The 161,549-nt window shown below is 54.6% G+C and carries 136 protein-coding genes, 3 tRNA genes and 1 other RNA gene; 82 read left to right on the top strand and 58 right to left on the bottom strand.

What is annotated here, in order from left to right; genetic code table 11:
- The 4 genes from BT114_RS12465 to BT114_RS12450 form a co-directional block, all read left to right on the top strand.
- A partial coding sequence (locus BT114_RS12465; protein WP_143142836.1) for an integrase core domain-containing protein occupies positions 1-276 on the top strand: 276 nt, incomplete at its 5' end.
- Positions 277-466: 190 nt separating this feature from the next.
- Positions 467-1,168, top strand: coding sequence for a hypothetical protein (locus BT114_RS12460; protein ID WP_072326824.1), 702 nt, complete (start codon positions 467-469; stop codon positions 1,166-1,168).
- Positions 1,168-1,899: a hypothetical protein gene (locus tag BT114_RS12455; protein WP_072326823.1), complete on the top strand. Its 732-nt coding sequence runs from the start codon at positions 1,168-1,170 to the stop codon at positions 1,897-1,899. Before BT114_RS12460 ends, BT114_RS12455 begins: the two co-directional genes overlap by 1 nt.
- A complete protein-coding gene (locus BT114_RS12450; RefSeq protein ID WP_143142835.1) occupies positions 1,892-2,335 on the top strand; it encodes a hypothetical protein in 444 nt (147 codons plus the stop codon). Before BT114_RS12455 ends, BT114_RS12450 begins: the two co-directional genes overlap by 8 nt.
- Positions 2,336-2,400: 65 nt before the next feature.
- Here BT114_RS12450 and BT114_RS12445 read toward each other — a convergent pair whose 3' ends face one another.
- From BT114_RS12445 to BT114_RS12425, 5 genes are all read right to left on the bottom strand, one after another.
- Complete coding sequence (locus tag BT114_RS12445; protein ID WP_072326821.1) at positions 2,401-3,156, bottom strand: EAL domain-containing protein; 756 nt, start codon at positions 3,154-3,156, stop codon at positions 2,401-2,403.
- Between the two features lie 33 nt (positions 3,157-3,189).
- Complete coding sequence (locus BT114_RS12440; protein WP_072326820.1) at positions 3,190-3,801, bottom strand: LysE family translocator; 612 nt, start codon at positions 3,799-3,801, stop codon at positions 3,190-3,192.
- Positions 3,798-4,544 (bottom strand): RNA methyltransferase, encoded by a 747-nt coding sequence (locus BT114_RS12435; protein ID WP_072326819.1) that lies wholly within the window; start codon positions 4,542-4,544, stop codon positions 3,798-3,800. The genes BT114_RS12440 and BT114_RS12435 overlap by 4 nt, the downstream gene beginning before the upstream one ends.
- A gap of 20 nt (positions 4,545-4,564) precedes the next feature.
- Positions 4,565-6,613 (bottom strand): lytic transglycosylase domain-containing protein, encoded by a 2,049-nt coding sequence (locus BT114_RS12430; protein ID WP_072326818.1) that lies wholly within the window; start codon positions 6,611-6,613, stop codon positions 4,565-4,567.
- Positions 6,614-6,725: 112 nt separating this feature from the next.
- The gene (locus tag BT114_RS12425) at positions 6,726-7,904 is read right to left on the bottom strand and encodes a thiolase family protein (protein ID WP_072326817.1); all 1,179 of its coding nucleotides are present in this window, start codon (positions 7,902-7,904) and stop codon (positions 6,726-6,728) included.
- A 177-nt stretch (positions 7,905-8,081) separates the two neighbouring features.
- Between BT114_RS12425 and BT114_RS12420 the strand changes: the two genes are divergently transcribed.
- The 4 genes from BT114_RS12420 (at position 8,082) to BT114_RS12405 (ending at position 12,881) form a co-directional block, all read left to right on the top strand.
- The gene (locus BT114_RS12420; protein WP_072326816.1) at positions 8,082-8,663 is read left to right on the top strand and encodes a TetR/AcrR family transcriptional regulator; all 582 of its coding nucleotides are present in this window, start codon (positions 8,082-8,084) and stop codon (positions 8,661-8,663) included.
- Between the two features lie 183 nt (positions 8,664-8,846).
- Positions 8,847-10,511 (top strand): AMP-binding protein, encoded by a 1,665-nt coding sequence (locus BT114_RS12415; protein WP_072326815.1) that lies wholly within the window; start codon positions 8,847-8,849, stop codon positions 10,509-10,511.
- A gap of 272 nt (positions 10,512-10,783) precedes the next feature.
- Entirely contained in the window at positions 10,784-11,551 is a 768-nt protein-coding gene (locus BT114_RS12410) for an SDR family NAD(P)-dependent oxidoreductase (RefSeq protein WP_072326814.1), read from the top strand.
- A gap of 178 nt (positions 11,552-11,729) precedes the next feature.
- Positions 11,730-12,881 (top strand): acyl-CoA dehydrogenase family protein, encoded by a 1,152-nt coding sequence (locus tag BT114_RS12405; RefSeq protein ID WP_072326813.1) that lies wholly within the window; start codon positions 11,730-11,732, stop codon positions 12,879-12,881.
- Positions 12,882-12,946: 65 nt separating this feature from the next.
- Here the strand turns inward: BT114_RS12405 and BT114_RS12400 are convergent, their stop codons facing one another.
- Positions 12,947-13,708 carry a ComFC family protein gene (locus BT114_RS12400; protein WP_084662242.1) on the bottom strand — a complete coding sequence of 254 codons (762 nt, stop codon included), beginning with the start codon at positions 13,706-13,708 and terminating at the stop codon, positions 12,947-12,949.
- Positions 13,709-13,772: 64 nt separating this feature from the next.
- Between BT114_RS12400 and bioB the strand changes: the two genes are divergently transcribed.
- The 7 genes from bioB (at position 13,773) to BT114_RS12365 (ending at position 21,436) form a co-directional block, all read left to right on the top strand.
- On the top strand, positions 13,773-14,852 hold the full coding sequence (bioB, locus tag BT114_RS12395; RefSeq protein WP_072326812.1) for a biotin synthase BioB: 1,080 nt from the start codon (positions 13,773-13,775) through the stop codon (positions 14,850-14,852).
- Between the two features lie 4 nt (positions 14,853-14,856).
- A complete protein-coding gene (gene bioF, locus BT114_RS12390; RefSeq protein WP_072326811.1) occupies positions 14,857-16,053 on the top strand; it encodes an 8-amino-7-oxononanoate synthase in 1,197 nt (398 codons plus the stop codon).
- The gene (locus BT114_RS12385; RefSeq protein ID WP_072326810.1) at positions 16,046-16,810 is read left to right on the top strand and encodes an alpha/beta hydrolase; all 765 of its coding nucleotides are present in this window, start codon (positions 16,046-16,048) and stop codon (positions 16,808-16,810) included. Before bioF ends, BT114_RS12385 begins: the two co-directional genes overlap by 8 nt.
- On the top strand, positions 16,807-17,568 hold the full coding sequence (locus BT114_RS12380; RefSeq protein WP_072326809.1) for a methyltransferase domain-containing protein: 762 nt from the start codon (positions 16,807-16,809) through the stop codon (positions 17,566-17,568). The genes BT114_RS12385 and BT114_RS12380 overlap by 4 nt, the downstream gene beginning before the upstream one ends.
- 25 nt (positions 17,569-17,593) lie before the next feature.
- Positions 17,594-18,283, top strand: coding sequence for a dethiobiotin synthase (gene bioD, locus BT114_RS12375; protein ID WP_072326808.1), 690 nt, complete (start codon positions 17,594-17,596; stop codon positions 18,281-18,283).
- An 82-nt stretch (positions 18,284-18,365) separates the two neighbouring features.
- Positions 18,366-18,450, top strand: a tRNA-Leu gene (locus BT114_RS12370).
- Between the two features lie 217 nt (positions 18,451-18,667).
- Entirely contained in the window at positions 18,668-21,436 is a 2,769-nt protein-coding gene (locus tag BT114_RS12365) for a sensor domain-containing protein (RefSeq protein WP_072326807.1), read from the top strand.
- A 42-nt stretch (positions 21,437-21,478) separates the two neighbouring features.
- Here BT114_RS12365 and BT114_RS12360 read toward each other — a convergent pair whose 3' ends face one another.
- The 3 genes from BT114_RS12360 to BT114_RS12345 all read right to left on the bottom strand — a co-directional run bounded on the left by BT114_RS12360 (position 21,479) and on the right by BT114_RS12345 (position 26,341).
- Positions 21,479-23,275, bottom strand: a complete 1,797-nt coding sequence (locus BT114_RS12360; protein ID WP_072326806.1) for an acyl-CoA dehydrogenase C-terminal domain-containing protein — start codon at positions 23,273-23,275, stop codon at positions 21,479-21,481.
- A 426-nt stretch (positions 23,276-23,701) separates the two neighbouring features.
- Positions 23,702-25,507 (bottom strand): acyl-CoA dehydrogenase C-terminal domain-containing protein, encoded by a 1,806-nt coding sequence (locus BT114_RS12355; RefSeq protein WP_072326805.1) that lies wholly within the window; start codon positions 25,505-25,507, stop codon positions 23,702-23,704.
- A 297-nt stretch (positions 25,508-25,804) separates the two neighbouring features.
- Entirely contained in the window at positions 25,805-26,341 is a 537-nt protein-coding gene (locus tag BT114_RS12345; RefSeq protein WP_072326803.1) for a hypothetical protein, read from the bottom strand.
- A gap of 236 nt (positions 26,342-26,577) precedes the next feature.
- Between BT114_RS12345 and mltC the strand changes: the two genes are divergently transcribed.
- Entirely contained in the window at positions 26,578-28,017 is a 1,440-nt protein-coding gene (gene mltC, locus BT114_RS12330) for a membrane-bound lytic murein transglycosylase MltC (RefSeq protein ID WP_177247091.1), read from the top strand.
- 15 nt (positions 28,018-28,032) lie between these two features.
- On the opposite strand, the gene BT114_RS12325 is transcribed toward mltC, so the two are convergent.
- Entirely contained in the window at positions 28,033-28,530 is a 498-nt protein-coding gene (locus BT114_RS12325; RefSeq protein ID WP_143142834.1) for a hypothetical protein, read from the bottom strand.
- Positions 28,531-28,793: 263 nt separating this feature from the next.
- Here BT114_RS12325 and folE point away from each other — a divergent pair, with 263 nt between their 5' ends.
- The 5 genes from folE (at position 28,794) to BT114_RS12300 (ending at position 31,222) form a co-directional block, all read left to right on the top strand.
- The gene (gene folE / locus BT114_RS12320; RefSeq protein ID WP_072326839.1) at positions 28,794-29,381 is read left to right on the top strand and encodes a GTP cyclohydrolase I FolE; all 588 of its coding nucleotides are present in this window, start codon (positions 28,794-28,796) and stop codon (positions 29,379-29,381) included.
- 17 nt (positions 29,382-29,398) lie between these two features.
- Complete coding sequence (gene folX / locus BT114_RS12315; protein ID WP_072326799.1) at positions 29,399-29,773, top strand: dihydroneopterin triphosphate 2'-epimerase; 375 nt, start codon at positions 29,399-29,401, stop codon at positions 29,771-29,773.
- Between the two features lie 22 nt (positions 29,774-29,795).
- Complete coding sequence (locus BT114_RS12310) at positions 29,796-30,047, top strand: hypothetical protein (protein ID WP_072326798.1); 252 nt, start codon at positions 29,796-29,798, stop codon at positions 30,045-30,047.
- Positions 30,048-30,081: 34 nt separating this feature from the next.
- Positions 30,082-30,861, top strand: coding sequence for a TIGR04219 family outer membrane beta-barrel protein (locus BT114_RS12305; protein WP_072326797.1), 780 nt, complete (start codon positions 30,082-30,084; stop codon positions 30,859-30,861).
- Positions 30,862-31,012: 151 nt separating this feature from the next.
- Positions 31,013-31,222, top strand: a complete 210-nt coding sequence (locus BT114_RS12300; protein WP_072326796.1) for a DUF2061 domain-containing protein — start codon at positions 31,013-31,015, stop codon at positions 31,220-31,222.
- A gap of 97 nt (positions 31,223-31,319) precedes the next feature.
- Here BT114_RS12300 and purH read toward each other — a convergent pair whose 3' ends face one another.
- The 18 genes from purH to BT114_RS12210 all read right to left on the bottom strand — a co-directional run bounded on the left by purH (position 31,320) and on the right by BT114_RS12210 (position 47,997).
- On the bottom strand, positions 31,320-32,894 hold the full coding sequence (gene purH, locus BT114_RS12295) for a bifunctional phosphoribosylaminoimidazolecarboxamide formyltransferase/IMP cyclohydrolase (RefSeq protein WP_072326795.1): 1,575 nt from the start codon (positions 32,892-32,894) through the stop codon (positions 31,320-31,322).
- Positions 32,895-32,922: 28 nt separating this feature from the next.
- The gene (gene fis / locus BT114_RS12290; protein ID WP_072326794.1) at positions 32,923-33,201 is read right to left on the bottom strand and encodes a DNA-binding transcriptional regulator Fis; all 279 of its coding nucleotides are present in this window, start codon (positions 33,199-33,201) and stop codon (positions 32,923-32,925) included.
- A 13-nt stretch (positions 33,202-33,214) separates the two neighbouring features.
- Entirely contained in the window at positions 33,215-34,201 is a 987-nt protein-coding gene (gene dusB / locus BT114_RS12285; protein ID WP_218163514.1) for a tRNA dihydrouridine synthase DusB, read from the bottom strand.
- Positions 34,202-34,281: 80 nt separating this feature from the next.
- Positions 34,282-35,193, bottom strand: coding sequence for an MJ0042-type zinc finger domain-containing protein (locus BT114_RS12280; RefSeq protein ID WP_072326792.1), 912 nt, complete (start codon positions 35,191-35,193; stop codon positions 34,282-34,284).
- Between the two features lie 26 nt (positions 35,194-35,219).
- Complete coding sequence (prmA, locus tag BT114_RS12275) at positions 35,220-36,119, bottom strand: 50S ribosomal protein L11 methyltransferase (RefSeq protein WP_072326791.1); 900 nt, start codon at positions 36,117-36,119, stop codon at positions 35,220-35,222.
- Positions 36,120-36,194: 75 nt separating this feature from the next.
- Complete coding sequence (gene accC, locus BT114_RS12270; protein ID WP_072326790.1) at positions 36,195-37,535, bottom strand: acetyl-CoA carboxylase biotin carboxylase subunit; 1,341 nt, start codon at positions 37,533-37,535, stop codon at positions 36,195-36,197.
- Between the two features lie 60 nt (positions 37,536-37,595).
- Complete coding sequence (accB, locus tag BT114_RS12265; RefSeq protein ID WP_072326838.1) at positions 37,596-38,048, bottom strand: acetyl-CoA carboxylase biotin carboxyl carrier protein; 453 nt, start codon at positions 38,046-38,048, stop codon at positions 37,596-37,598.
- A gap of 37 nt (positions 38,049-38,085) precedes the next feature.
- Complete coding sequence (gene aroQ, locus BT114_RS12260; RefSeq protein WP_072326789.1) at positions 38,086-38,529, bottom strand: type II 3-dehydroquinate dehydratase; 444 nt, start codon at positions 38,527-38,529, stop codon at positions 38,086-38,088.
- Between the two features lie 241 nt (positions 38,530-38,770).
- Entirely contained in the window at positions 38,771-40,642 is a 1,872-nt protein-coding gene (dsbD, locus tag BT114_RS12255; protein ID WP_072326788.1) for a protein-disulfide reductase DsbD, read from the bottom strand.
- A 149-nt stretch (positions 40,643-40,791) separates the two neighbouring features.
- Positions 40,792-40,868: transfer RNA gene (locus tag BT114_RS12250), tRNA-Met, on the bottom strand.
- A gap of 102 nt (positions 40,869-40,970) precedes the next feature.
- The gene (ychF, locus tag BT114_RS12245; protein WP_072326787.1) at positions 40,971-42,065 is read right to left on the bottom strand and encodes a redox-regulated ATPase YchF; all 1,095 of its coding nucleotides are present in this window, start codon (positions 42,063-42,065) and stop codon (positions 40,971-40,973) included.
- Between the two features lie 94 nt (positions 42,066-42,159).
- Positions 42,160-42,744 (bottom strand): aminoacyl-tRNA hydrolase, encoded by a 585-nt coding sequence (gene pth, locus BT114_RS12240; protein WP_072326786.1) that lies wholly within the window; start codon positions 42,742-42,744, stop codon positions 42,160-42,162.
- Positions 42,745-42,850: 106 nt separating this feature from the next.
- Positions 42,851-43,459, bottom strand: coding sequence for a 50S ribosomal protein L25/general stress protein Ctc (locus BT114_RS12235; protein ID WP_072326785.1), 609 nt, complete (start codon positions 43,457-43,459; stop codon positions 42,851-42,853).
- Positions 43,460-43,579: 120 nt separating this feature from the next.
- Entirely contained in the window at positions 43,580-44,524 is a 945-nt protein-coding gene (locus tag BT114_RS12230) for a ribose-phosphate pyrophosphokinase (protein ID WP_177247090.1), read from the bottom strand.
- A gap of 86 nt (positions 44,525-44,610) precedes the next feature.
- Positions 44,611-44,685 (bottom strand) — tRNA-Gln (locus BT114_RS12225).
- A 34-nt stretch (positions 44,686-44,719) separates the two neighbouring features.
- Positions 44,720-45,607 (bottom strand): 4-(cytidine 5'-diphospho)-2-C-methyl-D-erythritol kinase, encoded by an 888-nt coding sequence (ispE, locus tag BT114_RS12220; protein ID WP_072326784.1) that lies wholly within the window; start codon positions 45,605-45,607, stop codon positions 44,720-44,722.
- Positions 45,608-45,610: 3 nt separating this feature from the next.
- Positions 45,611-46,204, bottom strand: a complete 594-nt coding sequence (gene lolB, locus BT114_RS12215) for a lipoprotein insertase outer membrane protein LolB (RefSeq protein ID WP_084662236.1) — start codon at positions 46,202-46,204, stop codon at positions 45,611-45,613.
- On the bottom strand, positions 46,201-47,997 hold the full coding sequence (locus tag BT114_RS12210; RefSeq protein ID WP_072326783.1) for a tetratricopeptide repeat protein: 1,797 nt from the start codon (positions 47,995-47,997) through the stop codon (positions 46,201-46,203). Before BT114_RS12210 ends, lolB begins: the two co-directional genes overlap by 4 nt.
- Positions 47,998-48,167: 170 nt before the next feature.
- Here BT114_RS12210 and hemA point away from each other — a divergent pair, with 170 nt between their 5' ends.
- The 16 genes from hemA to BT114_RS12120 all read left to right on the top strand — a co-directional run bounded on the left by hemA (position 48,168) and on the right by BT114_RS12120 (position 73,612).
- A complete protein-coding gene (hemA, locus tag BT114_RS12205; protein WP_072326782.1) occupies positions 48,168-49,463 on the top strand; it encodes a glutamyl-tRNA reductase in 1,296 nt (431 codons plus the stop codon).
- A 16-nt stretch (positions 49,464-49,479) separates the two neighbouring features.
- Positions 49,480-50,565: a peptide chain release factor 1 gene (gene prfA, locus BT114_RS12200; protein WP_072326835.1), complete on the top strand. Its 1,086-nt coding sequence runs from the start codon at positions 49,480-49,482 to the stop codon at positions 50,563-50,565.
- On the top strand, positions 50,558-51,406 hold the full coding sequence (prmC, locus tag BT114_RS12195) for a peptide chain release factor N(5)-glutamine methyltransferase (protein WP_072326781.1): 849 nt from the start codon (positions 50,558-50,560) through the stop codon (positions 51,404-51,406). Before prfA ends, prmC begins: the two co-directional genes overlap by 8 nt.
- Before the next feature lie 129 nt (positions 51,407-51,535).
- A complete protein-coding gene (gene lrp, locus BT114_RS12190; protein ID WP_072326780.1) occupies positions 51,536-52,042 on the top strand; it encodes a leucine-responsive transcriptional regulator Lrp in 507 nt (168 codons plus the stop codon).
- Entirely contained in the window at positions 52,042-52,803 is a 762-nt protein-coding gene (locus tag BT114_RS12185; protein WP_342715828.1) for a HesA/MoeB/ThiF family protein, read from the top strand. Before lrp ends, BT114_RS12185 begins: the two co-directional genes overlap by 1 nt.
- 40 nt (positions 52,804-52,843) lie before the next feature.
- Positions 52,844-53,755 carry a DMT family transporter gene (locus BT114_RS12180; protein WP_072326779.1) on the top strand — a complete coding sequence of 304 codons (912 nt, stop codon included), beginning with the start codon at positions 52,844-52,846 and terminating at the stop codon, positions 53,753-53,755.
- A gap of 79 nt (positions 53,756-53,834) precedes the next feature.
- A complete protein-coding gene (locus tag BT114_RS12175) occupies positions 53,835-55,514 on the top strand; it encodes a ShlB/FhaC/HecB family hemolysin secretion/activation protein (RefSeq protein ID WP_177247089.1) in 1,680 nt (559 codons plus the stop codon).
- Between the two features lie 21 nt (positions 55,515-55,535).
- Entirely contained in the window at positions 55,536-63,704 is an 8,169-nt protein-coding gene (locus BT114_RS12170) for a two-partner secretion domain-containing protein (protein ID WP_072326778.1), read from the top strand.
- Entirely contained in the window at positions 63,694-64,149 is a 456-nt protein-coding gene (locus BT114_RS12165; RefSeq protein ID WP_072326777.1) for a hypothetical protein, read from the top strand. The genes BT114_RS12170 and BT114_RS12165 overlap by 11 nt, the downstream gene beginning before the upstream one ends.
- Before the next feature lie 36 nt (positions 64,150-64,185).
- Positions 64,186-65,109 carry a hypothetical protein gene (locus BT114_RS12160; RefSeq protein WP_072326776.1) on the top strand — a complete coding sequence of 308 codons (924 nt, stop codon included), beginning with the start codon at positions 64,186-64,188 and terminating at the stop codon, positions 65,107-65,109.
- Between the two features lie 239 nt (positions 65,110-65,348).
- Complete coding sequence (locus BT114_RS14910; protein WP_143142833.1) at positions 65,349-65,777, top strand: hypothetical protein; 429 nt, start codon at positions 65,349-65,351, stop codon at positions 65,775-65,777.
- A 366-nt stretch (positions 65,778-66,143) separates the two neighbouring features.
- Positions 66,144-66,692, top strand: a complete 549-nt coding sequence (locus BT114_RS12140; protein WP_072326832.1) for a hypothetical protein — start codon at positions 66,144-66,146, stop codon at positions 66,690-66,692.
- Positions 66,693-67,123: 431 nt separating this feature from the next.
- A complete protein-coding gene (locus BT114_RS12135; protein ID WP_072326772.1) occupies positions 67,124-70,837 on the top strand; it encodes an ATP-binding protein in 3,714 nt (1,237 codons plus the stop codon).
- Positions 70,834-71,466: a condensin complex protein MksE gene (locus BT114_RS12130; protein ID WP_072326771.1), complete on the top strand. Its 633-nt coding sequence runs from the start codon at positions 70,834-70,836 to the stop codon at positions 71,464-71,466. The genes BT114_RS12135 and BT114_RS12130 overlap by 4 nt, the downstream gene beginning before the upstream one ends.
- Positions 71,466-72,713, top strand: coding sequence for a hypothetical protein (locus tag BT114_RS12125; RefSeq protein ID WP_072326770.1), 1,248 nt, complete (start codon positions 71,466-71,468; stop codon positions 72,711-72,713). The genes BT114_RS12130 and BT114_RS12125 overlap by 1 nt, the downstream gene beginning before the upstream one ends.
- A complete protein-coding gene (locus BT114_RS12120) occupies positions 72,710-73,612 on the top strand; it encodes a DUF7281 domain-containing protein (RefSeq protein WP_072326769.1) in 903 nt (300 codons plus the stop codon). Before BT114_RS12125 ends, BT114_RS12120 begins: the two co-directional genes overlap by 4 nt.
- Before the next feature lie 55 nt (positions 73,613-73,667).
- Here BT114_RS12120 and gatB read toward each other — a convergent pair whose 3' ends face one another.
- From gatB to gatC, 3 genes are all read right to left on the bottom strand, one after another.
- A complete protein-coding gene (gatB, locus tag BT114_RS12115; protein ID WP_072326768.1) occupies positions 73,668-75,116 on the bottom strand; it encodes an Asp-tRNA(Asn)/Glu-tRNA(Gln) amidotransferase subunit GatB in 1,449 nt (482 codons plus the stop codon).
- A gap of 213 nt (positions 75,117-75,329) precedes the next feature.
- Positions 75,330-76,781: an Asp-tRNA(Asn)/Glu-tRNA(Gln) amidotransferase subunit GatA gene (gene gatA / locus BT114_RS12110; protein WP_072326767.1), complete on the bottom strand. Its 1,452-nt coding sequence runs from the start codon at positions 76,779-76,781 to the stop codon at positions 75,330-75,332.
- 36 nt (positions 76,782-76,817) lie between these two features.
- Positions 76,818-77,105 (bottom strand): Asp-tRNA(Asn)/Glu-tRNA(Gln) amidotransferase subunit GatC, encoded by a 288-nt coding sequence (gene gatC, locus BT114_RS12105; protein WP_072326766.1) that lies wholly within the window; start codon positions 77,103-77,105, stop codon positions 76,818-76,820.
- Between the two features lie 201 nt (positions 77,106-77,306).
- Between gatC and BT114_RS12100 the strand changes: the two genes are divergently transcribed.
- From BT114_RS12100 to BT114_RS12055, 10 genes are all read left to right on the top strand, one after another.
- Complete coding sequence (locus tag BT114_RS12100; protein ID WP_072326765.1) at positions 77,307-78,344, top strand: rod shape-determining protein; 1,038 nt, start codon at positions 77,307-77,309, stop codon at positions 78,342-78,344.
- A 99-nt stretch (positions 78,345-78,443) separates the two neighbouring features.
- Complete coding sequence (gene mreC, locus BT114_RS12095) at positions 78,444-79,316, top strand: rod shape-determining protein MreC (RefSeq protein WP_084662232.1); 873 nt, start codon at positions 78,444-78,446, stop codon at positions 79,314-79,316.
- A complete protein-coding gene (gene mreD, locus BT114_RS12090; protein WP_072326763.1) occupies positions 79,316-79,804 on the top strand; it encodes a rod shape-determining protein MreD in 489 nt (162 codons plus the stop codon). The genes mreC and mreD overlap by 1 nt, the downstream gene beginning before the upstream one ends.
- Before the next feature lie 30 nt (positions 79,805-79,834).
- Positions 79,835-81,301, top strand: coding sequence for a ribonuclease G (rng, locus tag BT114_RS12085; protein ID WP_072326762.1), 1,467 nt, complete (start codon positions 79,835-79,837; stop codon positions 81,299-81,301).
- A gap of 2 nt (positions 81,302-81,303) precedes the next feature.
- The gene (locus tag BT114_RS12080) at positions 81,304-85,200 is read left to right on the top strand and encodes a YhdP family protein (protein WP_072326761.1); all 3,897 of its coding nucleotides are present in this window, start codon (positions 81,304-81,306) and stop codon (positions 85,198-85,200) included.
- Positions 85,201-85,341: 141 nt separating this feature from the next.
- A complete protein-coding gene (locus BT114_RS12075; RefSeq protein WP_072326760.1) occupies positions 85,342-86,148 on the top strand; it encodes an ABC transporter ATP-binding protein in 807 nt (268 codons plus the stop codon).
- Between the two features lie 92 nt (positions 86,149-86,240).
- Positions 86,241-87,002, top strand: coding sequence for an ABC transporter substrate-binding protein (locus tag BT114_RS12070; RefSeq protein WP_072326759.1), 762 nt, complete (start codon positions 86,241-86,243; stop codon positions 87,000-87,002).
- A gap of 15 nt (positions 87,003-87,017) precedes the next feature.
- The gene (locus BT114_RS12065) at positions 87,018-87,695 is read left to right on the top strand and encodes an ABC transporter permease (protein ID WP_072326758.1); all 678 of its coding nucleotides are present in this window, start codon (positions 87,018-87,020) and stop codon (positions 87,693-87,695) included.
- On the top strand, positions 87,695-88,504 hold the full coding sequence (locus tag BT114_RS12060) for an ABC transporter permease (RefSeq protein ID WP_245770444.1): 810 nt from the start codon (positions 87,695-87,697) through the stop codon (positions 88,502-88,504). Before BT114_RS12065 ends, BT114_RS12060 begins: the two co-directional genes overlap by 1 nt.
- Before the next feature lie 23 nt (positions 88,505-88,527).
- Positions 88,528-89,007 carry a GNAT family N-acetyltransferase gene (locus BT114_RS12055; RefSeq protein WP_072326757.1) on the top strand — a complete coding sequence of 160 codons (480 nt, stop codon included), beginning with the start codon at positions 88,528-88,530 and terminating at the stop codon, positions 89,005-89,007.
- Positions 89,008-89,173: 166 nt separating this feature from the next.
- Here the strand turns inward: BT114_RS12055 and BT114_RS12050 are convergent, their stop codons facing one another.
- Positions 89,174-89,932: a TlyA family RNA methyltransferase gene (locus tag BT114_RS12050; protein ID WP_072326756.1), complete on the bottom strand. Its 759-nt coding sequence runs from the start codon at positions 89,930-89,932 to the stop codon at positions 89,174-89,176.
- A gap of 162 nt (positions 89,933-90,094) precedes the next feature.
- Here BT114_RS12050 and ffs point away from each other — a divergent pair.
- Positions 90,095-90,191: signal recognition particle sRNA small type (gene ffs / locus BT114_RS12045), an RNA gene on the top strand.
- Positions 90,192-90,393: 202 nt separating this feature from the next.
- Here the strand turns inward: ffs and BT114_RS12040 are convergent.
- The gene (locus BT114_RS12040; protein WP_072326755.1) at positions 90,394-91,266 is read right to left on the bottom strand and encodes an SDR family oxidoreductase; all 873 of its coding nucleotides are present in this window, start codon (positions 91,264-91,266) and stop codon (positions 90,394-90,396) included.
- An 88-nt stretch (positions 91,267-91,354) separates the two neighbouring features.
- On the opposite strand from BT114_RS12040, the gene BT114_RS12035 reads away from it, so the two are divergent.
- Complete coding sequence (locus BT114_RS12035; RefSeq protein ID WP_281249038.1) at positions 91,355-91,774, top strand: winged helix-turn-helix transcriptional regulator; 420 nt, start codon at positions 91,355-91,357, stop codon at positions 91,772-91,774.
- 48 nt (positions 91,775-91,822) lie between these two features.
- On the opposite strand, the gene cysN is transcribed toward BT114_RS12035, so the two are convergent.
- The 4 genes from cysN to BT114_RS12015 form a co-directional block, all read right to left on the bottom strand.
- Positions 91,823-93,520 carry a sulfate adenylyltransferase subunit CysN gene (gene cysN, locus BT114_RS12030; RefSeq protein ID WP_072326754.1) on the bottom strand — a complete coding sequence of 566 codons (1,698 nt, stop codon included), beginning with the start codon at positions 93,518-93,520 and terminating at the stop codon, positions 91,823-91,825.
- Positions 93,520-94,479: a sulfate adenylyltransferase subunit CysD gene (gene cysD, locus BT114_RS12025; protein ID WP_072326753.1), complete on the bottom strand. Its 960-nt coding sequence runs from the start codon at positions 94,477-94,479 to the stop codon at positions 93,520-93,522. The genes cysN and cysD overlap by 1 nt, the downstream gene beginning before the upstream one ends.
- 117 nt (positions 94,480-94,596) lie before the next feature.
- Complete coding sequence (locus BT114_RS12020) at positions 94,597-95,202, bottom strand: DUF4276 family protein (protein WP_072326752.1); 606 nt, start codon at positions 95,200-95,202, stop codon at positions 94,597-94,599.
- Positions 95,196-96,305, bottom strand: coding sequence for an AAA family ATPase (locus tag BT114_RS12015; protein WP_072326751.1), 1,110 nt, complete (start codon positions 96,303-96,305; stop codon positions 95,196-95,198). Before BT114_RS12015 ends, BT114_RS12020 begins: the two co-directional genes overlap by 7 nt.
- A 200-nt stretch (positions 96,306-96,505) precedes the next feature.
- Between BT114_RS12015 and BT114_RS12010 the strand changes: the two genes are divergently transcribed.
- From BT114_RS12010 to pyk, 11 genes are all read left to right on the top strand, one after another.
- On the top strand, positions 96,506-98,161 hold the full coding sequence (locus BT114_RS12010; RefSeq protein ID WP_072326750.1) for a nitrite/sulfite reductase: 1,656 nt from the start codon (positions 96,506-96,508) through the stop codon (positions 98,159-98,161).
- Positions 98,162-98,226: 65 nt separating this feature from the next.
- Positions 98,227-99,177, top strand: coding sequence for a DMT family transporter (locus tag BT114_RS12005; RefSeq protein ID WP_072326749.1), 951 nt, complete (start codon positions 98,227-98,229; stop codon positions 99,175-99,177).
- Positions 99,178-99,300: 123 nt separating this feature from the next.
- Positions 99,301-99,789, top strand: coding sequence for a DUF934 domain-containing protein (locus BT114_RS12000; protein WP_072326748.1), 489 nt, complete (start codon positions 99,301-99,303; stop codon positions 99,787-99,789).
- Entirely contained in the window at positions 99,779-100,522 is a 744-nt protein-coding gene (locus tag BT114_RS11995; RefSeq protein ID WP_084662230.1) for a phosphoadenylyl-sulfate reductase, read from the top strand. The genes BT114_RS12000 and BT114_RS11995 overlap by 11 nt, the downstream gene beginning before the upstream one ends.
- Positions 100,523-100,603: 81 nt before the next feature.
- Positions 100,604-101,992 (top strand): siroheme synthase CysG, encoded by a 1,389-nt coding sequence (cysG, locus tag BT114_RS11990; RefSeq protein WP_072326828.1) that lies wholly within the window; start codon positions 100,604-100,606, stop codon positions 101,990-101,992.
- Between the two features lie 107 nt (positions 101,993-102,099).
- Positions 102,100-102,663 (top strand): TetR/AcrR family transcriptional regulator, encoded by a 564-nt coding sequence (locus BT114_RS11985; protein ID WP_072326747.1) that lies wholly within the window; start codon positions 102,100-102,102, stop codon positions 102,661-102,663.
- The gene (locus tag BT114_RS11980; protein WP_072326746.1) at positions 102,660-103,739 is read left to right on the top strand and encodes an efflux RND transporter periplasmic adaptor subunit; all 1,080 of its coding nucleotides are present in this window, start codon (positions 102,660-102,662) and stop codon (positions 103,737-103,739) included. The genes BT114_RS11985 and BT114_RS11980 overlap by 4 nt, the downstream gene beginning before the upstream one ends.
- 12 nt (positions 103,740-103,751) lie before the next feature.
- A complete protein-coding gene (locus BT114_RS11975) occupies positions 103,752-106,799 on the top strand; it encodes an efflux RND transporter permease subunit (protein ID WP_072326745.1) in 3,048 nt (1,015 codons plus the stop codon).
- Positions 106,800-106,809: 10 nt separating this feature from the next.
- Positions 106,810-108,564, top strand: coding sequence for a CHAD domain-containing protein (locus tag BT114_RS11970; RefSeq protein WP_072326744.1), 1,755 nt, complete (start codon positions 106,810-106,812; stop codon positions 108,562-108,564).
- 1 nt (position 108,565) lies between these two features.
- Positions 108,566-109,306, top strand: coding sequence for a ParA family protein (locus BT114_RS11965; protein ID WP_072326743.1), 741 nt, complete (start codon positions 108,566-108,568; stop codon positions 109,304-109,306).
- 27 nt (positions 109,307-109,333) lie between these two features.
- On the top strand, positions 109,334-110,749 hold the full coding sequence (pyk, locus tag BT114_RS11960; protein WP_072326742.1) for a pyruvate kinase: 1,416 nt from the start codon (positions 109,334-109,336) through the stop codon (positions 110,747-110,749).
- A gap of 48 nt (positions 110,750-110,797) precedes the next feature.
- On the opposite strand, the gene BT114_RS11955 is transcribed toward pyk, so the two are convergent.
- The 3 genes from BT114_RS11955 to upp form a co-directional block, all read right to left on the bottom strand.
- Positions 110,798-112,579 (bottom strand): methyl-accepting chemotaxis protein, encoded by a 1,782-nt coding sequence (locus BT114_RS11955; protein WP_072326741.1) that lies wholly within the window; start codon positions 112,577-112,579, stop codon positions 110,798-110,800.
- 167 nt (positions 112,580-112,746) lie between these two features.
- A complete protein-coding gene (locus tag BT114_RS11950) occupies positions 112,747-114,036 on the bottom strand; it encodes a uracil-xanthine permease family protein (RefSeq protein WP_072326740.1) in 1,290 nt (429 codons plus the stop codon).
- Between the two features lie 29 nt (positions 114,037-114,065).
- Entirely contained in the window at positions 114,066-114,695 is a 630-nt protein-coding gene (gene upp / locus BT114_RS11945) for a uracil phosphoribosyltransferase (RefSeq protein WP_072326739.1), read from the bottom strand.
- 585 nt (positions 114,696-115,280) lie between these two features.
- On the opposite strand from upp, the gene BT114_RS11940 reads away from it, so the two are divergent.
- The 3 genes from BT114_RS11940 to BT114_RS11930 all read left to right on the top strand — a co-directional run bounded on the left by BT114_RS11940 (position 115,281) and on the right by BT114_RS11930 (position 120,369).
- The gene (locus BT114_RS11940; RefSeq protein WP_143142832.1) at positions 115,281-116,612 is read left to right on the top strand and encodes a sigma-54 interaction domain-containing protein; all 1,332 of its coding nucleotides are present in this window, start codon (positions 115,281-115,283) and stop codon (positions 116,610-116,612) included.
- Between the two features lie 68 nt (positions 116,613-116,680).
- On the top strand, positions 116,681-117,643 hold the full coding sequence (locus tag BT114_RS11935) for an ABC transporter substrate-binding protein (protein ID WP_072326827.1): 963 nt from the start codon (positions 116,681-116,683) through the stop codon (positions 117,641-117,643).
- Positions 117,643-120,369, top strand: a complete 2,727-nt coding sequence (locus tag BT114_RS11930; protein ID WP_072326737.1) for an EAL domain-containing protein — start codon at positions 117,643-117,645, stop codon at positions 120,367-120,369. Before BT114_RS11935 ends, BT114_RS11930 begins: the two co-directional genes overlap by 1 nt.
- A gap of 55 nt (positions 120,370-120,424) precedes the next feature.
- Here BT114_RS11930 and BT114_RS11925 read toward each other — a convergent pair whose 3' ends face one another.
- From BT114_RS11925 to cysP, 4 genes are all read right to left on the bottom strand, one after another.
- Entirely contained in the window at positions 120,425-121,576 is a 1,152-nt protein-coding gene (locus BT114_RS11925) for a sulfate/molybdate ABC transporter ATP-binding protein (RefSeq protein ID WP_072326736.1), read from the bottom strand.
- Between the two features lie 307 nt (positions 121,577-121,883).
- Entirely contained in the window at positions 121,884-122,729 is an 846-nt protein-coding gene (cysW, locus tag BT114_RS11920) for a sulfate ABC transporter permease subunit CysW (RefSeq protein ID WP_072326735.1), read from the bottom strand.
- A 3-nt stretch (positions 122,730-122,732) separates the two neighbouring features.
- Entirely contained in the window at positions 122,733-123,593 is an 861-nt protein-coding gene (cysT, locus tag BT114_RS11915) for a sulfate/thiosulfate ABC transporter permease CysT (protein WP_072326734.1), read from the bottom strand.
- Positions 123,594-123,599: 6 nt separating this feature from the next.
- Entirely contained in the window at positions 123,600-124,622 is a 1,023-nt protein-coding gene (gene cysP / locus BT114_RS11910; RefSeq protein WP_072326733.1) for a thiosulfate ABC transporter substrate-binding protein CysP, read from the bottom strand.
- Between the two features lie 216 nt (positions 124,623-124,838).
- Between cysP and BT114_RS11905 the strand changes: the two genes are divergently transcribed.
- The 4 genes from BT114_RS11905 to BT114_RS11890 are packed head-to-tail and all read left to right on the top strand — an operon-like array spanning position 124,839 to position 127,481.
- The gene (locus tag BT114_RS11905) at positions 124,839-125,642 is read left to right on the top strand and encodes a hypothetical protein (protein WP_072326732.1); all 804 of its coding nucleotides are present in this window, start codon (positions 124,839-124,841) and stop codon (positions 125,640-125,642) included.
- 2 nt (positions 125,643-125,644) lie between these two features.
- The gene (gene aguA / locus BT114_RS11900; RefSeq protein ID WP_245770443.1) at positions 125,645-126,742 is read left to right on the top strand and encodes an agmatine deiminase; all 1,098 of its coding nucleotides are present in this window, start codon (positions 125,645-125,647) and stop codon (positions 126,740-126,742) included.
- Entirely contained in the window at positions 126,742-127,266 is a 525-nt protein-coding gene (locus BT114_RS11895; RefSeq protein ID WP_072326730.1) for an ATPase, read from the top strand. Before aguA ends, BT114_RS11895 begins: the two co-directional genes overlap by 1 nt.
- Complete coding sequence (locus BT114_RS11890) at positions 127,263-127,481, top strand: hypothetical protein (protein ID WP_072326729.1); 219 nt, start codon at positions 127,263-127,265, stop codon at positions 127,479-127,481. The genes BT114_RS11895 and BT114_RS11890 overlap by 4 nt, the downstream gene beginning before the upstream one ends.
- A gap of 19 nt (positions 127,482-127,500) precedes the next feature.
- Here BT114_RS11890 and aguB read toward each other — a convergent pair whose 3' ends face one another.
- The 6 genes from aguB to BT114_RS11860 form a co-directional block, all read right to left on the bottom strand.
- On the bottom strand, positions 127,501-128,376 hold the full coding sequence (gene aguB, locus BT114_RS11885) for an N-carbamoylputrescine amidase (RefSeq protein WP_072326728.1): 876 nt from the start codon (positions 128,374-128,376) through the stop codon (positions 127,501-127,503).
- 15 nt (positions 128,377-128,391) lie between these two features.
- The gene (locus BT114_RS11880) at positions 128,392-130,620 is read right to left on the bottom strand and encodes a heavy metal translocating P-type ATPase (protein ID WP_072326727.1); all 2,229 of its coding nucleotides are present in this window, start codon (positions 130,618-130,620) and stop codon (positions 128,392-128,394) included.
- A 17-nt stretch (positions 130,621-130,637) separates the two neighbouring features.
- Positions 130,638-130,835 carry a heavy-metal-associated domain-containing protein gene (locus BT114_RS11875; RefSeq protein WP_072326726.1) on the bottom strand — a complete coding sequence of 66 codons (198 nt, stop codon included), beginning with the start codon at positions 130,833-130,835 and terminating at the stop codon, positions 130,638-130,640.
- 33 nt (positions 130,836-130,868) lie between these two features.
- Complete coding sequence (ygfZ, locus tag BT114_RS11870) at positions 130,869-131,843, bottom strand: CAF17-like 4Fe-4S cluster assembly/insertion protein YgfZ (protein WP_072326725.1); 975 nt, start codon at positions 131,841-131,843, stop codon at positions 130,869-130,871.
- A gap of 131 nt (positions 131,844-131,974) precedes the next feature.
- The gene (gene acnB, locus BT114_RS11865; RefSeq protein ID WP_072326724.1) at positions 131,975-134,575 is read right to left on the bottom strand and encodes a bifunctional aconitate hydratase 2/2-methylisocitrate dehydratase; all 2,601 of its coding nucleotides are present in this window, start codon (positions 134,573-134,575) and stop codon (positions 131,975-131,977) included.
- Positions 134,576-134,731: 156 nt separating this feature from the next.
- The gene (locus BT114_RS11860) at positions 134,732-135,172 is read right to left on the bottom strand and encodes a DUF1289 domain-containing protein (protein ID WP_177247088.1); all 441 of its coding nucleotides are present in this window, start codon (positions 135,170-135,172) and stop codon (positions 134,732-134,734) included.
- Between the two features lie 75 nt (positions 135,173-135,247).
- On the opposite strand from BT114_RS11860, the gene BT114_RS11855 reads away from it, so the two are divergent.
- The 8 genes from BT114_RS11855 to BT114_RS11820 all read left to right on the top strand — a co-directional run bounded on the left by BT114_RS11855 (position 135,248) and on the right by BT114_RS11820 (position 148,392).
- A complete protein-coding gene (locus BT114_RS11855) occupies positions 135,248-135,436 on the top strand; it encodes a Trm112 family protein (protein WP_072326722.1) in 189 nt (62 codons plus the stop codon).
- On the top strand, positions 135,433-136,218 hold the full coding sequence (gene kdsB / locus BT114_RS11850) for a 3-deoxy-manno-octulosonate cytidylyltransferase (RefSeq protein WP_072326721.1): 786 nt from the start codon (positions 135,433-135,435) through the stop codon (positions 136,216-136,218). Before BT114_RS11855 ends, kdsB begins: the two co-directional genes overlap by 4 nt.
- Positions 136,215-136,706 (top strand): low molecular weight protein-tyrosine-phosphatase, encoded by a 492-nt coding sequence (locus BT114_RS11845; RefSeq protein WP_072326720.1) that lies wholly within the window; start codon positions 136,215-136,217, stop codon positions 136,704-136,706. Before kdsB ends, BT114_RS11845 begins: the two co-directional genes overlap by 4 nt.
- Positions 136,707-137,756 (top strand): UDP-N-acetylmuramate dehydrogenase, encoded by a 1,050-nt coding sequence (murB, locus tag BT114_RS11840; RefSeq protein WP_072326719.1) that lies wholly within the window; start codon positions 136,707-136,709, stop codon positions 137,754-137,756.
- Between the two features lie 32 nt (positions 137,757-137,788).
- The gene (locus tag BT114_RS11835; RefSeq protein WP_143142831.1) at positions 137,789-139,726 is read left to right on the top strand and encodes a sensor histidine kinase; all 1,938 of its coding nucleotides are present in this window, start codon (positions 137,789-137,791) and stop codon (positions 139,724-139,726) included.
- Complete coding sequence (locus BT114_RS11830; protein WP_072326717.1) at positions 139,723-140,403, top strand: response regulator transcription factor; 681 nt, start codon at positions 139,723-139,725, stop codon at positions 140,401-140,403. The genes BT114_RS11835 and BT114_RS11830 overlap by 4 nt, the downstream gene beginning before the upstream one ends.
- Positions 140,404-140,555: 152 nt before the next feature.
- Positions 140,556-146,255 carry a two-partner secretion domain-containing protein gene (locus tag BT114_RS11825; RefSeq protein WP_072326716.1) on the top strand — a complete coding sequence of 1,900 codons (5,700 nt, stop codon included), beginning with the start codon at positions 140,556-140,558 and terminating at the stop codon, positions 146,253-146,255.
- On the top strand, positions 146,245-148,392 hold the full coding sequence (locus BT114_RS11820) for a ShlB/FhaC/HecB family hemolysin secretion/activation protein (RefSeq protein ID WP_218163512.1): 2,148 nt from the start codon (positions 146,245-146,247) through the stop codon (positions 148,390-148,392). The genes BT114_RS11825 and BT114_RS11820 overlap by 11 nt, the downstream gene beginning before the upstream one ends.
- Here the strand turns inward: BT114_RS11820 and BT114_RS11815 are convergent.
- On the bottom strand, positions 148,386-149,291 hold the full coding sequence (locus tag BT114_RS11815) for a LysR family transcriptional regulator (RefSeq protein WP_072326714.1): 906 nt from the start codon (positions 149,289-149,291) through the stop codon (positions 148,386-148,388). The genes BT114_RS11820 and BT114_RS11815 overlap by 7 nt on opposite strands.
- A 146-nt stretch (positions 149,292-149,437) precedes the next feature.
- On the opposite strand from BT114_RS11815, the gene BT114_RS11810 reads away from it, so the two are divergent.
- The 3 genes from BT114_RS11810 to BT114_RS11800 all read left to right on the top strand — a co-directional run bounded on the left by BT114_RS11810 (position 149,438) and on the right by BT114_RS11800 (position 152,621).
- Complete coding sequence (locus tag BT114_RS11810; RefSeq protein WP_072326713.1) at positions 149,438-150,937, top strand: CoA-acylating methylmalonate-semialdehyde dehydrogenase; 1,500 nt, start codon at positions 149,438-149,440, stop codon at positions 150,935-150,937.
- Positions 150,938-151,050: 113 nt separating this feature from the next.
- Positions 151,051-151,575 (top strand): methylated-DNA--[protein]-cysteine S-methyltransferase, encoded by a 525-nt coding sequence (locus tag BT114_RS11805; RefSeq protein ID WP_072326712.1) that lies wholly within the window; start codon positions 151,051-151,053, stop codon positions 151,573-151,575.
- Complete coding sequence (locus tag BT114_RS11800) at positions 151,572-152,621, top strand: CobW family GTP-binding protein (protein ID WP_072326711.1); 1,050 nt, start codon at positions 151,572-151,574, stop codon at positions 152,619-152,621. Before BT114_RS11805 ends, BT114_RS11800 begins: the two co-directional genes overlap by 4 nt.
- A gap of 6 nt (positions 152,622-152,627) precedes the next feature.
- On the opposite strand, the gene BT114_RS11795 is transcribed toward BT114_RS11800, so the two are convergent.
- Positions 152,628-153,239 (bottom strand): FMN-dependent NADH-azoreductase, encoded by a 612-nt coding sequence (locus BT114_RS11795; protein ID WP_072326710.1) that lies wholly within the window; start codon positions 153,237-153,239, stop codon positions 152,628-152,630.
- Between the two features lie 160 nt (positions 153,240-153,399).
- Here BT114_RS11795 and BT114_RS11790 point away from each other — a divergent pair, with 160 nt between their 5' ends.
- Positions 153,400-154,302, top strand: coding sequence for a LysR family transcriptional regulator (locus BT114_RS11790; protein WP_072326826.1), 903 nt, complete (start codon positions 153,400-153,402; stop codon positions 154,300-154,302).
- A 5-nt stretch (positions 154,303-154,307) separates the two neighbouring features.
- Here BT114_RS11790 and BT114_RS11785 read toward each other — a convergent pair whose 3' ends face one another.
- The 4 genes from BT114_RS11785 to BT114_RS11770 all read right to left on the bottom strand — a co-directional run bounded on the left by BT114_RS11785 (position 154,308) and on the right by BT114_RS11770 (position 158,291).
- A complete protein-coding gene (locus BT114_RS11785) occupies positions 154,308-155,255 on the bottom strand; it encodes an aldo/keto reductase (RefSeq protein ID WP_072326709.1) in 948 nt (315 codons plus the stop codon).
- 1 nt (position 155,256) lies between these two features.
- On the bottom strand, positions 155,257-156,588 hold the full coding sequence (locus BT114_RS11780) for an NTP/NDP exchange transporter (protein WP_072326708.1): 1,332 nt from the start codon (positions 156,586-156,588) through the stop codon (positions 155,257-155,259).
- 151 nt (positions 156,589-156,739) lie between these two features.
- Positions 156,740-157,528 (bottom strand): OmpA family protein, encoded by a 789-nt coding sequence (locus BT114_RS11775; protein ID WP_084662223.1) that lies wholly within the window; start codon positions 157,526-157,528, stop codon positions 156,740-156,742.
- 160 nt (positions 157,529-157,688) lie between these two features.
- Positions 157,689-158,291 carry an outer membrane beta-barrel protein gene (locus tag BT114_RS11770; RefSeq protein WP_072326706.1) on the bottom strand — a complete coding sequence of 201 codons (603 nt, stop codon included), beginning with the start codon at positions 158,289-158,291 and terminating at the stop codon, positions 157,689-157,691.
- A gap of 78 nt (positions 158,292-158,369) precedes the next feature.
- Between BT114_RS11770 and BT114_RS11765 the strand changes: the two genes are divergently transcribed.
- Positions 158,370-158,726 carry a hypothetical protein gene (locus BT114_RS11765; protein WP_084662221.1) on the top strand — a complete coding sequence of 119 codons (357 nt, stop codon included), beginning with the start codon at positions 158,370-158,372 and terminating at the stop codon, positions 158,724-158,726.
- A 51-nt stretch (positions 158,727-158,777) separates the two neighbouring features.
- Here the strand turns inward: BT114_RS11765 and BT114_RS11760 are convergent, their stop codons facing one another.
- Positions 158,778-160,046, bottom strand: coding sequence for a RidA family protein (locus BT114_RS11760; protein WP_072326705.1), 1,269 nt, complete (start codon positions 160,044-160,046; stop codon positions 158,778-158,780).
- A gap of 133 nt (positions 160,047-160,179) precedes the next feature.
- On the opposite strand from BT114_RS11760, the gene BT114_RS11755 reads away from it, so the two are divergent.
- The gene (locus tag BT114_RS11755; protein WP_072326704.1) at positions 160,180-160,572 is read left to right on the top strand and encodes a MerR family transcriptional regulator; all 393 of its coding nucleotides are present in this window, start codon (positions 160,180-160,182) and stop codon (positions 160,570-160,572) included.
- Between the two features lie 59 nt (positions 160,573-160,631).
- A complete protein-coding gene (locus tag BT114_RS11750; RefSeq protein ID WP_072326703.1) occupies positions 160,632-161,213 on the top strand; it encodes an NAD(P)H-dependent oxidoreductase in 582 nt (193 codons plus the stop codon).
- Positions 161,214-161,257: 44 nt separating this feature from the next.
- Here BT114_RS11750 and BT114_RS11745 read toward each other — a convergent pair.
- The coding region (locus BT114_RS11745) for an integrase core domain-containing protein (RefSeq protein WP_143142830.1) at positions 161,258-161,549 on the bottom strand (292 nt) is incomplete at its 5' end.

The following is a 161,549-nucleotide window of genomic DNA, read 5'->3' as shown; positions in this document are numbered from 1 at the left end:
AACGGCCCGGAATACGTCAGTGGCAAGCTAGCAGCCTGGGCAGGAGAGCAGGGTATTGCTTTAACCTTTATCCAGCCTGGCAAACCACAACAGAATGCCTACATTGAGCGCTATAACCGAACCGTACGTTATGACTGGTTGGCACAACACCTGTTCGATAGCGTTGAAGAAGTTCAGAACTACGCCACAGGCTGGCTCTGGCATTACAATAATGAACGGCCCAATATGGGGCTTGGAGGGATCACCCCTCAACAAAAACTGGCCATGGTGGCCTGACTCTACTTTTGAACCCCGTTAAAAATGGGGGGATTACCCGGGATTCAACATCATCGTAAATCAGAATGATTCGACGCTGGAAGACCGGTATGATGGTTATGCCGCAGAACGTTTTGATGAGGGTGGAAACTGGCTGCAAACTGCAGATGGTGTTTATGTTCAATTGATTCCGAAAGATCTGGAGCCGACTTTGGTCAGTTTTATCATTAACAATACCGGTGGTGCAGACTCACCCTATCATTGGGAAGTACCGAAACAAGGTGAACCAGTGCTAATCCCTCCTCAAACCATTCGGCCGAACAGCAAGGGAGAGCTGGGTGTTGCTGCAGCGGGTATGCCATTCAACATGCATGAACCAGTTGACCTGATAAGTCCAGAAGAACAACAAAGAGCGCAGCATCAGCTAACGATGGGAATTGCGAGTTTTGCTACAGGTCCATTTTTTCTGACTAATATAGTGAGAGATCAAACAAAAAAGGGAGTTGCTACTGCCTTTAGTGTTGGAGCTGGCTTTGATGCTGCGGGTCAGATGGTTCAGGGTGGGGAATATCGCCCTGCTCAGAGCCTTATTACTGGTACAGTTGCTGTAATTGCCGCTCCATATGTTAGCACAAAGACAGCAGGCAACATTGCTGTTGGTGCGACAGCAGCCGGTGGCAATACAGCGGTACAGAACACTTTTTACCAAGAAGATAGGTCTGTACCAGTCAGTGCAGGAATGGGAGCAGTTTTCACTGGTGTTGCGCCTTTTTTTGGGCAAGGTGCTTCTAACTTAATTCAACCTTACGTTCAGCCATCCGCTGCAAATGCAGTAAAAAATGCCACTCAAACAACAGTTGAGAATATTCCTTCATTTATCAGACTCCCGGATAATTTGGAAGCTGGAAAGTGATGAACAGGAACAGCGTTCAGAAAATAATTCAATTGCAGGAGTATAGCTGGAGGGCAATAAATTTAATCGCTCTGAAATTGTTTATCGTCATGGCCTTCCCAGTATTTCTTATGTGGAATGCAATAGAAATCTTCGATGGGATTTATAAATTCTTTGGTGCAGATATGGTTGGTTATGGCCCCGCAAGCCAAAGGTGGTATCGAATACTAGCTTGTATTCTAGTGTTTTTATCTTTTTTTGCTTATGGGGCCGGTGTTTTTGGGGTGATTAAGGGTGAGCGTAATTTCCCTTCGTATAGAACTAGGGAGCTGAAGCGGATTTTTTATAAGGTTAGTGGCTGCAATGGAATTGACATGGATTCTTATTGCCTGTTGAATCTTGAGAAAAAAAATCAAAATATAAAGAAGTTCTCTGGATTAAGTGGCAGCCAGGTTGTTGACTACTTTCTGGAGTTGACTGAGAAAAAACAGCTTCCGGAGCCAACTGTTTTTTATAAAAGACTCAAGGATGGTGATCTGCAAAAAATAGAAAAAATGTTTTTTTATGAGTTGGATTCGAGAGAAGGGCTGTTTCGATTGAGAGGCTTTGATTTGGATGCAGACCCTCTAGAAGGACGAGTGAGGTGGGCCATAGAAACACCGTGGCAAGCTGTTTCTGTGGAGGCTTTCACAGGTTTTAGCTTTTACAAATATAAGGTTAATTGGGGTAAGTGGGAGCTGCATTTTGAGTAATCCACTGATAGTGAGAGACAAGCTGGAGCAAAGGCTTGAACGCATCTATGACCTGATCTGTCAGGATTCATGGGGTGGATGGCTCGGCTTTTATTATGAGGGAGAGGATTTTTCCATTGATGAACATCGTGAGTTTTTCTTCATGATGCTCAAGCGAATGCTGGATGAACAAAGAATTGTATTTACTCCTCCAGTCCAAGTCTGGAAAGACGCAGCAATAACAGGGCAGCAGGTACCTGTAAGAGAAGGTTGTTCATCAGAGCCTTTTGATATATGGGGTTTGACTACAGATAAATTGATCCAGTATTTCAGGGAGGTGCTGCCTACCGATTTCAAGGATATTAATGATCAGCGTATTTCACACTTTTGGTACGATGAAAAATGCCCACAAATCGGCTGGGTTGATCTTGAAACTGGCAAAATATTCTGGCCTTGATGTCAGCCCCAGCAATGGCTACCAGGCTGAAGTTGCTCCATGGCAAGCTGTTCCGGGTGAAGGTTTCAGAAACTTACGGTTGGCAGGCATTGAAAACCGGGGCGGGCGAAGTGGTAACCCTGCATCAGGTACACTTCGCGCTCCAGAAACCAGTCCTTTTCCGCTGCTGTTTCCACGCCTTCAGCCAGTAGCGTGATATTCAGCTCGCGGCAGATGTTGATCAGTGCAGTGACGATCACCTGTTTGGCACGGTGTGTCGGGATGTCGCGCACCAGCTCCATGTCGATTTTCATCAGGCCGGGGACAAAACGAGCCAGCAGTGTCAGCCCGGCATGCCCGGCACCAAAGTCATCCAGTGCGGTGATGAATCCCTGTTCACTGTAATAACGGAAAATCCGGGTCAGGTGCTCTGGGTCGTGTACCTGTTCGGATTCGGTGATTTCAAACATGATGCGCTCGGTGGGAAAACCCACCCGCTCGGCTGCTGCCAGGGTGCTGCGAATGCAGTGGGCCGGTTCATAAACGGCATTGGGCAGGAAGTTGATACTGAGGATCTGCTGTAACCCCAGTTCTGCGGCCAGGCTGATGGCCTTGACTCGACAGGCCTGGTCAAAGGCATAACGATTGCTGTCATTCACCCTTGCCAATACCTGAAAAGCTGACTCCCCTTGCAGGCCGCGAACCAGTGCTTCATAACCCCAGATCTGGCCTGCCTGCAGGTCAACAATCGGTTGGTAGGCAAAGCTGAAATCAAAATCCAGTTTGCCTGCGCATTGTTTGCAGTCAAAACCGGTCAGCTCCTCTGGAAACTGGGTGGACATGGGCAGTGATCCTTTCAGGGTTTACCTGACAATCTAGAGGGTGATGACTCGCAATGCCAGCAACAGCAGCAGGCAACCGGTGATGCGGTTGATCCACCGGGCACGTTGCTGCAGCCAGGGCAATACCTGCGAATGAGACAGGCCAAAAGCCACCAGCAGATACCAGCCGGTGTCGATGCTCCAGGCGGTGGCGGCCAGAATCAGCTTGGTTTCCAGCGACTGACCGGGTTGAATGAATTGTGAAAACAGGGCCACAAAAAAGATGGCCAGCTTGGGATTGAGAAACGCCACCATAAAACCATCCCGCACGGCTGTCAGAGCAGTGGGTGCCTGTAGTGCATCTGCATGCAGGGCTGAGGTTTGTCCGGCCCGCAGGGCCTGAATGCCCAGCCACGCCAGATAAGCGGCACCACCCCAGGCCAGCAATTGATACAGTCCGGGCAGTTCCACCAGCAGGCGTCCCAGTCCCAGGACCACCAGCAGTGCATAGAGACCGACACCGGCACCGTGGGCAAGGGCGGCAATGATGCCATTGCGGCGCGAGCCGGACAGGGTGTGGCGCAGCACCATTGCCAGGCTGGGACCGGGTGATGCGGCACCCAGAAAACAGATGGTGGCGACGGACAACCAGGCCGCAAGGGTCATGAATCAGCATCCTTGTTGTGTTGATAATAAAAGCGTCCCTGATGCTCCAGGCGACTGACCAGGCTGCGCAGCATGCCCAGTTCGCGTTGGTCCGGTCTGGCACGGCGAAACAGGGTTTGCAGGGCTTTTAATCCGTGGTCAGAAGCGCCGTTGAGAAAACCACTGGCTCTGAGTGCCTGTTCCAGATGGGCCTCAAAACCTTGCACCGCCTCCAGGCTGGGATAAATGGTGGTGTTTTCCGCAGCAGGTGTTGGCTGACGACCGGCACGGAAGATTTCATAACACAGCAGTTGCACCGCCTGGGCCAGATTGAGAATGTTGTACTCGGGGTTGCCATCGATGCTGACCTGATGGGTGCAGCAGGCCAGTTCTTCATTGTGCAGACCGCTGCGCTCGCGGCCGAATACCAGCGCCACTTCCTGCTGCTGCTGACTTTCTTTAATCAATTGCCTGCCGCAGCCTTCCGGATCAAGGTTGCCCAGTGCCAGTTGCCTGAGTCGAGCACTGGCACCCACCACCAGTGAGCAGTCAGCAACGGCCTGCTGCAGGCTGTCACAGACCACCGCACGATCCAGCAGGTCGGTGGCACCGGCTGCCAGTCGGGTGGCTTCGGGGTGAGGAAATTCGGTTGGGTTGACCAGGTACAGCCGTTCCAGCCCCATGGTTTTCATGGCCCGTGCGGCTGAACCGATATTGCCGGGATGATGCGTTTGCACCAGAACAATTCGAATGCGGGGAAACATGGTATTCCTGTTATGCCGGATCAGCCTTCGGGGCCTGGTGGCAAGGGGTTAAGCAGTGCCTGGCGCTGCGCTTCCTGAGCCAGCCGCCAGGCATAAACTTCACTGAAGGCGATCAGGCTTTTGACGTAGTCGCGGGTTTCGGCAAAGGTGATGCGTTCCACCCACAGTGGATCGGTTTCCTGCCCGAAGCTGTTACGCCAGCTGTTGGCGCGAGTGGGGCCGGCATTGTAAGCCGCGGCAGCCAGTATCGGGTCCTGCTGATAACGGCGCATCAGCCCGGCCAGGTAATGCACACCCACAGGCAGGTTGTATTCCGGTTTCAGCAGGTCGGATTCGGGTTGCAGGTTGATGCGCAGCTGGCGGGATACCTGCTGCCCGGTGGCGGGCATCACCTGCATCAGGCCCAGCGCACCGACCGGTGAACGGGCATCAGGATTAAACAGGCTTTCCTTGCGGATCAGGGCCAGAATCAGTGACAGTTCCAGATTGGCCTGCTGTGCCAGTGGCTGCAGGGTTTCCAGGTGTGCCAGCGGGAAACGCAATTCCAGTGCATCCATCATGCCGGCACGATTGGCAGCATCCACACTGCGATCATGCCAGCCCCAGTGGCGCGCCAGCCAACCGGCCTGAATCCAGTCTTCCGGTGTGGCATCACGCAGGCTGTGCAGCCATTCACGGGTGGCATCTTCAGTAAAACCGGTGAAGTAGAGCTCCGCCGCACGAATCAGACCGGGGTGTTGACTCAGTTCCTGCAGATGGTGTGCCTGAATGGGTGTATCTGCGGCATTCATGCTGAGGGGAAGCCCCAGTTCACGCGCTGCCAGAAAACCATAATACTGACGCTCAGTTGCCAGGGCTTGCAGGCGCTGTCTGGCTTCTGCTGTTTCACCGGTCTGCTGCAGGGCATGAGCCTGCCAGTAGCGCCATTCTCCCGTAGACAGCTGTTCGGCATTCAACCATTGCAGGGCATCCAGCAGTTCCGGCCACTGCGCCTGGCGCAGCAGGGTACGGGCATACCACTCATGTCCTGTGAATGAGCGGGCTTCTGTTGGTATGCGGGCAAAAAGTTCCAGAGTGGCATCCTGGCTGCGCTGTGCCGCACGGATGGCCAGATGCTCCAGTACACTCCAGCCGGCCTGCTGACTGATCAGCTCGTGCTGGGTCAGTTGAGTGACAAACTGGCGGGTCTGGGTTGGATGGGTGCGGCCATGGTGCTGCAACAGATCGGTCAGCAGTTCATCGCGCAAGGATGCATCAACAGATTTGAGGTTGACGCGCCCCTGTAGCAGCGCATTGATCTGTGCGGAGGGATTCTGGCGGGCATTGCGCCAGAAGGTCAGCCACTGGCGATCCTGAGGTGTCAGGTGCTGATTCAGTGCCCAGGCCTGGCTGGTCTGGCGATTGCGCATCAGTGCCAGCGCGGCATTGGCATAGTCTTCACTGCTGAGCAGGCCCAGCAGATGCAAGGATTCACTGAGCGGACGGCAACTGGCGGGCAGGGGTTGGTTGTTGCGCCAGAAATCAGCGGCCTGCTCCAGCCATTGCATGGACTGGCCCTGGATGGCCGCTTCTGCACGTAACTGGAAACACTGCAGGTTGAGGTTGTTCGAGAGGCCGTGGGTACTGGTTGCCTGCAGGTAGCTGTCCCAGTTCTGCTGTTGCCCGAGGTTGGTCAGCCATTCATCACGCAGGCGGGCATGGAAACCGGCATCAGCATGACGGGTAAGAAAAGAGTGGATGCGGTCCTGATCCACCACCCGATAGGCCAGTTGATTACGGAACAGCTGGTATTCCAGATAAGGAGCCAGGGGGTAGTGTTGCAGGTTCGGCAGTACTTCGGCCAGGTCCACCAGTTGACCACGACGCAGTTCACGATACGTCTGGGTGAACAGCAGGCGTGCCTGGGGATCGGGTTGCAGTGGCAGGTACTGGCGGCCAAAAAAGGCGGAAGTGGACGAACTGGCCGGAAACAACAGCAGCACACAAAGCAGGCCGGACAGCAGCCCGGCAAGGTGCAGGCGCTTCAGGTGCTGGCGCAGGTATTGCAGAGCCTTGAGCAGAATCGGCATCTTGGTTGTTTCCGGTTCATCCAGTTGCTGTTCCGGTATCTTGCCTGATCTTCTCTGGCAGGTGAAGGGGTAAAGGCGGGAACCTTCAAGGGTTCCCGCTGGATCGGGGGGATCAGATCAGTTCAATGGCCACGGCAGTGGCTTCACCACCTCCAATGCACAGGCTGGCAACACCGCGCTTTTTGCCTTCCTGCTGCAGGGCGTACATCAGCGTGACCAGAATGCGTGAGCCGGTGGAACCGATGGGATGTCCCTGAGCACAGGCACCACCATAGATGTTGGTTTTTTCGTGTGGGATGTTCAAACCATCCATCGCCAGCATGGTGACCACGGCAAAGGCTTCGTTGATTTCAAACAGATCCACCTCATCCATCGACCAACCGGCTTTGGCCAGCACCTTCTCGATGGAACCAATCGGTGCCAGAGTGAATTCACTCGGTTCACGCGAGTTGGTGGCGTGGGCAACAATGCGTGCCATGGGTTTCAGGCCGCGTTGCCTGGCTTCGGATTCACTCATGATCACCAGGGCTGAAGCGCCATCAGAAATGGAGCTGGAGTTGGCAGCTGTTACGGTGCCATCTTTTTTGAAAGCCGGGCGCAGTGAAGGGATTTTTTCAATGTTGGCCTGATGCGGTTGTTCGTCGTCAACCACCGTCACTTCACCCTTGCGGGTCTGCAGGGTGACTGGTGCAGTTTCCGCTTTCAGTTTGCCCTGCTCAATGGCGGTCATGGCGCGTTTTAATGAGCTGATGGCAAAGTTGTCCATGGCTTCACGGGTATAACCCTTGTCATCTGCAATTTCCTGGGCAAACACACCCATTAACTTGCCGGTGCGGGCATCTTCCAGGCCATCCAGGAACATGTGATCCTTGATTTCACCATGACCCAGGCGGTAACCGCTGCGTGCCTTGGTCAGTACGTGGGGGGCGTTGGACATGCTTTCCATGCCACCGGCCACCATGATGTTGTTGGTGCCGGCCTTGATCAGGTCATGGGCCAGCATCACTGCCTTCATGCCGGAGCCGCACAGCTTGTTAATGGTGGTCGCGCCGGTTTGCACCGGAATGCCGGCCTGCATCATGGCCTGACGTGCGGGGCCTTGTTTGACACCGGCGGGCAGTACACAGCCCATGATCACTTCCTGCACATCGGCAGGCTGGAGACCGGCACGACGCACGGCTTCAGCAATGGCGACACCACCCAGCTCAGGAGCGGTCAGGGTGGATAAAGAGCCCATCATGCCGCCCATCGGGGTGCGGGCGCCGGAAACAATCACCACAGAATCTTGCATGGCATAAACCTCTTGTTGTTGGTATTGGAAGCAGGCGAACTCGCCTGAGTTATTGACTGGAAAGGGGCGTATCACCGTGATTTTGTCTGTTTCCAGTGTGCTGCTTGACCGATGTCTTGGCTAGGGGTAGTTTGTGACCCACAAGTCATAAAACCAAGCAAGCGCTAGTTATCGTCCATGAACTTAAACAAGAACTCCAAAAGACGCAAGGAACTGGTGGCGATTGCTGCGCGCCTGTTCTGTGATCAGGGTTATGAATCCACCACCGTGCGGATGCTGGCAGATGCCATGGGTATCAAGTCCGGCAGCCTGTTTCATCACTTCAGTGACAAGCAGGAAATCCTTTATGCGGTGATTGAATCCGGCATGTTGCATGCGATGGAAATTGCGCGCCAGACCCTGGCCAGTGCCCGCACTTCGAAAGAAAAGCTCCATGCACTGGCCCGTGCACACCTGTCCACCCTGCTGGAAGATCGTGATGCCCACGTGGTGGCCATTTATGAATGGCGCAGCCTGACACAGGAATCCCGCGATCTGCTGGTGGAACTGCGTGATGCTTATGAAACCAGCTGGCGTGAAGTCATCAGCGAATGCCATGAAGCAGGACTGATCAAGGGGGATCAAGGGCTGCAGCGTCGTCTGGCACTGGGTGCGCTGAACTGGACCGTGCAGTGGTACCACCCGGATGGAGAGCTGACCCCGGATGACCTGGCGCAGGAACTGGTGGCGATGGTGTTGAGAGAGCCCTCAGCTGTTTGATTAAAGAGCCCGCATAAAATACTTGCCCGGAAGGCGGTGCTGAATTAGGCTAGGGAAAAACCGAGCGTTTGCTAGTTTTTTCTTTTTGGGTGGCTATAGGCCGCCCTTATTTGGATTGCTCAGTTGACGTTTACGTCAAGGTTATACAAAAACAACAGAACCGAAACACTGGAGGGTACACCCATGGCCGAATCCAAACTGATCCAGCCGCAGGACTACGCCGCTTTCATGCAGCAGTTCCAACTGGCCGCTGTTGAATCTGAACTGCAAGGCAGCCTGGCGCAGGGCTTTAACGCTTACACCGAGTGTTGTGGTCGCCATGCCCAGGGCAGCAAGGCGAATCATCCGGCACTGGTGCATGAAGACACTCGGGGCAAGGTCACCACACTCACCTTTGCTGAGATGGACGCTCTGACCGGTCGCATGGCCAATCTGTTAAAAAGCCAGGGTGTCAAGCCGGGTGATCGAGTGGCAGCCATGCTGTCGCGTACCCCGGAGTTGCTGGGACTGATTCTGGCCAGCTGGCGCATTGGTGCAGTGTACCAGCCGCTGTTCACCGCTTTTGGTTATGAAGCCATTGAATACCGTCTGACCCAGGCCAAAACCGCGCTGGTGTTCACCGATGCGGACAACCGAGAAAAATTCAAACCGATCAAAACCCTACCCAAAATGGTGATGATTGGCAGTGAAGCGGATGCAAAGCAGTGGGGTGATGTTCATTATGCCAGCCTGCTGGCGGACCAGAGCAGTGCCTGTGATGCGCCGGTGCTGGATGCCGAACAACCCTTCCTGCAGATGTTCACCTCCGGAACGGTGGGTAAATCCAAGGGTGTCGCCGTGCCGTTGAAGGCGTTGCCGGCCTTTTACATCTACATGCGTTATGCCATCGATCTGCAGGAATCCGACCGCTTCTGGAACATGGCTGATCCGGGCTGGGCTTATGGCCTGTATTACGCCATCACCGGACCGCTGCTGCTGGGTTGCACCACTCACTTCAACGAAGCCGGATTCACTGCTGAAAACACCCTGGAATTCCTGATAAAACACCGGATCACCAACCTGGCTTCAGCCCCAACGGCTTACCGCATGATGAAATCCAGTGGGCTGCTGGATGGTAAGGCGAGTGAGCTTTCACTGCGGGTGGCCAGTTCTGCCGGTGAACCGCTGAACACTGAGGTGGTGAACTGGGTCAGCGATAACCTGGGTTGTCGTGTGATGGATCATTATGGTCAGACTGAAACCGGCATGACCTGTTGCTGCCATCACTCGTTGACGCATGAATCTCCGGTGGGTTCGATGGGTATGCCAATGCCGGGTTACCGTCTGGCGATTCTGGATGCAGAGTACAACGAGCTGGAAGCAGGCAAGACCGGTCAGCTGGCGGTGGATATGGAAAACTCTCCGGCATTTTTCTTCCAGGGTTACACCTGGCAGGAGAAAAAGCCCTTCCACGGCAAGTATTACCTCACCGGTGATGTGGTGGAAAAACATGCTGACGGCACCTTCTGGTTTGCCGGACGTGATGACGACATCATCACCACTGCCGGTTACCGTGTTGGCCCGACCGATGTGGAAAACACCGTGCTGGAGCACCCGGCGGTGGCAGAGTCTGCCGCAGTGGGCAAACCCGATGAACTGCGTGGATACATCATCAAGTCTTTTGTGGTGCTGAAGGCCGGTCAGGAACCCAGCGACCAACTGGTGAAAGACATTCAGGCGCTGGTGCGCGAACGCCTGTCGGCGCATGCCTTCCCGCGGGAAATTGAGTTTGTTGATGCACTGCCAAAAACACCCAGCGGCAAAATCCAGCGCTTTATCCTGCGCAAGCAGGCTGAAACCGAAACCTGATGAGTGTAGGCATATTGGGCAAGGAGCCCTGCTTTCGGCGTGTTCGGCTTTCCTTGCCTCAAACGCCGCGCTGCGCAGTCCCTGCTTCGCTTGCCGCAGGGCATCCTTGCCCTATGCCAGGGCTCGGTATGGCACGAGATGCTGATGGGTCAGGCTGTCTGCAACAGGAAGTTGCAGCCAGAGCTTACAGGGATGTATTCACGCGTCCTGACCAACAGCATTCGTTGCCGGACATCTGGCGGACTAATCGTTAACTGTAGAGAAATGAGCTCATGAAAATCGATCAACAAACCTTTCTGATTACCGGTGGTGCCTCCGGGCTGGGCGCAGCAACGGCTGAGTATCTGGTGGCGCGGGGTGCGCGGGTGGTACTGGCGGATCTGAATGCCGAGGCCGGTGCAGCACTGGTGCAAAAGCTGGGGGCCGACAAGTCGGTGTTCAGCCCTTGTGACGTGACTTCCGCCGAGCAGGTGCAGACCGCCGTGGATCTGGCCGTGAAACAATTTGGTGGCCTGTCCGGTGTGATCAATTGTGCCGGTATTGTGGTGGTGCAGAAGCTGCTGGATCGTGAGCTGAATCCGGCAGATCTGGATGCTTTTGCCCGTGGCATCAACATCAATCTGGTGGGTAGTTTCAATGTGGCACGTCTGGCCGCAGCGGCGATGGCAAAACTGCCGGCTCAGGACGATGGCGAACGGGGTGTGATCATCAATACCGCTTCGATTGCTGCTTTTGACGGGCAGGTGGGACAGGCCAGTTATGCAGCGTCCAAAGCCGGTGTGGTGGGTATGGCGCTGCCGCTGGCGCGTGAATTGTCGCGCCATGGCATTCGTGTGATGACCATTGCCCCCGGTGTGTGTGGTACACCGATGATGGCAGGTATTCCTGAAGAAGCCCGTCAGCAGCTGGAGGCCGGTGTGCCCTTCCCGAAACGCCTTGGCAAGCCGGAAGAGTTTGCTTCCCTGGTGGCACACATCATCGAAAACACCTACCTGAACGGTGAAGTGATTCGTATGGATGGTGCCATTCGGATGGTGTGATTGCGATGCTTGTCAGTCAGGGGCGGTTTACAGGCGTGTCGCGTTCAGGGCGGGGCGCATCCTGCTTTTACGCCCTGCGCAGTCCATCCCTGGCCTGCTTGTTGCGACATGCCTGTAGCCGCTCTGCAAATAACCGATCTGGCGGAAAGCCGCTTTAACCCTGTATGAGGGTAAAAAAATGAATTTTGATCTGACAGAAGAACAGGCCATGATCCAGCAGACGGCCCGGCAGTTTGCTGAGGGTGTGTTGGCTCCGAAGGCTGCCGAGCTGGATCAGACCGCTGATCCGGAGATTCTCAAAAGCCATTTGAGCCAGCTGGCTGAGCTGGGTTTCATGGGGCTGAACATTGATGCCGAATACGGCGGCACTCAGGCCGGTACAGTGGCGTTTTCACTGGCGATCACTGAGCTGGCGCGGGCCTGTGCCTCCACTGCTGTGTCGGTATCAGTCAGCAACATGGTGGCTGAAGTGATTCAGGCCATCGGCAGTGAACAGCAGAAACAGCAGTACCTGCCCAGGCTCTGTTCCGGTGAATACTACGGCGGCAGTTTCTGCCTGACCGAAACCGAAGCAGGCTCTGACCCTGCAGCGATGAAAACCCGTGCCGTGCGCGATGGCGACAGCTGGGTGTTGAATGGCAGCAAGGTGTGGATTTCCACCGCCGCCATTGCCGGGGTGTATGTGGTGTGGGCAGTGACTGACCCGGATGCACCCAAGGGCAAGGGCATTTCCTGTTTTCTGGTACCGGCGAACAGCCCCGGCATTGAGGTGGGTAAACCCGAACAGAAAATGGGCCAGAAGGGTTCCGGCACCCACGAGGTGGTGTTCAAGGACTGTCGTGTGCCACTGGATGCCTTGATGGGTGAGGAAAATCAGGGCTTCAAGATAGCGGTGGTGGAGCTGGCCGGTGGCCGGATTGGCATTGCCTCGCTGGCACTGGGTGTTGCCGGAGCCGCACTGGATTATGCAAGGGATTATGTGAAGGAGCGCAAACAGTTTGGTAAAGCCCTGGCTGAGTTTCAGGGACTGCAATGGATGCTGGCCGAACACTACACGGAAATGGAAGCTGCCCGTTTGCTGACCCTGCAGGCTGCGGCATTAAAAGAGGCCGGTTTACCCTTTGCCCAGCAGGCTTCCATGGCCAAACTGATGGCAACCGAAAAAGGCAATCGTGCCTGTTATGCCGCCCTGCAATTGCTGGGTGCCAATGGTTACATGAAGGACTACCCGTTGGAGCGTTTTGCCCGTGACATCCGAGTCACCAGCATTTATGAAGGCACCAGCGAAATTCAGAAAGTCATCATCGCCCGCCACCTGTTCAGCAACTGAACCTGCCTGTTTGTACGCCACGAGCTACCGATCATCGGTAGCTCGTCACTTTGAGCGTGTTTGATTCAGGTCGGTGTCCGTGCAACAGCCAGGATGACCACTTCACGCGCACCCTGCGCTTTCAGCACTTCACTGGCCCAGTGCACGGTGGCACCGGTGGTGACCACATCATCCAGCAGCAACAGGCGTTTTCCTGCCACTTCAGGACTGGCGGTGAAGGCATCCCTGGGGTTCAGCCAGCGTGCCTTGCGTCCCAGTTCCTGCTGGCTGGGGAGGTCACGCTGGCGCTGCAACCAGTTGGGTTGATAATTCAGTCCGGTGGCCAGTGCCAGGCGTCTGGCCAGCCAGGCCGGTGCGTGCAGACCGCGTTCGCGGATTCTTTGTTGCTGGCCTGGAATCACCAGCAGCGCATCCTGATCCAGGGTTTCGTATTGCAGGGCTTGCAGCAGCAGGTCCAGCAGCAGGTAACCGGCGGTGCGTTGTTGCTGGTATTTGAAGCCCCATAATAATTGATCCACCGGAGCGGCATAACGCCAGGGCGCAATCACCCGATCAAAGGCCGGAGGTTGTTTGCCGCAGCGGCTGCACAGTAGGTGGGTGGTGTGATTTCTGGGCAACTGCAGTGCCAGAGGTTCGGCGCAATGATCACAACAGGGGGTGTTGTGTGGCAGGTCGCTGCTGCAGGCATCACATAAATCCCGCTCATGGCTGACCGGCTGGCTGCAGATCAGGCATTCGCCGGGCAGCAATCGACGGCTTTTACGGTGCAGTTGGAACAGGCTTCGCTCCAGTTTGTTAACCTGTGTTCGTATATAAGTTGACAGCATTATCCCTGCTCCAGCATCATCCTTGTTAACCAACTGTGTTTTTCAGGTTTACAGGACTTCTGCCATGACCGCTTTGCGCCACGACTGGAGCAGTGAAGAAATTGCTGCCCTTTTTGCCCTGCCTTTCAACGACCTGTTGTTCCGTGCTCACACGGTTCATCGTGAATACTTTGACGCCAACGATGTGCAGGTCTCGACGCTGTTATCGATCAAGACCGGCAGTTGTCCGGAGGATTGCAAGTATTGCCCCCAGTCCGCGCATTACAACACAGGTCTGGAAAAAGAAAGGCTGCTGGAGATCAGCAAAGTGGTGGAACAGGCGCGTGCCGCCCGGCAGGCCGGAGCCAGTCGTTTTTGCATGGGTGCAGCCTGGCGTTCTCCGGCTGACCGGGACATGCCTGCGGTACTGGACATGATCCGTGAGGTGAAGTCCATGGGTCTGGAAACCTGCATGACCCTGGGCATGCTGAAGGATGGGCAGGCCGAAGCCCTGGCTGATGCCGGTCTGGATTATTACAACCACAATCTGGATACCTCGGCTGAGTTTTACGGCGAAATCATCAGCACCCGTACTTACAGTGACCGGCTTGATACGCTCGACAAGGTGCGCAAGGCCGGCATGAAAATCTGCTGTGGCGGTATTCTGGGTATGGGTGAAGGCAATGAAGATCGCATGGGTTTGCTGCAACAACTGGCTGGCCTGCAACCGCACCCGGAGAGTGTGCCGCTGAATATGCTGGTGAAGGTTCCCGGCACGCCACTGGAAGCTGTTGAAGATCTGGAGCCGCTGGAGTTCATCCGGGTCATTGCGGTGGCGCGGATCATGATGCCGGCGTCTCGCATTCGTCTGTCCGCCGGGCGTGAAAAACTGGATGACACGGCGCAGGCACTGGCATTTTTTGCCGGAGCCAACTCGATTTTTTACGGTGACAAACTGCTGACCACCGGTAATCCCGAGGCACAAAAAGACCAGACCCTGTTCCGCAAGCTGGGCATCAACAGTCGGCAGACAGAGGCGGTGGTTGATGAAAGTGTGCATCAAGCGGCCCTGCAGGATGTACTGGCGGCCAACCAGTCCCTGTTTCAGGATGCCACCCGCAAGGACAGTGAGCGCAGCCGCAAACCCTGTGGACTGGTGATCTGACACCATGCCGGATTACGGTCACCTGCAACAGCGACTGGAACAGCGTCGCCAGCAACACCTGTGGCGTCAGCCCCCCCTGCTGCAATCCGCTCAGGGAGTGGTGGTGCAGGTTGAAGGGCAGTCGCTGATCAATTTCAGCAGCAATGATTATCTGGGTCTGGCGGCTGATGTTCGTTTGCAACAGGCCTTGGCTGAAGGCGCTTCTCAGTGGGGCGTGGGCAGTGGTGCTTCACATCGGGTCTGTGGTCATCAGTTGCCACACCGGCAACTGGAAGAGCGCCTGGCTGCATTGACCGGGCGTGAAGCGGCATTGCTGTTTTCCAGTGGTTATCAGGCCAATCTGGCCGCCATTCAGACACTGTTCGGCAGTGGTGACCGGGTGCTGCAGGATCGTCTGAATCATGCATCCTTGCTGGATGCCGGGCTGGCATCCGGTGCGAACTTTCGCCGTTATCAACATCTGGATTCAAACCACCTGCAACAGTTGCTGGATAAACCACATGACGGCCAGACCCTGGTGGTGACCGACAGTGTTTTCAGCATGGATGGGGATCAGGCGGATCTGGCGGGTCTGGCCCGCTTGTGCCAGCGTCACAAGGCCTGGCTGATGGTGGATGATGCCCACGGTTTGGGTGTGCTGGGTTCACAGGGTGAGGGCAGTTGTGGTGCGGCGCTGCCAGCCAGCCAGGTGCCCTTGCTGATGGGCACGCTCGGCAAGGCGCTGGGTACGGCCGGTGCCTTTATTGCTGCTGATCAGGTGGTGATCGATTACCTGCAACAGTTTGCCCGTACTCACATTTACACCACTGCCCAGCCTGCGGCGCTGGCCGTGGCAACCCTGAAGGCGCTGGATTTATTGGCACAAGAGCCTGAACGGCGTCAGCATTTGCATGATTTGATTCAATATTTCCGTCGCCGGGCGGCACAGCTGGGTTTACCCCTGATGCCTTCAGACACGGCCATTCAACCCTTGTTGCTGGGTTCCAGTGCGCGTGCCTTGCACTGGTCGGCTCGCTTGCGGGAAGCCGGATTGCTGGTGATGGCCATACGCCCGCCCACGGTTCCCAGAGGTCAGGCCCGCTTGCGCATCACTCTGACGGCCAGTCATCAGATGCACCAGGTGGATCAACTGCTGAATGAGCTGGAGCAGTTGCAGCAGCAGGAACCACTGGCATTTCAGGAGGAAGCTGTTGATGCCTGAGTCTTCCCTGCCCTGGGTGCTGTTACCCGGTTGGGGCATGCCTGCCGCAGCGATGCAGCCACTGGCGAATGCCCTGGCCGTTGAACAGCCTTCGGTACCGGTACGGCTGCTGGACTGGCCGAGTGATCCGAAAATCTGGCAGTTGGCGGCCCAGGGTGATTCCTTGCCGTTATTGCAATGCCTGCAAAACATGCATCCCGAACCGGCCATCTGGCTGGGCTGGTCGCTGGGTGGGTTGGTGTTGGGACAGTTGTTACAGCAGGCAACCCTGAATACCAGTATCAAGGGGGCGGTGTGCCTGGGTATGGGACCTGCTTTTGTGCAGCAGCCACCCTTGATGTGTGGATTGCATCCATCGGAGTTAAAACTGTTTCATCGCAACTTTCAGCGGGATGCCGGGCGTGCCTGGATCCACTTCATGAACTGGCAGTTGCAGGTTGAAAGCCATGCCAGCGCTGCGGCTGAGTTGATTGCCATGGCAAGCGGCCCGGCCTTGCTGCCTCAGGATAGCTTGCAAAGTGGTCTGGTGTTGCTGCAGCAACTGGATAACAGCCAGGTGTTACAGCAACCGCCTTGTCCTTTGCTGTTTTTACGTGGTGCGCAAGATCCCTTGTGCCCTGACTGGCAGCAGTTACCACAGGATTTCCCTGATGTGAGCTGGTCAGTGATACCCGATGCAGGGCATCTTCCCTGGCTGGAGCAGCCTGAGGCACTGGTTGATCAGTTAAGCCGCTGGCGCAGGAGTCAGGGGTTATGAACCGCCCGGTGCAAGCCTGTTTTGATCGAGGGGCAAACGCTTATCTGCAATTGGCACAGGCACAGGTGCAGATGACAAGCAAGCTCTGGGCTTTGCGACCCATACACGCTCAACGAGTGCTGGATCTGGGGTGTGGGCCGGGGCACTGGACCCGGCAACTGGAAGAAGCTTATCCACAGGCTCAGGTTCTGGGTGTGGATCTCAGCCAGCAGATGCTTCGTGAAGCCCGCAGTGTCACTGCAAACAGGTCATCCATTGGCTGGTTGCAGGCTGATGCCGCCGCCTTGCCTTTGCCCAGTGCCACTTTTGATCTGGTGTTTTCCAGCCTGATGTTGCAGTGGTGTACAGATCCCTGTCGGGTGTTGCAGGAGATGCGTCATGTGTTGCAGCCCGGTGGCACGGCCTGCATTGCCACCCTGTTACCCGGCAGCCTGCAGGAAATTGATCAGGTCTGGACACAAACAGGTTTGCAGAGCCAGGTATTGCCCTTTCACCGGTTGGCAGCTTATCAGGACTGGGTGGAGCAAAGCGGCTTGCAAGCCCTGCAGATGACAGTCAGTCGTGAGACCTTTTATTATGCTGATGCCCGTCGTTTGCTGGCTTCGGTACGGGCAGTGGGAGCCGGTGCTGCTTCAGTAACCCGGGGTCTGACTCCCGGCCTGTGGCAGCGCCTTCAAGCCGGTTTTGAACAGTATCGCAGTCCACAGGGATTGCCCTTGACCTACCAGCTGCTGATCATGCAGCTGCGTAAACCCTGAACTCATGTGAATCTGGAAAGATTGGATGCCAAAAGCCTTTTTTGTCACCGGCACGGATACGGATGCCGGTAAAACCCTGGCCAGTTGTGGTCTGCTGCAACTGGCACACAGTCAGGGTTGGTCCACGCTGGGATTAAAACCGCTGGCTGCGGGTGCAGAGCAGACTGAGCAGGGGTGGACCAATAGTGATGCCCTGGCCCTGCAGGCGGTGTCCAGCCTGCAACCGGCTTATGCCGAGGTGAACCCGGTATTACTGAAACAACCCATTGCCCCGCATCTGGCGGCGCTGGAAGAGGGGCGTAGCCTGAATCTGGAGCGCCTGGCCGGACTGGTGCGAGGCCAGTTGATGAAACGGGCTGACTTGACGCTGGTGGAGGGTGCCGGTGGTTGGCGGGTGCCCTTGACGCCGGGCCAGACGCTGGCAGGTCTGGCCAAAGCGCTGCAACTGCCGGTGATACTGGTGGTGCGCCTGAAGCTGGGATGCCTGAATCATGCCCTGTTGACTGTGGAAGCCATACAGCGGGATGGTTTGCCGCTCGCTGGCTGGATTGCCTCCAGCCAGGGGCCAGAGCCAATGCTGCAAGAAGAAGCCAACTTGCAAAGCCTGCTGCAACTGATCCCAGCTCCTTGCCTGGGGCATCTGCCCTGGCTGGAGTCTGCAACGGCAGAAGCAGCGGCCGGTTTTTTGTCCCTGGAGCCTTTAAACGCCCACTGAAACAGCCAGCAGCCCTTGACTTGACGGGTGGTTGCTATAGAATGCCGCTCACTTTGCTGGATATCCGATGTTCAGGATATCTGCGGACGTGGTGGAATTGGTAGACACACCAGATTTAGGTTCTGGCGCCGCGAGGTGTGAGAGTTCGAGTCTCTCCGTCCGCACCAACCAATAAAAACAGCTGCACCTTGTTTATCCTACTGAAGGGAGCTTGGTGCAGCTGTTTTTTTTTGCCATGAATAACCCTGCGAACTGTCCAACAAATAGTCCCATGAACATGGTATTAACAAGCTGTTGATGTATAATTCGCTCCTTTTTTAACGACCCGGTAACCTCGGGGTGGTTTGGGCTGGAACCAGAAGACCTGCCCAGGGTGTAAGCTGCATGTTACCTTTTCGGGTACTTATTCCTTTCCTGTTTATTGCCGGTAGTTCGTTGCTGGCAGTCGTTTTTGCCCTGCTGATCCTTGGAAACAGCACGGATCGTCGCGCCCATCTTGAACTGCAACAACAGCTGGATTATGCCTTTCATGACCAGCAGCAGCGTATGCTGCAGCAGTTGGATCGACTGAATGTGCTGTATACCAGCCTGCCAGTGACCAGCTTTCTTGAAGTATTGCCCTTCCAGCTGCAACATCAGTGTTTGTTATGGAAACGCGAAGATGAACCATTTTTGCGTGGTCGCTGTTCATCAGAAGAGATGCTGACTTCTGAGTTGCTGAGTGCTGTCCCTGAGCATGTCCAGGCAAGCGGTCTGGCGGGTTATGATCCTGCTTTTTTTTACCAGTTTCGAGAGGTGGATGGTTATCTTTTATGGTTGGTTCAACCACTGGATCAACCCTTGCTTGCCCAGTGGCAGGAGCTGTACCAGCTGCCTTATATGGAGCTGAAACCTCACCGGATCATTATCAGTGGAGAAGACCGCTACAGCGTGCCGATTGATGCTGGTGAGTCGCCACTGTTTTTGCATTACTCCTTGCCTCGTCCCGGTCAGGAGCTGGTGCAATCAGCCATCATGCCGCTGATGGTGGTGCTGATGCTGATGCTGTTTATTGGTTTGTTCACAGCGCATCAGTTGTGGCGTCTGATCAATGCCCGCGAGCGCAGTGAAAACCGCCTGCGTCAGGTGATCGACCTGGTGCCACACATGATTTATGCCCGCGATGAACAGGGGCGTTTTATCCTGGCAAACAAGGCCACAGGTCGTTTTTTCCATGTTTCACCGGAGCGAATGCTGGGCCGGAATCTGGCGGAGCTGACGGGTGACAATCAGGCTTATGAACAATTCCTGAAGCGTGAGCGTGGTCTGTTGAGCAGTGGTGATGCCAGCTTCATGGAAGAAGAGGTTTTACCTGGCAAGGACGGGCCAAGCATCTGGCAGACCAGCAAGCTGCACTTTAATGACACTGATGGTCAGCCTGCCATTCTCAGTGTTTCAATTGACATGACGGCTCAGCGCGAGCAGCAGCGTCAATTGCAGTTGTTGTCCAATGCACTGGAGCACAGTGGCAGTGCGGTATTGATCAGTGATGCTCAGGGATTGATTCGTTACACCAATGCCCGCTTCAGGGAATTGTCCAGACAGCCTGCGTCAGTGCTGCAGGGGCAATCCTTGTTGCGCTTGTTGCATGGCAGTGTAACGCTTCGCCAGAAGCAGCAGATCCTTTCTGCTTTGCGTAAGCAGGGAAAATGGCGTGGTGAATTGAAGCTGCGCCTGCCCGGTCAGCATCACTATTGGATGATGATCTCCATTTCACCGGTGCAACTGGATGCCCGCCAGCATCAACCTCATTTTGTGCTGGTGGCTGAGGACATCACGGAATTAAAGTTGACCCACCAGAAGATGGAGCAGTTGGCACTGTATGATACCTTGACCGGACTGGAGAATCGCCGCCTGTTTCGCCAGCAACTGCACAAGGCGATTCGACTGGCAAAGCGGCACGATACCCAGTGTGCACTGCTTTATCTGGATCTGGATCACTTCAAGCGGATCAATGACACTCTGGGTCATGATGCCGGTGATCTGCTCTTGACCACCGTGGCGGAGCGCCTGCGTCGGTGTGTGCGTGAATCAGATTCGGTGGCGCGCCTCGGTGGTGACGAGTTCACCTTGTTGTTGCAGGATGTGCAGCATCCGGAAGCGGCTGCGCAAGTAGCTCGCAAGGTCACTGAACAGTTGGCGCTGCCCATTCAGTTGGGTAGCCGCAGTGTGATTGTCACCACCTCCATTGGCATTACGCTGGCGCCGCTGGACAGTGAGAACCCGGCCGAGTTGCTGAAAAATGCTGATCTGGCCATGTATCGGGCCAAGAGTGATGGGCGTAACACCTGGCAGTTTTACACTCCGGAAATGAATGTGCATGCCTCACGTTTACTGGAGCTGGAAACGGAGCTGCGAGAGGCATTGCAGGATCGCAGCTTTGAAGTCTGGTATCAGCCGCAGGTGGATTTACAACAAAAACGCGTGGTTGGTTTTGAGGCGCTGGTGCGTTGGCGGCATGCCCAGCGTGGCATGGTCTCACCAGCGGAGTTCATTCCCCTGGCGGAAGAAACCGGTTTGATTGTTGAGCTGGGTCATCAGGTGCTTGAACAGGCCTGTCGTGATATTGCTGTTTTTAATACCAGCCGCAACCAACCGGGTTATGTTGCTGTGAATCTTTCTCCCCGGCAGTTAAAAGACGAACAACTTCCTGATTATCTGGATGCCTTGCTCAGCCAGCATCAGCTGTTGCCTCGCTGCCTGGAACTGGAAATCACTGAAAGCACCCTGATGGATCAGATGGACCAGAGCTTGCCGATTTTGCACCGAATCGAGCAGCTGGGCATTGCGTTGTCGATTGATGACTTTGGCACGGGCTATTCTTCGCTCAGTTACCTGAAGCAACTGCCGGTTCACTCATTAAAAATTGATCGTTCGTTTGTGCAGGACGTGACAACAGACAGGGATGATGTGGCGATTGTTTCAGCCATCAGTGCCATGGCAGCCAAGCTGAATCTGGATGTTGTTGCCGAGGGTGTGGAGCAGGTTGAGCAGCTGCAGATACTGCGCGATTGCAACTGTAATCTGGTGCAGGGTTATTACTTCAGTCCTCCGGTGCCTTTTGAGAAACTGCTGGAGGCTTGTAACCGGATTGAATCTGAGCTGAACCGATAAAAAAAGCCCCCGCAATAGCGAGGGCTCTTGAGGCGTCCAGCATCAGTTGCCGTAAAAGGCTTCTTCTTCCATAGCCATCAATACCTCGGCGCCGGCCAGAATCTGTTGCTCCAGCGACAGGGTGCGTGGCAGTACGCGCTTCAGGTAGTGGTTACCGGCCAGAATCTTGTTGGCATAAAAGCCGGAAGAGTCTGCATCCACCTTCTGCTGTGCCACAGAAACCATGCGTGCCCACATGTAGGCATAAGCCACCAGGCCAAATAGGTTCAGGTAGTCAACAGCCGCAGCACCGATTTCTTCGGGGTTTTCCTTGGCAGCAGTCATCACTGCGGCAGTCACGGATTCCAGGCGTTTCAGCTCAGTTTCCAGTGCTGCAACCCAGGGCTGCATGCCGTTCTGGCCGCTGGCAGTTGCCAGGAACTCACGCACGTCCTTGATGAAGATATTCAGGAATTCACCGTTATTGGCAAACACCTTGCGTCCCATCAGGTCCATGGCCTGAATGCCGTTGGTGCCTTCATAGATCTGGGCAATACGGGCATCACGCACATACTGCTCCGCGCCCCACTCACGGCAGTAACCACTGCCACCATAAACCTGCTGAGCTTCTACAGTGGCATCAAAACCCCGGTCAGTGATGAAGGCTTTGGCAACCGGAGTCAGCAGAGCAACCAGATCAGCGGCATGTTTACGGGTGGTTTCATCGGCGTGGTACTTGCTGATGTCCAGCTGCATACCCACGTAGGATGCAAAAGCACGGCTGCCTTCGTTGAATACGCGGGCATTCAGTGCCATACGGCGTACATCCGGGTGCACCAGAATCGGGTCAGCGGGTTTGTCCGGGCATTTGGCACCAGTCGGAGCACGTGATTGCAGGCGCTCTTTGGCAAAATCCATGGCGCTCTGGTAGGCCACTTCACCCAGACCCAGACCCTGAATACCAATCGACAGACGCTCATAGTTCATCATGGTGAACATGGCTGCCAGACCCTTGTTGGGTTCACCAATCATGATGCCTTCAGAGCCATCAAAGTTGATCACGCAGGTGGCTGAACCCTTGATGCCCATCTTGTGCTCAATCGAACCACAGTTGACGTTGTTGAACTCGCCCAGACTGTTGTCTTCATTGATCTTGATTTTGGGTACCAGGAACAGGGAGATGCCGCGTGTACCCGCCGGGGCGTCTGGCAGTTTGGCCAGCACCAGGTGGATGATGTTTTCGGCCAGATCGTGCTCACCACCGGTGATCCAGATTTTGTTGCCGGTGATGGTGTAGGTACCGTTGGCATTGGGTTCTGCCTTGGTACGAATCAGCCCCAGGTCAGTGCCTGAATGGGGTTCAGTCAGACACATGGTGCCAATCCAGCGGCCTTCATAAAGGGTTGGCAGGTATTTTTCTTTAATGGCATCACTGGCGTGGGAGTCCAGCAGCAGGGCAGCGCCACTGTTTAATGCGGGGTAGAGGGTGAAGGAGGCGTTGGCAGCATAAAGCATTTCCTCGAACAGCACCGTCAGCATCTTGGGCATACCCTGACCGCCGTACTCCGGGTTACCGCCCAGCCCCATCCAGCCGCCTTCAGCCAGAGCATTGTAGGCTTCCTTGAAACCAGCCGGAGTGAATACCTGACCGTTTTCAAAACGGCAGCCTTCTTCATCACCACTGCGGTTCAGCGGAAACAGCTCGTTTTCGGTCAGTTTGGCGCCTTCTTCCAGGATCGCATCCGCCAGATCCGGGGTGACTTCCTGCGTGGCTTCCATCGAAGCCCAGAGCTTGTCTGCTTCAAAGACTTCGTTCAGCACAAAACGCATGTCGCGAAGGGGAGCCTTGTAAATTGCCATAGTTCAGTACCTCTGTCCTGTTGTACAAAATAACTTTTAGTGGCGCTAGCTTACTGTCTTTGCTGCATTGCACAAGAACCCTGTGTGACCTGTGGGTTCTTGGTATCTCAGACCAGATTAGCAGCTTAGTAACCAAGGGTTAAGGATTTGTGGCAAGTTTTTGCTGCAAGGCAACAGATAAAAAAAGAAGGGTGGCCGAAGCCACCCCAAGACCCTTACCTCAGAGAAAAATCTTAATCAAGGAAGCCTCTGATTAACTATTTTGCTGGCTTATGCTGTGTTGAAATTGGCCTCAAAATGCTCATTTACTCTGTGTAAACTCCGCTTTTTCAGCCAATTTCGCCTTGCCTAACCTGCGCTCGTGACATTAATCAGAGGTTTCCAGGATTTTGCAGCAACAATCAAATTTTAATGCCAGGCCAGGCCTTAAACCTCAAAACCCAGGCCAAAGGCGCTTTCTTCCATGGCCAGCAGGGTGTCGGCACCGGCAGTCATGGCGGCTGCATGGGCGCGAGTCCGCGGCAGCAGGCGGGCATAATAAAAGCGAGCGGTATCCAGTTTGGCCTGGTAGAAGGCTTGTTCGCTGGTGCCTTCGGCCAGTTTTTTCTGGGCAATTTCAGCCATCTGAGCCCAGAAGTAGGCCATGACCACATAACCGGAGTACATCAGGTAATCAACCGAAGCGGCACCCACTTCTTCACGGTTTTTCATGGCGTTCATGCCAATTTTCATGGTCAGTTCGCCCCATTCCTTGTTCAGCTCAATCAAGGGCTTGGCAAAGTCATGCATGGACTCTTGCTGGCTGATGGACTGGCAGTATTTGTGAATCTGTTTGGTGAACTTGCGCAGGGTTTCACCCTGGTTCATCAGGATCTTGCGACCCAGCAGATCCAGTGCCTGGATACCCGTGGTGCCTTCATACAGGCGAGTGATGCGTGCATCACGAACAAACTGCTCCATGCCCCACTCTTGAATAAAGCCGTGACCACCAAATACCTGTACACCTTCATTGGTGGCTTCAAAACCAGCTTCGGTCAGGAAGGCTTTCACAATCGGAGTCAGCAGGCCGAGGATTTCATCGGCTTCCTTTTTCTGTTCTTCATTGCCGTGTTCAACGGTATCCACCAGCTGAGCGGTGTAGAAAATCAGTGCACGACCACCTTCACTGAAGGCTTTCTGAGTCAGCAGCATGCGACGCACATCAGGATGCACAATGATCGGATCAGCAGACTTCTCTGGTGCTTTCGGGCCGGACAGGGCACGCATCTGCAGGCGGTCGCGTGCATAAGCCAGAGCATTCTGGAAGGACACTTCAATCAGCCCCTGGCCCTGGATACCCACACCAATACGGGCAGCATTCATCATGGTGAACATGGCCGCCAGCCCCTTGTTTGGCTGACCAACCATATAACCGGTGGCGTCATCAAAGTTCATCACGCAGGTGGAGTTACCGTGGATACCCATCTTGTGTTCGATGGAACCACAAACAACTGCGTTGCGCTCACCGGCTTCACCCTGGGCATCGGGCAGGAATTTTGGCACCACAAACAGGGAAATACCCTTGGTGCTTTCTGGTGCGTCAGGCAACTTGGCCAGTACCAGGTGGACGATGTTCTCAGACAGTTCGTGTTCACCGGCAGAGATGAAGATTTTGGTGCCGCTGATCTGGTAGCTGCCATCTGCCTGGGGCACAGCGCGAGTCTTGATCAGGCCAAGGTCAGTACCACAATGGGGTTCGGTCAGGCACATGGTGCCGGTCCAGCGGCCTTCGATCAGCTTGGTCAGGTAGGTCTGTTTCAGTTCTTCCGTGCCGTGGTGTTCCAGGGCACTCATGGCACCGTGGGACAAACCGGGATACATGCCCCAGGCCAGGTTGGAAGAACAGATCATTTCATTCAGAACCATACCCAGTGAGTGGGGCAGGCCCTGACCGCCGTACTCAGGATTCTGGTTCATGGATGGCCAGCCACCTTCTACATACTGCTGGTAGGCTTCCTTGAAACCTTCTGGCACGGTGACCACGCCATTTTCCAGTTTGCAGCCTTGCTGATCACCCACCTGGTTCAGGGGGGTTAGCACGTTTTCGGCAAACTTTGCGCCTTCTTCCAGAATTGCATCGATGACTTCAACGGCTTCTTCGCCGCCTGGCAGGGTGCGGTAATGACCTTCAAAGTCCAGCAATTCATTCATCACAAAACGCATGTCGCGCAGGGGGGCTTTATAAGTCGGCATGGTGACCTCGGGCTTGTTCAGCGGGTTGTTGTGTTTGTTTTGGTCTCTGATCCAGAGTTCAAACGTATGTTTGAAAGTTAAGTCATGCTTGCAGAGGTGTCAAGTGGCAGCAGGAATTAATTACAGGTTTTTGGCGGAAGCTATTGACAAGGAAGCTTTTGGTCAGCGTGATGAGCGTAGGCAAGACAAGGCGAAATTGATTGAATAAGCGGAGTTTACACGAAGTAAATGAGCATTTGAGATCAATTTCAACGCAGTATGGGCAAGCGTAATAGTTAATCAGATGCTTCCAGGGTATCAGGCGACCAGATTGAGCTGAGCACCCTTCAGGTAAGGCAGTCGATTGGTGGCAGCAAGATCCAGCGTGTCTTGAATGGCCTGATTACGGCTTTCCGGTGCATCAGCACCGAGAATGGGGTTTCGCATCATGACGGCAACAGCCATCGGGCGGCGAATGCCAAAAGCAAAGGTGAAGGGCAGCACCGGGCGTTTGCGACCATGCCGGGCTTCTTCGGGGTAAACAGGTGCTTCTACAGCAAGCACTGGTGTTTCTGCCTGCTCAATTTCCAGGGTTTTGCCGGTCAGTTCAACCTTGAAATCAGGGGTGCTTGATGCCTCGTCATCATTCAGGTCAAAGGTTTCTTCAGGCAGGGCCTGCAGCTGATTTTTGCCAGTGGCACCAGTGGAGGCAAGGTTGTCATCCGGGTTGGTGAGAGTTTTGGTCGATCCTGTGTGTTCAACCGAAGGTTCACTACGCTTTTTTGCGGACGTGTCTGTCCCACCCTGTTTGCGGGGCCATTGGCTCTGGGTTGTGTCAACCGATGGCAGTACCATGCCGGTATTCCTTTTGAGGCGTCATCAGGGTGATGAGCAGCAGGGTGGAGTGTCGGATCTTTTTTCTGACTGTACCGTGATTATAGAGAGACAAAACAATGCTGTCACGCAGTGCCAATGACTGATGTGAGACAATCTTTCGTTTATAATCGAGCAGTTCTTGTTCAAGCACAGGGAAAACAATGCATTTAACTAGACGTTGTACTTGGCCTGCCCGCCCAGGTTTTGTGTTGTTGATGAGTTTACTGCTGGCAGGATGCCAGGGGGGTATCAACCATGGCACATCCAGCCATGTCAGTGTTGGTGCCTCTGCTACACCACCACCACCTGTGCCACGTACCCAGGCCCAACCTCGGCCAACTCCAGTACCTGCGCCCCGACAGCAGCAGCAACCCCCGCCACCTCAGGGTGAAACCCGGGTGCAGGTACGGCCAGCCAACCCTCAGCAGGGGGTGCCCCTGGGTGACGACACTGAACTGGACGTTGAAAGCCTTGCTCCTCCTCCTTCAACTGCACCTGCTACCCGATCTGCAGCACCGGCTGCAGCAGCCACCACTGCGGCAGTGGCGGCACGGCAGCAGGAAGCAGTGCCACCAGAGCATGCGACCTGGTTGGATCGTTACCCCAACCTGGCTGAAGACTTGCAAGATCAGCGTGAAACCATTGCTCGTTTGGAGCAGGAAGTAAAAGAGTATCGCGAGCAGGTTGGGCAACTGCAGCAACAGGTTCGTCAGCGGTGGGGTAGTACCGCTGTTACTGCTGCATCAGCGCACCAGTTTGTGAAGTACACCGATTCTTATCAAAGTCGTGGTGAAATGGACTTTGATCAGGGTGTCATTATTGTTGAAACGGTGGATCAGGAAAATCCGCGTCAGCGCCTGAAGGAAGCCATCGTGACAACCCTTCTGACACCCTATGATGCCGACAATCCCGAAATTTACAGTGACAAATCCATCAGTTATTCAGGTCCGGCACTGCTGGCAGGTCAGGTATTGGATCATGAAGGACAGCCGGTGCGCTGGGAGTGGCGGGCCAATCGTTTTGCTGATCATCTGGTGAATAACGAAGTTCAGCAGCTGCAGCGTAATGGGCATGTGGTTTATCGTGTGGAGATTCCGCTGATTGCCAACCATACAGAGGTGCGTGGTCACCAGTATGAACATCTGGTGCGGGATGCCAGTCGGCGTTATAACGTGGATGAAACGCTGATCTATGCCATCATGGAAACCGAAAGCCACTTTAACCCCTATGCCACCAGCCACATTCCGGCTTATGGTTTAATGCAGATAGTGCCTTCCACTGCCGGGCGTGATGTATTCGAGCGCATCAAGAAGCGTAATGATCAGCCAACCCGCAACTACTTGTTTAATCCTGCCAATAACATTGATACCGGTACGGCTTACATCACCATTCTTCGCGATATATACCTGAAAGATATTCGTCATCCCCTGTCAAAAGAGTACGCCATCATTTCTGGCTACAATGGCGGGGCTGGAAACGTGTTGAGAACCTTTCACTCGGATCGGCGTCAGGCCATTAATGTGATTAACCAGCTGACACCACAACAGGTTTATGACCGCCTGCACAGGAATCACCCCAGTGCAGAGGCAAGAGGTTATATCAAGAAGGTGACAGAGGCTCAGCAGCGTTATCGTGCCCTGGCCTCTGCTCGTTGAGTCAAGGCGGGCTTCTCAGAAGCCTTGTTCCATGCGAATGCGGTTTACTTCGCGTGATGGGTTGTATTCTGCGATCAGGTTGGTGTCTTTGCGTACTTCAAAGACATAGTTCTGACCGGCCTGCAGGGTGACTTCCGAGCACTTGCTGCCACCGGAGGAAGTGCAGATCTCACTGGTGCTGGCGGTTAACTCGGCTTGAATGGCCTTGTCGGTGAAGATCTCGCCTTCAGTGCTGATGCAGCGCATTTGACGGGTCTGCAGATTCAGGCGACCATTTTCGAGTGCCAGATCAGTGGATAGAGTGCAGTTGCTGAGTTTGTGGTTGGAAGAACCTTCAACCCGATGGGTTTCCACGGCAAACCAGACGTTGGTTTTGCTCTGGCCTTCCTGCAGCACTACCTTGCTGACGGGGTTGCTGTCCAGCAGTTGGCCGGACTGAAGTGGCAAGGTTTCTTGTGCCAGGAGTCCAAAAGAGCAGCTCATCAGGGTGAGGGTAGCAAACAGTTTTTTCATGGTATGGCTGATCCCGGTTCTGGGTGAGAGAAACAACCCGGCCAGTATAACAGACTCTTTTCCGTGGTTATTGATGCCAGTTTGACGCATGAGTCTTGCTTATCGTTCCTTGATACATGGATAAGTGTTTCTGATATTATTCCTTAGTGATTTACTCGGACAAAAAACTGGTTTTTTCAGCAGTAGGCATGTACATTTCTTATACATGAATTGTTTGAAAGCTGAAAGCCGAGGTGCAAATAGAGATGAATGCCCTGATGCAAATGCAACAAAACACAACGGATGATCAGCCAGAATTACCGCTTGATGCGCTGGAGTCTCACTATAAATCGATTCTCAGCCTGCTGGGCGAAGACCCGGCGCGTGAAGGGTTAAAAGATACGCCCAAGCGTGCAGCAAAAGCCATGGCATTTTTGACCCAGGGCTACCATCAGGATCTGACTGGCCTGGTGAATGGCGCCGTATTCAGCTCGGATACGGATGAACTGGTGATTGTAAAAGATATAGAGCTTTACTCCATGTGTGAACATCACCTGCTGCCTTTTATCGGTAAATGCCATATCGGCTACCTGCCACAAGGCAAGGTACTGGGTTTGTCCAAATTTGCCCGGATTGTGGACATGTTCGCCCGCCGTTTCCAGATTCAGGAGCAGCTGACCCGCCAGATTGCCGAGGCCGTTCAGGAAGTGACGGGTGCTGCTGGCGTTGGTGTGATTGTTGAAGCACGTCATATGTGCATGATGATGCGCGGCGTGGAAAAGCAGAACTCATCCATGCGTACCTCAGTCATGCTGGGTCAACTACGCGAGTCACAGAACACCCGTCAGGAATTTCTTAAATTACTGGATTAAAACAGGAAGTGTGTAACATGCCACATAATGACCCCTATGCGCTGGCAACCATTCGCATCAAGAACCTGCGCCTGCGTACCTTTATTGGCATCAAGGAAGACGAGATTCAGAATCGGCAGGATATCGTGGTGAATGCAGTGATTCGTTATGCCGCCGATCGGGCCGTACAGTTTAACCGCATTGAAGAAGCACTGAATTACCGCACCATCACCAAAAAAATCATTGCTCATGTGGAAGAGGGGCGCTTTGCCTTGCTGGAGCGGCTGACCCGCGAGCTGCTGGAGCTGATCATGGAGCATGAGCAGGTTCTGTCTGCTGAAGTGGAGGTCGATAAACCTCATGCACTGCGCTTTTCTGACTCGGTTTCTGTTACTCTGAGCGCCAGACGTTGAACCTGACAGAAGCGCTGTAATCATGACTGAAACTGAAAAAAAACACCGCATGAACCACAATCTGGCCATTCTGGCGCTACTGCTGGCAATGGCCGGAGTTCTTTTTGCAACCTATGGCCCCTGGTTGATCCTGCCCTCGCTGGTGGCTGCGGCTTTTGCCCGTCGTGCCATCTTGCGTGAACCTGAGCGTTATACCGGTATGCTGTTTGTTTATGCATCCCTGGCGCTGAATGGTGTGCTGCTGGTGCTTTTTGCCCTGTTGTACCTGGGTTGAACAGCGGCTTTAAAAGCTTTGTTGGAGCAAATCAATGAATCAATATCGAGTTCTCGCAGCCGGTCTGCTGGCCTTGTCAACAGCTTCTGTTCAAGCTGTGGAGTTGAATGTCACAGTGGGTGCCAATGTCTGGAGTGCCAGTCCTTCCGGTGATATTCAAGGGCAGAGCAGTGATCCGGAGCTGAGTGTCGGTGATCTGGGGTTGTCACGTGAGTCTTCCAATCAGTATTACCTGCAGCTGGATCATCCGGTACCCCTCTGGCCCAACCTGCGGATCAGTCAGACCTCACTGGATTTTTCCGGCAGAAAAAACCGGAACGTTACTTTTATGGGGCAGACCTTTACCGGCGAGGTGGCTTCCAGCGTTGATCTTTCTCATACCGACATTACAGCCTACTACCGCTTTCTGGATGGTGTGACATCAGTGATGCCACTTCTGGACCTTCGCCTGGAGTTGGGTGCCACTCTGAGAAGGTTTGATGGGGCGTTCAGTGTCAGTGAGGTGGCATCAGCTAAAAGTGAATCTGTCGATTTGTCCGCACTTGTCCCCATGGGGTATCTGGCTGGCCGCATCGGGCTGCCTTATGACCTGTCAGTTGGTGCCAGCCTCAACACCATCAGTTACAGTGGTAATCAGTTGACGGATATCAGTGCTGACCTGCGTTATGAGTACGATGGTTTACCCTTGGTCAAACCGGGTCTGGTGGCAGGGTATCGCAGTTTTGCCCTGAAGCTGGATGATCTGGATGACACCTATGGTGATCTGAGGCTCAAAGGTCCTTATTTTGGAGCCTATGTCAGGGCTGGCTTCTAAGGTCTGAACTTTTCCGTGATAACAATCCCTGGACCCCCGCTTTAAGCGGGGGTTATTTTTTTCAGCTATCGAATGCTTAGTTTTATTTGATTTTTATTATTGATGATAAGGATTATCATTCACTTAAAGCCAGTGAATGAGGTATCCGATCATGTTAAAGACAGGCAGTTTTGCCGTAACCCACTTTACCGTTGCCTTTGTGGTGGTCTGGTTGATCTCGGGTGATATTCTGGTCAGCAGTCTGGTGGCGATGATTGAACCAGCGGTGAATACCGTGGCTTATCACTTCCATGAAAAGATCTGGGATCGTATTCGCGCCAAAAAAGCACAGTTGCTCCGTCGTGATGGTCTGGCGGCTTGATAGCTGGGCAATCCGGGTGTTGAAAACCAGCTGTGCATAAAAAAGGCCATCCAATAAGGATGGCCTGAGAAGCAGGGTGCAAATGACAGCTTAAAGCTTAGTGACGGAAGTGACGCATCCCGGTAAACACCATGGCGATGCCTGCTTCGTTGGCAGCCTGGATCACTTCTTCATCGCGCATGGAGCCACCGGGCTGAATGACCGCTGTGATACCTGCAGCAGCTGCTGCATCGATGCCATCCCGGAAAGGGAAGAAGGCGTCAGACGCCATGACTGAACCCTTCACTTCCAGGTTTTCATCAGCGGCCTTGATGCCGGCAATTTTTGCTGAATAAACACGGCTCATCTGTCCGGCACCCACACCAATGGTCATGCCGTTTTTGGCATAAACAATGGCGTTGGACTTCACGTATTTGGCAACCTTCCAGGCAAAGGCCAGGTCTTGCAGTTCCTGTTCAGTCGGCGCGCGATCAGTCACCACTTTCAGGTCTTCCCGACCGACTACCCCAAGGTCCCGGTCCTGTACCAGCAGGCCGCCGGTGACACGTTTAAAATCCAGTCCCAGATCACGTTCGCCGGGCCAGAAATTACTGGCATCCAGCAGGCGCAGGTTTTTCTTGCTGGCAATGATTTCCTGAGCGGAAGCATCCACACCGGGAGCAATGATCACTTCAGCAAACTGGCGATCAACAATGGTGCGTGCGGTCAGGGCATCCAGTCGACGGTTGAAGGCAATGATGCCACCAAAGGCGCTGGTGGGATCGGTTTTGAAGGCCAGGTCATAAGCCTTGTGGATGTCTTCAGCAACAGCCACACCACAGGGATTGGCATGTTTCACAATCACGCAGGCGGGTTCGCTGAAGGCTTTCACGCATTCAAAGGCAGCATCGGTGTCTGCCACGTTGTTGTAGGACAGCTCCTTGCCTTGCAGTACCCTGGCAGTTGCCACGCAGGCTTCCGTTGGATTGGCTTCGGCATAGAAGGCTGCCTTCTGGTGAGGGTTTTCGCCGTAACGCATGTCCTGACGTTTGATGAACTGGCTGTTGAACGTGCGCGGGAAGTCTTCACTGCCACCTTCAACCCGCCGGCCGAGATAGTTGGCAATGGCACCGTCATAAGCGGCAGTGTGTTCAAAGGCTTTTACTGCCAGATCAAAGCGTGTGGACAGGGTGACGCCACCGGCATCCAGTTCGGCCAGGATTCGGTCGTAGTCGGCAGTATTCACCAGAATGGTAGTGTAGGCGTGGTTTTTGGCACAACTGCGCACCATGGTTGGACCACCGATATCAATATTTTCGATGGCCATTTCCAGCGTACAGTCATCACGGGCAATGGTTTGTTGGAAGGGGTAAAGATTCACCACCACCAGATCAATCGGATCGATGCCGTGCTCAGCCATGATGGCATCATCCTGGCCGCGACGACCCAGGATGCCGCCATGGATTTTCGGATGCAGGGTTTTGACTCGACCATCCATCATTTCCGGAAAGCCGGTGTGCTCGGAAACTTCTTTCACTGGCAGTCCGGCATCTTTCAGCAGTTTGAAGGTTCCGCCAGTGGACAGCAGTTCAACACCGCGCTCACTGAGGCCGCGGGCCAGGTCAATGATACCGGTTTTGTCAGATACGCTCAGCAGGGCGCGGCGGATAGGGAGGGTGGTCGTGTTAGTCATAAGCCAGGTTCTGCTCCTAAAGACAGACTCAGATCAGGTCGTATTGCTTCAATTTTTTGCGCAGCGTGCCACGGTTCAGGCCCAGCAAGCTGGATGCACGGGTCTGGTTGTTCTCGGTGTAACGCATCACCGCTTCCAGCAATGGCGCTTCGACCTCAGATAAAACCAGATCGTACAGATTGTTGACCGGCTGTCCTTCCAGTTGGGCAAAGTAGTTATCCAGTGCCCGGTTGACGCTTTCGCGCAGAGGGCGATCCTGTTCCGATTTGTGCAGGGTAGCTTTTCTTGTTTCAGTCACGGTGTTCAATCTGATAAAAGGGTTAAGCCGTCCTGGCGTGTTGTTCTGCTTCCTGCAGAAAAATCCGGTTAAGCAGCTGCTGCTGTCCTGTGGCTGTTTCGATGGCGTTAAAGCGGGTTCGCCATTCTTTCATGTCCGCCTGGTTGAGGTACCAACCGAAATGTTTACGTGCCACACGTATGCCCATGAATTCACCGTAGGTGGCATACAGGCCTTGCAAATGCTTGCTGATCACCTGATGCAGCTCAAGCGGCGTCAGATCTGGTAGCTCTTGCTGCTGGGCTAACCAGTGGTCGATCTGCCGGAAAATCCAGGGTCTCCCCTGAGCTGCCCGACCTATCATAACGGCAGCAGCACCAGTGTAATCCAATACCTGTTTGGCCTTTTGCGGTGAGTCGATATCACCATTGGCAATAACGGGTATGTTTAACGCCTGACGCACCTCAGCCAAGGTGTCGTACTCCGCTTGACCACTGAACTTGTCTTCACGGGTTCGCCCATGAATTGTAAGGGCTTGTATCCCTTCCTGTTCAGCAATCCGGCCAATTGTAACAGCATTTTTGCAGTTTGCTGACCAACCTGTACGGATTTTTAAGGTGACTGGCACTTCAACGGCCTGCACCACAGCGGCTAAAATTTCGGCGACCAGCTTTTCATCCCGCAATAGTGCTGATCCAGCCGCCTTTTTTAGCACTTTTTTTGCCGGGCAACCCATGTTGATGTCAATGATTTGTGCACCCATGGCAACATTGGCCCTGGCTGCATCCGCCAACATCTGTGGATCACCGCCAGCAATCTGGATCATGCGTGGTTCTGGTTCGTCGGCATGAGGCAGGCGCAGGCGGGACTTGTTGGTGTGCCATAACGACTGATCACTGGTCAGCATTTCAGCCACAGTCAAACCAGCACCAAAGCTGCGGCACAGTGCCCGGAAAGGAGCATCTGTGACACCGGCCATGGGTGCCAGCACCAAAGGCTTGCTGATAGTGTAAGGGCCGATCCGCAACACAGCCACCGTCGGTTTTTTTCAGGGGGCGCTATCTTACCCTGAGAAGCCGATGGTTAAAAGCCTGATGCAGCCTGGTTGGGTCAGGGTAAAACCGGGTGGATGCGTGCTGTTTGCACAAAGGTTGCCGGACGGTTCACGCTAACCTGCAGGGCGTGGCTGCTGCCAGGAGCCAGCACTGTCAGCTCACGGCTGATGTCACTGGCTACGACCACTTCACTGGCCACTGGCTGCAGGCTTAAATTAAGCAGTTCAATGTTGAGGTCTGGAACTGGCAACGGGTTATTGCCTGCATTACCCAGCTGGAAGTGAACCTGCATTTTTTGTGGGCTGGATGCCGGCGCAACACGTATTTCGGTGATGACATAACCCAGGTTGCTGCTGCCCTGACTGCCTGATAACCAGTAAGCGCCAAACCCAATCAGTGGTAATAACAACAGCACAGCAATCAGTAGGTGGCGTCGTTGTTTGGTGCTGGTTTCAGGGGCGGCAGCAGTTGGTGCGCCTGACTCGCGGCTGTCGGTAACCAGTGGATCAAAGTCCCTGATGTTTGTATCGGGCATTTCATCGGTTTCGATGGTCGACAGACCGCTGGTGTATTCACTGTTGATCGACTCATCCAGCGGGTGGTGCATATCAAGGGTGTTGGATGGGGGCTGTGTATCGGTTGTATGGAGTGTATCGGCCGTATGAATTGCGTCGGGTATTGCAGGGGCTTGTACGGCGTCTTCCATTTTATCCAGCGGGTTGTTGCTGTCAGGGTGTTCGTGCAGGGTGGGGATGCCGTGCTGGTCTTCATCCAGCGTGTGATCATGTTCATCTGTCCCTGGGGTGGCATGAGGTGTATTGATCAGGTGGTAAGCGGCATTGAAGATTTTCATGCAGTCGCCACAGCGAACGGCTCCAAAAGCCTGCTGCATTTCTTCTTCAGTGACTTCAAAAACACTGTTGCAGTGGGGACAGCGCGTTTGTTTTACCTGATCGTTCACTCTCATGCACAAGAAGTCCCTGATGATCGGATTCAGTCCTCTCTACGGCGCCCGGTGATGCGCACCCAGCCATCACGCTCGGTCACGGCATCCAGATCAAAGTCTGGGCGGTAGGCCGCAGCGACCTGTTCGGCCTGGTGGGAAAGAATACCAGACAAGGCCAGTAAACCACCGGGGCGAACATAACCAGAGAGGGTTGCAGCCAGGCTGATCAGTGGTCCGGCCAGAATATTGGCCACTAACACATCACAGCTCAGCTCGGGGCAGTGTTCCGGGAAATAAACCGGAAAACGTGCCGGGTTCAGACCATTGCGTTCGGCATTCTGCTGGCTGGCCTGCAGTGCCTGTGGGTCAATATCAATGCCCCAGGCCTGGTCGGCACCTAGCAACAGTCCGGCAATACCGAGAATGCCAGAGCCACACCCAAAATCAAGTAGTGTTTTGTGTTTCAGATCAAGGCCATCCAGCCATTCCAGACACAAGGCAGTGGTGGGATGGGTGCCAGTACCAAAGGCCAGGCCAGGGTCAAGAATCAGGTTTACAGCTTCGGGCTCAGGTGGCTGATGCCAGCTGGGAACCACCCATAGGCGCTGTCCCATACGGATGGGATGAAAACTGTCCATCCATTCGCGCACCCAGTCCTTGTCTTCCAGTATCTCGATCTGCAATGCAGGAACCGGTTGTTCCGGCCAGCGTGCCTGCCACTGTTGCTGCAGTTGTTGCAACATGGCCTCGACATCCTGATTGCCATCGTACAGGCCGGTTAATCGGGTGGATTGCCAAAGCGGAGTGGTGCCGCGAATAGGCTCAAACACAGGTTGGTCTTCAGCGTCTGTCAGGGTGATAGCACAGGCACCGGCTTCCAGCAGCCAGTCTTCCAGTTGCTCCGCTTGTTCAGGACGGATCAGGGTCTTGATTTGCAGCCAGGACATAGAGATTCCAGCAGGAGAGTTCAGAGTGCGGGGTAGTTAAAAACTTGAGCCATCCTTGGCTCGATGGAGTGGAACTCAGAGACTGAGTTTCTTTTCCAGATAATGGATGTTGACGCCACCTTTCTGGAAGTGGGTGTCACGAACCAGGTCCTTGTGCAGATCGGTGTTGGTTTTGATGCCTTCCACCAGCAGCTCATCCAGAGAGCCGCGCATACGGGTCAGGGCCGCTTCACGATCCACGCCCCAGGTGATCAGCTTGCCGATCAGTGAGTCGTAGTGTGGAGGCACGGAATAACCGCTGTAAATGTGGGAGTCCATGCGTACACCCAGTCCACCGGGGGCGTGGAACATGGTGATCTTGCCGGGTGATGGCATGAAGGTGCGCGGATCCTCAGCATTGATGCGGCACTCAAAAGCATGACCCATGATCTGGATGTTTTCCTGGCGCAGACGCAGTGGCTGGCCGGAAGCAATCATCAGCTGTTCTTTAACAATGTCCACGCCGGTCACCATTTCAGTCACCGGGTGCTCCACCTGAACACGGGTGTTCATTTCGATGAAGTAGAAACGGCCATCCTCGTAGAGGAATTCAAAAGTGCCGGCACCACGGTAGTTGATGGTTTTACAGGCTTCCACACAAGATTTCAGCACTTCACGGCGGGCAGCTTCATCCAGCAGTGGGGCAGGTGCCTCTTCGATCACCTTCTGATGGCGACGCTGCAGGGAGCAATCACGATCATAAAGGTGTACGGCGTTGCCCTGACCATCAGCCAGTACCTGAACTTCCACGTGGCGTGGATTTTCCAGGAATTTTTCCATGTACACGGTGCCATCACCAAAAGCCGCTTTGGCTTCGGTTTTGGTCACGTGAACGGCATTCAGCAGTGCACCTTCTGTGTGTACCACGCGCATGCCGCGACCACCGCCACCGGCAGCAGCCTTGATGATGACTGGCAGACCAATACGACGCGCAATGGCCAGAATCTTGTCGCCATCATCCGGCAGTGGGCCATCAGAACCGGGAACGGTGGGTACACCGGCTTTTTTCATGGCGGCAATGGCGGAAACCTTGTCGCCCATCAGGCGGATGGTGTCGGCTTTAGGGCCGATAAAAACAAAACCGGAGCGCTCCACCTGTTCGGCAAAGTCAGCGTTTTCTGCCAGAAAGCCATAACCGGGGTGGATGGCGGTGGCATCAGTGACTTCACAGGCGGCAATCAGTGCCGGGATGTTCAGGTAAGACTGGGCCGATGCCGCCGGGCCAATGCATACAGCTTCATCGGCAAGGCGAACATGCATCAGATCCCGGTCGGCCTTGGAGTGTACGGCAACCGTTTTGATGCCCAGTTCGCGGCAGGCGCGCAGGATGCGCAGAGCAATTTCGCCGCGGTTGGCAATGACAACTTTCTCAAGCATGCTTGTCCCTCATGGCGGTGCCGCAGCACCGCAGCATTGAAGTGGTTGGAGAGCGGGTGATTACACCAGCAGGATCAGAGGCTGATCAAACTCAACCGGCTGACCGTCTTCAACCAGAATGGCTTCAACCACACCATCCTTGTCGGCTTCGATCTGGTTCATCATTTTCATCGCTTCAACGATGCAGATGGTGTCACCTTTTTTCACTGCCTTGCCGACTTCAACAAAGGCGCTGGCGCCCGGAGCCGGTGAGCGGTAGAAAGTACCGACCATCGGAGATTTGACTTGGTGACCACTGACAGCAGCAGGAGCAGCTTCAGCAACTGGTGCGGCCGCGGCCGCAGCAGGTGCAGCAGCAACTGGAGCAGGTGCAGCATAGGTCTGGTAAACAGGTGCTGCGGTAGTGGAGTGACGGCTGATGCGAACCGCTTCTTCACCTTCCTTGATCTCGATTTCGCTGATGTTGGACTCTTCCAGCAGTTCGATGAGTTTTTTGACTTTACGAATATCCATGATTTTCTCTGACAGATGGTTGTAAGTGAGTGGTTCGTTATTGTTCATTCAGGCGGCGGTCTGCTGCCTGTAGAGCCAGGTTATAGCCCTGGGAACCCAGGCCGCAGATCACGCCAACGGCCAGGTCGGAAAAATAGGAGTGCTGGCGGAAGGCTTCCCGCGCATGCACATTCGACAGATGAATTTCAATGAAGGGAATGGCCACACCGGCCAGTGCATCGCGCAGGGCGACACTGGTATGGGTGAAGGCTGCCGGATTGATCAGGATGAAATCCACCTGTTCACGAAAAGCCTGATGAACCCGTTCAACCAACTGATGTTCGGCATTGCTCTGGAAACATTGCAGTTCAATGCCCAGTTCCAGTGCCTGGAGTTGCAGGTTGGCATGAATTGCATCAAGGGTTTCGTGGCCGTAAATGTGCGGCTCACGCTGTCCCAGCAAATTCAGGTTTGGACCCTGCAACAGTAAGATTTTTTTCATCAGTGGCTTCAGGCAAAATGTCAGGTTTCAGGGTGGTGCAAGTGCCATCAAAATGCAAACAAAAGCGGCGAAAATGCCGATGTTGACTCGTAAAAAACCGGCCAACAGCTTGTAGTGGCAGCAGCGGGTGTGAAGTTTGCCTAAAGTCGAACTTCTTGTCTAGTTTTAGTCTGTTTATCTTTGTTTTCTGCGATCTTAAACGGTCGTTTTAAGAAAATGGCCGCAAGTCATGTTGCTGACTTCAGTGCTGAGCCTGATTAAAGGCCTGCAGGTGACGCAAGAGTTCACGGGCACCGACTTCTCCCTGCAGTCGCCAATCTGTCCACTCCTGCCCCTGAACAAAAAACATCAGGGTGGGGGGGCCAAATAGTTGGTGTTCGTCCAGCCAGCTGCGCACTTCCGGTGAAATACGCGTCAGGTCCAGTTTGTAACGATTGATGCCACGTAGCTCCTGCTGGATGTCGCTGCGGGGAAATACCCGACTTTCCATCACCTTGCAGGAGATGCACCAGTCAGCATACAGGTCAACCAGTACTGGCTGCTCGGAACTGGCCAGCAGGCTTTTTAATTCATCCAGTTGCTGAATGCGCGGCACATCCGCAAGAGGTTGCAGTTGTGGCTGGTTTTTACTGCCAATTCCGGCCAGTGGCTGCAGTGGATTGCTGTTGCCAGCCAGGGCACCCAGCAACAGGCTGGCGCCATAAAGTAGCAGGGCCAGGCCGGCGCTGAGGCGAAGTTTCTGCCAGCCACCGGCAGCGCGGAAGTTCAGTCCGCCGATGAACACACCGCTACCCAGTGCCAGCAGACCCCAGAGTGCCATGGATAGTGATGCGGGCAGCAGGCGTTCAACCAGCCACACCGCCACCACCAGCATCAACAGGCCAAACAAAGCCTTGACCTGGTTCATCCAGGCACCGGCTCTGGGCAGCCAGTGAGCACCAAAAGTACCGGTCAGGATCAGTGGCACCCCCATGCCCAAGCCCATCGCAAACAGCGCCATGGCCCCTGTGGCGGCATTGCCGGTGCTGGCAATGAAGGCCAGTGCACCAGCCAGCGGTGCTGTCAGGCAGGGTGAAACCACCAGGGTTGACAAGGCACCCATGCCAGCCACATTCATTAAAGTGCCGCCACGCGGCTGTTGCAGTTGCTGTAAACGATCATCCAGCCAGCGCGGCAGGCGCAGTTCCCAGGCGCCAAACAAGGCCAGTGCCAACAGCACAAACAGCAGCGCAAAAGGCACCAGCAACCAGGGCGATTGCAAGGCTGCCTGCAGGTTGAGCCCGGCACCAAATAGCCCCATCACTGCACCCAGCAGGGCATAGGTCAGTGCCATGCCGCTGACGTAGGCAGAAGAAAGTAACAGTCCGCGGGTTTTGCTGGGTGTGACGTTCTGCCCGCCCTTGCCAATGATGATGGCACTGAGGATCGGCAGCATGGGTAGTACACAAGGCGTGAAGGTCAGGCCCAGACCGGCCACAAAAAACAGCCCCAGGATCAGCCAGGTTTCACCCGAGTTGAGAATCTGTGTCAGGCGGCTGCCGCTGGAGGGTGGCGGGGCAATCTGACGAGGGGCTTCCGGCAGGCGTGGTGCAGCGCTGGTGTCCAGTTGTTGCAGGCTGACCGTGCGGGTAATGCGTTGTGGTGGGTAACAAAGTCCGGCTTCAGCACAGCCTTGATAAGCAAGGGTGAGTTCCAGTTCTGCAAGGCTGGTTTCGCCGCTCAGTAAGCCAGCCAGTTCCACCTGCTGGTAATAAACTTCGGTTTTGCCAAAATAATCATCTTCATGGCTGACTGAGGGTGGGAAGTCAATGCGGACTAGGGTCAGGCCAGTGTTTTCCGGTAACTGAATGTTCAGTTGTTCACGGTAGAGGTAATAGCCGGGTTCGATCTGCCAGCGCACAAACACCTGGCTGCCATCAACCCTTGCCTGTGCCTGAAAGGCTTGTTCAGGCGGTAAAAAACGAGGCTGACTGTTACTGCTGTTGCTCAGCCAGGAGCTGAAGCGATTGCTGTTACCTGAGTCAAACAGGCTGGATGCCTGGGCGCTGGCAAAAGTGAAAAACAGCAGAAGAAGCAGCAGGGAGTGGCGCAGTCGGGCGGGTATCTGGAGCATGCCGAAGGGGTCCAATGGGTTTGCAGTGGTTTTTCAGACCGACAGGTTTGTCGGAGGTTCCATTGATGCTGGAAAGACCGGGATTGTAACGCGAAACACTGCTGACGGGCAGGACTGACTGGACACTTGCGGACTGCTGCTGGAAGCCGTGGTGGCTATGCCCTGACTCGAACAGGGGACCCCATCATTATGAGTGATGTGCTCTAACCAACTGAGCTACATAGCCATTTCGGAAATCCTTGCGCAGCGGCGGCGCAAAGTGGGCGGGATTCTAGGCCTGACAGCCGAAGCTGTCAAGCCTGTTGCCAAAACACCCGGATGCAGTGGCTTAAACGTTAAAGCGGAAGTGCATCACATCGCCATCCTTGATGATGTAGTCCTTGCCTTCCAGGCGCCACTTGCCGGCTTCTTTGGCGCCTTGTTCACCGTTGAACTGTACAAAGTCTTCATAGGCAATCACTTCGGCACGAATGAAGCCCTTCTGGAAGTCGGTGTGAATCACACCGGCACCTTCGGGTGCTGTGGCTCCTTTTTTCACGGTCCAGGCGCGAACTTCCTTCACCCCGGCGGTGAAGTAGGTTTGCAGCCCCAGCAGTTCATAGCCGGCACGTATCACCCGGTTCAGGCCGGGTTCTTCCAGGCCCATGCTGTCCAGGAACATGGCTTTTTCTTCCGGGTCGTCCAGCTCGGCAATTTCGGCTTCAATCTTGTTGCACACCGGCACCACCACGGCTTCTTCTTCGGCGGCAATAGCACGCACCACATCCAGGTGTGGATTGTTTTCAAAGCCTTCTTCATTGACGTTGGCAATGTACATGGTGGGTTTCAGGGTCAGGAAACCGTAGCTTTTCAGCAGTTTTTTCTCGTCTTCGTTCAGGCCGAAGCTGCGCAGGGGTTTGCCTTCTGATACATGAGGCAGAATGCGCTCAAGGATGTCCTTCTGGGCAATGGCTTCTTTGTCACCGCCCTTGGCCAGTCGGCCCAGCTTCTGGATGCCTTTTTCCACTGAATCCAGGTCAGCCAGCGCCAGTTCCATGTTAATGATTTCGATGTCGTTTCGCGGATCCACGCGGTTGGCAACGTGAATCACGTTGTCATCTTCAAAGCAACGCACCACGTGGGCAATGGCGTGAGTTTCACGGATGTTGGCCAGAAACTTGTTACCCAGACCTTCCCCCTTGGAGGCACCGGCGACCAGGCCGGCGATGTCCACAAACTCCATGGTGGTTGGAATCACCTTTTCCGGTTTCACGATGCCAGCTAACACATCCAGGCGTGGGTCGGGCATGGGCACAATGCCGGTATTGGGTTCGATGGTGCAGAAGGGGAAGTTTTCTGCATCAATGCCAGACTGGGTCAGGGCGTTGAACAGGGTGGATTTGCCGACGTTGGGCAGGCCGACGATGCCGCAGTTAAAACCCATGAGGTTGGTTCCTTCGTGAAAACAGGTGGAAAAAGTTTGTGGGCATTCTAAAGAAAAATGGCTCGGCTGTAAGCTCTGGTGTTATCCGGGGCTGTCAGGCCTTGAAGGCATGCAGATGATTCATGGCTGCGGTCAGGTTGCCAGCCAGGATCTTGTCGAGATACCGCTCGGTTTCATCCAGGGCAGCATTAATGCTTAGCTGTTCATTTTCTGGTGCTTTGCCCAGTACATAACCGGTCACTTGTGAGGCATTGCCGGGGTGCCCAATACCGATGCGCAGCCGATGAAACTCACGGTTGTTACCCAGTGCACTGATGGTGTCGCGCAGACCATTGTGCCCACCATGACCACCACCCTTTTTCAGGCGTACGGTACCCGGTGCCAGATCCAGTTCATCATGAGCCACCAGAATGGCTTCTGGTTCAATCTTGTAAAAACCGGCCAGTGCTGCAATGGCCTGGCCACTGCGATTCATGTAGGTGGTTGGAATCAGCAGGTGCAGCGGGTGACCGTGTAGATTGATCTGTGCATGCAGGCCATGAAACTTGCCTGGTTTAAGACTGCTGCCGGTGTGTTGTGCCAGTTGTTCAACCAGCCAGGCACCGGCGTTGTGACGGGTGCGTGCATACTCTGCGCCAGGGTTGCCGAGGCCAACGATGAGCTTGATGGATGCTGTCATGACTCTTGGTCCGTCAGATCGGGTCGGTTATCAGATCAATAGAAGCGAAAAACCCAGGCCACTCGGGGGAGTGTCCTGGGTCTGAATCCGCTTTAAGCTGGATGGCTTATTCAGCGGTTTCTTCAGCGCTGTCACCGCCTTTCTTGGCGTGAACGCTGACAACACCAGTGTCACCACCGTGTTCCAGGGCAACAATGCTGGCGCCTTTTGGCAGTTTCAGGTCAGACAGGTGAATGGTCTGGCCTACTTCCAGGTTGCTCAGGTCAATGTCGATAGACTGTGGCAGGTCCTGCGGCAGGGCAGAAACTTCGATGTCATTCAGCAGGTGCTGGATCTGGCCGCCTTGCTGCTTCACGCCAACACAGGCTTCTTCGTTCAGGAAGTGCAGGGGTACATGAACGCTGACCTTGTGAGTGCTGTCAACACGCTGGAAATCGATGTGCATCACCACCGGCTTGAAGGGGTGACGCTGCATGTCCTTCATGATGACTTGCTGAGCCTTGCCGTCGATGTTCAGGTTCAGGATGGAAGTGTAGATGGCTTCTTCCAGTTCCAGAACGCGGTAGAACTCACGCTGCTCAAGAGCGATGCTCAGCGGGGCTGCTTCGCCACCGTAGACGATTGCCGGAATGTACTTGTTTTCACGACGCAGGCGGCGGCTCGCACCTTTACCCAGGTCATTACGTACAGTGGCTTCAAAAGTAAATTGTGTCATTGACTTGTCCTCATGGACTGCTTGATAAAAGAAAGAACAGGTGTCCGCGACCAGAGCACCTGCTTTTCACGTTTTCCCGGTTGGGAAGTCTTTTTTCAGTGGCTGTTGGTTGATCCGGGATCAACGGAACATGGCACTGATGGACTCTTCGTTGCTGACGCGGCGTACCGCTTCAGCAAGGAGCCCGGAAATGGTCAACTGGCGGATACGGCCACAAGCCAGTGCTTCTTTGCTCAATGGAATGGTGTCAGTCACAATCAGCTCGTCCAGTACCGATTTGGACAGGTTATTGATGGCTGCACCAGACAATACCGCGTGAGTGGAGTAGGCCACCACGCGTTTGGCACCCCGGTTTTTCAGGGCTTCTGCTGCTTTACACAGGGTTCCGGCAGTATCCACCATGTCATCCACCAGAATACAGGTGCGGCCTTCGATATCACCGATGATGTGCATCACCTGGGCCTGGTTGGCTTGTGGGCGACGCTTGTCGATGATGGCCAGGTCGGTGTCATTCAGTTCCTTGGCGATGGCACGGGCACGAACCACGCCACCCACGTCTGGAGAAACCACCACCATGTCTTCATAATTCTGGCGCTCAATGTCATCCAATAGGATTGGAGAGCCATAAATGTTATCCACTGGTACATCGAAGAAGCCCTGAATCTGATCAGCATGCAGATCCATGGTCATCACACGATTAACACCAGCAGCACACATCATGTCAGCAATCACCTTGGCAGAAATCGGCACACGGGCAGAGCGCACGCGGCGATCCTGTCGGGCATAACCAAAGTAGGGGATGACTGCAGTGATGCGATGGGCGGAAGCGCGACGCAGTGCGTCCACCATCAGAATCAGCTCCATCAGGTTGTCGTTGGTGGGTGCGCAGGTGGACTGGATGACAAATACATCCTTGCCGCGCACATTTTCGTTCAGCTCGATGGCAATTTCACCGTCACTGAACTGACCGACTGTGGCGTCGCCCATGCGGATATCGAGACATTCAACGACCTTGCGGCCCAGCTCCGGGTTGGCATTACCGGAAAACACCATCAAGTTGGACACGAATTCACCTTGGTTACAGAGGCCTGACGGAGGATGGGCAGCTAGTGCGGCCCTGAAAGACAAGTATTGCAAATAACAAAATCAAGTGGCTGGGGTGGGAGGACTCGAACCCCCGAATGGCTGGACCAAAACCAGCTGCCTTACCGCTTGGCGACACCCCAAACTTGACGGGCGGGGATTATAACGGAGGGCGTTTTAAATGTGAACCTTTGAATTGATCTGCACCTGCAGCGCCCGGTGAGCGGGTGAAAGATTGCAGCGCTGTGTCAGCCAGCCGCGTATGGGGCTACCCGCCAGCTGTGAGGGAAGTTGTTGTAACAGGGCTTCAGCACTGTGTGGATCGGGCATCAGGGTGTAGATGCAGGCACCACTGCCGGTCAGAAAGGCTGGGCAGTCAGCTGCTTTAAGCCAGTCAAAAACGGCCTGGACGGGTGGGTAAAGTTGTCGCACCAGGGCTTCGAAGTCATTGCTGCCCAGTTGGGCCAGGGCCTGGGTTGCAGTGATTGCGGGTGTGTTGCGGGGCAGGTCAGCATGACTGAATAACTGGCCAGTGTTGCAGTGACAACCAGGATGGATCAGTAATAAGGTGCCTTCATCCAGAGGGCAGTGGCTGAGCTCTTCTCCGACACCTTCCGCCCAGGCGGATTCACCAAAAATAAACACCGGCACATCGGCGCCCAGTGTCAGTGCCAGGTGGATCAATTGTTCGCGGGGCAGGTTGAGTTGCCACAGGTGGTTCAAGGCCAGCAGGGTGGTGGCGGCATCGGAGCTGCCCGCACCCAGACCACCACCCATCGGCAGGTTTTTCTGCAGTTGAATGGTGCAGCCCAGTTGGCTGTTGGCACGCAAAGGGGCCAGTAACCGGGCGGCTTTCAAAACCAGATTATCTTCATCAGGAACACCGGGCAGCGCGGTTTCCAGAGCTATCAGCCCCTGGTCATTCGGGGTGAAACGAAGTTGGTCTGCAAGCTCAAGAAACTGAAACAGGGTTTGCAGCCTGTGATAACCATCCGGGCGACGCCCGGTGATGTGCAGCAGTCGATTGATCTTGGCCGGTGCCGGCAGGGTCAGAGAGTCATGCATGAATCACTGCTCCGGCAGCAGCTGCCAGGCGCTGACAGAAAGGCGCAGTTGCATGTTGCCGTTTTCAGCAATCAGCAGTGAAGGCAGCTGATAACCATCCACTTCGCTGAAGCGCCGCCATTCAATTTGCCAGCCATTTTGCTGGATGCGTTGGTCATCCAGCACCAGCACCTGGCCGGGAGCAGGCAGGCCCCGCATCCAGTAAATCAGGTTGGATAAGGGGAAGCTCCAGCCCAGGCCTTGTTGCATCAGTTGTTCCGGGCTGGCTGCCTGCAGCAGTTGACCGTCAGAGGTGACCAGAGACACCAGGAAAGGCTGGCCTTCCAGGCGGGCGCTGCCCTGACCGAGTGGGCCGAGGATTTGCAGCTGGTAGTGGTAACCCTGCTGTTGCCAGTCAAGGCTGGCTGAATGACTGCCGCGTCCGTCATTCACGGCAATGCGGCCCTGGGCCCGCCAGTGCCAGAGTTCTGCATTGGGTTCCAGTGAAGTGTTATCAGGAATAATGAGGGATTTGCTGGCACAACCGCTGAGCCCCAGCAGCAGGCTCAGGAGGAAAACAGGTAAAAGGCGGCTGGCGGCTGGCATCTTTAATTTCATTTGGGGCGAATATCCGGTCTTCGTTCCAGCAGGCGGTTGATATTGGGTGTCGGCTGATCACTTTGCAAGTGTCTGCCCAGCAGTTGCAGGGCCTCATCACGATGGCCCAGTTCCCAGAGGGTTTCTGCCAGGTGAGCGGCAATTTCTTCATCTGGCAGGCGTGCATAGGCTTCTTCCAGGTATTCCCTAGCTTCTTCGTGGCGGCCCAGTCGGAACAGTGCCCAGCCCAGTGAGTCCAGGATCTCCGGTGCTTCACTGTCCAGGGCGTGGGCTTTCTGGATCAGCAGCAGCCCTTCATTAATCCGGTCAGTACGATCCACCAGCGTGTAACCCAGTGCATTAAGGGCCATGGCACTGTTGGGTTCTATTTCCAGCAGCAGGCGCAGGTCAATTTCCATTTCTGCCAGATCATTCATCTGGTAGTTCAGCATGGCGCGTGAATAAAGCAGTTGAGGTGAATCCTGGTACTCTGGTAACAGGGCGCGACCGCCATCAATCCAATCCAGCGCAGATCGGTAATCACCCTGCTGGCGCAACAGTTGTTCACCTAGCAGTGTTAACTGGATATTGAGTTCCGGTGCTTGTTGTCGGCGTTTATCCAGCAGTGCCAGGGCACTCATCCACTGATTACGATCCAGCAATAAGCGCACACTGGCGCGGGTGGCATCCAGCAGGGGTTGCCCTGCTGTGACCTGGGCATAGTGGTCCAGTGCCACGTCTGGCTCATTATCCCTTTCTGCCAGTTGTCCCAGATGCAGCCAGACCTGATCGGATAGCAGCGGGTGGTCTGTCAGTTGTTCCAGGGTGGCGCGGGCGGCGGTGTATTGTCCGGTTTCAATCTGGATGCGGGCGAGTGCCAGGCGAATTTGTGGATTGTCGGGCTGCAGGCTGATGATGTGATCAAAGGTCTGTTCAGCTGCTGTCAGTTGCCCGGCTTTTAATTGGGTGCGAGCCAGCTCCAGCCACAGACGAACTTCTTCCGGGTTGTTGTTGATGGCGGTACGCAAGATCTTTTCTGCGCCCTGGCTATCTCCTGCTTCTCGCAACAGACGGGCTTGCAGTTGCAGTGCCCGCACATTCCCGGGCTCGAGTTCAAGTGCCTGCTGCAAGTGGTGCTGGGTAGACTGGGCATCACCCAGCTCCTCGCTCAGCAGTGCCAGTGCCAGCTGCAGGTCGCTGGAGGGAATTTCGCGTTGATTGCTTTCTGCCAGCATCAGCTGGTAGAGATCACTGATGACGGGGTTGTTGCTTTCAACCAGGTGTCCGGCCAGCAGGGTGTAATTGCTTTCGCTACTCAGGCGTTCATAACGCAGCAGGTGCTCAAAGGCATCCAGGTATTGTTCCTGTTGCAACAATAATCCTGCAGCAGTGCGCTGGGCATCCGGGTTATCCGGTGAGCCGGTTGCCCAGATGATGGCTGCATCCAGCGCTGCCTGAGGCTGCTGGGCAAACTGGGCAATCCAGGTGGCGCGTTCGGCAATTAACGGGTGTTGGGTTTCCAGTGTCAGCGCAAGGTAGATATCCAGCGCAAAACCCAGATCACTGCGTTGTCCCGCCAGTTCTGCTGCCAGCAAGTGAAAGACCAGGTAAGCATTTAAACCTTCGACTTCAGGTAAAACGCTATCCGTTGGATGAATTTGCTGCATACGAGCGCCCAAGGCAATCGGCAGGGGTGGTAATGCCGTTTCAGCCGGACGAGGTTCAGGGGTGGTGCTGCAGGCGATTAATAGCAGTGTCAGTGGCAGGGCCATAAATGGCCGGTACAACCACTGGAGCGGGCGAAGGCTTTGCATTATTCGGACATACCTGTACTTTTTATATGTGCTATCATAGCCTGCCTGTGATCTGTCGCCCGGTGTTTTCTGTAAGCAGTTGTTCTGACTGGGCGATTTTTTGTTTCCCCGATCCCTGAGGGCGGAATGAATTCCTGGAGTGACGTTTGACGGTGCCAGCAGTACAGCCAATGCGTTTTTTAGCTCTCGGCATTAACCACAAGACGGCACCGGTTGCGATGCGCGAACGGGTGGCCTTTACTCCAGCTCAATTGGAGGCTGCCAGCCTGCAACTGAGAAACCATGAGAGTATCAAAGAAGCCGCCATCCTATCCACCTGTAATCGCACCGAAATCTACACTCTGGTGGAAGCCGGCGACGCTCGTCCGCTGCTCAGCTGGCTGAGTGAATTTCATCGTCTGCCGTTGGAAGATGTCGCTCGTTACAGTTACATCCACGAAGATCAGGCGGCCATTGCTCACATCATGCGAGTGGCCAGTGGTCTGGATTCGATGATTCTGGGTGAACCGCAGATTCTCGGGCAGATCAAAGATGCCTATGACGCCGCCAAAAAAGAAAACCTGCTGGGTTCGGGCCTGGAGCAGCTGTTCCAGCAGGTGTTTGCCACCGCCAAACGGGTGCGTACCGAAACAGCCATTGGTGCCAATCCGGTTTCAGTGGCCTATGCCGCAGTCAGTCTTGCGCAACGAATTTTTGCCGATTTGAAAACCAGCCAGGCACTGTTGATCGGTGCCGGTGAAACCATTGAACTGGTGGCCCGCCATCTGAAAAATGCCGGTGTGCAGAAGATGGTGATAGCCAACCGCACGGTGGAACGTGCTCAGGCACTGGCTGATGAAATGCAGGGCACAGCAGTGGCTCTGAACGAAATTCCCCATCAGCTGGAAAAAGCGGACATCGTGATCAGCTCCACCGCTGCCCCCCTGCCGATTCTTGGCAAGGGCATGGTGGAACGTGCTTTGAAAGTGCGCCGCCACAAACCCATTTTCATGGTGGATATTGCTGTCCCGCGTGACATTGAACCCCAGGTGGGTGATCTGGATGACATCTTCCTGTTCACGGTGGATGACCTGCAGGAAGTCATTGAAGAAAACATGGCTGCCCGGCGCGAGGCTGCCGAGCAGGCCGAAGCTTTGATCACCACCAGTGTGCAGGAGTTTCTGCGTAACCTGCGGGTGCGTGATGCCGGTCGCATGATCCGTGATTTCCGCCATCACGCCCAGCAACTGGCAGATGCCGAAATGCTGCTGGCGATGAGCCAACTGGACCAGGGGCAGGACCCGCGTGAAGTGATGCAGAAGCTTTGTCGTAGCCTGACCAACAAGTGGTTGCATCATCCGACATTAAAAATCCGCCAGGCCTCGGCAGAAAATCGTACCGATCTGCTGGATGCTGCTGTTCAGCTGTTGAATCTGGATGGTGGCGGTGAGTCTCACCCCGAAAAACAAAACTCTGATCCTTCCTGAAGGCTGCTGCAACCCGATGAAACCCTCGATTCAATCCAGGCTGGAACAGCTTGCTGACCGGTTTGAAGAGCTGTCGGCACTCTTGTCTGACCCTGAAACCCTGTCCAGTCAGGAGCGTTTTCGTAACTATTCACGCGAATATGCCGAGCTGGAGCCTGTGGTGCAAGGCTGGCAGCAGTATCGTCAGGTTCAGGATGATCTGCAGGCCGCAGAGCTGATGGCCGCTGATGAAGATCCGGACATGCGCGAAATGGCGCGGGAAGAGCTGGTCAGTCTGAAAGCGCAGTTAGAGCCGCTGGAACTGGAACTGCAACGCCTGCTGTTACCGCGTGATCCCAACGACAGTCGCAACATTTATCTGGAAGTGCGCGCCGGAACCGGTGGTGATGAAGCGGCACTGTTTGCCGGTGACCTGTTTCGCATGTACAGCCGTTATGCGGAAAGCAAGGGCTGGCAGGTGGAAGTGCTGAGTGCCAGTCACGGGGAAATGGGGGGCTACAAGGAGATCATTTCCCGCATCAGTGGCCGCGATGTTTATTCCCACCTGAAATTTGAGTCCGGTGCCCACCGGGTACAGCGGGTGCCTGCCACCGAATCCCAGGGGCGCATTCACACTTCGGCCTGTACCGTGGCAGTGATGCCGGAAGCGGATGAGGTGGGTGAGGTGGACATCAATCCTGCTGACCTGAAAGTGGATACCTTTCGTTCTTCCGGTGCCGGTGGACAGCACGTCAACACCACCGACTCGGCGATTCGCATCACTCACCTGCCCAGCGGGCTGGTGGTGGAGTGTCAGGAAGAGCGTTCACAACACAAGAACCGCGCCAAAGCCATGGCGCTGCTGGCCAGTCGTCTGAAACAACAGATCGAAGATGCTGCACACAAAAGCCAGTCGGATGCCCGGCGTCTGCTGGTCGGCAGCGGTGACCGTTCCGAACGCATCCGCACCTACAATTTTCCGCAGGGACGGGTCACCGATCATCGCATCAACCTGACCCTCTACAAGCTGGATGAAATCATCACCGGTGATCTGGAAGAGGTGGTTTCAGCACTGGCACAGGAACAGCAGACCGAACTGCTGGCGCGGTTGGGTGATGCCTGAAATCACCCTGGCTGCCTGGTTGCAGCAGGCTACCAACCGTTTGCAACAGGCGAGTGTGGAAGCCGCGCGCCATGAAGCCCAGTGTTTACTGAGCTGGGCGCTGGATAAAAACACCGCATTTTTTCATGCCCGCCCGGAATTTTTGCTGAATGCCACTCAACAGCAGCAACTGGCGGAAGGGTTGCAGCGCCGCCTGACTGGTGAGCCGCTGGCCTGGATTCTGGGGCAGTGGGAGTTCTGGGGCTTGCCGCTGCAGGTTTCACCGGCCACGTTGATTCCCCGTGCGGACACCGAATGCCTGGTCGAGCTGGCGTTGCAGGTCTGTGAACTGCCGCAAGCACGGGTGCTGGACCTGGGAACCGGTACCGGTGCAGTGGCGCTGGCTCTGAAAAAAGAACGCCCCGACTGGCAGGTGGATGCCGTGGATTTTCAGCCGGATGCCGTGAAGCTGGCGCAGGCCAATGCACAGCGGCTGGGTTTGGATATCCGGGTCTGGCAGTCCGACTGGTGGCAGCAGGTGCCAGCGGGGCAATATGATCTGTTGGTCAGCAACCCGCCTTACATCCATCCGGATGATCCGCACCTGAGTCAGGGTGATCTGCGTTATGAACCGACTTCAGCACTGGTTGGTGGGCAGGATGGACTGGATGCTTACCGTGCTCTGTTAAATCCTGTTCAGCAGCGGCTGACCCCCGGTGGTTATCTTTTGGTCGAACATGGTTATGACCAGGCTGCAGCGGTGGCAGCACTTTTTTCCCGTGCAGGCCTTGTGGGCATTCAGCTGCAGCAGGATCTGGCCGGTCAGCCCCGGGTCACGCTGGGACGTCGACCTGCTGCGTAAAAAGTCTTTTTGCCTGTGGTAAATCCAACTTCAACATGATAAAAAACCATATCGAAGCAGCGATTCGGGATAATCGTCTGCATCGAATCAGGCCCAATGCGAATAAAATAATAAAAGGCTGCATCCATCATGAAAAACAACAAGTCCCGTTCACTGGACAAGATTGACCTGAAAATCCTGCAGGCCCTGCAGGAAAACGCCCGCATCTCCTACGTTGATCTGGCCAACAAGGTTGGTCTCTCCACCACGCCCTGCCTTGAACGTGTCAAGCGACTGGAGCGCAACGGCATCATCAAGGGCTACAAGGCGATCCTGAACCCCAAATACCTGCGTGCCAATCTGCTGGTGTTTGTGGAAATCAGTCTGGAAACCCAGTCTCCGACCGTATTTGATGAATTCCGCAAAGCCGTGGCCAAACTGCCACAGATTCAGGAGTGTCATCTGGTATCCGGGCAGTTTGATTACGTATTAAAATGCCGCATTCCGGAAATGAGTGCTTATCGCCAGTTGCTGGGTGATGTGGTGCTGAGTCTGCCGGGTGTGAAGGAATCCAAGAGTTATGTGGTGATGGAGGAAGTGAAGGAAGACACTTCGCTCTATGTGCCTGAATTGCATGAGTTTGAACAGGACTGCTGATGACGTTGATGAATGATCAGGATCTGCTGCGCTACAGTCGCCAGCTGTTGTTGCCGGAAATGGATGTAGCCGGGCAGGAAAGACTGTTAAGCAGCAAGGTGCTGATCATCGGACTGGGCGGGCTGGGTTCTCCGGTTGCCCTGTATCTGGCTGCGGCAGGTGTGGGTGAACTGCATCTGGCGGACCATGACCAGGTGGATCTGTCCAACCTGCAGCGTCAGATTGCCCACCAGCAAAGCAGCATCGGGCAGCTCAAGGTGGAGTCTGCCCGGGAACGCCTGCAACAGATCAATCCGTCCACAAAAATCATCACCCATCCCTGCAAGCTGGAAGGTGAAGCGCTGCTGAATGCGGTGGCTGCGGTGGATCTGGTGTGTGACTGCTCAGATCGTTTTTCCACCCGTTTTGCCGTTAACCGTGCCTGTCAGCAACTGAAAAAACCGCTGGTGTCCGGTGCCGCCATACGTTTTTCCGGCCAGTTGGCGGTGTTTGATGCACGACGCCCCGACAGCCCCTGTTATGCCTGCATTTATGACGAGGCGGCTCAGGATGAAGAGCTGCGCTGCTCGGAAAACGGTGTGCTGGCCCCGCTGGTAGGGGTGATCGGTAGCCTGCAGGCCGTGGAAAGCCTTAAACTGCTGGCGCAGTGTGGTGAACCGGCGATTGGCAAACTTTTGACCTATGATGCACTGCGAGCTGAAATGCGCACCCTGAAACTGCAGAAAGATGCTGCCTGCAGCTGTTGTTCTTCTTCATACTAGCGTTTAGACTCGCCGGTCTGTTTTGCTGATCCGGTGCTGCATGACTCAATCCCTGCTTCAATTTTTTGCTTCTCCCTGGTTGGTGCGGGTGGCACCCTGGTTATTTGTGCTGCTGTGGAGCACCGGATTCATCAGTGCCAAATACGGCCTGCCCTACAGTGAACCCTTTGCCTTTCTGGCCTGGCGGATGTTTTTTAATCTGCTGTGTTTTGCTCTGTTGCTAAAACTCTTTGCGGTGTCCCTGCCGCGCAGCCCACGCTTGTGGGGGCAGCAGTTACTGGCCGGGGCGCTGATTCACGGCGCTTACCTGGGCGGCGTGTTTTCTGCCATTGAAGCCGGTATTCCGGCAGGACTCACCGCCCTGCTGGTGGGGCTGCAGCCGCTGCTGACCGGTTTTCTGGTGTACCTCTTGTGGCAACAGCGTTTAAGCCTGCGCCAGTGGCTGGGCCTGTTGCTGGGGTTGGCCGGGGTGTTGCTGGTATTGCAACAGACCTCCGGTATGGACCTGGAAGGCATCACCATCACCTGGACAGGGTTGGGCTGGGTATTGCTGGCATTGCTGGGCATTACCCTGGGTACGGTCTACCAGAAAAACGCCTGTGACCCCCAGCCCCTGTTGGCCGCCTCGTTTATTCAATACGCCGGGTGTTTTGTACTGATGCTGGTTGGGGTCTGGATCAAAGATGAGAGCGCCGTGGAATGGCACCCGGATTTCATTCTGGCGCTGGCCTGGTCGGTACTGGTGTTGTCAGTGGGTGCCATCCTGCTGCTGTTGCTGATGATCCGGGCCGGTGAATCCACCCGCACCGCCAGCTATTTTTACCTGGTGCCGCCGTTAACGGCTCTGGAAGCCTGGTTATTGTTTGATGAACGCATGACCCTGCTGGCGCTGGTGGGCATGATCATCACCGTGTTTGGCGTCTACTGGGCCAACCGGGCAGTGCGTACATAAAGTTTCATTAATAATACAGACGAAATGAGCGGCCGGTTGCATTATCTGCATCAGTGCAATCTTAATGGATCTATTCGGCATGGAACGCTCCCATCTATTTATTTTCAGCTTCTTTCTGCTGGTGTTGCTGCAGCTCCCTGTCGCAACACTTGCCGACTCCGAGTTCCTCCGTCTTGAGGAGCGTGAGCGTGAAAGACGACGTAGCCTGGAGGAAACTCCGGATGTGCGTCTTGAAACACAAACCTTGCCAGAATCAGGGCTGCCATCCAATGAAACACCCTGCTTTGCGCTTCACAGGGTCAGCATAACCGGAAAAAATGCAGATTATTTTTCCTGGGCAGCCAGACCGGCACAGCAGCTACTGGATGATCACCCGGAACTGTGCATTGGTGCTTCTGGAATCAATGAGTTACTCAGGCGTACCCAGAACAGTGTCATCAGCCGTGGCTATACTACGACCCGAATGGTGATTGCGCCCCAGGATCTGAACAAGGGCGTACTTGAAATCACCGTCATACCCGGAAGGGTAGAGCAGGTAAGGGTCACTGATACTACCTCACCGAGAGTAACACTGGCGAATGCGCTCCCCCTTGGCAGTGGAGACCTGCTTAATCTGCGCGCCATGGAGCAAGGCCTTGAAAATCTTCAGCGGGTTCCTACTGCTAATGCAAACATTACCATAACGCCAGGTGAACAAACCGGTGGTAGTGATCTGGTTGTGGATTGGCAGCAGCGTTTTCCACTCAGAGTCCATTTGAGCCTGGATGATTCTGGCAGCCGTTCAACCGGCAAGTATCAGGGTAATGCAACCTTGTCCTGGGATAACCCGCTGACGCTCAATGACCTCTTTTATGTCAGTAAAGGCAAGGATCTGGGTGGTGGTGAAAAAGGCAAGCGAGGCACTGAAAATCAGTCCGTACACTACTCAATTCCCTGGCATTACTGGCTGTTCAGTATCAATGCCAGTGAAAGTGAATATTATCAGGAAATTTTCGGTGCTTACGAAAGCTATATCTATTCCGGGGAAAGCCAAAATATTAATGCCGGTGTATCCAGGCTGATTTATCGGGATAGTTTGAGCCGACTAACCTTCAGCCTGGACGGCTGGATCCGCCGCTCCAGGAACTTCATCAATGATACAGAAATCACTCTGCAGAAACGCAATATGGCCGGTTGGGAGGCTGGGACAGCCTATCGTCGTTTTGTTGGCCAGGGTTCTGTGGACTGGAATCTGAAATACAAGAAGGGGACAGGTGCGTTTGGTGCGCTAAAGGCACCTGAAGAAGACTACCGGGCTGGTTCATCACGGCCGGAAATCATTTCTTCCAACCTGAACTACCAGACTCCCCTGAGATTTCTGAACAGACCCATGCATTACTCACTTTCCATCAGAAACCAGTGGAATCGAACACATCTGGTTGGACAGGATTTTTTTTCCATTGGTGGTCGCTATACCGTCCGAGGGTTTGATGGTGAACGTAGTCTTGCGTCTGAACGGGGGTGGCTCACACGTAACGACCTTACGCTACCGCTTGGACAAACCCGGCAGAGTCTTTATATCGGATTGGATTACGGCAGGGTCAATGGTCCTTCTGCTACAGAATTAACAAGTAAACATCTTACTGGAGCTGCTTTCGGCCTGAAGGGACAGCAGCGTTTTTTGAACTATGACTTTTTCAGTGGCACACCGCTGAGCAAGCCCAGTGGTTTTGAAGCATCAGACGTTGTATTTGGTTTTAACCTGAGCGCCAGCTTTTAACAGGATTTGGAGGGCAGCAAAATGAACAGGAATTGCTATCAGGTCATTTTCAACAGGCATAAAGGTCAGACAGAGGTTGTTTCTGAAATTGCTGCCAGAGACACGGGTGGTGCCATTAGCCTTGGTGGTGGCAGCACCACCCTGCAACGTAGAATCCTGGCCAGGTTGCATCCGGTCAGTATGGCTTTGTTATTATTGGCTGGCGCCACAATGACCAGTATTGACCCGGCACAGGCCAGAATCATTGCTGATCCGGGTGCTGATGCCTCGAAGAGGCCTACGGTTTTTGAAACAGGAAATGGTGTACCGCTGGTTAATATCCGTGCACCGGGCTCTTCTGGCGTTTCGCACAACGTATACAAGCAGTTTGATGTCGATCAGCGAGGGGCCATTCTCAATAACTCAAGTGATCACAGCCAGACACAGCTGGGTGGCTGGGTACAAGGTAATGACTGGCTGCAAAACAACCAGTCGGCTCGCATCATTCTGAATGAGGTCAACTCTAACCAGGCAAGTCGGCTCAATGGTTACATGGAAGTGGCTGGCCACCGCGCACAGGTCATTGTAGCCAATCCATCCGGCATCACCTGTGACGGCTGTGGCTTCATCAATGCTTCACGCGGATCACTGATTACCGGTAAGCCAGAATTCAGTGGAAACCAGCTTACGGGCTACCGGGTTGGTTCAGGCAACCTGTCCATCACAGGTAAGGGACTGGATGGTCGTACTACGGATTACCTGGATATCATTGGACAGACGGTCAAAATCAACGCAGGCATCTGGGGTCAGGATATCCGTGTTGTGGGCGGCAACAATCAGCTGGATCCTGCCTTGAACCCGGTCACACAGATTGAAGCCGATATGCCCACTGTCGGCATCAGTGTGGATGTTTCACACCTGGGCGGCATGTATGCAGGCAAGATCCACCTGATTGGTACACCGACTGGTGTGGGCGTGAACACTGCCGAAATACGTAATCAAGGATATATTGAAGCCCATTCCGGTGATCTGGTGTTAACTGCAGATGGCAGAATTGAAAACAGTGGCTCACTGGTTGCCACCCATCAGGCTCAGCTGAGCACTGCTGTGCTGGATAATCGTAATGGGGCCATCAGTGTCGGTAACCAACTGAATATTCTCACTGGCCAGCTTGATAACCGTGATGGTTTGCTGGTGAGTCAGTCTGATCTGGATATTCAGTCAGACAGTCTGCAGAATCATCAGGGCATCGTTGCTGCACAGGATACTACCCGCCTGCAGGTGAATGATTTGAATAACACCCAGGGAGCCATTTTGTCCTCAGGCCTGCTGAGCCTCGATTTTGATCGGTTGGACAATAGTCATACCCTGGAGGATGATCAGGGTATTCAGGCAGCAGAATTGCAATTGCAGGGTCGCGAAGTCATCAACCTGCAAGGTAGCCTGCTTTCCTCCGTGAGTACTAGCGCAAACCTCAGTGGCTCTCTCGACAACACCCGTGGATTGATTTCAAGCAGCGGGCTGATAAAGGTTCAGGATACAGGAAACAGCCTGGATATCATCAATGAAGCAGGCTTGATCATTGCTGATGAGCAGTTGGATTTACGCACAGAAACCCTTGTTGGAGAAGGCGATCTGGTCAGCCTCAAAGACCTGAATCTGGAGCTTGGAGCGGCTTTTACCTATCAGGACGGTATTTATATCGGACGCCATGGCAATCTGGTTTTTCATGATTCATTCCAGAACGAAGGTTTATTGCAAGCAGGCGGTAACCTGACACTCACAGCCGCCGATATCCATAATACCCAGGAAGGTGAAATCACTGCTTTTCAGACACATATCATAACAGCTTCAGATATCACCAACAGAGGCTTGATTGACGGCCAGATCACACGCATTGATGCCGATAACCTATACAATCTGGGTAGCGGCAGAATTTATGGTGATGATATCACCCTGGTTCTGGACAATAACCTTTACAACACCCGGGAAGACGGACGATCAGCTGTCATTGCAGCAAGAGATGGCTTGCAAGCTGCTTTCAGCGAACTACACAACACCGATAATGCATTGATATTCAGCCTGGGTAACATGGCGCTGGGAGGGTCACTGGATGATGAAAATCAGGTTGATGGACGGGCCAATCTTATTCATAACGCCGGTGGTAGTATTGATGCCCAAGGCAACCTGTTTTTGTCGGCTGACCTGATCGAAAACCTGAATCCTGATTTTCAGACTGCACTGGTGCAGATAGTGGCACCTCACAAAGTCACTTATATACGACCAAATGGCAGCAACCGTATGGTGCCGGTATCTGAATATCGCTGGGCAAGCTGGAGCCGGGCCGGCCAGTATGTGCATAGAGAGACCGGCACGGTTGTACGTCGCTGGACACAATATGAGGTGACAGAATCCACCTCCGAAACTCAGGTCACTCACTCAACACCCGGACAAATGCTGGCAGGCGGTCACCTGGTTCTTGATGCTGACAGCCTGATCAATGACAAAAGTCGTATTCTGGTGGGCGGCAGCCTGATCGGTGATATTGAAAATCTTGAGAACCGGGAGGCGCTGGGTGAAAACATTGTCTATCGTTCCGGTACCAGTCAGTACACGCGTGGTCGCTGGCGAGGCGGGTTGAAGCGTTACCACCAGCGTGACTGGGGTGAGATCGAAAGCTACAGGCCGGCTCCCCTCAAAACCACCATCAACCTTTCAATCACTGAACTGGCAGTTAATACTGACACTTCTCTCAGCTCGGCTGATCATGATATTTCCAGTACCCGAACCCTCAGTGGTAGTGTTCATCGTAGCCGCTCTCTGACCGGTAAGCTGTCCTCCAGCCCGGATCACGAGTCGAATGCAGATAACCGGCTGAATATTCAGTTACCGACCAATAGTCTGTTCAATATTCATTCCGGGCCTGAAAGCCGTTATCTGGTCGAAACAGATCCACGCTTTACCAACTACAGAAACTGGATTTCAAGCGATCACCTGCTGACCACCGGCAACTTTGTTGTGACGGCACGAAGATTGGGGGATGGCTTTTATGAACAACAACTGATTCGTGATCAGTTGGCCAATCTGACCGGTCGGCGCTTTCTGGATGGCTTCAGTGATGATGATGCCCAATACCTGCACCTGATGAACAATGCACTGGCCATTGCGGAAGACTGGAACCTGCGTCCCGGTGTTGCACTGACTCCGGAACAGATTGCTGCACTGACCAGTGATATTGTCTGGATGGTTGAGCAGGAGGTTATGCTGCCGGATGGAAGCATTGAGCAGGTATTGGTGCCGCAGGTTTATGCTCGTGTTACAGCGGAGGATCTGCAGCCCGGTGGTGCCTTGATTGCCGCCAATACAATTGATCTGAATCTGGCCGGCGATCTGACCAACTCTGGCGCCCTCATCGGACAGCGTGACCTGAATATCTCGGCCGGAAACATCAGTAATCTTGGTGGCAGGATCAGTGGTAATCGTGTTCACCTGTCAGCAGAAGAAAACTTCACCATGCAAGGTGGACTGGTACAAGGTCAGCAGCATGTCGGGATTGATGCCGGGCAGAACCTGGATATCAGCAGCACTCAAACCTCTGGTGAATCTCGCAGTGGCGGTCATTATTTCTCACACACCAGCATGGACCAGCAGGCCAGCATCACTGTCACAGGTGAACAAGGCAGCCTTGCCCTGACAGCCGGCCAGGACCTGGTTCTGGCTGCAGCCCATGTGGAAAACAAGGGAAATGGCAACACCTTGTTGCAGGCTGAAGGTGATATTCTGATCACTTCACTGGAAACCGGCTCAATCAGCAACACCGTCACGAATGGCAGCAACTTCCAGAAACTCAGTAACACCGAGCATCAGGGGTCAAGCATTCATGCCGGTGGAAATTTGCAACTGGTTGCCAATGGCAGTGCACAGATTCATGCCTCGGATCTGAATGCAACTGATACCCTCAGTGTCAATGCTGAATCTATCGCCATCACCGCCGGCATCAATCAGGCCACCCTGCATGAAGCCTCCGTAAGTACAACCCGTTCCCGGCGTCAGACAGAAGATACCGGGTTTCTTGAACAGACCGCTGCCGGCAGCAGTCTCACTGGTGGCAACATCCAGCTGCAGGCCAACACCACCATCCACCTCACCGGCTCCAGCCTCGATGCCGAAAATGACCTGATCATCGGCAACCTGGCGGTGGAACAACAGGAAGATGGCAGCTTCAAGGCCATCAATGGTGAAGGGACGCCGGATCAACTGATTGTTGATACCCTCGAACTGACCAACGAAAGCTGGCACCATGAAAGCACCAGCTACCGCGGTGCCATGGGTAGTGTCATGAAAGGTGTTGGCGTACTCGCCGGTATCGTCGCGGACAACCTGGGCCTTGATGCGCCCAAGGTGGTCATCGCTGAAAGTGCCAGCACCCATGACAGCAGCACCACCCACCAGGGCAGTGAACTGAATGCCGGCAACAACCTGGTGATGGCAGCCAGCGAAAACATTCATGTCATTGCCGGCACCCTCAATGCAGTGGGCAACGCCATTCTTTCGGCCAGCCAGGTCATCCTGGATGCAGCGGAAGACAAGCAGGTCACTGAAACCCGTCGTAGCGAAGAAAGCGTCAGCGGCTCGGGTCTTTCCCTCGGCAAGGATGAGATCACTCTTGCCAGCGCCACCCTGACCGAGCAGACCACCACTGAACGCACCACCAAGACCAGCTATCAAGGCAGCAGCATCAACGCCGGTAATCTGGTGATGCTGGCTGATGACCTCAGTATTCTGGCCAGTCAGGTCAACGTCGAAAACGATGCCCTGCTGCAAGCGGATAACATCACAGTGGGTGGCTACAAAGCCAGAACGGTGACGGAGTATCATCAGGAAACCGAAACCACCACCATCACTGCCGGTGTACGTAACGCTTACGTGGACACTGCCTATGCCCTCCAGGCCGTGAATGATGCAACAAAGGCGGTTGAAGACGCCCATGATGCCTACCGGGATGCCAGGCGTCGGGTGGAGCGGGGTGAACTGGCCGAATCGGCCTTGAAGGATTATGAAATCAACCGTGCAGCGGCCACTGCTCAACTGGCCCAGGCCACGCTGGACCTGGCTGCATCAGGTGCCACTGCCGCTGCATCAACAGCCACCGGTGGTTTTTATGCCACTGCCGGTGCCGAAACCACCGTCACGGAAACCCGCAGCACCACCACTGAAGGCACCTGGCAAGGTTCCAGCCTGAACATCGGCGGCAATGCCACCTTTAATGCGACCAACAGCCTCAATATCGTGGGCAGCAGCATCGGTGTGAACAATACCCTCACGCTGAATGCCGATCAGGTCAACATCACAGCGGGCACAGAACACAGCAGTAGCAGCAGCAATGAAACAACCCACAGCGCCGGTACCAGCTTCAGTACCAGCAGCAATGCCTTCAGTGCCAATGCCAGCACCAACCAGACGGATACTGACAGCAGCAGCAAAATCCACGTCAACAGCCAGATCAGTGCGGGTAACCTCAACAGCACCAGCCAGGCCTTCATGGTTGCCGGAGCTGAAATCGAAATCAAAAATGACATCGACATCAGCACCGGCCACTTCATCCTGGCCAGCTTGCAGGACACCCACAGCACCAACAGCCAGACCACCGGAGCGAGTGTCGGAGCCAGTCTGAGTGGCGGCAGCCTCACCAGCATCGGCGGCAATTACAGCGGAACTGAATCCCAGAGCCAGTGGGTTGGAAACCAGACCTTCCTGACCGGTGGTGGCCAGGTCAACATCACGGCAGATCAAACGGACATCAAAGGAGCAACTCTTGCCAGTGCCACCCGAGACGAGAACGGCCACTGGACCGACAAGGGTAACCTCACCCTCACCACTGATGCGCTTAACGTCACCAGTCTTTACGACAGCAACACCACTGAAACCCGGGGCATCAACCTGAATGTTGGGCTGAGCAAAACCGGCAGCAGCACGCTGGGCCTGACGGACATCGGCCATAACACCGAACAGACCACCCACGGCACGCTGGGCAGTGGCACCATCCAGACCAGAAACGGCGAGCAACACGACCTGGCGGACGTCAACCGGGATCTGAACGCCAGCCAGGAAATCACCCTGGACCAGCAGACGGGAGCGCTGGATGCCTCGGTCACCATTGACCACCGTTTGGCCACGCAACAAGGCCGTGAGGCCATCAAAAATGACTTCGTGGACACCTACGAACACGGTCAGGATATCGGTCGTACAGCAGCAACTGTTTATGGTGATGAACATCTGGGCTTGCTGAACTTTGCCGAAGCCCTTGATCAGAATGCCAAGGGCATCCAACTCAAGAACGACCTGCTGCGCAACCCGGACAACCAGCACATCCTTGATGGTCTCACCAGCGGTGACCCGGAACTTTATGCTCAGGCCATGAGTGATCTGGGTCATCTGGCCCAGGACAAATTCGGCCTTGATCTGAGTGACATCAACTTCTATGACGCCCAGCAAACCACCAGCATCGCTCTGGCAGATACAATATTCACAGACATCAAAGGCGGCACCGTTGCCGACCAGAACCACGCCGAATACGGCAACATCTTCATTGACGCCGGTGACAGTGCCAGCAAGACAGACCTGACCAATACCCTCGGTCACGAAATCATGGAAAGCCGCTTCCTGCAAGGTCAGGATGGTGGTCTCACCAACGGCCTGTTCGGCACCCACTCCACTGACACCCAGGAAGCCCTCGCCAACGCTTTTGGTGGCCAACTGGCAGACCGGATCAACCAGGCTGCAGGCGGACAACTGGACAGCAGTGGTGGAGCAGACTTTGGCAGCAACCTGAAGAACAGCCAGGCAGTGGCAACGGGTACGCAAAGAGCGGATACGGTCGGCAATGTGGAAGTCAGACACCGGCAGTTATATACCGAAGAAGCTCAAGCCATACTGGGTGCAGCTTCAGCCTACGCTGCACAACATGATATCAGCGAAGAACAGGCAAAAAGAGAGCTGACACAACAAGCTTTGCGTCAGGTTGACCAAACCTGGTCAGAACAGATCGAAGAAAACGATCGTGCACGAGGTGCTCTGACTGACCTGGCCGCAGGCATGCAGAATGTTGCAGAAAGCCCAATAGGTAGAAATTTCCTGGATATCATCCTTGATACGGAAACCAGTCCTGCCTTTGCAGCCAAAGATGAAGCCACCTTCAACGACACCAACATCAATGCCCGTGAAGCGAGGCTGGCCGAAGACCTGCTGAAAAATGAAGACGGGGTTGGTTTTTACACAGCCTATGCCACCCAGAATGGCGAAAAACCGATCGAGATCGGTTTGGGTGAAGCAGCCGGACAAGCTTATGAAAATGCTAAGGATACTGTAGAAGCCATTGTTGATGATCCTCTTGGTGTAGGCAAAGCTGTCCTGGTGGGCATGTACGAAGATGCCTGGGAAGCCATTACTGACCCCTTGGGAACCTTCGTTTACACTGATAGCACAGGTAGTCCGGAAGACCGGCAATTCGTAGCGGAAATGCAAGGCAACCGGGAAGCAGCGCTACAGGAAGCAGCGGCAGGGTTCATGGAGACGGTTGAAGAGCTACTGCCGCCGGTGATGCCAGCGCGGGCTGTTGTGGGAGAAGTGGGCAAGGAAGCGGCAGAGCAGGCCGCTCAGAATGCACTGAAAGCGGGTAATGGATCGCATCATGGTGATGCAGAAATGGTTGGACAAGACGGACCAACGTATAGCGCTGTTATTCACGGAAAACAACCTGCTGATGATATTAATCAAACAATGGCTGATCAAGGTCGAGTTCCTGCGTGGACTGACGGTAGCACTGTTGAAGATGTCACATTGCTACCCGGATATAAAGTAGAGCAAATTGTCGATACTAATACTCAGGAGCAGTTGGCAGTAGGAAGCAATATGGCGCTGGGTCGTTGGGCATCAACTGACCCATTGCCTAATACAACGCAGGCTGCACGAGATGTGACTGCGGTCAAAAAAGAATGGAAAAATGATGATGGCGGTCCATTATACGTGGTTGAAATTGAGGTTACTGATCCTGTTAATGTAAATAGAGGTTCCGCACGGCCGGTGTATGATGAACGGCTAGATAGAGAGTTACCTGGGCAGACTACGCAGGTTGAGTTTAAAAATGGTAAGGCCAGCATCGCTGATAGCGTCAAATTAAATGATATAAGGGAGCTGTCAGATGATAACTAACTATTACGAGCTTGATGGCGATGGTTTTTGGCTTCCTGAAAACTGGAGAAGAATGGATTTGTATACAAAAAAAAATGGAAAATTTGTGCCGCGAAATGGTATTTACGGATGCAAGTGGGCAGGAAGTCTAGGTGATATTGAGATAATAAAGAATCACCGGATGCATCCAAGTTTAAGCAAGGATAGAATGGCGATTTGCATTTTTGAAGTGTGTGAAAATTATAATAAAAAATTATTTATTTGTCATGAAAACGGATCTGTTTTGGCTCGCTTGGATGTTCCTGTATTCGATGGTCAGATGAATTGTGTTCCAACGTTTTATTCGATAATCATGCCGGGATTAGGAAAGGATGCTGAAATAAAATACAATAATGGTGATGATGATTACATGGCGCGCTTAACACCCGATTTCAAGATTGTTGATGAAAAAAAAATAAGGTGGTAAGTGTGTGCAGATTAAACATTCACTTGACACAGAGTTTTGAACACCATCAGTGAAACGCTGATGTGTACTGGATTCATTACGGAGCAAATAACCCAGTTCATCGCGGAAGTCAGACACCGGCAGCTGCATCAATCAGAAACAGAGGTTGCCCAGACTCTGGCGCAAAACAGCCCCTATACACCGGAGCAGATTGAAAATGCGCTGCGAGCCATGAGCAATAAAGAATCAGGTGAAGCACCGGGATTCAACATCATCGTAAATCAGAATGATTCGACGCTGGCGGACCGGTATGATGGTTATGCCGCAGAACGTTTTGATGAAGGAGGCACCTGGATACAGACAGGGGACGGCATTCAGGTACAACTGATTCCCAAAGACATTGATCCGGCGCTGGCCAGCTTCATCATCAGCCAGACTGGAGGTGAGGATTCACCCTATTCTCTACCGGTTTATACACCAACAGGTGGAATCATGACCTATCAGCTCGACCCGATCACGGGTGCCCGTGTTGTTGATGAAAACGGCCAATATACCGTCGTTCATGTTGTTGATGGACAGTACTTCAATATCAAACACTGGCCTTGTCATAAGGATAAGTGTGATGCAACTATCCCAGATCCAAAATCACCCAATTATGATGCCTGGGTCAGGGCGCAGGATATCAAAGCTGTGAAAGATGTTGCAACAGTGGCTGGTGGAGCAACAGGTTTAATGAGAGCAGGACTTCTTGCAGAGACTGTAGGGGCAGGATCAACTGTATCGAGCCTTTATGCTGACTATATGTCAGGTGATTTTGTTAGTGGTATGTCTGCTGAAACTGTACGGGTTGGTTTTGAGAATACCTTGAGAAAATCTGGGGTACCCGATGGAGTAATTCAGAAAGTATCGGCAGCAATAGGCGTCTCTGGCGGATTTGATGGATTTATTGATCTTTACACTGATCAGCTTGGAGATGAATAAATGTTGGACGCTATTTTTAATATAAAAAACAGATACGGAAAGTATTTTTTGTTTTTTTGCTTTTTTTGTTTCTTGTTCTCGTTTTCTTTTTATATCTATTTTGGTATTGGGGGGAGGAATGCTCTTCTGTTTCAGCTGTTTCTTAGTTGTTTCTCTTTTTACAATGTATTTGCATTTGTTTTTAATGGTTCGTATTATTTTCCTAGAGGTGGGTTCTTCAGATTCGAAAAAAGTAACGAATGGGTCTTGACTGGTGCATTTTACATTTTAATTTTTTTTGCCGCACAATTCTTGCCAGTTTTGCTATGAATTTTAATCTTGGTAGCCACTACACCCGGGTGGGCAGTGACCTGATTGGTGCCCTTGCCCGGGATAAGCAGGTCGCTGCCGAACATCGGTGGCAATGCCACCTTCAATCTGGCGGACGTCAACCGGGATCTGAACGTCAGCCAGGAAATCACCAAAGACCAGCAGACAGGCGACACATGAATTACCTGACGGCTCAAGTATTTATGTTTATTATCGGTATAACTTTAATACTGGCAAGGCGTACGATATTAAACTCGATAGCCCAGTTGGAATTCAGCTTCAGCCTGGAACAACAATCAAGGATTGAAAATGATAGTTGGAAATATAAAAAAAACAAAGGAAAACCAAGTGGTGATTGAAGGTGTCTACTAAAACGAGGCAAGTACAATGGGGTTCGCATGTACCTTGTTATCCCTTGATCTGATTATGATGGCTTTCTGGCTTTTAATGAAAATGAAGTTAAAATTATTGGTCCAGTTATTAGGGGCTGATTTTTTAAGGAAAAGTAATAGTGGTGATGATATATTTCTACATTGGGTTGCAGATAAAGATGATTTGATTTATGAGTTTATGGAACATAATTTGTGGTGCCATGAAATAGTTTTTAATGAGGGTTAATGGTAGTAAAGGGTTTTCCGGCTGGATTTTTTTCTTGATTTGCTTGTTCGATGTTTATTTTGTTTGTCGTTGTAATTGTGTGTTTTTTATTAATCAAGGAGTTCTCAATGAAGATGGTATTTGTGGCGGTTTTAGTTGTTTTGTTGAGTGCGTGTTCTTCATCGCCGTATAAATATTATGTGGAGCCAACACCAATCAAAAAGCAAAGCACCTTGTATAAGATTTCGGATGTTAATTTGAGTTTAACTCTGGGGTCTGGAGTAATTCCTGAAGATGACTCATTCTCATCTGAGGCAGAGCTTAAAGAGCAGTTTTCCGGATATCTGGATTCAAGTCTAGAAAATAAGGGAATTGCAGGCAGAGAGGGAACTGACTACCTTGAGGTGGTTATAAGTATTGATTACAAGAGAATTTTCAATCATGGTGGAAGGGCTTTGAATAAGCCGCAGGTATCACATGAGGTAACGGTTTTTAGTGAGGGGAAAAAGCTGGCAAGCTTCTCTAAGGGGCCTTATACAACCCGATATGGTTATTTTGAGGATGCGGCTGTGAATATGAAAATAGCTACATTCTCCTGGGGACGTGAAGATGAGTTGAGGGATGTTGAAATGATTTCCAGACTTATCATTGATGACCTGGCCAATATGGGGTTGTAAGCAACTATTGGAAATTAAGCTGGGCAAAGGTTGTTTTTGGCCCGGATTTCTCATGGGATTTTAAAGAAAGTGGCGGAAAGTGTTCAGATTATCTCTGAAAAACTGACCTTTTCGCCATCCATCTCGAAGGTGACCAGTAAGTCCCCATCATCGAAAATACCACCAATACTGAAGGGAGGACTCTCTGCGATGCGGTCTATGATAGAGTGGGTAATCCTGCATCAGGTATACCTCACGCTCCAGAAACCACTCCCTTCCGCTACCGTTTCCCCGCCTTCAGGAAGTAGCGTGATATTCAGCTCGCAGCAGATGTTGATCAGTGCAGTAACACGGGAGTAAGTCTAGTCCAACCAAGACTTGTAAGGGCTGCTTTCGGGGTGTTTTCTGTGGGATAATCGGGCCTTTTCCTGAACCGGATAACAGGGCTGTTTATGTCTCATCTGCTGCGTATTGTTCTGATTCACGGTCACCTGGATGGGGTGGTGGAGCTGGCACTGGATGGCCACACCAACATCTGTGGCACCAATGCCTCCGGCAAGACCACCCTGCAGCGTCTGGTGCCGGTGTTTTACGGTGAACAGCCCAACCGGGTGGTGCCCAGGACCCGCAAGAAGTTTGATGATTTTTACCTGCCCAGCAGCAACTCCTACCTGATTTATGAATACCGCCGCGAAGAGGGTGAACTCTGCCAGGCGGTATTAACGCGCGGTGCCACCGGCGTGGAGTACCGCTTTGTAAGGGCGGCCTATGACCCGGAGCAGTACCTGATTCAAACCGACCAGGGGGTGCAGGGGCTGGGTTACAGCGACTTTTCCGCCCGCCTGCGGCAGTTGAAAATCGACAGCTCCCGCAAGCTGCAGGCCACCTCCGAATACCGCAGCGTGATCCAGAATGACTTCAGTCTGTTGCGTGGCAACAGCCAGGAAGCCCGTAACCTGCGGCAGCTGGCCAGTCAGTACAGTCTGGTCAGTTCCGGTCATCGCATTCGTCACATGGAAAAACTGGTGTCTGCGGTGCATGCCAAGGAAGGCAAGATGGATACCCTGAAAACCATGCTGGCGGCCATTTTTGAAGAAGATGGTGTGGAGCTGCCGGTGACCCGCATCCGCAACACCAAGGCACGGGAATGGATTCAACAGATGCGCCAGTCAATGCGTCTGGACAGCCTGCGTCAGTCATTTGCTGAACTGCGGCGTCAGGTGGATGAACTGACCGCCACCGAAGCAGAACTCTGGCAGCTTTACCCCTTGCTGGAAAAGGATCAGGCCGGCCTGCAGCGGGAAATGGCGGATACGGAAGGCCAGGCGCGTGAGCTGGAAGGTGAGCTGGGTCGGCAACAGGATGCCTTTGAACAACAGCGCAATGAACTGTCCGGGCAACTGGCAGAACAGCAGCAGGCGTTAAAAACCACCCAGGCCGCACTGGATGACCTGCAGCAGCGTTATGACCGGTATTGTGACCAGGACATGCCCGGTCTGGAACTGGACCTGCAACAACTGCCGCAGTGGCGTGAAGATCAGGAGCAACTGCAGAAACACCTGCAGATGATGCGTGATGAACTGGGTGACTCCCAGCAGAAGCTGGAAGCCCGCAAACTGGAACTGGCGGAGCAACTGGAGCGTCAGTCGCAGCAGAATTACACCCGCATCAGTCAGCTGCGTCAGCAACAACAGCAGACCAGGGATCAACAGGAACAGCAGAAAACACGGCTGGAGCAGGATTACCAGCAGCAGCGCAGTGAACGGGAAGCCGAATACGAAGCCCGTCAGGAAGACATCACCGATCAACTGGCCGAACTCAAGGCCCGCCTGCAGGGTTCCCAACTGACCGACAGCGAAATCCAGGCACTGGAACTGGCACAGGCGCGCCTGGAACAGGCGCAGCAGGATCATCGCAACCAGATGCAGCAGGTGTCACTGCTGGACCAGGAACTGCGTCAGTTGCAGCAGGCACGCCAGCAACTGGATGAACAGCTGCGCAACCTTCGTCAGTCCGTCAGTCAGGTGGATCAGCAGTTGCGCGAATTGCATCGTCAGCGTGATCCGGAACAGGGCAGCCTGCGCCATTACCTGCGCTTTCACCAACCCGGCTGGGAACAATCGCTGGGCAAGGTGCTGCGTGCCGACCTGCTGGAGCGCAATGATCTGGCACCTCAGTTATTGCCTGCCGGTGAAGCCCGTATTTTTGATCTGCAACTGGACCTGAATGCCATTGAGCTGCCGGATTATGCCCAGGATGAAGTGGCACTGCTGCAGATGATCGAAGCCGCTGAGCAGCAGATGGCACGCTTGCAGCAGCAGTTGCAACAGCTGGAAAAACAACTGGCGGAACAGAACCGTCTGGTGGAGCAACAACAGCAGAAGCTGGATCAGGCGCGTTTCCGGCTCGGCAAGGCTGAAGAAGACATCCATTTTGCCACCGACCACCGCAATCGCCTGCAGGAAGAGCAGCAGCAACTGCAGAAACAACGCTTGCAGCAGTTGCGCCAGGATGTGCAGCAGATGGAAAACCGCAAACAGCAATTGCGGGAACAGAAACAGCAGAATCTGGGCAGCCTGAAACACGAATTTGAAACCCAGTTGCTGGAATTCAAGGCTGACTGGCAGGAACAGCTGGCGGCTTTTGATCGTCAGGTGGAGCAACTGGAACAGCAACTGGCTGACCTGCGCCGTGACCAGCAACAGATGCTGGCCGAGCTGGAAGCAGCCTTTAACCGTGAACTGGAAGAAAAACAACTGGACCCGCGTCACCTGCGTGAAGCGGAGCAGCGCCTGAAACAGCTGCAGGAAAAAATCCGCAATACCGCTGCACGCCGCGATGAACTGGATGAATACCGCAGCTTCATGCGGGTGGAATGGGAAAAGCGCAAGCCGGATCTGCTGCTGCAGGAAACCCGTTTAAAGGATGGTGAACGCCAGACCAGTGAGCAGCTGGAGGCGCTGAAAAGCAGCCATAACCAGCAGCGCAGCCAGATGAAAAATCGCCTGAACGGCCTGAAAAAACAGCTCAATGAACTGGCCGAGCAGGCCGAGCGCATCAAACCGCTGGTGTTGCAACTGGAGCAGTTGCCGCCACCGGATCAGCCGCCGCAGGTGCCGGAAGCCACCCAGGGTGATCGGGTGGAACGCATGAACCGTGCTCAGGCAGCATTGCTGGAAGCCGGTCGACTGAACAAACAGGTGCAGGATGCCCTGCATGCCTTTGAACGGGAACTGTTGCGTGATGCTGCACCGGACTTCATTGAGCAGTTGACCGGTGAACAGCAGCGCTTGCAGGAATTGCCCGCGGCCAGTCATCCGCGACGCCTGCTGCCGGTCTTGTCGGGCATGCTGCAATTGCTGGAAGGCCAGCAGCAGGCCCTGATTGAGCAAGGGCGCAACATTGGTGGTGACCTCAACAGCTTCTTCCGGGTATTCCGCGACCTGAATCGCCGCATCCAGGAACAGAGCCGTCGCCTCAGCAAGGAGGTGGCCGATGACCTGGTGCTGGATGGCATCAGTAAGTCCGAGGTGAAAATCCAGTCCACCATTGATGAGCTGGGTTTCTGGGAGCCATTGAAACACTTCGCCGCTTTGTATGATCAATGGAAGGCCAGTGGCAACCCGTTGCCGGAAGATGCCTACCTCAATGCGCTGGCGGATGTGGTGGAACTGCTGCGCAGTGACCAGAGCTACACCTTTGAAAGCCTGCTGCGGCTGGAACTGCACCTGAATGAAGGCGGTTCGGATCTGGTGATCCGCAACGACCGCCAGTTGCTGGAATCATCCAGTCACGGCATGGCTTACCTGATCCTGTGCAAATTTCTGCTGGCTTTCACCCGTCTGTTGCGGGGTCCGGCGCAGATTGCCATTCACTGGCCGATTGATGAAATCGGCACGCTGGCCTACCACAATGTCGAAAAGCTTTTTCAGGCCTGCGAAAGCAACCGCATTCACATTGTGGGTGCCTTTCCCAACCCGGAATCCGATGTATTGCTGCTGTTCCGCCATCGTTACCTGATTGACCGTGATCCGGACAATCCACAACAACGCCAGTTGAAGCGCATTGAACCGAAGCTCAGCCGTCTGGCCGAGCGGCTGCAGCAGCGCCATCCGGAATCCCGGCAGCAAACGCATCAGCCACCCAGTCAGGAGACAACGCCATGACCTCACTCATGCCTTACGGTCCCCTGCTGGAACGCTTGCTGGCCGGGCAGTTTGTCTGTGCGGAAAGTGATGAGGAAGGCTTTCGCCAGTTGCAGGATGACAGCCTGCGCGACAGCATCAATGACTACCTGCGACCCCTGAACCGGCGGCTGGCCAGCAACCCGGATGCCAGTGTCTGGTTTCTGGCCTGGCAGGAACTGACGGCTGAAGCCCGTGAACAGTTGTCGAGTCAGCTGGCCCAGACCTGGAACAGCCTGTTGCCGCTGCTGGAATGGATGCAGCTGGTGCAGGAAGCCCTGGGTCGTGATGCGGTGCTGACTGCCGGTGATATTCTGAAACCTGCTGAATTTGTGCTGCGCTCGGAAGACAACCACAGCCTGAGGGAACGCCTGAATCGTCTGGCTGCGGATCGTTTTTTCAACTCCCAGAGTGAAGACCTGGGCAATCAGGTCAAACAGATTTTCCGCCGCCTGAAAGAGCAGGGTTATCTGGTGCAGCCCCATGCCGATCGCCAGTATTACCGGGTCACCGGCAAGATAGATTATCTGTTGGATCTGGTGCGTTTCATCCGTGATGAAGAAAACCTGCCGATTGAGGATCAACCGCAGCAGCAGGAGGCCCTGCTCTGATGGCCGAAGACTTCAATTCCAGCCTGCTCAGAACCGGTGCCGAACGTCTGGCACTGCTGGGCAAGCACGCCCAGGCATTGATGCAGGGTTACATCGGTGAGCAGGTGGATGAGTCTGCCTTCAGTGATGCAGCGCTGAAAAAACTGCTGGCAGCAAGGATACTGTGGCGACCGGATGAAGATTCCGGCCTCAAGCTCAGCCACCGGGTGCGTGATCTGATTGCCGAGATGCTGTCCGATGCCCGGCGGCGTCACGTCAATGCTGATGTGGCCGAGACCCTGGAGCTGCTGCGTAATCTGGTGATGACCTGGCGGGAAGCCCAGCAACGCGGTGATTACCTGCTGGCCGAGCAGCAGCAGGTGCGCCTGACCCAGGAAGTGGATGACCTCAACAGCCGTTTTGCTGATGCCATCGATTCACTCTGGCAACGGCTGAACAGCGATTTTGGTTTTGTCAGCAGCCTGAATGACAAGATCCGTGAAAACGAACGGGCCCAGAAACAGATCAGTCGCCTGCTGGACGGTCTGGACCTGATCGATTTTGACGAACTCATCACCCTGGTGGGCGGCAGTGGTCCCCTGCGCAAGCTGCTGGTCAGCCAGTTGCAGAATCAGGTCAGTGCCCACTACAGCAACCTGAGGGAAGTGCAGAGCCGCCTGCTGCAATTGATGGCGCGTTTTCGTCAGCAGCAGTCGCGCAACCTGCTGGTGAATGGCATGGTGGGTTTTCTGCGTGAGCACCCGCGTTTCCGCCCCGGCAATTATGCCCAGCGCACCGAGGTGCCCACACTGTTTAATCAGGCTGCCGGGCTGGTGCCAGCCGCCGCTGCGGCACTGGACCGGGACCGGGATGCTGACCTGCTGGCGGAGTTGCTGCAGCATCTGCCGCGTCGTGATCTGCAGGCTGAAAATCTGCTGGTGGCAGCCCCGGCCCAGTGGTCTGCCGAGGCAGCCAGTGTTGCAGCTCGTCAGCAGCAATTAAAAGAAGATGTGGAAGCCTACTACCTGCAGGTGGTGGATGCCGGACAGCCACTGAGTGCACTGGATTACCTGCAATCCAGCGGTTTGGCCTGGGATGCTGAAATCTGGCTGTTCCAGGTGATTGCTGAATACCAGGGCTTGCCGGCACGCCAGCAGCAGCAATTCCGCATCTGGCAGGATGAAAGTCCGACCAGCCCCTGGAATCAGGTACGCCTGATCCATGATGTGCAGTTGCAACTGGCACCGGTTGCCCAGGTGGCATCATGAGTCGACCGCTGCTGACACCGGCCTTGCGTAGCCTGTTGCAACGCATTCAGCAGCAGTTGAAAACACATGATCGGGTCACCTGGAGGATCAAGGGACCGGTGGTGAAACAGTTGCTGGTCTGGTGTGATGCCTGGGACATTGAAGTGGGCCTGTGGCCGGATGGCCGAGAATGTGTGTTTGATCGTGCCTTCATCCAGCGGGTGCAGCAGTTGTTGCTGGATGAAAAGCTGCCACCACTGGCGTTTGATGCCAGTGGCAAAAGCAGCTTGCAACAGGCTGAAGCCGGGCTGGAAGAACACAAGGGTGTGCGTGCAGCACCCACTGCCGCCCGTGTGCTGGTTTCCCTGCCCAATCAGCAGGGCCTGCTGCCTTATGGAGTGAGTCAGCTTCATGCCCGACTGGAGCTGGATCTGGACTGGCAGCAACTGGATGAAAAGGCTTTTGATGCTCTGGTGGTGGTGGAGAATCTGGATTGTTTTTACCAGTTCAATACCCCGGATGCGCTGGAGTTGCCGCAAGCCTTGCAGCCTGCACTGATCCTTTACCGTGGGCATGGCCATGAAGCTCGAGGTTGCAAGGCGTTGAAAAGTGCCTGGGCCCGGTTGGGTAAACCCTGCATCTATCTGGGTGATTTTGATGCCAAGGGTGTCAGCATTGCCCTGCATGAAGGTTACCGTCAGCTGTTGCTGCCGGAGTGGCCTGGCCTGCAGCAGCAAGCCAATGCACTGCACCAGCCACCGGAGCAACTGGACTACCTGCCTGCCTTGCAAAGGCACCTGGATGGCCTGCCGGAGGACCACCCACTGCAACCGGTATTATCCCTGTTATTGAGCGACCACAAGGGACTCAAACAACAGTGGTTTAAAAACCATCCTTTGCAGCTTTATCCTTTATATTAAGTGGCAATAAAAAGCCCGCTGTAATAGCGGGCTTTTCAGATTGTTGATGCAGACTTCAGCCTTCCAGTTTTTTCGCCAGCAACTGGTTAACGGCCTGAGGATTGGCAGTGCCTTTGGAGGCTTTCATCACCTGACCCACAAAAAAGCCGACCATCTTGCCGCGTTTTTCCGGTTCGGCGGCGCGGTACTGCTCCACCTGCGCCGGGTTGGCAGCCAGCACTTCGTCAATCACCGCTTCAATGGCGCCCGTGTCGGTCACCTGCTTTAAGCCCTTGGCTTCGATGATTTCATCAGCGGTGTGACCTTCACCTGCCCAGAGTGCAGCAAACACCTGCTTGGCGGCCTTGCCGTTGATCGTATCGTCCTGCAGGCGTTTGAGCAGTCCGGCCAGTTGTTCCGGTGCCACCGGTGCCTGCTCGATTTCAATGCCTTCGCGGTTCAGCTGCGCGGAAAGTTCACCGGTCACCCAGTTGGCCGCCAGTTTGGCATCACCACTCAGTTCCACCACCCGATCAAAATACTCGGCCAGGGCGCGGCTGCTGGACAGTACACCGGCATCATAAGCGGACAATCCCAGTTGTTCGGTGAAACGCTGGCGCTTCTGCTCCGGCAACTCCGGCAGGGTTTCTTTCAGGTGTTGGATGTAGGCTTCATCCAGCTCCACCGGCAGCAGATCCGGGCAGGGGAAGTAGCGGTAATCATTGGCTTCTTCCTTGGAGCGCATGGCGCGGGTTTCATCCAGATCCGGATCATAGAGGCGGGTTTGCTGAATCACCCGGCCACCGTCTTCAATCAGTTCAATCTGACGCTGGATTTCATGATTGATGGCTTTTTCCACAAAGCGGAAGGAGTTGACGTTCTTGATTTCACAGCGGGTGCCGAGTTTTTCCTGGCCTTTGGGACGCACGGACACGTTGGCATCACAACGCAGTGAACCTTCCGCCATGTTGCCATCGGAAATGCCCAGATAGGTGACAATCGCGTGGATGGCCTTGAGGTAAGCCACCGCCTCTCTGGCGGAATTCATGTCCGGTTCGGAAACAATTTCCAGCAACGGTGTACCGGCACGGTTCAGATCCACACCGGTCATGCCGTGAAAGTCTTCATGCAGGCTCTTGCCGGCATCTTCTTCCAGGTGGGCATGGTGAATGCGTACCCGCTTGATGCCACCGTCTTCCAGTGGAATATCCAGATAACCCAGACCAACAATCGGCTCCGCCATCTGACTGGTCTGGTAGCCCTTGGGCAGGTCGGGATAGAAGTAGTTTTTACGCTCGAATACCGAGCGCTCAGGGATCTCGGCGTGAACGGCCAGGCCGAACTTGATGGCCATTTCCACGGCTTTTTCATTCAGCACCGGCAGTACACCGGGCATGCCCAGATCAATGACATTGGCCTGGGTGTTGGGCTCGGCACCAAAGGCGATGCTGGAGCCGGAGAAAATCTTGGACTGAGTGGCGAGCTGAACGTGTACTTCCAGCCCGATAACCGCTTCCCATTGCATAGTGCAAACCTTTTCTGAAAATTGCCAAAAACGGGTTTAAAACCAAAAGCGAGCCTTGAGCAAGATGCCGGGCTTCACCTTAGCCGGTATGTCTGCTTTCGGTGTGTTCGGCTGTCCCTGCCTCAAACACCGCGCTGCGCAGTCCCTGCTTCGCTTGTCGCAGACACATCCGGCCGTGAAGCCCTGCCTGTGCGGCACCCACAAGGTTCGGTCTCAGTTCAGCTCAGGAGCCTTGAGGTGGAAATCCGTCACCTGCTGGAACTGGTGTGCCACGTTCAGCAGTCGTCCTTCATCAAAATGATTGCCGATCAACTGCATGCCCACCGGGCGACCACCCACCAGACCTGCCGGAACCGAGATTGCAGGCAGGCCAGCGAGGTTCACGCCGAGGGTGTAAATATCTTCCAGGTACATCTGCACCGGATCACTGGTCTTGCTGCCCAGATCCCAGGCCGGGGTCGGGGTGGTCGGAGCCAGCAGCAGATCCACCTCGTTAAAGGCTTTCTGGAAATCCTGGGTGATCAGGCGACGCAGCTGTTGAGCCTTGCGATAGTAGGCATCATAAAAACCTTCCGACAGGGCGTAGGTGCCAACCAGGATACGACGTTTGACCTCTTCACCAAACCCTTCACTGCGTGAGCGCTTGTAGAGGTCTTCCAGATCTTTTGGATCGGCGCAGCGGTGGCCGTAACGCACCCCGTCAAAACGCGACAGGTTGGAGCTGGCTTCAGCCGGTGCAATCACGTAATAGGCTGGAATCGCCAGACGAGTCAGCGGCAGGCTGACTTCCTTCACGCTGGCACCGAGTTTTTCCAGTTCGGCAATGGCGGCCTGCAGGCGCTCGGCCATCTGCGGGTTCAGGTCCGCACCGAAGTATTCTTTCGGCAGACCCAGGGTCAGGCCTTGCAGGGGTTCATCCAGCAGGCTCAGGTAATCGGGCACGGCGCGCTGGATGCTGGTGGAGTCACGCGGATCAAACCCGGCCATGTGCTGCAGCAGCAGTGCGCAGTCTTCGGCAGAACGAGCCATCGGACCGCCCTGGTCCAGGCTGGAGGCGTAGGCCACCATGCCCCAGCGCGACACACGACCATAGGTGGGTTTGATGCCGGTGATGCCACAGAAGGCCGCTGGCTGGCGAATTGAACCACCGGTGTCGGTGCCGGTGGCGGCAGGCACCAGGCGAGCCGCCACGGCAGCAGCAGAACCACCGGAAGAACCACCGGGTACAGCGTCCAGGTTCCAGGGGTTTTTCACTGCACCGTAAAAAGAACTTTCGTTGGAGGAGCCCATGGCGAACTCGTCCAGGTTGGTTTTTCCCAGCGAAACGGCACCGGCCTGCGCCAGTTTTTCAACCACGGTGGCATTGTAGGGCGCCACAAAGTTGTCGAGGATGCGGGAGCCGCAGGTGGTTTTCACCCCTTCGGTGCAGAACAGATCCTTGTGAGCCAGTGGAATGCCGGTCAGTGGGCTGTGTTTTTCTTCAGCCAGGCGGCGATCGGCTTGTTTTGCCGTTTCCAGTGCCTCGGTTTCTGTCACTGTAATGAAACTGTTCAGCTGTGGGTCCAGCTTGCGAATGCGCTCCAGAAAGGTCTGGGTCAGTTCAACACTGGAAAACTTGCGGTCAGTCAGGCCCTTGGCCATCTGGGTAAGGCTGAGGTCGTGCATGAAGTGTCCTGAATTGCTGTCGATGGGCCGCTGGTGTCATTCAACCACGCGGGGTACCAGATAAAGGCCTTTTTCAGTGGCCGGGGCCAGGCGCTGCAAGGTTTCACGCTGATTGGTTTCAGTGACTTCGTCAATGCGCAGGCGCTGGGTGGCATCCATCGGGTGGGCCATCGGCTGTACGCCATCGGTAGGCACGGCCTGCATTTCATCCACCAGGCTGAGGATGCTGGACAGGGCCTGGGTGTAACGTTCGGTGGCTTCAGGTTCAATGCTCAGGCGAGCCAGATGTGCCACCTTGTGGAGGTCTTCTGCGTTGATGGTCATGGGTGTCCCTTGAAAAAGCCGGTTGAATCACTGCCGGAAGTCGTCAAGAATACCACAAGGCTTGCGTTCTGTTTATGGCACATTTCTGTAAATCCTGTCTTTCTTTGGTAAGGCGGGGCATAAAGTTGCTTGCTCTGAACCCTTCAGGTTGCTAGAGTTTCCGCCCAGCACAGGGACACATTAGGATAGGTCACCAAAAGCATGATTAAACGTCTTAGAGGTATGTTCTCCAGCGATCTTTCCATCGACCTGGGAACAGCAAACACGCTGATTTACGTTCGTGGCAAGGGCATTGTACTGAATGAGCCTTCTGTGGTGGCCGTTCGCCATCATGGTAACCAGCGCAGTGTCGCGGCAGTTGGTTTTGATGCCAAGCGCATGCTGGGCCGCACACCGGGCAATATCACCGCCATCCGTCCGATGAAGGACGGTGTGATTGCCGACTTCCATGTCACTGAAAAAATGCTGCAGCATTTCATTTCCAAGGTGCATGACAACAATTTCTTCACACCCAGCCCGCGCGTGCTGGTGTGTGTGCCTTGTATGTCCACCCAGGTTGAACGCCGTGCCATCAAGGAATCCGCACTCGGTGCCGGTGCCCGTGATGTATTCCTGATTGAGGAGCCGATGGCTGCTGCCATAGGTGCCGGTCTGCCGGTTGAGGAAGCTCAGGGTTCCATGGTGGTGGACATCGGTGGTGGTACCACTGAAATTGCCATTATTTCCCTGAATGGTGTGGTTTATTCCGAATCCGTACGAATTGCCGGTGACCGTTTTGACGAAGCCATTGTGGCTTATGTGCGTCGTCACTATGGCAGCCTGATCGGTGATGCCACGGCTGAACGCATCAAGCAGGAAATCGGTTGTGCTTATCCGGGCAGCGAAATCAAGGAAATTGATGTTCGTGGCCGTAATCTGGCTGAAGGGATTCCGCGCAGTTTCACCCTCAACTCCAATGAGGTGCTGGAAGCGCTGCAGGAACCGCTGGCTGCCATTGTGCAAGCCATCAAGAGTGCGCTGGAACAGTCACCGCCGGAGCTGGCTTCTGACATTGCCGAGCGTGGCCTGGTGCTGACCGGTGGTGGTGCATTGCTGCGTGACATCGACAAGTTGATTGCCGAGGAAACCGGCTTGCCAGTGATTATTGCCGAAGACCCGCTGACCTGTGTGGCACTGGGTGGCGGCAAGGCACTGGAACTGATTGATCAGCAAACCTTTGATCTGCTGGCCATCGAATAAGCCGGAATGCAGTAACAGGCTTTGAAACGCCCCTCTGCAAAGAGCGTGGCGTTTCTTTGCGTTATAAATACTTCTGACTGATCAGACGAGGATTCGGTTATCAAGCAGCTTTTTGCCAAGGGACCCCTGCTGGGATACCGACTGCTGGTGGCAGTGGTGCTCGGCCTGAGCCTGATGATTGCAGAGCAACGTTTTGCCGAGGTGGCTCACGTACGCTCCTGGGCCACCCTGCTGGTGACTCCGGTACAGTGGGCGGCAGATGCACCGGCGCGAGCCTGGGGCTGGGCTTCTGACAGTCTGGCTAACCGTAATCTGTTGCTGGAAGAAAACCGCGAGCTTAAATCCCAGGCGCTGATTCTGGCTGAACGCAGTCAGACCATGGCAGCCATCATGGCTGAAAACGTGCGCTTGCGTGAGCTGCTGAATGCAACCCGACGCAGTGAACTGGAGTTCATCACCGGTGAGCTGATCGGGGTTAATTACGATCCTTTCTCCCAGCAGGTGATCATCAACCGTGGCCGCCAGGATGGTGCTTTTGTCGGTCAACCCGTGGTGGATGCTGCAGGCATTATGGGTCAGTTGATTTCTGTCAGCCCCTACACCAGTCGTCTGCTGTTGATTTCTGATTCCAACCACGCCATTCCCGTTCAGGTTAACCGCAATGGCCTGCGCTTCATTGCTCAGGGCACCGGTCGACCCGATCAACTGCGCTTGTCACATGTCCCGGAAACGGCCGATCTGCGTGAAGGAGACCTGCTGGTTTCTTCGGGTCTGGGTGGGCGTTTCCCTTTTGGTTATCCAGTGGCAACCATTGTTGAGGTTTCACACCAGCGCGGTGAACCCTTCATGGACGTGGTGGCAAGGCCGCTGGCACAGCTGGATCGCAGCCGTTATGTGCTGCTGCTGTTTCATGCGCTGACCGGTACAGACCCGGAGACCCTTGAAAAGATCCAGCGCGGAGGTGGTTCCTGATGGCTGAAAAGAAGTTTCAAGGTTTCTGGTTGATCCAGCTCAGCTTTCTGGTGGCCTTGTACCTGCAGGCTTTGCCGATGCCGCCAGCTTTACTGTATTTTCGACCTGAATGGTTAAGTCTGGTGTTGATTTTCTGGTCGCTGAGCCTGCCGCAGCGGGTTGGCATCATGCATGGTTTTGGCTGGGGGCTGTTGCTGGACCTGATTGAAGGCACGTTGCTGGGGCACAATGCAGTGGCGCTGGCGCTGCTGGGCTTCCTGTCCAACCGTTTTTACCAGCGCATTCGTATGTATTCGATGCTGAAACAATCGGCACTGGTATTTCTGCTGATTGGCGTGAGTCAATTGGTGTTCCAGTGGTTGCAGGGTATTTTTGGTGCCATGTCCGGTATCGGTTTTCTGTTATTGCCGGCACTGATTTCCGCTGTGTTGTGGCATTGGGTGTTTGTGTTGCTGCAGGGTGTAAAGCGGCGTTTTGCGCTGGTCTGATGCCCGAACCAAAAGCCTGGCAGGTTGCTAATGAGTGAAGAAATACTGATCAATATCACCCCGATGGAAACCCGCGTGGCGCTGGTGGAAAACGGTGTGCTGCAGGAAGTCTACATCGAACGGACCCGCCGTCGCGGTATTGTTGGCAATATCTATAAAGGCAAGGTGGTTCGGGTTCTGCCGGGCATGCAAGCAGCTTTTGTTGATATCGGGCTGGATCGTGCTGCTTTTATCCATGTGGCAGAAGTGGCGCGTCCCGGTGCCGGTGACACCCAGGGTGAACCGCTGATTGCCAGTTTGCTGCACGAAGGTCAGTCACTGGTGGTGCAGGTCACCAAGGACCCCATTGGCACCAAGGGTGCCCGACTGACGACCCACCTTTCCATTCCTTCCCGTTATCTGGTTTACATGCCCCAGACCCCGCATGTGGGGGTCTCCCAGCGCATTGAACAGGAAGCAGAGCGTGAACGCCTGAAACAACTGGTCGGGCAGGGCATGACTGAAATAGCTGCAGATGAGCAGGGCGGCTTTATTCTGCGTACCGCCGCTGAAGGCGTTGGCAGCGAAGAAATTCTGGCAGATATCCATTTCCTGCATCGTGTCTGGCAGGCCGTGGAGCGCCGCATCAAACGTGAAAGCGGTATTTTCTGTGTGTATGAAGACCTGCCGCTGTTCATGCGTTCGATGCGTGATTTTGTACGCCCGGAACTGGAAAAAATTCGTATCGACTCACGGGAAAACTTCATCAAACTGCAGGAGTTTGTGCAGGAGTTTGTCCCCCAGTTGGAAAACAAACTGGAATACTACCCCGGTGAGCGCCCGATTTTTGATCTTTACAGTGTTGAAGATGAAATCCAGAAAGCGTTGGGCCGTAAGGTACAGCTGAAAAGTGGTGGTTATCTGGTGATTGACCAGACTGAAGCCATGACCACCATTGATGTGAATACCGGTGGTTTTGTCGGACATCGCAACCTGGAAGAAACCATCTTCAAGACCAACCTGGAAGCGGCCGCTGCGATTGTCCGGCAGCTGCGCCTGCGTAATCTGGGTGGCATCATCATCATTGATTTCATCGACATGGATGATGCTGAGCATCAGCGCCAGGTGCTGCGTTTGTTGGAGCGCAGTCTGGAGCGTGACCATGCCAAAACCAAGCTGACCGGTGTGACCGAGCTGGGCCTGGTGCAAATGACCCGCAAGCGCACGCGGGAAAGTCTGGAACAAATCATCTGTGAGCCTTGTCACTTGTGCCAGGGCCGTGGAACACTGAAAACCGCTGAGTCTGTCTGTTATGAAATCCTGCGTGATTTATTACGCATGGATCGGGCATACAATGGTGAAGCTTATCTGGTGATGGCCAGTCAGGCGGTGGTGGATCGTTTTCTGGATGAAGAGTCTGCTGCCGTGGCTGATCTGGAATTATTCATAGGTAAACCCATCCGCTTCCAGGTCGAAACGCTTTACTCCCAGGAGCAGTTCGACATCGTTCTGCAGTAAACATGGCAAACCGCTCAGAATTTTCTTCCCTGCGACTGTTCCTCTTACAGTTGCCGCTTTGGTCACTGCTGGTGCTGCTGGTTACGGCTGCGCTGTTGGTGCTGTTGCTGCGCTTTTTCATGCCTTTTCTGAGTCAGCTGCGCCCGGATGTAGAAAGTTATCTGAATGCCCGTTTGCCCTTTGAAGTAGAAACCAGCCAGTTGCAGGGCAGTTTGTTTCGTATTGATCCAGCAGTACAGATGCATGAGCTGGTGCTCAGCCGTAATGGACAAACCTTCCTGAGTTTGCAGCAAGCACGTTTGGAACTGGATACCCTCGCCAGCCTGATGGCATTGGCACCGCGCATGAAGGATGCCCGCTTGTCAGGGTTGGAGGTGTGGCTGGAAGAAACCGAGGATGGCTGGACACTGGCCGGTTGGCAGGATGATCCGCAAGATGCAAGTGAGCAGTCAGAAGCGGATGTTGGTCCGGCAACCACACTGCGACAGGTGTTAACCAGTGTTGAGCAGTTGCTGGTGCAGGGTGAACTGGATTTTTCAGATCTGCAATTGCATTTCACGCCACTGGAAGGGGAGCGCCTGACTTTTTCTGCTGAAGCATTGAACTACCGGCGTTGGTCGGGCGGTCGCCAGCTGGCTTTTGAGGTGGATGTGGCGGCAGAAGCCACCCATCCAGCCCGGCTGGTTATCACTTTGGAAGGTGATACCTTTGACCCGCGACGCTCCACCCTTGATGCCTGGCTGAGTTTGCCACAGGTTAGCCTGCGCGATTTTCGTACCCTCTGGCCAGCAGCCTGGCAAACAAGGTTTGAAGGCATGCAGGGGCAGGTTTCGATGGAAGGCTGGCTGAGCATGCGTCAAGGCAATGCCAAAGCGGATCTGCAAATCCGTGATCTGGCTTTGTATCTGGATGATCAGTATGAGGCGCGCATGGATCAGTTGGCGATCACCCTGCAGGGTGATCCGCGCCGCTGGACAGCCGATTGGCGTATCAATCAGCTGCATTCAGGTAGCTATCACTTTGAGGTGTTGCAAGGTAGAACGGCTAAACGCCGGTCTGCTTATACGCTGCAGGTGAGTGAGCTGTCACTCAGTCAGTTGGTGCCCGCCTTGCAACAGGATACACGTCTGCCGAATGGTTTCCGTGAACTGTTGGGGGATTTGAATCCTTCCGGCGTGCTTCAGGACATCACGCTGCATTTTCCCACCACTGAAGTTTTTAAACTCACTGCAAATCTGCAGGATGTTGGTGTGGCGGCCTGGCATGGTGCTCCGCTGGGGCAGGGTCTGCATGGCTGGTTACAGGCAGACGCCAGGGGTGGCCAGGTGGTATTTGCAGATCACTCGCTGCATCTGGGATTCCCAATGCTTTATGAAAATCCCTGGGATTTCAGTGAAGCCAGTGGTGATGTGCGCTGGGAGCTGGAGGGTGAAGAAATCTGGGTGATTGGTGAGCAGTTATCCGTCACCCTGCCACTGAATGAACAAGCGCCGCCAACCCGTGTTACTGGTAGCTTTTCTTTTTACATGGGAGAAGAAGACCGGCGCTTTTATCTCAATCTGGGCATGTTGCCCACCAACCTGACTGCACACACTCAACTGATACCCGGGCGTCTGTTGCCATCCGTGCTGTCAGAGTGGCTGGATTTGTCACTGCAGTCTGGTCAGGTGGAGCGGGGCGGATTCATTTATGCTGGCTCTGTGGTTAGCGGTCAGCCGGAAACCTTCCAGTTCCTCGGTGACTTCAGTAAAACCCTGTTTCGTTTTGACCCTCGCTGGCCGGAGCTTGAAGAAGCTCAGGGCTGGGTGCTGGTGCATGATGCCTCGGTCAGCGGTCAGGTGAATGCTGCGCGCATGGGAACCGCTCGTCTGGATCGGGCGGTATTCAGCACACGGGAGGCTGAAGGCACTCTGCTGCTGGATGTTGCAACGGGGCTGGAAACAGAATTGGCTTTTTTTCCCTGGTTGGTGGATCGCAGTCCCTTAGATGAAGCGGTTCCTGAAGCCTTGCAAGAGTGGCAGTACTCCGGGCAGGCCAGAGGTGAGTTGGCACTGGTGATACCGCTGGATGAAAATACTGATGCGCTGGCCGTCAGCTTGCGCAGCAATGTACGTGATGGCCGCTTGTTGATACATCAGGTGGGTCTGGAAATAACTGGGATTCGAGGACCGCTGAACTTTGATCTGGATCGGGGTCTGCATTCCCCGCATCTTTTTGGCCAGGTGCTGGATAGCACCGTCCAGGCAGTGATTCAGGCCGAACCCGCGTCACGTCTGGAGTTTGCCTTGCGTCCGGGTGTGGATGCCTTGCTGGGTTGGCAGCAGTTGCCTGAACTGGACTGGCTGCAAGGCCGGGTGCAGGTGCAGGGTGCGCTGGAAATGAATCCATTCCGCAGGCTGATACTGGAAAGTGACCTGAAAGAAGTGGTGTTAACCGACAACTTTCCCTGGCCCAAGGCTGCCGGTGTTGAACTGCCGGTACGTGCCGAGCTGGATTTTGCTGATGACCGGCTGCCCTTGTCGATCGCTCTGGCCAGTCTGGCGCGTTTTCGTGCTGACCTGAACTTGCCGGAACAAGGCATGCACTTGCGTATAGCCGAGCAGGATGTGGAAGCTGCTGAGGTTCCGGGAACACCGGGATTAACTCTGGATATGGCACTGCGCTATCTGGATGCCTCCAGGGTCTGGCGTTGGCTGCAACACACACGTCATGGCTTGATGGGTGATGACCTTGCTGATGCGTCAACTGATGGGCAGTTACCGGAAACCGGTGTAAAGCTCAATGTTGCCAGTCTCGACATTGAAGACCTGTATTGGGATCAACTGGCACTGGGTGAGGTTTCGATGACGGCTGAACTGCTGCCACTGGGTACGCGGTTATTATTCGCCAGCCGTTATACCGATGGTCAGCTGTGGTGGCCATCACGTGAAGGTGATGTTGCTGAACTGCTGATAGGTCGCCTGTATTTGCCCGCTCCTGATACTGCTGAAGCAACCAGTCCACAGTCGGCTGCGTCTGTCAGTCGGCGTCAGCTATTACAGCCGGTGGTTGATCCACTGGCTGGTTATGATCCTTCTGGCTGGCCGAACATCTATCTGCAGGTGGATGACCTGAAACTGGGTGAGCGCAAACTGGGGCGCTGGAATGCTCAGTTGCGCACCAGTGAAGGCGTTGTGCGTGCTGATCCTGTTTATGGTGAGTTGGGGCAGACCAGCATGAATGCCACGTTGAGCTGGTATTTTTCGCAGCCACAACCCAGCAGTGAAATCAGTGGTAGCTTAAGGGGGCGCAATATTGCACCGGCACTGCAAGGTTTAACGGGTGATGCATCCCCGCTGGTCAGTGGTCGCCATCAACTGGATTATGATTTCAGTTGGTCAGGCTCACCGGCAGCTTTCCGGCTGGACACCCTGGCTGGTGAGTTCAACCTGCGCCTGAATGACGGCCATTTCCCCAAAACTGATGATCGCCTGCGCGGTGTCAGTCGCTTTTTTGGCTTGCTGAATATGGATACCCTGCTGCGCCGCCTGCGCCTGGATTTTTCTGATGTCACCGCCAGAGGGGTCAGTTATGAAAGCATTCGCGGGGAATACACCCTTGAAGCGGGTTACCTGCGTACCACCAGTCCCACAAGGATAGAAAGTTCTGCCACGCGGATTACCCTCAGTGGTGAAGTGGATCTGATCGATGAAACCCTTGATCAGCAGTTAACCCTGGTATTGCCAGTGGCCCAGAGCTTGCCTCTGGCTGCCATTCTGGTTGGTGCGCCGCAGGTGGGTGCCGGCATCTGGGTGGTGCAGAAGCTCTTTGGCAATCTGTTTGATACCTTCACGGAAGCCCGCTACAAGGTCAGCGGGCCGTTGGCAGATCCGAAATTTGAGCTGCAACGAGTATTTTAAGCTTGGCTCATTACGTTAATCGGAAGCTTTGAAACGGGTGTTCAGAAACCGAAGTTACAGTTAAACTACACCAATAATACAAGCGTTTTGATAAAACGGTCAGCCCACAAGGCACACAACAGCATAGACCAAGGTAGCTTGATGAACCCTGCACCTGAGCCCGCTTCAACCACTTCGGATTCTGTCAGACCTGCCCTGGAGGTCAGTAATCTCCACAAGCGTTATGGTGATCACGAAGTGTTGAAGGGCATTTCCCTGACCGCCCGCAAAGGCGATGTGATTTCCATCCTTGGTTCCAGTGGTTCCGGTAAATCCACCTTCCTGCGTTGCCTTAATCTGCTGGAAAAACCCAGTCAGGGTGAAATCCGCCTGTGTGGTGAAAGCCTGCAACTCAAAGCCAATCGTGATGGTGAACTGGATGCAGTGAAAAGCCGCCAGCTGGAAGCCTTTCGGGCGCGCATGGGTTTTGTGTTTCAGAACTTCAACCTGTGGCCACACCTGAACCTGCTGGACAATCTGGCACTGGCACCGGTGCAGGTGCTGGGAAAAAGTCGTGCTGAAGCGCGAGAGCGAGCCGCCGCCCTGTTGAAAAAAGTTGGCCTGGCGGACAAGGAAAAAGCCTACCCCCTGCAACTCTCCGGTGGTCAGCAACAACGGGTGGCCATTGCCCGCACGCTGGCGATGGAACCGGAAGTGCTGTTGTTTGATGAACCCACCTCGGCACTGGACCCGGAGCTGGTCAACGAAGTGCTGGGTGTGATGCGGGCGCTGGCTGAAGAGGGCCGCACCATGCTGATAGTGACCCACGAAATGCGTTTTGCACGGGATGTATCCAGCCAGGTGATGTTCCTGCATCAGGGTCAGGTCGAAGAACTCAGCCCACCCGAGCAATTCTTCACCAATCCTGTGTCAACCCGTTGCAGAGAATTCCTGTCCAGTCATCTATGATTCTGGCAGGCTCTTTGCTCTTGCAAAAGGTCACTCATTGACAGGCTGTTCCCCGCATCACTGAATTGCAACCCAAAAGAAGGAAAACAACGATGCAAGTGTTCAAGAAAACGCTGATCTCACTGGCGCTGGTCACCTCTGCTGCTCTGGTATCCACCAGTGCACTGGCTGATCGCATTCGTATTGCCACCGAAGGTGCTTATGCACCATTCAACTACATCGACAACACCGGTGCACTGCAAGGGTTCGATGTGGACATCGCCAAGGCTCTCTGTGCCCAGATGAAAGCCGAGTGCGACATTGTTGCCCAGGACTGGGACGGCATCATCCCCGGCCTGCGTGCCCGTCGTTATGACGCCATCATCGCCTCCATGTCCATCACTCCTGAGCGTCAGCGTGTGGTGGCCTTCACTGATCCCTACTACTCCAACGTACTGGCATTCATCGGTCCGAAAGGCACCGAAATGAAGACTGATGCCGCCAGCCTGCGTGGCAAGACTCTGGGTGCCCAGCGTGCCACCATCGCCGGTCAGTACCTGCAGGACAATCTGGGTCGCAACGTGACCGTGCGCCTGTATGACACTCAGGACAACGCCTATCTGGATCTGGCTGCCGGTCGTCTGGATGGCATGGTGTCCGACAAGTTCCCGGCCTACGACTGGCTGCAGACTGAAGCCGGTTCCCGCTTCGAGTTCAAGGGTGAAGACATCGACATCGATGACAAGATCGGCATTGCCGTGCGCCAGAACGACAACGCCCTGCGTGAGCGCTTCAACAAGGCACTGAAGGAAATTGTTGATAACGGTGTGTATGCCGAAATCAATGCGCGTTATTTCCCCTTCAGTATCCGCTGAGTGTAACGCTGACCCATGGATTTACACGGTTTTGGACACCTGCTGCTGGCAGGCACCTGGATCACCCTGAAACTGGCGTTTGTCAGCCTGTTCTTCGGTTTGATCCTGGGCCTGCTGGGGGCCACCGCCAAGCTGTCTTCGATCAGGGTGCTGCGCTGGATTGCCACCACCTACACCACCCTGATGCGAGGTCTGCCTGAATTGCTGCTGGTGCTGATCATCTATTTCGGCACCACCGAGCTGCTGCTGCGCATGTTTGATGTTTACGTTGAACTTAGCGCTTTTGCAGCCGGGGTGGCGGCACTGTCGATTGCCTTTGGTGCTTACGCCACCGAGGTTTTTCGGGGTGCCTTGCAGGAGTTGCCAAAAGGGCAGCAGGAAGCTGCACTGTCGCTGGGGCTGAGCCGCATCAAGGCCTTCTGGCATGTGATGCTGCCACAGCTCTGGCGTCTGGCCCTGCCGGGGCTGGGCAATCTGTTTCTTGTCTTACTCAAAGACACCGCACTGGTGTCGGTGATCGGTCTGAATGACCTGATGCGCCAGGCCTATGTGGCCGCCGGATTCACCAAATTACCCTTCACCTTTTACCTGGCAGCAGCCTTTATTTATCTGCTGCTGACCATCCTGTTCATGCAGCTGTTGAGCCTGATGGAAAAACGGGCCAACCGGGGTTATGCCGGAGGGCTGCGCTGATGGACTGGATGTATCACTTGTCTGACTGGCTGCAACTGCTGACGGCAGGGCATGAACCCTGGGATTCTTACGCCCGTTACCTGCCACAACTGCTGGAAGGTGCCTGGGTCACCCTGAAACTGGTGGTGTTGTCCGGCATTGCTGGCATTCTGCTGGCGATTCCACTGGCGCTGCTGCGGGTTTCAAAAAATCCCTGGTTGTGGGTGCTGCCTTACTGCTACATCTTCTTTTTCCGTGGCACACCGCTACTGGTGCAGATTTTCCTGGTGTATTACGGCCTGTCCCAGTTTGAAAGCATCCGCAACAGCGGCTGGTTGTGGGATCAGGTGTTATCCCAGCCTTACTGGTGTGCCATCATCACCTTCAGCCTGCACACCGCCGCCTACATTGCCGAATTGTTCCGGGGTGCCATTCAATCGGTACCCAGAGGCGAGGTGGAAGCGGCCATGGCGCTGGGATTATCAAAAGCGAAACAGTACCGCAAGATCATCCTGCCGCGTGCTTTTGGCATGATCCTGCCGGCTTATGGCAATGAAGTGATCCTGATGTTGAAGGGCAGTGCACTGGCCTCCACCATTACCCTGCTGGATCTGATGGGTGCCACCCGCAACGTGATTTCACGCACCTACATGAACCTGGAATTTTTCCTGCTGGCCGGGGTGATGTACCTGGTGATTGCCGCCGTTATCATTGGTCTGTTCCGCCTGCTGGAAAACTTCTTCAATGCTCACCAGCGGGCCACCCACCTGCCCGTGAAACAGCTGGATGCCCAGTTGCAGGACGAGCACCTGCGTGACAATGCCCGTTGAGAGTCCTGTCTGTTGAGAGCCTTATGTTTGATATTCATGAAGCCGATCTGAACCAACCCGAACAGGCCGCCGCGCTGGTGGCACTGATGGATGAATATGCCCGCGACCCGATGGGGGGCGGTGAAGGCCTGGCAGACAGCGTCAAGGCCGCTCTGCCGGAAGCATTAAAAAACCGCCCCGGTGCCTTTCAGATTCTGGCCTGGCGAGGTTCCGAACCGGCCGGGTTGATCAACTGCTTTGAAGGTTTTTCCACCTTCCAGTGCAAACCCCTGATCAACATTCATGATGTGATTGTCAGCAAAAACCACCGTGGGCAGGGTTTGAATCAACTGATGATGGAACAGGTGGAAGCCATTGCCCGCCAGCGGGGCTGCTGCAAAATCACCCTGGAAGTGCTGCAGGGCAACCAGGCTGCCCAGAAGGCTTATCGGAAGTTTGGGTTTGCGGGGTATGAGTTGGATCCCGAGATGGGATGTGCGCTCTTCTGGGAAAAGAAACTATAGATTAACTATTGCGCTTGCCTATGCGGCGTTGAAATTGATCTCAAAATGCTCATTTACTTCGTGTCACTCGGTTTTGGCTTCCTGCGTCGCTCTACCTCCTGCATCCATGCAGTCGTGCGCTTCTTCGGTCAATTCCGCCTGGCCTGACCTTCGCATATCAAACCGATCATCTATTTTGCGCGACCATCAAAAACTCCCGATTCCCATCACCACCGGTGATCGGGCTATCAATCCAGTGGATGACTTCAAGGCCTAACCCAGTGACTTGCTCACGGATGCGTTGCTCCACTTCGGCATAAAGAGCCGGATCACGCACAATGCCGCCTTTGCCGATCTTCTCTTTGCCCACTTCAAACTGGGGTTTGACCAGACTGATCAGCCAGCCGGAGCTGGCCAGCAAGGCAGGCAGCTGTGGCAGAATCAGCGTCTGGGAGATGAAGGACACATCCATCACAATCAGATCATATACCAGTGGCAATCCCTGGCTGCTGAAGTGCTCAGACTCCAGATGCCGGGCATTAACCTTCTCCAGCGCCACCACACGGGCATCATCCTTCAGGCGTGGATGCAACTGGTTCTGACCCACATCCAGCCCCACCACCCGCGAGACACCGGCCTGCAACAAGGCATCAGTAAAACCACCGGTGGACTGCCCCACATCCAGCGCAGTCAGACCCTTCACATCCAGTTGTGCCACTTGCAGCGCGGCCAGCAACTTGAACGCCCCACGAGACACATAACGGTCTTCCTCGGTGGCGGTCACCTGCAACTGACTGTCTGATGGCAGCTTCAAACCGGGTTTATCCACCGGCTGCCACTGGCCGTTTTTAAACAGACTCACCCGTCCGCCATCAAGCATCTTCTGAGCCTGGGTGCGGCTTTCCGCCAACCCCTGTTCAACCAGCAGCAGATCCAGTCGTTGCATTGTCATCACCTGCAAATCAAAGCAACAGTTTACCCCATGCCGGTAACAAGTGCTTGTATTGACTTCTTTTTTACCACTTGATTAAAGCCTTGCCCTTGCCTGATACAAGGCAGACTGGTAGTATGCAGGCCGCAGTTGAATGACTGTCTTTGTGGTGGCCCCTGTTGGTCCTCCCGCAACACGAAATCATGAACCCCGCCAGGCCCGGAAGGGAGCAACGGTAGTGATGGATGTGTGTGCCGGGATGTGGCTGGCAGGGGCCATCTCCATTTCTGGCACCAAAACCTTCCCGTTTTCCTCCGCAACCATCGTACTCACCAGCATGTTTCTGCTTGCCTTGCACCACCAGCAGTCGGCCGCAAATATGGCACGGGTCGGTAAGTCGGCTTCCCGTGTAATGACAAACGATCAAGAGTCATCCGCGAAAGATTCTCCCTGGCTAGCCAGGGTATTCGTTGAGTTTACCCTTTCAGTGCTTCGGCAACCGATGTTTCCAGTGAGGTGGTGGGGCGACCGATCAGTTGGCTGAGCTGATGACTGGCATCATAAAGGCCACCTTTGGATGCACCGGTATCGGAATCAGCCAGTAGTGCCGCAAAGGGTTGTGGCAGGCCAACCTGAACCAGCGCATCGCAGTAATCGGCTTCAGACAGATTCAGGTAGCTGATGGTCTGGCCGGTCTGGCGGCTGACTTCGGCAGCCAGGTCAGTGAGGGTGTAGGCCGTGTCTCCGGCCAGCTCATAAACCCGGTTACCCGGTTGCAGGTCAGCGGTGATGGCGCTGGCGGCGGCAGCAGCATAATCAGCACGGGTGGCGAAGGCGATGCGACCGTCACCGGCACAACCCAGCAGCTTGCCGTGGGCAAGGGCTGCAGCCAGTCCGCCGGTATAGTTCTCGGTGTACCAGCCATTGCGCAGGATCAGGGTGTTCAGCCCGGATGCCAGCAGCAGGGCTTCCGTGGCGCGGTGTTCTTCGGCCAGCGCCAGCGGTGAGGTGTCGGCATGCAGCAGACTGGTGTAAGCCAGCAGTTTTACACCGGATGCAGCAGCGGCATCGATCACCTTCTGATGCTGGGCAACCCGCTGTCCTACGGCGCTGGATGAAATCAGCAGCAGGCGCTCCACACCGGCAAAGGCTGAAACCAGCGTCTCAGGCTGTTCATAATCCACCTTGCGGACCTGAATGCCACGTTGTTTGAAGTGTTCAGCTTTGGCCGGATCACGGACGCCGGCAATGATTTGTTCGGCACTGATCTGTTTGGTACTGGCCAGGGTCAGCAGTTGTTCAATAACCAGTTGGCCCAGTTGGCCGGATGCTCCGGTGACAAGAATCATGGTGTTTCTCCTGTGGTTTATCAAAAAACATGTGTACACTAGCATTTAGGCTAATTAAAAGTAAGTACGCACAAAAAGGTAAGTGTTGATGGCAGAAAAACCTTCAGTCAGGCAGGAGAGCACAGTGGATGAGGTGCGCCTGAATGCAAGAATGGAACGGGGTGAGTTGTTTGCTGAGCGTTGTCCTTCCCGGCAGGTGTTGAACCACGTGACCAGCCGCTGGGGCGTGCTGGTGTTTGTGGCTTTGTTGCAGGGTACACACCGTTTCAGTGAGTTGCGCCGCAAGATCGGTGGCGTCAGTGAACGCATGCTGGCGCAGACTCTGCAGAATCTGGAGCAGGATGGTTTTGTGCAGCGGGTGGCTTATCCGGTGGTACCACCGCATGTCGAATACAGCCTGACTGAAATGGGGCAGGAGGTTGCTGTGCAGGTACAGCAGTTGGCTGACTGGATCGAAGTGAATTATACGCGGGTGCTGGCGGCGGCTCAGGTGAATGAGTCCGTTTAAAACAAGGCACCGGATCGGTTGAAGTGCCGACCCGGTGCCTTGTTGTCCTTAGATGATGCTGGACTGCCGGAGGTGTTGCAGGATCAAGCTGATGGCCTGCTCCGGGGCAGTCAGCGGCAGTTGTTGCGGGTGTTGCTGATGGCTGATCTCGGCCAGCAGTTCACCCTGATCGCCGCTGCTGGCAGTGAGCAGTAGCAGCCCCTTGTGCAGTAACCACTGTTCCAGTGCACCTTGCTGGCGTGCCAGTTCAGCAGGCAATTCCCCTTCATTCAGCAGCAACGGCAGGCGTCCGGCGTCAAACAGGGCGCGTTCCAGTTGTTGCAGCAGTTCGCGGCGGGTGACGGCATCAGCACCGCGCAGTTCGATGCGGGCCGGCTGCTGACCCAGTCGCAAGGCGCGCTCTGCTGCCGATACCGGTTCCTGTTGGCGTTTCTGTTGTTGTCCGTCCTGGCCTTGCACCATGCCAGCGGCGACGGTGTTTTTGCTCAGGCGGTCAATCAGGATGAAGCTGCCAGTGGCGCGGTTGTTGCGATAGGCATCGGCCACCACCGGTTGTTCCAGCAGGATTTCCACCCGGGCAATTTCGTTCAGTTCCAGCCCGGAAGCCGGATGGCGCTCCAGAGTGTTGACTTCGGTTTTGTAATGAATGGCATTGATGCGTGCATTCACCTTGCGGGTGCCGATTTTTAACAGGTAGGTTTTGCCCTGCACCAGCGGCTGTTCAGCCATCCACACCAGCTCGGCTTCCAGGCGGTCACTGGCTGTTGGCTGTTCACTGGCAGCCACCAGCAGGTCACCGCGGGAGATGTCGATTTCATCTTCGAGTGTCAGGGTGATGGCCATGGGCGCAAAGGCCGAGGCCAGTTCACCCTCCCAGGTGACAATGGATTTCACCCGGCTGGTCTGGCCGGATGGCAGCACGCGAATGGCATCACCCACCTGCACCTTACCGGATGCCAGGGTGCCGCAGTAACCCCGGAAGTTGAGGTTGGGGCGGTTGACGTATTGCACCGGAAAGCGCAGCGGCTGCTCCCCGTGTGACGGTTCAACATCAACACTTTCCAGCAGTTCCATCAGTGGCAGGCCCTGATACCAGCTCAGTTCGGGCGATGGACTGACCACATTGTCACCCTTCAGGGCGGACAGGGGTACAAAATGCACTTCCGGTAGATCCAGTTGCCCGGCAAAAGCCAGATAATCCGCCTTGATCTGCTCAAACACCGCTTCGCTGTAATCCACCAGATCCATCTTGTTGATGGCGACCACCACATGACGGATGCCCAGCAGGGACACAATAAAACTGTGGCGGCGGGTCTGGGTCAGCACCCCCTTGCGGGCATCAATCAGAATGATCGCCAGTTCACAGTTGGAGGCACCGGTGGCCATATTGCGGGTGTACTGTTCATGACCGGGGGTATCCGCAATGATGAACTTGCGACGTGCCGTGGAAAAATAACGGTAGGCCACATCAATGGTGATGCCCTGTTCGCGCTCGGCCTGCAGACCATCCACCAGCAGCGCCAGATCAATGGCTTCACCGGTGGTGCCCTGGGTTTTGCTGTCACGGTGCAGGGCTTCCAGCTGATCTTCATAAATCATCTTGCTGTCGTGCAGCAGGCGACCGATCAGGGTGGACTTGCCATCATCAACGCTGCCGCAGGTCAGCAGGCGCAGCAGTTGTTTGTCTTCGTGCTGTTTCAGATAAGCATGAATGTCTTCAGCAATGAGTTCAGATTGGTGGCTCATCAGAAGTAGCCCTCCATTTTTTTCTGTTCCATCGAGCCACGGGCATCCTTGTCGATCATGCGGCCCTGGCGTTCGGAAGTGGTGGTCAGCAGCATTTCCTGAATGATGTCGGTCAGGGTGGCGGCAGTGGATTCAATTGCGCCGGTCAGGGGGTAACAGCCCAGGGTGCGGAAGCGCACCTGCTTGTGTTGTGGCACTTCACCCGGTTCCAGCGGCAGACGCTCATCATCCACCATGATCCAGGTGCCATCACGCTCCACCACCGGGCGTTCGGCGGCAAAATACAGCGGGACAATCGGAATCTGTTCCAGCCAGATGTATTGCCAGATATCCAGTTCGGTCCAGTTGGACAGGGGGAATACACGAATGCTTTCACCCTTTTCCACTTCGGTGTTGTAGAGGTTCCATAATTCCGGGCGCTGGTTTTTCGGGTCCCAGCGGTGGTTTTTGTCGCGGAAGGAAAAGATGCGTTCCTTGGCGCGGGACTTTTCTTCATCCCGGCGGGCACCACCAAAAGCGGCATCAAAACCGTGTTTGTTGAGTGCCTGTTTGAGCGACTGGGTTTTCATGATGTCGGTGTGTTTTGCCGAACCATGCACCATCGGGTTGATGTTCATGTCGACCCCATCCTGATTGATGTGCACCAGCAGCTCCATGCCCGCTTCTTTGGCCATGCGGTCACGAAACTCAATCATTTCGCGGAATTTCCAGGTGGTGTCCACATGCAACAGCGGGAAGGGCGGAGTTCCGGGATAAAAGGCCTTGCGGGCCAAGTGCAGCATCACCGAGGAGTCCTTGCCGATGGAATAAAGCATCACCGGGTTGGCAAAACTGGCGGCCACTTCACGAATGATGTGGATGCTTTCAGCCTCCAGCTGTTTCAGGTGGGTTAAACGCTCCGGCGCTATGGCCGGATGGGTGGACGGTTGAGTGGAAAGCGTTGCGGCAATCGCGGGCATGTCTGCTCCTGAGTATTGAAGCTGAAAATACAGAATGCCGAGGATTATGCCCTTGTGCCGATAAAACCAAAAAGAATATCTGGGAATTTTGTAATGCGTAAAGGTGATAAGCTTTGTTTACGATGACGGGCTGAGTGCTTCCAGCAGTTGTAACCACTGATCAAAACCCTGACAGCAATTGCGCAGTTTTTCCAGTCCGATATTCAACGCAATATCAGGGCCATGAATGGTTTTACGGTAGTCGCTGTGCTTTTCAAGCCGTTTGGAAGGAGCGGTCTCTCTGGAATTGTTGATTTGTTCGGGGTTGTTGTCAAAATCCAGCAGAACATTAGTTGCCCAGTCATTCAGAGATGGTTTATGCAGAAGGGTTGCAAGTACTTCAGGATCAGAAAATAACAGGCCTTCAAACTCATGCATTTGAATATAGGGGATGAGTTTACTTTGTAGCTCGGCCTTGAGGCAGTGTTTGATCTTCTGTTCCAGCGAGCTTTTTGTTTCACCGGGCTCCAGTTTTTTGAAGCCATAAAAGTCATAAAAGGTCGTCACATAATCAAAGCTGTAAGCTAAAGTCTCCAGTTCGCCCCGGATACGATCCAGACTGATGTTGCCGCGCAGGTTGACGGGCGTAATGTAGATATTGAGCTGACTCAGATGCGGTGCCAGTACCCTTTTGGTAAAGCGCTCTTCGGTTGCTCCTTCAACTGAAATACCCAGCCTTACCATTCTGGTCGACCTCCAATCAGGTTTTTACTCCAGATGTCTCCCATCGCATAGTTTTCCAGCCAGTGCTGGAGTTCCTCCGCATCCAGACGTTTAAAACAGGATGCACCCTGATGCTGATCAACCACAATAAAGTCTTCCGGCGAAAAGTGGTTGGCAAAGGTGACTGATTGAGTGGAGCAAATGACCTGAGTGGTTTGTGAAACCGATTTGATAATATCCGCCAGAACATCCAGTGCTGCTGGATGCAACCCCAGCTCAGGTTCATCAAGTACGATGGTGTCTGGGCGCAACCACTCCGGTTGAAGAAATAAAACTGCCATGCAGATAAAGCGGGCAGTACCATCAGATAACTGATTAGCAGAAAAAGGCGTGTCGTGATCCTTGTGTAGCCACCGCAATAAAAGTGATTCATCTCCTTTCTGACCTGCTGGCTCCAGATAAAAGTCATGGAAAAAGGGAGCAATGGTTTGAATGGCAGCGAGAATTTCTTGATAGCTGTCAGTGAAGGACTTTTTTAACTGCCAGAGTAAAGGAGCCAAGTTGCCAGCATCAGACTCGAATCGGAAGGTTGCACTCAGTTTCTGAGCTTGTTTGAATTTGGCCGTAGGGCTGGTGTCATGGAAATGATAAACACGGCACTTTTCAAGGTATTCCCGAGTATATTTGCGTACATAAACACTTTCAGCTGTGCCGTCGGGTAGCAGACCACTTTCACCAGGTTTTCCTTTTACGTAAAACAAACGTGATGAAGCTTCGAAAGTGCAGTACTCCCTCTCAAATACCAGCTCATCATTGGTTTCACCATGGATGAAGTCGACATGGTAGCCATTGGCTCCAACCTTCAAATCTAGAGAAATGGCAGGTGTTTTTTTGGAGCCAAAATGAAAAAAACTGCTGGCATAGCCATTTTTGGCAACATAACTTTGCAGCCTTCCTTCAGATAGATGCCGAAGGAAGGTGAACAGGGAGATAAAATTAGTTTTTCCCGCGCCATTGGCACCAATCAGGATATTGATCGGGTTGAGCTTCAGATCAAGCTTCTTGATGGACTTGAATCCCTGAATCTTGATCTGGTGTAGATGTGGCTTGGGCTGCACTGTCATGATGGGTTAATCGTTGTCTTTCATGGGTTGATGAGTGGTCATCTTACCAGTTTGAGCGAACTAGAAAAGTGCTTCTCAGTTCCAGTCTAATCTTGAGGTACTTCAGCTTGGTTATATAAAAATGATCATTCAGTATTTTGAGTTATAAACAACAAGGGTTAGTCTGGGCAAAAATTTTTCTGTAATGAGGTGGCAGCAGTATGTACGTTTACAATCAGGTGGATCAGCAGCTGGTCGATCAGCGAGTGGAACAGTTCCGTGATCAGACCCGCCGTTTTCTGGCCGGTGAGCTGCCGGACGAGGAGTTTCTGGCGCTGCGTCTGATGAACGGTCTGTACATTCAGCGTCAGGCACCGATGCTGCGCGTGGCGATTCCCTATGGAACCTTTTCTGCCACGCAGATGCGTACTCTGGCTCACATCGCCCGTACCTGGGATCGGGGTTATGGTCATTTCACCACCCGTACCAATATCCAGTTCAACTGGCCGAAGCTGGAGGAAGTACCGGACATTCTGGCTGAACTGGCCAAGGTGCAGATGCATGCGATCCAGACGTCCGGCAACTGCATTCGTAACACCACCACCGATCCACTGGCCGGTGTGGCTGCTGATGAAATTGAAGATCCACGCCCCTGGTGTGAGCTGATTCGTCAGTGGTCGACCCTGCACCCTGAGTTTGCCTACCTGCCGCGCAAGTTCAAGATTGCCGTCAGCGGTGGCCCCAATGACCGGGCTTCCAGCCGGGTGCATGACATTGGCCTGGAGCTGGTGCGCAATGAAGCCGGTGAAACAGGTTTTAAAGTGCTGGTGGGTGGCGGACTGGGGCGGACTCCGTTTATTGGCAAGGTGATTCGGGAATACCTGGAGCCGCTGGAGCTGTTCACCTATCTGGAAGCCATCCTGCGCATCTACAACCTGAAAGGGCGGCGCGACAACAAATACAAGGCACGCATCAAGATTCTGGTGGCGGCACTGGGCATTGATGAATTCCGGCGCCTGGTTGAAGACGAGTGGCAGCACCTGAAAGGCGGCGAACTGCGTCTGACCGAAGCAAAAGTTCAGGCCATGAAAGATCACTTCCAGCCTTTTGCTTATGACGCCGCTGCGGCCAGTGACACCACCTTGCAACAGGCGCTGGCCAGCCATGAGGATTTCCGGGTCTGGTACGAGCGCAATACCCAGCCGCATCGGGTGGCCGGTTATCGCATTGTGCATCTGTCACTCAAGCCGCTGCTGGGTGCGCCCGGTGACATCACCCATTTACAGATGGATGTGGTGGCGGATCTGGCAGAGGCGTTCAGTTTCGGTGAAATTCGTGCCACCCAGGATCAGAATCTGGTGCTGACCGATGTGCAGCAGAAGGATTTGTTTGCGGTCTGGCAACGCCTGCGGGATAACAATCTGGCTCGCGCCAACATCAACACCCTGACGGACATGATTGTCTGCCCCGGTTTTGATTTTTGCAGTCTGGCCAATGCCAGAACCCTGAACATTGCCGATCAGATCAACCAGCTGTTTGATGACCTGGATTACCTGCATGATCTGGGTGATATCCAGTTGAACATGTCCGGTTGCATTAATGCCTGTGCCCACCACCACATCGGCCATATCGGTATTCTGGGCGTGGATAAAAAAGGGGAAGACTGGTATCAGATCACCCTGGGTGGTTCAGCCACGGAAAATGCCCGCCTCGGCAAGGTGCTGGGCAAGGCGGTGGCTGCGGATGAAGTGGCCGGTACGCTGAAAGTGATTCTGGATACCTACCTGTCCCTGCGTCAGGAAGGCGAAAGTTTTGTGGAAGCCCTGGACCGGGTTGGCATTGAGCCTTTCAAGGCAGCGGTTTACGAGCCGGTTTGAACGACTGTTCGGCTTTTGTCACGCCATTCAGGTTAGAATCCCCGGATCAATGATCCGGGTGATTTATGCGTTTTATACCTTCCCTTGTAACCACACGATTCATATCCAGAGACTCAGCGGCCCTGCGGGGTGTACTGCTGATTGTACTGGCAGCACTGCTCTGGGGCACCACTGGTGTCACCGCACGCTACCTGTTCACTGAAACTGACTTGCAGCCGCTGACGCTGGCGCTGTTGCGTTTATGCATTGCTTTCCCCTGTTTTTATCTGTTGATGCGCCGTGAACTGCGTCGTCTGCCTGCTGACCAACAACCGCGTCTGAGCCGTAGTATCCTGCTGGCCTTGCTGGCACTGGGTGTGTTTCAGGGTGCTTATCAGGGTACCTACATGCTGGCAGTGGATCTGACCAGTGCCGGTATTGCCACGCTGATTGCGCTGTGTGTTTCGCCGGTGCTGGTGTTGTTGCTGGCAGCACCACTGCTGGGTGAAAAGCCCGGCTGGATCACGGTACTGGCATTACTGGGCGCATTAACCGGCACCCTGCTGCTGGTGGCCGGAGATCTGGAAGTGTCGGGTCAGTTGCGGCTGACCGGTATACTGGTGGCATTGCTGGCGGCACTGATTTATGCCGGTTTTACCCTGACCAGCCGTTTTGCGGCTGGTGGTGCACCGGTATTCACCACCGCTTTTATTTGTTTTCTGACTGGGGCACTGGTGCTTTTGCCGGTGGTCTGGTTGCAGGGTGGTTTTGCCGGGTTGGGTCAACTGGGGGTGACCGGCTGGTTGCTGGTGGTTTATATCGGACTGGTGCCCACCTGCCTGGGTTACCTGTGTTTTTTCACTGGCATGAAAACCACCTCAGCCACCACTTCGAGCATCATCATGACACTGGAGCCGATGTTTGTGGCGCTGCTGGCCTGGTTGTGGCTGGGGGAGTGGCTGGGCACACTCGGGTTGATCGGCACCGCTGTGCTGGTGGTTTCCGTGCTGCTGGCCACCCGGCAGAAAGCGGGTTGATATTCTTTTTAATGATATAAAAAGCTCCAGTTATTATTTTTTGATTTCTCTGCAGGGGTATAGACTGCGTGGATTGTAAAAAGGCTTTTGCCTGATCCAGCACCTGATTTGAGGAAATGATTCATGCCCCTGATTAAAAATCGCCAGTTGACCACTACTGATGCCTGGCAGTTTCTGCGAACCTCCGAAGAACAACCCGAGCTGCCACCGCAACCCTGGGGTGAGGCGGTGGTGGTGCCTGCAACCTTGCTGGCCGAGGTTGATGGTCAAGCCATTCCACAACTGGGCGCATTGCTGACCACTGAGCAGGATCACGCGTTGTTGTTGCCCTGGCTGGATCGTCTGCAACTGATTGCCATCGAGTTCCCGGTGTTCCGTGATGGTCGCGGGTTCAGTCAGGCCCGTTTGTTGCGCCGTGCCGGTTTTAAAGGTGAGTTACGTGCGGTGGGTGCGGTGGCGCGGGATCGTCTGGCTTATCTGGAAAGCTGTGGTTTTGATGCCTTTGAAGTGCCGGAAGCTCGTTTCAGTGAACAGGATCTGCAGGCATTTGATGAAATTGGTGTGGCGTATCTGAAACTCTTGTCCCGTCAGGAGGCTGTTGATGTCGCTTGATGCCTTTCTGGAACCGGCTGCTGCCGATCTGCTGGATGGGGTGACGGATGCAGCCCTGAAACAAAAGCTGCTGACGGTGGTTGAGCGGCTGCAACAGGCCGCAGCGGATTATGGCGATGGCCTGACCTTTGCCAACAGCCTGGGCGCCGAAGATGCCTTGCTGACCGGCCTGATGGCTGAATACCAGCCAGATATTCAGCAATTTGTGCTGGATACCGGGCGTTTGCCGGAAGAAACCCTGACGCTGCTGGATCGGGTGCGTCAGAAATGGCCGCAGATCCGTTTGCAGGTCTATTACCCGGATGCAGCCCAGTTGCAGGGCTGGGTCAGTGAACAGGGTGTGAATGCCTTTTATCGCTCCGAAGCCTTGCGCAAGGCCTGCTGTGGTGTGCGCAAGCTGGAGCCACTGCGACGTGCATTGGCGGGTCGTGCTGCCTGGATCACCGGACTGCGCCGCGAACAGTCGGTGACCCGCGATCAGTTGCAATACAGTGAGCGCGATGCAGCCAATGGCCTGCAGAAACTCAGTCCTCTGTTTGACTGGAGTGAGGCCGAGGTCTGGGCTGCACTGCGGGCATTAAAATTACCTTACAATCGCCTGCATGATCAGGGTTACCCCAGCATTGGTTGTGCGCCCTGTACCCGCGCGGTCAACCCCGGTGATGATCCCCGTTCCGGTCGCTGGTGGTGGGAAAACCCCGAAAACCGTGAGTGTGGTCTTCACAAGCGTTGATAACCTGCGCTCAGTCATCCTGATCTTGTTATCACATGAATCAGCTTGGCTGGTTTTGATACTTTTTCGAAGGAAGTTGACTTGGATTATCTGCCGCTGTTTTTTAACCTTCAGGATCGCCCGGTATTGTTGATTGGTGGCGGTGATGTGGGTTTGCGCAAGGCGCGACTACTGGTGCGTGCCGGTGCCCGAGTACAACTGGTGTCCCGTGAGGTGCACCCGGAACTGCAGCAACTGCTGGCTGAACATCAGGGACAAGTGCTGGGCAGTGAGTATCAGCAGGATCAACTGCAGGGTGTGGCACTGGTGATTGCGGCCACTGATGACGAAGCATTGAATCGTCGTGTCCACGAGGATTGTGTGGCGCAGAATCTGCCGGTGAATGTGGTGGATAATCCGCCGCTGTGCACCTTTGTGTTTCCTGCCATTCTGGATCGTTCTCCGTTGGTGATTGGTATTTCTTCCGGTGGCAAGGCACCGGTGCTGGCGCGTTTGCTCAGAGCCAAACTGGAAAGCCTGATTCCAACCCGTTACAGCGACCTGGGGCAACTGGCCGGGCGTTTTCGTGACGCCGTTAAACAGCGCTTCAGTGATATCAATCAGCGGCGCAAGTTCTGGGAAAACACCTTTGAAGGTACGGTAGCCGAGCGGGTGTTCAACGGTCAGATGCAGGAAGCTGAAACCTTGCTGCAGCAACAACTGGATCAGGCTGATGGTGCGGCTCCGGCAGGTGAGGTGTATCTGGTCGGCGCTGGGCCGGGTGATCCCGAACTTTTGACGTTCAAGGCACTGCGGCTGATGCAGCAGGCCGATGTGGTGTTGTATGACCGGCTGGTGTCACCGGCGGTGCTGGACCTGTGTCGCCGTGATGCCGAAATGATTTATGTCGGCAAAAAGCGTGATAACCATTCCGTGCCTCAGCCGGACATCAACCGCCTGCTGGTTGAAAAAGCCCGGGCTGGGCATCGGGTGGTGCGCCTGAAGGGGGGTGATCCTTTTGTATTCGGGCGTGGTGGTGAAGAACTGGAAGAGCTGAAAGCAGCCGGTGTGCCTTTCCAGGTGGTACCGGGTATCACGTCCGCCAATGCCTGTTCGGCTTATGCCGGTATTCCGCTGACTCACCGTGATTATGCCCAGTCGGTGAAACTCATCACCGGTCAGCTGAAAAACCGCACCAGTGACCTGAATTTTGCTGAAATGGTGCAGCCTAATCAAACACTGGTGTTTTACATGGGGCTGCATACGCTGGAGCTGCTTGTGGAAGGCCTGCTGCAACATGGCAAACCGGCAGATACCCTGATAGCGCTGGTGTCTCAGGGCAGCACACCACAGCAGCGGGTACTCACTGGCACCCTGGCGGACATTGTGGAAAAACAGGCGCAGGCCCAGTTGCAGGCACCGGCACTGATTATTGTGGGTGAGGTGGTGGCCTTGCAGCAGCAGCTTGCATGGTTCAATACTACCGGATAAACCTTTTATTAAAAAATAGACTGGTCAGTCTTGCCTGGCTTTGCATTTAACTATACCATTCGGTTTTCACTGTACCGAATGGTATTTTTATTTGTGGGGTCAGGATCATGCCAAAAGCAAGACGCAGCAACAATTCCCGTGAAGACATCCTCGATGCTGCCCAGAAGGTGGCTGTGGAGAAGGGAGCCGCAAAAGTCAGTCTGGACTCGGTTGCCAAAGAAGCAGGTCTCACCAAGGGCGGGGTGCTTTATAACTTTCCCAGTAAAGAAGCGCTGATCAGCGGTATGCTGGAACGTCTGGTGGCAACCCATTGCCCACTGGTGGACGAGCAGCGCCATCAACGTGCTGAACAGTCCAATCCTACCTTGCAGTCGATCTTCCATGTGATCCGTGAACTGGAGCAGGTGGATAACAACATTGCCATGGCCATTCTGGCTGCAGCTGCCCAGAACCTTGAATTATTGCAACCACTGCGTGAAGAAATGGCTGAGCGCTTTCAGCAGATCACGGCAGAAAACAAAAGCAGCGATCTCGATCAGGCAACCCTGTTGTGGGCTGCCGGCGAAGGCTTGATGCTGCTGGGCATGCTGAAACTCCTGCCTTTTGGTTCTGACCAAAAAAATCGCTTACTGGATGAATTGCAACAGCAGGCACGGGAGCTGGGCGCATGAAGGCGTTGCTGCTGTTGCCGGCCAGCCTGTTGCTGGCCAGCCTGTTGCTGGCCAGTTTGCTGGTGGGTTGCAGCCCCAGCGAAGCACAAATGGGCCAGGCAGCATCACTGACCAGTGTGCGGGTGGAAACGTTGGGCGAACTGGCACCTTCCGTGAATCGCCGTTTTGTCGGGCGGGTGGATGCGGTCAGCAGTGTGGATCTGTCGTTTCAGGTGGGTGGCCGTCTGACCGAGCTACCGGTACAGCAAGGCCGTTTGTTGCCCAAAGGCAGCCTGTTGGCAGCGCTGGATCCGGCCGATTACCAACTGGCACTGAGTCAGGCAGAAGTGCAACTGGCTCAGGCGCGGCGTGATCTGGAGCGCAAGCGCTCACTGCTGGAAAACAATTCGGTTTCTCGCGCTGTGGTTGAAGAAGCGGAAGACCAGTTGCGTCTGGCTCAGCTGAATGTTGATTCGGCGGGGCGCAACCTTTCTTACACCCGCATTGAAGCACCTTATGATCTGCTGGTGACCCGTCGTCTGGTGGATCGTTTTGTCAATCTGCAGGCCGGAACACCCGTGGTGCGGGTGCAGGATGTGACTGAGTACCGGGTACACATCAGTGTACCGGAGGATCTGGTGCGGTTGGTCAGCAATCCGGATCAGGTGCGTGCAGAACTGCTGTTGCCGGGCAATGAACAGCAGCGCCTGTTGCTGGAATACCGGGAGCATGCCACCGAACCGGATCAGGTGGTGCAGACCTATCAGGTCACCTATGGTTTTCAGCGGCCGGAAGGTCTCAACCTGCTGCCGGGCATGACGGCCACCGTGCTGGTGACTGCCGGTCCTCAATTGCTCGCCAGGGATCAGCTGGATATTCCGGTTGCTGCCCTGAGCAGTACCCCCGATGGTCGCCACTTTGTCTGGATCTTTGATCCTGAGTCCGGTGAAGTGCGTCGCCGTCAGATCCAGGTTGGTGATGTCAGTGGTGATCGGGTTGCCGTGCACAGTGGCTTGCTGGCTGGTGAACAGATCATCACGGCAGGTACTTCACGCTTGCGTGAAGGCATGCGCGTTCGTCCTTTCAGCCAGTTCTGAGGTCATTGAATCATGGACATTGCACGTCTTTCGATAGACCGGCCGATGAACACCTGGCTGTTGATGCTCTTATGCCTGCTGGGTGGCATCTGGGCACTGATGACGCTGGGCAGGTTGGAAGATCCAGCCTTCACCATTAAACAGGCGATAGTGGTCACGGCTTATCCCGGTGCCACTGCCCTGGAAGTGGAGGAGGAAGTGACCGAGCTGATGGAATCAGCCATTCAGCAGTTGCCCCAGTTGCGTCGGATTCAGTCCCGTTCACTGCCGGGCCTTTCCGAAATCACTGTTGAAATCAAAGACACCTACAACAGCCGGGACATGCCCCAGATCTGGGATGAACTGCGCCGCAAGGTCAGTGATGCCCAGGGGCAGTTGCCTCCCGGTGCAGCCAACTCGCGGGTGGTGGATGATTTCGGTGATGTGTTTGGTATTTTTTATGCCGTGACGGCGGAGGGTTTCAGTGATCATGAAATCCGTGAGCTGGCTCGTTTCCTGCGCCGTGAGCTGTTGACGGTGCCGGGTGTTGCCAAGGTCAGCACCGCTGGTGAACCGGAAGAAAGCATCTATATCGAAGTGTCCCACGAAAAGCTGACACGCCTGGGTCTGCCGGTGGAGCAGGTATTAAATACCCTGCAAACCGAAAACTCGGTGGAGGATGCCGGTGAGTTGCGCATTGGTGATCAGCGGGTGCGTCTGGTCACCCGTCCGGGTCTGGATTCACTGGGCAGCCTGGAAGCCTTGCGGGTCGGGCGACCGGGAACCACTGAACAGCTCAGCCTGATTGATATTGCCCGAATTGAGCGCAAGACCACCGAGCGGCCGGAACAACTGATCCGTTTTAATGGCACCCCGGCCTTCACCCTGGCCGTGGCCGGTGTGGCTGATACCAACATCGTCAAGGTGGGGCAGGCGGTGGATGCTCATCTGGCCAGCCTGCAAGCGATGATCCCATTGGGTGTGGAACTGCATCCGATTTATGAACAACACCGGGTGGTGGATGAAGCCATCAACAGCTTTATGCTGAACCTGGCCATGTCCGTGGCCATCGTGATTGGTGTGTTGTGTCTGTTCATGGGCTGGCGAGTGGGTGTGGTGGTGGGTCTGACCTTGCTACTGACGGTACTGGGTACCACCTTCTTCATGCGGGTGCTGCACATTGAGATGGAACGGATTTCACTGGGCGCCCTGATCATTGCCATGGGCATGCTGGTGGATAATGCCATTGTGGTGGCGGAAGGCATGCTGATCAACATGCAGAAACGCATGGATTCCCGTCAGGCGGCCAGTGATGCCGTACAGCGCACCCAGTTGCCGCTGCTGGGGGCCACGGTCATTGGCATCATGGCGTTTGCCGGCATTGGCCTGTCACCGGATGCCACCGGTGAGTTCATGTTCTCACTATTTGCGGTGATCGGTATTTCACTGTTGCTCAGTTGGGTGCTGGCAGTGACGGTCACACCGTTGCTGGGTCATTACCTGTTCCGGGTGAAAACCGGTCAGCAGCAGGAAGATCTTTATGCCGGTGCGGTTTATGGTCACTACCGCAAGGTGCTGCGGCAGGCACTGGCGGCCCGCAAAACCACGCTGACCTTGCTGGTGGTGCTGACGCTGGGCAGTTACGCCGGTTTTGGCTGGGTCAAGCAGGCGTTTTTCCCGGACTCCAACACCCCGCTGTTTTATGTCAATTATGAGCTGCCGCTGGGCACTGACATCCGCGCCACGGCAAGAGATCTGGCACAAATGGAGGCTTATGTCCTGCAGCAACCGGAAGTGGTGAGTGTGGCCAGTTTCATTGGTCAGGGTGCCAGCCGATTCATGCTCACTTATGAACCTCGCCAGCCCGATTCTTCTTACGGGCAACTGATTGTGCGGGTAGCTGACCGCGATCGGATTGATGCACTGGCACAACGTCTGCGGAATGAACTGGGCGAGCAATTCCCGGATGCCCGCATCTACACCGAACGACTGGTGTTCGGTCCCGGTGGTGGTGCACGGATTCAGGCACGTTTTTCCGGCCCGGACATGCAGGTATTGCGTGAGCTGGGTGAGCAGGCCCGGAATCTGATGGAGCAGCAATCCAGCCTGACGGATATACGTCATGACTGGCGCGAAAAACAGCTGACGCTGTCACCGGTTTTTAATGAAGAAAGGGCACGCTATGCCGGTATCAGTCGACATGATCTGGCTGAAACCCTGAAGTTTTCAACCGAGGGTGTTAAGGCTGGCACCTACCGTGAAGGGGTTGAGCGGCTGCCGATCATTGCCCGTCCACCGGACCAGGAGCGGCTGGATGCCAGTCGTCTGCAGGATCGGTTGATCTGGAGTTCAGTCGAGCGTGCTTACGTGCCGTTGACTCAGGTGGTGGAGCGTTTTGAACTGGTGCCTGAAGAGGCAGTGATTCATCGCCGTGACCGGGTTCGCACCCTGACGGTACTGGCCGAACCGGCAGCAGGTTATACCGCTGACCAGGCTTTCAGGTTGTTACGTCAACAGGTGGAAGCCCTGCCGTTGCCGGAAGGTTATCGGCTGGAATGGGGTGGCGAGTATGAAAACTCCCGTGATGCCCAGGCATCGCTGGCAGCCCAGCTGCCACTGAGCTTCATTGTGATGCTGGTGGTTTCAGTGCTGTTGTTCGGGCGGGTGCGTCAGCCGCTGGTGATCTGGCTGGTGGTGCCCATGTCTGCAGTGGGTGTGGTGGCCGGCCTGTTGTTGAGTGGCCTGCCTTTTGGGTTCACCGCCCTGTTGGGTTTCCTGAGTCTGTCCGGCATGCTGATGAAAAATGCCATTGTACTGGTTGAAGAAATGGACCTGCGCATTGCTGAAGGTGGCCGAATGCTGGATCAGGTCATCGAGGCCAGTGTCAGTCGTTTGCGACCGGTATTCCTGGCGGCTGGCACCACCATACTGGGAATGCTACCCTTGCTGTCAGATGCCCTTTTTGCCAGTATGGCTATTACCATCATGGGTGGTCTGGCGTTTGCCACGCTACTGACCCTGATTGCAGTACCGGTGCTGTATATGGCCCTGTTGCCGGGGGAAAACAACAACCAGAACTGATGGACAAGCCATGACGCCAGAGGAAACAACCGGCTGGCTGCTGAATACAGCACCAGACAGGAACAGGTTAAAAAAGCTGCTGGGCAAGGATGTCCGGCTGACACGAGAGGATGACTGGGCTGATACCCGTTTATTACTCGATGACGTTGACTGGCAGTTGTGGCAGAAAGGCCTGACCCTTATCTATCAGCAGGCCAGTGCCGAGTGTGACTCATCCATCAAGGGCAAGGCCAGGGAAGGTTGTTGCCGTTTGCAGGGCAAGGGCATCAAGGGCTTGCTGGAGCAGGCCGCCTTACCTGGCCCGCCGGTGTTCTGGTGGGACCTTCCCGAAGGGCCGCTGCAGAAAAAGCTGGCGGGAGTGCTGGGGCTTTATTCACTGCGTCCGGTACTGCAGGTGGAGCAACAGCATCAACTGCTGGCCTGTCGTGATGATGAAGGCAAAATCCTGTTGCGCATTGAACTGGTGGAGCAGCAACTGAGTAGCCTGCGCTGTGAAGAAATGCCGCGTCATCACCGGGTGTTATTGCATTTCCATCCGTTGCGGGGTTATGAGTCTGAAGCACTGTTATTACAGCAGCGATTGCTGCCACTGAAAGCCGATGTCACTTCGCAGGAAGTAGCGGGTTTGCCAACAGCAGAACTGGAAGCAACAGAACAGGAAAGAACAGAGCAAGCAAGAACAGAACAAGAAAGAACCAAGCCGGGAATAAAGAGTCCAGGCAAAAAAAGCTTAAATGAATCATGTGACTGGCTGGCCATCTGTGGCCTGCAACCGGCAAATGAGTTGCTGCCCAATCCCTTGCCCCTGCAACCCGATGAAGCGGCTGGTGCCGCAATATTGCGCATGGCTTCTCTCTACTGGCAGCAGGCACGTCGCTACGAGTCGGGCATGCTGGCGGATACAGACACTGAATTCCTGCATCAGTACCGGGTGAACCTGCGCCGGATCCGATCCCTCTTGTCCCTGATGAAACAGACCCTGCCTGATGAACAGGGTCGCCTGTTACGTGGCTTGCTGGCTGATCTGGCACGCCCGACGGGTCGTTTGCGGGATCTGGATGTGCTGTTGCTGGAAAAGGTGCGTTACCTGCAGATGTTGCCTGAAGCATTTCAGGCCGGTTTTCAGTCGCTGCTGCGCAGTGTTGAGCAGCAGCGGCGCAAAGCCCATCAGGCGCTGGTGGCGCACTTGATGGGGCAGGAATACAGCCGCTTCTGCCAGGCACTGGAAGCAGCCTTGCAGCCTGTGCCCGCATCTGAAAACCAGCTTGTGGCATTTCACGAGCCTTTTCATGAAACCTTTCACGAGCCTTTTCATGAACCCTTGCAGCAACAGGTGCTGGCTCGAATGCAGCGCTGCCATCGCCGGGTGCTGCGCAAGGGGCGTCGCATCACTGATGCAACACCGGACGAAGAAGTGCACCAATTGCGGATCGAGTGCAAGAAACTGCGTTACCTGCTGGATTTTTTTGCATCCCTGTTGCCCGATGCACTGGTACAGCAGCAGTTGCGTTCCCTCAAGCGCCTGCAGGGGATTCTGGGCAACTTCAATGACTTTGCCGTACAGCAGGCTTTTTTGTTGCAACAGTTGCAGCCAGATGCACCAGAAGGCCAGCAGGCTGCTGTGCATGGTCTGGTGGCACTGCTTCACCAGCAACAGCGCCAGGCGCGCAGCCAGGTGATGCAGGCCTTGAGTGACTATGCTGCTCAACCTTTTAATTTGCCCCGGCCCTTCAACCAGCCCCCCTTCAAACAGACAGAGGCTTGAAATGAAAATTCTGGCGGTTTACAGCATGAAAGGTGGGGTCGGTAAAACGGCATCTGCCGTGAATCTGGCTTACTGGGCAGCCCGCTCAGGACGGCGAACGCTGCTGATTGATCTTGATCCGCAGGGGGCTTCATCCTTTTATTTTCGCATCAAACCTTCACGTAAAAGCTGGGGCAAGCGTTTTTTCAAGGCTTATGAAGAACTGCTGCAACACATCAAGGCCAGTGATTATGAGCACCTGGATGTGATTCCGGCTCACCTGAGCTTTCGCCATTTTGATGTACTGCTTAACAGCCTGGAAAAGCGCCGCAGTCGACTGAAAAAGATCCTGCGGGGCATGAAAGGGGAGTATGACCTGGTGATTCTGGATTGCCCCCCCAGCATCGGCAAACTGTCGGAGTCAGTATTCAATGCTGCTGACCGGCTGCTGGTGCCGGTGATTCCAACCACCCTGTCTGAACGCACCTTTCATCAGTTGCTGGATTTTTTTGAAGCTGAGGATTATTCACGCAAGAAACTGCTGCCGTTTTTTTCCATGGTGCAGCAGCAGAAATCCATGCATCGTAATACCCAGTCCAACCTGACAAATGGCAAGGTGCGTTTTCTGGAAACCAGCATCCCTTTTTCTGCTGATGTGGAAAACATGGGTGAACACCGAGCGCCGCTGGATCAGTTTGCCCGCAGTAAACCGGCTAATCAGGCTTACCGTCAGCTCTGGCAGGAAGTAGAATCCCGGCTCTGAGTTTTCTTTATTGCAGCGGAGCCATTTATGTCATTGCGTCAGCGTCGTGCCCGAATCCTTGCCACTCTGGGCCCAGCCAGTTCCACTGAAACACAGATTGAAGCACTGGTTGCTGCCGGAGCGGATGTGTTTCGCCTGAATTTCAGCCATGGTTCTCATGAAGATCATGCCGAGCGTTATGCCTGCATTCGTCGTGTGGAACAAAAAATTGGTCGTCCGCTGGGTGTGTTGATGGATTTACAGGGGCCCAAGCTGCGTGTGGGCACTTTTGCTGCCGGTCGTGTCACGCTGGTGGCTGGCACCGCTTTTCGACTGGACATGAATCCGCAGGCCGGTGACGAGCAGCGGGTTTGTTTGCCGCACCCGGAAATTTTTGCCGCGCTGGAGCCGGAAACGGATCTGCTGCTGGATGATGGCAAGCTGCGCTTGAAAGTGAAGCGTTGTGGTGCTGACTTTGCCGAGACAGAAGTGCTGGTCGGTGGTGTGCTGTCAGATCGCAAGGGTGTGAATGTGCCGGGTGTGCTGCTGCCGATTTCAGCACTGACTGAAAAAGACCGACGTGATCTGGATTTTGGCCTGCAACTGGGTGTGGACTGGGTGGCGTTGTCTTTTGTGCAGCGCCCGGAAGATGTTACGGAAGCCAAGGCACTGGTGGGTGATCGTGCCTGGGTGATGGCCAAGCTGGAAAAACCTTCCGCCATTGAGCACCTGAATGCCATCGTGGCGGCAGCGGATGGCATCATGGTGGCGCGGGGTGATCTGGGCGTGGAGCTTCCTGCACCCCAGGTGCCGGTATTGCAGAAACGCATAGTGGCGGCCTCACGGCGTGCCGGTAAACCGGTGGTAGTGGCCACTCAGATGCTGGAATCCATGATTAAAGCGCCGGTGCCAACCCGTGCCGAGGCTTCCGATGTGGCCACTGCCATTTACGACGGTGTAGATGCCGTGATGTTATCAGCCGAGTCAGCGGCAGGGGATTATCCCTGTGAAGCGGTGGCGATGATGCACAGCATCATTCATGAGGTGGAGGCTGATCCGGGCTGGCGCAGCAACTGGCACGGTTCGCGCAATGCCCAGCGGCAAAGCACACCGGATGCCATCTGCAGTGCCATGTGGGATGTGGCTGAATACAGTGGTTGTGCAGCCACCGTTGCCTTCAGTGTTTCCGGTTTCAGTGTGCTGCGTGCGGCGCGCGAACGGCCACGCACACCGGTGCTGGGGCTGACGCCTGATCCGGCCATTGCGCGGCGGTTGGCACTGGTCTGGGGTGTGCACCCGGTGGTTTCCGAGCCGCTGGACAGTGTTGATCACATGATCCACTGCGCCTGTGAGGTGGCCCGTCAGCAAGGGTTGGCCGATACTGGAGCCACTCTGGTGGTGATCGGTGGTATTCCTTTCGGGCAGGTGGGCAGCACCAATCTGCTGCACATTGCCCGGGTTTAACCTGAGTCGCAGGTGAACCCATCCGGACCAGTACCCGGATGGGTCTGCTCAGTCTTCCAGCAGGTGTTTGGTTTCAAAGCCCATGATCAGTGAACCCCAGTGTTTGCCATCAATGTAGAGCGGAATGGAGAGGTCATTGAGGATCTCACCGGTATCGCGGATGAAGGTTTGCAGCAGGAAGGGGTTTTCATGGGTGCAGCGGCGTTGCTCCGGTCGGCTGTCAAAGAAAATCCTGCGGTTGCGGCACTGGGCGTTATCCACGTCAAAGTTGCCACTCAAGGCTTTTGACACCTTGCTATGGTGCACCGGCAGGTAACCCTTCACATCCACTGCTACAGCATAGATAAATTCCGGGTGTTCCTGCAGGAAACCATCAAACAAAGGCTGCAACACCGGCTCGACCTTTTCGGTGTAACTGGTCAGAAACTGGGCTGGGCGCTGCCCTGGATTGATGGGTCGGTAGTTTTGATCAAACAGGTTCAGTCCCTGACGCTGGAAACCTTCCATGGTTTCAGTGACTGCCGCAGCCCAGCGATAACCCAACTGGGTCATCTTTTCAAAACCACCAAAACCGATGATAAAGCGGGACAGCAACTCCTGGGTGCGCTCGGTGGCCATTTCCAGTTCAAAGGAGTTGTCACGAGACTGCTCCATGTCCTGTTTTACGGCCATTGATAGCCCGGCAATACTTTCAACGTGTTGGTGGGTGTCCTGATTGGTGTTGGACAGTTCTTCAATGGCGGCAGAAATGGTGGTCAGTTGCTGACTCATTTGTTCAAAGCCTGCCACCATATCAGTGAATTGATCACTGGTGCGGATCATGAAGCTTTCGGTTTCCTGCACATGCTCAAGGATCGATACTGCCCCGGTTTCAGTTTTGCTGACCAGCCCGGTCATTTCACTGATGTTGGTGTGAATCTGTTGGGTGGCCTGGCCAACCTTCTGGGCGAGGCTGCGAACTTCATCAGCCACTACCGCAAATCCCCGTCCGGCATCACCGGCTCTTGCTGCTTCGATGGAGGCATTCAGCGCCAGCAGGTTGGTCTGTTCGGAAAAATCTTCCACCAGAGTGAGGATCTTGCGGATGTTATCTGAGTTGCGGCTGAGGGTCTGTACTGTTTCCTGGAATCCCTGGGCCAGTTGTGCAACACGCTTGATTTGTGCGGTGACATCACGCAGTTCATTGTTTGACTGGTGGATTTCTTCCAGATTGTGATGCGTCTGGGTGCTGATGTGGGTGGTGTTGGATGCAATTTCTTCAACAGCCAGGGTGGCTTGCTGACTGGACTCCAGAATCTGCTGGGCTTGTTGCTCCTGCTGGGTGGAGGATGCACTGGCCTTGGTGACCATCTTCTGCACCCGTGCAGCATTCAGGGCAACACTCACCGAGTGATGGCGGGCCTCGCTGATCATCTGTTTTAACTGGCCGGAAAACTCATTGTAGCTGCGCGCCATCTCAGAGATTTCATCGTGGGTGTAATCCGGTAGTGTGGCAGAGATATCACCATTTTTGTCACGGATGGCTTGCAACACCTGGGTGATATCACGGATGGGGCGCACAAACAGATGGCGCATGAAAAACACCGTGAAAATACCAAAGGCCAGTGCCACCAGGCTGGATATTCCCAGTAGCCACCAGAAATTCATCAACATCGGGTAGAGGGCTTCCTGCTGACCAACCGCTGTAACCTGTATTTCCAGGCGTTTCAGGTAATAAATGGCCAGTCCGACCAGAATGGCTTGTGGCAGCAGCAGGGCTACAACGTTACCAATGATCTTGCGGGTGAGGGTGTACCAGAAGGCTTTTTCAATACTGCGGTATAAGCTCATGGTCAGCTTTGCCCCTTCTTATAGGTGTTGTTCAAGGATTGTGACCAGCTGTCCACAATATGCCACCTTGTGACATGAATATGAAGGGAGTAAGACTAATGGGGGATGAAAGAAGCCTGCGGCAAAAGGCCACCTGCAGGTGGCCTTGATCGCGCATCAATGAATGCTCAGTGCTGGTTGTCAGCGGTTGCTTCGGCAGGTGTTGCACCAGGGATTGCCGGTGCGCCGGGTAGAATCAGATTCAGCAGAATACCCACAATGGCAGCCAGGCCAACACCCTGCAGCATGAACATGCCACCACCCATTTGCATGCCACCGATACCAAATACCAGAATCAGTGAAGCAATACACAGGTTGCGCGGTGCGGTCAGGTCCAGATGCGCGCGAGTCAGGGTGTTCATGCCCACCACCGCAATGGAGCCGAACAGCAGCGTCATGATACCGCCCATCACCGGTGTCGGGATGGTTTGCAGTACGCCGCCGAGTTTACCTGCAAAAGCCAGCAGAATGGCAATGATGGCTGCCCAGATCATGATCATCGGGTTGAAGCTGCGGGTGATCATTACTGCGCCGGTGACTTCCGAGTAGGTGGTATTGGGTGGACCACCGAACAATGCGGCCGTGGACGTGGCCAGACCATCACCCAGCAGGGTGCGATGCAGGCCGGGTTTTTTGATGTAGTTTTTCCCGGTGATCTGGCCGATGGCAATCATGTCACCCAGGTGTTCAATGGCAGGTGCGATGGCCACTGGAATCATGAACAAAATGGCGGCCCAGTGGAACTGGGGGAAGGTGAAGTTGGGCACTGCGACCCAGGCCGACTGAGTCACTGCACCAAAGTCCACCATGCCCAGCAGCAGCGCCAGCAGGTAACCGGCCACTACACCACCCAGGATGGACAGGAGTTTATAAAAACCCCGCCCGAACACCGCCAGTCCCAGTGTCACCAGCAGCGCCAGCATGGACACGGCAATCGCCTGTCCGTAAGGGAAGAGTTCGGCACTGCCGTCTCCGGTTTTACCCAGTGCCATGTTGACTGCCACTGGTGCCAGTGCCAGACCAATCACCATGATCACCGGGCCGACCACGATGGGTGGCAGGATGCGGTGCAGGATGTTGGCGCCGTAAATTTTCACCAGCAGGCTCAGCAGGATGTAGGCGACACCGGCAGCCATCAGGCCGCCCAGCGTGGCTTCCACGCCCCACTGTTGCACACTGACGTGAATGGGAGCAATAAAGGCAAAAGAACTGGCCAGAAACACTGGCACACTCTTGCGGGTGATGCCATGAAACACCAGGGTGCCAAGACCGGCTGTGAACAGGGCAACACTGGGATCCAGCCCGGTCAGCAGCGGGACCAGGACCAGTGCGCCAAAGGCAACAAACAACATCTGGGCGCCGGAAATAACCGTTTTCGGATGCAGAAAACCGGTTTCGGCAGGGGTGGCTGAGGCCATGCTCAGTGCTCCATCAGGTTGGGGAGGAATCAACGGGTACCAAAAATCTTGTCACCGGCATCACCCAGTCCGGGCAGGATGTAGCCATGTTCATTGAGGCGCTCATCCAGGGATGCGGTATAAATTTCAACTTCGGGGTGGGCATCCAGTACACGTTTTACGCCTTCCGGTGCCGCCACCAGCACCAGCACACGAATACTGTTGCAGCCTTTCTTCTTGAGCATGTCCAGGGTGGCGACCATGGAGCCACCAGTTGCCAGCATCGGGTCCAGTACCAGCGCCATGCGTTCAGCCATGTCACCGGCAAACTTTTCAAAATAGGGCATCGGTTCCAGGGTTTCTTCATTGCGGTAAAGGCCCACCACACTGACCTTGGCGCTGGGAATGAGTTGCAGCATGCCATCCAGCATGCCGATGCCGGCTCGCAGGATCGGTACGGCAGTGATTTTTTTACCCTTCAGCCGCTGCACCTGAATGGAGGCACCACTCCAGCTGGTGATGGTTTCCGGTTCCAGTTCCATGTCCTTGGTGGCTTCGTAAGTCAGCAGGTTGCCCAGTTCATTGGCCAGCTCGCGAAAACTTTTGGTGCTGATGTGCTCAGCGCGCATCAGGCCCAGCTTGTGCTGAACCAGGGGGTGTTGGATGACGTGAAGACCCATGAAAACCTCGTACGCTTGGATGAATTGGACTGGAGTAGCGGCATTATCCTGCGAAAAGTGCTGCAGGACAAATATTGAACCGTCTGGTTAGCATGTCATTTATGGCTGCTCATCTGACATATATGACAGGTGTTTTTCCGCTGTGATCAGTGAGTGGCGTGGCTGCTTTAATTTTTATTGTTTAAAATCAATATGATATTTCTTTTTATGCTTCTGGCACAGGTATTGCGATATCTGAAATGAAACTGACCTGAACCAAGGAGCAAGACCATGAGTGAAGCCACAGATTTTGAACAAATGAGCCCGGTGATTTCTTTGCTGCTGCTGGTGATCAGCCTGGTGATGGGGATTTTCCCGGCACTGGTGCAGCTGGGCCTTCTGGCTGGCTGATTATCAAGAAGCCTCTGATTAACGTGATTAGCGCAGTATGGGCAAGTGTAATGGTTAATCGGAGGCTTCTTAGCCTTCTCCGGTGACAGTGCTTACTGCCACCTGCCTTGCTCGAAACTGGATTCTTCAGTTTCGGGCTTTTTTTTATTGGATCAATCGGTTTTAATGACATTTTTGTCATCTGGACATTCAGGCATGATTTCAGACCGATTGAGTGAACTGCAGGCGCTGCTGGATGCCATTCCGGAACCGGCGACCCTGATCAGTCTGGATTACCGGATTCTGGCCACCAATCGGGCCTATCGCAGCATCTATGTCAGTGAAGACTGCTCACCACAACAACTGCTGCAAAAAACCTGTTATGCCGTTTCTCATGGTTATGACCGTCCCTGTGATCTGGCCGGTGAAGCCTGCCCGTTACGCCGTTGTCAGGAAACCGGTCAGCGCCAGCGGGTTTTGCACCTGCACCAGACGCCCAGAGGTGAAGAACATGTGGATGTGGAGTTAACACCGGTTTGTTCTGCATCGGGGGAAACCCAGGCCTATCTTGAAATCCTGCATCGCGTCAGGGAGGCAGCGGCCAGTGCCGGTGCTGATGAAGGGCTGGTGGGACGTTCACCGGCTTTTCAGCAGATGCTGGCCCTGATGCGGCGGGCGGCTCCCAGTGACATTTCAGTGTTGTTGCTCGGAGAAACCGGTACTGGCAAGGAGCTGGTTGCGCGAGCCCTGCATGATGCCAGTGCCCGTGGCCGCAAGCCGTTTGTTACTGTGGAATGTTCCGGCTTGCCGGAAACCCTGTTTGAAAGTGAGCTGTTTGGCCATGAAAAGGGTGCATTCACCGGTGCGGTGGGTCGCAAAAAGGGGTTGGTGGAGGCGGCACACGGCGGCACCCTGTTTCTGGATGAAATCGGTGAGATTCCCTTGCCGCAGCAGGTCAAATTACTGCGACTGATTGAAACGGGAACCTACCGCAGTGTCGGCGGTACGGAACCACAACACGCAAGCTTCCGGTTGATCTGTGCCACCCATCGTGACTTGCCGGATCTGGTGAAAGAGGGTTACTTCCGGGCTGATCTCTATTACCGCATTTCCGCTTTTCCGATTCATCTGCCCAGTCTTGCCGAGCGTCGTGAAGACCTGCCGTTGCTGGCGGAAACCTTGCTGCGCCGATTGCCGGGTGGTGAGACGGTTCGCCTGGGATCAACCGCCCTGGCTTGCCTTCAGGCCTATGCTTTTCCCGGCAATATCCGTGAACTGAGAAACCTCCTGGAGCGTGGCATCCTGCTGGCTGATGAGGGCGTGATTGAAGTTGAGCACCTGCCACAACACTGCCAGATCCATGAAACCACGCCGGATGCTGGCCAGCTGTTGAATCAGGTGGTGAAGCAGGTATTACCCCTGGATCAGTTGGAACAGCATTATCTGACCCGGTTGTTGCATGCTTTCGATGGTGATCGGCGGGCACTGGCGGCCCGGCTGGGAATCAGTGAACGTACGCTCTATCGCAAGCTGGCACGTTTATCCTGAAGCCTTGCAGTAGCCGTTGTATTTGGTTAGTGTTGCATCATGTAAAAAATGTATAGGCTATGTTTCAAATGGATGCCCCGCGTCGGCAGTTCCTGCGTTTTCTTGCAGCCTCTTCCCTTCTGGCAGGATTACCTGCCTGCAGCCGTCCACCCGGCTTGCGTATTGCGGGCCATGTCTGGCCAGGTTACGAGTTCATGTTTCTGGCCCGTGATGAGGGCTGGCTGGATGAGCGTCTGGTCAATCTGTTCGAAACCAGCAGTGCTTCTGCCAGTTTGCAACTTTTATCCACCGGTCAGGTGGATGCTGCAGCCTTGACGCTGGATGAAATGTTGCTGGCACGTGAACAGGGCATTCCGCTGGTGGCTGTGCTGGTCTGCAATATCTCGGTGGGGGCAGACAAGGTGATCAGCCGTACAGCCAGAAAACTGCAAGATTTGCGCGGGCAACGCATTGGGGTTGAAACAACGGCACTGGGGCAGTTGATACTGAATAAAACCCTGGCAGCAGCCGGTTTGAATGCTGATGAAGTGAAGGTTATCCCGGTTGATGCCACTGATTCCGGGCCCTGGCATGCCGGTGAACTGGATGCCATGATCACTTTTGAGCCTCTTGCAGGACGTTTGCTGCGTGAGGGTGGTATTGAGCTTTATTCCAGTCGTTATTTCCCGGATAGCATTTTTGATCTGCTGACTGTTCGCGCTGATCGTCTGAAACAACAGGATGCAGCGATACGTCATCTGGTCGCCGGTCATTTTCGTGCCTTGTCTGCATTTCAGACCAATCCCGTGGATACCGCCTATCGCCTGGCCCGAAGGCTTGAAGTGACCGGGCAGCAGGTGCCGGAGCTATACCGGGGATTACAACTGCCAGATGTAGCTGCCAACCGGATTTATCTGACCCCACCCAGTACCCGCCTGGCAGAAGCAACCCGAACTCTGGCTGACCTGATGATCAAAAATGGCCAGTTGCACTTGATGCCAGATCCTGAAGTGTTGTTTACAGCGGCTTATCTGCCACCTGGAGAGCGTTGATGCGTGGCCTGTTGCTTTATTCTTGCTGGTTGCTGGTGATGGCTTTCCCTTCACCGCCACTTTATGCAGAGCACTTGCCGGAACATCGGGAATCCTTGGTGTTGGGTGTGTTTGCCTATCGTGATGAAACCTTGATGCAGTTGCGTTATCAACCCCTGGTGGACTACCTCACCGACGTGTTGCCGGAATATCAGGTTGAGTTGCGTTTGCTGGATCAGCCGGGTTTCTGGCTGGCAGTGCAGCGCCATGAACTGGATTTTGTGCTGACCAATCCGGTGCACTTTATCAGTCTGAGAGAACACAATGCCCTGTCGGGTGCTTTGGCCACTCTGGTCAGGCAGGAAGCGGATACCACCATTGCGGCACTGGGAGGTGTGATCATTCAGCGTCGCAGTGATGGTCCGTTGTACCAGTTGAGTGATCTGGCTGGCAAGCGGATCGCCATTACCGGTCAGCAGTATCTGGGCAGTTTTCTGGCACCAATGATGGAGCTGGAAGAGGTCGGCATTCATGCCAGACAGCTGCGGTGGCTTGAGGTGGGGCAGCCGCATGAGCAGGTGGTGGATGCGGTGTTGTCCGGGCAGGCAGATGCAGGTTTTATTCGTACCGGCATTTTAGAGGCCATGCGTAAGGAAGGGCGTACAGAGGTGGATGCTTTGAGAGTGATCAATGCTCAGTATCTGCCCGGTTTTCCTTATGTACTTTCAACCCGCCTGTACCCTGAATGGCCATTAGTGGCCTTGCCACAGGTGGATGCTGCAGTGGCAAGGAAGGTCGCTTCCAGTTTGCTGGCACTGGATGCCCTGCACCCTGCAGCTCAGGCTGCCGGGATAGCCGGTTTCACCATTCCTGCAGATTACACCGTGGTTGAGCGAGTCATGCGGAAGCTGCGTTTAGCCCCCTTTGATGTGGAGCGGCGGGTGACCCTGCAAGAGGTTTGGTGGGCCTGGCAATGGCCATTGATGCTGTTGTTGGGTGCCCTGATCCTGATCAGTATGCTGGCCCTGCTGTTGGCTGTTATGAACCGCAAGCTGGCTTCATCACGGCAGCAATTGCAGCTGGCAGCCAGTGTGTTTGCCAACACCAACGAGGCCATTTACATCACCGATGCGAACAATCGGGTGGTGGATGTGAATCCGGCCTTTGAGCGCATCACCGGTTACAGTCGAGCAGAAATGCTGGGTCAGCGACCAAATATCCGGGCTTCTGGTAGGCAGCAGGGTGGTTTTTATGAAGGCCTCTGGTCTGCGCTGGAGGCTCGGGGTTCCTGGCAGGGTGAAATCTGGAATCGCCGCAAGTCGGGCGAGGTTTATCCGGAGTTTCTGTCCATTTCAGCGGTGAAGGATGAGCTGGGACGGGCGCGCCAGTATGTGGCGGTTTTTAATGACATCACCCAGACCAAGGCCCATGAAGCCGAGTTGTATCACATTGCCAATTATGATCTGTTAACGGGTTTGCCCAATCGCCGCCTGCTGACGGATCGACTCAACCATGCCGTGGCGCATGCCAATCGCAGCCGTTTGCCCTTGGTGGTTTGTTATCTGGACCTGGACGACTTCAAACCGGTGAATGACCAGTATGGTCATGAAATGGGTGACCAGTTGTTATTGAAAGTGGCGCAGCGCCTGCAGCGGGTGATGCGTGAAGACGACACCCTGGCCCGGTTGGGGGGTGACGAGTTTGTACTCTTGCTGACCGATTTACCGGAAAATCGTCTGGATGCCACCGTGCAGCGCTTGCTGGAGGCTGTGGTGCAACCTGTACAACTGGGTGATGCCAGTGTGCGGGTTTCGGCCAGTATGGGGTTGACACTTTATCCGATGGATTCAGCAGACCCGGATACCTTGCTGCGTCATGCTGATCAAGCCATGTATCGAGCCAAGGGGTTGGGTAAAAATCGTTATCACCGGTTTGATCCGGAACTGGCACGCGAGCAGATTAACCTGCAGGCTCAGGTGCAACGCCTGCGTCAGGCATTAACGGCAAGTGAGTTTGTGTTGCACTACCAGCCCAAGGTCAACCTTGCGACACAAGCAGTCATCGGGGTTGAGGCGCTGATTCGCTGGCAACACCCTGAGCAGGGCTTATTGCCACCGGCTGCTTTCCTGCCGGATCTGGAGGGCAGTGATCTGGAGGTGCCGATAGGGCAGTGGGTGTTGCGCAAGGCAGTGGAGCAGATGGCGGCCTGGTTGCGTATGGGCCTGCAGCTGCCGATCAGCGTGAACATCAGTGCCAGCCACTTGCTGCATCCAGGTTTCATTCAACACCTGCAGACACTGCTCAATGAATATCCTCAGGTCACACCGGGCATGCTGGAGATCGAGGTGCTGGAAACTGCCGCCTTATCGAGTCTTGATCAGGGGCGCAAGGTACTGGATGAATGTCACGAACTGGGTGTGCTGCTGTCGTTGGATGATTTTGGTACCGGTTATTCATCGCTGGCTTATTTCCGCAACCTGCCGGTGGATCAATTGAAAATTGATCGCAGTTTTGTATGTGACATGCTGGATGATCCGGAGGATCGTAATATTGTGGATAGTGTGGTGCGGTTGGCCCGTGCTTTTCGCCGTGAAGTGATTGCGGAAGGTGTTGAGACACCGGCGCATGCCCGGGCCTTGTTGCAAATGGATTGCCGTCTGGCACAGGGTTATGGCATTGCCCGCCCGATGCCCGCCGACCAGATTTCAGCCTGGCAGGCGGGTTGGAAGGGTCTGATCCTCGCCTGAAGCTCTCCTGTCAGAAGTTCTGGATCAGCAGGATCTGGATGATTGAGTCAGGTGCTTAATGGCAGTTGGCTGCCAGCTTCAGCGGTTCACTGATCGGCTGGCGCTTGCCAGAGGCCGACCACTGCAAGGGACGTGGTTGGCTGTCCTGACCACTGACAAACAACTGGGCCGCCAGCGGAATGGCATGGCAACGGTCGCCGCGCTGGGGTTGCCAGGCATTGTACTGGCTGTGACTGATCGCCACTTCCCAGGGTTCATCACTCTGCCAGCCGATGGGTTCCAGCTCCAGTCGCACTTCTGCACCAATCAGGTTGATGGCTTTCACTTCCAGCGGCAGGTTGGCCTGATCCGAAGGCAGTTCCTGCAGTTGCAGTTCATGGGAACGCAGGTACAGCTGACCGGCCTGAGGTGACTGAGCTTCCGGGAAGGCCACCCAGGCATCACCCTGTTGCAGACGCTGACCATTGGCTTCACCGTGGAATACATTCACCTGGCCCAGAAAGTCATACACAAAGCGGCTGGCAGGCTGGTGATACAGATCCTGAGGGGTGGCCTGCTGTTCGATCTGGCCCTGGCTCATCACCACCACCCGGTCAGAAACTTCCAGGGCTTCTTCCTGATCATGGGTCACAAATACACTGGTGAAGCCCAGTTCATCGTGCAGGTTGCGCAGCCAGCGGCGCAGTTCCTTGCGTACCCTGGCATCCAGGGCACCAAAGGGTTCATCCAGCAGCAGTACCCGAGGCTGCATGGCCAGTGCTCTTGCCAGTGCCACCCGTTGTTTCTGGCCACCGGACAACTGCCCGGGGTAACGGCTGGCGAGATGGGCCAGTTGCACCCGCTCCAGCAGCTCTTGCACCCGACGGCGGATTTCCTGCTTGTCCGGGCGTTGGTCACGCGGCAGTACATCCAGACCAAAAGCCACGTTTTCGGCCACGGTCATGTGGCGAAACAGGGCATAGTGCTGGAACACAAAACCCACCTTGCGATCCCGCACATGCAGGCGGGTCACATCCTTGTCGCTGAACAGGATCTGACCTGAATCACAGGTTTCCAGCCCGGCAATGATCCGCAGCAGGGTGGTTTTGCCGGAGCCGGACGGGCCCAGCAAACCGACCATTTCACCTTCCTGAATGGTCAGATCCAGCGGCTTGAGCGCCTGAAAGTCACCGAAGGTTTTGCTGACGTTTCGAATATGAATGCTCATTTCTGATCCTGTGCGTATTAACTGATTCCGAGCTTTTTGGTTCTGAGCCAGGTGGCTCTGGTTCAATCAGGATTTTTCCGGGTGCGTAACTGTCGCATACTGATGCTTCAGCTCGCAGGATCTGGTTGCTGCTTTTTCAGTACGCGTGAATACATCCCTGTAAGCTCTGCTGCAACATCCCTGTTGCAGACAGCCTGAAAAGCAGCAACCTGATCCTACTCTTAAAGTGCTACTGGCCAGCCGAAAAAAACAACTGCTGCTCCTTCCCACTCAAAGCATGCCCACCCAAAGTAACCTGTGCTGGTTTTCATCTGGCCGCCTGGTGTTGTCGCCATTCCAGAAAGGTTTTGATGACCAGTGTCAGCAGTGCAATGCTGGCCAGTAGCGACGCGCTGGTGAAGGCACCCACCAGGTTGTAATCCTGATACAGCAGTTCAACATGCAGCGGCAGGGTGTTGGTTTCTCCGCGGATGTTGCCGGACACCACGGCCACAGCACCGAATTCTCCCACCGCTCTGGCATTGGTCAGTACCACGCCATACAGCAGTGCCCATTGAATGTTCGGCAGGGTCACGCGGCGGAACATCTGCCAGCCGCTGGCACCCAGGCTCAGTGCCGCTTCTTCTTCGGATGAACCCTGTTGCTGCATCAGTGGAATCAGTTCCCGTGCCACAAAAGGGCAGGTGATGAACACAGTGACCATCACAATGCCCGGCCAGGCAAACATCAGTTGCACATCCTGATCCATCAGCCAGCTGCCGATCCAGCCGTTGCTGCCATACAGCAGCAGGTACATCAAACCGGCCACCACCGGGGATACTGCAAAGGGAATGTCGATCAGGGTCATCAGCAGTTTGCGACCGGGAAATTCAAAGCGTGTCACCAGCCAGGCCAGCAGCACACCAAACACCAGATTCAATGGTACTGTCAGGGCTGCCACCAGCAGGGTCAGGCCGATGGCATGCAGGGTGTACTGATCAGTGAGGTTGCTGAAAAATACACCGGAACCGGCACTGAGGGCCTGAGCAAAAATGGCCAGCAAAGGCACCAGCAACAGCAGGGTGATCACACCCAGTGCCAGCAGAATCAGCAGGCGACGCAGCCAGGGCTGGTCACCGATGCGTTGTTGATGGCTGCTTTTTGAATGTGCCATGACTCAGTTGCCTTTCAAGCGTTTCAGGTAACGGGTTTGCCAGACGTTGACGGCAAACAGCAGCAGCAGTGAGGCCAGCAGGATCACCGAGGCAATGGCGCTGGCGGCAGCGTAATCAAACTCCTGCAGGCGAATGAAAATCATCAGGCTGGTGACTTCGCTGATGTAGGGCATGTTGCCGGCAATAAAAATGATGGCGCCAAACTCACCCAGACTGCGAATGAAAGACAGCATCACCCCCATCACCAGGGCGGGCCACAGGCTGGGGAAAATCACCCGCCAGAACACGGTCCAGTCAGAGGCGCCCAGGCTTAATGCAGCTTCTTCATCACCGGCATTCAGGTCTTCCATCACCGGTTGAACATTACGCACCACAAACGGCAGGCTGGTGAACAGCATCGCCACCATAATGCCGATGGGTGCATAGGCCACTTGAATGCCGATCTGAGCCAGCCACTGACCGTACCAGCCACCACTGGCAAACAGGGTTGCCAGGGTGATGCCCGCCACCGCGGTGGGCAGGGCAAAAGGCAGGTCCACCAGTGCATCAATCAGGCGCTTGCCGGGGAAGGTGTAGCGCACCAGTACCCAGGCCAGCAGCAGACCGATCACGCCGTTCAGCAGCGAGGCCCCCAGTGCCATCAACAGCGTGACACGGTAAGAAGCCACCACGCGTGGATCACTGATCACCGACCAGTATTGTTGCCAACCCATACCTGCTGATTGCATCAGCAGGCCGCTGAGCGGCAGCAACAGCACCAGGCTGACAAACAGCAGGGAAATGCCCAGGCTCAGGGCAAATCCCGGCAGAACCTGTCTGCCGGTGACACGAAAGGAGTGACGAATCAGACTGATGCTGGACATGCTGGCTTACCGACGCTGGTACTGGTCCAGTTTGCCACCATTGGCAAAATGGTCTTCCATGGCTTTTTCCCAACTGCCGGCGATGTCCTGAATGGTCAGCAGGCGCAGTTCCGGGAAGTTGGCTGCGGTTTCGGCCTTCACCTGTTCATGGTGCACCCGGTAGCTGAAGTCACGGGCCAGCAGGCGCTGGGCATCTTCGCTGTAGAGGTGTTCCAGATAGGCACGGGCCAGTTCCAGATTACCGTTGCGCTGGGCATGACGCTCCACCACGGCCACCGGGAACTCTGCCAGGAAGCTGGCGGAAGGCACCACAATTTCAAAAGCCTGATCCGGGTAGGCGGCACGAATGCCATGCAGTTCGGACTCAAAAGTCAGCAGGGCATCGCCGATACCACGATCCACAAAGGTGTTGGTGGCACCACGTCCGCCGGTATCAAACACCGCCACACGGTTCAGCCAGCCACGCATGAAGTTGTCAATGGCCTGCTGGTCCTTGCCCCATTTCAGCTGCGCATAACCCAGTGCGGCCAGGTAGGTGTAACGGCCATTGCCGGATGTTTTCGGATTGGGCAGCACCAGTGAAACATCGGCACGAGCCAGATCATCCCAGTCACGGATGTTTTTGGGGTTGTCCTTGCGCACCAGAAACGCCATGGTGGAGTAGTAGGGCGAGCTGGCATTGGGGAACTGTTCATTCCAGTTGGCCGGCAGCAGGTTGCCGCGTTGGTGCAGGATGTCAATGTCGGTGACCTGGTTAAAAGTCACCACATCAGCCCGCAAGCCCTGGATGATGGCCTGCGCCTGGCGGGATGAACCGCCGTGTGACTGACGCACTTCCACGGTCTGGCCGGTTTGTTCTTGCCAGTGGGCAGCAAAGAGTTCGTTGTAGCTGGCGAAGAGTTCGCGGGCAATGTCGTAAGAAGAATTCAGCAGGCTGGCATTGCTGGCCAGTGCCGGAGTGGCGCCCAGTGCCAGTGACAGGCCAGTGACGGCCAGGGTGCGTTTCAGTTGTTTCAGATTCAGCGGCATGATGGTGTTCCTGAATGGAGGCTTAGAATGGTGACAAGCCTAACGCTTGATATGGGTTATAACAAGATTGCTGCTTAGAATCTTTTGTTAGAAGAAGCGAACTGAAAAAAAGGTTGGTCGCTGCTTACATTGCAAAGTGGAAAGGCGGCGGTTGACGGGGTATATTCGGTGTATTCTCATGTCATCAATAAAGTTGTTCATAATACGGAAAAACTCATGACTGCTCTGATTGTACTGGGTGTAGTGGTTACGCTGGCTTTTGCTACCTTGTTTATGGTTCACCACCGCAAGGTTCAGGAAGAAAAAAGGGTACAGATGGAGCGCAAGATCCGCGAATTCGAAACCCAAGCCAAGCGCATTGAGCCGCTGGTCACTCGTATCCGTCCTCACCTCCTGCCTTATGATCTGCGATCCGCTCTGGCGGAGCGCTGGATCAGTATTCTGCATGCCCAGCAGGATGCTGGGGACAAACGGGAAGAGTTTCTTGCTTATGTCAGTGAAGCAGAAACCAAGGTGCGTGAAGTTAAAGCCAATCCCAATCCCACCCCTCAACCCATTGAGAATCAGCAAAAGGGCCAGGAGGCCATGAACCAGCTGAAAAATGTGCAATTCCTGATCATGAAGGAATTTCGTGAAGGCAAGCTGAGTGAAACCAAAGGACAGGAGTTTCTGAGCGCACTTCGTCATGCTGCTACCCAGGTGGTGGTGGAAATGAATAAATCCATGGCCGAGGAGCAGTTGCAGAACAAGAAATACCGCGCCGCCATCATTTATTACCAGAACATTCTGAAGGAACTGAAAAAATACCGAGGTACTGATCAGGCCCAATTCAGCAATGTCTTTAATGAAGTGCGCACTGCCATGGAGCGCATCAAACCTCTTGCACAACAGGAGCTCAAAAGTGGTCCGAACATGCTGGCGGAAGGCATGGATGAGCTGGAGGAAGAAGAAAACTTCATGTCGGATGTGCAGCGTGCAGTGATGGCCAGTAAAGCCAAGGCACGCAGCCAGCGGGGATGACCATGCCGCACAAGCATTTTTTCATGCCGGCCGAATGGGCTGAACATCACCAGACCTGGATGCTCTGGCCGCAGCGCCCGGATAACTGGCGTCTGGGTGGTAAACCTGCACAGGCAGCTTTCGCCCGTGTGGCAAGAGCCATTGCCGAGTTTGAGCCGGTGACCGTGGGGGTCAATGCTGACCAGTATGAAAATGCCTGCAACCGTCTGGAGCATGACAACATCCGCGTGGTGGAAATGGCTTCTGATGATGCCTGGGTGCGTGATACCGGGCCAACCTTTGTGGTGAACCATGAGGGTGAAGTGGCGGGCATGGACTGGCAGTTCAATGCCTGGGGGGGGCTGAACGGTGGCCTGTATTTTCCCTGGCAGCGGGATGATCAGGTGGCCCGCAAGATTTTGCAGATCGAAAAGCTGCGCCGCATCCGCACCGAAGGTTTTATACTGGAAGGCGGTGCCATTCATGTGGATGGTGAAGGCACCCTGATCACCACTGAAGAATGCCTGCTGAACCCCAATCGCAATCCACATCTGGATCGCTCGGCCATAGAAGCCGAGTTGTGTCACCACTTAGGTGTGTCCTGCATCATCTGGTTGCCGGAAGGTTTATACAATGATGAAACCGATGGGCATGTGGATAACTTCTGTTGTTTTATCCGTCCCGGTGAGGTGCTGCTGGCCTGGACCGATGATGAGCAGGACCCCAATTACCGTCGTTGCCAGGCAGCTTACAAGGTACTGAGTGAAAGCCGTGATGCCAGAGGGCGCAGTCTGGTGATTCACCTGATGCCGATTCCATCACCCATTTATGCCACAGCGGAAGAATGTGAGGGTGTGGATGCGGTCGATGGCAGCCAACCGCGTGATCCCGGTATTCGTCTGGCAGGCAGCTACATCAATTTTCTGATCGTTAACGGTGGCATCATTGCTCCTGCTTTTGATGTACCGGAAGACCTTGCGGCAGAAGAAATCCTGCGTCAGTTGTTCCCGGATCGCCGTGTGGTCATGCTGCCGGGACGGGAAATCCTGCTGGGCGGCGGCAACATCCACTGCATCACCCAGCAACAGCCTGCACCCATCACCGCTGGGCGTTTTGCCTGATGAGAGATGAACGTAAAGTCATCATTATTGCGGGCCCCAATGGTGCAGGTAAAACGACTTTTGCACGGGAGTTTTTGCCGAATGAGGCAAGCTGCCCGGTTTTTGTTAATGCTGATTTGATTGCTGCGGGTCTTGCACCTTTTGCACCTGAAACTGCCGCAGTTCAGGCAGGTCGCTTGATGCTTGACGCGCTAAGACGCCATTTCCTTTCTGGAGAGAGTTTTGCCTTTGAAACTACTCTTTCAGGCAAGGGATACTTGCGCCATATCAATACATGGCAGAAGGCAGGCTATCAGGTGGAGTTGATCTTTCTACGACTTCAAAGTGCCGATGAAGCTGTTGCCCGCGTAGTCCAGCGGGTCAAACAGGGTGGACACAATATTCCTGAGCCTGTGATTCGCCGTCGCTTTGATGCGGGCATTAAAAACTTTACAAATTATTATGCGCCAGCTGTTGATGCCTGGGCACTTTATGATAATTCTGCTGAAATGCCAGAGCTACTGGATTGGAGTGAAAAAACATGAAGCACCTCAAGCCGATAGAACAAGCCAGCAATGCAGATTTACGTGGTTCCATGTCTGCTCTGCAACGGGCAGCTCAGCGTGCACGTGAACTGGCGATACAGACAGGGACAGCACTTGTGGTCAGCCAAAAGGGGGTTATTGTGCATCTTCACCCCAAGCCGGATTCAGCTGGCGTACTGCAGGAACCCAATGCCCCTTATGGAAAAACACCCTGATCAGCCAAGTTGCTGATGCTTATCTCAAACCATCCTTGCTCAGCAGGGTGGTGTAACGATCCGGTCGGCGGTCGCGAAATACACCCCAGCTCTGGCGGGTGAACGCCAGTTGGTCCAGGTCAAAGGTCTGGATCAGTACCCCTTCTTGTTGGCGATCCAGCTCAGCCACCTTGGCACCAAAACCATCGGTGATGAAGGATGAGCCGTAGAAGGTGATTTGCCAGTCATCTTCCTGTTCCACACCCACCCGGTTGGAGACCACCACCGGGGTGAGGTTGGCTGCGGCATGGCCCTGCTGGGTGCGTTGCCAGTGGTCACGGCTGTCGAGGGTGGGGTCATGGGGTTCACTGCCGATGGCGGTGGGGTAGAAGATGATTTCAGCGCCCTGCAGCGCCAGTGCACGCGCCGTTTCCGGGAACCACTGATCCCAGCAGATGCCCAGCCCGATGCGGGCATAACGGGTATCCCAGATCTGAAAGCCGGTATCGCCCGGTGAAAAGTAGAATTTTTCGCTGTAACCGGGACCGTCGGGAATGTGGGTCTTGCGGTAGCGATTGGGATGCAGGCTGCCATCCGCATCAATCATCACCACGGTGTTAAAGCGCACCTGTCCGGCCAGTTCATAAAAGCAGATCGGCAGCACCACCTGAAGTTCTGCCGCCAGCTTCTGGAAATGTGCCACTGCCGGATTCTGCTCCAGTGGAGTGGCCAGTTTCAGGTAGTCGTATTTCTGTTTCTGGCAGAAGTAGGGGGTTTCAAACAGTTCCTGCAGCAGGATGATCTGGGCACCCTGAGCTGCCGCCTGACGCACCAGCTGTTCAGCCTTTTGAATATTGCTCTGACGATCGGTGGAGCAGGCCATCTGGGTGGCAGCAACAGTGACAGTACGTGGCATGGACAAAACTCCTGATCAGATTTTCTGGAAACGCAGGCGGTTGGCATTACTGACCACGGTCACGGAGGACAGTGCCATGGCTGCAGCGGCAAAAGCCGGATTCATCAACCAGCCGGTGAGTGGGAAAAGCACCCCGGCCGCCAGCGGGATGCCTAGGGTATTGTAGATAAAGGCACCAAACAGGTTCTGGTAAATGTTGCGCAGGGTGGCGCGGGAAATCAGCATGGCATCGGCCACACCGTGCAGTGAACCCCGCATCAGGGTGAGGTCAGCGCTTTCGATGGCGATGTCGGTGCCGGTGCCGATGGCAAAACCGACGTTGGCCTGGGCCAGTGCCGGGGCATCATTAATACCATCGCCCACCATGCCCACCCGCAAGCCCTGATCCTGCAGTTCGCGCACCTTGTCGGCTTTCTGATCCGGGCGCACTTCGGCAAAAATCTCAGTGATGCCCACCTGTTTTGCCACCGCTGCAGCGGTGCGCTGGCTGTCACCGGTCAGCATCACCACCCGCACACCGGCCTGTTGCAGGCGCAGGATGGCTGCTGCCGAATCATTTTTGATCGGGTCGGCAATGCCCAGTAGGGCTTCCACCTGGCCATCCACGGCCAGCAGTACCGCAGTATGCCCCTGATCCGCCATTTGCAGGCGCAGTTGTTCGCTGGCGGCATCCAGTGCAACGCCCTGTTCCTGCATCAGGGACAGGTTACCAATCAGCCAGGTCTGGTTATTGACCTGCCCGCGAAGGCCCTGACCGGAAAGGATTTCAGGGGTTGCCGTGGCTGGCAAAGTCAGATTTCTGTCTTTGGCGGCCTGCAGGATCGCGGTTGCCAGTGGATGTTCCGAGGCCTGCTCCAGCGAGGCCAGCTGAGCCAGCAGTTCATCATCACTGAGCTGGCCTGCTGCGGATGTATGGCGTCGTTCCAGCGCCACCAGCGAGGGTTTGCCTTCGGTGATGGTGCCGGTCTTGTCGAGGATTACGGCATCCAGGCGCGAGGACTCCTGCAGGGCATCACCCCGGCGGATTAACACACCTTTTTCTGCGGCACGTCCCACACCCACCATGATGGACATGGGTGTGGCCAGTCCCAGTGCACAGGGGCAGGCAATCACCAACACAGTCATGGCAGTGACCAGTGCATAAGCTGAGCTGGGTTCCGGGCCATAAAGCCACCAGACAGTGGCGGTCAGGATGGCAATCAGGATCACCACCGGTACAAATACACCACTGATTTTGTCGGCCAGTCGCCCGATGGCGGGTTTGGCGTTTTGTGCCTGACGCACCTGTTGAATGATCTGAGCCAGCGCAGTGTCTTCCCCGACCTTGCGCACCCGCATCTTGATGCTGGCACCCTGGTTCACCGTTCCGGCAGACAACCAGTCGCCCTTGCTTTTGCTGACCGGTATCGGTTCACCCGTGAGCATGGATTCATCCACCCGTGTTTCACCTTCAGCAACGATGCCATCCACTGGAATGCGTTCACCGGGGCGTACCCGCAGCAGGTCACTGGGTTGAATGGAGGCCAGCCGCATTTCCTTTTCTTCACCGTCCGGTGAGATCAGCCAGGCGGTGTCCGGCTGTAATTGCATCAGGCTGCGAATGGCCTGACTGGCCTGGCCGCGTGCGCGGGTTTCCAGTGCATGTCCCAGATTCACCAGGCCAATGATAAACGCGGCTGCTTCGTAATAAACGTGGCGTCCTTCTGCCGGAACCAGCTCAGGCCAGAGCACAATCAGGGTGGAATAAATCCAGGCCGAGGCAGTACCGATGGCAATCAGTGTGTCCATGGTGGCATGGCGGTTTTTTAAAGCCGACCAGGCACCAGTGAAAAAATGGCTGCCGGAATAGACCATCGCAAACAGGGTGGCCAGACCAATCAAACCCCAGGCCAGCCGTGCCTCTTCAACCATTGGCAGATGCCCGGTGAACATGAACAGCATCTGGGGAACACCTACCACCAGTGCCACCCAGGTGCGTTGCCAGGCTTTTTTCAATGCCAGGGCTTCTTCGGCCTGACGTTCATCTTCACCATAATCAGCCCCCATCGGGGTGGCATTAAAACCGGCGGATTCAACCGCCTTGACCAACACGGCAGCATCCACATCACCACTGACTTCTGCGCTGCGATCGGGCAGGTTGACACTGACCTGTTCCACTCCAGGAACCTTGTTCAATGCTTCATCAATACTTGAAACGCAGGCGGCACAGCGCATGCCGCGCAGTGCCAGGCGGGTGGTGGTCATGGTTACTCCCGGTTGAATCAGACTGATTCGGCTTCAAAGCCGAGGTTTTCAATCACTTCGATGGCTTGTTCAGGGCTGAGGTTGCCTTCCACACGTGCAGCAGTCTGGGTAACCTCCACCTGATTCACGCTTTCCAGAGTCATCAGGGCCTGGGTGACCTTATTGACACAACCACCACAGGTCAGTCCCATCAGTTTCAATTCAAATGCAGGCATGGTGTTCACTCCGAAAATAAAAGAATCGATTGATCAGGTTGTTTCAAAAGGGGCATTCAGCCGCCCCTGTGCATCATAGGGCAGCTGCAACAGGTTCAGTTTAACGCTTTGTCCATCAACCTGCACAAACAGGGGGGTGGCTTCTTCCACGGCCGTGATGCTGAGAACCGCCAGCGCTTCGGTTTCGCTACGGCGGTCCGGAGCCGACAGAATGATGTCTCCCACCACTTTGTTGTCGCTGTCCAGCACGTTGGCAGGCAGCTCATTCAGTTCGCTGCAGGGCAGGTGCACCCGGTACAGGCGTTTTTTGACCTGACCCCGGTATTGCGCGCGGGCCACAATTTCCTGCCCGATATAACAGCCTTTTTTGAAACTGATGGCGCCCACCGCTTGAAGGTTGAGCATCTGCGGCAGGTAGCTGTCGGTCAGTTGAGCCGTCACCTCCACACGTCCGGCCTGAATATCCAGCATCTGCCAGCAGCTGGCTGGAGTGGCTTCGGTCAGACTGTTCAGGCGTTGCAGCAGATTGCTGTGCTCACTCTGTTCGCGTTTCAGTAACACCAGTGCCCGCGGCAGGGTCGCCGGTAAACGCAGGGCAATGCCGGTTTCACTGATGGAAGCGCCATACTTGCCTTCAGGCCAGGGGGTAATCAGGCTGCTGATCAGTGCGGGTGCTTCTTTGCCAGATAACCCCAGCAGTTGCCACTGTTCGGTGACCTCTTGCAGGGTGCAGCGAAAAAACGGCAGAAATTTTTTCAGGTGATCGGTCAGGGCTGGCAGATTGTCGGCGGGCAGTACCAGCAGCAGGTGATCACTGGCCAGGCGCAGCAGCTCAAAGCTGGTCACCACCCGACCTTTCAGATTGCACAGCAACCCCGGCAGTGCCTGATCTTCCTTGAGCAGTCGCAGGTCGCAGGTGACCTGGCCTTGCAGTAACTGATCCGGCTGACCACCCTTGAGTTCGAGTACCGCCAGGTGATCCAGAGTGACACGATGGACTTGAGACATGATGGATGACCTATTCTTTATTGCAGTGCACATGAACCGTAAGACCCAGTAATCTGCATCAGTCGCGCAAGGGATGCAAGCATAAAAAAACCCCGCCGTTGGCGGGGTTTTGGTCAGTCTGATGACTGGTTTCAGGATTCCTGAGCAACCGGAATCACTGAAGAGGCTGCTTTCTGGTACTCGGCAATCTGATCGAAGTTCAGGTAGCGGTACACATCGCTGGCCATGGTGTTGATGGTGGCAGCAAATTCCATGTACTCGGCAGTGGTTGGCAGTTTGCCCAGAATGGAAGCAACCGCAGCCAGCTCGGCAGAGGCCAGGAACACGTCAGCGCCATCACCCAGACGGTTCGGGAAGTTACGGGTTGAGGTGGATACTGCAGTGGACTTGGCTGCAATACGTGCCTGGTTACCCATGCACAGGGAGCAACCGGGCATTTCCATGCGGGCACCGGCCTTGCCGTAAATACCGTAGTAGCCTTCTTCGGTCAGTTGGTGCTGATCCATCTTGGTGGGCGGAGCCAGCCACAGACGGGTCGGGATGGCACCCTTGAACTTCTCGAGCAGCTTACCAGCGGCGCGGAAGTGACCGATGTTGGTCATACAGGAGCCGATGAATACTTCGTCGATCTTGGTGCCAGCCACTTCAGACAGGGTGCGGGCATCGTCCGGATCGTTCGGAGCACACAGGATGGGCTCTTTGATCTGGTTCAGATCGATTTCGATCACGGCAGCGTATTCAGCATCTTTGTCAGCACGCAGCAGCTGCGGGTTGGCCAGCCAGTCTTCCATGGCTTTGGCGCGACGCTCCAGGGTACGGGGATCACCGTAACCGTTGGCAATCATCCAGCGCAGCAGGGTGATGTTGGACTTCAGGTACTCAGCCACGGACGCTTCAGACAGGGTGATGGTACAGCCAGCAGCAGAGCGCTCGGCAGAAGCATCAGACAGTTCGAATGCCTGTTCAGCGGTCAGGTGCTCCAGACCTTCGATTTCCAGTACGCGGCCTGAGAAGATGTTCTTCTTGCCTTTCTTCTCAACAGTCAGCAGACCGTCTTTGATGGCCTGGTGAGGAATGGCATGAACCAGGTCGCGCAGAGTGATGCCAGGCTGCATTTCACCTTTGAAGCGCACCAGTACGGATTCCGGCATGTCCAGCGGCATGACGCCAGTGGCAGCGGCAAAAGCCACCAGACCAGAACCGGCCGGGAAAGAAATGCCCAGCGGGAAACGGGTGTGGGAGTCACCACCAGTACCCACGGTGTCTGGCAGCAGCATGCGGTTCAGCCAGGAGTGGATGATACCGTCACCGGGACGCAGGGAAACACCGCCACGGTTCATGATGAAGTCAGGCAGGGTGTGGTGAGTCACCACGTCAACCGGCTTCGGATAAGCCGCAGTGTGACAGAAAGACTGCATCACCAGGTCGGCAGAGAAGCCCAGACAGGCCAGGTCTTTCAGCTCGTCACGGGTCATCGGACCAGTGGTGTCCTGAGAGCCAACGGTGGTCATCTTCGGCTCACAGTAAGTACCGGGGCGAACACCGGCCACACCACAAGCTTTACCAACCATCTTCTGGGCCAGGGTGTAACCCTTGCCGGTATCAACAGGCTGGTCAGGCTGTTTGAATACGGTGGATGGGCCCATGCCCAGTTCCGCACGTGCTTTTTCAGTCAGACCGCGACCAATGATCAGCGGAATACGGCCACCGGCACGTACTTCGTCCAGCAGTACCTGAGTTTTCAGTTCGAAGGTGGAGATCACTTCATTGGTGCCGTGCTTGCACACCTTGCCTTCGTAGGGGTAAACGTCAATCACGTCGCCCATGTTCAGGTTGTCGACCGGCATTTCGATCGGCAGTGCACCGGCATCTTCCATGGTGTTGTAGAAGATCGGAGCAATTTTGGAACCGAAACAGAAACCACCGGCGCGCTTGTTCGGAACGTAAGGAATGTCGTCACCGAAGAACCACAGCACCGAGTTGGTGGCAGACTTACGGGAAGAACCGGTACCGACCACGTCACCCACGTAAGCAACCGGGAAGCCCTTGGCTTTCACTGCTTCGATCTGTTTCAGCGGACCAATGGCACCTGGCTCAACTGGCTCAATACCGTCACGAGCCATTTTCAGCATGGCGTTGGCATGAACCGGGATATCAGGACGGGACCAGGCATCCGGAGCCGGAGACAGGTCGTCAGTGTTGGTTTCGCCCGGTACCTTGAAGACGGTCAGGGAGATTTTTTCAGCCAGTGCAGGCTTGTTGGTGAACCACTCGGCGTCGGCCCAGGATTGGAGTACTGCCTTGGCGTGTTGGTTGCCTTCTTTGGCCTTGTCAGCCACATCGTGGAAAGCATCGAACATCAGCAGGGTGGATTTCAGCTCTTCGGCAGCCAGAGCGCCCAGGTCATCGCTGTCCAGCAGGTCAACCAGCGTGACGATGTTGTAACCGCCCTGCATGGTGCCCAGCAGTTTGACAGCCAGTTCGGCAGAAATCAGTGGGGAGGTGGTTTCACCCTTGGCGATGGCAGCCAGGAAACCAGCCTTGACATAGGCAGCTTCATCAACCCCCGGAGGAACACGGTTGGTGATCAGGTCGACCAGGAATGCTTCTTCACCCTTTGGCGGATTCTTCAGCAGGTCAACCAAAGCGGCGGTCTGGTCTGCATCAAGGGGTTTTGGTGGCACGCCTTCCTGAGCGCGTTCTTCAACATGTTTGCGGTAAGCTTCTAGCACGGTTTTATACCCTCATCTGTTAGCGCTTCGATCGACAGCAAAAAATCCTGTTTCTTTGAATCAAAGCAATCGATGGTGACATCGATCCCTTTAAAAGGCGCTGGCATTGTAGTTTAAAGTGTCGACAAAGTTAAGTTGAGCAAGCGCAGCAAGGCTTCAACTTTGGTCGTTGTCAGGGTGGCTGTCACGAGCAGCCTGTGCGGCTTCCAGCCAGAGTTGGGCATTGATGCGATTAAACAGTTCAGCAGGAGTTAGACGCTTCCAACTGGGCAACAGTTCCAGGCCGTAGGCGGAAAGATCACGGATTTGTTCACTGCCAGCACGCAATAAATCCAGTGCCCAGACCTCTGGTGGTGCGCCCAGATGATGGCGCACGGCAAAGCGCTGCAATTGCTGGCGCAGCAGTGTGGAGTCTTTGACCGCCAGATAACGACACACCACTTCGGTGGTTTGTTGCCAAAGGCGCTGCCAGACCTGGCGCTGTTCACCACCGGTCAGGGTATTCCACTGATCAACTTCGCGAATGGTGCGCTTGCAACCACGACAGATGGGATCACCAAAGGTGGTGGAACAGAAACCGACACAGGGGGATTTCAACAAAGCCTCCATTAAACTGGTGTACAATCCAGCCGGACATTCTACCTGATTCATCTTCAAGAACTGGAGTCTGCAATGGATAAACAGTTATTGGCACTGTTGGTGTGCCCGGTTTCCCATGCCCCGCTGACCTATGACAAGGAAGCGCAGGAGCTGATTTGCCGGGCCAGTGGTCTGGCTTATCCGATTCGTGATGGCCTGCCGGTGATGCTGGAAAGTGAGGCACGTGTACTCACAGCTGAAGAGAAGCTGGATAAAAAATGAGTTTCACGGCCATTATTCCTGCGCGTTACGCTTCTTCGCGGTTACCCGGTAAACCCCTGTTGATGATGGGCGGCAAACCCATGATTCAGCATGTCTGGGAGCGGGCTTGTGCCAGCCATGCCAGCCGGGTGGTGATTGCCACTGATGATGAACGCATCCGCGATGCGGCGCAGGCCTTTGGTGCTGAGGTTTGCATGACCTCGGCGGAACATCCCAGTGGCACGGATCGTCTGCAGGAAGTGGCCCGGCTGCTGCAGTTGCCGGATGAAGCACTGGTGGTGAATGTGCAGGGTGATGAACCACTGATTCCTCCGGCACTGATCAACCAGGTGGCGAACAACCTGGCGGCCTGTTCTGAAGCCAGCATGGCCACGCTGAGTGAAACCATTCATGAAGTGGCGGCAGTGTTTAACCCGAATATTGTCAAGGTGGTGAGTGATTGCCGTGGGTTGGCACTTTATTTCAGTCGCAGCCCACAACCCTGGGTCAGGGATCATTTCATTAATCAGGGTACTGGCCATTTTCAGCCGGATGCCTTGCCTGCGGGTGTGAACTTTCAACGCCACATCGGCATTTATGCCTATCGGGTGGCTTTCCTGAACCAGTATGTCACCTGGCCACCGGCACCTTTGGAGCAGGCTGAGCAGCTGGAACAGTTGCGAGCACTCTGGCAGGGGCACCGGATTCATGTGGCTGAAGCCTGTGAACACCATCCTCATGGTGTGGATACCCCGGAAGATTACCTGCGTCTGAAAACCTTGTTGAAGGACAATGCTGAATGAGCAGTCAACCTCAAGTCAGTGTGTTGTTTGTGTGTCTGGGCAATATTTGTCGCTCACCAACGGCGGAAGGTGTGTTTCGCAGTCTGGTGGAAACTGCCGGTTTGCAGGATCGGATTCACATTGATTCAGCAGGTACCGGTGACTGGCACGTTGGCAAGGCACCGGATGCCCGCATGCAGAAGGCGGCACTGGATCGGGGGTATGATCTGTCAGCACAGCGGGCGCGTCAGGTAGAGGCCGGGGATCTGGATCGTTTTGATTACATTCTGCCAATGGATCGCCAGAACCAGGCTGCGCTGGAAGATCTGGTCACAGAGCTGGAGCAGCTGGACAAAATCCGTTTGCTGCTGAGTTACAACCCTTCGGCCATCAGTGAAGTGCCCGATCCTTATTACGGCGGTGAAGCCGGTTTTCATCAGGTGATTGACCTGGTGGAGTCGGCCTGCAAACGCCTGCTGATCCAGATTCGCAAACACCACGGTCTTTGAATGATCTTCAAGCAACCACAGGCAGACCTGACCGGCCTTAATACGCTGGGTTTCACCTGCCATGCGCCCTGGTTGGTGCGTGCTGATCATCCGGATGAGCTGCCAGAAATTTTCGATTTTGCACTGAGCCTGAACTTGCCAGTGTTTCCGCTGGGTGGTGGCAGTAATGTCATTTTGCGTTCAACCCTGAATGCGCTGGTATTGCAGCAACAAGCCCGGCCACTGGAGTGGCCGCAACAGTTACCGGATCAGCTGTGCCTGCGTGTGCCTGCCGGAAACAACTGGCACCAACTGGTGATGGAAACCACCGCCTGGGGGTATCACGGGCTGGAAAATCTGGCGCTGATTCCCGGTCAGGCCGGTGCCGCCCCGATCCAGAATATCGGTGCTTATGGCGCTGAAGTGGCTGATTGCCTGCTGGCTGTGGAAGGCTGGTGGTTGCCCCGGAATGGACAGGCTGCCCGTTTTGAGGTGATTCCTGCGGCAGACTGCGCGCTGGCTTACCGTGACAGCCGTTTCAAGCGAGACTGGAAAGGACGTTTTGTCATCACGGCCTTGCAGCTGCAGTTAAAGCGCCAGGCCGAACCTCGGCTGGGTTACGGTGATCTGGCAGAACGCCTGCAGCGGCGTTTACAACAGCAGGTGGATGACCTGCCTTTGCCACAGCTGATTGCTGAAACCGTGGCGGACATTCGCCGGGAAAAACTGCCTGACCCGGCAGTGATTGGCAATGTTGGCAGCTTTTTCAAGAATCCGCTGGTCAGTCATCAGCAGGCGGAGCAACTCAAGGCCGACTGGCCGCAACTGCCAACCTACCGCGCTGAGCAGGGGGTTAAACTGGCTGCAGGCTGGTTGATTGACCAGTGTGGATTCAAAGGCTTTCAACAGGGTGCTGTGGGTGTGCATGACCGCCAGGCGCTGGTGTTGGTGCATCAGGGTGGTGGTGATGCCGAACAGCTGCTGGCGCTGGCAGAGAAAATCCGTGCTGAGGTGCAAAAGCGTTTTGCCGTGTCGCTGGAGCGTGAACCGGAAGTGGTGGGTTGTCAGTGACCCGCTGTGGTGACTTGCATGGGGAAGCATCAATGAATGGACCATCTGCCTCGAAACTGATACCCAAAACACTGCTGCTGGTATTGCTGCTGTTCAGCACTCTACTGCAAGCACAAACCCTGGTGCGCCCTGTGCATGACCTGGCCGGCCAGTTGTTGTTTTTTTATGATGCTGATAACCGCTTGACACTGAATGACTTGCTGGCCAAAGAGCAGGCATTTATCCCTCTGGATGGTGATCTGAACCTGGGGTACCAGCCCGGTACTGCCTGGTTAAAATTCACACTGACCAACCAATACGACCGAGCCTATGAAGGCTGGCTGGAAGTGCGTCCTGCGCACCTGGATCATGTAACGCTTTATCAACCTGTGGGCAAAGACCAGTGGCGAGTTGAGGTTCAAGGTGACAATAGCCGCTGGGCTCATCGCAGTGTGCAACATCGTACTTCAGTGTTTGAGTTGCGTCTGGAGGCCGGCGAGACGCGTACCTGGTACCTGCAGATTCAAACCACCAGTAACCTGGCGGCGAGTCTGAGAATCTGGGAACCGGAAGCCATGACCCGTCACCTTGGACGTGAAATGCTCATGATGGGTGGTTTTCTGATGGCGGCCCTGTTGTTGGCGCTGATTAATGCGATGCAGTCAGTGGTAATGAGGGAACGCATTTATGGCATTTATGCTGCCTACCTGATGGCTTTGGCTCTGTTCCTTTCAATGACCGAAGGCATTGCCCACTTTTTACTGGCCTGGGATCAGCCGCTACGTGCAGAACCCTGGATCAGTTTGTTGCACAGTCTGTTGATTCTACTGACTTGGTGGTTACTGCGTGATCTGGTGCAGCTACAGCGGCATCACCCGCGACTGGATCGCTTTTTGTGGCTGTTTCACGGTTTGTTGCTGACGTTGGGAGTGTTGGCGATTCTGGGTGGCTGGGATGCCTGGTTGAAGCCCTGGTTGTGGCAGGTGTTTGTGCTGCAGGTGTTTTTTAACCTGTTGCTGGCCATCTGGTTGGCGGTTCGCGGCAATCGTGCAGCCCGTTTTTACCTGCTGGCGTTTGGCCCGCTGATGCTGGCTGCACTGGTGACCATTTTTGGGCTGCTGGGGCTGATCCAGCTGAAGTTCTGGAACAATGCCTTATCGATTGCCGGTAGCCTGGTGCATATGGTGTTGATGCAGTTGACCGTTAATGATCGGGTTTACGCTGCAAAACGGGCTTATGAAAAAGCCCGTGACCAAGCCTTGAATCTTGCACTGGAAGAGGAGCAAAAGGCTGGTCTGGATCAGCAGCAGTTCCTGCGGCGTGTGGCCCATGAGTTTCGTACACCGCTGGCAGCCATTCTTTCGGCCAATGAGTTGCTGAGTGTTACGGGTGGCAAAAACCCTGAGTTGCAGGCCAAAAGCCTGGAACATCAGCGCCAGTCGCTGGACAAACTCATGCAACTGGTCGACAAGGCGCTTCAGTTGGAGAACTTTGAGCGCCTGCAGTGGCGGCGGGATGCGGCACAGGTTGAATGCCGCCCACTGGTGCAGAAGGTGTTGGCCCAGCTGCAACCTCTGATTCAGCAACGCCAGGCGCAGGTTGAGCAGGAGGTCAGCGGTCGTCTGGCTGGTGATCCTCAACTGCTGGAAACCCTGCTGTTGCAATTGCTCGACAATGCCTTGCGTCACAATCCACCGGGTAGAACCCTGCGAATTGATGGTCAGGCTCTGCCCGGTCTTTATCGCCTGATGGTCTGGGATAACGGGGTAGGTATTCCGGTGACTGATCAACAGCGTATTTTCGGTAAGTTCCAGCGCGGCGTTGAAGTGACCGAACCTGGTTTGGGTATGGGGCTGTATGTTGCCGAGCGCATTGCACGTCTGCATGGCGGCCAGTTACTTTTGGAGAGTGAGCCAGGGCAAGGCAGTTGTTTTATTGTTGAATTGCCGGATGTGCCGCCGGAACAGCAGAAGAAACGGAGCGAAGCATGAACGCAACACACCTGTTGGTGGTGGAAGATGATTTTCACCTGCGTGAACTGATCCGAGAGTACCTGCAGGTCTACGGGCATCAGATCAGTGTGGCTGAAAGTGGTGAAACCTTCCGCCAGCAGTTGGCTACACACCGGTTTGATCTGATCCTGCTGGACCTGAACCTGCCAGACGTGGACGGTTTGGAGTTACTGGCTGAGTTGCGCAAGCAGAGTGATGTGCCTGTGTTCATCGTATCGGCCCGAATGGATGAACCCAGCCGTATTCGCGGATTGGAGCTGGGTGCCGATGACTATATCGTTAAACCCTTCAGTGCCAGAGAGCTGGAGCTGAGGGTACGTAATACCCTGCGCCGTAATACAGCTACTCAGACATCCTGTTTCACGGGCTGGACACTGAATGCTGAGAGTTTTTGCATGACACATCATGATGGGCGTCAGGAGCACCTGACTAAAGCAGAGTTTACCCTGTTGAAACTGCTGGTGGCTGCCGGTGGCTCACTGGTGCCTCGTGATGAATTGTTTCACCAGTTGGAGCGCGAAGCAGGTGTTAATAGTCTGGAAACCATCACCTCGCTGATCTATCGCCTGCGCCGTAAAATGGGTTGCAATAAAGATAACAACCCCATCATTACTCAGTCAGGTGTCGGGTATCGCATTTTGCTGGATAAAAACTGAACAAAAACCATAAAAAAGCACCTTATCCATTTTTTGTTCAGTTTTACTTCAGGACTTGTCTATTTGTAACTGCTTAACATATCTCCCCAAAGCACTTTTCTGGCTGCAGGTGTTGCACCTGCCAGCTACCACATTGTTGTGGGGAGAACACCATGAACACCATTTTTCGTCTTGTCTGGAATGCATCCAAAGGGATGTGGCAGGTAACCAGTGAGCTGAGCAGCAGTCGAACACGGCAGAAAATCAGACGTTCGGGGCACACTCTCCTGGCTGCAGGTAGTTTGTTACTGGTGAGTAGTCAGTTATTTGCCAATAGCCTGCCATCGGGTGGGCAGGTCACTCTGGGTCAGGGGCAGATCAACCAGCAATCCGGTCATATGGTGATTGATCAGTCCAGCAATAAAATGGCCATCGATTGGCAGCGCTTTTCCATCGGAAAAGGCAATAGCGTTACATTCAATCAACCAGGGCGAGATGCTGTAGCACTGAATCGGGTCATTGGTTCTGATGTATCCAGTATCCAGGGTGCATTAAATGCCAATGGCCAGATATTTCTGATCAATCCAAACGGTGTGGTTTTTTCCACCACGGCACAGATTAATGTGGGTGGATTGGTTGCCTCCACCCTCAACATCAGCAATGAAGATTTTGCTGCCGGTCGGTACCGGTTTGAAGGTGATAGCAATGCAGCAATAATTAATCAGGGACAGATTCAAGCAGGCGAAGGTGGTTATGTTGCGCTGATTGCTGCACGCATTGAAAACACGGGCAGCATTACCGCCAGTCAGGGTGATGTGTTGTTGGGTGCTGGTCGAAGGGTGCTCCTGGATATGGGAGGCCCGGTCAAGCTGGAAATTGAAGAGGCTGCCATTGATGCCCTGATCGAACAGGGCGGTGCCATTCGCGCTGATAGCGGTACAGTTCTGCTGACTGCTCAGGCAGTTGGAGAACTGACCCGCACAGTGATCAATCATACCGGTACCACTGAAGCACGAACCCTCAGCCGGGATCACGGCACGGGCACCATCAAGCTCCTGGGCGGCATGGACCATGACCGAATTGATGTGGCCGGTCGTCTGGATGCCAGCGCACCCAATGGCGGCGATGGCGGGTTTATCGAGACCAGTGCTGCGAAAGTACAAATAGCTGCAGACGTGCAAATAACCACTCGTGCTGAGCAGGGGCAGACAGGTACCTGGTTGATTGATCCGACTGACTTCACCATCAGCAAGGGGGATGGTACTCAGAGTGCTTCTGGCATAGGTGCAACAACACTGCAAAACAACCTTGCAACGACTTCTGTTGAAATTCAGACCGTAGCAGCAGGTTCCGAGCGCGGAAATATCAATGTAGATGCCGATGTGGAATGGGATCAGAATACGCTGACCCTGACAGCGCATGGCGATATTTTGATCAACGCCACGCTCACTGTAGCTGGCTCAGCTGAGCTTGCTCTGAATCATGGTTGGAATGGCAATGCTGCCAGTCCGACCTACGGCAATAACAACAGCCATTTGATCGTGCATGGGCGCGTTGACCTTTCTGAAACTTCTGCAAATACCCTTGCCATCAATGGCCAGGATCACACCATCCTGCGTAGTCAGTCAGAAGTGGCAAGCATGAGCAGTGGTTTGAATGGCCGCTATGTATTGGGTGGCAACCTGGACTTCTCCGTCAACTGGACACCGATTGGAACCAACACAACGGGCCAGCGTTTTTCAGGTGAATTTGACGGTCTTGGTAACCAGATACGGAACCTGACTGTCAGCCACAATGCGTCCGGAGCCGGGCTGTTTGGTAATACCGAAGGGGCGACCCTTTCTAATCTTAGGCTGGTGGGTGTAAACGTTACCAATTCAGGTGGTGGCGTGGGCGCGCTTGTTGGTAATACCACTAATAGCCATATTTTCAATGTCCATGCGCAGGGAAGCGTTACATCGACGCGCACAGGTGCAGGAGCTGCTGATGCAGGGGGGCTGGTCGGCTATTCAGTTGGTAGCACGATAGAGTGGAGCAGTACCGATGTGGCCGTGACCGCTAATAACCGCAATGTTGGCGGTCTGGTCGGTGATGCAACCAACCATCTGGCCTCGGGCCGCGTGTCGACCATTCGCAATTCTTTTGCCCTTGGTAATGTCACCATCACCGGGGCGGAAGGCAATGTGGGCGGGTTAGTCGGAGCCTTTCGGGCAGGTGGGGTTATTGCTAACAGCTACGCGGCAGGCGTGGTCTCAGCTCAGGCCAACAATGCTGACTTGAGTGGTGTTGGTGGCCTGGTTGGTGAAATCCGCACCAACGATGCCACTGTCACCAACAGCTATGCCAGCGGAACCGTTACCACAACAGGCACAGGCGACCCGAAAGGTGGTCTGATTGGAAAAAATGCTCAAGGTGATGGCTCTAATGTTGTAACCAGCTATTGGGTTAATGGTTTATCCACAAGTGCTGGCGGCACACAAATAACGAGCAATGAGACTCACGCTTCAAGTTATGGTTTCAGCGACTTTGGGTCTAACTGGGTCATGCTTGAAGGTTATGCGACCCCTTTCCTTAAAGCCCAGGGCAGTGATGCATTGATGCTAAATGGCCAACTTACCATCACTCAAAATGACAATCTCATACTTAATCAAAATATCAATACCGTGAGTGTTTTGGGATCTTCAACACTCACGCTCAAGTCGCAAAACGATATTGTCTTAAATCCTGGTATATCGATCCGTTCAAGTGGTGGCAAACTCAATACTGTACTTTGGGCAGATAGTGATGGCAATGAAGTAGGTGGAGTGTTGTTTAACCCTAATGCAGCTGTTTTAACCAACGGCGGACACCTCTGGATGGGTGGGGGTAGTGGGAGTACTGTATGGAATGGTTTGAATGTGGGAAATTCTTATGCCGCATTTTTAAATACTCCAGCCACACTTAGTCCAGTTATTACGGAGCGATATTCGGGTATTAATATATTAGGATCTACTATCAGCACCGGTGGTGGTGACCTTTATATGTCAGGAAAAAGTGCCCAAACCAATTATCGATTTGGAATAGGGACTCGCTTTAATGGTGGTAACACCATCACCGCCAATAACATCACCATTCATGGTATCGGCTCGTCAAACGCTGCGACAGCAGGGGATACCAATCGTGGTAACTGGGGCGTTGGGATTGAAAATACCACCATGAATGCAACAGGTGATATCCATATTGAAGGTCAAGGTGGTGGACAAAGTGCGGGGGATAATGGAGGTGGGAATCATGGCATTCGCATGGATGCAAACTCTCATCTCAATGCAAGTGGAGCTGGCAATATCACCCTGATAGGTATAGGTGGGGGCAACAGTGCTATAACTGCTAATACAGATAACGATGGTATCAGGCTCGACGGTGGCAGGTTGACTACAGCCAGTGGTGAAATCACCCTGCAGGGTACGGCAGGTTTGCATGGAAGCTCGGAGGGCGTGAATCTAAACTCAGGAAATGTAAACAACCTGATCCAAAGTACAGAAGGTGGTGATATAACAATCATCGCTGATACCCTCACTATATCCAGCAATCAAAGACTTGCCTCGACAGGACATCTGGTGGTTAAACCACTGAGCACGTCCACGGGCATTGGTATCGGTGGTGCAGCGGGGAGCTTGCAGTTGGCATCCAGCTATCTTGATACCAACTTTGTTAACGGCTTCTCCAATATCATTATTGGTAGTGAAACAGCCGGTAATATCACGGTTGGCGGTTCGACGACCTATCGTGACAATCTGACATTAAAAACCGCTGGTGATATCACCATGAATGCCAGCTCCAGCCTGACCGGTGCATCCGGTGAAGATGCTTCACTGGTTTTCTGGGCCGATGCGGATGGTTCAGGGGCAGGCTCGATTTATCTGATGAATGGCTCCTCCATCACCACCCATGGTGGCCATCTCTGGATGGGCGGTGGTTCTGGCTCTATTACCTGGAACGGACTGACAGTAGGTGATGGTTATGCCATGGCGGGCACAACACACCATGTTTATACCGATGCTGCACGTCAGCTCAAGAATGGTATTACCCTTTCCGACGCAACACTGGTTACAGCAGGGGGCGATGTTGCGCTCTACGGTAAGAGCTTGAACCAGAGCGCCACCGGCATGCAGGGGTATGTCGGCATACTGTTCAGTAAGTCTGAAATCAGCTCAGGTGATGGTGACATCCATATATCGGCTATTCAGGAGGGTAGTAGTACCAATGCCAGTTGGAATTATGGGCTATTGATGATCACTCGTCAGAATAATCTGACATCTTCCATTGCGTCAACGGGTGGCAATATTATTATTATCGGCGAAACCGCTTTTGCAAAAGATACGCATGGAGCCGGCGTCGGGCTTTATGGTTGGAATAATCCAGATAGTTTATTGGAAATACGTTCTGATTCTGGTGATATCAATATCACCGGACGCCTGAATAGCACAGGCTATGATGGGCAGTATGGCGGTATCTATTTTTTTGGTGAAAGTCAGGAAAACATCGTCTCGCAAAGCGGAAATATTTTTCTGAATGGATTTTCAGCGAATCCTAATGTTGCGGGGATTAATGTCCACCCAGGTAATAGCACCAATAGTATTGGTTATGATGGTATCAATGCTTTTACGGGTGACATTACACTCAATTCCAATACTTTCATAAATTTTGAAGGGGCTATCACCGCCAATACGCTGAATTTGCTCGGTTCTGGCGTTAACTATACCCTTCAAAGCACCGAAAATAATGTCAGACTACTGGCTGCAAACACAGGCAGTGTGAGTTTCACGAACAGTGGCGCTCTTGAGTTAGGTGATATCACCACCAGCGGGAAAATGGATATTGCGACTCAAACCGGTGATCTGACCATTAAAGGCAATCTCTTGTCTGGTTCTACAGCCAGTGACGCCATTATCCTGAATGCAGGGCGGAGTGTTGCAGCTGGAGCAGCCAGCGACGGTAATATCATCCATCAGAGTGGCAACATCACCACCGGTGCTGGCGGACGCGCTGTGCTTTATACCGGCAGTGTGGCTGGCAGCAGTGGTGTCACGGATCTGGTGGGTTCTGGTTCGGGCAATTTCCGCTATAACAGTAATGCTACAACGACTCAATACACTACAGCCCTGGGCAGCTCGGGCCTTTATGCCATTTACCGTGAACAGCCGACTGTTACGGTTACGGCCCGGGATGACAACAAAATCACAGACGCAACACCTTATTCAGGCGGCAATGGTGTTGATATAACCGGGTTGGTTAATGGTGATGCTGAGTCGGTTCTGACGGGTGCGCTGGTGTATTCGGGTGACAGCCAGGGAGCTACAGAAGAAGGCAGTTATGTCTTGACGCCAGGCGGTTTGAGCAATGGGCTGGGATATGCTGTTGCATTTGCAGATGGCACTTTGCAGATTATCGCAGCTCCACCGGTGACACCGCCGCCATCACCACCTTCTGAACCAGAAACAACACCCTCTGAACCAGAAACATCAGCCGTTGAAGTGCCAACGCAACCGCTTGAAACCACGCGTACCTTGGTCAGTCAGGTGAACCAGCCTGCTGGCACCCTTTCCTCTGATCAGCGTCTTCAGTTAAATCCAGGTGGATCAGGTCTGGATCAGGCTGTGATGCTGACCACTCAACGTGGTGGTGAAATGCCAGCTGGTATTCGCCGCGTGGTGGATCAACGCGTCGGCACCATGGAAGTGGTGGAGGTGAATACTCGCGAGCTGGTTGCTGAAGAAATCAGCAGTGCGGATCTGGATCGTATTTTGCTGGCTCAGGCGCGTCAGCCTGGTCAGCAGCGCGTTTTTCTGGTTGATGGTGGTGTGAATGCAGCAGAAGGCGGTGATGATGAATAAGTTGAATGCTTGCATCAAACCGCTGGTTGTCAGCTTTTTCCCTTTGACCTTGTTGGCAGCAGGTATTGCGCAGGCACAGACGACACCGGATACCGGCCGTGTATTGCAGCAGTTGCCTGCACCGGTGGTGACTCCTCTGCCAGAGCATGATACCGGCCTGGCTATTGAAGCGGCACCCCTGACCGAGTTTCCGCCGGGTGGTGATCAACTGTTACTCGGCGGTGTGGCTTTTTCAGGTAACACGCGTTTCAGTGATGAGGAGTTGTTGGTTCTGCTGGCGAATGCCTTGGGGCAGTCTCTGGATCTGGCTGGTTTGCAGTCCCTGGCGAATCGGATCAGTGAGCATTACCGTCGTCAGGGCTACCCCTTTGCACGTGCTTATTTGCCGCCTCAGGAAGTGGCTGATGGTGGTGTATTGCAGATCCATGTGCTGGAAGGGCGTTATGGGCAAGTCAAGGTAGAAGGTGATCCGGAACAGGTGGAAGGTTTAACACCCTATCTTGCACCGCTGCAGCCGGGCGAACTGATTGATGCAGCACAGATGGAACGATCCATACTGTTGATGAGTGATCTGCCGGGCAGTCGTGTGGCTCCAATCATGCGGCCGGGGCAGCAGCGTGGTGAAGGTGATCTGGTAGTGAGGGCGCTGGATGAGCCTCGGTATCATCTGGAGCTGGGGCTGGATAACCATGGTAACCGTTATACCGGTAACTGGCGAACTCATGCAGAGATACGCACCAATCGTCTGTTGGTGATGGGTGATGAGCTGGCCTTGCGAGGCATGTACACCGAAGAGGGCTTGTGGCTGGGTCGCCTGAGTTGGTCAAGGCCGCTGGGGGTGTCCGGTTTGCGTGGCCAGGTCAGTGCAGTGCGAACAGATTATGAGCTGGGGCGTGAGCTGGCTTCCAGCGGCATCCGTGGTCAGGCGGATGTGTTTGGGGTGACACTGACTTATCCACTGCATCGCAGTCAGCAATCCAACTTGCTGTTGTCGGGTGGTTATCAGTACAAGGCGCTGGACACTTATATTCCCTCGCTGGGAAATGATGAAAAAAGCAGCCATGCCTTGCCACTGACGTTACAGTTTGATCGCCGTGATGCCTGGGGTGGAGGAGGCCTGTTTTATGGCAGTCTGAGTTGGACGCCTGGTTATCTGATGCTGGATGCTGCTGATGTGGACTCACTGAATACTGCTGGTTTGTTTCACAAGGTCAATCTGGAATTGGCCAGGCTGCAACGTATTGATGAGCGTTATAGCCTGTTTGGACGTCTGGCCAGCCAATGGACCAGTGCTAATCTGGACTCCTCGGAAGGCTTCTCTCTGGGCGGCGCCAACGCTGTGCGTGCTTACCCTTCGGGTGAGGCCGCCGGTGATCTGGGTTGGTTCGTTCAGTCCGAGCTGCGTTACAGCCTGACTGAACAATGGACACCCTACCTGTTTGTTGATGCCGGTGGTGTGCGTGTGAATGCAAGTCCTACAGCCAGTTCGGGTGATCCGAGTCGTCATTTGTCTGGAGCTGGTCCGGGTGTACGTTTCAGTCAGGGGCGCTGGAGCTTTGATACCTCACTGGCCTGGCGTATCAGCGGCGGAGAGGCAGAGGCTGAGGGCAAGGACCGAAACCCCCACTTCTGGTTTTCGACCACTTACCAGTTTGCAGCACCTGTGACGCCCTGGCAGGAGCGTATGACGGAGCGGCCGTTATTGCCTGAAGTTGTCTCTGCTCCTGCAGTTGATGCGATTGAGGTGGCGGATGCTGATCGACCAGAGATGGATCAGCAGGCTGTTCTTCTGGCGGGTGTGTTGTTTTCACTGGATGCCTGGGCCAATGCCTGGCGTGACCGTGACCCCGCTGGTTATCTGATCCTTTATGCAGAGACCTTTCGCTCTGCTGACGGTTTGGATCCTGCTCGATGGGAAAGGCAACGTTATGTGCGCCTGTCTCAACCCGATTTTATCGAGCTGGAATTGAAGAACCTGGAAGTGGTGTTTGAAGGTGATCAGCGGGCGATTGCAACATTTGACCAAGGTTATGAATCCAATCGCTATTCCAGCCGCGTGCGTAAGGAGCTGGTATTGGAACATAACCCTTATGCTGGCTGGTTGATCGTCTCCGAGCGAATTCTGGCGCGTTATTGATGCGATTCGGGTTCACCCAGCAGCAAACCCCGGTGAACCTCAGCCAGGCGTTTGAGTTCCTGCCATACCGCTTCTACCCTCGCCAGGCGTTTGCGTTCGGGTTGGGCTGCCAGCCAGAAGCTGCGGGTCAGACCCAACTGATCCGGCAGCAGGGCTTGCAGCTCCGGTGCTTCCTGAGCCAGAAAGCAGGGCAGGATGGCAACACCCAGCCCGGCGCGAGCCATGGTGTATTGAGCCACCACGCTGGTGCTGCGAAAAGCGGGTTGGGCATCCGGCAGCAGCCGATCCATGTAGTTGAGCTGGTCGGTGAACATCAGTTCATCAATGTAGCCAATCAGCCGATGATGGTTGAGGTCTTCCAGTGTTTCCAGCGCTGGTGCCTGATCCAGATAAGCCTGAGTGGCGTAGAGCTGCAGGCGGTAATCACAGAGCTTGGTGACCACCAGGCTGGTATGTCGCGGTCGTTCGATACTGACGGCCATATCGGCTTCATGGCGAGTGAGTTTGACAAAACGCGGCATGGGTAAGAGTTCAACCACCAGGCGCGGATGCAAACGACAGAACTCAGTCAATTTCGGGGCAATGAAAAAGCTGCCGAAACCTTCGGTGGAGCCGATTCGCACGGAACCGATGCGCTCTTCTCCCAGCCCTTGCAGAATTTCACCGGCAGTTAAGGCCTGTTGCTCCATCTTGCGGGCAGTGGCCAGCAATAACTGGCCCTGACTGGTCAGCTGATGGCCTTCCGGTCCACGCTCAAACAGCTGTACTTCCAGTCCGGCTTCCAGTCGATGCAGACGACGAGAAATGGTGGAGGCATTGATGCGCAAGCGTTTGGCCGCTTCACTGAGTTTTTCGGTGCGTGCCACTTCCAGAAAAATCCGTACATCTTCCCAGTCCATTCCGGCCTCCTTGTGCTGTTGATCTGATACCTTGCATTTTTGCAAGGCTGCCTTGCATCCTTACACCTTGTCAAGCGTGCAGTCTGGTGTCTAACATGCAAACACCCTGCAAAACATAACAACAACACCAGACAACGAGGTAAGCCATGACTGTGCGTCAAACCCCCATGATCATCGGTGGCGAAAAAGTCATCTCCAAATCCACTGACTGGCGCGATGTGCTGAACCCGGCCACACAGGAAGTGGTTGCTCGTGTGCCCTTCTGTACCCTGGACGAAGTGGATGCAGCCATCAACAATGCCAACGAAGCTTACAAAACCTGGCGCAACACCTCACTGGGTGCGCGCATGCGCATCATGCTGAAGTTCCAGCAACTGGTGCGTGAAAACGTGAAAGAGCTGGCAGCACTGATCACCGAAGAACACGGCAAAACCCTGCCAGATGCCGAGGGTGAAGTGGGTCGTGGTCTGGAAGTGATTGAACATGCCTGCTCCATTCCGACGCTGCAGCTGAGTGAGTTGGCTGAAAACGTTGCCACCGGTGTTAACGTATACACCCTGAAGCAGCCACTGGGTGTGGGTGCCGGTATCACAGCATTCAACTTCCCGGTGATGCTGCCCTGTTTCATGTTCCCGATTGCCGTGGCAACCGGTAACACCTTTGTACTCAAGCCTTCTGAGCAAGATCCGACTTCGACCCTGCGTCTGGTTGAGCTGGCCCACGAAGCCGGTCTGCCACCGGGTGTGCTGAACGTGGTGCACGGTGGTCCGGAAGTGGCTGCACGCCTGTGTCAGCATGAACACATCAAGGCGGTGTCCTTCATTGGTTCCAGCCATGTGGGTGAACAGGTTTACCAGATGGCCAGCAATGCCGGTAAACGCGCCCAGTGCATGATGGGTGCCAAAAACCACTGTGTGATCCTGCCGGATGCCAACAAAAACCAGGCGATTGATGCCCTGATCGGCTCAGCCTTTGGTGCAGCAGGTCAGCGTTGCATGGCCAACCCGGTGGTGGTGCTGGTGGGTGAAGCACGTCAGTGGGTGGATGACATTGTTGAACGCTCCAAAAAGATGATTGTGGGCCCCGGCACCAATGTAAAAGCCGATGTATGCCCGGTGGTTTCTCCTCAGGCCAAAGAGCGCATTATCCGCTTGATCGATTCCGGTGTGGAGCAGGGTGCAACCCTGGCGCTGGATGGCCGCAACTGTGTGGTGGAAGGGTACGAGAAGGGCAACTTTGTGGGCCCAACCGTATTCACCAAGGTCACTCCGGAAATGAACATCTACAGCCAGGAGATTTTTGGTCCGGTGCTGTGTGTGGTGGAAGTGGATACCCTGGATGAAGCCATTGCCTTCATCAACGCCAACGAAAACGGCAATGGTACTTCGATCTTCACCGCTTCCGGTTGGGCCGCACACAAGTTCCAGAATGAAATTGATGTGGGTCAGGTGGGTATCAACATGCCGATCCCGGTTCCGGTGGCCTACTTCAGCTTCACTGGTTCGCGTGCTTCCCGCCTGGGTCCATTGGGTCCCAACGGTAAAGAGGCGGTGAAGTTCTGGACGCACAGCAAGACTGTCACCGAGCGCTGGTTTGAGCCGGACAGCGTGTCTGCCGGTGTGAATACCACCATCTCGATGAAGTAATCAATTCATCAGGTACAAAAGAGTTTCACGCTCTGCCATCCTTGACCCCGCCTCGGCGGGGTTTTTTGTGGGTTATAATCCCGGCAACATCTTCTGCTGAACAGGGTTAAGTAATGATCCATCAAGCGTTGTTAAAAGGTTCTTTGCTGGGTTGGACTGAATATCAGACGGGACATTGCAACTCGGTGATTCTGATCAGTCAGCTAGGGCTGGTGGCGCTGGAGCCGGTACTGAGTGATGAAGATTTTTCTGAACAGCTTGCCCGGTTTGCTGCTGCAGGTGTTGCTCCACTCACTGCTGCTCAGCGGATCAGCTGGTCGCAGCGGATCAGTGAAGCCTGGGTGAATCCCCGTTTGATTGCCGACTTGCCGTTGGATCTGCAGGGCACACCCTTTCAATTGCAGGTATGGCAGGCTTTGCTGCAAATCCCGCGCGGACAAACCCGCAGTTATGCCCAGATCGCGGCCAGTATAGGCAAACCCCGCGCCATTCGCGCCGTGGGTACGGCCTGTGGTGCCAACCCCATTCCTTTTCTGGTGCCTTGCCACCGGGTATTACGCTCTGACGGCAGTCTGGGTGGATATGCTTTTGGATTAAAAATGAAACAGCAATTGTTGGAGCGGGAAAAAGCCTTATGAGTAACCCCGCAAAAAGGATTCCTGTCCACCTGATCACCGGTTTTCTGGGGGTTGGTAAAACCACCGCAATCAATCACCTGATGGCACAAAAACCAGAGGGAGAACGTTGGGCGCTAGTGGTGAATGAATTCGGGCAGATCGGGGTGGATGCCAGCCTGCTGGATGCCGGTGATGGTATTCAGGTGAAAGAAATTCCCGGTGGATGCATCTGTTGTGCACTAGGGCTGACCCTGTCGGTAACACTGGTTAATCTGCTACAACGTTTTAAACCGGATCGGTTGTTTATCGAGCCAACCGGGCTGGGGCATCCAGCAGGTATTCTGGATCTGTTACAGGGTGAGCAGTTTAACGAAGTGCTGGAACTTCATCCGGTGATCACCCTTGTGGATGCCCGCCAGCTGGATGACCCGCGTGTAATGGCACATGAAACCTTTCAGGATCAGATTTCGCTGGCTGATATTCTGGTTTTTAACAAAAGTGATCTGGCGACACCGGAACAAACCGCATTGGCAGTACAACAGGCAGGGCAGTTGTTTCCACCCAAACTGGCGGTGCTGACTTGCCAGCAGGGGCAGTTACCCTTGAGTGTGCTGGATTCTGCTGTGCAGCTGATTGCTGCCAGCCGGGAACAGAAACAGGTCATTGGGCATGAAACAACAGGCAGCCTGATTCGTCAGGGTGGAGTGACCTTGCCATTTCTGGCTATGCCGCAACCGGGACAGCCGGTTTGCCAGCAGGGTGATGGGCTGGGTGCTTATTCAGTGGGCTGGGTGTTTCATCGGGATGATGCCTTTGATGAAGATTGTTTATATCAGTGGGTGGATCAACAAAAAGACCTGTTACGCCTGAAAGGGGTGTTCCGGGTGGGCAGTAAAACCTGGCGCAGTTTTAGCAAGGTAGGGTCAGAACTGGTGGTGCAGCCGGTGGCTTATCGGCGCGATTCCCGGCTGGAGCTGATCAGTGAACAGCCGCTGGATGCGGCTGCACTGCAACAGCAGCTGCTGGCGATGACTTATAAACCAGCACCAGCAACACTGTTTGACTAAACCGGATTAAGCTTCTGCCAGTTCGGCAATTTCCACATCGGCAGCATTAATGGCCTGGGCGCGTTTTTCGTCACCCATGTTCACACCCTCGGCACGAATGATGGTGATGTCGGTAATGCCAATAAAGCCCAACAGGGTTTTCAGGTAACTTTCCTGATGTTCCATAGCTGTGGCTGGGCCTGTGGAATAAACACCACCACGAGCCGAGGCAATAACAACACGTTTGCCTTTTAACAGACCTTCCGGGCCGTTTTCGGTATAACGGAAAGTGCGTCCTGCCTGTGCAATACGATCCACCCAGGCTTTCAGTTGTGATGGAATACTGAAGTTATACAGTGGTGCACCAATGACCAGCACGTCGGCATTAAACACTTCATCCAGCAGAGTTTCGGTGATGGCCAGTTCTGCTTGCTGACGCTCGGAGCGGTTAGCTGCTTCAGTGCCGCCAGCCATAAGAATTTCACCATCCAGGTGGTTGATCGGGCTGGCAATCAGGTCACGCAAGATGACTTGTGCGCCGGGGTTTTGCTCTTGCAGGCGAGTGACAATTTTTTTGCTCAGGTTACGGCTAACGGATTGTTCAGCAAAAAGTCCTGCATCAATCTGAAGAATATTCATAAAAACACCTCATGAGAAGGGGTTGAAGGTTGCTTTGTTTACGATGAAGCCATTCTACGGTTGATTGATGCAAAGTATTAGATGGGTAAAGTGAGAATGGCTGTCCCATATCTGGAACAATGTGCATAATCAGCTGCATCAAAAGGCTTCGGGAGCAGTCATGAAAGACATCACCAACCTGGCGCTTTTTGCACAGGTCATTGAGCACGGTAGTTTCAGTCAGGCAGCACGGGTGCTGGGTATTCCCAAGTCGACCCTGAGCCGTCGCATTGCTGATCTGGAAGAGGAACAGGGCGTGCGCCTGCTGCATCGAACCACTCGCAAACTGATGCTGACGGATATTGGTAAGGAGTTTCTGGTGCACTGCCGAGCCTTGCTGGCGGCTGCCCAGGCTGCGGAGCAGGTGACGCAGATGGTGCAGGAGCGGCCACGGGGCAGGGTTCGGGTGAGCTGTCCTTATGCTGTCAGCCAGCACATGTTAATCAAACATATCCCGGACTTCATGGCGCAGTACCCGGAGGTGGTGGTGGACCTGATGGTGACCAACAAACCGGTGAACCTGCTGGACGATCAGGTCGACATCGCCTTGCGGGTGCGAGCCAATCTGGAAGATTCTTCACTGATTGTGCGCCCTCTGGCGCCTTCGTTGCAGGCCCTGGTGGCGCATCCGGATTATGTGGCAGCACAGGGTGAGCCCCATCATCCTTCTGATCTGGTGACCTGGGCCAGTCTGTCGATGCCCTATTCCAGTGGACGTTATGTTTATGAGCTGACCTCACCGCAAGGGGAGCGGGTCACACTCAGTCATCAACCCCGCCTGCTGAGTGATGACCTGTGGTTGCTGCGTGAAGCGGCGGCCTGCAAGCAAGGGCTGGCAATGCTGCCGCAGGATCTGTGCCGCAGTTATCTGGCTGATGGCCGGTTGGTGCAGGTGCTGCCGGACTGGCAACTGCCGGTTAACCACCTGCATCTGGTGTACCAGCATCGCCGTGGTTTATTACCGGCCGTTCGGGTGCTGATCGATTGGCTGGTGGAGCGCTTGCCGAATACCGCCACCTTCTGAGTTTTTTAACCCAGATTGTTGAGGTGTTCAATCATGCGCTGGCGCATTGCGGCATCAGGCAACTGCCCCAGTGCTGCTCCCATGTTGTCCACCATGTGATGCGGACGGCTGGTGGCCGGGGTGGCGGTGGTCACTGCCGGATGAGCCAGTACAAACTTGAGGAAAAACTGTCCCCAGGAATGAGCATCAAATTCGGCTGCCCAGTCCGGCACCTGATGACCACGAACCCTTTCCCACAGGCGGGTTCTGCCGAAGGGTGCATAAACCAGCACCGCAATGCTGCGATCCTGAGCCAGTGGCAGAATGCGTTCTTCCATGGTGCGGTTGTCAATGGCGTAGTCCACACCAATGAAATCCAGCGTTTCCCGCCGCATGATCTGTTCCAGCTCTGCATACTGGCTGGGAAAGGTGGTGGTGACACCCACATGACGAATGCGACCGGCTGACTGCGCTTCTTTCAGCAGTCCAAGCTGGGTGGGGACATCGCCCAGGTTGTGCACCTGAATCAGGTCCACCGGCTTTTTGCCGATCCGTTCGATGGAGGTTTCCAACTGCCGACGTGCTGCCGCAGGATCTGCCCGACCACCACCGCGACCGGCTACATTGAGTTTGGTGGCCCAGAAGACGGTCTCCTGTTGACCCAGTTCACGCACCAGAGCGCTGGCAACTTCTTCGGATGCACCATAACCGGGAGCGGTGTCAAACACCCGGCCCTGGTGCTCAAATAAAGCCTTGAAAACTTCTCGCAGGGCGTTGGTGTCTTCACTGCGCGCCACGCTGGCAAAGGTGGCTGAACTGCCAAGCCCTACTGCAGGCAATGCCTGGCCACTGGATGGAATGATGCGGGTGATCAATGGCAGGTTCTGATCCCCGGCCCAGAGCAGCGAGGGTTTGAAGCTGAGTACAGTACCACTGGCCAATGCCAGTTTCAGGTAATCACGGCGGGAGATCATGTCAGGCTCCTTTCAGGCTGGAGGGATTGTCAGGATTGGAGAGAGTGGATTCGGCCAGTTGCTGCTGGGTGCGTCCCAGCCATAACGCCAGTGCAGCCCAGATCAAAGCCAGGGGGACGGCCACACTGGCCACTGCCGCCAGTCCCATGCCAAGACGTCCCAGCGCGCCTTCCAACTGGGCACCCACCACATCACCACTGCGATACACAAAGGTATCAATGAATGCCTTGGACTTGTATTTGTCTTCACGGCTGGTGACGGTGTAGAGGGTTTCCCGTGCCGGGCGCATGATGGCTCGCTGTACGGCCCGGAAAGCCGCTTCAAAGGCAATCAAGGCGGCCAGTGAGCCGACCAGTGCCAGACCAACAAAACCCAGCAGGGTGGTGATGGGCAACAGTGCCAGAGTGATGGGTACACCAATGCGGCGCATCAGGTGACCGGCAACCAGTCCTTGTAACACCAGGGTGGTGATCTGGGTGATCAGGTCAATGCGGGCAAACCAGGTGGTGCGAAGATCCAGATCATCCCCCAGCGCAGCCACCATCTGTAGGCGGGTGAAATAGATGAAGGTGGCCATGATCGCCAGAATGATGACATAAGCCGCTATGCCCAGCAGGTAACGAGAACGGAACACGGCCCGGAAACCTTCCCAGGCACTGCCACCGATCAAAGCATTTTCATCCACTGCCGGTGCAGCTTCATCACTGCCGGTCTGACCATGAACCGGGCGAGGTTGCAGTCGGGTCAGCATCCAGGCCAGCAGTAATGCCAGCAACAGAAAACCAGCTGAAATCAGTAACAGTGCCGGAGTGCCCAGCGGTGTTGCCAGTTGTGAAGCCAGCCAGGGGCCAAAAATGGCACCACAGGTTCCTCCCACGGCAATCAGGCCAAAAAAGCGTTTGCTCTGTGCCAGTGAAAAACGGTCTGCCATCAGTGCCCAGAACACCATGGTGACAAACAGGTTAAACACACTGAACCAGACATAAAACACCTGACCGCTGGTCACACCGATGGCTTCGGGAGCCAGCATCATCACCAGATAAAATCCCACCAGGCTCAAGGCAAAAAACACATAGGTGATGCTGATGAACTGCATGCGTTTCAGGCGACTGACCAGCAGTCCGAACAAGGGGTTCACTAACAGGGTTACCACTGCCGTGCCAATGAACAGCCAGCGCACCAGTTCAATGCCACGTTGCATGCCCAGTGCCTCGCGGGCCGGGCGCAGCAGCATCAGTGCCGTCAGAATGCAGAAGAAAAACAGCACTGCCAGCAGCACTGGCAGGATTTCCTCCCTGCGGACATTAAAAAAATCCTGCAGATGCGCTTTCATTGGCAATTTCCGGCTGTTTGCTGCATGAGTATGAAGCTTGATCTTAGCAAAGGTAGACGAGGATGAGGACATCACAGCGGCAGGGTAAGGTGAGCAGTTGGCTGGTGCAAAAAAACGCACAGCAGTGTGCTGTGCGTTTTTGATCAGTGGTTTATCGTGTTGCGGATTGTTTGACGTTGTCCGAGATGATGATCTCGACACGGCGGTTCAACTGGCGTCCTTGGGTGGTCTGGTTGCTGGCAATCGGGCTAACCTGGCCTTTACCGCTGGTGCTGATGCGATTGGTGTTGATGCCCTGGTTCATCAGGTAGGTTTTCACCGAATCAGCACGTCGCTGTGACAGGCCAAGGTTGAAGCTGGCGCTACCGGTAGTGTCAGTATGGCCTTCGATGAGCACGGTATGTTCCGGGTATTTCTTGAGGAATGTAGTCAGTTTGTCGAGGTTGCCGGTGGCGCTGCTCCAGAGATCAGACTTGCCGGTTGTGAACAGTACTTGATCGCGCGCGAGCACCAGTCCGCGTTCAGTGGAGCTGGCGTTCAGGTTACGGGTCTGCTGTCGGTATTCAGCGGATTGGCGCTGTGCCGCGCTCGTTTCTGCACGTGCTTTTTGCATTTCAGCGTTGATTTTTCCAGCCTTGATCATCTCTGCCTTGGCTGATGCAAGTTCAACATGGATCTGGGATTGCTCGGCGAGTTGCTTGGCAAGCACCATATCTTTGTCCTGAACTGCTTGGCGAGCGGCAGCAAGGGTGGTACGCGCCCGGTTCATGTCTGATTCGGCGTAGTCCGACACGCCAGCCTGATCAGCGGTAGTAATGGCGGTTTCGGCTGCTTGCAGGGCATGGGTGGGGGCCGGAGGGGCCGATGTGCAGGCAAGCAGTGTAAAAAGCCCTGCTGCTGCCACGGTTATACGTAAGAAAGCGCTTGTTGTCTGGTTCATGCTGTCTGCCTCTTTATGAAATATCCTCTGCACACCAGCAGTGGACTTTAGTGTGAAGTATTACAGTGCTTATTGGACGAGTCGGTGCGTTGGCATACACAGGAAAAAAAAGTGCCATTTCTGGCACCTTAAGGGGAGTTGCCGCTGAATATATTGGTTTTTAGAAGTGGACACCGGCAGAAACGGTGAAACTGTCCAGCTTGTAGTTACTGTCCATGTCCAGGCGTTCATATTCTGCCCTTACCAGCAGTGAGGAGAAATTGAGTTGGAGACCGATGCCATAAAGTGGATCCGTACCACTTTGGCTTTGCAGGCTGATGCTGCTGTCGCCCAGGTTGCCTCGTACATCACTGTCCCAGTAGTTCAGACCAAGGCGTCCGTAGACAGAAGCGAGCTGGCCGAACGGAATATGGCCAATCACACTGGCACCATAGGCTTTGGTTTTGATGTCTGTATTGGCAACACTGTTGCCTCGCAGCCTGACCTTGCCCAGATCAGTGTAATTGGCTTCTACTGCAAAGATGGGGTTGATCCGGTAACCAATAAAGACTTTGTAGGTATTCTTGGAGTCCCTGGTATCAAAGTCACTGGTGCCCGCTTCAATGAAGTCGCTGACGTCTCCTGATGAGTTTTCCAGCGAGCTGAAACCTAACCCCAGGCCAGTGTAAAATGCCGATTGGTTATCTTGTGCCATAATTGCGAAACTGCTGAAAAGCAGGGTGGTGGTGAACAAGCTGCCGAGTACCCGATGCCTGATATTCATACTTTATGCCTTCTTTGATGTAACGGTCGCTGCAGTTTTGCAGTGGACTTCAGGATCCAGTGTTGCAAGGATTGCCACATGGGTCGGTACGCTGGCATACAAACCGTGAAAAAAATGAAAATACTGATATGGATACTGTTGTTACTGCTGACTGGCTGCAGTAACAAAGTTGAAGAAGTACCGTTGATGTTTCTGGTCACCCATGCATCATCCTTTGATGGGCGACAGGTACAGGTGAGCGGCGTGGTGCGTGGTCTGGCTGAACCAGAGCATTACTGGCTGGAAGATGAACAGCTCAACCGAGTGGGATTGCACCCAGCCAGTGCCGCCCGTACTTACTTGGATCAAACGGTGATGGTGACGGGGCGCTTCTCGGCGGATCGCAACAAAGGCCGTCACCTGCGTGGTATTCGGGTGGTGGTGTTGAGTGAATGACAGGATGGAAGGGGCAAACTATTGTGCTTTGGTTTGCCCCTGTTTTCGGCTTTATACCAGAGGCGGTGTGCCTTCGGCATTGGAGACAATTGCATCAATCTGGATCAATGCATCCTTGGGCAGGGCAGAGACACCTACAACTCTGCGAGCCGGTGTGCCATCAGGGAAGAAGCTGCTGTAAACAGCATTTACCGCTTCAATGTCTGCCATGTTTTTGAGAAAAACATTCACCTTGACCACATCGGCCATGACGTGACCCACACTCTCCACGATGGTTTTAATGTTTTGTAAACACTGCTCAGCCTGTTGCTTGACATCATCTGCCACCAGCTTTCCTGTTCTGGGATCAATCGGCAGTTGTGCTGAAAGATTGTTGTAATGCGAAAAGGCCACTGTCTGACTCGATAACGGGCATAAGGGCGCATCAGCAGTATTGTTTGCTTCCACAATGATTCCGTGTCGATCCTCAACAGCTTGTGGTGGTGTGCCATCACCGTGGGATACTACGGCCTCAACTTGCACTAAGGCATGCATCGGTAAGGCTGCAACCTCAATGACCGTTCTGGCTGGCATGTAGGCTACCGCTCTGGCAATGGCAGAATCCGGGAAAAAACGGCGATACACCTCGTTGACTGCTTCGATATCGGCAATATCGGTGAGGAATAGATTAATTTTGACGATATCATCAAAAGGAACATCAATGCTTTCCAGAATCGCCTTAATGTTTTTCAGACACTGCGCGGTCTGTTCTTTAACACCACCCACCACCAACTGACCTGAAGCTGGGTCAATCGGCAGTTGTGCGGAAAGATTGTTGTAGTGTGAGAAGGCCACCGTTTGAGTGGACAAAGCGTCTGTGGGTGCCTTGGCGGTATTGTTGGTCAGCTTGATCAGATCACCCGCCTGGGGTGCGTTGGGGATTGAACCAACGCCGTTGGAAAGCAGTGCCTCCACTTGCACCAGCGCATTTATCGGCAAAGCCGCAACAGCAACCACTGTGCGTGTGGGCAGATAACCGCTGAAGAAGGATTTATACACTTCATCTACTCGGTCGGTATCCATGATATTTTTAACAAACACGGTGATACGAACAACATCCGTCATGCCATGATCAATGCTTTCTACAATGGCCTGAATATTTTTAAAGCACTGCTCCGCTTGCTCTTTTACACCACCTGCCACCAGCTGGCCGGATTTTGGATCAATCGGCAGCTGAGCTGAAAGGTTGTTGTAATGGGAGAAAGCGACCGTTTGTGAACTGAAGGGGTTTTGTGGTGCCAGCTCGGTATTTCTTGCTAATACTGCATTGTTACCGCCCATGTTTATAACCTCTTTTATTTTTGTAATAAAACCTGGACATCCCACTATACCCTTTTATGTGGTTATTGGAAGCCGAATTGCCCCAATATGGTGCAGTCGAGGTGTCGTCAGCGGATAGATAGAGGTAAACAGCATGTTGATTGGTGAAATTGCCAAGCGCACTGGTGCCAGCATCAAGGCAATCCGGCTTTATGAGTCACTGGGATTGCTGGGGCTGGTAGAGCGCAGCAACCGTTACCGGGTTTATACCGCCGCGCATCTGCAACAGGTGTTGTTGATTCGACGTGCCCGGCAACTGGGATTCAAGCTGGCAGAGTTGCAGGATTGGCTGGGTGTTCCGGGGCGGGAACTGGCAGGTGCAGAGCTGATGATTCAACTGGAAGGCAGGCGGGCAGACATTCAGCGGCAGATGGCTCACCTGCAACAGCAGGATCAGCTGTTGCAGCTTGTGATTGCAGAAATATCGGACTGCACCGGAACACAGGCAGAAATAAACCGAGCCGTTTGTGTGCAGGACAAGGCTTGACTCTGCCCCAAGGGGCAGACTTCAGACTGCAAGCTGAACCCCTTGTCAGGAACCCTGTTATGAAACACAAAAAAATTGCCTTACTGGTTGCCCACTCCGTTGCCGGAAGCCTGAACCTTGCACTGGCTGAACACTACGCTGAAACAGCCCGAGCAGCGGGACACACAGTGAAAATCCTGTGGCTGGATCAACTGATTTTTGATCCTATCCTGCATCAGGGTTATCACCAGCAACAGCCGCTGGAACCGGATTTGCTCGCTGCCCAGCAAACCATTCAATGGGCGGATCACCTGGTGTTTGTTTATCCAGTCTGGTGGGGCAGTGTGCCTGCGGTCTTAAAAGGCTTTCTGGATCGGGTGTTTCTGCCGGGTTTTGCATTTCGATATCAGCAAGGAAAAGCCTTCCCTGTGCAGCTGTTGAAAGGCCGCACAGCACAACTGCTGGTGACCACAGATACCCCGCCCTGGTTCTTTCGCTGGTTTTATCGCGCACCGGCTATTCAGCAGATGAAAAAAACCACCCTGGAACTGTGCGGTGTACGCCCAGTAAAAGTATTACTGATCGGGCCGGTGAAAAACTCAACCGATCAACAACGGCAGAAATGGCTGCAGCGTGTTGCTGCATTTGCAAAAAGGGCTTGATATTGCGGTAATCCCCCCATTTTTAACGGGGTTCAAAAGTAGAGTCAGGCCACCATGGCCAGTTTTTGTTGAGGGGTGATCCCTCCAAGCCCCATATTGGGCCGTTCATTATTGTAATGCCAGAGCCAGCCTGTGGCGTAGTTCTGAACTTCTTCAATGCTATCGAACAGGTGTTGTGCCAACCAGTCATAACGTACGGTTCGGTTATAGCGCTCAATGTAGGCATTCTGTTGTGGTTTGCCAGGCTGGATAAAGGTTAAAGCAATACCCTGCTCTCCTGCCCAGGCTGCTAGCTTGCCACTGACGTATTCCGGGCCGTTATCGCAACGAATGGAG

The sequence above is a fragment of the Marinospirillum alkaliphilum DSM 21637 genome, from assembly GCF_900119735.1.
Classification (GTDB): domain Bacteria; phylum Pseudomonadota; class Gammaproteobacteria; order Pseudomonadales; family Halomonadaceae; genus Marinospirillum; species Marinospirillum alkaliphilum.
Note: the sequence above shows the minus strand (reverse complement) of the source record. Positions and strands in the feature narration are given on the sequence as shown.

Bases quoted from the DNA above. Each gene is read 5' to 3' on its own strand.
- BT114_RS12455 (WP_072326823.1), top strand. From the start codon at position 1,168: ATGAACAGGAACAGCGTTCAGAAAATAATTCAATTGCAGGAGTATAGC.
- BT114_RS12445 (WP_072326821.1), bottom strand. From the start codon at position 3,156: ATGTCCACCCAGTTTCCAGAGGAGCTGACCGGTTTTGACTGCAAACAA.
- BT114_RS12440 (WP_072326820.1), bottom strand. From the start codon at position 3,801: ATGACCCTTGCGGCCTGGTTGTCCGTCGCCACCATCTGTTTTCTGGGT.
- BT114_RS12435 (WP_072326819.1), bottom strand. From the start codon at position 4,544: ATGTTTCCCCGCATTCGAATTGTTCTGGTGCAAACGCATCATCCCGGC.
- BT114_RS12430 (WP_072326818.1), bottom strand. From the start codon at position 6,613: ATGCCGATTCTGCTCAAGGCTCTGCAATACCTGCGCCAGCACCTGAAG.
- BT114_RS12425 (WP_072326817.1), bottom strand. From the start codon at position 7,904: ATGCAAGATTCTGTGGTGATTGTTTCCGGCGCCCGCACCCCGATGGGC.
- BT114_RS12420 (WP_072326816.1), top strand. From the start codon at position 8,082: ATGAACTTAAACAAGAACTCCAAAAGACGCAAGGAACTGGTGGCGATT.
- BT114_RS12415 (WP_072326815.1), top strand. From the start codon at position 8,847: ATGGCCGAATCCAAACTGATCCAGCCGCAGGACTACGCCGCTTTCATG.
- BT114_RS12410 (WP_072326814.1), top strand. From the start codon at position 10,784: ATGAAAATCGATCAACAAACCTTTCTGATTACCGGTGGTGCCTCCGGG.
- BT114_RS12405 (WP_072326813.1), top strand. From the start codon at position 11,730: ATGAATTTTGATCTGACAGAAGAACAGGCCATGATCCAGCAGACGGCC.
- BT114_RS12400 (WP_084662242.1), bottom strand. From the start codon at position 13,708: ATGCTGTCAACTTATATACGAACACAGGTTAACAAACTGGAGCGAAGC.
- bioB (WP_072326812.1), top strand. From the start codon at position 13,773: ATGACCGCTTTGCGCCACGACTGGAGCAGTGAAGAAATTGCTGCCCTT.
- bioF (WP_072326811.1), top strand. From the start codon at position 14,857: ATGCCGGATTACGGTCACCTGCAACAGCGACTGGAACAGCGTCGCCAG.
- BT114_RS12385 (WP_072326810.1), top strand. From the start codon at position 16,046: ATGCCTGAGTCTTCCCTGCCCTGGGTGCTGTTACCCGGTTGGGGCATG.
- BT114_RS12380 (WP_072326809.1), top strand. From the start codon at position 16,807: ATGAACCGCCCGGTGCAAGCCTGTTTTGATCGAGGGGCAAACGCTTAT.
- bioD (WP_072326808.1), top strand. From the start codon at position 17,594: ATGCCAAAAGCCTTTTTTGTCACCGGCACGGATACGGATGCCGGTAAA.
- BT114_RS12365 (WP_072326807.1), top strand. From the start codon at position 18,668: ATGTTACCTTTTCGGGTACTTATTCCTTTCCTGTTTATTGCCGGTAGT.
- BT114_RS12360 (WP_072326806.1), bottom strand. From the start codon at position 23,275: ATGGCAATTTACAAGGCTCCCCTTCGCGACATGCGTTTTGTGCTGAAC.
- BT114_RS12355 (WP_072326805.1), bottom strand. From the start codon at position 25,507: ATGCCGACTTATAAAGCCCCCCTGCGCGACATGCGTTTTGTGATGAAT.
- BT114_RS12345 (WP_072326803.1), bottom strand. From the start codon at position 26,341: ATGGTACTGCCATCGGTTGACACAACCCAGAGCCAATGGCCCCGCAAA.
- mltC (WP_177247091.1), top strand. From the start codon at position 26,578: ATGAGTTTACTGCTGGCAGGATGCCAGGGGGGTATCAACCATGGCACA.
- BT114_RS12325 (WP_143142834.1), bottom strand. From the start codon at position 28,530: ATGAAAAAACTGTTTGCTACCCTCACCCTGATGAGCTGCTCTTTTGGA.
- folE (WP_072326839.1), top strand. From the start codon at position 28,794: ATGCAACAAAACACAACGGATGATCAGCCAGAATTACCGCTTGATGCG.
- folX (WP_072326799.1), top strand. From the start codon at position 29,399: ATGCCACATAATGACCCCTATGCGCTGGCAACCATTCGCATCAAGAAC.
- BT114_RS12310 (WP_072326798.1), top strand. From the start codon at position 29,796: ATGACTGAAACTGAAAAAAAACACCGCATGAACCACAATCTGGCCATT.
- BT114_RS12305 (WP_072326797.1), top strand. From the start codon at position 30,082: ATGAATCAATATCGAGTTCTCGCAGCCGGTCTGCTGGCCTTGTCAACA.
- BT114_RS12300 (WP_072326796.1), top strand. From the start codon at position 31,013: ATGTTAAAGACAGGCAGTTTTGCCGTAACCCACTTTACCGTTGCCTTT.
- purH (WP_072326795.1), bottom strand. From the start codon at position 32,894: ATGACTAACACGACCACCCTCCCTATCCGCCGCGCCCTGCTGAGCGTA.
- BT114_RS12280 (WP_072326792.1), bottom strand. From the start codon at position 35,193: ATGAGAGTGAACGATCAGGTAAAACAAACGCGCTGTCCCCACTGCAAC.
- prmA (WP_072326791.1), bottom strand. From the start codon at position 36,119: ATGTCCTGGCTGCAAATCAAGACCCTGATCCGTCCTGAACAAGCGGAG.
- accC (WP_072326790.1), bottom strand. From the start codon at position 37,535: ATGCTTGAGAAAGTTGTCATTGCCAACCGCGGCGAAATTGCTCTGCGC.
- accB (WP_072326838.1), bottom strand. From the start codon at position 38,048: ATGGATATTCGTAAAGTCAAAAAACTCATCGAACTGCTGGAAGAGTCC.
- aroQ (WP_072326789.1), bottom strand. From the start codon at position 38,529: ATGAAAAAAATCTTACTGTTGCAGGGTCCAAACCTGAATTTGCTGGGA.
- dsbD (WP_072326788.1), bottom strand. From the start codon at position 40,642: ATGCTCCAGATACCCGCCCGACTGCGCCACTCCCTGCTGCTTCTTCTG.
- ychF (WP_072326787.1), bottom strand. From the start codon at position 42,065: ATGGGTTTTAACTGCGGCATCGTCGGCCTGCCCAACGTCGGCAAATCC.
- pth (WP_072326786.1), bottom strand. From the start codon at position 42,744: ATGACAGCATCCATCAAGCTCATCGTTGGCCTCGGCAACCCTGGCGCA.
- BT114_RS12235 (WP_072326785.1), bottom strand. From the start codon at position 43,459: ATGACACAATTTACTTTTGAAGCCACTGTACGTAATGACCTGGGTAAA.
- ispE (WP_072326784.1), bottom strand. From the start codon at position 45,607: ATGCATGACTCTCTGACCCTGCCGGCACCGGCCAAGATCAATCGACTG.
- lolB (WP_084662236.1), bottom strand. From the start codon at position 46,204: ATGAAATTAAAGATGCCAGCCGCCAGCCGCCTTTTACCTGTTTTCCTC.
- BT114_RS12210 (WP_072326783.1), bottom strand. From the start codon at position 47,997: ATGCAAAGCCTTCGCCCGCTCCAGTGGTTGTACCGGCCATTTATGGCC.
- hemA (WP_072326782.1), top strand. From the start codon at position 48,168: ATGCGTTTTTTAGCTCTCGGCATTAACCACAAGACGGCACCGGTTGCG.
- prfA (WP_072326835.1), top strand. From the start codon at position 49,480: ATGAAACCCTCGATTCAATCCAGGCTGGAACAGCTTGCTGACCGGTTT.
- prmC (WP_072326781.1), top strand. From the start codon at position 50,558: ATGCCTGAAATCACCCTGGCTGCCTGGTTGCAGCAGGCTACCAACCGT.
- lrp (WP_072326780.1), top strand. From the start codon at position 51,536: ATGAAAAACAACAAGTCCCGTTCACTGGACAAGATTGACCTGAAAATC.
- BT114_RS12185 (WP_342715828.1), top strand. From the start codon at position 52,042: ATGACGTTGATGAATGATCAGGATCTGCTGCGCTACAGTCGCCAGCTG.
- BT114_RS12180 (WP_072326779.1), top strand. From the start codon at position 52,844: ATGACTCAATCCCTGCTTCAATTTTTTGCTTCTCCCTGGTTGGTGCGG.
- BT114_RS12175 (WP_177247089.1), top strand. From the start codon at position 53,835: ATGGAACGCTCCCATCTATTTATTTTCAGCTTCTTTCTGCTGGTGTTG.
- BT114_RS12170 (WP_072326778.1), top strand. From the start codon at position 55,536: ATGAACAGGAATTGCTATCAGGTCATTTTCAACAGGCATAAAGGTCAG.
- BT114_RS12165 (WP_072326777.1), top strand. From the start codon at position 63,694: ATGATAACTAACTATTACGAGCTTGATGGCGATGGTTTTTGGCTTCCT.
- BT114_RS14910 (WP_143142833.1), top strand. From the start codon at position 65,349: ATGGGTCTTGACTGGTGCATTTTACATTTTAATTTTTTTTGCCGCACA.
- BT114_RS12140 (WP_072326832.1), top strand. From the start codon at position 66,144: ATGAAGATGGTATTTGTGGCGGTTTTAGTTGTTTTGTTGAGTGCGTGT.
- BT114_RS12135 (WP_072326772.1), top strand. From the start codon at position 67,124: ATGTCTCATCTGCTGCGTATTGTTCTGATTCACGGTCACCTGGATGGG.
- BT114_RS12130 (WP_072326771.1), top strand. From the start codon at position 70,834: ATGACCTCACTCATGCCTTACGGTCCCCTGCTGGAACGCTTGCTGGCC.
- BT114_RS12125 (WP_072326770.1), top strand. From the start codon at position 71,466: ATGGCCGAAGACTTCAATTCCAGCCTGCTCAGAACCGGTGCCGAACGT.
- BT114_RS12120 (WP_072326769.1), top strand. From the start codon at position 72,710: ATGAGTCGACCGCTGCTGACACCGGCCTTGCGTAGCCTGTTGCAACGC.
- gatB (WP_072326768.1), bottom strand. From the start codon at position 75,116: ATGCAATGGGAAGCGGTTATCGGGCTGGAAGTACACGTTCAGCTCGCC.
- gatA (WP_072326767.1), bottom strand. From the start codon at position 76,781: ATGCACGACCTCAGCCTTACCCAGATGGCCAAGGGCCTGACTGACCGC.
- gatC (WP_072326766.1), bottom strand. From the start codon at position 77,105: ATGACCATCAACGCAGAAGACCTCCACAAGGTGGCACATCTGGCTCGC.
- BT114_RS12100 (WP_072326765.1), top strand. From the start codon at position 77,307: ATGATTAAACGTCTTAGAGGTATGTTCTCCAGCGATCTTTCCATCGAC.
- mreD (WP_072326763.1), top strand. From the start codon at position 79,316: ATGGCTGAAAAGAAGTTTCAAGGTTTCTGGTTGATCCAGCTCAGCTTT.
- rng (WP_072326762.1), top strand. From the start codon at position 79,835: ATGAGTGAAGAAATACTGATCAATATCACCCCGATGGAAACCCGCGTG.
- BT114_RS12080 (WP_072326761.1), top strand. From the start codon at position 81,304: ATGGCAAACCGCTCAGAATTTTCTTCCCTGCGACTGTTCCTCTTACAG.
- BT114_RS12075 (WP_072326760.1), top strand. From the start codon at position 85,342: ATGAACCCTGCACCTGAGCCCGCTTCAACCACTTCGGATTCTGTCAGA.
- BT114_RS12070 (WP_072326759.1), top strand. From the start codon at position 86,241: ATGCAAGTGTTCAAGAAAACGCTGATCTCACTGGCGCTGGTCACCTCT.
- BT114_RS12065 (WP_072326758.1), top strand. From the start codon at position 87,018: ATGGATTTACACGGTTTTGGACACCTGCTGCTGGCAGGCACCTGGATC.
- BT114_RS12060 (WP_245770444.1), top strand. From the start codon at position 87,695: ATGGACTGGATGTATCACTTGTCTGACTGGCTGCAACTGCTGACGGCA.
- BT114_RS12055 (WP_072326757.1), top strand. From the start codon at position 88,528: ATGTTTGATATTCATGAAGCCGATCTGAACCAACCCGAACAGGCCGCC.
- BT114_RS12050 (WP_072326756.1), bottom strand. From the start codon at position 89,932: ATGCAACGACTGGATCTGCTGCTGGTTGAACAGGGGTTGGCGGAAAGC.
- BT114_RS12040 (WP_072326755.1), bottom strand. From the start codon at position 91,266: ATGATTCTTGTCACCGGAGCATCCGGCCAACTGGGCCAACTGGTTATT.
- BT114_RS12035 (WP_281249038.1), top strand. From the start codon at position 91,355: ATGGCAGAAAAACCTTCAGTCAGGCAGGAGAGCACAGTGGATGAGGTG.
- cysN (WP_072326754.1), bottom strand. From the start codon at position 93,520: ATGAGCCACCAATCTGAACTCATTGCTGAAGACATTCATGCTTATCTG.
- cysD (WP_072326753.1), bottom strand. From the start codon at position 94,479: ATGCCCGCGATTGCCGCAACGCTTTCCACTCAACCGTCCACCCATCCG.
- BT114_RS12020 (WP_072326752.1), bottom strand. From the start codon at position 95,202: ATGGTAAGGCTGGGTATTTCAGTTGAAGGAGCAACCGAAGAGCGCTTT.
- BT114_RS12015 (WP_072326751.1), bottom strand. From the start codon at position 96,305: ATGACAGTGCAGCCCAAGCCACATCTACACCAGATCAAGATTCAGGGA.
- BT114_RS12010 (WP_072326750.1), top strand. From the start codon at position 96,506: ATGTACGTTTACAATCAGGTGGATCAGCAGCTGGTCGATCAGCGAGTG.
- BT114_RS12005 (WP_072326749.1), top strand. From the start codon at position 98,227: ATGCGTTTTATACCTTCCCTTGTAACCACACGATTCATATCCAGAGAC.
- BT114_RS12000 (WP_072326748.1), top strand. From the start codon at position 99,301: ATGCCCCTGATTAAAAATCGCCAGTTGACCACTACTGATGCCTGGCAG.
- BT114_RS11995 (WP_084662230.1), top strand. From the start codon at position 99,779: ATGTCGCTTGATGCCTTTCTGGAACCGGCTGCTGCCGATCTGCTGGAT.
- BT114_RS11985 (WP_072326747.1), top strand. From the start codon at position 102,100: ATGCCAAAAGCAAGACGCAGCAACAATTCCCGTGAAGACATCCTCGAT.
- BT114_RS11980 (WP_072326746.1), top strand. From the start codon at position 102,660: ATGAAGGCGTTGCTGCTGTTGCCGGCCAGCCTGTTGCTGGCCAGCCTG.
- BT114_RS11975 (WP_072326745.1), top strand. From the start codon at position 103,752: ATGGACATTGCACGTCTTTCGATAGACCGGCCGATGAACACCTGGCTG.
- BT114_RS11970 (WP_072326744.1), top strand. From the start codon at position 106,810: ATGACGCCAGAGGAAACAACCGGCTGGCTGCTGAATACAGCACCAGAC.
- BT114_RS11965 (WP_072326743.1), top strand. From the start codon at position 108,566: ATGAAAATTCTGGCGGTTTACAGCATGAAAGGTGGGGTCGGTAAAACG.
- pyk (WP_072326742.1), top strand. From the start codon at position 109,334: ATGTCATTGCGTCAGCGTCGTGCCCGAATCCTTGCCACTCTGGGCCCA.
- BT114_RS11955 (WP_072326741.1), bottom strand. From the start codon at position 112,579: ATGAGCTTATACCGCAGTATTGAAAAAGCCTTCTGGTACACCCTCACC.
- BT114_RS11950 (WP_072326740.1), bottom strand. From the start codon at position 114,036: ATGGCCTCAGCCACCCCTGCCGAAACCGGTTTTCTGCATCCGAAAACG.
- upp (WP_072326739.1), bottom strand. From the start codon at position 114,695: ATGGGTCTTCACGTCATCCAACACCCCCTGGTTCAGCACAAGCTGGGC.
- BT114_RS11940 (WP_143142832.1), top strand. From the start codon at position 115,281: ATGATTTCAGACCGATTGAGTGAACTGCAGGCGCTGCTGGATGCCATT.
- BT114_RS11935 (WP_072326827.1), top strand. From the start codon at position 116,681: ATGGATGCCCCGCGTCGGCAGTTCCTGCGTTTTCTTGCAGCCTCTTCC.
- BT114_RS11930 (WP_072326737.1), top strand. From the start codon at position 117,643: ATGCGTGGCCTGTTGCTTTATTCTTGCTGGTTGCTGGTGATGGCTTTC.
- BT114_RS11925 (WP_072326736.1), bottom strand. From the start codon at position 121,576: ATGAGCATTCATATTCGAAACGTCAGCAAAACCTTCGGTGACTTTCAG.
- cysW (WP_072326735.1), bottom strand. From the start codon at position 122,729: ATGGCACATTCAAAAAGCAGCCATCAACAACGCATCGGTGACCAGCCC.
- cysT (WP_072326734.1), bottom strand. From the start codon at position 123,593: ATGTCCAGCATCAGTCTGATTCGTCACTCCTTTCGTGTCACCGGCAGA.
- cysP (WP_072326733.1), bottom strand. From the start codon at position 124,622: ATGCCGCTGAATCTGAAACAACTGAAACGCACCCTGGCCGTCACTGGC.
- BT114_RS11905 (WP_072326732.1), top strand. From the start codon at position 124,839: ATGACTGCTCTGATTGTACTGGGTGTAGTGGTTACGCTGGCTTTTGCT.
- aguA (WP_245770443.1), top strand. From the start codon at position 125,645: ATGCCGCACAAGCATTTTTTCATGCCGGCCGAATGGGCTGAACATCAC.
- BT114_RS11895 (WP_072326730.1), top strand. From the start codon at position 126,742: ATGAGAGATGAACGTAAAGTCATCATTATTGCGGGCCCCAATGGTGCA.
- BT114_RS11890 (WP_072326729.1), top strand. From the start codon at position 127,263: ATGAAGCACCTCAAGCCGATAGAACAAGCCAGCAATGCAGATTTACGT.
- aguB (WP_072326728.1), bottom strand. From the start codon at position 128,376: ATGCCACGTACTGTCACTGTTGCTGCCACCCAGATGGCCTGCTCCACC.
- BT114_RS11880 (WP_072326727.1), bottom strand. From the start codon at position 130,620: ATGACCACCACCCGCCTGGCACTGCGCGGCATGCGCTGTGCCGCCTGC.
- BT114_RS11875 (WP_072326726.1), bottom strand. From the start codon at position 130,835: ATGCCTGCATTTGAATTGAAACTGATGGGACTGACCTGTGGTGGTTGT.
- ygfZ (WP_072326725.1), bottom strand. From the start codon at position 131,843: ATGTCTCAAGTCCATCGTGTCACTCTGGATCACCTGGCGGTACTCGAA.
- BT114_RS11855 (WP_072326722.1), top strand. From the start codon at position 135,248: ATGGATAAACAGTTATTGGCACTGTTGGTGTGCCCGGTTTCCCATGCC.
- kdsB (WP_072326721.1), top strand. From the start codon at position 135,433: ATGAGTTTCACGGCCATTATTCCTGCGCGTTACGCTTCTTCGCGGTTA.
- BT114_RS11845 (WP_072326720.1), top strand. From the start codon at position 136,215: ATGAGCAGTCAACCTCAAGTCAGTGTGTTGTTTGTGTGTCTGGGCAAT.
- murB (WP_072326719.1), top strand. From the start codon at position 136,707: ATGATCTTCAAGCAACCACAGGCAGACCTGACCGGCCTTAATACGCTG.
- BT114_RS11835 (WP_143142831.1), top strand. From the start codon at position 137,789: ATGAATGGACCATCTGCCTCGAAACTGATACCCAAAACACTGCTGCTG.
- BT114_RS11830 (WP_072326717.1), top strand. From the start codon at position 139,723: ATGAACGCAACACACCTGTTGGTGGTGGAAGATGATTTTCACCTGCGT.
- BT114_RS11825 (WP_072326716.1), top strand. From the start codon at position 140,556: ATGAACACCATTTTTCGTCTTGTCTGGAATGCATCCAAAGGGATGTGG.
- BT114_RS11820 (WP_218163512.1), top strand. From the start codon at position 146,245: ATGATGAATAAGTTGAATGCTTGCATCAAACCGCTGGTTGTCAGCTTT.
- BT114_RS11815 (WP_072326714.1), bottom strand. From the start codon at position 149,291: ATGGACTGGGAAGATGTACGGATTTTTCTGGAAGTGGCACGCACCGAA.
- BT114_RS11810 (WP_072326713.1), top strand. From the start codon at position 149,438: ATGACTGTGCGTCAAACCCCCATGATCATCGGTGGCGAAAAAGTCATC.
- BT114_RS11805 (WP_072326712.1), top strand. From the start codon at position 151,051: ATGATCCATCAAGCGTTGTTAAAAGGTTCTTTGCTGGGTTGGACTGAA.
- BT114_RS11800 (WP_072326711.1), top strand. From the start codon at position 151,572: ATGAGTAACCCCGCAAAAAGGATTCCTGTCCACCTGATCACCGGTTTT.
- BT114_RS11795 (WP_072326710.1), bottom strand. From the start codon at position 153,239: ATGAATATTCTTCAGATTGATGCAGGACTTTTTGCTGAACAATCCGTT.
- BT114_RS11790 (WP_072326826.1), top strand. From the start codon at position 153,400: ATGAAAGACATCACCAACCTGGCGCTTTTTGCACAGGTCATTGAGCAC.
- BT114_RS11785 (WP_072326709.1), bottom strand. From the start codon at position 155,255: ATGATCTCCCGCCGTGATTACCTGAAACTGGCATTGGCCAGTGGTACT.
- BT114_RS11780 (WP_072326708.1), bottom strand. From the start codon at position 156,588: ATGAAAGCGCATCTGCAGGATTTTTTTAATGTCCGCAGGGAGGAAATC.
- BT114_RS11775 (WP_084662223.1), bottom strand. From the start codon at position 157,528: ATGAACCAGACAACAAGCGCTTTCTTACGTATAACCGTGGCAGCAGCA.
- BT114_RS11770 (WP_072326706.1), bottom strand. From the start codon at position 158,291: ATGAATATCAGGCATCGGGTACTCGGCAGCTTGTTCACCACCACCCTG.
- BT114_RS11765 (WP_084662221.1), top strand. From the start codon at position 158,370: ATGGGTCGGTACGCTGGCATACAAACCGTGAAAAAAATGAAAATACTG.
- BT114_RS11760 (WP_072326705.1), bottom strand. From the start codon at position 160,046: ATGGGCGGTAACAATGCAGTATTAGCAAGAAATACCGAGCTGGCACCA.
- BT114_RS11755 (WP_072326704.1), top strand. From the start codon at position 160,180: ATGTTGATTGGTGAAATTGCCAAGCGCACTGGTGCCAGCATCAAGGCA.
- BT114_RS11750 (WP_072326703.1), top strand. From the start codon at position 160,632: ATGAAACACAAAAAAATTGCCTTACTGGTTGCCCACTCCGTTGCCGGA.